This is a genomic window from Actinoplanes sichuanensis (assembly GCF_033097365.1).
Classification (GTDB): domain Bacteria; phylum Actinomycetota; class Actinomycetes; order Mycobacteriales; family Micromonosporaceae; genus Actinoplanes; species Actinoplanes sichuanensis.
The window spans coordinates 1,323,672-1,549,137 of sequence record NZ_AP028461.1 but is presented as its reverse complement, the minus strand read 5'-3'; the positions used below and the strand labels follow the sequence as shown (position 1 = coordinate 1,549,137).

At 70.8% G+C, this 225,466-nt stretch carries 208 protein-coding genes, 5 tRNA genes, 1 pseudogene and 3 riboswitches (2 of these 217 only partly in view); of the genes and pseudogenes, 103 read left to right on the top strand and 111 right to left on the bottom strand.

Features of this window, described 5'->3' with window-relative positions; translation table 11 throughout:
* Positions 1-883, bottom strand: the 5' portion of a protein-coding gene (locus tag Q0Z83_RS06800) for a benzoate/H(+) symporter BenE family transporter (RefSeq protein ID WP_317792940.1). The gene continues 353 nt to the left of window position 1, outside the view; the window shows 883 of its 1,236 coding nt (coding positions 1-883); its start codon is at positions 881-883; its stop codon lies off the left edge, out of view.
* A 99-nt stretch (positions 884-982) separates the two neighbouring features.
* Here Q0Z83_RS06800 and Q0Z83_RS06795 point away from each other — a divergent pair, with 99 nt between their 5' ends.
* The 6 genes from Q0Z83_RS06795 (at position 983) to Q0Z83_RS06770 (ending at position 7,471) form a co-directional block, all read left to right on the top strand.
* Entirely contained in the window at positions 983-1,603 is a 621-nt protein-coding gene (locus Q0Z83_RS06795; protein WP_317792939.1) for a helix-turn-helix domain-containing protein, read from the top strand.
* A 242-nt stretch (positions 1,604-1,845) separates the two neighbouring features.
* A complete protein-coding gene (locus Q0Z83_RS06790) occupies positions 1,846-3,606 on the top strand; it encodes an AfsR/SARP family transcriptional regulator (protein WP_317792938.1) in 1,761 nt (586 codons plus the stop codon).
* 126 nt (positions 3,607-3,732) lie between these two features.
* Positions 3,733-4,314 carry a DUF6218 family protein gene (locus Q0Z83_RS06785; RefSeq protein ID WP_317792937.1) on the top strand — a complete coding sequence of 194 codons (582 nt, stop codon included), beginning with the start codon at positions 3,733-3,735 and terminating at the stop codon, positions 4,312-4,314.
* A complete protein-coding gene (locus tag Q0Z83_RS06780; protein WP_317792936.1) occupies positions 4,275-5,552 on the top strand; it encodes a cation:proton antiporter in 1,278 nt (425 codons plus the stop codon). The genes Q0Z83_RS06785 and Q0Z83_RS06780 overlap by 40 nt, the downstream gene beginning before the upstream one ends.
* 13 nt (positions 5,553-5,565) lie before the next feature.
* Positions 5,566-6,531, top strand: coding sequence for a sucrase ferredoxin (locus Q0Z83_RS06775; protein WP_317792935.1), 966 nt, complete (start codon positions 5,566-5,568; stop codon positions 6,529-6,531).
* Positions 6,485-7,471 carry an LLM class F420-dependent oxidoreductase gene (locus tag Q0Z83_RS06770; RefSeq protein WP_317792934.1) on the top strand — a complete coding sequence of 329 codons (987 nt, stop codon included), beginning with the start codon at positions 6,485-6,487 and terminating at the stop codon, positions 7,469-7,471. The genes Q0Z83_RS06775 and Q0Z83_RS06770 overlap by 47 nt, the downstream gene beginning before the upstream one ends.
* Here the strand turns inward: Q0Z83_RS06770 and Q0Z83_RS06765 are convergent.
* From Q0Z83_RS06765 to Q0Z83_RS06730, 8 genes are all read right to left on the bottom strand, one after another.
* Positions 7,464-8,747 (bottom strand): Gfo/Idh/MocA family oxidoreductase, encoded by a 1,284-nt coding sequence (locus Q0Z83_RS06765; protein WP_317792933.1) that lies wholly within the window; start codon positions 8,745-8,747, stop codon positions 7,464-7,466. The two genes, Q0Z83_RS06770 and Q0Z83_RS06765, sit on opposite strands and share 8 nt — an antisense overlap.
* Entirely contained in the window at positions 8,744-9,448 is a 705-nt protein-coding gene (locus tag Q0Z83_RS06760) for a cupin domain-containing protein (RefSeq protein WP_317792931.1), read from the bottom strand. The genes Q0Z83_RS06765 and Q0Z83_RS06760 overlap by 4 nt, the downstream gene beginning before the upstream one ends.
* Complete coding sequence (locus Q0Z83_RS06755; protein ID WP_317792930.1) at positions 9,445-10,338, bottom strand: DUF6807 domain-containing protein; 894 nt, start codon at positions 10,336-10,338, stop codon at positions 9,445-9,447. Before Q0Z83_RS06755 ends, Q0Z83_RS06760 begins: the two co-directional genes overlap by 4 nt.
* A complete protein-coding gene (locus Q0Z83_RS06750; RefSeq protein ID WP_317792929.1) occupies positions 10,335-11,402 on the bottom strand; it encodes a Gfo/Idh/MocA family protein in 1,068 nt (355 codons plus the stop codon). Before Q0Z83_RS06750 ends, Q0Z83_RS06755 begins: the two co-directional genes overlap by 4 nt.
* Before the next feature lie 122 nt (positions 11,403-11,524).
* On the bottom strand, positions 11,525-12,805 hold the full coding sequence (locus Q0Z83_RS06745; RefSeq protein ID WP_317792928.1) for an ABC transporter substrate-binding protein: 1,281 nt from the start codon (positions 12,803-12,805) through the stop codon (positions 11,525-11,527).
* A gap of 23 nt (positions 12,806-12,828) precedes the next feature.
* Positions 12,829-13,719, bottom strand: coding sequence for a carbohydrate ABC transporter permease (locus tag Q0Z83_RS06740; protein ID WP_317792927.1), 891 nt, complete (start codon positions 13,717-13,719; stop codon positions 12,829-12,831).
* Positions 13,712-14,638, bottom strand: a complete 927-nt coding sequence (locus Q0Z83_RS06735; RefSeq protein ID WP_317792926.1) for a carbohydrate ABC transporter permease — start codon at positions 14,636-14,638, stop codon at positions 13,712-13,714. Before Q0Z83_RS06735 ends, Q0Z83_RS06740 begins: the two co-directional genes overlap by 8 nt.
* A gap of 226 nt (positions 14,639-14,864) precedes the next feature.
* Entirely contained in the window at positions 14,865-15,905 is a 1,041-nt protein-coding gene (locus tag Q0Z83_RS06730) for a LacI family DNA-binding transcriptional regulator (protein WP_317792925.1), read from the bottom strand.
* Positions 15,906-15,990: 85 nt separating this feature from the next.
* On the opposite strand from Q0Z83_RS06730, the gene Q0Z83_RS06725 reads away from it, so the two are divergent.
* Positions 15,991-17,187, top strand: a complete 1,197-nt coding sequence (locus Q0Z83_RS06725; protein ID WP_317792924.1) for a LacI family DNA-binding transcriptional regulator — start codon at positions 15,991-15,993, stop codon at positions 17,185-17,187.
* A 91-nt stretch (positions 17,188-17,278) separates the two neighbouring features.
* Here Q0Z83_RS06725 and Q0Z83_RS06720 read toward each other — a convergent pair whose 3' ends face one another.
* The 3 genes from Q0Z83_RS06720 to Q0Z83_RS06710 all read right to left on the bottom strand — a co-directional run bounded on the left by Q0Z83_RS06720 (position 17,279) and on the right by Q0Z83_RS06710 (position 23,263).
* Complete coding sequence (locus Q0Z83_RS06720) at positions 17,279-20,557, bottom strand: cadherin-like beta sandwich domain-containing protein (RefSeq protein WP_317792923.1); 3,279 nt, start codon at positions 20,555-20,557, stop codon at positions 17,279-17,281.
* A gap of 402 nt (positions 20,558-20,959) precedes the next feature.
* Positions 20,960-22,144, bottom strand: a complete 1,185-nt coding sequence (locus Q0Z83_RS06715; protein WP_317792922.1) for a cytochrome P450 — start codon at positions 22,142-22,144, stop codon at positions 20,960-20,962.
* A gap of 51 nt (positions 22,145-22,195) precedes the next feature.
* Positions 22,196-23,263: an alkene reductase gene (locus Q0Z83_RS06710; protein WP_317792921.1), complete on the bottom strand. Its 1,068-nt coding sequence runs from the start codon at positions 23,261-23,263 to the stop codon at positions 22,196-22,198.
* A gap of 83 nt (positions 23,264-23,346) precedes the next feature.
* Here Q0Z83_RS06710 and Q0Z83_RS06705 point away from each other — a divergent pair, with 83 nt between their 5' ends.
* Complete coding sequence (locus Q0Z83_RS06705) at positions 23,347-23,799, top strand: MarR family winged helix-turn-helix transcriptional regulator (RefSeq protein ID WP_317792920.1); 453 nt, start codon at positions 23,347-23,349, stop codon at positions 23,797-23,799.
* Here the strand turns inward: Q0Z83_RS06705 and Q0Z83_RS06700 are convergent.
* From Q0Z83_RS06700 to Q0Z83_RS06690, 3 genes are all read right to left on the bottom strand, one after another.
* Positions 23,744-24,352: a DivIVA domain-containing protein gene (locus Q0Z83_RS06700; protein WP_317792919.1), complete on the bottom strand. Its 609-nt coding sequence runs from the start codon at positions 24,350-24,352 to the stop codon at positions 23,744-23,746. The two genes, Q0Z83_RS06705 and Q0Z83_RS06700, sit on opposite strands and share 56 nt — an antisense overlap.
* 164 nt (positions 24,353-24,516) lie before the next feature.
* Positions 24,517-26,079, bottom strand: a complete 1,563-nt coding sequence (locus Q0Z83_RS06695; protein ID WP_317792918.1) for a methyl-accepting chemotaxis protein — start codon at positions 26,077-26,079, stop codon at positions 24,517-24,519.
* 74 nt (positions 26,080-26,153) lie between these two features.
* The gene (locus tag Q0Z83_RS06690) at positions 26,154-26,831 is read right to left on the bottom strand and encodes an NUDIX hydrolase (protein WP_317792917.1); all 678 of its coding nucleotides are present in this window, start codon (positions 26,829-26,831) and stop codon (positions 26,154-26,156) included.
* A 63-nt stretch (positions 26,832-26,894) separates the two neighbouring features.
* Between Q0Z83_RS06690 and Q0Z83_RS06685 the strand changes: the two genes are divergently transcribed.
* Both Q0Z83_RS06685 and Q0Z83_RS06680 read left to right on the top strand, forming a co-directional pair.
* On the top strand, positions 26,895-27,953 hold the full coding sequence (locus tag Q0Z83_RS06685) for an SPFH domain-containing protein (protein WP_317792916.1): 1,059 nt from the start codon (positions 26,895-26,897) through the stop codon (positions 27,951-27,953).
* The gene (locus Q0Z83_RS06680) at positions 27,950-28,834 is read left to right on the top strand and encodes a diacylglycerol kinase catalytic domain-containing protein (protein ID WP_317792915.1); all 885 of its coding nucleotides are present in this window, start codon (positions 27,950-27,952) and stop codon (positions 28,832-28,834) included. Before Q0Z83_RS06685 ends, Q0Z83_RS06680 begins: the two co-directional genes overlap by 4 nt.
* A gap of 10 nt (positions 28,835-28,844) precedes the next feature.
* Here the strand turns inward: Q0Z83_RS06680 and Q0Z83_RS06675 are convergent, their stop codons facing one another.
* Positions 28,845-29,531, bottom strand: coding sequence for a hypothetical protein (locus Q0Z83_RS06675; RefSeq protein WP_317792914.1), 687 nt, complete (start codon positions 29,529-29,531; stop codon positions 28,845-28,847).
* A gap of 159 nt (positions 29,532-29,690) precedes the next feature.
* Here Q0Z83_RS06675 and Q0Z83_RS06670 point away from each other — a divergent pair, with 159 nt between their 5' ends.
* A complete protein-coding gene (locus tag Q0Z83_RS06670; RefSeq protein ID WP_317792913.1) occupies positions 29,691-30,650 on the top strand; it encodes an alpha/beta hydrolase in 960 nt (319 codons plus the stop codon).
* On the opposite strand, the gene Q0Z83_RS06665 is transcribed toward Q0Z83_RS06670, so the two are convergent.
* Positions 30,629-31,564, bottom strand: a complete 936-nt coding sequence (locus tag Q0Z83_RS06665; RefSeq protein ID WP_317792912.1) for an ATP-binding protein — start codon at positions 31,562-31,564, stop codon at positions 30,629-30,631. The two genes, Q0Z83_RS06670 and Q0Z83_RS06665, sit on opposite strands and share 22 nt — an antisense overlap.
* A 146-nt stretch (positions 31,565-31,710) precedes the next feature.
* On the opposite strand from Q0Z83_RS06665, the gene Q0Z83_RS06660 reads away from it, so the two are divergent.
* Together Q0Z83_RS06660 and Q0Z83_RS06655 are read left to right on the top strand one after the other, a co-directional pair.
* The gene (locus Q0Z83_RS06660) at positions 31,711-32,316 is read left to right on the top strand and encodes a hypothetical protein (RefSeq protein WP_317792911.1); all 606 of its coding nucleotides are present in this window, start codon (positions 31,711-31,713) and stop codon (positions 32,314-32,316) included.
* Between the two features lie 135 nt (positions 32,317-32,451).
* Entirely contained in the window at positions 32,452-33,987 is a 1,536-nt protein-coding gene (locus tag Q0Z83_RS06655; RefSeq protein ID WP_317792910.1) for a UxaA family hydrolase, read from the top strand.
* Here the strand turns inward: Q0Z83_RS06655 and Q0Z83_RS06650 are convergent.
* The gene (locus Q0Z83_RS06650) at positions 33,984-34,958 is read right to left on the bottom strand and encodes a LacI family DNA-binding transcriptional regulator (protein ID WP_317797044.1); all 975 of its coding nucleotides are present in this window, start codon (positions 34,956-34,958) and stop codon (positions 33,984-33,986) included. The genes Q0Z83_RS06655 and Q0Z83_RS06650 overlap by 4 nt on opposite strands.
* Before the next feature lie 91 nt (positions 34,959-35,049).
* Between Q0Z83_RS06650 and Q0Z83_RS06645 the strand changes: the two genes are divergently transcribed.
* Positions 35,050-36,075, top strand: coding sequence for an NAD(P)-dependent alcohol dehydrogenase (locus tag Q0Z83_RS06645; protein WP_317792909.1), 1,026 nt, complete (start codon positions 35,050-35,052; stop codon positions 36,073-36,075).
* Here Q0Z83_RS06645 and Q0Z83_RS06640 read toward each other — a convergent pair.
* The 3 genes from Q0Z83_RS06640 to Q0Z83_RS06630 form a co-directional block, all read right to left on the bottom strand.
* Complete coding sequence (locus Q0Z83_RS06640; RefSeq protein WP_317792908.1) at positions 36,012-36,272, bottom strand: hypothetical protein; 261 nt, start codon at positions 36,270-36,272, stop codon at positions 36,012-36,014. The two genes, Q0Z83_RS06645 and Q0Z83_RS06640, sit on opposite strands and share 64 nt — an antisense overlap.
* A gap of 123 nt (positions 36,273-36,395) precedes the next feature.
* The gene (locus Q0Z83_RS06635; protein WP_317792907.1) at positions 36,396-38,303 is read right to left on the bottom strand and encodes a protein kinase domain-containing protein; all 1,908 of its coding nucleotides are present in this window, start codon (positions 38,301-38,303) and stop codon (positions 36,396-36,398) included.
* Between the two features lie 170 nt (positions 38,304-38,473).
* Positions 38,474-38,695: a hypothetical protein gene (locus tag Q0Z83_RS06630; RefSeq protein WP_317792906.1), complete on the bottom strand. Its 222-nt coding sequence runs from the start codon at positions 38,693-38,695 to the stop codon at positions 38,474-38,476.
* 105 nt (positions 38,696-38,800) lie between these two features.
* Between Q0Z83_RS06630 and Q0Z83_RS06625 the strand changes: the two genes are divergently transcribed.
* Positions 38,801-39,871 (top strand): hypothetical protein, encoded by a 1,071-nt coding sequence (locus Q0Z83_RS06625; protein WP_317792905.1) that lies wholly within the window; start codon positions 38,801-38,803, stop codon positions 39,869-39,871.
* Between the two features lie 481 nt (positions 39,872-40,352).
* Here Q0Z83_RS06625 and Q0Z83_RS06620 read toward each other — a convergent pair whose 3' ends face one another.
* Together Q0Z83_RS06620 and Q0Z83_RS06615 are read right to left on the bottom strand one after the other, a co-directional pair.
* On the bottom strand, positions 40,353-41,399 hold the full coding sequence (locus Q0Z83_RS06620; protein WP_317792904.1) for an LCP family protein: 1,047 nt from the start codon (positions 41,397-41,399) through the stop codon (positions 40,353-40,355).
* A gap of 9 nt (positions 41,400-41,408) precedes the next feature.
* Positions 41,409-42,425, bottom strand: a complete 1,017-nt coding sequence (locus tag Q0Z83_RS06615) for an LLM class flavin-dependent oxidoreductase (RefSeq protein WP_317792903.1) — start codon at positions 42,423-42,425, stop codon at positions 41,409-41,411.
* Between the two features lie 72 nt (positions 42,426-42,497).
* On the opposite strand from Q0Z83_RS06615, the gene Q0Z83_RS06610 reads away from it, so the two are divergent.
* Together Q0Z83_RS06610 and Q0Z83_RS06605 are read left to right on the top strand one after the other, a co-directional pair.
* Positions 42,498-42,953, top strand: a complete 456-nt coding sequence (locus Q0Z83_RS06610) for a MarR family winged helix-turn-helix transcriptional regulator (protein ID WP_317792902.1) — start codon at positions 42,498-42,500, stop codon at positions 42,951-42,953.
* An 84-nt stretch (positions 42,954-43,037) separates the two neighbouring features.
* Positions 43,038-43,574 carry a QsdR family transcriptional regulator gene (locus Q0Z83_RS06605; RefSeq protein WP_317792901.1) on the top strand — a complete coding sequence of 179 codons (537 nt, stop codon included), beginning with the start codon at positions 43,038-43,040 and terminating at the stop codon, positions 43,572-43,574.
* Here the strand turns inward: Q0Z83_RS06605 and Q0Z83_RS06600 are convergent.
* Positions 43,564-44,406 carry an alpha/beta hydrolase family protein gene (locus Q0Z83_RS06600; protein WP_378078485.1) on the bottom strand — a complete coding sequence of 281 codons (843 nt, stop codon included), beginning with the start codon at positions 44,404-44,406 and terminating at the stop codon, positions 43,564-43,566. The two genes, Q0Z83_RS06605 and Q0Z83_RS06600, sit on opposite strands and share 11 nt — an antisense overlap.
* A gap of 239 nt (positions 44,407-44,645) precedes the next feature.
* Here Q0Z83_RS06600 and Q0Z83_RS06595 point away from each other — a divergent pair, with 239 nt between their 5' ends.
* Both Q0Z83_RS06595 and Q0Z83_RS06590 read left to right on the top strand, forming a co-directional pair.
* Positions 44,646-45,806 carry an alkaline phosphatase PhoX gene (locus Q0Z83_RS06595; protein ID WP_317792900.1) on the top strand — a complete coding sequence of 387 codons (1,161 nt, stop codon included), beginning with the start codon at positions 44,646-44,648 and terminating at the stop codon, positions 45,804-45,806.
* A 17-nt stretch (positions 45,807-45,823) separates the two neighbouring features.
* The gene (locus Q0Z83_RS06590; protein WP_317792899.1) at positions 45,824-46,723 is read left to right on the top strand and encodes a hypothetical protein; all 900 of its coding nucleotides are present in this window, start codon (positions 45,824-45,826) and stop codon (positions 46,721-46,723) included.
* 63 nt (positions 46,724-46,786) lie between these two features.
* Here Q0Z83_RS06590 and Q0Z83_RS06585 read toward each other — a convergent pair whose 3' ends face one another.
* Positions 46,787-47,278: a hypothetical protein gene (locus tag Q0Z83_RS06585; protein ID WP_317792898.1), complete on the bottom strand. Its 492-nt coding sequence runs from the start codon at positions 47,276-47,278 to the stop codon at positions 46,787-46,789.
* A 49-nt stretch (positions 47,279-47,327) separates the two neighbouring features.
* Between Q0Z83_RS06585 and Q0Z83_RS06580 the strand changes: the two genes are divergently transcribed.
* Entirely contained in the window at positions 47,328-48,086 is a 759-nt protein-coding gene (locus Q0Z83_RS06580) for a hypothetical protein (RefSeq protein WP_317792897.1), read from the top strand.
* 79 nt (positions 48,087-48,165) lie between these two features.
* On the opposite strand, the gene Q0Z83_RS06575 is transcribed toward Q0Z83_RS06580, so the two are convergent.
* Positions 48,166-48,513 carry a phosphatase PAP2 family protein gene (locus Q0Z83_RS06575; protein ID WP_317792896.1) on the bottom strand — a complete coding sequence of 116 codons (348 nt, stop codon included), beginning with the start codon at positions 48,511-48,513 and terminating at the stop codon, positions 48,166-48,168.
* A 335-nt stretch (positions 48,514-48,848) separates the two neighbouring features.
* Between Q0Z83_RS06575 and Q0Z83_RS06570 the strand changes: the two genes are divergently transcribed.
* Genes Q0Z83_RS06570 through Q0Z83_RS06555 form a run of 4 tightly spaced genes read left to right on the top strand, consistent with a single transcriptional unit; the run spans position 48,849 to position 52,729 of the window.
* Complete coding sequence (locus tag Q0Z83_RS06570) at positions 48,849-50,000, top strand: MFS transporter (protein WP_317792895.1); 1,152 nt, start codon at positions 48,849-48,851, stop codon at positions 49,998-50,000.
* Entirely contained in the window at positions 50,000-51,019 is a 1,020-nt protein-coding gene (locus Q0Z83_RS06565) for a zinc-dependent alcohol dehydrogenase (protein ID WP_317792894.1), read from the top strand. Before Q0Z83_RS06570 ends, Q0Z83_RS06565 begins: the two co-directional genes overlap by 1 nt.
* A 37-nt stretch (positions 51,020-51,056) precedes the next feature.
* Complete coding sequence (locus Q0Z83_RS06560) at positions 51,057-51,992, top strand: ATP-binding cassette domain-containing protein (protein WP_317792893.1); 936 nt, start codon at positions 51,057-51,059, stop codon at positions 51,990-51,992.
* Positions 51,989-52,729, top strand: coding sequence for an ABC transporter permease (locus Q0Z83_RS06555; protein ID WP_317792892.1), 741 nt, complete (start codon positions 51,989-51,991; stop codon positions 52,727-52,729). The genes Q0Z83_RS06560 and Q0Z83_RS06555 overlap by 4 nt, the downstream gene beginning before the upstream one ends.
* Here the strand turns inward: Q0Z83_RS06555 and Q0Z83_RS06550 are convergent.
* A complete protein-coding gene (locus Q0Z83_RS06550; protein WP_317792891.1) occupies positions 52,713-55,826 on the bottom strand; it encodes a BTAD domain-containing putative transcriptional regulator in 3,114 nt (1,037 codons plus the stop codon). The genes Q0Z83_RS06555 and Q0Z83_RS06550 overlap by 17 nt on opposite strands.
* A gap of 12 nt (positions 55,827-55,838) precedes the next feature.
* Positions 55,839-58,922, bottom strand: a complete 3,084-nt coding sequence (locus tag Q0Z83_RS06545) for a DUF4132 domain-containing protein (RefSeq protein ID WP_317792889.1) — start codon at positions 58,920-58,922, stop codon at positions 55,839-55,841.
* Positions 58,923-58,961: 39 nt separating this feature from the next.
* Here Q0Z83_RS06545 and Q0Z83_RS06540 point away from each other — a divergent pair, with 39 nt between their 5' ends.
* On the top strand, positions 58,962-59,756 hold the full coding sequence (locus Q0Z83_RS06540) for a carbon-nitrogen hydrolase family protein (protein WP_317792888.1): 795 nt from the start codon (positions 58,962-58,964) through the stop codon (positions 59,754-59,756).
* Positions 59,757-59,813: 57 nt separating this feature from the next.
* Positions 59,814-60,872 (top strand): proprotein convertase P-domain-containing protein, encoded by a 1,059-nt coding sequence (locus Q0Z83_RS06535; protein WP_317792887.1) that lies wholly within the window; start codon positions 59,814-59,816, stop codon positions 60,870-60,872.
* 124 nt (positions 60,873-60,996) lie between these two features.
* On the opposite strand, the gene Q0Z83_RS06530 is transcribed toward Q0Z83_RS06535, so the two are convergent.
* The 3 genes from Q0Z83_RS06530 to Q0Z83_RS06520 all read right to left on the bottom strand — a co-directional run bounded on the left by Q0Z83_RS06530 (position 60,997) and on the right by Q0Z83_RS06520 (position 63,511).
* Positions 60,997-61,515: a GNAT family N-acetyltransferase gene (locus Q0Z83_RS06530; protein WP_317792886.1), complete on the bottom strand. Its 519-nt coding sequence runs from the start codon at positions 61,513-61,515 to the stop codon at positions 60,997-60,999.
* Positions 61,515-61,895 (bottom strand): DUF2203 domain-containing protein, encoded by a 381-nt coding sequence (locus tag Q0Z83_RS06525; RefSeq protein WP_317792885.1) that lies wholly within the window; start codon positions 61,893-61,895, stop codon positions 61,515-61,517. Before Q0Z83_RS06525 ends, Q0Z83_RS06530 begins: the two co-directional genes overlap by 1 nt.
* 68 nt (positions 61,896-61,963) lie before the next feature.
* Positions 61,964-63,511 carry a S8 family peptidase gene (locus Q0Z83_RS06520; protein ID WP_378078487.1) on the bottom strand — a complete coding sequence of 516 codons (1,548 nt, stop codon included), beginning with the start codon at positions 63,509-63,511 and terminating at the stop codon, positions 61,964-61,966.
* Between the two features lie 556 nt (positions 63,512-64,067).
* Here Q0Z83_RS06520 and Q0Z83_RS55735 point away from each other — a divergent pair.
* The 7 genes and pseudogenes from Q0Z83_RS55735 to Q0Z83_RS06480 all read left to right on the top strand — a co-directional run bounded on the left by Q0Z83_RS55735 (position 64,068) and on the right by Q0Z83_RS06480 (position 68,741).
* Positions 64,068-65,245: pseudogene (locus tag Q0Z83_RS55735) on the top strand (AAA family ATPase).
* Between the two features lie 47 nt (positions 65,246-65,292).
* Positions 65,293-65,727 (top strand): hypothetical protein, encoded by a 435-nt coding sequence (locus Q0Z83_RS06505; protein ID WP_317797041.1) that lies wholly within the window; start codon positions 65,293-65,295, stop codon positions 65,725-65,727.
* Complete coding sequence (locus Q0Z83_RS06500; protein WP_317792882.1) at positions 65,724-65,942, top strand: DUF2997 domain-containing protein; 219 nt, start codon at positions 65,724-65,726, stop codon at positions 65,940-65,942. The genes Q0Z83_RS06505 and Q0Z83_RS06500 overlap by 4 nt, the downstream gene beginning before the upstream one ends.
* On the top strand, positions 65,923-66,627 hold the full coding sequence (locus tag Q0Z83_RS06495; RefSeq protein ID WP_317792881.1) for a helix-hairpin-helix domain-containing protein: 705 nt from the start codon (positions 65,923-65,925) through the stop codon (positions 66,625-66,627). Before Q0Z83_RS06500 ends, Q0Z83_RS06495 begins: the two co-directional genes overlap by 20 nt.
* Entirely contained in the window at positions 66,605-67,222 is a 618-nt protein-coding gene (locus Q0Z83_RS06490; RefSeq protein ID WP_317792880.1) for a 4Fe-4S single cluster domain-containing protein, read from the top strand. The genes Q0Z83_RS06495 and Q0Z83_RS06490 overlap by 23 nt, the downstream gene beginning before the upstream one ends.
* A gap of 55 nt (positions 67,223-67,277) precedes the next feature.
* Positions 67,278-68,123 (top strand): helix-turn-helix transcriptional regulator, encoded by an 846-nt coding sequence (locus Q0Z83_RS06485; RefSeq protein WP_317792879.1) that lies wholly within the window; start codon positions 67,278-67,280, stop codon positions 68,121-68,123.
* A 51-nt stretch (positions 68,124-68,174) separates the two neighbouring features.
* Positions 68,175-68,741, top strand: a complete 567-nt coding sequence (locus Q0Z83_RS06480) for a GNAT family N-acetyltransferase (protein WP_317792878.1) — start codon at positions 68,175-68,177, stop codon at positions 68,739-68,741.
* Here the strand turns inward: Q0Z83_RS06480 and Q0Z83_RS06475 are convergent.
* Positions 68,692-69,204: a GrpB family protein gene (locus Q0Z83_RS06475; RefSeq protein WP_317792877.1), complete on the bottom strand. Its 513-nt coding sequence runs from the start codon at positions 69,202-69,204 to the stop codon at positions 68,692-68,694. The genes Q0Z83_RS06480 and Q0Z83_RS06475 overlap by 50 nt on opposite strands.
* Before the next feature lie 107 nt (positions 69,205-69,311).
* On the opposite strand from Q0Z83_RS06475, the gene Q0Z83_RS06470 reads away from it, so the two are divergent.
* The gene (locus Q0Z83_RS06470) at positions 69,312-69,767 is read left to right on the top strand and encodes a hypothetical protein (RefSeq protein ID WP_317792876.1); all 456 of its coding nucleotides are present in this window, start codon (positions 69,312-69,314) and stop codon (positions 69,765-69,767) included.
* A 4-nt stretch (positions 69,768-69,771) separates the two neighbouring features.
* On the opposite strand, the gene Q0Z83_RS06465 is transcribed toward Q0Z83_RS06470, so the two are convergent.
* Positions 69,772-70,140 (bottom strand): VOC family protein, encoded by a 369-nt coding sequence (locus Q0Z83_RS06465; RefSeq protein ID WP_317792875.1) that lies wholly within the window; start codon positions 70,138-70,140, stop codon positions 69,772-69,774.
* A gap of 42 nt (positions 70,141-70,182) precedes the next feature.
* Between Q0Z83_RS06465 and Q0Z83_RS06460 the strand changes: the two genes are divergently transcribed.
* The gene (locus Q0Z83_RS06460; RefSeq protein ID WP_317792874.1) at positions 70,183-71,049 is read left to right on the top strand and encodes an alpha/beta hydrolase; all 867 of its coding nucleotides are present in this window, start codon (positions 70,183-70,185) and stop codon (positions 71,047-71,049) included.
* Positions 71,050-71,268: 219 nt separating this feature from the next.
* Here Q0Z83_RS06460 and Q0Z83_RS06455 read toward each other — a convergent pair whose 3' ends face one another.
* Entirely contained in the window at positions 71,269-72,474 is a 1,206-nt protein-coding gene (locus Q0Z83_RS06455; RefSeq protein WP_317792873.1) for an MFS transporter, read from the bottom strand.
* A 248-nt stretch (positions 72,475-72,722) separates the two neighbouring features.
* Between Q0Z83_RS06455 and Q0Z83_RS06450 the strand changes: the two genes are divergently transcribed.
* Complete coding sequence (locus Q0Z83_RS06450) at positions 72,723-73,055, top strand: DUF6232 family protein (protein WP_317792872.1); 333 nt, start codon at positions 72,723-72,725, stop codon at positions 73,053-73,055.
* Positions 73,056-73,175: 120 nt separating this feature from the next.
* Here Q0Z83_RS06450 and Q0Z83_RS06445 read toward each other — a convergent pair whose 3' ends face one another.
* From Q0Z83_RS06445 to Q0Z83_RS06415, 7 genes are read right to left on the bottom strand one after another with little or no spacing between them, the layout of a single operon-like run.
* Complete coding sequence (locus Q0Z83_RS06445) at positions 73,176-73,772, bottom strand: class I SAM-dependent methyltransferase (RefSeq protein WP_317792871.1); 597 nt, start codon at positions 73,770-73,772, stop codon at positions 73,176-73,178.
* Positions 73,769-74,089, bottom strand: a complete 321-nt coding sequence (locus tag Q0Z83_RS06440) for a carboxymuconolactone decarboxylase family protein (protein ID WP_317792870.1) — start codon at positions 74,087-74,089, stop codon at positions 73,769-73,771. The genes Q0Z83_RS06445 and Q0Z83_RS06440 overlap by 4 nt, the downstream gene beginning before the upstream one ends.
* A 13-nt stretch (positions 74,090-74,102) precedes the next feature.
* Positions 74,103-74,657, bottom strand: coding sequence for an isochorismatase family protein (locus Q0Z83_RS06435; protein WP_317792869.1), 555 nt, complete (start codon positions 74,655-74,657; stop codon positions 74,103-74,105).
* A 10-nt stretch (positions 74,658-74,667) separates the two neighbouring features.
* Entirely contained in the window at positions 74,668-75,402 is a 735-nt protein-coding gene (gene narI / locus Q0Z83_RS06430; RefSeq protein WP_317792868.1) for a respiratory nitrate reductase subunit gamma, read from the bottom strand.
* Positions 75,399-76,010: a nitrate reductase molybdenum cofactor assembly chaperone gene (narJ, locus tag Q0Z83_RS06425; RefSeq protein ID WP_317792867.1), complete on the bottom strand. Its 612-nt coding sequence runs from the start codon at positions 76,008-76,010 to the stop codon at positions 75,399-75,401. Before narJ ends, narI begins: the two co-directional genes overlap by 4 nt.
* Positions 76,010-77,512: a nitrate reductase subunit beta gene (narH, locus tag Q0Z83_RS06420; protein ID WP_317792866.1), complete on the bottom strand. Its 1,503-nt coding sequence runs from the start codon at positions 77,510-77,512 to the stop codon at positions 76,010-76,012. Before narH ends, narJ begins: the two co-directional genes overlap by 1 nt.
* On the bottom strand, positions 77,512-81,102 hold the full coding sequence (locus Q0Z83_RS06415) for a nitrate reductase subunit alpha (protein ID WP_317797040.1): 3,591 nt from the start codon (positions 81,100-81,102) through the stop codon (positions 77,512-77,514). Before Q0Z83_RS06415 ends, narH begins: the two co-directional genes overlap by 1 nt.
* Before the next feature lie 246 nt (positions 81,103-81,348).
* Here Q0Z83_RS06415 and Q0Z83_RS06410 point away from each other — a divergent pair, with 246 nt between their 5' ends.
* Entirely contained in the window at positions 81,349-82,299 is a 951-nt protein-coding gene (locus Q0Z83_RS06410) for a LacI family DNA-binding transcriptional regulator (RefSeq protein WP_317792865.1), read from the top strand.
* A gap of 11 nt (positions 82,300-82,310) precedes the next feature.
* On the opposite strand, the gene Q0Z83_RS06405 is transcribed toward Q0Z83_RS06410, so the two are convergent.
* Complete coding sequence (locus tag Q0Z83_RS06405) at positions 82,311-83,309, bottom strand: helix-turn-helix transcriptional regulator (RefSeq protein ID WP_317792864.1); 999 nt, start codon at positions 83,307-83,309, stop codon at positions 82,311-82,313.
* 85 nt (positions 83,310-83,394) lie between these two features.
* Here Q0Z83_RS06405 and Q0Z83_RS06400 point away from each other — a divergent pair, with 85 nt between their 5' ends.
* A complete protein-coding gene (locus tag Q0Z83_RS06400; protein WP_317792863.1) occupies positions 83,395-83,808 on the top strand; it encodes a VOC family protein in 414 nt (137 codons plus the stop codon).
* Positions 83,809-83,821: 13 nt separating this feature from the next.
* The gene (locus Q0Z83_RS06395; protein WP_317792862.1) at positions 83,822-84,499 is read left to right on the top strand and encodes a GNAT family N-acetyltransferase; all 678 of its coding nucleotides are present in this window, start codon (positions 83,822-83,824) and stop codon (positions 84,497-84,499) included.
* Between the two features lie 326 nt (positions 84,500-84,825).
* Here Q0Z83_RS06395 and Q0Z83_RS06390 read toward each other — a convergent pair whose 3' ends face one another.
* On the bottom strand, positions 84,826-85,425 hold the full coding sequence (locus tag Q0Z83_RS06390; protein WP_317792861.1) for a TetR/AcrR family transcriptional regulator: 600 nt from the start codon (positions 85,423-85,425) through the stop codon (positions 84,826-84,828).
* A gap of 204 nt (positions 85,426-85,629) precedes the next feature.
* On the opposite strand from Q0Z83_RS06390, the gene Q0Z83_RS06385 reads away from it, so the two are divergent.
* Positions 85,630-86,892: an alpha-hydroxy-acid oxidizing protein gene (locus Q0Z83_RS06385; protein ID WP_317792860.1), complete on the top strand. Its 1,263-nt coding sequence runs from the start codon at positions 85,630-85,632 to the stop codon at positions 86,890-86,892.
* Between the two features lie 66 nt (positions 86,893-86,958).
* Here the strand turns inward: Q0Z83_RS06385 and Q0Z83_RS06380 are convergent, their stop codons facing one another.
* A complete protein-coding gene (locus Q0Z83_RS06380; RefSeq protein ID WP_317792859.1) occupies positions 86,959-88,149 on the bottom strand; it encodes an MFS transporter in 1,191 nt (396 codons plus the stop codon).
* Between the two features lie 39 nt (positions 88,150-88,188).
* On the opposite strand from Q0Z83_RS06380, the gene Q0Z83_RS06375 reads away from it, so the two are divergent.
* The 4 genes from Q0Z83_RS06375 to Q0Z83_RS06360 all read left to right on the top strand — a co-directional run bounded on the left by Q0Z83_RS06375 (position 88,189) and on the right by Q0Z83_RS06360 (position 90,345).
* A complete protein-coding gene (locus Q0Z83_RS06375; protein WP_317792858.1) occupies positions 88,189-88,743 on the top strand; it encodes a hypothetical protein in 555 nt (184 codons plus the stop codon).
* Positions 88,744-88,957: 214 nt separating this feature from the next.
* On the top strand, positions 88,958-89,413 hold the full coding sequence (locus tag Q0Z83_RS06370; protein WP_317792857.1) for a hypothetical protein: 456 nt from the start codon (positions 88,958-88,960) through the stop codon (positions 89,411-89,413).
* A 57-nt stretch (positions 89,414-89,470) separates the two neighbouring features.
* A complete protein-coding gene (locus Q0Z83_RS06365) occupies positions 89,471-89,797 on the top strand; it encodes a DMT family transporter (protein ID WP_317792856.1) in 327 nt (108 codons plus the stop codon).
* Positions 89,794-90,345, top strand: a complete 552-nt coding sequence (locus tag Q0Z83_RS06360) for a TetR/AcrR family transcriptional regulator (RefSeq protein WP_317792855.1) — start codon at positions 89,794-89,796, stop codon at positions 90,343-90,345. The genes Q0Z83_RS06365 and Q0Z83_RS06360 overlap by 4 nt, the downstream gene beginning before the upstream one ends.
* 12 nt (positions 90,346-90,357) lie before the next feature.
* Here Q0Z83_RS06360 and Q0Z83_RS06355 read toward each other — a convergent pair whose 3' ends face one another.
* Both Q0Z83_RS06355 and Q0Z83_RS06350 read right to left on the bottom strand, forming a co-directional pair.
* On the bottom strand, positions 90,358-91,020 hold the full coding sequence (locus Q0Z83_RS06355) for a response regulator (RefSeq protein WP_317792854.1): 663 nt from the start codon (positions 91,018-91,020) through the stop codon (positions 90,358-90,360).
* The gene (locus Q0Z83_RS06350) at positions 91,013-92,134 is read right to left on the bottom strand and encodes a sensor histidine kinase (protein ID WP_317792853.1); all 1,122 of its coding nucleotides are present in this window, start codon (positions 92,132-92,134) and stop codon (positions 91,013-91,015) included. The genes Q0Z83_RS06355 and Q0Z83_RS06350 overlap by 8 nt, the downstream gene beginning before the upstream one ends.
* Before the next feature lie 294 nt (positions 92,135-92,428).
* On the opposite strand from Q0Z83_RS06350, the gene Q0Z83_RS06345 reads away from it, so the two are divergent.
* Genes Q0Z83_RS06345 through mnhG form a run of 7 tightly spaced genes read left to right on the top strand, consistent with a single transcriptional unit; the run spans position 92,429 to position 99,148 of the window.
* Positions 92,429-92,914 (top strand): cation:proton antiporter regulatory subunit, encoded by a 486-nt coding sequence (locus Q0Z83_RS06345; RefSeq protein ID WP_317792852.1) that lies wholly within the window; start codon positions 92,429-92,431, stop codon positions 92,912-92,914.
* Positions 92,908-95,997, top strand: a complete 3,090-nt coding sequence (locus Q0Z83_RS06340) for a Na+/H+ antiporter subunit A (RefSeq protein WP_317792851.1) — start codon at positions 92,908-92,910, stop codon at positions 95,995-95,997. Before Q0Z83_RS06345 ends, Q0Z83_RS06340 begins: the two co-directional genes overlap by 7 nt.
* Positions 95,994-96,416, top strand: a complete 423-nt coding sequence (locus Q0Z83_RS06335) for a Na(+)/H(+) antiporter subunit C (protein ID WP_317792850.1) — start codon at positions 95,994-95,996, stop codon at positions 96,414-96,416. Before Q0Z83_RS06340 ends, Q0Z83_RS06335 begins: the two co-directional genes overlap by 4 nt.
* On the top strand, positions 96,413-97,900 hold the full coding sequence (locus tag Q0Z83_RS06330; protein ID WP_317792849.1) for a Na+/H+ antiporter subunit D: 1,488 nt from the start codon (positions 96,413-96,415) through the stop codon (positions 97,898-97,900). The genes Q0Z83_RS06335 and Q0Z83_RS06330 overlap by 4 nt, the downstream gene beginning before the upstream one ends.
* Positions 97,900-98,460, top strand: coding sequence for a Na+/H+ antiporter subunit E (locus tag Q0Z83_RS06325; RefSeq protein WP_317792848.1), 561 nt, complete (start codon positions 97,900-97,902; stop codon positions 98,458-98,460). Before Q0Z83_RS06330 ends, Q0Z83_RS06325 begins: the two co-directional genes overlap by 1 nt.
* Complete coding sequence (locus tag Q0Z83_RS06320; protein WP_317792847.1) at positions 98,457-98,804, top strand: monovalent cation/H+ antiporter complex subunit F; 348 nt, start codon at positions 98,457-98,459, stop codon at positions 98,802-98,804. Before Q0Z83_RS06325 ends, Q0Z83_RS06320 begins: the two co-directional genes overlap by 4 nt.
* Positions 98,801-99,148 (top strand): monovalent cation/H(+) antiporter subunit G, encoded by a 348-nt coding sequence (mnhG, locus tag Q0Z83_RS06315; RefSeq protein ID WP_317792846.1) that lies wholly within the window; start codon positions 98,801-98,803, stop codon positions 99,146-99,148. The genes Q0Z83_RS06320 and mnhG overlap by 4 nt, the downstream gene beginning before the upstream one ends.
* A 122-nt stretch (positions 99,149-99,270) precedes the next feature.
* Here the strand turns inward: mnhG and Q0Z83_RS06310 are convergent, their stop codons facing one another.
* Together Q0Z83_RS06310 and Q0Z83_RS06305 are read right to left on the bottom strand one after the other, a co-directional pair.
* On the bottom strand, positions 99,271-101,628 hold the full coding sequence (locus Q0Z83_RS06310; RefSeq protein ID WP_317792845.1) for a putative bifunctional diguanylate cyclase/phosphodiesterase: 2,358 nt from the start codon (positions 101,626-101,628) through the stop codon (positions 99,271-99,273).
* A gap of 484 nt (positions 101,629-102,112) precedes the next feature.
* Positions 102,113-103,234: a hypothetical protein gene (locus Q0Z83_RS06305; RefSeq protein WP_317792844.1), complete on the bottom strand. Its 1,122-nt coding sequence runs from the start codon at positions 103,232-103,234 to the stop codon at positions 102,113-102,115.
* Positions 103,235-103,366: 132 nt separating this feature from the next.
* Here Q0Z83_RS06305 and Q0Z83_RS06300 point away from each other — a divergent pair, with 132 nt between their 5' ends.
* A complete protein-coding gene (locus Q0Z83_RS06300) occupies positions 103,367-103,852 on the top strand; it encodes a hypothetical protein (RefSeq protein WP_317792843.1) in 486 nt (161 codons plus the stop codon).
* A 54-nt stretch (positions 103,853-103,906) separates the two neighbouring features.
* Here the strand turns inward: Q0Z83_RS06300 and cysK are convergent, their stop codons facing one another.
* Both cysK and epsC read right to left on the bottom strand, forming a co-directional pair.
* On the bottom strand, positions 103,907-104,827 hold the full coding sequence (gene cysK, locus Q0Z83_RS06295; protein WP_317792842.1) for a cysteine synthase A: 921 nt from the start codon (positions 104,825-104,827) through the stop codon (positions 103,907-103,909).
* On the bottom strand, positions 104,824-105,399 hold the full coding sequence (epsC, locus tag Q0Z83_RS06290; protein ID WP_317792841.1) for a serine O-acetyltransferase EpsC: 576 nt from the start codon (positions 105,397-105,399) through the stop codon (positions 104,824-104,826). The genes cysK and epsC overlap by 4 nt, the downstream gene beginning before the upstream one ends.
* A 319-nt stretch (positions 105,400-105,718) precedes the next feature.
* Here epsC and Q0Z83_RS06285 point away from each other — a divergent pair, with 319 nt between their 5' ends.
* Genes Q0Z83_RS06285 through Q0Z83_RS06270 form a run of 4 tightly spaced genes read left to right on the top strand, consistent with a single transcriptional unit; the run spans position 105,719 to position 110,208 of the window.
* Positions 105,719-106,996 carry a hypothetical protein gene (locus Q0Z83_RS06285; protein WP_317792840.1) on the top strand — a complete coding sequence of 426 codons (1,278 nt, stop codon included), beginning with the start codon at positions 105,719-105,721 and terminating at the stop codon, positions 106,994-106,996.
* Entirely contained in the window at positions 106,993-108,270 is a 1,278-nt protein-coding gene (locus Q0Z83_RS06280) for a hypothetical protein (protein ID WP_317792839.1), read from the top strand. The genes Q0Z83_RS06285 and Q0Z83_RS06280 overlap by 4 nt, the downstream gene beginning before the upstream one ends.
* A complete protein-coding gene (locus tag Q0Z83_RS06275) occupies positions 108,257-109,486 on the top strand; it encodes a multicopper oxidase domain-containing protein (RefSeq protein ID WP_317792838.1) in 1,230 nt (409 codons plus the stop codon). The genes Q0Z83_RS06280 and Q0Z83_RS06275 overlap by 14 nt, the downstream gene beginning before the upstream one ends.
* A complete protein-coding gene (locus tag Q0Z83_RS06270; protein ID WP_317792837.1) occupies positions 109,483-110,208 on the top strand; it encodes a YwiC-like family protein in 726 nt (241 codons plus the stop codon). The genes Q0Z83_RS06275 and Q0Z83_RS06270 overlap by 4 nt, the downstream gene beginning before the upstream one ends.
* A gap of 36 nt (positions 110,209-110,244) precedes the next feature.
* On the opposite strand, the gene Q0Z83_RS06265 is transcribed toward Q0Z83_RS06270, so the two are convergent.
* Positions 110,245-110,832 carry a TetR/AcrR family transcriptional regulator gene (locus Q0Z83_RS06265; RefSeq protein ID WP_317792836.1) on the bottom strand — a complete coding sequence of 196 codons (588 nt, stop codon included), beginning with the start codon at positions 110,830-110,832 and terminating at the stop codon, positions 110,245-110,247.
* A 151-nt stretch (positions 110,833-110,983) separates the two neighbouring features.
* On the opposite strand from Q0Z83_RS06265, the gene Q0Z83_RS06260 reads away from it, so the two are divergent.
* Both Q0Z83_RS06260 and Q0Z83_RS06255 read left to right on the top strand, forming a co-directional pair.
* Positions 110,984-111,385, top strand: a complete 402-nt coding sequence (locus Q0Z83_RS06260; RefSeq protein WP_317792835.1) for a nuclear transport factor 2 family protein — start codon at positions 110,984-110,986, stop codon at positions 111,383-111,385.
* 27 nt (positions 111,386-111,412) lie between these two features.
* Positions 111,413-111,799 (top strand): hypothetical protein, encoded by a 387-nt coding sequence (locus tag Q0Z83_RS06255; protein ID WP_317792834.1) that lies wholly within the window; start codon positions 111,413-111,415, stop codon positions 111,797-111,799.
* Here Q0Z83_RS06255 and Q0Z83_RS06250 read toward each other — a convergent pair.
* Positions 111,774-111,950 (bottom strand): hypothetical protein, encoded by a 177-nt coding sequence (locus Q0Z83_RS06250; protein ID WP_317792833.1) that lies wholly within the window; start codon positions 111,948-111,950, stop codon positions 111,774-111,776. The genes Q0Z83_RS06255 and Q0Z83_RS06250 overlap by 26 nt on opposite strands.
* A gap of 17 nt (positions 111,951-111,967) precedes the next feature.
* On the opposite strand from Q0Z83_RS06250, the gene Q0Z83_RS06245 reads away from it, so the two are divergent.
* On the top strand, positions 111,968-112,924 hold the full coding sequence (locus tag Q0Z83_RS06245; protein WP_317792832.1) for a helix-turn-helix transcriptional regulator: 957 nt from the start codon (positions 111,968-111,970) through the stop codon (positions 112,922-112,924).
* Here the strand turns inward: Q0Z83_RS06245 and Q0Z83_RS06240 are convergent.
* The 3 genes from Q0Z83_RS06240 to Q0Z83_RS06230 all read right to left on the bottom strand — a co-directional run bounded on the left by Q0Z83_RS06240 (position 112,889) and on the right by Q0Z83_RS06230 (position 117,660).
* Positions 112,889-115,186 carry a putative bifunctional diguanylate cyclase/phosphodiesterase gene (locus Q0Z83_RS06240; protein ID WP_317792831.1) on the bottom strand — a complete coding sequence of 766 codons (2,298 nt, stop codon included), beginning with the start codon at positions 115,184-115,186 and terminating at the stop codon, positions 112,889-112,891. The two genes, Q0Z83_RS06245 and Q0Z83_RS06240, sit on opposite strands and share 36 nt — an antisense overlap.
* A 218-nt stretch (positions 115,187-115,404) precedes the next feature.
* Positions 115,405-117,102 (bottom strand): acyl-CoA dehydrogenase family protein, encoded by a 1,698-nt coding sequence (locus Q0Z83_RS06235; RefSeq protein ID WP_317792830.1) that lies wholly within the window; start codon positions 117,100-117,102, stop codon positions 115,405-115,407.
* Positions 117,103-117,114: 12 nt separating this feature from the next.
* Complete coding sequence (locus Q0Z83_RS06230; protein ID WP_317792829.1) at positions 117,115-117,660, bottom strand: PadR family transcriptional regulator; 546 nt, start codon at positions 117,658-117,660, stop codon at positions 117,115-117,117.
* Positions 117,661-117,725: 65 nt separating this feature from the next.
* Between Q0Z83_RS06230 and lepB the strand changes: the two genes are divergently transcribed.
* Positions 117,726-118,382 (top strand): signal peptidase I, encoded by a 657-nt coding sequence (gene lepB, locus Q0Z83_RS06225; RefSeq protein WP_317792828.1) that lies wholly within the window; start codon positions 117,726-117,728, stop codon positions 118,380-118,382.
* A 13-nt stretch (positions 118,383-118,395) separates the two neighbouring features.
* On the opposite strand, the gene Q0Z83_RS06220 is transcribed toward lepB, so the two are convergent.
* From Q0Z83_RS06220 to Q0Z83_RS06170, 11 genes are all read right to left on the bottom strand, one after another.
* Positions 118,396-119,949 carry a DUF6114 domain-containing protein gene (locus Q0Z83_RS06220; RefSeq protein ID WP_317792827.1) on the bottom strand — a complete coding sequence of 518 codons (1,554 nt, stop codon included), beginning with the start codon at positions 119,947-119,949 and terminating at the stop codon, positions 118,396-118,398.
* Positions 119,940-120,545: a DUF6230 family protein gene (locus tag Q0Z83_RS06215; protein WP_317792826.1), complete on the bottom strand. Its 606-nt coding sequence runs from the start codon at positions 120,543-120,545 to the stop codon at positions 119,940-119,942. Before Q0Z83_RS06215 ends, Q0Z83_RS06220 begins: the two co-directional genes overlap by 10 nt.
* A gap of 9 nt (positions 120,546-120,554) precedes the next feature.
* Positions 120,555-121,370 carry an oxygenase MpaB family protein gene (locus tag Q0Z83_RS06210; RefSeq protein ID WP_317792825.1) on the bottom strand — a complete coding sequence of 272 codons (816 nt, stop codon included), beginning with the start codon at positions 121,368-121,370 and terminating at the stop codon, positions 120,555-120,557.
* 316 nt (positions 121,371-121,686) lie between these two features.
* Positions 121,687-122,892, bottom strand: coding sequence for a vWA domain-containing protein (locus Q0Z83_RS06205; protein ID WP_317792824.1), 1,206 nt, complete (start codon positions 122,890-122,892; stop codon positions 121,687-121,689).
* Between the two features lie 424 nt (positions 122,893-123,316).
* Positions 123,317-124,495, bottom strand: a complete 1,179-nt coding sequence (locus tag Q0Z83_RS06200; RefSeq protein WP_317792823.1) for an AAA family ATPase — start codon at positions 124,493-124,495, stop codon at positions 123,317-123,319.
* 136 nt (positions 124,496-124,631) lie between these two features.
* Positions 124,632-126,527, bottom strand: a complete 1,896-nt coding sequence (locus Q0Z83_RS06195) for an ankyrin repeat domain-containing protein (RefSeq protein ID WP_317792822.1) — start codon at positions 126,525-126,527, stop codon at positions 124,632-124,634.
* 43 nt (positions 126,528-126,570) lie between these two features.
* Complete coding sequence (locus tag Q0Z83_RS06190; protein ID WP_317792821.1) at positions 126,571-128,064, bottom strand: ankyrin repeat domain-containing protein; 1,494 nt, start codon at positions 128,062-128,064, stop codon at positions 126,571-126,573.
* Positions 128,061-129,155, bottom strand: a complete 1,095-nt coding sequence (locus Q0Z83_RS06185; RefSeq protein WP_317792820.1) for a leucine-rich repeat domain-containing protein — start codon at positions 129,153-129,155, stop codon at positions 128,061-128,063. Before Q0Z83_RS06185 ends, Q0Z83_RS06190 begins: the two co-directional genes overlap by 4 nt.
* 40 nt (positions 129,156-129,195) lie before the next feature.
* A tRNA-OTHER gene (locus Q0Z83_RS06180) sits at positions 129,196-129,268 on the bottom strand.
* A 164-nt stretch (positions 129,269-129,432) separates the two neighbouring features.
* The gene (locus Q0Z83_RS06175) at positions 129,433-129,762 is read right to left on the bottom strand and encodes a hydrogenase maturation nickel metallochaperone HypA (protein ID WP_317792819.1); all 330 of its coding nucleotides are present in this window, start codon (positions 129,760-129,762) and stop codon (positions 129,433-129,435) included.
* Positions 129,763-130,000: 238 nt separating this feature from the next.
* Positions 130,001-130,642 carry an O-methyltransferase gene (locus Q0Z83_RS06170; protein WP_317792818.1) on the bottom strand — a complete coding sequence of 214 codons (642 nt, stop codon included), beginning with the start codon at positions 130,640-130,642 and terminating at the stop codon, positions 130,001-130,003.
* Between the two features lie 51 nt (positions 130,643-130,693).
* Between Q0Z83_RS06170 and Q0Z83_RS06165 the strand changes: the two genes are divergently transcribed.
* Together Q0Z83_RS06165 and Q0Z83_RS06160 are read left to right on the top strand one after the other, a co-directional pair.
* On the top strand, positions 130,694-131,266 hold the full coding sequence (locus tag Q0Z83_RS06165) for a TetR/AcrR family transcriptional regulator (protein ID WP_317792817.1): 573 nt from the start codon (positions 130,694-130,696) through the stop codon (positions 131,264-131,266).
* A gap of 55 nt (positions 131,267-131,321) precedes the next feature.
* Entirely contained in the window at positions 131,322-131,558 is a 237-nt protein-coding gene (locus Q0Z83_RS06160; protein WP_317792816.1) for a hypothetical protein, read from the top strand.
* Here Q0Z83_RS06160 and Q0Z83_RS06155 read toward each other — a convergent pair.
* Entirely contained in the window at positions 131,555-133,039 is a 1,485-nt protein-coding gene (locus Q0Z83_RS06155; RefSeq protein WP_317792815.1) for a glycoside hydrolase family 5 protein, read from the bottom strand. The genes Q0Z83_RS06160 and Q0Z83_RS06155 overlap by 4 nt on opposite strands.
* A gap of 398 nt (positions 133,040-133,437) precedes the next feature.
* Here Q0Z83_RS06155 and Q0Z83_RS06150 point away from each other — a divergent pair, with 398 nt between their 5' ends.
* Genes Q0Z83_RS06150 through Q0Z83_RS06140 form a run of 3 tightly spaced genes read left to right on the top strand, consistent with a single transcriptional unit; the run spans position 133,438 to position 136,933 of the window.
* A complete protein-coding gene (locus Q0Z83_RS06150) occupies positions 133,438-134,904 on the top strand; it encodes an APC family permease (protein WP_317792814.1) in 1,467 nt (488 codons plus the stop codon).
* Between the two features lie 53 nt (positions 134,905-134,957).
* Entirely contained in the window at positions 134,958-135,797 is an 840-nt protein-coding gene (locus tag Q0Z83_RS06145; protein ID WP_317792813.1) for a hypothetical protein, read from the top strand.
* Positions 135,797-136,933 carry a pyridoxal-dependent decarboxylase gene (locus Q0Z83_RS06140; RefSeq protein WP_317792812.1) on the top strand — a complete coding sequence of 379 codons (1,137 nt, stop codon included), beginning with the start codon at positions 135,797-135,799 and terminating at the stop codon, positions 136,931-136,933. Before Q0Z83_RS06145 ends, Q0Z83_RS06140 begins: the two co-directional genes overlap by 1 nt.
* Here Q0Z83_RS06140 and Q0Z83_RS06135 read toward each other — a convergent pair.
* From Q0Z83_RS06135 to Q0Z83_RS06120, 4 genes are all read right to left on the bottom strand, one after another.
* Positions 136,907-138,526: an acyl-CoA dehydrogenase family protein gene (locus Q0Z83_RS06135; RefSeq protein WP_317792811.1), complete on the bottom strand. Its 1,620-nt coding sequence runs from the start codon at positions 138,524-138,526 to the stop codon at positions 136,907-136,909. The genes Q0Z83_RS06140 and Q0Z83_RS06135 overlap by 27 nt on opposite strands.
* Entirely contained in the window at positions 138,523-139,884 is a 1,362-nt protein-coding gene (locus Q0Z83_RS06130) for a patatin-like phospholipase family protein (RefSeq protein ID WP_317792810.1), read from the bottom strand. The genes Q0Z83_RS06135 and Q0Z83_RS06130 overlap by 4 nt, the downstream gene beginning before the upstream one ends.
* Entirely contained in the window at positions 139,881-140,516 is a 636-nt protein-coding gene (locus Q0Z83_RS06125) for a TetR/AcrR family transcriptional regulator (protein WP_317792809.1), read from the bottom strand. Before Q0Z83_RS06125 ends, Q0Z83_RS06130 begins: the two co-directional genes overlap by 4 nt.
* Before the next feature lie 247 nt (positions 140,517-140,763).
* A complete protein-coding gene (locus Q0Z83_RS06120; RefSeq protein WP_317792808.1) occupies positions 140,764-141,960 on the bottom strand; it encodes a calcium-binding protein in 1,197 nt (398 codons plus the stop codon).
* Between the two features lie 136 nt (positions 141,961-142,096).
* On the opposite strand from Q0Z83_RS06120, the gene Q0Z83_RS06115 reads away from it, so the two are divergent.
* Both Q0Z83_RS06115 and Q0Z83_RS06110 read left to right on the top strand, forming a co-directional pair.
* A complete protein-coding gene (locus Q0Z83_RS06115; protein ID WP_317792807.1) occupies positions 142,097-142,525 on the top strand; it encodes an Rrf2 family transcriptional regulator in 429 nt (142 codons plus the stop codon).
* Positions 142,522-143,118, top strand: coding sequence for an NIPSNAP family protein (locus Q0Z83_RS06110; RefSeq protein ID WP_317792806.1), 597 nt, complete (start codon positions 142,522-142,524; stop codon positions 143,116-143,118). Before Q0Z83_RS06115 ends, Q0Z83_RS06110 begins: the two co-directional genes overlap by 4 nt.
* A gap of 10 nt (positions 143,119-143,128) precedes the next feature.
* On the opposite strand, the gene Q0Z83_RS06105 is transcribed toward Q0Z83_RS06110, so the two are convergent.
* Both Q0Z83_RS06105 and Q0Z83_RS06100 read right to left on the bottom strand, forming a co-directional pair.
* Entirely contained in the window at positions 143,129-144,445 is a 1,317-nt protein-coding gene (locus Q0Z83_RS06105) for a hypothetical protein (RefSeq protein ID WP_317792805.1), read from the bottom strand.
* Positions 144,446-144,485: 40 nt separating this feature from the next.
* A complete protein-coding gene (locus Q0Z83_RS06100; RefSeq protein ID WP_317792804.1) occupies positions 144,486-145,637 on the bottom strand; it encodes a PucR family transcriptional regulator in 1,152 nt (383 codons plus the stop codon).
* Positions 145,638-145,729: 92 nt separating this feature from the next.
* Between Q0Z83_RS06100 and Q0Z83_RS06095 the strand changes: the two genes are divergently transcribed.
* From Q0Z83_RS06095 to Q0Z83_RS06085, 3 genes are all read left to right on the top strand, one after another.
* A complete protein-coding gene (locus Q0Z83_RS06095) occupies positions 145,730-147,952 on the top strand; it encodes an aminotransferase class III-fold pyridoxal phosphate-dependent enzyme (protein WP_317792803.1) in 2,223 nt (740 codons plus the stop codon).
* Positions 147,953-147,954: 2 nt separating this feature from the next.
* Positions 147,955-149,547 carry a xylulokinase gene (locus Q0Z83_RS06090; protein ID WP_317792802.1) on the top strand — a complete coding sequence of 531 codons (1,593 nt, stop codon included), beginning with the start codon at positions 147,955-147,957 and terminating at the stop codon, positions 149,545-149,547.
* Between the two features lie 161 nt (positions 149,548-149,708).
* A complete protein-coding gene (locus Q0Z83_RS06085) occupies positions 149,709-150,437 on the top strand; it encodes a polyamine ABC transporter substrate-binding protein (RefSeq protein WP_317792801.1) in 729 nt (242 codons plus the stop codon).
* On the opposite strand, the gene Q0Z83_RS06080 is transcribed toward Q0Z83_RS06085, so the two are convergent.
* The gene (locus tag Q0Z83_RS06080; protein ID WP_317792800.1) at positions 150,438-150,947 is read right to left on the bottom strand and encodes a GAF domain-containing protein; all 510 of its coding nucleotides are present in this window, start codon (positions 150,945-150,947) and stop codon (positions 150,438-150,440) included.
* Positions 150,948-150,999: 52 nt separating this feature from the next.
* Positions 151,000-151,266: a hypothetical protein gene (locus tag Q0Z83_RS06075; protein WP_317792799.1), complete on the bottom strand. Its 267-nt coding sequence runs from the start codon at positions 151,264-151,266 to the stop codon at positions 151,000-151,002.
* 218 nt (positions 151,267-151,484) lie between these two features.
* Here Q0Z83_RS06075 and Q0Z83_RS06070 point away from each other — a divergent pair, with 218 nt between their 5' ends.
* The 3 genes from Q0Z83_RS06070 to Q0Z83_RS06060 are packed head-to-tail and all read left to right on the top strand — an operon-like array spanning position 151,485 to position 153,286.
* Complete coding sequence (locus Q0Z83_RS06070; protein ID WP_317792798.1) at positions 151,485-151,961, top strand: MarR family winged helix-turn-helix transcriptional regulator; 477 nt, start codon at positions 151,485-151,487, stop codon at positions 151,959-151,961.
* Positions 151,958-152,089, top strand: a complete 132-nt coding sequence (locus Q0Z83_RS06065; RefSeq protein WP_317792797.1) for a hypothetical protein — start codon at positions 151,958-151,960, stop codon at positions 152,087-152,089. The genes Q0Z83_RS06070 and Q0Z83_RS06065 overlap by 4 nt, the downstream gene beginning before the upstream one ends.
* A 33-nt stretch (positions 152,090-152,122) precedes the next feature.
* Positions 152,123-153,286, top strand: a complete 1,164-nt coding sequence (locus Q0Z83_RS06060; RefSeq protein WP_317792796.1) for a methyl-accepting chemotaxis protein — start codon at positions 152,123-152,125, stop codon at positions 153,284-153,286.
* Between the two features lie 18 nt (positions 153,287-153,304).
* Here Q0Z83_RS06060 and Q0Z83_RS06055 read toward each other — a convergent pair whose 3' ends face one another.
* Positions 153,305-153,823, bottom strand: a complete 519-nt coding sequence (locus Q0Z83_RS06055; protein ID WP_317792795.1) for a DUF6817 domain-containing protein — start codon at positions 153,821-153,823, stop codon at positions 153,305-153,307.
* Positions 153,824-153,961: 138 nt separating this feature from the next.
* On the opposite strand from Q0Z83_RS06055, the gene Q0Z83_RS06050 reads away from it, so the two are divergent.
* The 3 genes from Q0Z83_RS06050 to Q0Z83_RS06040 all read left to right on the top strand — a co-directional run bounded on the left by Q0Z83_RS06050 (position 153,962) and on the right by Q0Z83_RS06040 (position 155,713).
* Positions 153,962-154,174, top strand: a complete 213-nt coding sequence (locus Q0Z83_RS06050; protein ID WP_317792794.1) for a hypothetical protein — start codon at positions 153,962-153,964, stop codon at positions 154,172-154,174.
* Between the two features lie 85 nt (positions 154,175-154,259).
* Entirely contained in the window at positions 154,260-154,733 is a 474-nt protein-coding gene (locus Q0Z83_RS06045; RefSeq protein WP_317792793.1) for a carboxymuconolactone decarboxylase family protein, read from the top strand.
* Positions 154,730-155,713, top strand: a complete 984-nt coding sequence (locus tag Q0Z83_RS06040; RefSeq protein ID WP_317792792.1) for an RNA polymerase sigma-70 factor — start codon at positions 154,730-154,732, stop codon at positions 155,711-155,713. Before Q0Z83_RS06045 ends, Q0Z83_RS06040 begins: the two co-directional genes overlap by 4 nt.
* A 61-nt stretch (positions 155,714-155,774) precedes the next feature.
* Here the strand turns inward: Q0Z83_RS06040 and Q0Z83_RS06035 are convergent, their stop codons facing one another.
* The gene (locus Q0Z83_RS06035) at positions 155,775-156,407 is read right to left on the bottom strand and encodes a DivIVA domain-containing protein (protein ID WP_317792791.1); all 633 of its coding nucleotides are present in this window, start codon (positions 156,405-156,407) and stop codon (positions 155,775-155,777) included.
* 181 nt (positions 156,408-156,588) lie between these two features.
* Positions 156,589-157,473 carry an AbfB domain-containing protein gene (locus Q0Z83_RS06030; protein WP_317792790.1) on the bottom strand — a complete coding sequence of 295 codons (885 nt, stop codon included), beginning with the start codon at positions 157,471-157,473 and terminating at the stop codon, positions 156,589-156,591.
* A gap of 279 nt (positions 157,474-157,752) precedes the next feature.
* Here Q0Z83_RS06030 and Q0Z83_RS06025 point away from each other — a divergent pair, with 279 nt between their 5' ends.
* Positions 157,753-158,757, top strand: a complete 1,005-nt coding sequence (locus Q0Z83_RS06025; protein ID WP_317792789.1) for a LacI family DNA-binding transcriptional regulator — start codon at positions 157,753-157,755, stop codon at positions 158,755-158,757.
* Between the two features lie 40 nt (positions 158,758-158,797).
* On the opposite strand, the gene Q0Z83_RS06020 is transcribed toward Q0Z83_RS06025, so the two are convergent.
* Positions 158,798-159,490, bottom strand: coding sequence for a DUF4184 family protein (locus Q0Z83_RS06020; protein WP_317792788.1), 693 nt, complete (start codon positions 159,488-159,490; stop codon positions 158,798-158,800).
* 49 nt (positions 159,491-159,539) lie between these two features.
* Here Q0Z83_RS06020 and Q0Z83_RS06015 point away from each other — a divergent pair, with 49 nt between their 5' ends.
* Together Q0Z83_RS06015 and Q0Z83_RS06010 are read left to right on the top strand one after the other, a co-directional pair.
* Positions 159,540-160,262 carry a dienelactone hydrolase family protein gene (locus Q0Z83_RS06015; protein WP_317792787.1) on the top strand — a complete coding sequence of 241 codons (723 nt, stop codon included), beginning with the start codon at positions 159,540-159,542 and terminating at the stop codon, positions 160,260-160,262.
* 71 nt (positions 160,263-160,333) lie between these two features.
* Positions 160,334-163,492: a penicillin acylase family protein gene (locus Q0Z83_RS06010; RefSeq protein WP_317792786.1), complete on the top strand. Its 3,159-nt coding sequence runs from the start codon at positions 160,334-160,336 to the stop codon at positions 163,490-163,492.
* A 49-nt stretch (positions 163,493-163,541) separates the two neighbouring features.
* Here Q0Z83_RS06010 and Q0Z83_RS06005 read toward each other — a convergent pair whose 3' ends face one another.
* Positions 163,542-164,306, bottom strand: a complete 765-nt coding sequence (locus Q0Z83_RS06005) for a S1 family peptidase (protein WP_317792785.1) — start codon at positions 164,304-164,306, stop codon at positions 163,542-163,544.
* 67 nt (positions 164,307-164,373) lie between these two features.
* Positions 164,374-164,736, bottom strand: a complete 363-nt coding sequence (locus Q0Z83_RS06000) for a VOC family protein (RefSeq protein WP_317792784.1) — start codon at positions 164,734-164,736, stop codon at positions 164,374-164,376.
* Between the two features lie 41 nt (positions 164,737-164,777).
* Between Q0Z83_RS06000 and Q0Z83_RS05995 the strand changes: the two genes are divergently transcribed.
* Positions 164,778-165,845: a helix-turn-helix transcriptional regulator gene (locus Q0Z83_RS05995; RefSeq protein ID WP_317792783.1), complete on the top strand. Its 1,068-nt coding sequence runs from the start codon at positions 164,778-164,780 to the stop codon at positions 165,843-165,845.
* Here Q0Z83_RS05995 and Q0Z83_RS05990 read toward each other — a convergent pair.
* Genes Q0Z83_RS05990 through Q0Z83_RS05980 form a run of 3 tightly spaced genes read right to left on the bottom strand, consistent with a single transcriptional unit; the run spans position 165,776 to position 170,692 of the window.
* Positions 165,776-167,170, bottom strand: a complete 1,395-nt coding sequence (locus tag Q0Z83_RS05990; protein WP_317792782.1) for a sensor domain-containing phosphodiesterase — start codon at positions 167,168-167,170, stop codon at positions 165,776-165,778. The two genes, Q0Z83_RS05995 and Q0Z83_RS05990, sit on opposite strands and share 70 nt — an antisense overlap.
* Before the next feature lie 56 nt (positions 167,171-167,226).
* On the bottom strand, positions 167,227-168,672 hold the full coding sequence (locus tag Q0Z83_RS05985; protein WP_317792781.1) for a HEAT repeat domain-containing protein: 1,446 nt from the start codon (positions 168,670-168,672) through the stop codon (positions 167,227-167,229).
* 49 nt (positions 168,673-168,721) lie between these two features.
* Entirely contained in the window at positions 168,722-170,692 is a 1,971-nt protein-coding gene (locus tag Q0Z83_RS05980) for a cellulase family glycosylhydrolase (protein ID WP_396349883.1), read from the bottom strand.
* Positions 170,693-170,905: 213 nt separating this feature from the next.
* On the opposite strand from Q0Z83_RS05980, the gene Q0Z83_RS05975 reads away from it, so the two are divergent.
* Together Q0Z83_RS05975 and Q0Z83_RS05970 are read left to right on the top strand one after the other, a co-directional pair.
* Positions 170,906-171,058: a hypothetical protein gene (locus Q0Z83_RS05975; protein ID WP_317792780.1), complete on the top strand. Its 153-nt coding sequence runs from the start codon at positions 170,906-170,908 to the stop codon at positions 171,056-171,058.
* Positions 171,055-171,612 carry a nucleoside/nucleotide kinase family protein gene (locus Q0Z83_RS05970; protein WP_317792779.1) on the top strand — a complete coding sequence of 186 codons (558 nt, stop codon included), beginning with the start codon at positions 171,055-171,057 and terminating at the stop codon, positions 171,610-171,612. The genes Q0Z83_RS05975 and Q0Z83_RS05970 overlap by 4 nt, the downstream gene beginning before the upstream one ends.
* Here the strand turns inward: Q0Z83_RS05970 and Q0Z83_RS05965 are convergent.
* Positions 171,593-172,747 (bottom strand): serine hydrolase domain-containing protein, encoded by a 1,155-nt coding sequence (locus Q0Z83_RS05965; protein ID WP_317792778.1) that lies wholly within the window; start codon positions 172,745-172,747, stop codon positions 171,593-171,595. The two genes, Q0Z83_RS05970 and Q0Z83_RS05965, sit on opposite strands and share 20 nt — an antisense overlap.
* A complete protein-coding gene (locus Q0Z83_RS05960; protein ID WP_317792777.1) occupies positions 172,747-174,846 on the bottom strand; it encodes an MMPL family transporter in 2,100 nt (699 codons plus the stop codon). The genes Q0Z83_RS05965 and Q0Z83_RS05960 overlap by 1 nt, the downstream gene beginning before the upstream one ends.
* 107 nt (positions 174,847-174,953) lie before the next feature.
* Here Q0Z83_RS05960 and Q0Z83_RS05955 point away from each other — a divergent pair, with 107 nt between their 5' ends.
* Entirely contained in the window at positions 174,954-175,697 is a 744-nt protein-coding gene (locus Q0Z83_RS05955; protein ID WP_317792776.1) for a hypothetical protein, read from the top strand.
* Here Q0Z83_RS05955 and Q0Z83_RS05950 read toward each other — a convergent pair.
* Positions 175,681-177,123 carry a glycoside hydrolase family 76 protein gene (locus tag Q0Z83_RS05950; RefSeq protein WP_317792775.1) on the bottom strand — a complete coding sequence of 481 codons (1,443 nt, stop codon included), beginning with the start codon at positions 177,121-177,123 and terminating at the stop codon, positions 175,681-175,683. The two genes, Q0Z83_RS05955 and Q0Z83_RS05950, sit on opposite strands and share 17 nt — an antisense overlap.
* 122 nt (positions 177,124-177,245) lie before the next feature.
* On the opposite strand from Q0Z83_RS05950, the gene Q0Z83_RS05945 reads away from it, so the two are divergent.
* On the top strand, positions 177,246-177,629 hold the full coding sequence (locus Q0Z83_RS05945) for a hypothetical protein (protein WP_317792774.1): 384 nt from the start codon (positions 177,246-177,248) through the stop codon (positions 177,627-177,629).
* On the opposite strand, the gene Q0Z83_RS05940 is transcribed toward Q0Z83_RS05945, so the two are convergent.
* On the bottom strand, positions 177,619-179,037 hold the full coding sequence (locus tag Q0Z83_RS05940; RefSeq protein WP_317792773.1) for an MFS transporter: 1,419 nt from the start codon (positions 179,035-179,037) through the stop codon (positions 177,619-177,621). The two genes, Q0Z83_RS05945 and Q0Z83_RS05940, sit on opposite strands and share 11 nt — an antisense overlap.
* Positions 179,038-179,110: 73 nt before the next feature.
* Positions 179,111-179,590, bottom strand: a complete 480-nt coding sequence (locus Q0Z83_RS05935) for a MarR family winged helix-turn-helix transcriptional regulator (RefSeq protein ID WP_317792772.1) — start codon at positions 179,588-179,590, stop codon at positions 179,111-179,113.
* Positions 179,591-180,026: 436 nt separating this feature from the next.
* Here Q0Z83_RS05935 and Q0Z83_RS05930 point away from each other — a divergent pair, with 436 nt between their 5' ends.
* Both Q0Z83_RS05930 and Q0Z83_RS05925 read left to right on the top strand, forming a co-directional pair.
* Complete coding sequence (locus tag Q0Z83_RS05930) at positions 180,027-180,323, top strand: hypothetical protein (RefSeq protein WP_317792771.1); 297 nt, start codon at positions 180,027-180,029, stop codon at positions 180,321-180,323.
* Positions 180,324-180,325: 2 nt separating this feature from the next.
* On the top strand, positions 180,326-180,910 hold the full coding sequence (locus Q0Z83_RS05925) for an RNA polymerase sigma factor (RefSeq protein WP_317792770.1): 585 nt from the start codon (positions 180,326-180,328) through the stop codon (positions 180,908-180,910).
* On the opposite strand, the gene Q0Z83_RS05920 is transcribed toward Q0Z83_RS05925, so the two are convergent.
* From Q0Z83_RS05920 to Q0Z83_RS05905, 4 genes are all read right to left on the bottom strand, one after another.
* Positions 180,877-181,812: a hypothetical protein gene (locus tag Q0Z83_RS05920; RefSeq protein WP_317792769.1), complete on the bottom strand. Its 936-nt coding sequence runs from the start codon at positions 181,810-181,812 to the stop codon at positions 180,877-180,879. The two genes, Q0Z83_RS05925 and Q0Z83_RS05920, sit on opposite strands and share 34 nt — an antisense overlap.
* Before the next feature lie 127 nt (positions 181,813-181,939).
* On the bottom strand, positions 181,940-182,806 hold the full coding sequence (locus Q0Z83_RS05915) for a phosphotransferase (RefSeq protein ID WP_378078497.1): 867 nt from the start codon (positions 182,804-182,806) through the stop codon (positions 181,940-181,942).
* Between the two features lie 80 nt (positions 182,807-182,886).
* Positions 182,887-183,435: a LysM peptidoglycan-binding domain-containing protein gene (locus tag Q0Z83_RS05910; RefSeq protein ID WP_317792767.1), complete on the bottom strand. Its 549-nt coding sequence runs from the start codon at positions 183,433-183,435 to the stop codon at positions 182,887-182,889.
* A riboswitch (cyclic di-AMP (ydaO/yuaA leader) is annotated at positions 183,434-183,689 on the bottom strand. It overlaps the preceding gene by 2 nt.
* A 361-nt stretch (positions 183,690-184,050) precedes the next feature.
* On the bottom strand, positions 184,051-184,989 hold the full coding sequence (locus Q0Z83_RS05905; protein WP_317792766.1) for a CPBP family intramembrane glutamic endopeptidase: 939 nt from the start codon (positions 184,987-184,989) through the stop codon (positions 184,051-184,053).
* A 97-nt stretch (positions 184,990-185,086) separates the two neighbouring features.
* Between Q0Z83_RS05905 and Q0Z83_RS05900 the strand changes: the two genes are divergently transcribed.
* The gene (locus Q0Z83_RS05900; RefSeq protein ID WP_317792765.1) at positions 185,087-185,590 is read left to right on the top strand and encodes a GNAT family N-acetyltransferase; all 504 of its coding nucleotides are present in this window, start codon (positions 185,087-185,089) and stop codon (positions 185,588-185,590) included.
* Here Q0Z83_RS05900 and Q0Z83_RS05895 read toward each other — a convergent pair.
* From Q0Z83_RS05895 to Q0Z83_RS05885, 3 genes are all read right to left on the bottom strand, one after another.
* Complete coding sequence (locus Q0Z83_RS05895; RefSeq protein WP_317792764.1) at positions 185,568-188,381, bottom strand: beta-galactosidase; 2,814 nt, start codon at positions 188,379-188,381, stop codon at positions 185,568-185,570. The genes Q0Z83_RS05900 and Q0Z83_RS05895 overlap by 23 nt on opposite strands.
* Before the next feature lie 67 nt (positions 188,382-188,448).
* Entirely contained in the window at positions 188,449-189,477 is a 1,029-nt protein-coding gene (locus Q0Z83_RS05890) for a rhamnogalacturonan acetylesterase (protein WP_317792763.1), read from the bottom strand.
* A 40-nt stretch (positions 189,478-189,517) separates the two neighbouring features.
* The gene (locus tag Q0Z83_RS05885; RefSeq protein ID WP_317792762.1) at positions 189,518-190,423 is read right to left on the bottom strand and encodes an NADP-dependent oxidoreductase; all 906 of its coding nucleotides are present in this window, start codon (positions 190,421-190,423) and stop codon (positions 189,518-189,520) included.
* A 128-nt stretch (positions 190,424-190,551) separates the two neighbouring features.
* Here Q0Z83_RS05885 and Q0Z83_RS05880 point away from each other — a divergent pair, with 128 nt between their 5' ends.
* Entirely contained in the window at positions 190,552-191,403 is an 852-nt protein-coding gene (locus Q0Z83_RS05880; RefSeq protein WP_317792761.1) for a helix-turn-helix transcriptional regulator, read from the top strand.
* Here the strand turns inward: Q0Z83_RS05880 and Q0Z83_RS05875 are convergent.
* Both Q0Z83_RS05875 and Q0Z83_RS05870 read right to left on the bottom strand, forming a co-directional pair.
* Positions 191,345-192,568, bottom strand: coding sequence for an ROK family transcriptional regulator (locus tag Q0Z83_RS05875; RefSeq protein WP_317792760.1), 1,224 nt, complete (start codon positions 192,566-192,568; stop codon positions 191,345-191,347). The genes Q0Z83_RS05880 and Q0Z83_RS05875 overlap by 59 nt on opposite strands.
* Before the next feature lie 57 nt (positions 192,569-192,625).
* A complete protein-coding gene (locus tag Q0Z83_RS05870; RefSeq protein ID WP_317792759.1) occupies positions 192,626-194,149 on the bottom strand; it encodes a GGDEF domain-containing protein in 1,524 nt (507 codons plus the stop codon).
* Positions 194,150-194,257: 108 nt separating this feature from the next.
* Positions 194,258-194,352: riboswitch (glycine riboswitch) on the top strand.
* A gap of 4 nt (positions 194,353-194,356) precedes the next feature.
* A riboswitch (glycine riboswitch) is annotated at positions 194,357-194,445 on the top strand.
* 32 nt (positions 194,446-194,477) lie between these two features.
* Between Q0Z83_RS05870 and gcvT the strand changes: the two genes are divergently transcribed.
* Both gcvT and Q0Z83_RS05860 read left to right on the top strand, forming a co-directional pair.
* Positions 194,478-195,530, top strand: a complete 1,053-nt coding sequence (gcvT, locus tag Q0Z83_RS05865) for a glycine cleavage system aminomethyltransferase GcvT (RefSeq protein ID WP_317792758.1) — start codon at positions 194,478-194,480, stop codon at positions 195,528-195,530.
* A 3-nt stretch (positions 195,531-195,533) separates the two neighbouring features.
* On the top strand, positions 195,534-196,820 hold the full coding sequence (locus tag Q0Z83_RS05860) for an L-serine ammonia-lyase (RefSeq protein ID WP_317792757.1): 1,287 nt from the start codon (positions 195,534-195,536) through the stop codon (positions 196,818-196,820).
* A gap of 6 nt (positions 196,821-196,826) precedes the next feature.
* Here the strand turns inward: Q0Z83_RS05860 and Q0Z83_RS05855 are convergent, their stop codons facing one another.
* Positions 196,827-197,351 carry a MarR family winged helix-turn-helix transcriptional regulator gene (locus Q0Z83_RS05855; RefSeq protein WP_317792756.1) on the bottom strand — a complete coding sequence of 175 codons (525 nt, stop codon included), beginning with the start codon at positions 197,349-197,351 and terminating at the stop codon, positions 196,827-196,829.
* Between the two features lie 86 nt (positions 197,352-197,437).
* On the opposite strand from Q0Z83_RS05855, the gene Q0Z83_RS05850 reads away from it, so the two are divergent.
* Positions 197,438-198,949 (top strand): LLM class flavin-dependent oxidoreductase, encoded by a 1,512-nt coding sequence (locus Q0Z83_RS05850; RefSeq protein ID WP_317792755.1) that lies wholly within the window; start codon positions 197,438-197,440, stop codon positions 198,947-198,949.
* Between the two features lie 417 nt (positions 198,950-199,366).
* Here the strand turns inward: Q0Z83_RS05850 and Q0Z83_RS05845 are convergent, their stop codons facing one another.
* Complete coding sequence (locus Q0Z83_RS05845; RefSeq protein WP_317792754.1) at positions 199,367-200,251, bottom strand: LysR substrate-binding domain-containing protein; 885 nt, start codon at positions 200,249-200,251, stop codon at positions 199,367-199,369.
* A 78-nt stretch (positions 200,252-200,329) separates the two neighbouring features.
* Here Q0Z83_RS05845 and Q0Z83_RS05840 point away from each other — a divergent pair, with 78 nt between their 5' ends.
* The 3 genes from Q0Z83_RS05840 to Q0Z83_RS05830 are packed head-to-tail and all read left to right on the top strand — an operon-like array spanning position 200,330 to position 202,787.
* Positions 200,330-201,502 carry a thiolase family protein gene (locus tag Q0Z83_RS05840; protein ID WP_317792753.1) on the top strand — a complete coding sequence of 391 codons (1,173 nt, stop codon included), beginning with the start codon at positions 200,330-200,332 and terminating at the stop codon, positions 201,500-201,502.
* The gene (locus Q0Z83_RS05835) at positions 201,499-202,158 is read left to right on the top strand and encodes a 3-oxoacid CoA-transferase subunit A (protein WP_317792752.1); all 660 of its coding nucleotides are present in this window, start codon (positions 201,499-201,501) and stop codon (positions 202,156-202,158) included. The genes Q0Z83_RS05840 and Q0Z83_RS05835 overlap by 4 nt, the downstream gene beginning before the upstream one ends.
* Positions 202,158-202,787, top strand: a complete 630-nt coding sequence (locus Q0Z83_RS05830) for a 3-oxoacid CoA-transferase subunit B (RefSeq protein WP_317792751.1) — start codon at positions 202,158-202,160, stop codon at positions 202,785-202,787. Before Q0Z83_RS05835 ends, Q0Z83_RS05830 begins: the two co-directional genes overlap by 1 nt.
* Before the next feature lie 7 nt (positions 202,788-202,794).
* Here the strand turns inward: Q0Z83_RS05830 and Q0Z83_RS05825 are convergent, their stop codons facing one another.
* From Q0Z83_RS05825 to Q0Z83_RS05815, 3 genes are all read right to left on the bottom strand, one after another.
* Complete coding sequence (locus Q0Z83_RS05825) at positions 202,795-204,960, bottom strand: galactose-binding domain-containing protein (RefSeq protein ID WP_449701857.1); 2,166 nt, start codon at positions 204,958-204,960, stop codon at positions 202,795-202,797.
* Between the two features lie 237 nt (positions 204,961-205,197).
* Positions 205,198-205,908, bottom strand: coding sequence for a MarR family transcriptional regulator (locus tag Q0Z83_RS05820; RefSeq protein WP_317792749.1), 711 nt, complete (start codon positions 205,906-205,908; stop codon positions 205,198-205,200).
* A gap of 8 nt (positions 205,909-205,916) precedes the next feature.
* Complete coding sequence (locus Q0Z83_RS05815) at positions 205,917-207,164, bottom strand: FAD-dependent oxidoreductase (protein ID WP_317792748.1); 1,248 nt, start codon at positions 207,162-207,164, stop codon at positions 205,917-205,919.
* 70 nt (positions 207,165-207,234) lie between these two features.
* On the opposite strand from Q0Z83_RS05815, the gene Q0Z83_RS05810 reads away from it, so the two are divergent.
* The 5 genes from Q0Z83_RS05810 to Q0Z83_RS05790 are packed head-to-tail and all read left to right on the top strand — an operon-like array spanning position 207,235 to position 215,065.
* Positions 207,235-207,777: a GNAT family N-acetyltransferase gene (locus Q0Z83_RS05810; RefSeq protein ID WP_317792747.1), complete on the top strand. Its 543-nt coding sequence runs from the start codon at positions 207,235-207,237 to the stop codon at positions 207,775-207,777.
* A gap of 46 nt (positions 207,778-207,823) precedes the next feature.
* A complete protein-coding gene (locus tag Q0Z83_RS05805; protein WP_317792746.1) occupies positions 207,824-208,732 on the top strand; it encodes an ATP-binding cassette domain-containing protein in 909 nt (302 codons plus the stop codon).
* On the top strand, positions 208,729-209,403 hold the full coding sequence (locus Q0Z83_RS05800; protein ID WP_378078792.1) for an ABC transporter ATP-binding protein: 675 nt from the start codon (positions 208,729-208,731) through the stop codon (positions 209,401-209,403). The genes Q0Z83_RS05805 and Q0Z83_RS05800 overlap by 4 nt, the downstream gene beginning before the upstream one ends.
* A 2-nt stretch (positions 209,404-209,405) precedes the next feature.
* Entirely contained in the window at positions 209,406-212,402 is a 2,997-nt protein-coding gene (locus Q0Z83_RS05795; protein WP_317792745.1) for an FtsX-like permease family protein, read from the top strand.
* The gene (locus Q0Z83_RS05790) at positions 212,399-215,065 is read left to right on the top strand and encodes an FtsX-like permease family protein (RefSeq protein ID WP_317792744.1); all 2,667 of its coding nucleotides are present in this window, start codon (positions 212,399-212,401) and stop codon (positions 215,063-215,065) included. Before Q0Z83_RS05795 ends, Q0Z83_RS05790 begins: the two co-directional genes overlap by 4 nt.
* Positions 215,066-215,151: 86 nt before the next feature.
* On the opposite strand, the gene Q0Z83_RS05785 is transcribed toward Q0Z83_RS05790, so the two are convergent.
* From Q0Z83_RS05785 to Q0Z83_RS05765, 5 genes are all read right to left on the bottom strand, one after another.
* Positions 215,152-215,454 carry a GNAT family N-acetyltransferase gene (locus Q0Z83_RS05785; protein ID WP_317792743.1) on the bottom strand — a complete coding sequence of 101 codons (303 nt, stop codon included), beginning with the start codon at positions 215,452-215,454 and terminating at the stop codon, positions 215,152-215,154.
* A 123-nt stretch (positions 215,455-215,577) separates the two neighbouring features.
* A tRNA-Asn gene (locus Q0Z83_RS05780) sits at positions 215,578-215,650 on the bottom strand.
* A gap of 5 nt (positions 215,651-215,655) precedes the next feature.
* Positions 215,656-215,729: transfer RNA gene (locus Q0Z83_RS05775), tRNA-Glu, on the bottom strand.
* Between the two features lie 4 nt (positions 215,730-215,733).
* Positions 215,734-215,807 (bottom strand) — tRNA-Ile (locus Q0Z83_RS05770).
* A gap of 10 nt (positions 215,808-215,817) precedes the next feature.
* Positions 215,818-215,889: transfer RNA gene (locus Q0Z83_RS05765), tRNA-Asp, on the bottom strand.
* 192 nt (positions 215,890-216,081) lie between these two features.
* Here Q0Z83_RS05765 and Q0Z83_RS05760 point away from each other — a divergent pair.
* The 3 genes from Q0Z83_RS05760 (at position 216,082) to Q0Z83_RS05750 (ending at position 219,663) form a co-directional block, all read left to right on the top strand.
* The gene (locus Q0Z83_RS05760; protein ID WP_317792742.1) at positions 216,082-217,146 is read left to right on the top strand and encodes a DUF4037 domain-containing protein; all 1,065 of its coding nucleotides are present in this window, start codon (positions 216,082-216,084) and stop codon (positions 217,144-217,146) included.
* Between the two features lie 91 nt (positions 217,147-217,237).
* Positions 217,238-218,011 carry a cyclase family protein gene (locus tag Q0Z83_RS05755; RefSeq protein WP_317792741.1) on the top strand — a complete coding sequence of 258 codons (774 nt, stop codon included), beginning with the start codon at positions 217,238-217,240 and terminating at the stop codon, positions 218,009-218,011.
* 11 nt (positions 218,012-218,022) lie between these two features.
* Positions 218,023-219,663: a thiamine pyrophosphate-binding protein gene (locus Q0Z83_RS05750; protein ID WP_317792740.1), complete on the top strand. Its 1,641-nt coding sequence runs from the start codon at positions 218,023-218,025 to the stop codon at positions 219,661-219,663.
* Here the strand turns inward: Q0Z83_RS05750 and Q0Z83_RS05745 are convergent.
* On the bottom strand, positions 219,660-220,409 hold the full coding sequence (locus Q0Z83_RS05745; protein WP_317792739.1) for an aminoglycoside phosphotransferase family protein: 750 nt from the start codon (positions 220,407-220,409) through the stop codon (positions 219,660-219,662). The two genes, Q0Z83_RS05750 and Q0Z83_RS05745, sit on opposite strands and share 4 nt — an antisense overlap.
* A 45-nt stretch (positions 220,410-220,454) precedes the next feature.
* Between Q0Z83_RS05745 and Q0Z83_RS05740 the strand changes: the two genes are divergently transcribed.
* Entirely contained in the window at positions 220,455-221,117 is a 663-nt protein-coding gene (locus Q0Z83_RS05740; RefSeq protein WP_317792738.1) for a TetR/AcrR family transcriptional regulator, read from the top strand.
* Here Q0Z83_RS05740 and Q0Z83_RS05735 read toward each other — a convergent pair.
* Complete coding sequence (locus Q0Z83_RS05735) at positions 221,100-224,390, bottom strand: ABC transporter ATP-binding protein (protein WP_317792737.1); 3,291 nt, start codon at positions 224,388-224,390, stop codon at positions 221,100-221,102. The genes Q0Z83_RS05740 and Q0Z83_RS05735 overlap by 18 nt on opposite strands.
* A gap of 104 nt (positions 224,391-224,494) precedes the next feature.
* Positions 224,495-225,466, bottom strand: partial view of an MGH1-like glycoside hydrolase domain-containing protein gene (locus tag Q0Z83_RS05730; protein WP_317792736.1) — the 3' portion only. Its footprint extends 2,277 nt past the window's final position; 972 of the gene's 3,249 nt are visible here — the last part of the coding sequence; its start codon lies beyond the right edge, outside the window; the stop codon is at positions 224,495-224,497.

The window sequence follows — 225,466 nt, the reverse complement described above, 5'->3', positions numbered from 1 at the left end:
CCAGCGCCACGGTGGCCGTCCAGCGTCGCCCCGGGTCGGGATGGGTGTCCGGGCCGGCCGTGAGGGCGGCGGTGATCGCCGCCAGATTCAGCGCGTGGCCCCCGAACGGGGCCGCCACCATGGTCGCCGCGCCGCTGCTCACCAGCACGGTGCGCAGCGGGACCGCGTATCCATACGTCGCCATGACGGCCATGCCGGGCACGTTCTGCGCCGCCATGGTGACCAGGAACAGCGGGACGGCCAGGCTGATCAGGGCGGACAGATTGAACTCGGGAACGGTGAACACCAGATCCGGACGCAACGACGCCTGCGACAAGCCGCCGTCGACCCCGCGGACGGTGATCGCCACGATCGCGGCGGCCAGCGCGCCGGGGACCGCCCACTGACGGGCGAAGCGCATCAGCAGCGCCCAGGTGAGCACCACCGGGATGGCCAGGGCGGGCACGTCGATGACGGCACGCACCGGCGCGGTGCAGAGGCTGAGGATCACGCCCGCCAGCATCGCGCCGGCGATCGGACGGGGAATCGCGTCGATCGCCCGGGCCAGCCACGGCAGCAGCCCGGCGAGGACGATGAGGACACCGCAGATCAGGAAGGCGCCGACGGCGGCCGGGAAACCACCCGGAACGGTGCCGGTGGAGACCAGCAGCGCGGCGCCGGGAGTGGACCAGGCGATGCTGATCGGCATCCGGTGGCGCAGGCTCAAGCCGATGGCCAGCACGGCGATGCCGGTGCAGAGCACCAGCAGACCGGATGCCGCCTGGCCCGCGCTCGCGCCGACCGCCTGCAGCCCGGCCAGCACCACGGCGAACGAGCTGGCGTAGCCGACCACCGCGCTGACCAGCCCGGCCAGCGCCGGCTGGGCCGTGTCCCAACGTGGCATGCCCGCCCTCCCTCTCCCCCGAACCGGCTGCTCGGCCCCTGAACGGGCGACCAAGACCGTTCCGTAAACGGAACGCCGATCGTTTGCCACACTAGCCGGGTGAGCGCGGACCAGACAAGCGAGGCCGGACGGGCGGTCGGACAGCGGGTGCGCCGGCTGCGGCTGGCCCAGGGCACCTCGCTGTCGGCGCTGGCCCGGGCCGCCGGCATCGGCAAGGCGACCCTGTCCGGCCTGGAGCACGGCACCCGCAACGCCACGCTGGAGACGCTGCACGCGGTGGCCGGCGTGCTCGGTGTGCCGATCACCAGTCTGGTGCTGGAGCCCGGGGCCCCGCCCGCGCAGATGGCCGACGTACACGGCTCGGCGGTCACCCCCAGCCTGATCGAGGTGTTCCACGAACCGGGCGTGACCTTCGAGCTGCTGACCATCCGGGTACGCCCGGGCATGCTGCAGGACTCGCCGGCTCACGCGCCCGGAGTGACCGAGCACCTCACCGTCACTCGCGGCAGGCTGCGGGCCGGGACGGCCGATGCACCGGCCGTGCTGCGCACCGGCGAGCACCACTCGTGGCGGGCCGACACCGCACACGTCTACGAGGCGCTGGACGACGAGGAGGCGACGGCGGTGCTGCTGATCCGTTCGCCGGTCGCGGGCACCCGGCCGACGCGCACCGATCTCTCAGATACTGAGACGGAAGTCTATGAATCCCCGGACACCTAGGCCGGCTCGTCACACAGACGGTGAACTTCAGCGCACCGTCCACCTGCAACTTGCACGCGATTATGTCACTCTCCGTGTCGACAATGTGCCGCAAAGTGACGCACCGCGTTGACGGCGGCCGATGGGCTGACCTAACGTGGCCGCTGCGGCGCCGGCCGCCTTTTCTCGGGCCACGTTTCTCGAAAATCGTCGACATTATCGCGTGGACCGCCGGTGACCATTCGAAACTACGGGGGTAACCGATGTCGAGAATCAGTTTTCATCTACTCGGACCACTCAAATGCGAGGCGAACGGCACCGCCGTGCCGATCCGGGGCGCGAAACAGCAGACCGTGCTGGCGATACTGCTGCTCGCCGGCGGCAAACCGGTGGCGCTGCCGCGTCTGATCGACGCGGTGTGGGACGGGCAGGCGCCACCGACCGCGACCAAGCAGATCCGCAACGCGGTCTCCGATCTCCGGCACGCATTGGCACACACCGGGGTGTCCATCCAGCCCGGCGGTGACGGATACCGCCTGGACCGCGCCGGATCAGCCCTCGACCTGGACGAGTTCACCCGCCGCGCGGAGCTGGCGGCGTTCAAGAGCGACCCGGGCGCCAAGGTCGAGGCGCTGCGGTCCGCGCTCGCGCTGTGGCGGGGTCGGGCGCTGGCCGGCCTGACCAGTCCGGTGCTGCGCTCGCAACTGGCCGGTATCGAGGAGTTGCGGCTGGCCGCTCTCGAACAGCGCGTCGACCTGGAGCTGGAGCTGGGCATGCACGCCTCGCTGATCGGCGAGCTGACCGCGGCGGTCGCCGAGCACCCGTTCCGGGAACGGTTCGTGGCCCAGCTGATGACCGTGCTCTGCCACTCCGGGTCCCGGGCCCAGGCGCTCAAGGTCTTCGACGACACCCGGCGCCGGCTGCGCGACGAGCTCGGCGTGGACCCCGATCCCGAGCTGCGTGCCCTGCACCTGCGCATCATCACCGGCACCGGGGCGGACGTCGGCACCACCGTCGGGACCGACGAGCCGCCCTGGCACAACCTACCCGGCGACACCGCTCCACTGACCGGCCGCGACAGCGAGCAGGACCTGGTCCTGCGGGCGCTGCGCGGGCACGCCGACGGACCGAGCACGACACCGGCGGTGGTGGCGGTCGACGGGATGGCCGGGGTCGGCAAGACCGCGTTCGCGCTGCACCTGGGACGACAGCTGGCGTCCGCCTACCCGGACGGGCAGCTCTACGTCGACCTGCGGGCCCACGGCCTCGCGGGCCCCCGACTCGACGTCCCGGCCGCGCTGGCCCTGCTGCTGCGGGCCGCCGGGCGGCCGGCCGGGTCGATCCCGGCGGATCTGGAGGGCCGGCGCGCCGCCTGGCACCACCGGCTGGCCGGCCGACGGGTGCTGATCATCCTGGACGACGCCGCCTCCGCGGCGCACGTCGCGCCACTGCTGCCGCACGCGCCCGGCTGCCTCACCGTCGTGACCAGTCGCCGCCGACTGTCCAGCCTACACTCGACCCATCAACTGTCGCTGCCGGAATTCAGCATCGCCGCTGGCCGGGACCTGTTCGGTAGGGTCGTCGGCGACAACCGGCCACAGGCCGAGTCGGCCGCCGTGGACGAGATCCTGCGGCACTGCGGGCGGCTGCCGCTGGCCATCCGCAGCGCCGCGGTACGACTACGCCATCGCACCGCCTGGAGCGTGTCCTACCTGGCCTCCCGGCTGGCCGACGGCCGATCCCGGCTGGCCGAGCTGAGCATGGACAGCGCGGGCCTGGCCGAAGCGTTCGACATGTCCTTCAACCGCCTCGACCCCGAGCACCAGCGCCTGTTCCGACTGCTGAGCCGGATCGGCGCGCACGACGTCGACGCCGAACGGGTGGCCACGCTGGCCGGGCTCCCGGTACACCACACCACCCGGCTGCTGGAGGATCTCGTCGACTCCCACATGCTCCTGGCCACCGGGCCGGGCCGCTACCGGATGAATGAGCTGATGCATGCCTATTCACTCCAGCTGGCGTGAGGAATTCGTCACAGTAAATGTCACATGAATGCGGTCGAGGACTCGCCGAGGACCATCCGAGGACACTGTGGAGCACGATTCCCACGATGATTCAGTGCACTCCTCGGACCACATTGTGGAGGCGAGATGTCCATTCACCCACGCCTTTCCGAGCCCGCTCGGGCCGGATCGGCGACAGTGGATTCCGCAGGCCTGCCGGCGATGCTGCCGGCCGGTTCCGGTGATCGGCTGGTGGTCTGCGCCACCGGCCCGGACGAGACCGGCATCCCGTCGGTGGCGGTGTGGTGGACCGATCTGTCCGGTGAGCCGAAAGCCGGCTGGCTCTTCCCCGAGGAGCGGGCCGAGAACGACGCGGACGTGGCCGGGCGGCTGCTGCTCGCCGCCACCTACGGGCGGGCGGCGCACCGGCGCGCCGACGCCGGGTGGGCTCTGCTGGACCGTCTCGCCGAGCGCACCGGCCGGCACCGCCCGGCGACCGCGTCACTGGACGTCGACGACCTGGTGGCCGAGGTCCGGCACCGGACCGGGCAGACCCCCGACCTACCGGCGACCGGTGGGCCCGGCCGCTGCCCGGTGGTGACCGAACTGCTGGCCACCTGCGAGCTCATCGGCTGGGCCACCCGCGCGTGGGCCGCGGCGCCGAGATCCGGTCCGTCACCGGTGTCGCAGTGGCTGTCCCGGAAGCCCGTTCCGGCGCGGCTCTCATGATCACGGCGAAGGTGCTTCTGGCCGCCGGACTCGTCATCGTGGTGGTACGCCTGGTCGGCTGGCTGGTCGCCCGGCTCGGCCAGCCACGGGTGATCGGCGAGATCGTCGCCGGGATCCTGCTCGGGCCCAGTGTCCTGGGGCTGGTCTGGCCGCAGGCCCGCGCGCTGCTGTTCCCCTCCGGGGTGATCGACGGATTCCAGGTGCTCGCCCAGTTCGGTCTGGTCCTGTTCATGCTGCTGGTCGGCATGGAACTGGACGGCCGACTGCTACGCGGACAGGGCCGCCGGTCCGCGGCGATCAGCCTGGTGTCGGTGGCGATCCCGTTCGGTCTCGGCGCGGGACTGGGCGTGCTGCTCTACCCGCAGTTCGGCACCGGCACCGGCACCGGCCCCGGACGGATGGCGTTCTGCCTGTTCATCGGTGCCGCCGTCGCCATCACGGCGTTCCCGGTGCTGGTGCGGATCCTGCAGGAGACCGGGCTCTACCACACCCGGGTCGGCGCGATGGCGATCGCCTGCGCGGCGATCGACGACGTGATCGCCTGGTGCCTGCTCGCCGTCGTGGTGGCCGCCGCGGGCGCCGGCGGCCCGGCCGAGGTCACCGGGCACATCGCCGGCACGGTCGGGTTCGTACTGTTCATGGTGAAGGTGGTTCGACCACTGCTGGCACGGCCGGCCCGCCTGCCGTTCTGGGTCACGCTCGTGGTGGCGTTCCTGAGCGCCTGGGCCACCGAGACCATCGGCATCCACGCCATCTTCGGCGCCTTCCTCGCCGGTCTGGTGATGCCGCGCCGACCCGAGTGGCAGGACCAGGTCCGGGTACGCCTGTCCGGGGTCGTCGACGCCTTCGTGCTGCCGATGTTCTTCGTGGTCGTCGGCATGTCCACCCGTATCGACCAGCTCGACTCCTGGCAGTCCGCGGGCGTGGTGGTGCTGGTCACCGTCACGGCGATCGCCGGCAAGCTGGGGGGCGCCACGATCGCCGCCCGGTCGATGCGGGAGCGCTGGCCGGTCGCCCTGTCGATCGGCGTGCTGATGAACACCCGCGGACTCACCGAGATCGTCATCCTGACGGTCGGGCTGCAGCTCGGCGTCATCGACACCAGGCTGTTCACCGTTCTGGTGATCATGGCGCTGGTGACCACGGCGATGGCCGCGCCACTGTTGCGCCTGCTGTCGCGCTCGGACGCGGTCTCCGCCGCCACCGCCGCACGGCCCCATGCCGTGGTGCGGCACTGAACGGGCGGCCGCGATGACGTTGCCGCAACCGCAGCGGGTCGACGTACCGGCGATCCGGGGCTGGCTGCTGATCGAACATCCCGGGCCGTGGGGCTTCTCGGCCGGCGCCGACACACCGGTACTGCCCGCCGCGGTCCGGGCGGCCGCCGCCGCTCTGGGCTTCCGGGTCAACCTCATCCGGCAGCACCGGCTCGTACCCCGGCCCGGACGGGAACGCTGTTTCGTGTCGTCGTCGGCCGGGGGCCGTCAGCTGCTGGAACGACTGCCGGTGGACCGCCTGGCCGACCGGTTCGCCGGCGTCGCCGAGGCGCTCGCCGCCGGGCGGCCGTCCGGGCTGGCCACACCGGTCGCCGAGCCGATGTATCTGGTGTGCACCAACAGCCGGCGCAGCCCGGTCTGCGGTGGGTCCGGCCGGTCGGTCGCGCGGGCCGTGTCGGCCGCCGCCGGACCGCGCGCGTGGGAGACCACCCATGTCGGCGGGTGCCGTTTCGCCGCCAATCTGGTGTGTCTGCCGTCCGGTGTCTTCTACCGGGGCATGGGTCCGGCCGAGGCGGTCGCCCTGGTCGCGGCGGCCGATCGGGGCCGGATCGTGCTGTCGCGCTATCGGGGCCGGGCCGGATTGTCGCCGCAGGCGCAGGCGGCGGAGTGGGCGGTCCGGCAGGCCACCGGCCTGGACGGGGTGGACGCGCTACGGGTCGCGGAGCCCGGGCCACCGGGCGACGACGACCGCCGGGAGGTACCGGTGGCGACTCCGGCCGGGACCTATCGGGTCACCGTGCGACCCCGTGATCGTGCAGGTCAGCGCTATGACGTGATCGCGGTGACCGCACCCGACGGCGAGACCGGCCCGCGGTTCGGTGACGGGCGTCACGGATTCGGGGCGGAACTGCCGGAGCCCGCCTGTCCGGCGGGGACGGAGGTACGGTTCAGCCATGGTGTCCTTGAACGAAAACCAGCCTCAGGATCGCTCGGGCCATGATCCGGTCATCAGGCTGGGGTACCAGATCCCGAATTTCACCTACCCGGGCATCGGCGTCGAGAGCCTGTTCGACACGGTCGTCGCGCAGGCCCGCGAGGCGGAGGCCAGCGGTTTCGACACCGTGCTGGTGATGGACCACCTGTATCAGCTGCCCGGCATCGGCCCCGCGGAGAACGCGATGCTGGAGGCCTACACGACGCTGGGCGCGCTGGCCTCGGCGACGTCCACGATCCAGCTGTCGACGCTGGTCACCGGTAACACGTACCGCAATCCCGCTTTTCTGGCCAAGACGGTGACCACGCTGGACGTGGTCTCCAAGGGCCGGGCGATCCTCGGCATCGGGGCCGGCTGGTTCGAGCTGGAGCACGACGCCTACGGCTTCGAGTTCGGCACGTTCGGCCAGCGGTTCGAGCGGCTCGACGAGGCCCTGCAGATCATCACGCCGATGCTGAGGGGTGAGCCGGCGTCGCTCGACGGTAAGTGGTACACGGCGCGGTCGGCGATGAACAACCCGCGGTTGCGTCCACACATCCCGGTCATGCTCGGCGGGCAGGGCGAGCAGAAGACGTTCCGGCTGGCCGCGCGTTTCGCCGACCACATGAACATCATCTGTGATGTGGACGATCTGGCCCGTAAGGTCTCGGTGCTGCGCGAACGGTGCGAGGAGATCGGCCGTGACCCGGCCACGCTGGCCACCAGCTACCTGGTGATGGGTGGCGTCGGCGAGACCGAGCAGGAGGCCAAGGAGATCGGCGAGACGATCCCGGAGGATCGTCGCAACCGGGCCTTCATCGGTACGCCGGAGCAGGTGGCCGATCAGATCCAGGAGCGGGTGCTCGCCGCCGGTATCGGCGGGGTCACCATCAACCTGATCCGTAACGGCCACCGCCCCGGCGTCGTCGCCGCGGTCGGATCGGCCTTGAAGCCGCTGGTCAAATAAGGTCGGACAGCTTCACCGGCAGACCGGTCCGTGCGGATCGGTCTGCCGCGACGCCGGTCAACACGCTGCGGATACCGTCGCGGTAGCCGGCCTGACGGGCGAGGGGATCGTCGGCGGGGCCGCGGAAGACGTCGTCGAGCAGCAGTCGGTCACCGCCGCCGTGGCCACCCGCGCCGTTGACGATCGGCACCTCCTCGGCCTTCTGCCAGTGCTCCTGTACGGTCAGCCGCTCGAATCCGCCGGTCTGCTCGAGGGCGCTCGGGTCGATCGCGCCGTGCGCCGGTGTCCACGCCCGCTCGCAGACTTCCAGTTCGATCCGACCACGGGTGCCGTTGAGCGCGACCCGATAGCCCTCCCACGGCGAGTACGCGGTGAGCGAGTAGGTCATCGCCGTCCGGTCGGCGTAGGTGACCAGAACGGACATCGTGTCGTCGATGTCGATCCCGGCGCTGAAGACGTCGCGGTCCCGGATGTACCCGTCCTCGTGTTCGGCGTCGAGGTAGAGCGCTTTGAGCCGCGGGTCGGCAGTCATGTCGAGCAGGAACGGGTCGGTGCCCAGGCCGGGCGCCCCGTGCGCCCGTTCCGGCCGCGGCGAGTCGTGCGCCGATGCACCGGCCGGTCCCGCCGGGCCGTAGAACCGCAGGCCGGCCTGGGCGAAAACGGACACCGGGTGGCTACCGAGCCACCAGTTGACCAGGTCGAAGTGGTGGGTGGACTTGTGCACGAGCAGGCCGCCCGAGTTGGCCTTCTCGCGGTGCCAGCGACGGAAGTAGTCGGCGCCGTGGATGGTGTCCAACAGCCACTCGAAGTGCACCGACGTCACCTCGCCGATGCGCCCGTCGGCGAGCAGCCGGCGTACCGCGCTGTTGCGGGGTGAGTACCGGTAGTTGAATGTGACGATCAGGCGGGCGGGGCTGCGCTCGGCCGCGGCGGCGATCCGGCGGCAGCCCTCGGCGTCGACGGTGAGTGGCTTCTCGACGATCACGTCGATCCCGGCGTCGAGGGCCGCGCACACGTAGTCGGCGTGCCGGGCGTCGACCGTGGTGATCACCACGGCGTCGACGGCGGCCAGGACCTCGGCGTACCGGTCGGGGTGGAAGACCGGCACGGGTTCGCGGCCGGCCGCGGTCAGCCGGTCGTTGTGGTAGCCCATCCGGGTCCGGTTGGTGTCACAGAACGCGACGATCTCCCCGACGTCGGCCCACTCCCCCGACAGTGCGTCGATGTAGAGCTGCGCGCGGTGGCCCAGTCCGACGATGGCGTAGCGGCGGGTCATCGGGTCCCTTCCGAGAGAACGGCCGGATGGTGGACGTCGTGGGCGCCGAGCCGTCCGCACATGCCCCAGCGGAGCGGGTCGGACGGCGGCGAGCCGAGCACCGCGGACGCGGCCAGGTGCCGGGCGTCGCCGTGGTCGAGCGCGTCCAAGACGGCGGCGGTCTGCCGGGTGGCCGCCTCGACGGTGGATCGCCACAGGTCACGCCAGCCGGCGACGGACGGCCGGACCAGTGCGGCCGCCGCCTCGTAGAATTCGGCGAGCGGTTTCGGGTCGCCGGTCTCGGCCGCGTCGACCAGCTGCTGGAATCCTTCGAGGGCCAGGTCACGCCGGTGGCGGACGGCGAGCTCGGGGTCTCCGGCGAGGTGGGCCGCGGCCCGGTAGCGGGCCGGGTCGGCGACGATCTCGGTCGGGAAGGTCATCACCGCGTCGCCCGCCTCGGGCAGCCCGGCGTTCGACATGATCACGAGAACCCGCAGGTCACCGTGGTTGATCGCGCGGTGGACGGTGCCCGGCGTGAACCAGACGGTGGAGCCGGTGGCCAGCGGCGTCTCGTGCAGCCCGGTCGTGTCGAGCGTCAGCAGCGTGCCGGTGCCACCGATCACCACGTAGGCCTCGGTCGACACCGTGTGCAGGTGCGGCGTGCCCCCTTCGCCGTAGACCGACAGCCGGCTCACCGACGTACCACCGGGAAAGGTCGTCATGTCAGGGCCTCCGCGCCGAGCGCGGCGAGCTTCTCGGTGCCGGCGTCCCCGTGGTCACCGTCGGCGATCACGACCGCGTAGCGGAACGCGACGGAGTCCCCGGCGGCCAGGTCCAACTCCTCGCTGAAGAAGGGCGCGGGGTTCAGACAGGCGAATTCCTCGGTACGGGCGAACCACCGCGGCGGATGATGCGGATTGGCCGAGTCGTCCACGACCACCACGGTCGACGACCGGTCCACTCCGTCGTGCCGGCCGCGGAACGCGAACCACGGCCCCCGCGTGCCGCGCAACTCGTCGCCCCCGGTGCCGTCCGGCGACTGGAGCAGACCGTTGGTGAACGAGCGCGGCCCCCGCCAGAACAGCCCGCCGTACCCGGCGTTCTCCCGGCCCTTCGTGGTCGGCGACCCGAACGCGAGGGTCGCGCCGGACACGTTCGTCATCGTGGTGGCGAAGGTGAGCACCCAGCTCACGTCGTCGGCGATCGCCCAGGTCAGGGTCCGCTGCTCGGTGATGACCGGCGCGCCCTGTTCGGAGATCCAGTCGAGCGTGTGACCGAGCGCGGTGTCGGTGAGCGTGTCCAGGCTGCGGTGCAGGGCGCTGCCGTTGTTGGGTTTCTGCACGTAGAACCGGCCGTGCACGTAGGTCGGCCCGCCCCAGAAGTTGTGTTCGCCGACATGCGGCAGCGACCAGGCGATGCCCTTGTGCCAGACGTGGTCGTGCGGGCGGTACAGCGACACGAGGTCGCCGGCCAGGGTGCGGATCGGATGGAGGTACGGCTTCGGCGACTCCAGCTGCGGGGTGTCCGGCCGGTAGACGTACGAGAAGAGGGGCACCTGACCGGCGGAGACGGTGACCGAACCGCCCAGCCGGTGCTCGACCTGGACGGTCATCGGCCGGCTCCGTTCATCGTGGCCGCGAAGGGATGCTCGGGGCCGATCTCACCGCTGCGGACCGGCTGTCCGGTGGCCGCCGAGGCATACAGGGCGGCGATGAACTCCATGGTGGTACGGGTGTCCGGCAACGAGACCGGCGGCGCTATTCCCGCGTCGAGGGCGTCGAGCACGGCGGCGAGCTGGTCGATGTGGCCGCTGACCGTGTCCGATCGGGTCCGGTTCCAGCCCGCGGTCAGGTCCTCGTGGCCGGGCACCGGCGTGATCGTCCAGTCGGCGTCGCGGTAGCCGTACAGGTGGGTGAGGTCGACCGTGGCGTTCTCGAAGTCGAACCGCAGCGAGGAGGTCTGCCGGGGCGAGACCACCGAGTTGACCACCGAGGCGAGGGTGCCGTCGGCGAACGTGACCAGGGCCATCGACACGTCCTCGGTCTCCACCTCGCGGGCCCGCGTGGCGGTGACCGCGGTGACCTGCTCCCACCGGCCGAGGATGGAGAGCAGCAGGTCGAACTGGTGGATGCCGTGGCCCATGGTCGGACCGCCGCCCTCGGTCGCCCACTTGCCGCGCCACGGGACCCGGTAGTAGTCGTCGTCGCGGTACCACTGGGTCTCACAGGTGGCCAACAGCGGCCGGCCGAGGTCACCGGCGGCGATCATCTCCCGCAGCCGGTGGGCGCCGGTGCCGAAGCGGTGCTGGAAGACGGTGGCGACGTGCGCGCCGGTCCGCCGGGAGGCCTCGGCCAGGGTGTCGAGCTCGGCCAGCGACAGTGTCGGCGGCTTCTCCACCAGCACGTTCGCGCCCGCTTCGAGGCATCTCAGGGCGAGCGGGGTGTGCGTGGCGGGCGGGGTGCACAGGTGGACGAGGTCGACCCGGTCCAGGACGTCCAGGTCGGTGTGCACGTGCGGGATGTCCCACTTGGCGGCGAAGTGCCGGGCCAGGTCGGGGTTGACGTCGACGACTGCGGTGAGGGCGACGCGGTCGCCGTGGTGCTGGAGGGCCTGGGCGTGCGCGGCGGCGATGGCTCCGGCGCCGACGATCGCCGCACGGTATCGAGGTTGAGACATGGCTCCCTGTTCCTGGAGTCGAAAACCCGGCTGGCCCTCAGGGCTGTCCCCGGGCGTCGGAGACAGCCCTGAGGACCAGCCGGGTTCTGCCCGCGCCGACCGCGGCGCGGGCGTACACCGGGTCAGGCGGCGTCGATGCCGGCCTGGAGTTCCTTGATGAAGGCTTCGGCGGCCTGCTGCGGGGTCTCGCGTTCGAAGAGGACCGACTCGGTGTGGCGCTTGAGGATGGCCTCCACGTCACTGGCGCCGTTCGGGGTCACCCGCGGGGCCTCGCCGACCTTGACCGAGTCGAGGAACTCGGCGGCCGCCTTGTCGGTGCCCTCGAGCTTGCCGGTGAGCGCGGTCCGGATCTTGGTGTTGGCCGGGATGCCACGGTCGGTGAGCAGGATGTCGGCGGCCTCCTGGCTGTTGCCGAGGAAGTTCACGAACGCGGCGGCCTCGGCCGGGTGCTTCGACCTCGACGAGATCGACCAGAACATCGACGGCTTGTAGTAGGCGCCGGTGGCCGTACCCTCGCCGGGGATCTTGAGAAGTTTGAGGTTCTGGCCGGAGGCCTTGGCCAGCGAGGTGAGCTGGCTGTTCCACCAGGTGCCGATGGCCGACTTGTTGGTGGCCGTGCCGGACTGGTCGAGGCCGGCCCCGGCGCGTTCGACGCTCACCGACGCGGGCGGGGCGATGCCCTGCTTGGCGATGTCGAGCAGGTACTGCCAGTACTTGGCGAGGATGTCGGCCGGGATGGCCACCTTGCCGTCCGGGGAGTAGAGCGAGGCGCCGTTCTGGCGGGCCCAGATGTTCACGCCGCCGATGTCGAAGCCCCACGACTGCAGGCCGGTGACCTCGCCTTTGCTGGCCTTGGAGATCTGATCGCCGACGGTCTTGAGGTCGTCCCAGGTCCAGGACGCGTCGTCGGGCAGCGTGATGCCGTACTTGGCGAGCAGGTCGGTGTTGGCGACCAGCGAGTACGTGGTGACGCCGGTCGGCAGGCCGTACTGTTTGCCGTCGATGGCACCGGTGGCCAGCGCCTTGGCGTCGAAGTCGGTGCTGGTCAGGTTCTTACCGGCGGTGCCGAGGTCGAGCAGCGCGCCGCGCTCGGCGTAGGACGCGAGGTACAGCTCGTCCATCTGGATGACGTCCGGCGCGTCGTTCGCGGCGACCGTCGTGGCCAGGCTGTCCCAGTAGCCGTTCCACTCCTTGAACTCGCCCTTGATGGTGATGTTCGGGTGGGTCTTCTGCCACAGGTCGATGACCTGCTGGGTGCGCTGGTGGCGGGCGTCCGAGCCCCACCAGGTGAAGCGCAGCTCGATCTTGTCGGCGGTCAGGTCACCGTCGGCCTTGCCGCCGCCCCCACCGCCGCACCCGGCGAGAAGTAGCGCGGCCAATGCTCCTACGAGAACTTTTTTCATGTCATTTCCTCCGGGGGTGGAGTTCATTTGATGCCGGTGGTCGCAATGCCCTTGATCAGGAAGCGCTGACCGACCAGGAACGCGAGGAAGATCGGCAGCAGCGATACGACGCTCATGGCGAACATCGATCCCCACGACGTCGAGACCGTGGCGTCGACATAGGAGCGCAGGGCGACCGGAACCGTGTACATGTCCGGGTCGGTGAGGTAGATGAGCTGGCTGAAGAAGTCGTTCCACGTCCAGATGAACGTGAAGATCGTGGTGGTGGCCAGGGCCGGCAGCATCAGCGGCAGGATCACCTGCAGGAAGATGCGGGGATGACCGGCGCCGTCGATCCGGGCCGCCTCGTCCAGCTCGCGCGGCAGACCGCGGATGAACTGGACCATCAGGAAGACGAAGAACGCGTCGGTGGCGAGCAGTTTCGGCACGATCAGCGGCAGGAACGTGTTGACCCAGCCGAACTGCGAGAACATCACGTACTGCGGGACGATGATCACGTGGATCGGCAGCATGATGGTGCCCAGCATGATCGCGAACCACAGCTTCTTGCCGGTGAACTCCAACCGGGCGAAGGCGTAGGCGGCCATCGAGCAGGAGACCAGGTTGCCGATGATGCAGCCGATCACGACGATTGCCGAGTTGATCAGGTAGTGGCCGAACGGGGAGGCCAGCGCGGTCCAGCCCTCGCTGTAGTTCTCGAAGCGGAAGCTGTCCGGGATGACACCCGGGGAGCGGAAGATCTCCTCGTTGGGTCGCAGCGAGCTGACCACCATCCAGATCACCGGGTAGAGCATCACCAGGGTGAGCAGGATCAGGGCGGTGTGCTTGGCGATGCTCCGCCAGGGGCCTGGGACCTTCGCGGTCGCCGCGGCCTTCGCCGGCGCCGGGGTAACACGCTCAGCGAGGTCAGTCATCGTAGAAAACCCATCGCTTGGCGGCCCAGAAGTTGACCGCGGTGAACGCGGCGATGATCAGCAGGAGCAGCCAGGCCAGCGCCGAGGCGTAACCCATGTCGAAGCTGTGGAATCCGCGCTGATAGAGGTAGAGCGTGTAGAACATGGTCGAGTCGGACGGACCACCGGTGCCGCCGGAGACCACGAACGCCTGGGTGAACGACTGGAAGGCGTGGATGATCTGCAGCACCAGGTTGAAGAAGATGATCGGCGACAGCAGCGGCACGGTGATCCGACGGAACTGGGTCCACCGACCGGCGCCGTCGATCTGCGCGGCCTCGTAGTACATCACCGGGATCTGCCGCAGCCCGGCCAGGAAGATCACCATCGGGGCGCCGAAGGTCCACACGTTCAGCACGATCAGGGTGGACAGGGCGGTGTCCGGGTCGGAGATCCAGCCGGTGCCCTCGATGCCGAAGAAGCCGAGCATCTGGTTGATCAGGCCCTCGGCGCCGAAGATCTGCCGCCACAGCACCGCGATCGCCACGCTGGAGCCGAGCAGCGACGGCAGGTAGAACGCCGACCGGTAGAACGCCAGGCCGCGCATCCCCCGGTCGAGCAGCATGGCCAGCCCGAGCGCCGCGGCCAACTGAAGCGGGACCGAGACGAAGACGTACGTGAAGGTGACGCCGAGCGAGTGGTGCAACCGCTCGTCGGTGAACATCCGCTGGATGTTCTCCAGGCCGTTGAACTCGGGCGGCTGGATCAGGTTGTAGTCGGTGAAACCCAGGACGAACGACGCCGCGACGGGGCCGGCGGTGATCAGCAGAATCCCGGCGAACCAGGGCAGGAGGAACAGCAGGGCGGCCTTGGTGTCCCGCTTACGCGGCGGGCCGCCGGTGGAGGTGTTGAGCCGTTGGAGTTCGCCGATGGCGCTCACCCGACCCCCCTTCGTGGCGTTGGAAACCGTATTCCGGAGTCTGCGGCGTTACGACGGGGCGGTCAAGTGTTTCGCGTCGATGAATTTACTTCGGGGAAAGCGCTTGCCCAGCGAGTCGGTCACCGACCGTGCGCGCTACTTCGAACGATCAGCCGTCCGACCCGGCCGGTGCTCTCCGGCACGTTCACCGTCGAGCCCGGGGTGGTGCTCTCCGCACGATCAACCGTCAAACCCGGCCGGTGCTCTCCCGCACGATCAGCCGGCCGCGCACCGTCTCGCGCAACGGCGGCCCGTCCACCGGGCGCTCCCGGATCGCCATCTCGATCGCCCGGATGCCGATGTCGGTGAACGGCAACTCGATCGTGGTCAACCGCGGCGTCAGGTCACGGGCCAGCGGCACGTCGTCGAACCCGGTCACCGACACCTGCCCGGGCACGTCGATCCCGGCCGCCCGACACGCCGACAGCACCCCGATCGCCACCGTGTCGTTGATCGCCACCAGCACGTCCGTACCGCCCAGGCCCTCCCGGATCAGCTGGGCCGTCGCGTCGAACCCGCCCTGCCGGGTGACCTCGCAGTTCACGATCCGGATGTCCTGCACATCGGCGCCCGCGGCCAGCAGACCCTCGACATAACCGGAGGTGCGCGCCGCGGCGTACGCCCGCTCGCGGGTCCCGGCCAGGATGATCGCCCGCCGGTGCCCGGTTCGGGCCAGGTGCTCGCCCATCAGCCGGGCCGAGCCTCGGTCGTCGACGGCGATCGCGTCGAACGGCAGGTGCACACTGCCGCTGCCGTAGAGAATCACCCGGCCGCCGCCGCGCTCGAACGCCAGCAGCTCGTCGAGAACCCGGGTCTCGGCCGGATCCTGGCTGATCCGGGTACTGGTCAGCACCACCGCACGCGGCCGGAAACCGGACAGGTTACGGATCGTCGCGGCCTGCAGCTCGGGCAGGCCGCGGGTGGACGAGACGGTCACGAACGCGTCGACGGTCCGGGCCTGGCGCTCCATCGCGGCGACCACGGCGGCCACCGCGGGGGTGGCCAGATCGTCGGCGATGAGGGCGATCGCGTCGCTGCCCCGATTCATCGCGCGGGCCGCCGCGTCCACCGTGTAGCGAAGCCGGGTCGCCGCCTCGATCACCTTCCGCGCGTTCTCCGGAGCGACCGACCGGCCGCCGCCGAGCGCCCGGGACGCGGTCGCCAGCGACACACCCGCCTCGGCGGCGACATCACGGAGGGTGACGGTATCCCTGGCACGGTGCGGCAATCCGGGCGTCCTCTCCAGTTGCGACGGCGCCGAAAGGATAGCTCGGCCGATGGAAACCGTATCCCGTCGTGCCAGAATCACGGCTGTGACTGACCAGAACCGGACCGCGGTGACGCTGCACGACGTGGCGCGCGAGGCCGGCGTCTCCTACGCGACCGCGTCCCGGGCGCTCAACGGCAGCGACCGCAGTGTGCGCGCGGAGAATCTGGCCCGGGTCCGCGAGGCGGCGGCACGCCTCGGGTACACCCCGCACGTGTCGGCGCAGGCCATCGCCCGCGGATCGAGCACCACTGTCGCGCTGGTGGTGGGGGCGGTCGACGATCCCTACTTCGCGTCGATCGCGGACGGCGTGGCCGAGGGCGCCTACGCGGCGGGACTCACCCTGACCGCGGCGGTCACCGATCGTTCGCCGGACATGGGCCTGCATATCGTACGGACCCTGCGCGGCCGCCGTCCGCAGGTGATCCTGATCGCCGGTAGCCGGGTCGACGACGACGGTGTCTACGCCGCCCTCGCCGAGGAACTCGACCAGTACCGCCGGGCGGGCGGGCGGGTGGCCCTGCTGAGCCGCAACGGGCTCGACTTCCCGACTCTGACCGTCGATCACCACGGTGGCGCGTTCCGGCTGGCCCAGGCGTTGGCGGGGCTCGGTTACCGGCGGTTCGCGGTGCTGCACGGTGATGATCGGATCCGGATGTCGCACGATCGGCGGCGCGGGTTCCTCGACGGGTTACGCCAGGCCGGCATCACCGTCGAGGACCGGCACGTGATCGCCACCGACCTCAACCGGGACGGCGGCCATCGGGCGGCGGCCGCCCTGCTCAGCGGCGGCGCCGGCGGTCCGGTCGGCGGCGGCCGGCGCAGCGGGAACGGCGCTGCCGGCACCGACGGCGATCCCGACAGCCGATCCGGCGCGAGCGGCCCATCCGGCACGGGCGGCCCATCCGGCACGGGCGGCCCATCTGGCACGGGCGGCCCATCCGGCACGGGCGGCCCATCCGGCGCGGGTGATGTGGAGGCGATCTTCGCGGTGAACGACGTGATGGCGATCGGCGCGATGACCGCGGTCCGCGAGGCGGGGCTGCGGCCGGGCCGGGACGTGGCGGTCGCCGGTTTCGACGACATCGACGCGGCGCGCGACGTCACCCCGACGCTGACATCGGTCCGGGTGCCGTTGCGCGACCTGGGCCGCCGAGCCGTGGAATTGGCCCTGGCCGGCGACCCGGCCGTCGTCGAGGTGCCGGTGGAGGTGGTCCTGCGGGACAGCACCCCACCCCGCTGACCCGCCCTCCGGAGAGTCGGCCCGCCCGCGAGCCGTCGCTCCACCACGAGATCCCCCGCGCGAACCGTGGCGAGCGACGGCCGGCGGCCCCTCAGGGGCGCAGCGCCCGGCAGCGCGGACGGGTCACCGTGATCGTGTAGGTGCTGGTCGCGGTGCCGTCGGCGGAGGTCACCACGATCGGCACGGTGCTGGTCCCGAACGGCAGGCGAATCGTCGCCGGACCGGCCCTTCCGGCCACCGACACACTCGACCGCGGGTTCGCCGGCGTAGCTGTGACCTGCATCTTCGTGGTCCCGGACGGCACATCGACGGCGTAGTGGAGGACCTCCGACGCGAACGCCGGATCAAGATCCGCGACGCTGACGGTCAGTGCGGTCAGCGAGGCGTCGGCGGCCAGCGAGGGCTTGCGGATCTCCAGGGGGTACGCCGTACGCGTGCCGTCCTCAGCGGTGACCGTCACCGGAACCGATGCACCCGTATCACCCAACGTCACAGTGGCGAAGGCCCGATCACCCTCCGTTGCCGAGTCACCGATCGTCACCGACCGCGCGAACCGGCTCCGCGCCACCGCCGTCACGTCCACCAAGGTGGTCACGGCCGGCACCTCCAGCAGATATCCGCCCCCGGGCACCGCCTGCGGCACCCCGTGCCCGGTGGTCAGGCTCAACAGCCCCGAGTCGTCCGGAGTGAGACCCACACCCCGGGAAACCCGCAGGTCATCGAGGTGCACTTGACCATAGTTGCTGCTGTTGGCGAAGTAGTCGAGCCGCGCCACCCCGTCGACAGGCACCCGGAACGCGGCCCGCTCCAGGACCCGAACCCCGTCGAGGTAGAGGTCGAACCGCTGGTTCACGGTGTCGATCACGGTGCGCACCCGGTGCCATCGGCCCAGCTCATAGCGACCCACCGTGACCGTGCTCGCGCCGTTGTAGGCGACCACGGTGTTCTTCGTGAACGCCACGCTGATCGCGTTGACCCCGTCACTCCCGGTCACGTAGGGCACACCCCACCAGTGGTTCCCGGAGACGTACGGCTGGTCGATCATCACCCGGCTCTCCACGGTGACCAGGCCTTTCAGTGGCGGGTCGAAGGCACGCAGCACCCGGGTGGTGCCGCTGTTCACGGTCCGGGTGAGCTGGACGGCGCCGTCGGCCACCTGGACCGCCCCGCTGACCGTGAGACCGTTCGTGCCGGTGGCCAGCGGCCCGTCGGGCAGGTCGTCGAAGTCCTGCACGTCCACGTAGTCGGGCACCGTCGCGGCCAGCAGCAGCGCACCCGCGTCGGTGGCGGTGTCCGGCCCGACGGCCAGGCCGGCACGCGACGCCGGGGTGAGCGCGGCCGCCGACGCGGTCACCGTGAAGCCCTCCCCCACCGGCACGCCGGTCACCGCGAACACACCGTCGGTCCCGCTCGTCCCGGTGGCGATCACCTGCGCATCGTCACGAACCGTCACCGCAGCCGCGGCTACCGGCTGTGCGTACTGGTCGAGGACCCGGCCGGTGATCACCCCGACCGTGCTCGTGGACGTCAGCTCCACCCGTACCGTCGCCCGGTTGTGATCTGTCACGGAAACCGTTTGCTCGGCGCTCTGGTAACCGTTGCGCGACGCGGTGAGCGTGACGGGCCCGAAGGGCACGTCCGCAATCGCGAACCAGCCGCCGGTCGAGGTGGTCGCGGACCGCCCGGCGGCGGTCACGGTGGCTCCGGCGACCGGACGACCCGCGGGGGTACGGACGTAGCCGGCCACCGTCTCGGCCGAGGCACCGGCGGGTGTCCGGTATTCGAAGGCGCCGATGTCCGGGTCGCCGTTGTAGAGCGCACCACCGGTGTAGTCCCGTCCACCGTTCGCCTCGATCGGCACGCCACCATCGATCGCCGGAGACGCCGAATCGACCGCGAACCCGTGTGCCGCGGCCAGTTGCGGCCCGGTTTCCGGAGTACCGAAAGGTCCACTGAGCTGCGGATTCACGAAGAGTGGAGCACCGACGACGGCACGGGTGTCGCTGTCCGGAACGGCCAGTTCGGCACCGCCGTAGAGGTTGCCGTCATAGAAGATCGTCGGGCTGGTGGTGAGCGCCGCCCCGGCACGCGTCGAGAACAGCACGTTGTCGCGCATCGTGTATGTCGCGTTCAGCGAGCTCCCGTAGCCGTAGACGAGCGTCGCACTGCGGTCGTTGTAGATCGTGTTGTGGTAGACCTCCGCCCGCGCCGCCCGGTCCGAGTGCAGGTAGACCTGGTGCCGGCTGTTGGACGCCACCACGTTGCCGCGGATCACCACGTCACCGAAGCCGAACTGGCAGATCAGGAACCCGTCACCGTTGTGGTGCACGAAGTTGTACTGGAACACCTGCCGGGTGGTGCCCTTGTCCGCGTCGATGCCGTTCGAGTCGGCGCCACCGGCTTTCACCGTGGTCTCGTACACCTCGTTGAACTGCACGGTCACGTCGTCGGCGAAGTAGGTCTCGATCCCCGACGTGCCGGTCCGGTGGACGACGTTGCGTTCGACGAGGGCCCCGCGGACACCCGTCAGATAAAGGCCGTTGCAGCCGTACGGCGTACCGTCCTGCCTGATGTAGTTGCCGCGGATCACCACGTTCGTGTGCGGGGTGAACTTCGGGTCGGTCGCGTTGTCCCGGCTGCCCCAGCCGGTCGCGACGGCACCCGGAGCGTCCCCGCTGTACTGCTTGACGATGATCCCGGCGAACGAGGTGTTCACGACCGTCGAGTTCTGCACGGTGACGTCGTTGAGCACGGTCGGGGTGGCACCCGGCGCCGCGATGTCCGGTACCGAACCGTCCAGCACGATGCCCCCGGTCCGTTTCGAACGGTCCCAGCCGTTGCCCTTGTAGACGCCGGGCTCGGTCTGCTCGTACGCGCCACTGATCCAACGGACCTCGCCGGTCACGTCGTGCACGTCGACGGCGTCGATCAGGAAGCCGTCCAGGGTCTCGCCGTTGTCGCCGCTGATGTGGACGCCGCGCAGGTCGGCCAGGTTGGCGCCGGGAGTGCCGGTGGGTGCGGCGGTGTTCGTGACGTCCAGGTTGCGGATCGTCCAGTGCTCCTGGTTGAACAGCCGCACCGCGTCACCGGTCGCGCCCGCCGCGTCGATGCCGGGCTTGTCGCCGTCGCCCCAGCGGTCGACGACGATCGGCGCCGCATCGGAGCCGTCGCCCTTGGGCCAGAGCTGCCCGGTCCAGCGCTGCCCGGCGCGCAGCAGGATCCGGTCCCCCGGTCGGAACGTCGTGCGATTGACCTGATCCAGGGTGCGCCAGGCGTTGATGCTGCTCAGACCGGTGTCGGTGTCGTTCCCGGCGGCCGCGTCGACGTAGTAGGTGGCCCCGACGACCTCGGCCCTCGCCGGGGTGGACATCGAGACGGTACTGAGGAGGGCGGCTACGGCTACAACTGTGAAACGTCTCAGTCGCGAGGGGGCGTTCGCTTTCATCGACATCTCTCCATGGATTGAGGCCCGGTTCGGCCCCGGTGGCAGGGCAGATGCGGGCAGGGGGTACGGCGGGCAGCACTCACAGCAGGCTCGCGGAGGGGTCCGGCGGCCCGGAAACCGTATTCCGGAGTGTTCCCGCCACCGCCGCAGCCGTCAAGGGCGGCGACGCGCGGAACTTCGGGCTTCTCCGGACCCGACAGTCACTATCAGATCGCGCGAAACCACCATGTCACCCAAGTCGGCGTCGCTCTCGGGTTGCTCAGCACCTTGATCAACGGCACCCCCGCTCCGGCCGACGCCATCGGCCCCGGCTGAAATCAGCGGCGGTCAGGTCGGGCGCACCTCCAAGGGCAGCCGGTTGACGCTCACCATGATCCAGGGGTTGCGTTCCTCGACGGGTTCGGTGACGGCGATGTCGCGGTAGCGGTCGAGCAGGATCCGCAGGGCCACCCGGGCCTCCAGGCGAGCGAGCGGCGCGCCCAGGCAGAAGTGGATGCCGTGCCCGAAGCTCAGATGCGGGTTCGGGCTGCGGCGGATGTCGAAGCGGTCCGGGTCGTCGAAGACGCGGCGGTCCCGGTTGGCGGCGGTCACCCAGAGCTGCAGGATCGCGCCGGACGGGACCATCGTCGTACCCACGCGGGTGGCGATGGTGGCCCGCCGGGCCAGGCGCGGGAACGGCGTACGGAATCGGATGCTCTCCTCGATGGCGCCGGGCAGCAGGCCCGGGTCGGCCCGGACCTCCGCAGCCGCGTCGGGGTGTCGGTCGAGGCTGAGGACCGTGTTGCCGAGCGTCGCCGTGGTGGTGATGTGCCCGGCCAGCAGAAGCAGGCCGACGAAGCCGACGATCTCCTGGTCGTCGAGGCGTTTGCCGTCCACCTCGGCGGTCAGCAACCGGCCGGTCAGATCGTCGCCGGGGTGCGCGCGGCGGGCGCGGATGTGATCGAGCAGGTAGGTGTTCATCTCGCGGATCGTCGGTGCGACCCGGTTCATCGTCGCCCGGCCGGCCGTCAGTACCGGGTCGGACGGGTCGACGTCGGTCTGGTCGAAGAGCACGTCCGCCCAGCGGCGGAAGATCGGCCGATCGGCGGCCGGGATGCCGAGCAGCTCGGCGATCACGATCACCGGCAGGGGGTACGCGAGAGCCTCGATCAGATCGAGCCGGCCACTGCCGCCGGTGGCGTCGAGCAGTTCGTGGGTGACCTCGGCGATCCTCGGCTCCAGCCCGGCCACCACGCGCGGGGTGAACGCCTGGCTGACCAGACTGCGCAGTTCGCGGTGGCGGGGCGGGTCCATCCGGACGAAGTTGCCCTGCTGGAACAGCCGGAAGTCGTCCTGAGCGGGCATGACGCTGCTGAGGTCGGAGGAGAACAGGGCCGGGTCGGACAGGACGGCGCTGGTCTCGGGGTGGCCGAGGACCTGCCAGACCTGCTGCCTGTCGTCGTAGTGGACCGGGCCGTGGGTGCGCTGCTCGGCCAGCCAGTCCAGAAACGTGGGAAGGGTATATGTGGCCATAAGACCACTATTCCCGGTGGTCCCGCCGTTTCCGGCGGGACCGTCGGCGGGTCAGCCCTGGAGGGCCGGGTAGTCGGTGTAGCCGCGGTGGTCGCCGCCGAACGCCGCCGAGAAGTCCGGGGTGTTGAACGGGCCCTCGGTGGCCAGGCGGGCCGGCAGGTCCGGGTTGGCCAGGAAGAGCGCGCCGTACGAGACCAGGTCGGTGGTGCCGTCGGCGATCAGGGCGAGCGCGTCCGGGCCGGTCGGCTGCGGGTGGGTGGCCGGGTTCAGGACGAAGGTGCCCGGCCAGGCGGCGCGCAGCTTGCGGGTGAACTCCCGGTCGCCCTCGACCAGGTGCAGGTAGGCGAGCCCGAGCGGGGCCAGCGCCGCGACCAGGGCGAGGTAGACCTCCTCGGTGCCGGTCTCGGTGATGTCGTTGTACGGGTTGGCCGGAGAGAGCCGGATGGCGGTCTTGTCCGCGCCGATGGCCGCGGCGATGGCGGTGGCCACCTCGACGGCGAACCGGATCCGGCCCTCGACCGAACCGCCCCAGGCGTCGGTGCGCTGGTTGACGTTGTCGGACAGGAACTGGTGGACCAGGTATCCGTTGGCGCCGTGGACCTCCACGCCGTCGAAACCGGCCGCGACGGCGTTGCGGGCGGCGGCGGCGAAGTCGGCGATGGTCGCCCGGATCTCCTCCTCGGTGAGCTCCTTGGGCTCGACGAAGTCCTGCATGCCGTCGAAGGTGTGCAGCTGCCCGGCGGCCTTGACGCTGGACGGGGCGACCGGGATCAGGTCGTCCGGCAGGATGCTCGGGTGGCCGATTCGGCCGGCGTGCATCAGCTGGGCGAAGATCACGCCGCCTTCGGCGTGCACCGCGTCGGTGACCTTGCGCCAGGCCTCGACCTGTTCCTCGGAGTGCAGGCCGGGGGTGTTGGTGTAGCCCTGGCCGACCACGGACGGCTGGGTGCCCTCGGTGATGATCAGACCGGCCGAGGCGCGCTGGGCGTAGTAGGTCGCCATCAGGTCGGTGGGGGTGTTGCCCGTGCCGTACGCGCGGCTGCGGGTCATCGGCGCCATCGCGATGCGGTTGGCCAGCTTGGTGCCGGCCAGGTCGTACGAGTCGAAGGCGTCAGCCATCAGAGATTCCCCTAGGTCTAAAAGTTCGCGGCACGAACAAAAGTAGTTCGCGGCACGAACTTACGCAAGGTAGGATGGCGGCCATGACAGAGGGCCCGGGATTCGGCAACACCCTGGTGTGCCTGTCCGTGCTGATCCACAAGCGGTATGTGCAGATCTGCGCCGACCACGACCTCACCACCGCCCAGGCCCAGCTGCTCTGCCTGGTCAAAGACCAGCCCCGCGGCATGTCCGAGCTGGGGCACCTGCTCGGCCTGGCCAAACCCGGCATGAGCGGCCTGGTCGACCGCACCGAGCGGCGCGGCCTGGTGCAGCGCGGTGCCGCCGAGCACGATCGGCGCGCCTGCACGGTGTCCAGCACCGCGCTGGGCAAGGAGATCGGCGACGCGCTCTACGCCGACGTGTCCACCCGGCTGCCCGACATCGTCGGGCATCTGTCCCCCGCCGACCAGCGCCTGCTCGAGGAGCTGGCCGACATGGTCACCGGCGGGACGGTTTCGGGTCCATGCCGCGGAGACGATCCTCCAGCACGGTGACGAGCGCGGCCCGGCGCTCGCGGGCCTCGCTGCACAACGCCTCGATCCGGGCCAGCGCGTCCCGGCGCCGGACGGCCAGGCCGGAGATCCGCTCGGCGTGGGCGTGCCGGGCGTCGGCCACCACCGTCGACGCCCGCAACTCGGCGTCACTGGTCAGCCGGGCGGCCTCCACCGACGCCTTGTAGAGCAGCTCCTCGGCCACCTGCCGGGCCTCGGTCATGTGCACCTCGGCGGTCTGCTCGGCCAACTCGAGCAGGCGGGGCGCCTCACCTGCGAGCACCGGCGACTCGGCCCGGGCCTTCTCCAGCTCGATCCGCAACGACTCGACCCGCTCCAGCACCCGGTCCCGGTCGCGTTCCAGCCGGATCAGATGCCCGGCCAGGTCGGAGTGCTGGAGCTGCTCGGCCAACGCCCGGTTCTCGCCCTCCAGCCGGCGCATCTCCTCGGCCACCTCGGCCAGGAACGCGTCGACCTGCCCCTCGTGATACCCGCGCGCACCCTCGGCCGGCTCCGTGAAAACGGTACTGCCGACCTGCGCTGCGGTAAGAGACATCGCGTACCTGTTACCTTCCGGGCGGCTCGCACGGCCGGACTGTGCACGTTCCCACAGCGCCCGGGGGAACGGGTCCGATCGACGTCAGGAAGTAGACGCGAACGCCCGTTCAATGTCAACACCGCGCTACGGTACGGACGTCCGACAGTAATCGGGCACCCGGATCAGGACAGCCGGAACGAGCTCACCAGAGCCCGCAACTCCTCGGCCGTACGCGCCACCTCGGAGCTCGCCAGGTTGGTCTGACTCGTGCCGGCGTTCGAGATCGAGCTGGCCCGGGCCACCTCGGCGATACTCACCGCGATCCGGCCGCTGCCCGCCGCCACCTCACTGATGCTCCGGCTCATCTCGGCGGTCGTCGCGGTCTGCTCCTCGACCGCGCTGGCGATCGTCGTCTGATAGTCGTTGATCTTCGCGATGACCTCGCTGATCCGGCTGATCACCTCGACCACGCCACCGGTCTCCTGCTGGATCGCCGTCACCCGGCTGCTGATGTCCTCGGTCGCCCGGGCCGTCTCCTGCGCCAGGTCCTTGACCTCGCTGGCCACCACGGCGAAGCCCTTGCCCATCTCCCCCGCACGGGCCGCCTCGATGGTGGCGTTCAGGGCCAGCAGGTTGGTCTGCTCGGCGATCTGGGTGATCAGCTTGATCACGTTGCCGATCTCCTCCGACGAGGCGCCGAGCTGCTCGATCTGCTTGGTGGCGAGCGCCGCCTCGGACACCGCCTCACTGGCGATCTGCACGGCCCGGTTGGTGTTCTCGGAGATCTCCCGGATCGAGACGCCCATCTCCTCACTGCCGGCCGCCACCGTCTGCACGTTGCGGGAGATCTCCTCCGCCTCGGTCGACGCCGCCGACGTCTGCTGATCGGTCTGGTCGGCCGCACCGGCGATCTCGTGACTGGTGGCGGCCAGCTCGGTGGCGGCGCCGGCCAGCGTGCCCGCGTTCTCGGCGATCCGCTGCATCGTCTCGTTGATGCTCTCCACCGCTTCGTCCAGCTTCGCGGCCATCACACCGAGCTCGTCCTTGGCCGCGATCCCGGTCCGCTGGGTCAGATCACCCTGGGCGAGCGAACCGACCACCGAGGCGACCCGCCGCACCGGGCCCAGGATCGACCGGACCAGCGGCACCGACAGCCCCATCAGCAGGACCAGGCCGATCCCGGAGACCACGAGCATCCACCACATCGCCGAGCTCTTGGTCGACTCCATCTCGGCCTGCCGGGCGGCGATCTCGGCGTCCAGGGTCTCGTGGATGGCGCCGATGGCGTCGTCCACCACCCCGTTCTGGTCCGCGATCGACGCGTACTCGTCCGGCGACACGCTCGCCGGGTCCTTCACCGCGGCGGCGACGAAGTCGGTGACGAACACGTTGAACGCCTCGACCTTGGCGCCCAGCGCGTCGATCGCGTCGCTGATCGGCCCGATCTCCTGCTCACTGGCCGCGGCCAGGGCCTCCTGGGCCGAGACCACGTCGTCGGCCACGTCCCCGTTGACGTCGTCGCCGTGCGTCGACCGGTAGGCGTCCACCTTCAGCTCCGCCTCCCGGGTGTCCAGGTGGTTGAGCGCCGCCTTGGTGAGCGTGTAGCTGTTGAGGCTGGCCTGCTTGTCGCTCAGCTGGTTCTGCGACCAGAGTCCGATACCGGTCAACGAGCCGGCGACCAGCACACCGGTGACCACGATCGACGACAGTCGCTGGGCGACGCTGAGGTCGGCTAGACGAGGCATAGGACACTTCCTGGGCAGGTGGATTACGGCCTTCCCCACACGCTTCGGCCCGAAAGTGCCGCGACTGAGGGCAATCAGCCGGAAGTGGACCGCAACAGGGGCGGATGCAGCAGGGCGGCCGGGCCGCGGCGGTAGAGCTGGGCCGGGCGACCCCGGTCGCGGATCACCGTGCCACCGGTCGGCTCGACGAACCCTTCGGCGCCGGTCACCTTGCGGTGGAAGTTGCGGGGGTCGAGGCGGGTACGCCACACCGTCTCGTAGACCGCGCGCAGTTCGGCCACGGTGAACTCGGGTGGGCAGAACACCGTGGCCAACGGGGTGTACTCGAGTTTGGCGCGGGCGCGTTCGATGCCGTCGGCGAGGATCCGGTCGTGGTCGAAGGCCAGCTCGACCCCGTCGACCGGCTGCCAGGAGGCGCTCGCCGCGTCGCCGCCGGCCACCGGGGAGGGCAGGTCGGGCAGTAACGCCAGGTAGGCGACGGTGATCACCCGCCCACGTGGGTCGCGGTCCGGCGCGCCATACGTGGCGAGCTGCTCGAAGTGCCCGGCGCGCGGGTCGAGCCCGGTCTCCTCGCTCAGTTCGCGGGCGGCCGCCTCCTCCAGATCCTCGCCGTCCAGCACGAAACCGCCGGGAAGGGCCCATTTCCCGAGGTACGGCTCGATGCCCCGCCGGATCAGCAACACCTGCAGCACGCCCTGACGAATGGTCAGGAGCACCAGGTCGACGGTGACCGACACCACGCTTGTCGTCATGTTGACGATAATAGCCGTACCGCTTTATCGTCATCGTGACGACAAAATGAAGGGACCCCCACCATGGCCGACGTGACGCGACGCCTCCACCTGCGGCACCTGCGCGGCGCTCCGACGAGCTGGGTCAGCCACACCCTCAAGGGCACCGAGAAGCGCTCGGGCACCGGGCTCTCGTTCTGGTATCGGCCACTGACCGCGGTGCTGTCCGAGGTTCCGGTCGACGACCGGGAGCTGCCGCTGCTCTTCCACGCCCGCACCGAGGACTTCGCCGATGTGACCGTGCAGGCCACCGTCACCTACCGGTTCAGTGACCCGGCCGCGGCCGCCGGCCGGCTCGACTTCTCCATCGACCCGTACCACGGCAAGTGGCGCGGCCAGCCGCTCGACCAGGTCGCCACGCTGCTCGCCGAGCTGGCCCAGCAGCCGGCCCTGGACCTGCTGGCCCGGGTGCCGCTGGCCGAGGCGCTGACCACCGGGATCGCCGGGGTCCGGCAGTCGGTCGCGGACGCGCTGGCCACCGACCCGCGACTGACCGAGACCGGCGTGTCGGTGGTCAGTGCCCGGGTGGTCGCGATCCGCCCGGAGCCCGACCTGGAGCGGGCGCTGCAGACCCCGACGCGGGAGCAGGTGCAGCAGGACGCGGACAAGGCGACGTACGCCCGCCGCGCCCACGCCGTCCAGCAGGAACGGCAGATCGCCGAGAACGAGCTGCAGTCCAAGATCGAACTGGCTCGGCGGCAGCAGGAGCTGGTCGAGCAGCACGGCGCCAACACCCGGCGGGAGGCCGAGCTGGACGCCGAGACCCAGCTGGTCGCGGCCCGGGCCGAGGCCGACCGCAAGGAGGTCGCGAGCATCGCGGCCGCCGAGCGGGCCAAGCGGATCGCGGCCAGCGAGGCCGAGGGCACCCGGCTCCGCGACGAGGCCCGCGCGGCCGGCGCCCGGATCGTCGGCCTGGCCGAGGCGGAGGCCGAGGCCGCGCGCCTGGCCGCCTACCAGGACCTGCCGCCGGCCGTGCTGCAGGCGCTGGCGCTCAAGGAGCTGGCCGGTCACCTCCCGTCGGTCAACGAGCTCACCATCACCCCGGACGTGCTCACCAAGCTGGTCGGACGGCTCGGGCAATGAGCACCCTCACCCCGCGGATCGTGATCGTGTCGCGGCGTAGCGAGCTCGACGAGCTGCTCGCCCGGCACGGCACGCTCGGCGCCGCGGCGTACTTCCTGCGTCAGCGGGGCCGCGACCTGGACGAGGTGACGGCCCGGCACGAGGCGCTGAAGGCCGCGCTCACCGAGGTGGGCGCGGCCGTCCCGGCCGACTGGCGGCGCGGTCACGTGGAGCGCGGTGACCTGCCGCGGTTCCTGTTCGCGCCGGAGGACGTGATCGTGGCGGTCGGCCAGGACGGCCTGGTGGCGAACGTGGCGAAGTATCTGGACGGCCAGCCGGTGATCGGGGTCGACCCGGAGCCCGGCCGCAATCCGGGGGTGCTGGCCCGCCACCGGGCCGGTGGGGTCGCGGCGCGGCTGCACGACCGGGTCCGGGGCAGCCAGGAGCGGACCATGGTGGTGGCCCGGCTGGACGACGGCCAGGAGCTGTACGGCCTGAACGAGGTCTACATCGGGCACGCCGGCCACCAGTCGGCCCGCTACGTGCTGACCACCCCGGAGGGCGCCCGGGAGCGGCAGTCGTCGTCCGGCCTGATCATCGGCACCGGCACCGGGGCGACCGGCTGGTGCGCGTCGATCGCCCGGGAACGAGCCGCCACTCCCCCGCTGCCGGCCCCGGACGATCCGGCGCTGTGCTGGTTCGTCCGGGAGGCGTGGCCGTCCCCGGCGACCGGGGTCACCCAGACGTCCGGCCTGCTCAGCGGCGGTGCCGAGCTGGAGTTGACGAGCGAGTCGGAGCGGCTCGTGGTGTTCGCCGACGGCCTGGAGTCGGACGCCCTGGAACTGTCCTGGGGTCAGCGGATCCGGATCGGCGTGGCGGCGAAGAAGCTGCGCCTCGGTTGACCTCTACGAATCACGCCAGCAACGCCTCACGCATCGCCTTTCCGGGGTTGAAGCCGCCGACGATCCGGTTGGCGGCCGGATCCCACACGTCGACCGTGTTGTTGCGCCGCATCTGCTCGCGAATGCCGGACGGCAGCGGCGGCGCGTCGGACATCGCGCCCCGGATCTCCCGGGCCGCGTCGATCGCGGCCGAGCCCAGGTTCGCGGTGTCCACGTCGGGCACCACCCGGCCGTACTCCCAGGAGGCCGTGATCAGGTCGAGGATCTCCAGGACGTGCGCCAGGACCGGCTGCGGGTCGGTGACCTTCACCAGGCGGCCGGCCTGTCGCGCGATCACCGTCACGGCGGCCGCGACATGCACGTACGGATGAAGCGGGAAACCCGGACCACCGGCCAACGGTGACCGCAGCCGCGGCCCGGCGCCCTGCCACGCCCATCGGTAGTCCCGGCGATCCACCTGGAAACCCTGGCCCGCGGTGGCCGCGAAGGCCGCGTCGGCGAACTCCCGCAGCACGATCGCCGCCACCACGATCCCGTCGTCGCCGTCGAGGAGCGCGACCGCCTGGTCGGCCTGGTCGGTGAACCGCCCCGGCACGTGCGGACCGAACCGTTCCCGCAGTTCGCGGTAGAGATCCTGCTGACGAGCAGGGTCCTGCCCGGTCTGCTGCCGACCCGACCCGAACCGGAACCACCGCATGTCGCCTCGTCTCAGCCGTCAAGAAGATCGCGCCACATGGTAGTTCGTCACCGGTGTTCACATTTAACCGGCGGGTGCGGGTTGACAGTTCACAATCGAGGAACGCTAATGGGAAACACCGTTTCGGAGAGCGTTACGACCGACCTACTGGGGGTCCCCGTGTCTCTGTCCCTTCGCCATGCCCTCGCCGCGCTCGTGATGTCCGCGAGCGTCCTGTTCGCCACCGGTTCGACCGCGCACGCCGCCACCGCCACCGAAGTGGACGGCGAGATCTCGGTGCCCTGCTGGATCCACACCTACAAGCCCGACGCCGACTGGTACTTCCCGGCCACCACCAGCCCGAAGGCGCTCGTCTACCTCCAGCACGGCTTCTCCCGCGCCAACGACAACGTCGCCGATCTGGCCCGCAAGTACCAGGCCGCGGGCTATCTGGTCTTCGCGCCGACGCTGCCGTCCGCCGACATCTACGGCTGCACGGTCAACAACCTGGGCAACAACACCGTCTTCCTGAACAGCGTGGCCGCCTGGATCGGTACTGCCACCACCTCGTCCGGCGCGCTCGCCACCAGCTACGCCGCGGCCGCGGCCAAGGCCGGACGGTCCGGCAGCACCCTGCCCACCGGCTACGTGCTGGCCGGGCACTCGGCGGGCGGCGAGGCGGTCGCCTACATCGCCGACCGGTTGCGCACCACCTACCCGGCCGCGTTCGCGAACCTGAAACATCTGCAACTTCTCGACCCGGTGAAGTCGATCTTCGGCAACAACCTGGCGAACGGGCTCAACGGGCTGGCCGGCACCTCGCTGCCGATCCTGACCATCTCGTCGCCGCCCTACCTGGCCAACAGCGACGCCGGCGGCACGGTCGCACTCACCGACCTGATCGACCGGGACTTCCTCGGCGTGCGGCTCACCACCGGCTCGCACTGTGACGCCGAGGGGGCCAGCACCAACGCGCTGTGCACGCTGACCGCCGGGACTTCCCAGGCGGCCAACGTGACGGCGTTGCAGACCCTCGCGGTGAACTGGGCGATCGGCACCGACCCGTCCTACTACCCGGGCGGCACCTACTCCCAGGGCCTGCTTTCCGGCGGCGTGATTCAGACGCTCAGCGGCAACTGAGTCGTCACATCGCCGTGGGCGGCCCTCACCCACCCCTTGCCGGACAGGCGCAGGTGGAGCGTACGCATGAGGGCCGCCCTGTCCTCGGCGGACAGTGACCGGACCGCGGCGTGTTCGGCGACGAGCGCCAGCGCGGAGGCGTCGTCCAGATCCTCCGGCCGCGGTGGCAGACCCGCCTGCCGCGCCCGGCGCAGCCCGGTCTGCGTGCCGAGCACCGCGATCGGCGCCACCCCGAGCTCACGCTCCAGATACTCCAGGTCGGCCGGATCGGCGACCTTGTTGCCGACGATCGCGACGGTCTCCAGCACCCCGGCGGCCTCGGCCAGTTCCCGGTAGCGGCGGGCCACCGACACCGACTCCGGTGTCGGCTCGGCCACCACGACGATCGTGTCGAACTGGGCGTGCAGCGAGTTCGCGAACGCGTCGGTGCCGGCCACCATGTCGCAGACCACCCAGCCGTCGTCGGCCGGGTCCAGGTGCGACAGCAGGTTCTCCAGGATCGCCAGATGCCCGTGATAGCAGCCGGAGCCGATGTCGCGGGCCTCGTAGGTGCCGACGTGCATGACGTGCGTGCGCTCGTCGAGCGCGGTCGCGTGCCCGGCCAGCACCGGATCGTCGCCGTCCAGCGTGACCAGCCGCGAACCGGGCCCCGGCGGTGTCGTCGCCACGAAGTGCTCGACCCCGTCGATCCGGCTGTTGCTCCCGATCAGGTGCGTACGCACCCGCCGGACGTTGTCCGGATGCGACAGCGCGGCCTCGGCCCGCGCGGTCACCCCGAGCAGCGGCGCGAGGTGCACGTTGACGTCGGCGTCGACGGCCAGGACCCGATGCCCGGCCGCCCGCAGGTGCTGCACGAACAGCGCCGCGAGCGTGCTCTTCCCACTCCCGCCCTTGCCAGTGAAAGCGATTTTCATTTGCAAGAAGATAAGGGCAAAGAGTTTCCTTCGGTACGAGCCACGCCGAGAACCCGGGCTACACCGCGACGCGATCGGCCGGTCCCGGCCGACAGCGCGACCGCCGGGCAGATGCGAACACCGGCTCACCTCTAACATCCACGATCATGAGCAACGAGGGCACCGTGTCGCTGACGCCCAAACAGATCATCCGGCTCCTGATCATCGGGGTGCTGTTCCTGGTGTTCCTGGTCGATGTCTGCCTGCAGATCCGCGCCCAGCGCGAGGCCACACCCCCGTCCGGCGCGTCGCCCTTCGGCACGACCGCATCCGGCGCACCCACCTCCGGACAGCAGGCCACCGACGCTCGCAACGCCGCACTGATGGAGACCCTCTTCGGTCCCCCGCGGATCCGGTCCCACGACCCGAGCGCCCTCATGAAGGCCGCCGGCCAGCCGACCCGCCTGAGCAGGGGCGAAGCCGAATGGCTGGTGACCCCGTCGAACCCGACCACCACGACCGCGGCCTGCGCCACCGGCCCGGTGGTGACGATCGACCTTCACGTGGAGACGACGGCCGGCACCGATTCCCTGCCGCTGGACGCGCTCCTGCTGATCACCGACGAGGGCCCGATCGCACCGAGCGTGGCCTGCTCGACCGGTTTCACCGGAACCACCGTTCAGCGCCTGCTGGCCTTCCCGGCAACCTCCTATGACCAGTTGATGGTCGCCGACGACCCCACCCAGCCCCAGGCCATCTGGCACCTACCCTGACGCGCGGCGTGGCAGGGCGAGCCGCGTTCAGCCCGGCGGGCGCGGTGCGGTGCGGGCCTGTGTGGCCGTACCCAATTCCGGTCGGTCGTGTCAGGATGTCTTGCAAACGTTCCCGCAAAATGTCAAGGACTCCCCATGACGCAATCCGACCTGCGCGAAGTGGCACTGCTGCTGCGTGAGCAAGACGACGTCGCCGTGGCGACCCGGGACCTCGCCGCCGGGGAGGTGCTGCGGCACGACGGGCGGGAGCTGACCGTCGCGAATCCGGTGCCCCGCGGCCACAAGATCGCTCTGCGGGACCTCACGACCGGGACGCCGATCCACAAATACGGACAGGTGATCGGGCGGACCACCGCCGACGTGCCGGCCGGTGATCATGTGCACGCGCACAACCTGGGAATGGCCGCGGTCGATCACGAGTACGAGTTCGGGACCGCGCTCGTCGAGATCCCGCCGGCCGAGTACGGGCGCACCTTCCAGGGCTACCGGCGCAGCGACGGCAGTGTCGGCACACGGAACTTCGTCGGCATCGTGACCTCGGTGAACTGTTCGGCGTCGACGGCCCGGATGATCGCCGACCAGTTCCGGGGGCCGATCATGGACGTCTACCCGAACGTGGACGGTGTGGTCGCGCTCGCCCACGACTCCGGCTGTGGCATGGTTCCGGCCAGTGAGGGTGGGCAGATCCTCCTGCGGACGCTGCGCGGCTACGCGAGTCACCCGAACATCGGCGGGATCCTCGTGCTCGGGCTGGGCTGCGAGATGATCGGCGTGGACACGCTGCTGGCCGGGCTGCCGGACGACTCGGACACGATCGTCGAGCGGCTCACCATTCAGGACACCGGCGGGGTCCGGGCGACCGTGCGGGCCGGGGCGGACGTGGTCCGTACGCTGCTGGAGCGCCTGAACGAGCGCCGCCGCGAGACGTTCCCCGCCTCGAAACTGGTGGTCGGCCTGAACTGCGGCGGCTCCGACGGCTACTCCGGGATCACCGCCAACCCGGCTCTCGGGCACGCCTCCGATCTGCTCGTGGCGCAGGGCGCGACGACCGTGCTGGCCGAGACGCCGGAGGTGTTCGGTGCCGAGCACCTGCTCACCCGGCGGGCGGTCAGCAAGGAGGTCGGGCAGCGGCTGCTCGACCGGATCGCCTGGTGGCACCGGTATGTCGAGGCGGGCGGCGGCACCCTGGACAACAACCCGTCTCCCGGCAACAAGGCGGGCGGCCTGACCACGATCCTGGAGAAGTCACTCGGCGCGGTGGCGAAGGGCGGTTCGGCGCCGCTGACCGCCGTCTACGAGTACGCCGAGAAGATCACCGACCGGGGCTTCACCTTCATGGACACGCCCGGCTACGACCCGGTGTCGGTGACCGGCCTGGTCGCGGGCGGTGCCACGGTCGTCGTGTTCACCACCGGCCGGGGTTCGGTGCTGGGCGGCAAACCGGCGCCGGTGCTGAAGGTCGCCACCAACTCGGAGACCTACCAGCGGATGCGCGAGGACATGGACCTCGATACCGGCGGCATCGTCACCGGATCGCTGACCATCACCGACGCCGGGGAGCAGATCTTCGAGGCGATCCTGGCGGTGGCCTCCGGCCAGGTGACCTGCAGTGAGGACCTCGATCTGGGCCGCGACGAGTTCATCCCGTGGCAGCTCGGAGCAGTGACCTAAACCGCGGCGGACGAGGCGCGGACGACCAGGGTGGTGGGGAGGATGACCTCGGCGCCCTGGGCGGCCGTCATGCTGCCCCGGCCGAGCAGCAGGTCGAGACCGATCGCACCGGCCCGGTCCTTCGGCACGGCGACACTGGTCAGCGGCGGGTGGCTCATCGCGGCGAAGCTTATGTCGTCGTAGCCGACCACGCTCATCCGCTCCGGGACGACCGCGCCGCGGGCCGCCAGCCGGTGCAGCAGACCCATCGCGACCAGGTCGTTGTAGGCGAGCACCGCGGTGGCCGGACCCGCCAGCACCAGGTCGCCGGCGAGCACCCCGCCGTCGAACGTGGGCGCCACCGAACCGACCGGCAGGATCTCCAGATCGTCGTCGGCCCGGAACTCGGCGAGCCCGGCCAGCCGCTGCCGGGACGCCCACGAGTCCTCCGGGCCGGAGACGTACGCGATCCGCCGATGCCCGAGCGCACGCAGATGCCGGATCGCCTGCCGGGTGCCGTCGACGATGTCGGCCACCACCGACGACAGGCCGGGCACCCGCCGGTGCAGCAGCACCGTGTTCTGCGGGTCGGCCGCCTTCAGCAGCTCGGCGTCCCGGGCTCGGGGCGAGCAGAGCAGAATCCCGTCGGTGTTGTGCCGCAGCGTGGCGATCGCCTCCAGCTCGGCGACCGGATCCTCGTCGGTGTCGCTGATGAACACCCCGCAGTCGACCGCCCGGGCCCGGGCGGTGACCCCCTTGGCGACGTCGGCGAAGAACGGATTACGCAGATCGGGGACGATCAACCCCAGGTTTCCGGTACGGCCGGTGATCAGCCCCCGGGCGGCCCGGTTGGGTTGGTACCCGAGTCGGTGCGCGACCGCCATCACCGCCTCGCGGGTGGACGGGCTGACACTGCCGCCGGTCAGGGCACGGGACACCGTCGAGACCGAGACGCCTGCGGCACGCGCGACATCCTGCACGGTCGTGCGCACCAACCCGAACTCCTCACGCTCTGTCCTGCTGCCGCGCCAGCATAAGTCGCCGCTCAGCGCCGTCACAGCAGGGGCCACGCAGGATAACCGTATGCGAGCGATGGTCTACCGGCGTTACGGCCCGCCCGAGGTGTTGCAGCCGGTTGAACTGCCCACTCCGTCGCCGTCCGGCGATCAGGTCCTGATCCGGGTCCACGCCGGCACCGTCACCTCCGCGGAGTCCGGGATGCGCCAGGGGCTGCCGCGCTGGGGGCGGATCATCATCGGACCGTTTCAACCCCGCCGCGGGGTACGGGTACTCGGCCTCGAATTCGCCGGAGAGGTGGTCGCGACCGGCCCGGACGCGCAGCGCTACCGGGTCGGCGAGCGGGTGTTCGGGTTCACCGGGTTCGCGCTGGGTGCCAACGCCGAGTACCTGTGCCTGCCGGAGCGGGCGTCGATGACGACCATCCCGAACCGGGTCACCTACGCCGAGGCGGCCGCCTGCGTCGACGGGTTCACCACCGCGTGGCACTTCCTGCGGCGGATCGCCCGGATCGAGGCGGGCCGGAAGGTGCTGGTCATCGGGGCGTCGGGAAGTATCGGGACGTACGCGGTGCAACTCGCGGCCCGGACCGGGGCGATCGTGCACGGGGTGTGCAGCGGGCGGAACGCGGCTCTCGTGAAGTCTCTCGGGGCGGCCCGGGTCTTCGACTACGCCACTGAGGACTTCACCGCCGGCGGGGAGCGGTACGACGTCGTGTTCGACACGGTCACGCGTAGCTCGTACCGCGGATGCCGTCCGGTCCTCGCCCCTCGGGGCGTTTATCTCCCGACCACCGGAATGATCAACAACGTGCTGGCCCTGAGCACCGCCCTGACCGGTGGCCGCCGGGTCCGGACCGGCATGTCGGTCCGCAAGCATGAGGCCCTCGCCGAGCTCCGCGACCTGCTCGACCACGACCGACTACGAGTCGTGATCGACCGTACCTACCCGATCGCCGAGCTGGTCGAGGCACACCGCTACGTCGACACCGGACGCAAGACCGGCAACGTCGTGATCACGGTCAGCGATCACGACGGGCAGACGACGTCCTCAGCGACCTCTCCGCTCTCCGAGTCGAGGATCACCAGGTAGGCCGGGGCGTCGATGCCCGGCTCGACGTGGCAGAGGATGATCGGCTGCACCTGAGGCGAGTCGGGGGCGGCGGGAACCGCGGGCTCACCGGCCAGAGCGGCCAGCATCAGACCGGCCACCACCAGGACCAGGCGGCGGGGCCGGGCGGCACGCGGCGCCACCTCGGGTCGGGGCGAATCCAGATCGATGACCGGCACCGTTCGATCCTAGTCCGTCCGGTCTCCTTCGGGTGACCGGCGAATCGCCCGGGTGGCTCCCCGCCCGCGGCCGGCTCTCCGGGCGGTCTCGGCGGTCCGACGACCGCCCGGAGCACCAGCCGGTCAGTAATCCCACTTCTGGTGGGACGCTCCGGAACACTCCCAGACCTGGACCACCACACCGTTGGCGGTGCTCGCGTCGGGGACGTCGACGCACTTGATCGCCCACAGGTTGACCAGGTCGTAGGACTCGTTGTAGTTCCACTGCTGGGCCCGGGCCCCGGTGCAGGTGGCCAGGTCGAGGGTGGCGCCGTCGCCGGTGCCCGCGATCTGGACGCATTTGCCGCGGACGCGCAGCGTGCCGTCGGACGGGTGGGTGAACCGCTGCCCGGCGTCGCCGTTGCAGGCCCACGACTGGATCCGGCCGGTCGTCCCGGGCGCGTAGAGGCAGGTCCCGGTGCCGTGGCTGACGAACTGCCGCCCGGCGACGACCGCCGGGGTCGTCGTGGTCGCGGTGCTCGGAGACACGGCGGCGGGCGTCGCACTCGCCGGTCTCGTCGGCTTGACCGAGCCGCTCGCGACACCGGAAGGCCCGGCGGCCGACGCACCCGGACGCGGGCGGGTGGTCCGGACCGGCACACTCGCGATCGGACTTCCCGCGCCACCGGCCTCCCCCGCCGACGGCAGGACGAGAGCGGCGTCCGGCTGCGGCTCCGCGGTGCCTCCGCCAGAGATCATGGGGTACGCCACAAGCCCACCCGTGACCAGCAACGCGACCGCCGCCGCCACGACCAGGGCACGGTGCCGGGATCGCGGCGCGACCACGGGTGAGGCGACCGTCGAACCGCTTCGCCCGGCCGGGTCCGGCGGCGGCCCCGCCCCCATCGAACCGTCGGCGGTCTCCGGCGCTGCCCCGAGGAGCGGCTGAGCCGTGGCCGGTCCGACCGGCGGCCGCCCGGAGTCGGTACCGGAACCGACCTGCCGAGGAGCCAGGACCGCCAGCGGATCGACCGGCTTGCGCGGTGACGGCTCCAGCACCGCGAGCGGATCAGCCGAACCGGTGACCGGCCCGTGGGACACGAGCCCGGGCCCGGCAAACCCGGAAGCGGGTGCGGGCGCGGCGGGCGGGAGGACCGGGGCCGGGGTTCGCTGGTTGGGGACGGCGAAGGTGGGTTGCTCGTAGCGGGGCGTCTCCGGCGGTGGGGCCGCGCCCGGCGACGTCGCCGCGAGCAGCAGCCGCTGGGCGGTCTCGGCGTCGGCACGTCGGGCCGGGTCGCGCTGCAGCAACGCGGTCAGGGCGTGACGCAGGACGCCGGCGCGTTCCGGTGCGGCCGGGAGTTCGGTGGCCAGGGCGGCCAGGGTCGCCATCGGGGACGAGCGGACATAGGGTGGCCGGCCCTCGACCGCGGCATAGAGGGTCGCGCCGAGCGACCACAGATCGGCGGGCGGCCCGATCTCCGCGTCGAGGGCGCGTTCCGGGGCGAGGTACTGCGGGGAGCCGAGCACGATGCCGGTGCTGGTCATGCCGGCGTCCCCGGCCGCGGTGGCCAGGCCGAAATCGGTCAGCACCACCCGCCCGTCGTGGGCGAGCAGGACGTTGCCCGGCTTGACGTCACGGTGGAGCAACCCGACCCGGTGCGCGGCGCGCAGGGCGGCCAGCACGCCGAGGCCGACCCGGGCGACCCGGTCGGGGGCCATCGGCCCGTCGTCGCGGACGGTGTCGAACAACGACCGGGACGGGACCAGCTCCATGACGATCCACGGTTCGCCGCGGTCGAAGACGACGTCGAAGATCCGGACCACGTTGGGATGGTCGAGCATGGCGATGGCGCGGGCCTCGCGGATGGTGCGTTCCCGGAGTGCGCCGAGTTCGGCCTGGGTGAGGCCGGCCGCCGGGACGAGCTCCTTGACGGCCACGTCGCGGGCGAGCAGCTCGTCGCGGGCGGACCAGACGCGGCCCATGCCGCCCTGGCCTATCTGGCCTACCAGGCGGTAGCGTTCGGCGATCAGATTCGGACGGCTGTCGGGCACTGCGGCACGGTACCGGCATCGGCTGTGGCGGTGTGTCCGACGGGGACACCGGGCCGGGCCGTCAATCGGATGTCAATCGATTCCGGCCACCCGCGGTAACCACTGGTCAGTGGTGATCACCTGCAGGCCGGACCGAACCCCGTGTGCCCACGATGTGGGAGCTGTGACGTCTACCACGAGGTGATCCACGAGCGGGTCACGGCGGCCGGGACCCGCGGGCCGGCCACGATCACGCCACGGTCGACGTGGACCGGTGTGGTCGCCGGGTCGGGGCCCAGGTTGACCGCGAGCGCGGCGGCGAACTCGACACCGCGCAGCAGCAGGCGCGGCTGCGCGCCGGGCTCGGTGATCTCGCCGCGACGGCCGGCCGGAAACGCGAGGGGGAACGTCATCTGTGTCATGACAGGAGCTTGACCTGCCAATTTCTGCCCACCCCGTGAGCGTCCTGTGGGATTGCTGTAGAGCCCGGCCGGCCGGGTCATGGCAGGGTGGTGGGAATGACGATGCTGTCCGCCGGTGTGGCCCTGGTCGCCGCGGTGCTCCCGATGACCGGTGTCCCGGCGCACGCCGAGCCGGCGGCCCTCTGCCGGGTGAAAGACGACCGGCTCGTGGAGATCTCCGGCCTGGTCGCGGACGGTACGGGCTACGTGGTCGTCAACGACGGGGCCGACGAGGAGTCCGGGCGGAAGATCTTCTACCTGAGCCGCAAGTGCAAGGTCACCCGTACCGTGTCGTTCCCGTCGAAGCCCCGGGACACCGAGGACATGGCCCGCGCCGCGGACGGCACACTGTGGATCGGCGACATCGGCGACAACGACCGCGAGCGGGACACCATCGGGTTGTGGCGGCTGGCCCCCGGCGCCGAATCGCCGAAACTGTTCCGGCTGTCCTACCCGGACGGCCCGCACGACGCGGAGGCGCTGCTCGTGGCCGGCGACGGGACCCCGATCGTGGTCACCAAGGATCCGCTGACCGCCGGGGTGTATGTACCGGAGCGGCCGCTCGACGCGTCGGCGACGGTTCCGCTGCGGCGCGCCGGTGACTTCCGGATCCCGGTCACGACCACCGACAATCCGTACGGCTTCAAGGGCCGTTTCGTCGTCACGGGTGCCGCGACCAGCCCCGACGGGAAACGGGTCGCGCTTCGGACGTACGCCGACGCGTTTGAATTCGATGTCGAGGCGGGCGGCACCGCCGACGCCGTCGTGACCGCGATCGGCGAGGGGTCGCCGCGCCGGATCGCCCTGCCGAACGAGCCGCAAGGCGAGTCGATCGCCTACCCGCCGGACGGCACGGCGCTACTGAGCATCTCGGAGATGGCCGACGGCGCCGACAGTGTGGACATGCTGCGGTACCCGCTTCCGGACGCCCCGACCCCGGTCGCCACCTCGTCGCCGTCTTCGTCGCCACCGCCGTCGAAGGCGGATTCGGAGAAGGCGAACCGGCCCGTCGCCGCCGGGCAGGCCGATGAGGGCGGCATCCCGGTCGGCGCGCTGGCCGCCGGGATCGGACTGGCCGCGGCTGCCCTGCTGCTCGGTGTGCTCATCGCCCGCCGCCGCACCCGCTGACGGCCAACCGTCGCCCGCCAAGACACCGGCGAGCGGCACGGCAGGACTGCCTCCAGACGCCACGACACCGGCGAACGGCACTGCAGCGCTGCTTCGAGACGCCACGACACCCGCGAGCGGCACGACAAGGCTGCTTCCCAACACCACAACACCCGCGAGCGGCACGGCAGGGCTCTCTACAAGGGGTTTTAGGGTTCATACCGTGCTGCTGAGGACGCCTTCGGAACGCTTTGGGGTTCCTACTGCGCCGCTGGCCGCGAAAATGTGGCGTTGTCATGGCCGAGACTCGTCGGCGTGTGGGACTTCAGCCACGAAGTCCCACACGGCCACCAAGCCACCGGGTCACCAAGCCACCGGGTCACCGGGTCACCGGGTCACCGGGTCAGGCCGAGCCTCCCGCGACAGGGAAGCTCGCAACCCCAAGCCGTCTCGGTCTTGCGGAGCCCGGCGTCGCAGAAGCCAGCGACCTGACCCGATGTCACTACCGGTGGCGCTTGACGACCGGGTCGACGAGTGTCGGATGATCAAGGAGGTACGCGGCCACCCGATCCTCCTTGACCGCGGCGAAGAAGCTGGTCACGCCGGTGGCGTAGCGCTCGCCGAGATACCTGCCGTGGTCGAAGACCGGCCCGCCGGGCAGGGTGACCGTGACGACGGCCGTGGTGTCGACGTTCTTGAGCGCGACCAGCCAGTCGGTGATGTCGTGGCCACCGTCCTCGACGATGAGATCGTCACCGACCGTGGCCATCACCTTCAGCAGTTGGGCCGGGTCGGTGATCTTCCGGGCCACCGCCCGCAGGAGCTGCCGCTGGTGGCGCTGCCTGTCGTAGTCGCTCTTGGGCAGGCCGTAGCGCTGCCGGACGAAGTCGAGTGCCTCCCATGGGCGTAGCCGTACCGGCGTGGTGCTCTTGGGGTAGATCTTCTGCGGTCCGGTGTACGGCCGCATGCAGGTTCCGCCGATCCGGCAGCCGGGCAGCAGGTCGCGGCGGGTGCCGTCCGGTTTGAGGTGCTCGGAGACGACGTCCTGGTCGACTGTCATCTCGACGCCGCCGAGCGCCTCGACCATCCGCTTGAAGCCACCGAAGTTGATCACCGCACCGGCGTCGAACCGTTTGATGCCGGTGACCTGGCCGACCGTGGTGGCGAGCAGGTCGTACCCCTGGGCGGGGTCGTAGCGGTCCGGGCCGGTCTCGCTGCCCAGCGCCATCGCCGCGTTGATCTTCGCGTAGCGGCCGGCGGTGCCGGTCCGGGCGAACGGCGGGATCCACACCACCAGGTCGCGGGGCAGGGAGAACAGGTAGACGCCGCGGCGGTCGGCCGGGATGTGCGCCACGATGATCGTGTCGGACAGCGGCCGGGTGTGGGTGCCGCGCGGGTCGATGCCGGCCAGCAGGATGTTGAGCGGCCCGGCCAGACCGGCCTGCGGCGGGCCCGCCACGGACGGCACGGTGACCGCGGCGGGCAGCAGCAGGAGGACGCCGACGGCGATGGCGAGCCGAGCCCACCGCCGTTTCGCTGAATCGGGCATAAGGTATATCTACAACAGCTCCCGGACCATCGGGGCGACCTTCGCCCCAAACAGCTCGACCGCGCGGGTACGGGCACTCACCGACTGCGCCCCCGCGGTGTAGATCAGGTCGAACCGCCCCACGCCGAGCGTCCGGATCGCCGCCGCCATCTTGCGGGCCACCGTCTCCGAGGCACCGACGTACAGCGACCCGTCCTCCACCTCGTGGTCGAACTCGGCCCGGGTGAGCGGCGGCCAGCCACGCAGCGCCCCGATCCGGTCCCGCTGGATCTTGTACGCCGGGTAGTACAGCTCCTTGGCCTCGTCGTCGGTGTCGGCCACGAAACCCGGCGAGTGCATGCCGACCGGGTGGGCGACGGTGCCGAGCTGGTCGGCGGCCCGCCGATAGAGGTCGATGTAGGGCGCGAACCGGGCCGCCGGGCCACCGATGATGGCGAGCATCAGCGGCAGGCCGTGTCGGGCGGCGCGGACCACTGATTCCGGGGAACCGCCGACCCCGACCCAGGTGGCCAGCCGCCCGCTCTCGGTCTTGGGATAGACGTCGGCGTCGGTGAGCGCGGCCCTGGTCCGGCCGGACCAGGTGACCGGTTTCTCGTCGAGCAGCTTCACGAACAGGTCGAGCTTCTCCTCGAACAGCCGCGCATAGTCGGCCATGTCGTAGCCGAACAGCGGGAACGACTCGGTGAACGAGCCCCGACCGAGGATCACCTCGGCCCGCCCGTTGGAGAGCGCGTCGACCGTGGCGAACCGCTGGAAGACCCGGACCGGGTCGTCGGAGCTGAGCACCGTGACGCCGGAGCCGAGCCTGATCCGCTCGGTGACACCGGCGATCCCCGCCAGGACGGTCTCCGGGGTGGAGATCGAGTACTCCGGGCGGTGGTGCTCACCGAGCGCGATCGCGTCGACGCCGAGCTGGTCGGCGAGGACCGCCTCGGCGACGACCTGCCGGATCGCGGCCGCCTGCGAGATCGGCTGCCCGGCGTCGTCGACCGGGACGTCACCGAAGGTGTCGAGGCCGAGGATCATGACGCTTCCTCCATACTGATTGACGTGTCAACTAGGCTGATCGACACGTCAAACAGTGGAGGGCCGAGGTTTATGCCCAGGAGACTTCCGACATCCGCCGAGTTGCGGGTCTGGCGGGACTTCATCGAGACCGTCGAGGCCTTGCGGGGCGTGGTCGCCGGGCGCCTGCAGACCGAGACCGGACTCTCCCCCGGCGACTACACGGTGCTGCTCGCCCTGAGCGAGGCCCCGCAGACCCGGCTGCGCCCCTCAGACCTGGCCGCCGCGATCGGCTGGGAGCGCAGCCGGCTGTCGCACCACCTGGGCCGGATGGAGCGGCGCGATCTGATCCGACGGGAGGGGTTCAGCGGCGACAGCCGGGGCGCGTTCGTGGTCCTCGAGGACGCCGGTTCGACGGCGTTCCACTCGGCGACCGTGCCCCATCTGACCGCCGTTCGCGAGCTGTTCGTCGACGCGCTCACTCCGGACCAACTGGACGCCGTGGCGCTGATTTCCGGGGCGTTACGAGATCATCTTCCGGACCGTTGAACCGGAACGCCCCGGGAAACGTATCCACTACGGCCAGGATGCATTTCTCGGGGGAGGAGAATAGCCATTCCCACGGCGCGGCGCGTGATCGCCCCGGAGGTACTTCTGCGGGGCGCGGCACACCATTATCTGCAACATTCCACCATCGACATGGACCTGCTCGCCGCGGAGTTGGCGATCAGCCGGGCGACGCTCTACCGGGCGGTCGGCAGTCGCGACGCGTTACTCGGCGAGGTGTTCTGGGCGATCGCGAAGATCCTGATCGCGGAGGCCGGCGAGGAGGCCGACGGGACCGGCCCGGACCGGGTGATCGCGGTGTCCCGGATCTTCACCGAGCTGCTCGACTCGGCCCAACAGATGCGCACGTTCGTCGACGCCGAGCCGCAGACCGCGGCCCGGGTGTTGTTCACCGCGGCGGCCGAGGTGCGACAACACGCGATCGACGCCCAGCTGCGGATCTTCGTGGAGTCCGGGATCGAGGGCGACCCGGCGGACCTGCGCCGCCGCGCCGCCCTCTACCTGCGCACCCTGGAGGGGGTGCTCTACGGCCCGCTACTGGGCAGCGGCCCGATCGCCTTCGAAGCCGCCGAGCCCGCCCTGCGAGCGCTGCTCACTGACTGAACTGGTCACAGGTCGCGCGGTACTCCTGCACCGCCGCGCCGGTGCCCGGCCCGGGACACACGAACTGCCGGTAACGGGTGTCGTCGTCGACGAACACCTTGAGCCAGGAGATGCTGAACTTCGCGATCGTGGTGTTCGGCGTGTTCGGCGCGAAGTGGCTGGCCCCGTTGAGCTCCAGGAACGCCTTGCCCGGTGCCGACGGCAGGCTCTGGAAGAACGGCTGCGCGTGGCTGCGCACCGGGGCGATGGTGTCCGCCTCGGCGCCGATCACCATCGTCGGCACGCTCACCCGGCTGAACGATTTGGTCAGGTTCCACGGCGTCAACGGGATCGCGGCCTGCAGCGCGGGTCGGCTCTGCGCGGCCTCCAGCGCACCGCCGCCACCCATCGAGTGCCCGATCACCGCGACGCGTGCGGCGTCGACCCGGGTCCGTACGCTGCTGCGCTGGGTCAGGAAGTCGGCCGCCGCGAGCAGCTGACGGCCACGGCTGGCCGGCTGGTCCGAGGTGGTCAGCGTGTCGATGTTGAAGACCACGAAGCCCTGCGACGCGAGTCGTGGAGCCAGCCAGGCCATGCTCGACTTGCGGGCGGTGAAGCCCGGTGCGATGACCACCGCCCCGAAGGTGCCGGCGCCGGTGTCGGTCGGCGCGTAGATGTCCCCGCCGCCGAAGCCGGACACCGACGCGCGGGACACCGTCGACTCGGCGATCGCGAACGGGCCGCGTACCGCCTCGATGCTCGCGTTGCTCGGCGCCGGGCCCTTCGCGAACGACGCGGTGGCCGCGTCGGCATCCGGGATCAGCGTGATTCCGGCACCACCGAGAGCGACCACGGCGGCGATTCCGAATAACTTTGGAATTACCTTGCCCACTTCTCTCTCCCCACTGTGTGAAACGTTTACCGGCACAATTCTTGGCCCGCCGGCAGAGCATCAACAACGGATCGGAGAATGCTGAGACGGGAGTCCGGGCACCGAGCGATAAAGCGCCCGAAACGGACGAAGATTGATAGTCAGCGATCCGACGCCTACCGTTCATCAACCGTCCTCAATGGGCAAATACGTTCCGGCCCATGGATCGGCGAACTCTTCTGCGCACCACGATGGCCGGCGCCGGTGGCCTGGCCCTGCCCTTCACCGCCTGGTCGGCCGCGTACGCCGCGCCGGCCCAGAACGCCACCGGCCCGTACGGCGCGCTCCAGGCCGCCGACGCCAACGGCATCCAGCTTCCGGCCGGATTCACCAGCACCGTGATCGCCCGCTCCCGGCAGACCGTGCCCGGTACGTCGTACGTCTGGCACGACGCGCCCGACGGCGGCGCGGTCATCCCGAACGGCTCCGGCTGGGTCTACGTCTCCAACTCCGAGGTCAGCTCGTCCGCCGGTGGCGGCGCGTCCCGGATCCTGTTCGACTCGACCGGCGCGATCGTCGGCGCGTCGCGCATCCTCTCCGGCACCAACCAGAACTGCGCGGGCGGCAAGACCCCGTGGAACACCTGGCTGAGCTGCGAAGAGGTGAGCCTCGGCAGGGTCTGGGAGACCTACCCCCTCGGCGGTACGGCGGTGGCCCGGCCCGCGATGGGCCGGTTCAAGCACGAGGCGGCCGCCGCCGACCCGGTTCGCAAGGTGATCTACCTGACCGAGGACGAGACGAACGGCCGCTTCTACCGGTTCGTGCCGACCACCTGGGGCGACCTGTCCGCCGGCACGCTTCAGGTGTTCGTCGCCGGCAGCGGCACCTCGGGGTCGTTCACCTGGGCGAACGTGCCCGACCCGGACGGCTCCCCCACAGCCGTCCGCAGCCAGGTGTCCGGATCGAAGTCGTTCAACGGCGGCGAGGGCTGCCACTACGCCAACGACACCGTCTGGTTCACCACCAAGGGCGACAATCGGGTGTGGCAGGTCAACCTCCTGACCGGCACGTACGAGCTGGCGTACGACGACAACCTGATCACCTCGGGCAGTGCGCCGCTCACCGGCGTCGACAACGTGACCGGGTCGTCGTACGGCGATCTCTATGTCGCCGAGGACGGCGGCAACATGGAGATCTGCATGATCACGCCGGACGACAGGATCTCGGTGTTCCTGCGGGTCACCGGGCAGGGTTCGTCGGAACTGTGCGGGCCGGCGTTCACTCCGGCCGGCAACCGCCTCTACTTCTCGTCGCAGCGGGGCACGAGTGGAGCGTCCTCCGGCGGCATCACCTACTGCATCACCGGGCCTTTCCGGACATAAGAGCATATGCTCGGCGGATGGACCGGGTCGCGGAACTGCTGGACGGCTGGCGGCAACTGGCCGCCTGGCGGCACGACTGGACCGCGAGCCCCGGACCCCGCAGGTGGAACACCCTGGTCGACCGCCTCAACCGCATCGCGGAGGAGGCGGTCGCCGACCCCGCGGACGTGGCCCGCCTCACGGCCATCGCCGATCAAGATCCCGATCAGTTCGTACGGCAGGACGCGCGCCAATGGATCCACCCCTGGGTGCCTCGCCCGCCGGAACGCGAACATCTCGACCGCTGGTTGCGACACCCGCTGATCAGCCTCGGCGACGTGGCGGCCGAGCACGGGATCGCGCTCGTACCCGCGCCCGCATCCCCGCCCGCACCCGGGCTCGCCCTCCATCTCGCGCCTGATCGGGAACCCGATCTTGCACCCCATCTCCCGCCCGAGTTCGCACCCGATCTCGCGCCCGAGTTCACGCCTCATCTCGCGCCCGAGTTCGCACCCCGTCTCGCGCCCGATCTCGCACCCGGTGAGGAGTCACTCAGCTGGGTCGGCACCGGGGAGGTCCTCGTCCAGCTGGAGACACCGGAATACTCGGCGACCACCGATGCCTGGGCCGGGCTGCCACAAGGCGGCGCCCTCCAGTTCCGCGCAGACGGCACGGTTCGACACATCGAGGATCCACAGCCCGGCGCCGACAGCCGGCACCCGGTCGACATCTGGACCTTCCCCGAGGACTGCACGCAGGCCAACGAGCGGATGCTGGAAACGATCCACTCCCAGTGGGGCGCGATCGAGGACTACCAGCCGGTCACACCGCTGCCGATTCTCCGTGGCACCGGGTCGCGGCGGGTGCTGCAGTTGCCCGGCCGCGCGCCGATCTCGTACGACCTCACCCCGGCCCTCACCGCCGGCCCCCGCTCCTGACCGACCTCCGGCCCGTCACTTCAGCCCTCACGCATTCCCGTGCTCGGGCATCCGTTCCGGCCCTTACTCCAGCGGAACTCCGGCCGCTCGGAGCAAGATTTCGCGAGTCGAGCCCATACCCATCCGGTCCTCGGCGGCGGACATCCCGGCCACCTCCAGCAGGATCGATTCGACGTCAATACCGTCGCCCCGAGCCCGCCGGACGAGATCATCGAGCGCAACGATCAAGTCCCGAGCGTCGTTCCCTTGATCCAATGCGGACAGATGAACGATCTGCCGCCGGACCGCGTCTCCGACAGGGGATTTCTCCGCCGCGGCCCACGCGAAATACGGATATTTTCGAAAAATAGCTCTGACCTGGCCCCGGACCGCTTCCGGACCTGACTCATAGGCGTCGAGCAGGAAACCCAGCGACACCGAAGCCTCGTCGACCACCCCCGCCTCGACCAGCGGATCGCCGAATCCCGACTCGTCGGGCCCCACCGGGCGGGTGGCGATCGGCTCGATCGCCAGATCGATGACGGACACCAACTTTTCGACCTCGGCCAGATCCACGCCTCGGACGATATCGACGCTCGCCACGGCCTCCTATCGTGACAGCGTGATGACCGTCGCGACTGTGGCGCTCTGCTTCGGCATTCTCCTCGTGGCCGGGGCCGGAATCTTCGTCCTGATCATCCTCGGCGACCTTCGAGCTCTCTGGATCCTGAACCGCCTACGCCCGTCACCGGTCGGCACCCGAGGCCGGGTCGCCATGGAGGGAGCCACCGAATACGGCGCCGTCGGTCGTCAGACCGCCCCGGTCACCGGCGAGGACTGCACCTGGTACCGGGTGTCCCTGCTGCGCGAGCCGAGCCGCGCGCTCGCCACCGGCGACGACCCCGACCACGACGTGATCCTGGAGGCGGAGTCACCGTCCTGGCCGACGATCACCGATCATCACCATCGTGTCCCGGTCGACCCACGTCTGGTGTCACCGAAGCGGGCCCTCTACGACCCGATCATGACCGGCACTCCGGCGTACACGGTCACCGAACTGGTGTACACCCGCGCCAAGCCGGTCCCGCTGCCGCCGATCGTCCCGACCGACGTGATCGACGGTCTGCGCAAGTCCGAACGTCTCCGCCTGACCGAGGTCCGGGTTCCGCGTGGCGTGCCGGTCTTCGCCATGGGCCGGGTGACCGACGAGGGCCTGCTCCCCAACCGATCCGGCCTGACCGTCTTCACCACCGACTCCCGGACCGAATCCATCGATTCCCGCCGAAGCGACGCCCGCACCGGCCTGAACGGGGTCCTCTGGCTGACCGCGACCGGCCTCACGTTGGCGGTCCCCTCGGTCCTCTACCTGCTGACCCTGGCCTGACCCCAACCGGCCGTCAGACCTGTCCCACCCCACAACAGCCCTGGTGCCCGGCGGTGAAGACCAACACGCCAGTCGGGGGTCAGCGGAGGGCTGGGTACAGCAGCCCGGTGGCGCAGGCTCCGACCAGGGCCCCGGCCAGGACCTGGGCGGTGGTGTGGTCGCGCAGATGCACGCGGGACCAGCCGACGGCGGCGGCCAGTGGCCAGGTGAACAGCAGCGCCCAGCCGAAGACGACGGTGAAGGTCACCGCGGTTCCGGCCGCGACCAGGGAGTGGATGGAGATCTTCCAGCGGGCCGGCAGGGTGATCGGGGTGGCGATCAGCAGGGCGGCGGCCATGCAGGCGATCAGGGCCAGCAGGTCACCGGGCGCACCGACCGCGGCCGGCGCGAGAGTGCCGGACGCGGTCGAACCGAGGCAGACGAGCATCGGCAGGGTTCGCGGTCACCAGCACCGCCGGCGACAGAACCTCGGTGAACAACCGAGCCGCCCGGTCCGCGCCCGCGATCCGGTCGGTGCTTGACGTCGCCATGAAGTCGATCATCGCAAATCCCCGATCCCGGATCCGGGCTGTGCCCGACATCTTCCGATTTCCGGCGCTGCGGGGACGATCGCACGGCCACCTGCTGAACGCGGGCGAATCGGCGCGGAGGATTCATGCGGACGGTGCCGGGGTGACGGGCCTCCTACGTGAATCGGGGCGGGTGGCCGTACCGAAGAAGGGATCTTGACCGTGGGAAGCGGAGCGTAAGAGGCTCGGGGGCGTGAAGCGCTTACTTCCGGCCGCGTCAGCGGCTGCGACGATCTTTCTCGTCGCTCTCTGTCTGCGGCCCGCGATCACCGCGGTGGGGCCGCTGCTTCCGCAGATCAGTGCCGATGTCGGGCTCGGTGAGGCGGCGCAGGGGCTGCTCGGTGCGCTGCCGTTGCTGGCGTTCGCGCTGGTGTCGCCGCAGGTGCATCGGCTGTCTGGGCGGGTCGGGATGGAACGCGCGGTGCTGCTGGCGCTGTTGGTGCTGGCGGCGGCGACCGTGGCGCGGTCGTATACGGGCACGGCGGGTCTGTGGGCCGGCACCGTTGTGATCGGATGTGCAATCGCGGTCGGTAACGTGCTGGTGCCGGCGATTGTGAAGCGTGACTTCGCGGCGAACGTGTCGCGGGCTACCGGGTTCTACACGGCGTTCATCACGATCGCGGCGAGCACCGCGTCGGCGGTGGCGGTCCCGATCGCGGATGCCGTCGACTGGCGGCTGTCGCTGGCCGTCTGGGGAGTATTGGCACTGGTGGTGGCACTGGTCTGGGCGCCGCGGGCCCGACCGGCGCCGGTGCTCGAGGAGAGCCGGCCAGACACTAGAAAGGAAGTGTGGCGGCAGCCCCGGGCCTGGTTGATCACCGCGTTCATGGGTTTGCAGAGCACCTGCTTCTACGTCCTGGTGACCTGGCTTCCGACGATCGAGATCAGTCATGGGGTGTCACAGCGAACGGCTGGTCTGCATCTGTTCCTGTTTCAGGGGATGGGGATTCTGGGTGGGCTGGCGGTTCCGTTGCTGCTGCGCGATCCGGCGACCCGCGCTCTCGGCGCGATCACGGCCAGCCTGCCGGTGGTCGTCGCCACGATCGGCCTGCTGGTCGTGCCCGGCCTGACCGTGCTGTGGGCGGCCATCGCCGGTCTGGGCCAGGGCGCCTCGCTGGTGGCCGCGCTCACGCTGATCAGTTTCGGCGGACGGACACCCTCGGAGACGACCCGGTTGTCCGGGATGGCGCAGTCGTTGGGTTACCTGCTGGCCGCCGCGGGCCCGGTGGCGGCGGGTGTGCTGGCCGAACGCACCGGGGCCTGGGAGGCTACCCTCGTCATGATCATCGGGCTGGGCCTGCTGCAGACGGCGGCGGGCGCGGCGGCCGGGCGAAAGGGGTCCTGATGCGCGCGCTGGTGCTCACCGGCCCTGGAAAGGCCGAGGTCAGGCAGGTTCCGACGCCGATCGCGGGGCCGGGGCAGGTGGTCGTCGAGGTGGCTCGGGCCGGGGTCTGCGGCACCGATGTGGAGCTGTTCACCGGCGAGATGAGCTACCTGCACAGCGGCGTGTCGTCGTATCCGCTGCGTCCCGGGCACGAGTGGTCGGGCACCGTCCGCGAGCTGGGCCCGGGCGTGGACACCGCCTGGCTGGACCGGCGGGTGACCGGCGACACGATGATCGGTTGCGGTCACTGCCGCCGATGTGTGGGAGGCCGTCACCACGTCTGCCCGGAACGGCACGAGCTCGGCATCCGGGACGGCCTGGCCGGCGCGTTGGCCGAACGGCTGGTGTTCCCGGCGGCCTACCTGCACGCCCTACCGGACGGCGTGGACGCCACCGCGGGTGCGCTCGTCGAACCGGCCGGCAACGCACAGCGCTGCGTCGACGCGGCCGCGCTGTCGGCCGGGGAACGGCTGCTGGTCCTCGGCACCGGCACGATCGGCCTGCTCACCGCGATGTTGGCCCGGGCCCGTGGCATCGAGGTGCACCTGCTCGGACAGCAGTTGGAGTTCGCCCGCTCACTCGGGTTCACCGACGTCTGGACCCGCGAGTCGTTGCCGTCGCCACCGTGGGACGCGGTGGTCGACGCCACCAACGCACCGTCGATGCCGGGCCTGGCGGTCGAGCTCGTCGAACCGGGCCGCCGCGTGGTCTATATCGGACTGTCCGGCACGCCGAGCACCATCGACACCCGCGACGCGGTGCTCAAGGACGTGACCGCGATCGGCATCCTGGGTGCGTCGGCGGGGCTGGCACCGGCGATCGCCGCGTTCGCCTCCGGGGCCGTCGACCCGCGTCCGTTGGTGGCCGCGACGGTCTCCCTCGAGGAGGCCGCCGACGTGCTGACCGGGCGCCGCCCACGGTCGGCCGGTGCCGGGCCGAAGGTGCTGATCGATCCTGTCCGCGCCATGTCAGAGGCGTGACAGAGGGCTGTCAGCGCAGCCCGCCAGTCTTCTCGGCATGAGTGATTCCGCGATCGAAGTCGCCGGCCTGCGCAAGGCCTACGGGACCAAGGTCGTGCTCGACGGCATCGATCTGCATGTTCCGGCCGGCACGATCTTCTCCCTTCTCGGCCCGAACGGGGCCGGCAAGACCACCACGGTCAACATCCTGACCACCTTGATCCAAGCCGATGGCGGTTCGGCTCGGGTGGCCGGTCAGGATCTGATCAGAAACGCCAAGGGAGTACGGGCACGCATCGGCGTGACAGGCCAGTTCGCCGCGGTGGACGACCTGCTGACCGGGCAGGAGAACCTGCAACTGATGGTGGACCTGAAGCGTGCCGACAGTGCGGTGATCCCCGGCCTGCTGGAACGGTTCGACCTGACCGCGGCGGCGCAGAAGCCGGTCGCCACCTACTCCGGGGGCATGCGCCGCAAGCTGGACCTGGCGATGACCCTGGTCGGCGATCCACAGATCATCTTCCTCGACGAGCCGACCACCGGCCTGGACCCGCGCAGCCGCCGCACGATGTGGGACATCATCCGGGACCTGGTGGCCGGCGGGGTGACGATCTTCCTCACCACCCAGTATCTGGAGGAGGCCGACCAGCTCGCCGACCGGATCGCCGTCCTCGACCAGGGCCGCCTGGTCGCCCAGGGCACCCCGGCCGAACTGAAGCGGCAGATCCCGGGCAGTCACGTCCGGCTCCGGTTCGGCGACGCCGCCTCAGCCTCCTCAGCGGCCGACCTCCTGGGCGCGACCCGCGACGAGGACGGCGTGACGCTGCGGGTTCCCGGCGACGGCGGCACCGCGGCGCTGCGAGACCTGCTCAACCGGCTCGACGACCACGGCGCCCACGCCGAGGAACTGTCCGTGCACACCCCCGACCTCGACGACGTCTTCCTGGCCCTGACCGGCCGCCCCCACCACGCCGAGGAGGCGAGCAACCGATGAGCGACTCGACGATCATGCTGCGCCGCAACTTCAAGCACACGCTGCGCAACCCGGCCGCGGTGTTCAACTCGGTCCTGTTCCCGGTCGTGATCATGGTGATGTTCGTCTACGTGATCGGCGGGGCGTTCGACGTGGGCGTCGACTACGTGGACTACGCGACACCGGGCATGATCCTGCTGGCCGTCTGCTATGGACTCAGCGCCACCGCGACGGCGGTGAACTCGGACATGACCAAGGGCATCATCAACCGCTTCAAGGTCATGGACGTGTCCCGCGGCGCGGTGCTGACCGGGCACGTCGTGGCGAGCATGCTGAACAACGTGATCGCGATCGCGGCGATCGTCGGGGTGGCGTTCGCGCTGGGCTTCCGGTCACCGGCCGGGCTCACCGGCTGGCTCGGGGTGATCGGCCTGGCGCTGCTGCTCAGCTTCTCGGTCGGCTGGTTCACGGTCGCGCTCGGCCTGTCCGCGAAGTCGCCGGAGACCGCCGGTCTGGGCTCGGTGCCGCTTGTCATGCTGCCGTTCTTCAGTAGCGCGATCGTCCCGGCCGAGAAGATGGGCACCGGAGTCGAGCAGTTCGCCGAGTACCAGCCGTTCACGCCGATCATCGAGGCACTGCGGTCGCTGCTGGCCGGCACGCCCGACACCACCGCGCTGATCACGTCGGTCGCCTGGTGCGCGGGGATCGCCCTGCTCGGGTATGTGTGGGCGATCCGCACCTTCAACCGGCGAGCGTGACCTCGGACAGCTTTCGCCAGTCGGCGGTCGCGCCCTCCCGAGTGGCCTCGGCGAATCCCGATTCGCCGAGGCTGCGGCGTGCGGTCTCCTCGATTCTCGCGGCATCCGGGTGAGATCGATCGGCCATTCCGCGTACAGCCACCGCCGCCGCCGTCAGCCGGGCCGCCTGCGCGTGATCACCGTCGCGCAGCGCCTGGTCGGCGACCCCGACGAGCACCCGCGCGATGAGAGTCGGATGTCCGGCCTCGATCGCCGCCCGGTACGCCGCCACCCGCTCCGTCCGGGACCGGCCCGGATCCTCGGCCAGGTAGCCGAGCAGGTCGTGGGTGCTCGCCCGGATGTTCGGCCAGTCCGCCTCGGCGCCGAGCAGCGCGATCCCGGCGTCGACGTGCCGGTACGCCTCGGCTCGGGCACCGGTCCAGCGGGCCAGTTCCGCCTTGACGAACGCCAGCTCGGCCAGCGCTCCGGGCCAGGTGACCCGCTCGGCGAGCCGCTGCGCCTCGGCCAGTGCGGCAGCGCTCGCCTCCCGGTCGCCGGCCAGCCAGTACAGCTGCGCCTGCCGGCCTCGCCGCCGGATCACGTCCTCGGCCGAGCCGACCTCCGTCAGCACCTCGACGGCCCCTTCGTAGTACTCGCACGCCTGACCGAAACCGCCCCGGGTGGCGATCCGTTCGGCCAGCTCACTCAGCGCGAACGAGATCCCGAACCGCTCCCCCAGCACCCGGAACTCGGCCAGCGCCGCCTCCAGGTAGTCGTCCGCCTCGCGGCCGCCGTGCCCGAGGACGATCCGCATCTTCCCGAGGTGCAGCCGGGCCAGGGCGCGGGCCCACGGATCGTCGTCGTCCAGCATCGGCTCGAAAGCGGACAGGGCCTCGCCCGGCGCCTGCAGCAGACGTTCCAGCGGCTCCACGAACCCGATCAGCGGATGGGAGCCGTCCACCCCGCGACTGAACCGGTACGCCTGATGGATCCACTCGGCGGCCTGATGCTCGTCACCCATGCCGGAGTTCACGTAGAGGCTCATCAACGCGTACACGGTGGCCCGGATCCGGTCCGGCACCTCGCCGGGCAGCGCCAGGGCGGCGGCGATCAGCTCGTTGCCCTCGGTCTTGTGACCGCTCAGCCACCAGTACCACCCGGCGCCCGCCGCGAGCCGCATCGCCGCCCCGGTCTCGCCCGCGGACAGCGCACCCCGCATCGCCGTACCGATGTTGTCGTGGTCGGTCTCCAAGCGGGCCAGCCACTCCAGCTGGTCGGCGCGGCGCAGCCGGGGTTCGGCAGTCTCGGCCAGCTCGGTGAAGTACGCCAGATGCGCCCGCCGAGCCGAATCGGTCTGCCCGGCCTCGGCGAGGCGCTGCCCCGCATACTCCCGGATGGTGCCGAGCATCCGATAGCGCGGCGCCTGACCAACTATCTCGCCGGTGCTGACCAGTAACGACTTCTCGGTGAGGGAGGTGAGCACGTCGAGGCCGGCACCCACGTGTTCGGCCGCCTCCAGGCTCGCCCCACCCGCGAACACCGACAGCCGGCACAGTGCCGTCCGCTCCTCGCCCGTGAGCAGATCCCAGCTCCAGTCGACGACGGCACGGAGCGTCCGATGCCGCGGCAGGGCGGTGCGGCTGCCACCGGTGAGCAGCCGGAACCTGTCGTCGAGCCGGTGCGCGAGCTGATCGAGGGTCATCGTGCGCAGCCGGGCCGCGGCCAGCTCGATCGCCAGCGGCATCCCGTCCAGCGCCCGGCAGACACGGGCCGGTGTCGCCGTGTCACCGTCATCGACCCGTCCGACGGCGGCCGCCCGGTCCCGCAGCAGACGCATCGCCGAAGCCTGATCGAGCGGCTCGACATGCCACAGCGTCTCGCCGGTGATGCCGAGTGGCTCCCGACTGGTCGCCATGATCCGCAGTCGGTCACACTCACCGAGCACCCGATGCGCGAACTCCGCCGCCTGCTCGATCACATGCTCACAGTTGTCCAGGATCAGCAGCATCTCCCGGTCACGAATCGCGGCGATGATCCGATCGGTCACGTCGGCGTTCGGCGGGGCGCCGAGCAGCGCGTCGCGCAACCCGAGCCCGGTGATGGTCGCCTGGGCCACATCCCCGCCGGCGCCGAGTGCAGCCAGTTCGACGAGCCAGACCCCACCATCGAATTCCCCGACGAGGGTACGCCCGGACTCGGCGGCCAATCGTGTCTTCCCGGTGCCGCCCGGCCCGATCAGGGTGGTGAGCCGATTCCCGGTGACCAGTCCCCGAACCGCCTCGACATCAGCCCCCTTGCCGACATAGCTGGTCAGCTCGGCTCGCAGGTTGGTCCGGCGGGTCTCCGCCCGGCCACCGGTGTCCCCGCGCAGCAGAGCGACGTGCAGCGCGGCCAGCTCCGCCGACGGATCGACCCCCAGCTCGGCGGCGAGCGCCTCCCGGGTCCGCTGATACACCCGAAGCGCCTCACCACCCCGCCCGGCAGCCACCAGAGCGCGCATGAGAGCAGCCACCAGCCGCTCCCGAAGCGGATGCTCAGCCACCAGCCCACTCAACTCGACGACAAGATCCCCGCCGTCGCCGACGCCCGGCCCATCGCCACCCGACCCGAAGCCGCCGGGGCCGACGCGGAGTTCGGCCTCGAAAAGCTCCTCCAGGGCGGTCAGCCGCAGCTCGGCCAGTCGCACGACCACCGCGTCGTCGGGCGACTCCACGTCCTGGAGCGCGGCACCCCGCCACAGGTCGAGGGCCTCGCGCAGCAACGGCAGCCGCTCCGGATCGTCGGACGGGCGGGCCCGGCCCGCGGCGAGCAGCCGCTCGAACCGCACCGCGTCGACCGCACCGGGTTCGACGGTCAGGCGATATCCGTCGGCCAGACCCTCGATCGAGCCGTCGGGCAGGACCTTGCGCAGCCGGGACACCAGGCGGTGCAGGGCGTTCGTGGCGTCGGCGGGCGGATTCTCACCCCAGATCCGATCGACGAGCGCGGCTTTCGGGACTGCCCGGCCGGGCTCCAGAGCGAGCGCGGCCAGCAGCCCACGCAGCCGCGCACCAGGCACGTCGACGAGGACGCCCGCATCCGTGCGAACCTCGAACGGCCCCAGCATCCCGATCTGCACGCGCCGATTTTGTCACGGGCTCGTCAGGTACCGGAGGTCGCGGATCACCTCGGAGAACGCGACCGGTCCGAGCCTGTCCAGGCCGCTCACGCCGACGAAACTCTGCGGAGCATCCGGCTCCTGCCAGTGATAGCCGGGCGAGTAGTCGATCTCCACGGTCACCCCGCCGGGAAAGTCACGCACCAGCGAAGAATGCCCGTCGGAGAACCGCCACCCTCGCGCGCTGAGCACGAACAGCCTCCGCCCCGAGACCGGCTGCCCGGCGAACGACGTGACCTCCACCTCGGACCGCCCGGTCAACTCCCGTCCCACCTGCGGAAACGGCTGAATGATCGCGTAGTCGACGAACAACGCCGCCCACGCCGCCTGATCAGCGGCGAAGTGCCACGGATGAGCCACTCCGACGGTGACACCCGCCGGCAGCGTCCACTCCTTGTCATCGAGATCCGCAAACGACCGATCCTCGGCGACCCGGAAGACCGCCACCACATCGCCGCCGACCACCACGTCACCATCAGACGCGCGACCACCACCGCCGAGCCCCGGACCGGCGGAAGCACCCGACCCACCACCGCCAAGCCCCGGACCGGCGGAGCCGGCGGGGGCAGCGCCCGACCCGCCACCACCGAGCCCCGCATCGGCGTAAACGCCGGCGGCAGCGCCCGACCCACCGCCGAGGGCCGGACCGTCGTTGGACGCCGGATCGGCGTCGGCGAGTGCCACCCACAGCAGGCGCTGCGTCAACTGCCAGGTCAGCGGGTGGTCGATCAGGTATCGGCGGAACTCCTCGGGTGTCCATCGCCGCCCGGTGACCATCGCCGCTTCGATGGACCGGACCCGCTCGGCCCCGACCGTCTTCGCCTCCTTCTTCAGGTCGGCGAACCACCGCTGGGCAGCGGCCGAGACGTCATCGGTGGGCTTGGGCAGCCGGGTCAGGCGCCGCCCGGTCTCGTCGGCGATCCACGGCTGTAACTGCTCGTCGAAACCGATGGTGAACCGGCGCGATCCATAGTCGAGCTCGATGCGCCCTTCGGAATCGAGGCCGAAGTCCGGCAAGATCCGGTCGGCCAGTTCCTCGGGGCGGAGCCCACGTGCCCGGGCGACGGACGCCAGCCGGTCGGCGGCCGTCTGTCGGGCCACCGCGGTTTTCGCGCTGCGGCTGAGCCGGTCTAGCTGGGTGAGCGCGGCGTCGGTGCCGATCGCGGCGAACACGTCCATGACGGCTCGCACCCGGCTGCTGACCGACGACCACTCGGGGAGGAACGCGGCCAGCGCCCGGACCGCACCGTCGTCACCGAACGCCGCCAGCGCCGTCATGGCCAGCGTGTTCTTCGACGGATAGTCGGCGGCCCGCCACTGCTCGAAGATCTCCCAGGCGAACCCGGCGAAGTCACCGAGCGGCCGCACTCGGTCGATCTCCGGTTTCAGCGCCCCGACCCGTGATGCGGCGAGCAGCCGGCACAGCCGCCGCACGTCCTCCGGGGACAGCGGCCCGGCCGGCAGCCGAGCGGGAACAAGCCAATCCGGCAGCCCGGCCGCACGGACCGGCCGAGCGAACACCCCACCCGGCGGCACCGAACCAGGCGATCCAGAACCGGGCGGTCCAGAACCCGGCAGCGCAGCGCCCGGCATCACAGAACCCGGCAGTCCAGAACCCGGCAGCTCAGAACCCGAAAACCCGGAACCCGGCACCGGGCCGACGATGGCCCTCACCCGCGCCTGATCGGCCGGATCGAGTGCGGACAGCGCGGCCGGATACCGCAGCACGTGGTCGCGCATCAGCTCCGACACCGCCGGGTCGGTGTCACGGGACGCGAACACCCGCATCGCACGCTCCGGCGCGCGTTTCGCCGCGGCCAGCAGTGCCTGCCGGTAATATTTCTGCTCCACCCGGTCGAGGACCAGGCCGAACGCCTCCTCGGTCGGGATCGCGGCCAGCGCACCGATCGCCCGTTTCCGGTCGTCGGCGCTGTCGAAGGCACTCGGCCGATCGCACAGCTCGGCCCAGGCACGGCCGACCGTCTCCGGCGCGGGCGGACCGAGCCGCAGCGCCTCGGGACCGAGCTCCGGCCGGTCGAGCCGGATCATGCCGGCCAGGTCGCGGGAGACGGCGTCGGCACGCTCGGCGAGCACCCGCAAGGCCCGAACGGGATAGCGTTTCAGCGCCCCGGATTTCAGCAGCTGCCCCGGCCGGATCGACCTGCCGTCGAGGGTTTCCCGCAGCAGGATCCGCATGGCCTCGTCGTCGGGGGTCGCCGCCATGATCCGGAGCGCCGCCTCGCCGAGTCGCTCCCGATGCTCCCAGGCATCGTCCTGCAGCTGGAACAGGTCTCGGTAGAACGGCTGGGCCAGACAGGTGGCGGCGGACGGCCCGACCCCGTCGAGCACGGTGGCGACCACACCGATGTCCCGGTAGCCGAGCACCTCGCCGGTGATCACGAGCCGCAACCGATCCAGATGCTCGACGCGACTCGCGGACAGCACCAGCGCACCCCGCAGGTGCCGATGGTCGGCCCACTCCCACTCCTCGGGGCCGTCGCCCCAGCTCGCGGCGGCCGCACAGTCGGCGTCGACCCAGTCGACGCGGGTCGGCATCAGGTAGGAGGAGAGGATCCGCCCGACCGGCCGGCTCCGGAATCCGGCGAGGATCTCGTCGACGTCATCGGCCGTGGACGCGAGGTGACGCCGCACCGACCGGGCCGCGGCCCAGGCCCGTTTGAAGTCGTCGCCATGCCACAACCGCTCATATCCCCCGCTGCGGGACTGCCAGAGCGCCCCCGAGTCGACCAGCCGGAAGGCCTCGCCGACCGTCTGGACCACGAAAGGCAGCCCGGACCGCGCGACCCACGTGTCGACGAGCGACTCGTCACCCGTGGTCAGGACGGCCACCGCGGCCCCGAGCGGGGTGTCGTCGGTGGTGGCGAGCAGCCCGACGTCATAGTCGACGAGGCGTCCCATGATCCGATCGCGACGGGTCCGCACTTTCTCCGGGTCGTGGGCCACCACCACCGGTGGCACCGGGCGACCCCCGCGGCGCGGATGCAGACCGTGCCACCAGTCCTCCGGAAGCCCCCACGTGCCCTCGTCCACGATCATGCGGCCACCCTAGTGACCGGGTACGACAAGATTACGTCCGTGCAGCTCTCGGTCGTGATCGCGCAGGTCCCCGCGGTATGGGACGTCGAAACCAATCTGGCCACCGTGCGGGACGTCCTGGGCGAGTCGCGCCCGGGTGACGTGGTGGTGTTCCCCGAGGGCATGCTCTCCGGTTACGCCGAGGACCTCACCCCATTGGCGACGCTGGATCCGGACCGGATCCGCGAGGCCGTGGCCGCCCTGGCCGCCACCGTCGAACAGCACGTGTTCCTCGGCTCGCTCCACCCGACCGGGACGGGCTGGAGCAACGCCGCCGTCCTACTCTCCCCCGGCCGTGAGCCCCGGATCTATCGCAAGATCAACCTGGCCGTGAACGAACGTCCGCACCTGGAGCCGGGCGATCACCTGCCGACGTTCGGGATCGACGGCGAGACGGTGGCCGTGCAGCTCTGCCGTGAGATCCGTTTCCCGGAGCAGTGGCAGCACCTGGCCGCCGCGGGCGCGCGGTTCTTCGCCTACCTGACGAACGCCGCCAACCCGCGCGAGCCGGAGGGTGTCTGGCGCAGCCATCTGATCAGCCGGGCGGCCGAGAACCAGCGCTTCGTCCTGTCCGCGAACATCCCCGACCCGCACCAGCACTGCCCCAGCATGATCGTCTCGCCGCGTGGTGAGGTGCTCGCCGAGTTGCCGATGGGCCGCCCGGGGATCCTGCGGCACACGATCGACCTGACGGATTCCGGCACCTGGTATCTCGGTCAGCGGCGGCAGGACGTGGTGGGCCTGACATACCACCGCGGCGATAACCCAGCTGGCATGTCACATTGGCGTTCATAAATGAAACAGGTCGCCGAGAATATCCGGACAACCCCCCGAGGAACCCGGAGACCCCCCATGATCCGGAAACGCATTGCACTGGCCACCGCGGCCGCGACCGCCCTGGCCGGAGCTCTGATCGCCGTCGTGACGACCGCCGGACCGGCCAGCGCCGCGACGATCTCCCAGCCGCTGCGCACCATGGTCGCGAATCTGCCGGTCGCCACCGAGGTCCGCACCGGCTACGACCGCGATCTGTTCAACCATTGGATCGACGCCGACGGCGACGGTTGCAACACCCGCTACGAGGTTCTGATCACCGAGGCCACCACGACCCCGAGTGTCGGTTCCGGGTGTGCACTGAGCGGCGGCCGATGGCTGTCCTATTACGACGGCGCCACCTGGACCGACCCTTCCGACCTGGACATCGACCACATGGTCCCGCTGGCCGAGTCGTGGGATTCCGGTTCCCGGAACTGGACGTCGGCGCAGCGTGAGGCCTACGCCAACGATCTGGGCGACGCCCGCGCCCTGGTCGCGGTGACCGACAACGTGAACCAGTCGAAAGGCGACCAGGATCCGGCCGAATGGGTCCCGTCCCTGGCGAGCGTGCGCTGCCGTTACATCACCGAATGGACCGCGGTGAAGACCCGTTGGGCCTTGACCGTGGACACCGCTGAGAAGAGTGCGCTGACGACCTATGCGGCCGCCTGCACGAACAGCACGGTGACCGTGGTGACGGCCATCGGATCGGGAACCACCACGTCGCCCACGGCCACCGGCGGCTCCTGTACCGGCACGAACGCCACCGATGTCACGATCCCCGACGCCGGTTCCGCGGTGACGAGCACGATCACCATCTCCGGCTGCGCGAAGACGACTCCGTCGACGACCTCGACGGTCTATGTCGAGGTCGTCCACCCGTTCCGCGGCGACGTCTCCATCTATCTGTACGCGCCGGACAACACCTATTACATCCTCAAATCCGCGAGCAGCACCGACAGCTCCGCCGACATAACCGCGACATACACGGTGAACCTGTCCTCGGAAACGACGAACGGCGCCTGGCGCCTGAGCGTGCGGGACAACTATTCCGGCGACACCGGCTATCTGAACACCTGGACCTTGGCCCTCTGACGATTACCGGAAGCGGGGTTGGGGGTGACGGTGAGGGCCGCCCTCAGCCCGGCGCTCGCTGGTCGGTCCGGCGCCGGGAATACGTCGCGGGGACAGGCTCGGAGCTTCAGTAGGGCGTACCGAATCAAGGTTTTGCATAGATCAGGCAGTCGTGTGGCGCGCCGGTTTCCGGATTTCGGCAATGGTCGCGGATTCGGCGTTCGTAGCGGAAGCCCGCGCCGTCCGCCACCGATCGGGAGGCGGTGTTGGCGGGTTCGATCTCCAGCCAGACCCGGCGGAGCCCGCCCGCCGACAGGCTCCACTCCGCCAGGAAACGCAGGCCGCGGGTCGCGTAACCGTGGCGGCGATGGGGCGGCGGGACCCAGTAGGCGAGTTCGGCGATGTCGTCGGCTTCGCGCATCAGGCCGAAGGCCGCCAGCAGCCGGGTGTCGTCGAGGAGGGCGAACGACGTCTGGTCGCCGGTCCAGGCCTGGAGGGCCTCGCGGGCCTCGGCAGGCGTGTAGGGGCCGACCGGATACGGGCCCCAGACGGCGCGGCCCGGCTCGGTCGCGGTGGCCTCGACCAGCAGTGACGCGTCGTCGGGGGTGAGAGTGCGGAGCCGGAGACCGGAGGCGATCTCGGCGTCGAGCGGCGGCACGGTCATCAGTTCACCCTGGCCGAAGGTGGGAGCGGGCGGCGACCGGCGAAGCCGAGGTCGGCGCGGTGGTACCAGGTGATGTCGGCGTCGCCCTCCAGCCAGCAGAGCAGGACCGGGATGTCGTCGAGGGTGGCCGGGAAATCGACCAGGAGCGGGGCGACGCCCTTGAGTTCGGCGCCGGTCTCCTGGACGGTCGTCATCAGCTCGTTGAGGCGGGCCTCGGCGGCTTTGCGCTCGGGCAGGCCGCCGAGCGGGCTGGGTGCGCCGCCGGGAGTGAGGGCGGCGGAGAGTTCCACCAGGTCGGCCCGGACGGTGACGATCTCGTCGAGGACCGGGCGGAGGCGGGCCAACTCGGCGCGGGCCTCGGGCAGCGTGAACAACCCCATGCCGCAGAGTCTGCCAAACGTGCTGATCGGGCCCGGCGGAGGCCGCCGGGCCCGATCAGGAGGGGACGTCAGACCGTGAGGGTCCAGCTGTTGATGGTGCCGGTGTCGGACGAGTAGACGTCCTGGACCGACAGCTTCCAGGCGCCGTCGGCGGCCTCGCCGGACAGGTTCGCGGTGTACGTGGTGTTGACGTTGTCGGTGCTGTCCGAGCTGCTGCTGGCCTTCAGGCTGTAGCTGGTGCCGTCCGGTGCGACCAGGGCGATCACCAGGTCACCGCGGTAGGTGTGGGTGATGTTCACCGCGACCGTGGAGGTCGAGGAGGCCGAGCGGCCGCAGCCGGCGATGGTGATGGTGCTGGTCACCGCGGACCCGGCGTCGGGGATGGCGGTCGCCGTGGAGTTGGTGCCGGTGCAGCCGGTCGGGGTCGGCTCGGTGGTGCCGCCGGAGCCGACCTGCAGCAGCAGGTTCGGCGAGCCGGTGCCGGCGCTGGTGACCTTGCCGCTGACCGCGGCGCCGGTCAGAGCCGAGGCCACCTGGGCCGGGGTGTAGGACGGGTTGGCCTGCAGGATCAGGGCCGCCGCGCCCGCCACGTGCGGGGTGGCCATCGAGGTGCCGCTGATCGTGCTGGTGGCGGAGGTACTGGTGTACCAGGCCGAGGTGATCGACGAACCCGGGGCGAAGATGTCCAGCGTGCTGCCGTAGTTGGAGTAGCTGGCCCGCGCGTCGGTGCTGGTCGTGGCGCCGACGGTGATCGCCGAGGCGACCCGGGCCGGCGAGTAGCTGGACGCGTTGGCGTTGTCGTTGCCGGCCGCGACGGCGTAGGTGACACCGGCCGCGATCGAGTTCGACACCGCGGTGTCGAGGGTGCTGCTGGCGCTGCCGCCGAGGCTCATGTTGGCCACCGCGGGCTTGATCGCGTTGCTGGTCACCCAGTTGATGCCGGAGATGACGCCGGCCGTGGTGCCGCCGCCCTCGCAGTCGAGGACCCGCACGCCGACCAGCTGCACGGCCTTCGCCACGCCGTAGGTGGTGCCGCCGACGGTGCCCGCGACGTGCGTGCCGTGGCCGTTGCAGTCGGTGGCGTTGCTGTCGCTGTCGACGAAGTCGTAGCCGCTGACCGCGCGCCCGCCGAACTGGCTGTGCGTGGTCAGGATGCCGGTGTCGATGATGTACGCGTGCACGCCCGAAGCCGTGTTCGGGTAGGTGTAGGTGGTCGACAGCGGCAGGCCGGCCTGGTCGATCCGGTCGATGCCCCAGGTCGCGTTGGTCTGGGTGTCGGCGAGCCGGATGATCTGGTTCTGCTCGACGTAGGCGACCTTCGAGTTCGCGGCCAGTCGTTTGGCCTGCGTCTCGGTCAGCGCGGCCTCGTATCCGTTGACGGCCTTGCCGAAGCTGCGCTTGACCGCACCGCCGTACGACCTGGTGAGCCCGGCCTCGGTGGCGCCGTCCTTGAGCACGACGATGTAGCTGCCCTCGATGGCGTCGGCCGAACCGGCCTCGCGGATGGTCCCGGTCGGTTCGGCGGCCAGCGCCGGGGTGTTCGCGCTCAACCCGAGCGCGAGGGCGGAGCCGACTGCGAGGGCGGCCACGCCGGCTGACTTGCGGTGGAGTCTCACGTCCCCTGGTCCTTTCGGTAGGAGCCGTCGCCCCCAACGGCTTGCTTCCCGACGGACGCTACTGACCGGTAGATCGATACCGGTAGATCGCGAGTCAGTCCTCAGGTGGTGATATGCCCGCACATTCCGGCCGAACGGCACAAGCGGGGATTCCCTTGCCGGCCCCGCTACCCTCAGCGGCGTGGAGAGGTCGTTCCCGGAGACGCTGGCGCAACTGCTCAAGGCCCGGTTTCCGGTGCTCTATCTGGAGACGTACGAGGAGCAGCGTGCCCTGCACAAGATCGGTGCGGTGGCCGGGCATCCGGATCTGGTGCGGGTGCCCCGGCCGGTGTGGTCGTGGACGCGTACCGGTGGGCTGATCCAACCGGACGGGACGGCCCGCACCGGCGCCCAGCGGGCCACCGACGCGCTGCGCGCGGTTCACCGGGTCGACGAGCCGGCCGTGTTCGTCTTCCGTGATCTGCATCCGAACTTCGACGACGCGGAGACGGTCCGGCTGCTACGGGACATCGCCGAGACGTTCCGGACCGGCCGGCATCCGCGCACGCTGATCCTGATGTCGCCGCTGTTCCGGCTTCCGGTGGAACTGGCCAAGGACGTCACGATCGTGGACTTCCCGCTGCCCGGGACCGCCGAACGACGCACCCTGCTGGACACGATGATCAGTTCCAACGCCGCCGGCGGCCGGCTGCGGGTGGCGCTCGACGAGGCGGGCCGGGAGAGCTTCGCGGTCGCGGCGGCCGGGCTGACCATGCAGGAGACCGAGAACGCCTACGCCCGGGCGATGGTCGGCAACCCGGTGCTGGATCTGTCCGGACTGGACATCGTGCTCGACGAGAAACGCCAGACGGTACGCAAGTCCGGTCTCCTGGAGGTGGTCGCCACCGACCTCAGCCTGGACGACGTCGGCGGCCTGGGCAAGCTGAAGTCCTGGCTGCTGAAACGACGTGGATCGTGGCTGACCGACGCTGCCGACTACGGCCTGCCCGCCCCACGCGGCGTGCTGATCACCGGCATTCCGGGCTGCGGCAAGTCACTGACCGCCAAGGCGATGGCCGCGGCGTGGAGCATGCCGCTGCTGCGTTTCGACATCGGCAAGGTGTTCGACGGTGTGGTCGGGTCCAGCGAGCACAACATGCGGACCGCGTTACGGACCGCCGAGGCCATCGCCCGTCCGTGCTGTGGATCGACGAGATCGAGAAGGGGTTCGCCGGCACCGGGAGCACCGACTCCGGCACCAGCGCCCGGGTGTTCGGCACCTTCCTGACCTGGATGCAGGAGAAACGGTTCCCGGTCTTCGTGATCGCGACCGCCAACGCCTTCCACGGCCTGCCGCCCGAACTGCTCCGCAAGGGGCGCTTCGACGAGACCTTCTCCGTCGATCTCCCGAATCAGGCCGAGCGGCTCGCGATCTGGCGGGTCCACCTGCGGCGGGCGCTGCGTCACCCGCGGGCGACAGGCGGGGTCGAACCGGACGACGCCCTGCTCACCGAACTGGCCGGGCTGACCGACGGATACTCCGGCGCCGAGATCGAACAGGCGGTCACCACCGGGCTGTTCGACGCGTTCTCCGAGCGGCGGCCGCTGAGCCGGGACGACCTGGTCGGTGCGGTGATGAGCATCGTGCCGCTGAGCGTCACCCAGGCCGAGCACATCATCGCCCTCCGCGAGTGGGCGGGCACCCGTGCGATCTCCGCCACCGGCGGCGAGGACTGGGGACTGTCCGAGCGATAGGGTGTGACCCACCACACGGGAACGGGGGGTTCACGGTGAGTGTGACGATGCTTCTGGTGCCGTTGGCGATGGCCGGCGCCGCCGCGATCAAGGCCGCCGCCGACCGCCGGGCCGACGGTGTCTGCCGGGTCGGCACCCGCATGCGCGACGCCGACATGCTCGGCGACGCCCTGCGCGACACCGGCGCCGACGTCCGCCGGACCGACGAGACGGCGACGGTCCGCTGGGCGGATGGCATCACCGCGTCCTTCTCCCGCGAGGCCGATGGCCTCTGGTCAGCCCATTTCAGCGGTACGGACGAGGCGGGCGCGACCCAGAAGGTGTCCGAGGTGGACGCCGCGTACGGCCGCCGGGTCCAGCGTGCGGTGCTGGAACGCCTTCGCGAACAGGCACCCGTGGCCGGGCTGCGCCTGGAGTCGGAGACGGTCGAGCCGGACGCCTCGGTGCGGATGGTCTTCGAGATCGCCCGGGAGCGGGCATGACCGAGCGCCCACGCATCGAGGTCACGGTCCACCCCGACGGCACTGTCACCGCCGAGACCCTCGACGTTCTCGGCGACCGCTGCCTCGACTGGATAGCCGTGCTGGAGGACCTGGTCGACGGCCGGGTCGAGGACAGCGCCTACACCACGGACTACACGCGCGAGCAGCAGACCGCGTGGCACCAGCAGGTGAACCGTGACGTGGACCCCGGCTGAGCCGGCACCTCCGACCCGCGCCTGGAAGGTGGCGAACAGCGCCTGGCTGCTGACGCCGATCCTCTCGTTCGGCTGCGCCAGTGTCGCCGGCTACCTGTATGTGGGTCTGCGCGCCCGCCGGCCCGGGTGGTGGATCGCCGGCATCTGCTACAGCGTGGCCGCCAACGTGTTCCTCTTCGCCGGTGACAGCCTGCCGGAGGATTCGAACGCGGCGGCACTGATGGCCCTGCTCTGGGTGTGCACGTGGATGGCGTCGGTGGTGCACGCCGTCGTGATCAACAGCAGCTGGCTGCAGTGGCTGGCCGAGCAGCGGCGCCGGGTGCAGACATGGGCCTATGCGCCGGCCCCTCCCCCGGCATCGCCGCTTCCGCCCTCGGCATCGCCGCTTCCGCCCGCGGTGCAGACGGCCCTGCGGGAGCCGGCTCCGGCCGTACCGCTGCTGCTTGACGTCAATGCCGCGAACCTGGACGAACTCGCCTCGCTTCCGGCGATCGGACCGGAACGGGCCGCTCGCGCCGTCGCCGCCCGCCGAGACCGGAACGGCTTCGCCACCGTCGCCGAATTCGCCGCCGCGGCCGAGCTGGCGCCACACCAGTTCGCCGCGGTCCGCGACCGCCTGACCTGCCGGCCACCGGCGCCCGCACCGCAACCGGACCTGCCGTATGGCCGCATCGTCGACATCTGACCCGATCGTCCGGGTCGCCCGGTTCGTCGACCGCACGATCGCCGAGGGGCCCGGCGAGCGCAGCGCGATCTGGGTGCAGGGCTGCTCGATCCGCTGCCCCGGCTGTTTCAACCCGCACCTGTTCACCACCCGCGGCGGCACGCCGACCAGCGCGACCGATCTGATCGCCCGGGTCGTCGCGGCCGGCACCAGCGGCGTCACCCTGCTCGGCGGCGAACCCTTCGACCAGGCGGCGGGTCTCGCCGCGGTCGCCTCCGGCGTGCGGCGGGCGGGCCTCACCGTGATGACCTTCACCGGGTACGCCTACCCGTACCTGCAAGGCGGCGACCGCGATGTGGCCGCCCTTCTGGAAGCGACGGATCTGCTGGTCGCGGGCCCGTTCGAGCAGGACCGACTGGATCACGACCGGCCGTGGGCGGGCTCGACGAACCAGGAGTTCGTGCACCTCACCGACCGCCTGCGCGACGTCACCGGCCCGGACCGCCTGGAGGTGACGGTGACCACGTCGGGTGACGTGGCGCTGAACGGCTGGGCCGACCCGGAAACGCTGGACGCCCTGCTGGACGGCCTTCCGGTGCGCCGCCCGCGGCGATGAAGGGTGGTAACGGCAGTACCAGGCCGGCCCGGAGCATCGCCGACATACTTGACGGGTGAGTGGATCGCGGGAGTTGGGCAGGGCGCTGCGGGGCTGGCGGGACCGCACCACACCGCAGGCCGCGGGCGTGCCCGCAGGTGGCGTACGCCGCGCCGCCGGGCTGCGGCGCGAGGAGTTGGCGCAGCTGGCCGGCCTGTCGGTCGACTATGTAGTGCGGTTGGAGCAGGGCCGGGCGACGTCACCGTCGGTGCAGGTGCTGTCGGCGCTGGCCCGGGCGTTGCGGCTGTCCACCGCCGAGCGCGAGCACCTGTTCGTGCTGGCCGGGCAGACCGCGCCCGGTGCGGGCCGGATCCCGGACGGCATGCCACCCGGGGTGCGCCGCCTGCTCGACCAACTCGACGGCGTCGCGCTCACCGTGTGTGACGCTGCCTGGAACATGATCGAGTGGAACTCGCTGGCCGCCGCCCTGATCGGTGATCTGTCGATGTATCGCGGACGGGAACGCAACGTGGCGTGGAAGGAGTTCACCGGCATGCCCAGCCGGATCCACTGCACCCCCGAGCAGAACGCGCTGTTCCGGGCGATCCTGGTCACCGACCTGCGTGCGGCGACCGCCCGCTACCCGGCCGACCCCGGGCTACGCGATCTGGTGGCCGCGCTGCGGTCGGCGAGCCCCGATTTCGTCCGGCTCTGGGACAGCGGAGCGGTGGGTGTCCACGAGTCGAACAGCAAGACCGTGCACCATCCGTCGGTCGGTACGTTCGTGGTCGACTGTGACGTACTCACCGCGCCGGGCAGCGACGTGAAGGTGGTCGCCTACTCGGCACCGGTCGGCAGCGACGCCGCCGACCGGCTCAAGCTGCTCACCGTGATCGGCACCCAGAGCATGAGCGCGTCCTAAAGCCGTTCTAAATCCTTTGACGGCGGAGGCGGCGCCTCGGAGGATCGGCGGATGCCCGATTTCTCGATCAAGCCGGTCCTCACCGGCCAACGGGTGATCCTGCGCCCGTTCACCGACGCCGACGTGCCGGTCTTCCTGGAGGCGATCGCCGACCCCGAGGTGGCCCGCCTGACCGGAAGTCACCCCGAGGACGCCCCCGACGAGGAACGGACCCGGGCCTGGTACGGCACCCGCAACTCCCAAGACGACCGCCTCGACCTGGCGGTGGTGGACCGGGCGAGCGGCGAATGCGTCGGTGAGGTCGTCCTCAACGAGTGGGACCCGGCCAACCGCAGCTGCAACTTCCGGACCCTGTTCGTGGCGGCCGGCCGTGATCGCGGACTGGGCACCGAGGCGATCCGCCTGATCGTCGGCTACGGATTCGAGCGACTGGACCTGCACCGCATCGCGCTCGAGGTCTACGCCCACAACCCGCGGGCCCGGCACGTCTACGAGAAGGTCGGCTTCGTCGCCGAGGGCGTGCTGCGTCAGGCCCTGCGCGACGGCGACGCCTGGATCGACGCCACCGTCATGTCGATCCTGGCCCACGAGTGGCCCGCGCCAGCACCGACTGAATGAACGGCGCCTTCCCCGCCCGATAGCGTGGCCGATCATGCTCGTCGGCCGTGGCCAGCGCCGTCTTGATCCGCCCGTACTCGGCGGCGTCCTCCGGATGCGCCTGCAAGTGGTCACGGAACCGCAGCAGCGTCCGCGGAATCGGATCACCGACCTGATAGACGTGCAGGTGATGGCTGCGCCACTGCGGATCGGGGAAGCAGAACGACATCTTGCACCGGTCGGCATCTCCCGGCTCGGGGGCGTGCACCCAGCCGACCCCGGCCAGCGCCGCACCCACCGCGGCACCGTCTCGGTGGTCGGTGATGCTGACCATCATGTCGATGATCGGCTTGGCGACGAGCCCGGGAACCGCGGTGCTCCCGATGTGCTCGACCGCCCCGACCGCCCAGGGCGCCAGAACGGCCGCGACCCGGACCCGCTCCCGCTCGAACTCGGCCGCCCACTCCGCCCGATAAGCCACCATCCGAATCGGATCTCGCCGCAAACGCGCCGCCCTCCCTCTGGCCGGAACTTCCTAGACTGCGACTCGTGCGGATTGATCGACGGGTTCGTCTCGCAGCAATCGGAACCGTGACCATCATCATCCTCGCCGCGGCGGCCGTCACCGGCACCCGCTGGCTGACCGCCGGCGATCCGGTCGCCGTCGCCCCGCCGGCCGGCGCCACCGAGACGCTCCCGGAGGGCGCCTACGAGCTGGTCGTCGACCTGCGCTCCAGCGAACTGCATCAAGACCTCCGCAGCGAGCGTGGCCCGGCCCAGGTGAACACCTACGCGATGCCGGCCGGCACCACGTGGGAGCAGGTGCGGTCGGCGGTGGCCGGCCGGCTCGACGGCTGGAAGCAGGCCGGCGACTGCCCGGACAGTGGCCGCCGACGGCTCTGGTGCACGTGGACCGAACCGGCGAACTGGTGGCCCCGCCAGGTCCGGATCGTCTTCCTGCGCGCGCCGTCCAAACCTGACCCGGAGTCGCCGTGGCCGGACAACACCTTCCTGCTGATCGGATCCGGTCCGGGTGGGAACGTCTGACCCCTCAGACGCTCTTGGAGATGATCTCCACGAGGTTGCCGTCGGGATCCTGAAGCAGCGCGGTGCGCTTGCCGCCGGTGTCGTGCGGCGGCTGGACCACCGGGACACCGGCGGTGACGAGCCGCCGGAACGCCTCGTCGACGTCGCCGGTCCAGACCACCAGGACCATGGTCGGCCGCCCTGGCTCGGGCTCGACGCGGTGCAACCGGCGGGCCGCCTCGACGCTGCCGAGCCCGACGGTGAACCCACCGAGCCGCAACTCGATGTGCTCGGGCGCCCGGAACGTCTCGACGAATCCGAGCAGGTCACGGTAGAAGTGGACACCCGCGTCGATATCACGGGTGTAGAGATTCACCAGCGCCGTATCGAACATGCGTACCAGAATAGAGGATCACCGGATGGGTAACGTGGCCCTGTGTTCGACGGATTTCAGCTGGAACAGGTCGACGTCGGCGAGGTGACGCTGCGGGTCCGGCACGGCGGTGCCGGCACCCCGATCGTGCTGCTGCACGGCCACCCCCGCACTCACACGACCTGGCACGACGTCGCGCCCCGCCTCGCCGCTCACCACTTCGTGGTGACTCCGGACCTTCGGGGGTACGGAGAATCGACGCTCCCACCGGACCGGCCTGACCACGCCCAGTCGAGCAAGCGGGCGATGGCGCTCGACGTGGTCCGCCTGATGGAGCACCTGGGTCACGACAGGTTCGCGGTGGCCGGGCACGATCGCGGTTCGGTGGCCGCGTTCCGTACCGCGATGGACCACCCGGACCGGGTGTCGCACCTGATCGTGATGGACGGCATCCCCGCGGTCGAGCATCTCGAACGCACCGATGCGACGTTCGCGCTGGCCTGGTGGCACTGGTGGTTCCTGGGCCAGACCGACAAGCCCGCCGAGCGGGTGATCAATGCCGATCCCGACGGGTGGTACCGCACGCCACCGCCGGCCGAGATGGGCGAGGGCAACCACGAGGACGTCTGGGCGGCGCTGCGGAACCCGGCGGTGGTGCACGGGATGTGTGAGGACTACCGGGCCAACCTGCGTATCGACCGCCGCCACGACGAGGAGGACCGGGCCGCCGGCCGCCGCGTCCAGTGCCCGGTGATGCTCCTGGAGTCCGCGACGGACGATCTGGACATCCACGGCGACCCGGCCGCCATCTGGGCACCGTGGTTGACCCGTCCGCTTCGCCATCATGTGATCGAAAGCGGTCATCACCAGGCGGAGGAGGCTCCTGCCCCGGTAGCCGCCGCCATCCTGGACTTCCTGGCCACGGCCTGACCCTCCGGACGACGCGCTGACGGTCGGTCAGGCTGCGGGCGGCGCGGCGCAGACGGGCCGCCCGGGTGACGCGGCGCGGACGGGCGGCGCGGCATGCACGGGCGGCGCGGCGCGGCATACACGGGCGGCGCGGCGCGGCATACACGGGCGGCGCGGCGCGGCATACACGGGTGAACCCCCGGCCGCGGGACGAGCAGCCGGGGGTTCAGCGGGGGACGGTCAGGCGGTCACCGGGCGGCGGCCGACGGAGAGGACGTCGAGCAGCAGAGCGGCCAGGGCGACGACCCCGAGAAGGGCGAGCCCGAGGGCGTACGACTGGAACTCGCCGTAGATCACGCCCATCACCAGCGGCGGAATGAAGCCACCGAGACCACCCGCGGCGCCGACGACACCGGTGACCGCACCCACCTGGTTGGCCGGCGCGGTCTGCGCGACCAGGGCGAACGTGGCGCCACTGCCGGTGCCGAGCGCGGCCGCCATGGCGAGGAAGGCAATCGTGCCGACCGGCGCCAGGCCGGGGGTGAACGACTGCACGACCGCACCGAGGACGACCACACCGAGCGCGACGGCGAGGACCCGGCTGGCGGCGAACCGGTCGGCGAGCCAGCCACCGACGGGCCGCATGATCACGGCGAGGAGCACGAAGCCGGCCATCCGGTTGGCGGCGTCGGCCTGGGTGAGGCCGTAGGCGGTCTTCAGGTAGGCGGGCAGGTAGACGGAGAAGGCGACGTAGCCACCGAAGGCGACGGCGTACAGGGCGGACGCCTGCCAGGTGATCTTGAGTCGGAGAACCGCGGCGAGACGCTGCGCGAGCGGTGCGGTCGGCACCGGGCGCCCGGGCGCATCGCGGAGGACGAGCCAGGAGATCGCGGCGTATGCGGCCAGCACCCCCGCGGTGATCAGGAACGGGGTGGCGGTGCTACCGGCGTCGACCAGTTTGACCGTGGTGAGCGCGCTGATCGCGGTGCCGCCCATGCCGACGCCGAACACACCGACGGCGAACCCGCGCCGCTCCGGCGGGAACCAGGCGTTGACGAACGGGACACCGACCGCGAACGCGGTGCCGCCGATGCCCAGGAAGAACCCGCCGACCAGCAGCGACGTGAGCGCGTCGTGCCCGAACAGGCCCAGGTAGAGAACCGGCACGATGGTGATGAGTGAGATCAGCGGGAACATCACCCGGCCGCCGTAACGGTCGGTCAGCGCGCCGACCGGGATCCGTCCCACCGAGCCGACCACGACCGGCACGGCGACGAGCAGTGCCTGCTGGAACGGGGTCAGGTGCAGCGCCGCCTGAAACTTCGTGGCGAGCGGGCTGAGCAGTGCCCACGCCCAGAAGTTGACGGCGAACCCGACGGTCGCCAGGCCGAGCATCAGTCCGGCCCGGCCCGGCGTTCGGGTGGTCGGGGTCTGCGGTGAGCTCATGGTTCCACTCCATCGTCCGGCGGTGGCCCGGTCTGCGGGTCACCACCAGCCTCGCTGCCGGAGCGGCCCCGCGAACAGGGACGTTGGACCTGTCCGCGGGGTCCCCCGGTCCCGGTCCGAAGGAGCACACCGGGCGCCCGAGACGGCGGTGAGCACGGTTCCGGTTCCGGGTCGGCCGTCCCACGGATTGAGGAGCATCGACGGCCGTGTGACCATGACCTGCGGGGGCCGTCGCGAGAGGAGTCCTGGTGAGGAGGGTGTACTACCGCAGCTACGACGCCGAGATCAGCAGTGAGGCGTTCGTCCGGGAGACGGGCGGGGAACCCGAGACGTTCGCGATCGCCGACATCGGTGACGTGGCCATCAAGATCGTCGAACGCAACTGGTGGGAGCCGTGGCGGGCCAAGCAGGTCTGGGTGCTGTTGGCCCGTTACCGGGGACGTTCGGTGACCCTCTACGAGAGCCGGGAGCCACGCGTCTTCAACATGGTCACCCGGGCCCTGCAGAGGGCTCTCGAGGAGCGCCCCAGGCCGCCGCGCCCGGAGGACACCGGCGGCACCCCCTTCAGACCGTGGGGCTGACGACCGCCGGGCGCAAGACCGCAAGGCACAGGGCACAAGGCGGCAAGACCGCAGGGCGGCAAGACCGCAAGGCGCAAGACGGAAGACCGCGGGACCGAAGACCGCGGCGGAGGGCAAGCGCTACGAAGCGGGGCTGAGGACCGCGACGAGGAAGTCGGCGCCCGGGCTGGCGGGGCGAAGGTCCCAGGTGTCGAGCAGCAACGACGGGGTGAGACCGGCGGCTGTCGCGTCGGCCAGGAAGTCGTCGAACTCGTAGCCTCGGCCCGCCCCGAAACCGACCACCGCCCGGCCGCCCTCGGCCAGATGGATCCGGAACCGCCGCAGGATCTCGCCGCGGGTCGACGGCCCGGCGAACGCCATCACGTTGCCCGCGCAGACGATCACGTCGAACCGGTCCGGCAGGTCGAGCTCGCTGAGGTCACCCACCTGCCACGCCGCCCCCGGATGCTGCGACCGGGCCTCGGTGATCAGCTCGGGATCGAGATCGACGCCGGTGATCTGATGCCCGGCGGCGGCGAGGTGGCCGCCGACCCGCCCGGTGCCGCAGCCGGCGTCGAGGATCCGGGCGCCGCGCGGCACCATGGCGTCGATCAGCCGGGCCTCGCCGGCCAGGTCGTCGCCGCGGGCGGCCATCTGGCGGAACCGATCGATATACCACCGGGAGTGCCCCGGGTCGGCGGCGATCTTCTGCAGCCAGAGGTTGTCGGTGGTGCTCATGGTGCGGTTGCTACCTCTTCTATCCAGCCGAGTGCGGCGATGGCGGTGGGAAACCCGCAGGTGGTGACGGCGGCGAGGGCGACCGCCCGGACCTCGTCGAGACTGGCCCCGTGCTGCAGGGCCTTACGGACGTTGGACCGGACCGCGCCCTCCGCCTCGGCACCGACCGCGACGGCCAGTTTGACCAACCGGTCGGTGCGCTCGTCGAACGGGTTGCGCTCCCGGATGGTCCGGGCCAGGTTGCCCTGTGCCTCGGCCACCTCCGGGAAACGGTCGAGAAACTGCTGGTAGACGCTGGGAAGGTAGTCGTCGGTCATGGTCTCACCGTAGTCACGCGCCGAAGTCGACCTTCTCGGTTTCGACAGTCCCGGCGGTGCGGCCGGGTGCGGTCTGGAACTGCCAGTAGAGGTTGGTGTGGGCGATGACCTGCTCGGGGGCCGGTGCCCCGTACGCCGAAAGGTCCTCGGTGGTGTGCGCGTCGGAGACGAGCGTGACGTCATAGCCCCGGACGAGGCCGCCGTGCAGGGTGGAGCGGATGCACGCGTCGCTCTGGGCGCCGGTGACGATCAGCCGACCGATCCCGCGCTCGGCGAGCACCGACTCCAGGTCGGTGGCCTCGAACGAGTCGCCGTAGTGCTTGTGCACCACCGGCTCGCCGGCACGCTGGGTGAGCTCCGGAACATACTGCCAGGGGTCGCTGTCGCGGGGCAGATCCTCGGCGGAGTGCTGCACCCAGATCACCGGGACGTCCTCTCCGCGGGCCTTGTCCACCAGGGTGTTGATGTTGGCGATCACGTCGTCGCGTCGGGGTGTGCCGGCGACCACACCGACCTGGACGTCGATCACGAGCAGGGCGGTGCGGGGCCGATCAGTCAGCGTCGTCATGGTCCCCACCCTAGGACGAGGGTGTGACAACCTTCCGGACAGCCGCCGGAGCCGGTTGGGCCGCCGGGGCGGGCGTGCGGCGGCCGCGGTAGACGACGTACGGGCGCCACAGGTAGGCGAGCGGGGCCGACCACACGTGCACGAGCCGGGTGAACGGCCACAGCGCCAGGAACAGGAACCCGCCGATCGCGTGCGACTGGAACACCAGCGGGGCGTCGCTCATCAGGGCCGGGTCGGGCTGGAACCAGAAGATGCCACGGAACCAGACGGCGATCGTCTCCCGGTAGTCGTACCCGTCACCGAGCAGGTTGATCACCACGGTGCCGCTCATGCCGAGCACGACCATGGCGGCCAGTGCGGCGTACAAGATCTTGTCCATGGTCGTGGTGACCCGCCGGACCCGGCCGCTGACGAAGCGGCGGGCGATCAGCAACGCCAGGCCGACGACCAGCATGATGCCGGTGATCGTGCCGCCGGTGACCGACACCAGGTGGTAGGTGTGCTCGGAGACGCCCAGCGACGACGTCCACGAGGCCGGGACGAGCAGGCCCATCGCGTGCCCGCCGATCACTCCGAAGGCGCCGAGGTGGAAGAGCGGCGAGCCGAGCCGCAGCAGCCGGTTCTCCAGGAGCTGGCTGGTGTGGGTGGTCCAGCCGAACTGGTCGTGCCGCCACCGCCACACGTGCCCGACCACGAAGACGGTCAGGCAGGCGTAGGGCAGCACGATCCAGACAAGGGTGCTCATCTGCACACCTCCGCATAAGGAGCAAGATTGGGGCCGAGGCCCACCTCGTCGAGACCGACGGTCTCGACGGGCGGCCCGTCGAAGGCGAGAAAGGTCAGCGCGGCGAGATCTTCGTCGGTCAGTTGCGGCAGCTGGGCGCAGACCACATCCAAGATCAGCGCGTACGGCGTACGAGTGTCGTGCAATGCCGAACGCAGGAGCTCGATCCCCTGCCTGTGCTGGCGCAACGGTGCCTCCCCGTCGCCGGGCCCGACCGTGGCGGCGAACTCCAGCACGATCGGCAGCAGGTCGGGCAGTTCCCCGTCGGCCAGACGCAGTCCGTGCGCCCGGTACCGCTGTTTGAGCATGAGCAGCGCCATCCCGCGCTTACGGGTGTCGCCGTGCAGGTAGTAGGTGAGGTACAGCCCGGAGCGCCGGCGCAGGTCGAAGGTCTCCACGTAGTGCCGCTGCACCTCGGTCAGGGTGCCGCTGAGCAGCCACTCGACGAACCGCTCGAACTCGTCGACACCGGCCGCGGCGGCGCGCAGTTCGTCGCCGGCGTCGAGCAGTTCCCGATCGGGGTAGGTGAGCAGCAGGGAGGCCAGCTGGAAGAGGTGCGAGCGGTTCATCAGCGACTCCTTCTCGTGGCGATGCTGACCGCGACCGGGCCGCTGCCGCCCATCCCCGGGCCGCCCTCGCCGTCGAGCGAGCAGCCGCCGAGTTCCTCGAGCGCCGCGGCCTGACCGCGGTGTGCCGCCGGGATGACGTACCGCTCGTCGTACTTCGCGATGGCCAGCAGCCGGTACATGGCCTCGACCTGTTCGCCGGTCATGCCGATGCCGTCGAGCAACTCCTGGGCGACGGTGCCGTCCAGCGTGCGGGCCCGCATGTAGGCGCGCATCGCGGCCAGCTTCATCAGCACCCCGCCGGCCACCGCGGTGTCCCCGGCGGTGAACAGCGACGCCAGGTATTCGACGGGAATCCGCAGGTCGTCGATGGTGTGGAAGATGTCGTCGGCGTTCGTGTCGTCGCGTCCGGCGGCACCCGCGGCGTCCAGGACCGGCGACAGCGGCGGCACGTACCAGACCATCGGCAGCGTCCGGTACTCCGGGTGCAGCGGCAGCGCGATCCGGTACTCGCTGATCAGTCTCCACACCGGCGAGGCTTTGGCGGCCTCGATCCACTCCTCCGGGTGGCCGGCTTCGCGGGCGGCCCGCTGCACGTCCGGGTCGTACGGGTCGAGGAAGACGGCGCGCTGGGCGTCCAGCAGTTCCTCCTCGGGCACCGACGCGGCGGCGAGCACGGCGTCCTCGTCGTACCAGAGAATGCCCAGGTAGCGGAGGCGACCGACGCACGTCTCGCTGCAGATGGTGGGTTGTCCGGCCTCGATCCGCGGGAAGCAGAAGGTGCACTTCTCGGCCTTGCCGGTGGCGTGGTTGACGTAGACCTTCTTGTACGGGCACGCCGACACGCACATCCGCCAGCCGCGGCAGCGGTCCTGGTCGACCAGGACGATGCCGTCCTCCTCGCGTTTGTACATGGCGCCGGACGGACACGCCGAGACACACGCCGGGTTCAGGCAGTGCTCGCAGATCCGCGGCAGGTGGAACATGAAGGTCTTCTCGAACTCGAACTTGACCTTCTCGACCATGTTCTTGAAGTTCGGGTCGCTCTTACCCGAGTCACCGCCCAGCGAGTCCTCCCAGTTCGCGCCCCACTCGATCGACATGGGCTCACCGGTCAGCCTCGAATACGGCTGTTTGACCGGGGTGTCCTTGAGCCCGGCCGGCGCGTTGACCAGGATGTCCTTGTCGAAGGTGGCCGGCTCGTAGTAGTCGTCGATGGTCGGCAGGTCCGGGTTGGCGAAGATCCGGCTCAGCCGCTTGGCCCGACCCCCGCTGCGGAGAACCAGACGGCCCTTGCGGTCGAGTTTCCAGCCGCCCTTCCAGCGTTCCTGGTCCTCGTAATGTTTCGGGTAGCCGATGCCCGGCTTCGTCTCGACGTTGTTGAACCAGACGTACTCGGTGCCCTCACGATTGGTCCACGTCTGCTTGCAAGTGACCGAGCAGGTGTGGCAGCCGATGCACTTGTCCAGGTTCATCACCATGGCGACCTGCGCTCGAATGCGCATCAGTACTCCACCTCCTGCGTGCGGCGGCGGATCACGGTGATCTCGTCGCGCTGGCTGCCGATCGGGCCGTAGTAGTTGAAGGCGTAGGTGAGCTGGGCGTGTCCGCCGGCCAGGTGGGTCGGCTTGACCAGCAGCCGGGTCATCGAGTTGTGGTAGCCGCCCCGCCTACCGGACTTCTCAGCCTTGGGGACGTTCACCGTGCGCTCCGGCGAGTGGTACTGGAAGACGGTGCCCTCGGGCATCCGGTGGCTGACCACCGCGCGGGCCACGACGACGCCGTTGCGGTTGTGGGCCTCGATCCACTCGTTGTCGCGGACCCCGATCTTCTGGGCGTCCTGGACGCTCATCCAGATCACCGGACCGCCCCGGGACAGCGCCAGCATCAGCTCGTTGTCGTGGTACATCGAATGGATCGACCACTTGGCGTGCGGGGTCAGGAACCGTACCGTCACTCCGCCGTCGACCGCGTCGCCGGGCCTACCGAAGTGCCGGGCCATGTTGAGCGGCGGCCGGAAGGCCGGCAGTTGCTCGCCGAGTTCGGCCACCCAGTCGTGCTCGACGAAGAAGTGCTGGCGGCCGGTGATGGTGTGCCACGGCTTGAGGCGCTCGACGTTGATCGTGAACGGAGAGTAGCGTCGGCCGCCCTTCTCCGAGCCGGACCACTCCGGGCTGGTGAAGACCGGCTGCGGCGCCTGCTGGGTCTCCTCGAAGGTGACCCGGTCCTTCTCGTGCCCCTCGATCAGGTCGGTGAACCTCTGACCGGTGCGCTTCTCCAGCTCCTTGAAGCCTTCGTGGGCGATCCGGCCGTTGGTGGTCCCGGAGAAGGCCAGAATCGCCTCACACATCCGGTCGGCCGTGGCCAGCGACGGGCGGCCGTCGATGACGCCGTTCTGGTGCTTCAGGTAGGCGATCTCGTCGGTGACGTCGACGGTGATGGCCTTGGTGGTCGTGCCCAGCTTGTCGAGCAGCGGGCCGACCGTACGCATCTTCCGGCCGATCAGGGTGTAGTCGCGTTCGATCTCGATCAGCTTCGGCAGGGTCCTGCCGGGGACCGGCTCGCACTCGCCGAACTTCCAGTCGCGGACCCGGCCGCCGGGCATGGCCAGTTCGTCCGGGGTGTCGTGCTGCAGCGGCGCGGCCAGCACGTCGGTCCGGGTGCCGAGATGGGTCTCGGCGAGCTCGCTGACCTTGTCGGCCAGGGCCAGGAACGTGTCGTAGTCGGTGTGCGCGTCGCCGGGCGGTTCCACGGCCGGGCTGAACGCGTGCACGAACGGGTGCATGTCGGTGGTCGAGATGTCGTGCTTCTCGTACCAGGTGGCGGCCGGCAGGACCAGGTCGGAGTGCAGACCGGTGTTGGTCATCCGGAAGTCCATCGTGGTCAGCAGGTCGAGCTTGCCGACCGGGGCGTCGTCGCGCCACGTGACGTCGCGGGGACGCTGGCCGGGCTCGCACTCGGCGGCGGTCTTCGAGGAGTCGACCCCCAGCAGGTGATGCATGAAGTACTCGTTGCCCTTGCCCGAGGAGCCGAGCAGGTTGGCCCGCCACAGGGTCAGGCAGCGCGGGAAGTTGGCCGGGTCGTCCGGGTCCTCGGCGACCGGTTTCAGGTTTCCGGCCTGGAGTTCGCGGACGATGTACTCCTGGGTTCCGATACCCTCCGCCCGCGCGGAGTCCGAGATGTCCAGTGGGTTGCGGTTGAAGAACGGGTGGCCCGGGCTCCAGCCCATCCGCTGCGCGGCCGCCACCGTGTCGGCGAACGCCATCCCGGCGAACCGGCCGGTGCCCAGCGGGGACGCCAGCTCGTCGGCCGGGACGCGCTCGTAGCGCCACTGGTCGGTGTGCAGATACCAGAACGGCGTCGACGCCTGGTGCCGCATCGGGCGCTGCCAGTCGAAGGCGAAGCTCATGTGCTGCTGGCCGGTGACCGGGCGGGCCTTCTCCTGGCCGACGTAGTGCGCCCAGCCGCCGCCGTTCACACCCTGGCAGCCGGTCAGCGTGACCAGCGAGATGAACGCGCGATAGGTCATGTCGGAGTGGAACCACTGGTTGGCGCCGGCACCGAGGACGATCATCGAGCGGCCGTTGCTGCGCTCGGCGTTGCGGGCGAACTCGCGGCCGATCCGGGCCGCCAGCTTCGCGTCGACGCCGGTGATGCGCTCCTGCCAGGCCGGGGTGTTCGGGGACTCGGCGTCGTCGTAGCCGGTCGGCCATTCGCCGGGTAGGTCGCCGCGCTTCACCCCGTACGTCGCCATGATCAGGTCGAAGACCGTGGTGACGAGATGCTCGCCGACCCGGCGCACCGGGACTCCGCGGCGGATCGTGGTGCCGCCCTCGGTGTCGCCGATGTCGAACCGGGCCAGCTCGATCTCGACGGCTTCGTCGGACTTCACGCCGATCTCCGGAACGACCTCACCGAGATCGAGGTTCCACCTGCCGGGCTCGCCGTAGCGGTAGCCCAGAGAGCCGTTCGGCGTGATCAACTCGCCGGAACGCGAGTCGATCAAGACGGTCTTGTGCTCGCCGTCCGCTTCGCCGAGATCCGCGGCGGTGAGGAACCGGTCGGCCTTGCCGTCCACGATCGTCACCAGGAACGGCAGGTCGGTGTATTTACGGACATAGTCGAGGAAGTACGGGACCTCGCGGTCGCGGAAGAACTCGGTCAGGATCACGTGGCCCATCGCCATCGCGAGCGCGCCGTCGGTGCCCGGGTGCGGGGCCAGCCAGTCGTCGGCGAACTTCACATTGTCCGCGTAGTCCGGGCTCACCGCGACGACCTTGGTGCCCTTGTACCGGGCCTCGGCCAGGAAGTGCGCGTCCGGCGTACGCGTGACCGGGATGTTGGAGCCCCACATCATCAGGTAGGTCGAGTTCCACCAGTCGCCCGCCTCGGGCACGTCGGTCTGGTCACCCCAGATCTGCGGGGACGCGATCGGCAGGTCGGCATACCAGTCGTAGAAGCTGAGCAGGGTGCCGCCGAGCAGCGCGTGATAGCGGGTGCCGGCCGCGAACGACGCCATCGACATCGCCGGGATCGGCGAGAAACCGACGACACGGTCCGGGCCGTACGTCTTCACGGTGTAGACGTGCGCGGCCGCCATCAGCTCGATCGCCTCGTCCCAGGACGCCCGCACGAACCCGCCGCGCCCGCGCTGCGCCTTGTAGGCCTGCGCTTTCAGCGGCGTCTCGACGATCTCCGCCCACGCGGCGACCGGGTCGCCGAGACGCTGCCGCGCCTCACGGAACATCTCGGCGAGGACACCACGGAGGTACGGGTGACGCACGCGCGAGGGCGAGTATTCGTACCAGGAGAAGCTCGCCCCACGCGGACAGCCCCGAGGTTCGTAGTCCGGCGAGTCGGGCCCGGTGGTCGGGTAGTCGGTGGCCTGGTGCTCCCAGGTGATCAGCCCGTCCTTGACGAACACGTTCCACGAGCAGGAGCCGGTGCAGTTGACACCGTGGGTCGACCGGACGACCTTGTCGTAGCGCCAGCGGTCGCGGTAGAAGGCGTCCCACTCGCTGTTGTCGACCCGGTGCAGGGTGCGCCCGTGATCGCCGACCGTCTCGCGGGTGAGGAAGCGGCGTGCGCCCAGCAGCGGGGCGGTTCCGGGGTCCAGTGACACGGTGGTTTCCTTAGCCGGCTCGACTGTCGGCCGAGCGGCTGCCCGACGTGCTTCAAGGCTGTCCGATCACGTGCCGACCCGCCTGAGCCGGCGGGCCCGCTCTACCCGGGACTAAAGTCCCGCCCTGTTGTCCGCCGCCCGTCGGGTCTCGCCCTCCGGCTCCTGCCCTATGGCTCTCGCCCTCTGGCTCCCGCCCCTCGGTTCCTGCATATTTTCGTTATGAGCAGCAGTCCGGCACTCGCCGAGGTGGCACGGCTGGCCGGGGTGTCCGTCGCGACCGCGTCCCGTGTGCTGTCCGGGCGAGGTCCGGCCTCCGCCGCCAGCCGCGACGCCGTCCGCCGGGCCGCCGCCGACCTCGGGTACGTGCCGCATCCGGTGGCCAGCCGCCTGGCCCGGGGCGTCGGAACACGCCTGCTGTTCGCGGTCCGGGACCGTCGCGCCGACGTCCTGTCCGACCCGTTCGTCACCAGGGCGACCGCCGCGATGGCCGCCGCCACCGAACCGGCCGGGCTCGGCGTCTCCCTGCGTCACCTGCCCCTGAACGCGGCCGCCGAACTGGACCGAATCGCCGCCGACCGCAGCATCGCCGCCGTGGTGATGGCCGGACACGACTCCCTCGACGGCATACCGGCCCGGCTGCGCGGCCGGTTCGCCGCGATCGGCGCCGACGGGCTGGATGTGGACAGCACCGGCGGGATCGGCGCCCTGCTCCGGCACCTGCACGCCGGCGGCCGGCGGCGGATCGCCCTGGTCGGTGGCCCGTCGTGGCTGGCCGCCGCACGGGCACCGCTGGCGGCCTACACCGCACTGATGTCCGCGGCCGGCCTGCCGAGCCGGGTGGTCGCCGGTGACTTCACCGCCGCCCGGGGCCGTGCCGCCGCCCGAACCGTTCTCCGCCGCTGGCCGGACACCGACGCGATCGCCACGGTCAGCGACGCCACCGCCGTCGGCGTGCTGCAGACCCTGACCGAGGCCGGCATCCGCGTCCCACACGACATCGCCGTCACCGGTTTCGACGACATCCCGGTCGCCGCCTGGACCCATCCGGCCCTGTCCACGGCGACCCATCCGGTGGAGCTGATCGCGGCCGCGGCGGCGGCCGCCGCCCTGGGCACCGCACCCCGGATCCGCCGGTTCCCCAGCCTTCCGGTCCTACGAGCCAGCGCCTGAGCCGCCGCCTCCTATCGATAGATCTGAACTAGTTCAGCGCCGATGCGGGCCAACTCGGCACGGACCTCGGAAGGGTCGAGCACTTCGACGGCCGCACCCCACCCGGAGAGCGTGCGGGCGATGTCGCGCGGTTCCGGAGCACCGACCCGGACCCGGGCACGCCCGTCGGGAAGCGTCTCCATCACCTCACAGTGCCGTCCGAAGTGGTCCCGGAGCACCCAGACGAACCGTTCCGCGATCAGCAGCGTCGCCCAGGTGCGAGCCCGCATCCCCTCGACCTCGCCGACGGTCTGCCCCCAGGAGGCATCCAGGTCGAAGTCCTCCGGTCGTTCGAACGTCTCCCCGGTCGCCGCGACCGCGGACATCCGGTCGACCCGAAAGGTCCGCTGCCCCTTCGCAGTCCCCGCGACCAGGTAGTACAGGTCACCCTTCTCGACCACACCCCACGGGTCGGCGATCCGCTCGCGTTCACCTCCGGCCGCCCGCCCACCGGCTTTCGCTCCCGGTTGCGCCTTCTGGTCGCCGCTGTTTCCGCGGGAGGGACTTCGGTAGGCGAAGCGAATCTGACGACGCCGGACCACCGCCTCCTGGAGCAGGGCCACCACCTCCGGTTGCGGTTTCTCCCGTTCGCCCCAGGCAGCCGGGTCGATCCGGGTGGCACCGGCGGCGGCCTCGGCCTCGATCCGGAACGGCGCGGGCAGCGCCCCGAGCAGTTTGCGCAGCGCCGCCTTCGCCTCGCCGGACACCGCCGTCGGCCCGACGAGCAGGAACAGCGCCCGCGCTTCGGCGGCCGACAGACCACTGAGGTCGGTCCGGGCACCACCGACCAGTGACCAACCACCGTGCCGGCCGGGCTGCGGATAGACCGGGACACCCGCCGTGGACAGGGCCTCGAGGTCACGGCGGGCGGTCGCGACCGACACTTCGAGTTCAGCGGCGACCTCGGCGGCGGTCACCCGCCCACGGGTCTGCATGAACAGAAGGGTGGCGACGAGCCGGTCCGCACGCATGTCGAAAGGTTCGCAGAAAAAGTGCTCAGGAGGTGAGCACTTAAGCCGGAAACATGGTCCTCGACAGCGACGAAAGGACATCGACATGCTCCGCGGACTCACCACGATCACGTTCTTCGCCGACGACATGGCCGCGGCCCGAAGCTGGTACACCCAGGTCTTCGAGTCCGAGCCGTATTTCATCCGCGACGTCGGCCCGGAAGCCGCCTACCTGGAATGGCGAACCGGCGACTACCAGCACGAATTCGGCTTGCTCAACACGAGGTTCGCCCCGCACCGGCCGACCGGCCGGCCGTCCGGAGCGATCGTCTACTGGGCGGTCGACGACGTCGAGGCCGCCTACGAACGCCTGCTGGCCCTCGGCGCCACCGAGCACGACAAGCCCGCCGAACGCGGCCCCGGCTTCACCACGGCGTCGGTCACCGACCCGTTCGGCAACCTCCTCGGCATCATGTACAACCAGCACTACCTGGACGTGCTCGCCGCACGCCACGGATAGAGCGCGGCATCACATGGCTGCGGTCGGCGGCGGCGTGGCCGTACCGGATGAGGGTTGCGGTGGAAGCGTTTCCACCGCATACCGTGCGGGCGTGCCCGAAATTCGCCTGTACCGGCCCGCCGACCGCGCCGCCGTTTATGACATCTGCGTCCGCACCGCCGACGCCGGCGACGACGCCCGTGGGCGGTATTCCAGCGACGACCTGATGGGCGACCTGTTCGCCGGACCTTACGCCCACCTGGACCCCCATTTGGCATTCGTGGTCGACGATGGCGGCGAGACCGTCGGCTACGTCGTGGGCACGGCCGACACCCCCGATTTCGTACGCCGTTACCGCGCCGAGTGGATTCCATTGGTCGGTGACCGCTATCCGGTACCGCCCGAGCCGCCACGAACCGCCGAACAGGACATGGTCGCCCTACATTTCAACCCCGAGCGCATGCTGGTCGACGGTTTGGACGGCTACCCCGCCCACCTGCACATCGACCTCCTACCCGCCTATCAGGGCCGCGGTTTCGGCCGCCGCCTGATCGACCGTTTCCTCAGCACGGTCGACGCACCCGGCGTCCATTTGGGCATGCTGACCGCGAACGTGAAAGCCAGAGGCTTCTACGACCGCCTGGGCTTCACCGTCCTTCCGGTTCCGGATCCCGGCCCGCTCACTTACCTGGGCATCAAGACCTCCCTCTAGTACCCCCACCGCCCTCCGATTCTCCGAGGCCGATTCCGCGAACCGGCCTCCAAACCACCCTGCCCTCAGCGCCCCGATCCGCCTCTGCGCATCCCCACCCCGGTTCACCGATCACCCGTCCCGCACCCGCACCTCGACCCGCACCCGACCCACCACTCGCCCCGCCCTGGCACGCAACCGCGCTTCGACCCGCGCCCGACCCACCGGTCGCTCATCCGGAGTCGTTCCACCGAGCGCGCTACATGGGGTCGTGCCTCCATCCGTCCCCATGACGAGGCCGGCCCATCGACCGCCCCGTCCCGGAAGGCGCACCGCAGGCTGCCCGGTCAGTCCGTCGGCTCACCGACCGCCCGCAGGAAGGCGGCCGTGATCGTCTCGATGGTCGGGAGTGCCCGGGCGGTCCCGGGGATCCGGGCGACGGTCGTGGTATCACGGATCGCGCTGAGAGCGACCAGCAGCGACTCCCGGAATCCCGGCCGCGTCGCATACCTCGGCAGCGCCTTCTCGGCGACCGCGACGACCCGGTCGGTGACGGCGACCAGCGTGGTGGCGGTCTTCTCGGCCGTGTCCGGGTGGGTGCGGCCGAGCACGAGCAACTCCGCGACGACCGCGAGCACCGGCGAACTGAAACTCTCCCACACCCGGCGCAGCAGCAACTCGGCCCGCCGTCGTTCGGTGGCTCCTTCAACGGGCCGGGACGCCTCGTCCAGCAGTCGTCCGGCAAGCCGGTTGATGGCCGCGTCGATGAGCGCGGCCTTGGTCGGAAAGTAGTGCTGCTGCAAGCCCTGACTGACACCGGCCCGCTGGGCCACACCCCGTGTCGTGGTCGCCGCGAACCCGCTGGTGGCGAGGCTTTCCAGAGTCGCGTCGAGAAGCGATTCGACCGCCTGCTCACGCCGTGCCGCTCGAACCCCACCGCTTGTCACCCCCGGATCCTAACTTTGCAGGTCAGCCGACTTCTCAAGTCATCTGACTTGGTTTAGCGTGGCAGCCGAACGGTCCAGCACCTGCCGGCCGCCCCAAGAACGATTCCTCCGACGGCCCGAATCCCCGCCGCTCTCCCGCACCGCCAGCAACAATGCGTCCCGCAGCGCCCACGACCACCGCAACATCCGCCGGAGGAGGAGCCGATGTCCGGAGCCGGGCTTGCCCGCCTGAGCACGATCTACCGCCAGGGGGTTCTTGGCCGACGGCCCGCCGTCCCGGCCGACTTCACCGAACTGGAGCGCCGCGCCTGCCGGGCCAGCAGCCCGCGGGCCTGGGCCTATGTGGCGGGTGGCGCCGGCGAGGGGCGGACCATGCGCCGTAACCGGGAAGCTTTCGACAGGTGGGCGATCGCACCGCGGATGGCCTCGGGCGCCGTGGACCGTGAGCTCACGGTGGACCTGTTCGGCACCCGCCACTCGTCTCCGCTGCTGCTCGCGCCGGTCGGGGCCGGTGCGCTGATGGCCGCCGACAGCGATCTGAAGATCGCCCGCGCCGCCGCGGCGACCGGAACCGCCTACGTCTTCTCCAATCAGGGCTGCAATCCGATGGAGGACTGCGCCGCGGCGATGGGCGACGCGGCCCGATGGTTCCAGCTCTACTGGAGCAAGGACGAGCAGCTCGTCGACAGCCTGATCGCCCGGGCCGAGGCGATCGGGGCGGGCGCGCTGGTCGTCACCCTGGACACCACCGTCCTCGGCTGGCGGCCGCAGGACCTCAACCTGGGCTCGTTGCCGTTCAGCCGGGGGCAGGGCATCGCCCAGTACACCTCGGATCCCCGGTTTCAGGAGATCGCCACCGAGCGGGCCGGGCAGCCGTCGCCGAAGCCGGAGGTCACGCTCGGTGCGATCCGCACGCTGCTGGCGATGACCCGCAATCATCCGGGCCGATTCTGGCCGAACCTGCGCTCGCCGCTGCCGAAGGCGTCGGTGGAGACGTTCCTAGACATCTACTCGAACCCCGGTCTGAGCTGGGATCATCTCGCCACGCTCCGGGACCGGACCCGCCTGCCGATCGTCCTCAAGGGCATCCTGCGCCCGGACGACGCCCGCCGCGCCTTCGACCTCGGCGCCGACGCGATCGTGGTGTCCAACCACGGTGGCCGCCAGATCGACAATGCCATCGCCTCCCTCGACGCGCTCGTGACCATCCGTTCCGAACTCGGCCCGGAGCCGACGGTGCTGTTGGACAGCGGCATCCGCACCGGCGCCGATGTCTTCACCGCGCTCGCCCTCGGTGCGAACGCCGTGCTCCTGGGCCGCCCCTACATGTACGGCCTGGCCATCGCCGGCCAGAGCGGCGTCGAGGACGTGATCCGCAACGTGATCGCCGAACTGGACCTGACGATGGCCCTGTCCGGCGCCCCGGACATCACCTCGATCACCCGCGACCTCCTGACACCCGCCTGAACCGCTTCCCGCAAACCCGCCACCAGCCCAAGACAGACGGGCGAGGACACGCTCCGCCGGCCCGGGTCAGGCGGCGGCGGCTGGTCGCTCGCCGCTGAGGGCGTCGGCTCGGCGAACCGTCCGGATGGTGCCGGCGCTCAACGCGACGAAGACGGCAAGCGCCACCGGAATCCACAGTGCCGTGGGCAACCCGACGGCTGTGGCGGCCGCCCCGATCGCGATCGGCCCGAGCAGGAACCCGACGTAGCCGATGCTCACGACTGTCGACAGCGCCCGCCCGGCACGGCTCGGGTCCACGGCCGCCGCCGCGGAGAAGAACTGCGGCGCGACACATGACACCCCGAGCCCCAGCAGCCCGAACCCGGCGACTCCGGCCAGCGGATGATCGATCAGCAGGCCGGCGCCGAGGCCCACCGCGGCGATCAGGCCGCTGGCCCGGATCAGCGTCACCGAACCGAACCGCCCGGCGACCCGGTCACCCACCAGGCGCCCGGCGGTCATCATGATCGCGAAGGCCGCGTAGCCATACGCCGCGAACCCCTCCGAGGTGCCCAGCTCGTCACGGAGGTAGACCGCGCTCCAGTCGGCGGCGGCGCCCTCGCCGACCAGCGTGCAGAGGACCACGACCCCGAAGAAGATCAGCAACGACCGGCGACCGGCCGAGCTCCGATCATCGGAGTCGGTCATGGCCGCGGCGGCCGGCGACGACCTGAGCACCCATCGCGACGCCACAGCGGCCAGTGCCACCGCGACGAGACCCACGCTGATCAAGGTCGTCGCGACGCTGAGCCCGGCATGCGCGAACAGGCTGCCGACGATGGCTCCGAAGAACCCGCCGATGCTGTAGAGCGCATGGAACGACGCCATGATCGGCCGCCGGTGTGCCCGCTCGACCTCGGCCGCGTTGGCGTTCATCGCGATGTTCAGCGTGCCGTGCACGGCCCCGAAGACGAACAGCGCCACACCCAGCTCCACCAGCCCACCGGCGAGCGCCGGTGGGATGAGCAGCACGCCCTCCAGTAGGGCGGCTGGGACGAGCACTCGTGAGCTGCCGAAACGGTCGGTCAGGCGACCGATCAGCGCCATCCCGGTGATGCATCCGGCAGCGAAGGCGAGCAGCGCGATGCTGAGCCGGCCGTCGGTCAGGCCCAGGTTCTCCTTGACCGCCGGGATACGCGCCGTCCACACCCCGAGCGCGGCACCGAACATCAGGAAGACGAGGGAGGTGGCGATCCGGCCACGGCGCGCGGGGTCCATGCCGGGCACATTAGACGGACCCTCTGACAAAATCGGCCCATGGCGATCGTACGGAAGGTGATCGCCCTGCTCTTGATGGTCGGCACCGCCGGCTGCGGTGAGGATCCCGGCATCCTGGACCCATCACCCTCGGTGCCGTCGGGTGGGCCTTTCAGTGCCGGGCCGGTCGTCGAGTGCACGGGCGCGATCGGCCGGCAGGACGATCCCGGCGATTCGTATCAGGAGGTCGCCGGGGTGGTGGCGGTTCCGGCGGTCGATCGGGTGTTGGAGCCGGCTCTGCAGCCGTCGGGTGAGGGTGCGACGCGTCTGTTCGCCGAGTGGGATCTGCTGGTCCGGACCGGCGCGACAGCCGATCTGAGCCTGCTGCCCGGCTGGGCCGATCGGGCTCGGCTGAGCTGGGGCGACACCGATTTCAAACCAGCCATCGCGGTACGGGTGAGCGCGTGCCCGAACGACGCGGCGTGGACGGTCTTCGCCGGCGGCACATGGGTCGCCGAGGCCGACTGCGTCCCGATCCGGATCACCACCCCCACCGGCGGGGAGGCCGTGGTGGAGATGTCGATCGGCGCGCCCTGTAGCCGCCCCGGAGGCTGAGTTCCGGGTTGGACCTGGCCTGCATCCGCCCCGCTGACTGAGATCCGAGGCGGACGGGAACCGGCATCCGCCCCGACGACTGAGATCCGCGGCGAACCGGACCGGCATCCGCCCCGACGACTGAGATCCGCGGTCGCCGGGGCCTCGGGTGTCCCGGTGGCTGGGGACGTCCGGCCCTGCCTGACGGGGAGTTCATCGCAGCAGACTCGGCGGCATGATTCAGACCATTCTCGGACTGGTCGGCCTGGCCCTGCTCGCCGCCGCCCCGATCATGATCTTCCAGGGGTTCGCGGGCCGACGCAGCGTCACCCACGAACTCGAGCAGCAGCGCATCTCCTTCCCGCCGGCGGGTCTGCCGGCGACCCTCGGCGCGTATGCGGGCCGTCCGGTCCGCACCGGAACCGAGGCCCGCGCCTACTCCGATCTGATCGCCGAACACGTGGCCGCGGCGACAGGTGGGCGCACGTATGCGGAGATAGCCGCCGAGTGCCAGAAATCCAAGAACGACGAAAAGCTGGGCAAGCTCCGCGAGACCGCCTTCATGGGCGAGACGCTGCGTGGCGCGCTGCTCGGCGCCTACCAGGCGTGGCAGGTGACTTTGCTGGTCATCGGCCTGGGCGCGCTCTGCGCCGCGATCGGAGTGGGCTTCCTCGCCCTGGCTCTGGCGTGACCTCTTCTTGTACGATCGTACTTGTACATCCGTACAAGTTAAGATCGAAGGCCCACCGTGCACTACCTGTTCCTGTTCATCGCGATCGCCGCCGAACTCGTCGCCACCGCCCTCATGAAAAGCACCCACGGCTTCACCCGCCTCTGGCCCACCCTGGCCGTCCTCGCCGGTTACGCCGCGTCCTTCGTTCTGCTCGCACAGGCCGTCAAGAGCATCGAGGTGGGCGTCGCCTACGCGATCTGGTCGGGAGTCGGCACCGCCGCGATCGTCGCGATCGGCGCGGTCTTTCTCGGCGAACCACTCACGACGGTTAAGGTGGCGGGCATTGCTCTCATCATCGGCGGAGTCGTGATGCTCAATCTCAACACCAGCGGCGCCCATTGACCGCTCGCCGCCCTCAGCGCGCCCGTGACCCGGAGGCCCGCAAGGCAGCTCTGGCCGCGGCCGCCATGGAGGTCGTCGCCGAGAACGGCGTGGGCCGCACCACCCATCGCGCGGTGGCGGCCCGCGCCGGCCTGCCCCTGGGCGCGACCACCTACTACTACCCCACACTCGACGACCTCATCGCGGCCGGTCTGCGACATGCGCTCGATGCCCTGCAGACCGAGCTCCAGGCCTGGGACGAGCGCTTGCGCACCGCCCCCGACATGCCGGAGGCGCTGACCCAGCTGGTCCAGGAGTACCTCGCCGACCGGCGCCAGGTCCGCATCGAGTACGAACTGTTCGTGACGGCGGCCCGCGACGAAGCTCTGCGCCCCCTGGCCGAGGCCTGGATCAACGACATCCCGGAGACTCTGATCGCCACGGTCGGCACCTCCACCGCCCGGGACATCTGCGCCCTGCTGGACGGCTTCATCCTCCAGGCCCTGGTGAGCGACACGGAACTGGACGCCGCACGCCTGACCTCCGCGATCCGCAAACTGAGTTCGTGAACCGGGTCCGCGTCATGGCTCGATCAAGCCGGCGCGAATCGCGTATCGGGTCAGTTCGAGCCGGTCACGGAGGCCCAGTTTCTGGAGCAGATTGGACCGGTGGCGTTCCACGGTCTTGACACTGATCACCAGCAGGTCGGCGATCTCTTTGGACGAGTGGCCCTCGGCGACCAGTTTCAGCACCTCCTCCTCCCGGTCGGTGATGGCCCGCCCGGAGGCTGGGTCGTCACCGTCGGCGACACGCTCCAGATAGTTGCGGATCAGAGCGTTGACGGCCCCCGGATAGAGGAACGGCTCACCCTGGACAGCGGCCCGACAGGCCTCGACCAGGTCCCGATCGGCGACCGACTTGAGTACGTAGCCGGACGCCCCGGCCTTGAGCGCTTCGAAGAAATACTGCTCGTTGTCATACATGGTCAGGATCAGGATGCGCATGTCCGGCAGGAGACGAGACAGCTCCCGGGCCGCCTGAAGGCCGGTGAGCCGTGGCATGGCGATGTCGAGGATCGCCAGGTCGGGCCGTTCCGCGCGGGCCTGGGTGACCGCCTCGGCCCCATCGGAGGCCTCGGCGACCACGGTCAGGTCTGGTTCGCTGTCGAGAATCAGCCGCACTCCGCGCCGCACCAACGCATGATCATCGGCGAGCAGGATGCGGGCGGGCCCGCGGTCAGTCATGGTGGTCCTCTCCGCCGAGCGGCACTCGCAGCAGAACTTCAGTACCCCGTCCGGGGGCTGGGCCGACGGTGAGATCGGCACCGATCAGGAGTGCGCGCTCGCGCATGCCCCGCACACCGGCGCCCTCCGGCGCTCCGGCCACACCCCGCCCGTCGTCCCGGATACGCAGCTCGACCGAACCGACGGTCGACCGCTCACGCCCGTCATCCGGCCGCTGCGGCAATCGCTCGCGGCCATCGGCAGACCGGCCCGATCGCTCGCGCCCGTCACCAGGCTCTCCCGGCAGCGGTCTTGTCTCCTCCGCGGGCGCCGGTGCCGTAGGCAGCCGGCCGGCGGACGACGGGCCCGGAAGGTAGGAGAGGCTGATCGTCACCTGCCGTGCCCCGGAGTGGCGGGCGGTGTTGGTCAACGACTCCTGCGCGACCCGGTAGAGCACCAACTCCGTCTCCTTCCCCAGATCCGGCAGATCGCCGTCGATGGTGCGGCGCACGGTGACACCCGGCGTCGAGAACTCCCCCGCCAGTGACTTGAGCGCGCTGGCCAGGCCCAGCTCCTCCAGAACACCCGGTCGCAGCCGGCGGGCGATGCGGCGGATCTCGTCGAGCCCGTTGCGGACCGTCTCCTGCACCTGTCTGACCTCGCCGGACACCGGCTCGGGTGCGTGGTCGGCGACCCGTTTCAGCTCCAGGAGCACCGCGGTGAGGGTCTGCCCCACCTCGTCGTGCAACTCCTGCGCGATCCGCTGACGCTCGGCCTCCTGCGCCGACAACGCGCGGGCCGCGCTGGTCGCCCGCTCCGCCTCCAACCGGTCCAGCATCGTGTTGAAGCTGCGGATCAGGTCGGCGATGCCGCTGCGGCCGGTGACGGCGAGCCGGTGGCCGGGACGCAGCAGGTCGACCGTGTTCATGGTGCGGGCGAGCCGCTCCAGCGGAGCCAGGCCGAGCCGCAGCAGGCCCGCGTTGGCCACCAGCATCACCACCAGCACGCCGCTGAGGATCATCGCCTCGGTCAGCAGCACCGGCGTGGAGACCGTGAACGGACCGACCATGAGCAGCGCGAACGCCGCCGTCACGACCGCCGCGTTGAGCAGGAAGATCCGCCAGAACAGGGACAACCGCGGTGTCCTCCTCGCCGGTGTTTCCTCCACCTTCACACCAATCCGCCGGTCACCCGGCCAAGTCACGAACCGTTCCACCCGCCCCGTGCCGAAAGCCGAACGGGACGACCGGCCAAGCGTGCCCAATCCGCGTACCGGCCGTCCATACGGGCCGCCACCCATTCAGGGTTCGGGTAGCCGAACGCGAAATGGGTGGCAGCCCGCACCTCAAATGGAGAGCTGGCCGGATGGTCGCCGGCAGCTTCGCCGACTTGGATGGAGGACGTGCAGGAACGAGCAGGAGGTGCCGCGATGACGCTGGAACGGATCGGTCTGCCCGGAGTCGGCGTGTCCCATCTGCTGACCACCCGGGACGGGGATCGGCTGGTCATCGTGGTGCGCCCGGACGGCTGCCGTGATCTGGCGATCTACGACCCGGCCGAGCCGGATCGGGTGGCCGGTGCGGTGCTGCTGTGCGCCGAGGAGGCGCATCTGGTGGCCGATGTCCTGCACACCACCGTCGTCCTCGATCACGTCGGCGGACCGGCTCTGTCCTCCGGCGTGATCCCCACCGGCGCGGCGCAGGCGGTCCGGATCCGGGTGCCGGCCGGGTCGGCGTATGCGGACCGGCCACTCGCCACACCACACGGCGCCGACGTCGTCGCCGTGATCCGCGGGGCCCGGGTGCTCCCCCACCCGGACCCCGCGCTGAAACTGCAGGCCGACGACGTGCTGCTGGCCGTCGGCAGCTCGCCGGCGCTGGCCCGCTTGCACGACCTGCTGGCCGAGCCGTGCTGATCCTGCTGGCCGTGCACCTGGTCGCCGCTCTGCTGGCGCCGGTGCTGGTCCGCTTCCTGGGTCCGCGCGCGTTCTACCTGTTGGCGACGGCACCGCTGGCCGTCTTCGGCTGGGCGGTGGTGAATCGCGATGGTGAGTGGCTCCACCCATGGGTGCCCGGCCTCGGGTTGAGCCTGGCGTTCCGGGTCGACACCCTGTCGTGGCTGCTGGTTCTGCTGGTCGGCGGGGTGGGTGCTCTCGTGCTCGTCTACTGCGCCCGCTATTTCGCGCCGGGCACTCCGGGGCTGGGCCGGTTCGCGGCGGTGTTCACCGGGTTCGCCGGAGCGATGCTGGGCCTGGTGGTCAGCGACGACCTGCTGCTCATGTACGTGTTCTGGGAGCTGACGACGGTCTTCTCCTACCTGCTGATCGGACACACCGGGACGGCCCGGCCGAACCGACGGGCCGCACTGCAGGCACTGATCGTCACCACCGCCGGCGGCCTGGCGATGCTGGTCGGCATCGTGATCCTGGGGCAACACGCCGGGGGCTACCGCTGGTCGCAGGTCGCGTCGGCGCTGCCGAGTGGTCCGTTGCTGGTGGTCGCGGTGGTGCTGATCCTGTGCGGGGCGCTGTCCAAATCGGCGATCTTCCCGGTCAGCTTCTGGCTGCCCGCCGCGATGGCGGCGCCGACGCCGGTCAGCGCGTATCTGCACGCGGCAGCAATGGTCAAGGCCGGGGTGTTCCTGGTCGCCGGGTTCGCGCCGATGATCGCCACGGCGGGCGGGACGGCGGCGTCCGTCTGGCAGGTCATCGCCGTCGGTCTGGGCCTGGTCACGATGCTCGTGGGTGGCTGGGCGGCTCTCTTTCAAAACGATCTCAAACTTCTTCTGGCGTACGGCACGGTCAGTCAACTGGGTCTGCTGACGGCGGTCCTCGGTTTCGGGACGGCGGGGACGGCGCTGGCCGGGGTGGTGATGCTGCTCGCGCACGCCCTGTTCAAGTCGTCACTGTTCCTGGTCGTCGGGGTCATCGACAAGACGACCGGCACCCGTGACCTACGTCGTCTTCAGGGTCTGGGGCGCCGCGCACCGGTGCTCGCGGTCGTCGCCGTGACAGCTGCGGCGTCGATGGCGGGCCTGCCGCCGGCGATCGGGTTCGTCGGTAAGGAGGCCGTGTTCGCAGCTCTGCTCGACGCCGGGACGGCCGGCCTGCTGACGCTGGGCGGCGTGGTGGCGGGCTCCATCCTGACCGTGGCCTACACGACCCGGTTCCTGTGGGGCGCCTTCGCCACGAAGAGTGAACCCGACAGCGTCGGGGCCACCGCGCCGCCCGGCGAGACCGCGACAGGGAAGCCCGCCGAAAACCGAGCCGCCCTGGTACCGGCGACCCTGCCGGGCAGCGGCGACGCGACCGTGCCCGGCAAGAGCGACACAACCGCGCCCGCCAGGAGCGACACGCCCGTGCATGGCGAGGGCGGCACGACCGGGCTCGGCAGGGGCGGCACGACCGGGCGTGCGGGTGACGGGACAGGCCGGGAGGACGAGCGGGCGGGCGTGGCGTCAGCGGTGACTGTGCCCTCACCAGCCGGGTTGTTGCTGGTCGCGCCGACCGTGCTGGCGTTCGCCGGACTGTTGGCGGGGAGTCTGGCCGGGATGGTCGAGGGGGTGCTTTCGCCGTACCACCGAGGGTTTGCCGGGGCCGGGAGCGTCGCCCACCTCGCGCTGTGGCACGGGCCCGGTGTGCCGCTCGCCCTGTCCGTGCTGGTCGTCGCCGGTGGGTTGGTGCTGTTCCGGCTGATGCCGGCCGGGAAGGCCGGGCCGCGGGCCGGCGGCGGGGTCTACGAGCGGGTGATGACCGCAATGGATCGGCTCGCGGTCGAGGTCACCGGTGCGACGCAGCGGGGTTCGCTGCCGTTCTATCTGGCGGTGATCCTGATCGTGCTGATCGCGACGGCCGGGCCCGCGATGGTGATCGGCTGGCCTGAGCAGACCGCGTTCCGGGTGTGGGACACGCCGTTGCACCTGGTGCCGGTGGCGGTGTCGGTGGTCGCCGCGGTGTTCGCGGTGCCGGCGCGGCGGCGGCTGACCGCGGTGATCCTCGTCGGCGTGACCGGTTATGCCAACGCGGGTGTGTTCCTGTTGCACGGCGCGCCCGACCTGGCGCTCACGCAGTTCCTGGTGGAGACCGTCACGCTGGTCATGGTGGTGCTGGTGCTGCGGCGGCTGCCGAGTCACTTCTCGCAGCGGCCGGGGTCGTGGCGCCGGCGGATCCGGGTCGGTATCGGTGTCGCGGTGGGCACGGTGATGGCCGGCGTCGGTTATCTCGCGGTGTCGGCGAGGCAGGCCGTGCCGGTGTCGGAGGCCTATCCGGAGATGGTCGTGCCCTACGGCGGCGGCCACAACATCGTCAACGTGATCCTGGTCGACATCCGGGCCTGGGACACGATGGGCGAGGTCGCGGTGCTGGTCGCGGTGGCGACCGGGGTGGCGAGCCTGATCTTCCGGCGGGCTCAGCGGCTGAACCGGCGCGGGCCGGTGGAGACACCGTCCGAGCCGCCGCGTGACGAGCCGGTGTGGCTGATGGCCGGGCACACCGTGGAGGCCGGTCGACGGTCGACGATGCTCGAGGTGGTCACCCGGCTGCTGTTCCACATCATCGTGCTCCTGTCCGTGTATCTGCTGTTCACCGGGCACGACACTCCGGGTGGTGGATTCACCGGAGGACTCGTCGCGGGCCTGGCGCTGATCGTGCGGTATCTGGCCGGCGGACGGTATGAGCTGGCCGCCGCCGCACCCGTCGACGCCGGGGCGGTCCTCGGCGCCGGGCTGCTCGTCGCGGTCGGCAGCGGTGCCGCAGCGCTGGTCGCCGGCGGCGAGGTGCTCCAGAGCGCGGTGCTCGACCTGCATCTGCCGCTGCTCGGTGACCTGCACCTCGTCACGTCGACGGTGTTCGACATCGGCGTCTATCTGATCGTCGTCGGGCTGGTGCTGGACGTGCTGCGGAGTCTCGGCGCGGAGGTGGACCGGCACGCGATGACCGGCCGGGAGAACACCGGGCCACGGACCGAACACGAGAGACGGCCTCAGGAGGAACTGGTATGAGACCGAGCATCGTGCTGTTGCTCGCGGTGGGCGTACTGTTCGCCGCCGGGACGATCCTGCTGCTGGAACGCACCCTGACCCGGGTGCTGCTCGGCGTCATGTTGTTGGGTAACGGCGCCAACCTGCTCGTCCTCGCGGCGGCGTGGCCCGGGTCGCCGCCGATCGTCGGGACCGCCGACCCGGCGGAGATGACCGACCCGCTACCACAGGCGATGATCCTCACCGCCATCGTGATCACACTCGGCATGACGGCGTTCCTACTGGCCCTGGCCTACCGCAGTTGGCGGTTGAGCGGGCACGACGAGGTGCAGGACGACGCCGAGGACCGTCGGGTTCGCGAACTCGCCGAACGTGACGAGGGGTCGGACGCCGAAGATCTGGACACCGACGAGACCGAGACCGTGGAGGTGCGCGCGTGACCTGGCTCGTGCCTCTTCCCGTGATCATGCCGCTACTCGGGGCGGCGACGACACTGCTGATGTTTCGGCGGCCCCGGGTGCAGCGGGCGATCAGCGTGAGCGTGCTGACCGCCACCCTCGTGGTGTCGGCCGTCCTGCTGGTGCTGTCCGCCGACGGGCCCCTGGTCGTGGCGGTCGGTGGCTGGCCCGTACCGCTGGGGATCGTGCTCGTCGCCGACCGGCTCGCCACCCTGATGCTCGTCGTGTCGGCCGCGGTGACGCTGTGCGTGCTGCTCTACTCGATCGGGCAGGGCGGCACCGACGGCGACGAGGAACACCCGCTGTCGGTCTACCACCCGACCTATCTGATCCTCACCGCCGGAGTCACCAATGCGTTCCTCTCCGGCGACCTGTTCAACCTGTACGTCGGGTTCGAGATCCTGCTGGCCGCCAGTTATGTGCTGATCACGCTCGGCGGTACGGAGAACCGGATCCGCGCCGGGACGACGTATGTGGTGGTGAGCCTGCTGTCGTCGGTCATCTTCCTGGCCGGCATCGGGCTGATCTACGCGGCCACCGGCACGCTCAACATGGCGCAACTGGTCGAACGGCTCGACGCGCTGCCGGACGGGGTGCGCATGGTGCTCCAGGGCATGCTGCTGCTCGCCTTCGGGATCAAGGCGGCGATCTTCCCACTGTCGGCGTGGCTGCCGGACAGCTATCCGACCGCTCCGGCACCGGTCACGGCGGTGTTCGCGGGGCTGCTCACCAAGGTGGGGGTGTACGCGATCATCCGTACCGAGACGCTGCTCTTCCCCGGTGGGCGGGTCGCCGACCTACTGATGGTGGCGGCGCTGTCCACGATGCTCGTCGGCATACTCGGCGCCGTCGCCCAGTCCGATCTGAAACGGTTGCTGTCGTTCACACTGGTCAGCCACATCGGCTATCTGCTCTTCGGGGTGGGGCTGGCGTCGCGGGCCGGGATTGCGGCGGCCGTCTTCTACACGCTGCACCACATCATCGTTCAAACGACGTTGTTCCTGGTTGCGGGGTTGATCGAGCGGCGTGGCGGCAGCACGGCACTGGACCGGCTGGGCGGGCTGGCGCGGACCGCACCGGTGCTGGCGATCCTGTTCTTCCTGCCCGCGCTCAACCTGGCCGGGATCCCACCGTTCTCCGGGTTCCTCGGCAAGCTGGGGCTCATCCAGGCCGGCGTCGACGACGGGGCGGTGCTGTCCTGGCTGCTCGTCGGCGGGTCCGCGCTGACCAGCCTGCTCACTCTGTATGCCCTGGCCAGGGTGTGGAACCTGGCGTTCTGGCGCTCCCCGGTGTCCACCGACGCGACGCCGCTGCGGTCGTCGCGCCTGATGGTCACGCCGACCGCCGCCCTGGTGGCCGCCGGCGTGGTGCTCACCCTGGCCGCCGGGCCGTTGTACTCGCTCACCGACACGGTTGCCGGGGATCTGCTGGAGCGGACGCCGTACGTCGAGGCGGTACTGCCGTGATGGGCCGTGCCCGGGACCGGGTCCTCGCGGTAGCTGCCCTCACCGTGGTGTGGATGCTGCTGTGGGGGGTGTTCTCCTGGCTCACGCTCCTCGGTGGGCTGCTGGTGTCGATGCTGGTGCTGGCCGTGTTCCCGCTGCCACCGGTGACGTTCGCGGGCCGGTTGCGGCCGGGTGGGCTGGCCCGGTTCGCGATGCGCTTCCTGACCGACCTCGTGGTGGCCAGTTTCCAGCTCGCGTGGACGGCGTTCGCCGGGCGCCGGGTGCCGCGCAGTGCCGTTCTCGCGGTTCGGCTGGCGGTGCGATCCGATCTGCATCTGACGCTGTGCGCGGAGGCGGTCTCCCTGGTTCCGGGGAGCCTGATCGTCGACATGGACCGGGCCGCGGGGATCCTCTACATCCACGTGTTCGACGTGTCCGGGCCGGCGGACATCGCCCGGTTCCGGCGTGACGTGCGCGAACTCGAGGAACGCATCGTCCGGGCGGTCGGCTCGGACGCCGAGATCGAGTTGTTCACCGCCGATGTCGCAGCCGCTGGTTCGAACGAAGGAGGAAACGGATGACCGTCGTCGCCGCCATCGCCGCCGTGTTCCTGGCCGCCGCGGCCGGGATGGCCCTGGTGCGCATCATCCGGGGACCGTCGACGCTCGACCGGATCGTGGGCACCGATGTGCTGCTCGCCATCACCGTGTGCGCGATCGCCACCGAGGCCGCCTACAGCCGTGATGCGACAGGTCTGCCGATTCTGCTGGGGTTGTCACTGCTCGGTGCGGCCGGGTCGGTCGCGGTGGCCCGGTTCGCCGATCCGGTGGCTCGCTCGGAGACCGCTCTGTCGTCCACCCAGCCGGGTGCCCCGGGCAGGGAGCCACCGAAGTCGGTTCCGGTGGGATCGGAGGCTCGGGGATGACCGTCACCGCTGTGCTGGATGCGATCGCCGGGGCGTGCCTGCTCGGCGGGGCGTTGCTGAGCCTGGCCGCGGGTGTCGGGCTGCTGCGGTTTCCCGATCTGCTGTCGCGAATGCATGCGGCGACCAAGCCACAGGTGCTCGGGCTGCTGTTGATCCTGGCCGGTACGGCGATCCGGCTGGGCACGGCGGTCGACATCACGACGCTGGTTCTGGTCGGCGTTTTCCAGCTGGTCACCGCGCCGGTGGCGGCGCACATGGTGGGTCGGACCGCCTACCGGGCCCGGCTGTTCCGGCGCGACCTGCTACTCGCGGACGAACTCGCCACCGACCGCCGAGACCGATGACGGCCCAGCGGAGCCGAACCTGCGCGAGGAGGGCAGGACGAAGTGGGTCAGGACATGGCGGGTCAGAACGCGGCAGGTCAGAACGCGGCAGGTCAGAACGCGGTGGGTCAGGACGCGGTGGGTCAGGACGGCAGGGGTGGGGTGGGATGAGGGCTGGAGACTCCCGCGGAGACCGGGGCGTTCGGTTGGGCGTATCCCATGGGTTGTGCCATTCGGGCGCCGCACTCCGCCGGCGGCAGCGGCTTCGCCATGAAGTAGCCCTGGCCGTATCGGTAACCCATGTCCCGGAGCCGGGACAACTGGGCCTCGCTCTCGATGCCCTCAGCGACCGCCTTGAGCTGCAGATACTCCACAAGCTGAGCCACCGCGGCGGCGACCGCGAGACGTCCCCGGTCGGCGCCGTCGGCGATGCCGTCGACGAACGACTTGTCCAGCTTCAAGACATCGACCGGGAAGGCGCGGAGCAGGCTGAGGGAGGATTGCCCGGTTCCGAAGTCGTCGAGGGCCAGCCGCACCCCCATCTCGTGGAGGGCTTCCAGGGCTTCGGTGACCTGCGGCCCGTCGGCGACCGACGACTCGGTCACTTCGATGATCAGGTTGCGCGGCTGGAGTCCGGTGTCGCTGAGGACCGCGGCGACCTCGTCGACGAAGCCGATCTCCCGAAGCTGACGAACGGCCACGTTGACGTTCACCGCTTCGACCGCGTCCGCACCGAGGGTCGCGCGCCATTCCGCGAGCTGGCCGCACGCCTCCCGGAGCACCCAGGCGCCGAGGGGAACGATGAGCCCGGAGCGTTCGGCGACGGGGATGAAGTCGGCGGGCGAGACGAATCCGCGGTCGGGGTGCTGCCAACGGACCAATGCCTCACAGCCGTGCATCCGCCCGGTGACCAGGTCGTACACGGGCTGGTAGAGGAGTCGCAACTGCCCGCCGAGGATGGCGTCGTGGAGTTCACCGGCGAGCCGGGCGTGTGCGGTCATGTCGTGACGCATGCGCGGTTCGAACCGCACCCACGAGGCTTTGCCGGACTCCTTGGCCGCGTAGAGCGCGATGTCCGCGTTGCGCAGCACCTCGTCGGCGGTCTCACCGGTCTCGGCGACCGCGATACCGACGCTGGCGTGCAGCAGAAACTGCTGTTCACCGGCGTGTACCGGCCGTCCGATGGTGCCCTGCAGACGGGTGGCGGCGGCCTCGGCGACCGCGGGCCGTCCGGTGGGCAGCAGCACGGCGAACTCGTCGCCACCGAGCCGGGCCAGACACTCGTCGGCTCCGGCGCTGTCGTGCAGGCGCTCGGCGACCTGGCGCAGCAGCTGGTCGGCGGCGGCCGGGCCGAGCGTGTCGTTGACCATCTTGAAGTCGTCGATGTCGATGAAGATGGCGGTGGAGGGCTGGCCGGCCTCGAGGCGTTCGGTGAGTTCGACGAGGAAACCGGTGCGGTTGGCGAGGCCGGTGAGGTTGTCGGTGAGGGCGAGGCGTTCGAGTTCGTGCTGCTGGCGGCGGATGCCACGGAGCGCCCGGTTGTTCTCGCGGAGGCTGAGCAACTGCCGGACGACGATGATCGCGGCGATCAGGACGGCGCCGACGATCACCGCCCGGCCGCGGAGGTCGAGGTCACGGGCGGACACGATGATGACGAGGACCGCGGTGACCGCGACCGACAAGAATTGCAGCGGGTCGGCGAACGACCAGCGCAGATGCCGCGGCGGCACGTTGACGACCCGGCTCTGCCGGAAGGCCGCCAAGGTCATGCCGAGACCGACGAGCGGGTATCCGAGGTAGGACGCCACGACCACGCTGAGGTCGTTGCCGACCAGGAACGCCAGAACGGTGGCCAGACCGACGACCGGTTCGAAGGCGAGGATGCCGAGCGCGAACGGATCGACGCGACCGGCCGGGCTCATCGCGGCCCGGCTGAAGATCACCAGGCCGAGCAGGCAGCAGATGCCCACCACGCCGGCGGCGGCTCGGGTGGCGATCGGAGTGCTGCCGGAGACGGCACGCAGCACGACGTACCCGAAGAAGACCGTGCCGGCGACGATCACCGCGGCCCCGTCGAGCAGCAGCCGGGCCCAGTCGAGCCGGGTTCGGGAGGTGATCGGCACGTGCCGGAACGCGATCATCGCCAGGACTAGGCTGACCACGTTCGACGCGGCCTCGTAGGGCGGCATGTCGGCGTCGCCGCGGATCGCAGCGACGGCCGCACCCAGGGTGCTGACCAGCAGGGCGGCCGCGGAACCGGCCCACAGCCGCCAGAACGCGGCGACCGGGCGGTCGACGGCCAGGCGGCTGACCCGGTAGCAGGCGATGGTGCCGCATGCCGCGATCACCGTGCCGCCCGCGTTGCCGAGCAGCACGTTGTGCGGATAACCCCAGGTCAGCCAGGCAAGCACGGCCGCCAGGGCGGCAAGACCCATGATCAGGGGTACGGCCGGCGCCCGGTCCCGTCGCGGCGGACCCGGGGTGTCGTCGGATCCACGCATTGTCGGCCTCTCGCCCGTCGGCACCTTCCGGGACCCAGATCGGCCGGAACCGGGCCAGACTGAGCGCCTGTCAACGTGGCGTCCATCCGGCGACGCGAGCATCGGCGGTGATGGGATGTAGGAGGTCGGGTGGGGCCCGGCACCGGCGATGCGGGATGTGGCACGACCGTGCCATGACCCGGGCCGTCACACACCTGGTGATCTCGGCCGCCGCGATCGCGTTCGGCCTGGTCGCGGTGGTCGGCTGGTGGTCGCCGATGTACTGCCTGGCCTGCTGGATCATCCTGGTCGCGGCGGTGGAGGCCGGCTCGGTGGGGACGGTCCGCTGGGCGGCGCTGCCGTTCGTGCTGCTTGCGGGCGTCGGTACAGCCGCCTACGGCCAGCGGATGGCGACGATCCTGATCGGCGTGGCAGGTGTCATCCACGGCCTGGTCGCGGCGGTCGCGGTCCGATCCCGGAAGCCCGAGACCGGACCGGAGTGTCGTCACCGGTTCAAGGCGGCGGCCGCGTCATCGGCCAGGGCGCGGGCGGACGTCTCGGCCTGTTCGGCCGTGGCCGCCTGCACCACCAGCCGGCTGAGGATGTCGCCCCTGGCCAGCAACAGGGTGCAACGCCCGGCGCTGTGCTCGGACTCCTCGCAGTAGAGCAACTGCCGGTCGACGCCGTCGAGCGCGGACAGGCCGACCCGATGCGGCCCGGCGTATGCGACGCCCCCGTCGTCGTAGCGGGCACAACCGAACCGCCCGTCCACCTGGCCGATGGCCTCGCCCGCGGTGATCCGCCCGTACGCCCCGGTGAAATATCGCACCTCAACGCCGGTGTCGACGTCGAAATCCGGTTCCCGCCAGATCCGCTCCTGCCCGAACGCCGCGACCAGCGCCCCGAACCCCGGCCCGTTGCCGCAGAGGTGCGCGGCGACGTCCTCGCTGGTGGCGGCCTCGATGGTGAACGGCATCAGCCAGCCGACGGTCTCCCGGTCGAGCATGGCCCGGTCGACACGGCCGGGCGCCTCGGAACGCATCGAGTCGGCGGTCTGCCGCAGCGGCGTCTCGGCGGCCGTCGCGCAGGCGGAGTGGCTGCGGATCTCCTCCGGCCCGGCCAGGTCACCCATGTCGTCGAGCGGGCGCGTCAGATACCGCACCCGCCGGGGGTCGGTGCCGGCCGGGTAGGCGGGAACCGCGGGCAGCTCGAGGGAGATCGTCTTCTGGTACCGGGCCCCGTACCCGTCGGTGTATCCGGCGCTCACCCGGAAGTCGGCCGGCAGGGTCGGACGCAACGGATTGCCGCCGGCTCGCATGGCGACGTGCTGGAACGGGCCGTCGTCACCGAGCACGACGAACTCGAATGGGGAGGCCGCCGGATCCGCCGGGCGCGACGCCGACCACCAGGAGTAGGCGACACCGGACCGGGACATGTCGTGCTCCGAGCCACCGACCTCCACTGCGGACAGCTTGTCGCCGGGACAGACCGGCGCGAAGAGGTGGTAGTCCTCACCGATCCGGGCGACACCGACCCGGTACTCCAGCGGCTCGGCGGAGTCGCCCGGACACCCGGCGAGCAGGAGTCCGGCGAGCACCGTGAAGACCAGAGAAAATGCCTTACGCACGACACCCCCGCATCGATCGTACGATCGATCGTGCTCCATGATCTGGGCGGTGACCAGGATGTACAGATCGTCGTAACCAAGGCGTTGCCTACGGGGTTGATCTTCCGAAAGTTGATCAACTAGCTTCTCGCAGTGATCACCAAGCGAATCCTCACCGCCGCGCTCGCCGGCGTCTTCGTTCTGTCCCTGACCGCCTGTTCGGAGGAGACTCCGGCAACCACCGCGCAGCCGACCGCGACCGCGGCGGCGCCCGAGGCCACCGTCGAGGCGACCACCCCGCCGCCCGCCGCCGCGCTCTCTGACAAGGAGATCTGCGAGGCCGCCAACAAGGCGAGCGAGTCGATGAAGGACGCGATGACGACGATCTTCCAGACGACCGGAGACATCAGCGCCAAGGACTCGGCGGCGATCCTCGCCGACATGGCCAAGCAGCTCGACAAGGCCGCCACCGGCAGCGACACCGAGGTGGGCAAGGCGGTGCAGCTCATCGCCTCGCAGGCGACCGAGGCCGCGGCGGCCAAGGACCCGACGGCCGCCCTAGACACCGCCGAGTCGGAGAAGTCCGGCAAGGCCCTCAACGCCGCCTGCAAGAAGGCCGGCGTCACCACCAAGTACTGACAGGTACGGCGACGGCCCGGCGCGCATCGCACGCCGGGCCGTCTGTCGAACGGATCAGGGCGCCGAGAACAGCGGGGTGCTCAGGTAGCGCTCGCCGGTGTCCGGGAGCACCACCACGATGGTCTTGCCGACGTTCTCGGCCCGCCAGGCCAGCTCCCGTGCGGCGTGCAGGGCGGCGCCGCTGGACACCCCGGCGAGGATCCCCTCGGTACGGGCCAGCTGCCGCCCCGCCTCCCGCGCCTGCTCCACGTTGACCCGGAAGACCTCGTCGTAGATGGTCGGGTCGAGCACCTCGGGCACGAACCCGGCGCCGATGCCCTGGATGCCGTGCGGCCCCGACACCCCACCGGAGAGCACCGGCGACTCGTCCGGCTCGACCGCGTACACCCGAAGGTCGGGTTGTTTCTCCTTGAGGATCTGACCGACGCCGGTGAGCGTGCCGCCGGTGCCGACCCCGCCGACGAACAGGTCCACCTGGCCGTCGGTGTCGTTCCAGATCTCCAGCGCGGTGGTACGGCGGTGCACATCCGGGTTCGCCGGGTTGTCGAACTGCATCGGCAGCCAGGCCCGCTGCTCCTCGGCGATCTCCAGGGCCTTGGCGACGGCGCCCTTCATGCCCTCGGCCGCCGGGGTCAGGACCAGTTGTGCCCCGTACGCCAGAAGGAGCGCACGCCGCTCGGCGCTCATGCTGTCCGGCATGGTCAGCGTGAGGCGGTAGCCTCGCGCGGCCGCCACCAGAGCCAGGCCGATACCGGTATTGCCGCTGGTGGCCTCGACGATCGCCGAGCCGGGGCGCAGCTCCTCGGTGGCCTCGGCGGCCTCGATCATGGCGAGGGCGATCCGGTCCTTGACGCTGCCGCCGGGGTTGGCCGACTCGAGCTTGGCGATCAGTTTGGCCGGCAGTCCGGGCTCGAACCGGGTCAGCCGGACCATCGGTGTCCGGCCGATCAGCTCGGTGACGTCGTTGTAGATCATTTCCTCGCTCCTGAGTTGATGCCGGCGTTCGGTGTTGCCTGAGGTGTTGCCTGAGGTGTTGATGGAACCGTCTCGGCGGCCGGGGCGCGCACCCGGGCCCCGGCCGGAATGTCGGCGAGGACCAGCGCGAGAGCGCCGATCTCGGCGTCGTCGCCGATGCTGACCGGGCCGAGAACCGTGGCACCCACCCCGAGGGTGACCCGATCTCCCACCTCCGGGTGACGGCGGCTGCCCTTGGCGTCCCGCTGCCAGCCCCGCCCGCCGAGGGTGACCTGGTGGTACATGGTGACGTCGTCGCCGATCCGGGCGGTCTCGCCGATCACCACCCCGGCCCCGTGATCGATGAAGAACCGCCGGCCGATCACCGCGCCCGGATGGATCTCGATGCCGGTTAGGAATCGCATCAGCTGGGACACGAAACGGGGCACGAACGGGATGTGGGCCCGGTTCAGCAGGTGGGCGACCCGGTGACCCCAGAGCGCCCAGAGCCCGGGGTAGAGCAGCACCTCGGCCACCTTGATCCCGTACAGGGCGGGGTCGCGCCGGCAGTAGGCGCGGATGTCTTCCAGCACGGAACTTTCCTCGAGATGAGCGGGACGGAGACCGGGCCCCACGGTGGCACACGCCGGTATCCGCACGGTCGGCGGCGGGGAGTCAGTCGCGCCGGCTGGGACAGCGCTCGTCGAAGACGCCACGCACATGCGAGCCTGCCATCGGCACGGCGAACCGGTAACCGGCCATCCGTCGCTGGGCATCCCGCTCGCTCATGACGGCAAGGCTATCCGATGATCACCGGGGTGTTCAGGGGCCGAAGGGCCTGGTCCATCGGCCCGAACCGACGGGACCTGTCGCCCTGACACCCGCGCCCTCCGCCGCCATAGCGTCTACCGTGTGAACACGTCGGGGATCGCGGTCCGTCACCGCCTGCCGGCCCTGGCCGGGGCCGCGGTCGCTCTGCTCGGCGGGTTGTACGCGGCCCTGCTCCTGCTGGGTGTGCCGGTGGCCGCCCCGCCGTCGCCGGTCGAGGACGTGCACGGCCCGGTGATGGTGTTCGGGTTCGCCGGCACCCTGATCGCTCTGGAACGCGCGGTCGCCCTGGGACGCGCCTGGGCTCTGTGCGCTCCGGCCGCGTCCGCGCTCGGCGCCGTGATCCTGCTGGTGACCGGGCCGTCCTATCCCGGCCGCCTGCTGATGGTGATCGCGCCGGTGGCCCTGCTGGTCGTCTACCGGGCGCTGTGGCTGCGCCAACGGTCGGTCGCGCTGCTGGCGCAGGCCGCCGGCGCGTTCGCCTGGTACGCGGCCGCCTTCCTCTGGCTCGCCGGTTACACCGTCCCGGAGATCGTGCCGTGGCTGGTCACCTTCGTGGTCGCGACGATCGGCGGCGAACGCCTGGAATCGGCCCAGGTGGCATTCCTCGGCCGCCGCAGTCCGGAGGTGTGGTTCCGCGCGGCGCTGGCCGCCCTGGTCCTGACCGCGACCGCGGCCACGGTGGCACCCCGCTCCGGAACCGTGCTCTTCGGCCTGGCCCTGCTCGCGGTGACCGCCTGGCTGGTGGTCTTCGACGTGGCCCGGCGCACGATCCGGTCCAACGGCCTACCCCGGTACGCGGCGGCGGGACTGCTCGCCGGTTACGCCTGGCTGGCGCTGGCCGGTCTGCTCTGGGCGGGCGCCGGCCCGGTGTCCGAAGGCCCCCGCTACGACGCCGCCCTGCACGCGGTGTTCCTGGGTTTCGTCGTCTCGATGATCTTCGTGCACGCTCCGGTGATCCTGCCCGCGGTGCTACGCCGTCCACTCCCCTACCATCCGGTCCTCTACCTGCCGCTGGTTCTCCTGCACGTCTCCCTGCTGGTCCGGGTGGGACTCGGTGACGCCGCCGGTCTGGAACCGGTGTGGCGCTGGTCCGGCACGCTCAACATCGCGTCGGTCCTGCTCTTCGCAGCGTGCGCCGCGACAACCGCCACCCGGGCCGCGACAACCACCACCCGGGCCGCGACAACCACCAGCGCTTCGGCCGCCACTCGCGCCGCGACAACCGCCACCCGCGCCGCGACAACCGCCACCCGCGCCGCGACAACCGCCACCCGCGCCGCGACAACCGCCGGCGTGACGACCGCCGTCACCAGCCTGCGGGCCGCCGATGCACCGCCGGAGGCGGGTGCGAACCCGTGAACGGCCGCGCCTCCTGGCACCGCCGCGTCGGTCTGCTGCCGCTCGCCTACCTGGCCGCGCTCGTGGTCCTCGCCTGCGCCCACCCGCTGCTGCCGCAGTGGCGCTGGCTCGCCATCCACCTGCTGCTCCTGGGCGCCGCCACCAACGCGATCCTGATCTGGAGCGCCCATTTCACCGCCGCGGTCCTGCGCGCCCCCGCCCCACCGCACCGCCGGGCCGAGGCGATCCGGCTGGCGCTGCTGAACGGCGGGATCCTGCTGATCCTGACCGGCGGTGCCCGGGGCGTGGCCGGGGCGGTCCTGGTCTTCGCCGCGATCGCGGCCCATCTGCACCGGCTGGTGACCCAACTACGCAAAGCACTCCCCTCCCGTTTCGCGGTGACCGTGCACTACTACGCCGCCGCGACGATCGCGCTGCTCACCGGCATCCCGGCCGGCGGCTGGATGCTCGTCACCGACGACGACCTGCGCCCCCGGCTGATCCTCTTCCACGCCCATGTGAACCTGCTCGGCTGGATCATGCTGACCGTCCTCGGCACCCTCCTCACCTTCTGGCCGACCGTGTTGCGTACCCGCATGGATCCGAAAGCCGTCGCCGCGGCCCGCACCGCGCTGCCCACCGCGATCATCGGCATCGCCGCGCTCGCCGTAGGTGTTCTCGCCGGATGGCCGCCGGTGGCGGTCGCCGGACTCGTCGTCTTCGTCGCGGCCGTCGTGATCGCTCTCCTCCCCGCCGCCCGCGCGGCCCGCACCCGCCCACCCGAATCCTTCGCCGCGTGGTCCATCGCCGCCGGGGCCGGGTGGCTGCTGATCGCCCTCGCCGTCGACGCCCACAACCTACTGACCGGGTCCGACAATTTCGCGAACGTGCTGGTCCCGCTGCTGGCCGGGGCGGTCGGGCAGATCCTGCTGGGCTCGCTGGCGTACCTGCTGCCGATGGCGCTGGGTGGCGGCCCGTCGCGGGCCCGGGAGCGGGTGGCCGCGCTGGACCGGCACTGGCCACAGCGGATCGCGATGACCAATGGCGCCCTGATCGCGTTCCAGCTGCCGGTCGGCGCCCACACCCGGATCACCACCTCGCTGCTGCTGTTCGCCGCGCTGATCCAGTTCCTGCTCCCGGCCCTCCGGCTGCTGATCACCGACCGAAGGCCACCCCACGCCGCCACACCAGGCACCGCACCGGAGGCGTCCATGTCCCGACCGGCAGGCGACCCGCCCACCGCAGACCAGACAGACCGGCGTGTCGAACGTGGAGGCGACCATGTCTCCGCATGAGGGCGGTTTCGCCGCCGGTATCGCCCTGGTCCTGCTCGCGGTGCTCACCGGGGCGGCCGTCCAGCACGCCGCCGACCCGCCCGCCGCCGCCTCCGCGACCGGGAACGTGACGCCGACCGGGCACACCACGACGGTCGCGGTGACCGCCGACGACATGCGGTTCAGCCCGGCCGAGATCACCGTCCCGGCCGGCGACCGCCTGGTGATCGACCTGACCAACAGCGACCAACGCCGCCACGACCTGGTGCTCTCCAACGGCGCGAAGACGGGGACGGTGGCCCGGGGCGCGACGGTGCGGCTGGACGCCGGGATCATCGGCGGCGACCTCGACGGCTGGTGCTCGCTGACCGGCCACCGGATGGCCGGGATGACGCTCAAAGTCACCACGACCGGTGGTCACACCCACGGCGCCGACGCGGCAAGGACGGCAGAGAAGGAGCAGACGGCCCGCGACGCCACCGCACCGGTCACGCCGACCGGCGAGGTCCACCGGATCGACCTGACCGTCCAGGAGGTGGGCGGCCGGTGGACCTACAACGGGACGGTCCCCGGACCGGTGCTGCGCGGCCGGGTGGGCGACACCTTCGAGATCACGCTGCGCAACGAGGGCACCGTCGATCACGGTGTCGACTTCCACGCCGGAGCGCTCGCCCCGGACCGGCCGATGCGCCCGATCGACCCGGGCGAGCAGCTCACCTACCGGTTCACCGCGACGAAGGCGGGCATCTGGATGTACCACTGCTCGACGATGCCGATGCTGCTGCACATCGCGAACGGCATGTACGGCGCGGTGATCATCGACCCGCCCGACCTGCCCGCGGTGGACCGCGAATTCGTGCTGGTACAGAGCGAGTTCTACGGCGACGACCAGGAGACCCCGACCGCGGTCGCCTTCAACGGCCGGGCGAATCAGTACGACGAGCACCCGCTCACCGCCACCGCCGGGAACCGGGTCCGGTTCTGGGTGCTGAACGCCGGGCCGAACCGGACGAGCGCGTTCCACGTGGTGGGCGCCCAGTTCGACACCGTCTGGTACGAGGGCCGCCGGCAACTGGACCCGGCGGATCCCGGCGGCGCACAGGTGCTGGCCCTGACCCCGGCGGCCGGCGGTTACGTGGAGACGGTGCTGCCGGAACCCGGCCACTATCCGTTCGTCAGTCATGTCATGGTGGACGCCGAACGTGGCGCCCACGGCACGATCGAGGTGACCCGATGACCACAGCGACGAGGACCCGCCGCCGGCAGTACGTCCCGCCGCAACACGGCGCGTGGGCGATGCTTCTGCTCCCGTACCTGGCCGGGCTGCTGATCCACGGGTTCGCCTGGCCGGCCGTGCCGCTGCTGGGCGCGTGGATCGCCGGGTATCTGCTGTCCTACTACGTGCTGCAGGCGATCAAGACGCGGCGGCTGAGCCGGTTCCGCCCGCAGATCACCCTCTATGCGCCGGTCACGGCGGCACTGGCCCTGCCGGTGGTCCTGGCCCGGCCCGCGCTATGGTGGTTCGCACCCGCATACGCCGCCCTGCTCGCGGTCAACGCCTGGTTCGCCTGGCGACGACGTGAGCGTGCCCTGGTCAACGACCTCGCGTCGGTCGTGCAGAGCTGCCTCATGGTCCCCGTCGTCGCGGTGGTCGCCGGGGCCACGCCACACTGGCCGCCGTTCGCCGTCGTGCTGCTCTACTTCACCGGCACGGTGCTGTTCGTGAAGACCATGATCCGGGAGCGCGGCTCAGTCCCGTACCGCCGCGCCTCGATCGGGTATCACCTGGCCGCACTCGCCGCGGCGACGGTGATCGGCACCTTCGCCGGGCTGGTCTTCGCGGGCCTGCTGGGCCGCGCCTGGCTGCTGCCCGGGCGGCCGCTGACGCCGAAGCAGGTCGGCTTCGTGGAGATCGGCGCGAGCGTGCTGGTGCTGGCGGCAGCGGCGCTGGCCGGTTAGCGCGCGACGCTGCCGGCCAGTTAGCGCGCGACGCTGCTAGCCGATCAGTGCACGGACGCCGTTCATGTACAGCTGGCGGTCGACGTTACCGAGCAGGATCCGCTGCAGGATGTAGCCCTGGACCAGGCCGAAGAAGGCGGCGCCGATGCCCTGCGGGTCGGCGTCGGGCGGGAGCTGCCCGGCCTCCTGGGCGCGCTCGGCGGTGCGCACCGCCCGGTCCCGGACCCGGCCGTAGACCTCCGCGACCAGCGCGCCGACCTCGGGATCGTGCACCGCCTCGCCCCACACCTGCACGGCGATGCGGATCGTGCCGTCCTCGACCGCGGCGGCGTCGATCAACTCGAGCAGCCGCTCCAGGATCTCCGGGATGGTCGGCATCGGGTCGAGCACGAGCAGCCCGTCGAGCACCCCGGTGACCGCGGTGATCTTCTCCCCGGCGATCGCCGTGATCAGCTCGTTCTTACTCTTGAAATACCGGTAGAACGCACCGACCGACAGCCCGGCCTCCTTGATCACGTCCTGCATGGACGTCTGATGGAACCCGTTGCGCACGAAACACCGCGCGGCGGCGTCGAGGATCTGCTGGCGGCGGGCGGCGAGATGGGCTTCGGAGACGCGAGGCACCTGGAAACCTTAATCATTGGGTACGGCCACTCGAAGCACCCTGGCCACCCCGCGAGGCAGACGGCCCGTCCGGCCCGCCAAGGCGTCTCACGGGCGAGGCGGTCCGGCGCCGAGGATTGCCCCCGATTAGAACGTGTTCTAGTGTCAGCCCATGGAGTCCGCCGTGGTGACCGCCCGTGACCTGGCCCGCCGATCCCAGGCCGCGGCCGGGGTGAAGGACCGCGCGACCTGGCTCGGCCTGTTCGCCGACGACGCCGTGGTGGAGGACCCGATCGGCCCGTCGCCACTATGCCCGGACGGCCTCGGGCATCGCGGCACCGAGGCCATCGCCGGCTTCTACGACACCGTGATCGGCCAGGTCGAGCGGATGCGTTTCGAGATCGAGCGCTCCTACCTGTGCGGCGACGAGGTGGCCGACGTCGGAACGATCCACATCACCATGGCCGGCGGCCACACCGTCCAGGTGCACGGCGTCTTCACCTACCGCAGCGACGGCGCCGGCCGCCTGGTCGCTCTGCGCGCCTTCTGGGAGTTCGACAGCATCGTCGCGTGATTGCGGGCGATCACTAGGGTCGTCGAAGTGACTTCGCGACTCCCCCGGGTGCTCCTGATCATCGTCATCTGCGTGTTCGGGGTCTGCGGGCTGCCGTCCGCCCTGTTCTTCACGGCGATGGCCGTCATGGCGGACGGCCCGGTGCCGGCCCAGATCCTCGTGTTCGGGGTGCCGGCGCTGATCGCGTACCCGATCGCGGTCTGGTTGTGCGTCCGAGCCGGACGTGCCCGCAGCACCGGCCGCGCCTGGCTGGCCGCCACGCTCGGGATGGGGCTCGTCATCGGCAGTTCGCTGCTACCGGTGATGATCATCGGTTCGGCTCTCGCCGAGGAGTGGAAGGAGACCCGGCCCGGCGGCCGCGGTCATGTGGGATCCGCCGGGCCGCACCTCAGAGGGCCGTCAGGAGTGCGCTGACGAGCAGGCTGCCGATGTTGTGGTAGCCGTCGGAGATGGCCGCGTAGAGCAGCGGGCGCGGGAAGTTCGCGATGTCGACCGTGTTGGCGGTCAGGTAGCCGACGCCCACGATCCACCCGAGCAGTAGGTGCCAGGAGGTGTCACCTACCACCGGCAGACTCTGCAGACATGCCGAAGACCTCTGCCCGCCTGCTGGCCCTGCTGTCGCTGCTCCAGGCCCGCCGCGACTGGCCCGGCACCCTGCTGGCCGACCGGCTCGGGATCAGCCTGCGCACCGTTCGCCGTGACGTGGATCGGCTGCGTGAGCTCGGCTATCCGATCGCCGCGATGAAGGGCCCGGACGGCGGCTACCGGCTGGGCGCGGGCGCCGACCTGCCGCCGCTGCTCTTCGACGACGAGCAGGCCGTCGCCCTGGCCATCGCGCTGCAGATCGCGGCGACGACCCCGGGCAACACGACAGGCGAGGCCGCGGCGCGGGCGTTGCACACGGTGCGGCAGGTGATGCCGTCCCGCTTACGACATCAGATCGATGCGGTACGGGTGACCGCCGCCGACCGGCCGACCGAGCAGCCGTCACCCGACGTACTGGTGGCGATCAGTGCCGCGGTCCACGCGCGGGCCGTGCTCCGCTTCGACTACCGCGACGACATCCGCCGCACCGAGCCACACCATCTGGTGACCCGGGGCGGCCGCTGGTATCTGATCGCCTGGGACCTCGACCGCGGCGGCTGGCGGACGTTCCGCGCCGACCGGCTCACCCCGCGCACCCCGAACGGCCCGCGCTTCAGCCCGCGCGAGCTGCCCGGAGGCGACGTGGCCGGATACCTGACGGGCGTCTTCCGCGGCGCGGTCGACGCGTCCGGCGACTGGCCGTGCCGGGGCACCGTCGTCCTGGACCGGCCGGCCGCGTCGGTGGCCCCGTTCGCCGGTGACGCGATCGTCGAGGAGTGGGGCGACGACCGCTGCCGCCTGACCCTGGGCTCCTGGTCGTGGACCGGTCTGGCCGCCGCCGTGGCCAGGTTCGACGCCGATTTCCAGGTGGTCACCCCACCCGAGCTGGCCGAGGCCGTGCACCGGCTGGGCGAACGGCTACGACGAGGCGGCGGCCCGCCCGTACGCGCGTAGTTCACTGATCCGCTCGGCCGGGACCGGCCGGGAGTACAGATACCCCTGGCCGTACTCGTAGCCGAGCCCCCGCAGCAGGTCGCGCTGCTCCGCGGTCTCGATCCCCTCAGCCACCGAGCCGAACTCCAGCGCGGCCGCCATCTGGCTGACCGCGGTGGCGACCGCCGCCTGCCGACTGACCGTGGTGATCGACTCGACGAACGAGCGGTCCAGTTTCAGGGAGTTGACCGGACACGTGAGCAGCAGGCCCAGCGACGAGGCGGCGGTGCCGAAGTCGTCCAGCGCCAGTTTCACCCCGAGCCCGCGCAACGCGATCATCGTGGCGTGCGACTGCTCGTCGTCCAGGACGGCGGTCTCGGTGACCTCGATGACCAGGCTGCCCGCGGGCAACCCGGTCTCGGCCAGGGCGGCCGCCACGTCGGCGACCAGGTTGGGGTCGCGCAGCTGCGGCCCGGCCACGTTGACGCCGACCTGGAGCGGGGCCTCGCCCGGGAACGCGGCCAGCCAGGCGGCGCCCTGCCGGCACGCCTGCCGCAGCACCCACCGCCCGATCGCCACGATCTGCCCGGTGCGTTCGGCGATCGGGATGAACTCGATCGGCGGCACCAGTCCCCGGACCGGGTGGTTCCAGCGGATCAGCGACTCGACACCCATCAGCCGGCCGTCGGACAGCCGCACGATCGGCTGGTAGAGCAGGCTGAACTCGTCCCGTTCGACGGCCTGGTCGAGCTCGCGGATCAGGACCGCCTCGGCGCTGATCCGGGCGCCCATCTCGTCGGTGTAGGCGATCCACTGGCCCTTGCCGCGGCGTTTCGCCTCGTACATCGCGATGTCGGCGTTGGCCAGCAGGGTGGACGGGTCCTCGCCGGGGCGGGCTTCGGTCAGGCCGATGCTGGCCCGGGTGGTCATGGTGTGCTGGAGCAGCACGATCGGCTCGGCGAGCAGGCGCAGGATCTCACCGGCGACCATTCGGGCGCCGTCCGGGCCGGTGCCCGGCAGCAGGAGCGCGAACTCGTCGCCGCCGAGCCGGCACACCACCGCGTCGTCGCCCGCCGCGTCGCGCAGCCGGGACGCGACGACCTTCAGCAGCGAGTCGCCGGCCGCGTGACCCATCGTGTCGTTGACCGTCTTGAAGTCGTCCAGGTCGATGAGCAGCAGCGACGAGTCGGTGGTCAGCAGGCGGGCGGTCTCGGCGCTGAAGTGGGTGCGGTTCGCCAGCCCGGTCAGCCCGTCGAAGAGGGCCTGGTCACGCAGTTCGCCGAGGGCCACGTCGAGCCGGCCGATCAGGTTCATGTTGTCGTGGAAGGCGACCAGTTGCCGGCCCGCGACCAGGAACGTGATCACCACGACGCCGATGGTCGCGCCGACCAGCTGCGACGACGCGGCGTGCGGGAGTACCTGGAAGAACACCACGAAGGTGACGGCGATCATCCCGTACGGCAGGAGGCTGTAGGGGCGGCGCTTGGCGGTGTAGCGCGGGTCCCCGACGCGCAGCACGATGACCTGGATCCACGGGCCGACGGCGATCAGGACGCTCGGCAGCAGGCGGATCGCGTAGACGTACGCATGGTCAAGGGTTTGGAAGTCGCCCGGCAGCAACGTGCTGACGCCCTGGACCATCGCGGCGGAGACCATCGGCCAGGCCGCCATCCGCGCCATCGGCGGGTGGCGGATGAGCGCGACCTTGGTCGCGGAGAACGTCGCGACCAGGACCAGCGCCGCCGTGACGCTCGCGTTGACCCGGTCGGTGCCGCCGTCGAGCGGGTTGAACGCGAAACACCAGGCGACCACGCCCCCGCCGACCAGCACGGTGGTGGCGTCCAGCCAGAAGACGAACCGTTCCCGGGCGGTCCGCAGACCCTGCGGGAAGATCAGGCAGGCGATCACGTTGCTGCTCATGCCGATGGCGAAGAAGACCGTCTGCACGGTTCCTCCGGTGAGCGACGGCTCACCGGGCCGGATCAAGACCTGGAGGGCATGGTACGTGTCACCCAGCGTGAACGAGGCTCCGGCGAAAGCGATCATCGACCAGAAGCGGCGGTAGCGCTCGTGGGCGAGCCGCCGCAGTCGCCATCCGCCGAGCGCGAGGGCCGCGTCGAGGGGCACCTGCACCAGCCAGAAGACCTGGACCTGCCGCATCGGTTGCCCGCTGAGCAGGAAGAACAGCACGCACCCGAGGAGGGTGAACCCGATCAGCCCGCGCAGCACCGGATCGCGGCGCAGGTGGTCGACCGGCCGCACAGCCGGTTGCGTGTCGGTCAACGGTCATCCCTTCCCTGGCGCTTCACCGCTGTATCGGACAGCCGCAGCCGGATCCGAGAAGTCCGAAGGTAAACACCTGATCAACCGTCCCGGCCGGGACACCCGGGCCGAATCATGAACGCAAAGTGACGCAGAGTGCATCCGACGAATGTCCACAATGGCTGCGGCCCGCCACCCCCGATCGGGGTGACGGGCCGCGATGCTTCGGAGGCGGATTGTCAGGGACGCATCTCGTAGGCGCCGACCAGGGCGAGGACCTGCTGCCAGACGGCGTCGTCACGGGACTCGTCGGCGACCGGGCGGCGGATCGTGGCGAGCGCCCATGCGGCCTGCTCCGGGGTGGTGGCGGTCTTGCCGTGCAGCTCGGTCAGGTAGCCGGAGAAGTCCCGGACCAGGATCGCGAAGATCTCGTCGAGCAGCGCCTCGTCGACGCCACCCTTCTCCAGGATCAGCTGTCCGTAGACGATCAGCGCGAACAGGTGCCCGACCGACAGCAGGAAGTCGAGGTCCTTCTGCTGCTCCTCGGTCGGGGCGTGCTTACGCAGCAGGTCGCAGAACGCGTCGGCCTGCTCCCGGAAGCGGGCGACGTTCGGCAGCGCGGCGTGCGCGTCGTAGGCGGTCCGCCAGTCGTGGAACCGGATCGCGCCGAGCCCGCGCGCCGGGCCCTGCCGGAACAGGAACTCGTCGTCGGCCGGGTCCTGCCGGGTCGGTACCGGCGCGTACTCGTCGGTGGGATGGAACAGGTAGTTCGGCATGAACTTCAAGATCAGAGCAAGGTTCACGTGTACGGTGCCCTCGAGCTTGGGCAGGCCGCGGATGTCCATGGCGGCCTTGTCGAAGTAGGTGTCCGCCTCGAAGCCCTTGGCCGCGATCACGTCCCACATCAGGTCGACGACCTTCTCGCCCTCGGTGGTGACCTTCATCTTCGTCATCGGGTTGAACAGCAGATAACGACGGTCGTCGGGCCCCGCGCTGCGGAAGTAGTCGACGGCGCGGTCGCTGAACAGCTTCATGGCGACGAGTCGGGCGTATGCGTCGGTCAGCTCCCGCCGCACATGCGGGAACGCGGTGACCGGCTTGCCGTACAGAATGCGCTGGTGGGCATGGGTGACGGCCTCGTACATGGCGTGTTCGCAGATGCCGATCGCGGCCGTACACAGGTTGAACTTGCCGACGTTGACCGTGTTGAGCGCGGCGTCGAAGGCGGCCTTGCCGGTGTGCAGGACGTCCTGCTCGCGCACCGGATAGTCGGTGAGCTCGAACGTGCTCACGTACATCTGCTTGTTCACGACGTTCTTGATCAGGTGGTAGTTCTCGTGCCTGCTGTCGGCGGCGAAGAACACGTAGCCGTCCGGGCCCTCGACGTCGGAGCGGCGGCCGAACACCGAGACCAGCCCGGCCACGTTGCCGTTGCCGATGTAGTACTTGGTACCGCCGGCGGTGAACCCGCCGTCACCGGTCGGCGTGAGGATCATGTCGGTGGCGTAGATGTCGGCGCCGTGGCTGCGCTCGGACAGCGCGAACGCCATCACGTGACCCTCGTCGAGCAGGTCGGCGGCCCGCTGCCGCTGGAGTGTGTTCGCGCTCTGCCACACCGGGCCGAGACCGAGAACGGTCACCTGCCACGTGTACCAGTAGTCGAGTCCGTAGAAGCCGAGGATCTCGCTGAGCGCGGCGTTACGGGCGGTGTCCCAGCGCTTGTCGCCACCACCGTCGGCGGCCGGTGTCAGGAACGTGGCGAACAGTCCCTCCTTCGCCGAGAAGGCCAGGAAGTCGTCGTACCAGGCCCGGTCGATGTAGCTCTTGACCAGCGCGTTCTTTCCCCGCTCCTCGAAGAAGCCGACGAGTGCCCGCAGCAGTCGGCGGCTCTCCGGGTCGAGGTGCGCGGGGTCGTAGGTGTTCGGATTGAAGAGCACGGAGCGTTCCTCTCAGAGTGCGCGGAGCGTGTCGAGGACGTCGTCGAGCCAGTCGAGCAGCATCCGCTCGTAGGCGATGCCGCCACGCAGCACCACGTGCTGGAGGCGCTCACCGACGTCCAGGTGTTCAAGATCGGGGAAGTCCCGTTTCTCGCCGTTCATGTACGTGAAGAGCAGCGACTCGTGCTCGGCCCGGTAGCGTTCGACCTCGCCGATCAGCGCGGCCCGCCCGGCGTCGTCGGTGAAGGCGGCGCCACGTATCTTCACGGCCAGTTCGTGCCGCACCGCCTCCGGCTGCACCGGCGCCCGCAGCCAAGCGATGAGCGCCGCCCGCCCGTCGTCCGCCACCGAGAAGCTGCGCTTGTCGGGCCTGCCGTCCTGGCCGATCTCCTCGGCGACCAGCCAGCCGTCCGCCTCCATGCGCCTCAGAACGCGGTAGATCTGCTGGTGGGTGGCCGTCCAGAACCGGCCGATCGACCGCTCGAACCGCCGGGCCAGCTCGTAGCCCGACCCGGGCTGCTCCAGCAGAGAGACCAGGATCGCGTGCTCCAGCGCCATGACCGCATCATCCTATGCACTTCGTTGCTGTGCAACTAGTTGCATAACGGCTAGGATCTTCTTCGATGTCCGGACCGTTGCTGCGCCGGGCCCGCGGCGGCGCGCTCGCCGGCGGGCTCGTCCTGCTGCTCGGCTCGACCGGCTTCGTCCTGCTGCGCTACCGGGTCTACGCGATCCCGACCGCCTCGATGGCCCCGCTGATCACACCCGGTGACCGGGTCGTGGTGGACACCTGGTCCCAGGATGCCGCCCGCGGTGACATCGTGCTGCTGGACGGCGAAAGTCTGCTGGTCAAACGGGTCGCCGCGATCGGCGGCGACACCATCACCTGCTGTGACGAGACGTCGCGGATCATCACCGGGTCGTCGGTGGTCGGCGCCCCTCCCTCGGCGATCGGCGCGGGGCCGACGGTGGTCGGCGTCGGGACAACCCCTTTCGCGGTACGGGTGAGCGACGGCCGCCTGTTCGTCCTCGGTGACAATCCGGCCGTCTCGCTCGACTCGCGGGCCGCCGCGAGCACCCCGTCGGACACCGACGGCGACGGCACCGTGCCGGCCGACCTGGTTCGCGGCCGGGTGGTGGCCGTCGCCACGAATCCGCTTCCCGACCGCGCGGCTGCCGCCCTGACCCGAACCGCCGTCGCCTTCATCGCCTCGATAGCCCTGTTGATCATCGCCGCCCTGCTCAGCGCACTCGCGAAACTCCGGTCGCCCCGCCCCTGATCGTGCGGGCGCCTCAACCTCTGCCGCTGGACGCGCCGGAACCGCTGACCTCGGCCGCCAGGTGGCTGCCGCGGACCGTGCCGGCCCGGATGAAGACCTGCCCCGCCTTGACGCCGTTTCCGGAGAACGCCGGCAGCCAGATGTTCAGCGGCAGCCAGGTCGGGATCAGGTCGGCGGTGATCTCCACCGGGAGCAGCGGGACGTCCAGGTAGGGAACGGTGATGAGACCGCCCAGGTGGGTGGCGTAGATGTCCACGTCGTCGATGTCCAGGTCGATGCCGAGCCGCAGGTCGGGGCCGGGGTCGCCGGTCAGGATCCGGTAGTTGTCGGCCTTCAGGTTGTCGGCGTGGAAGACGAGTGCCTTCACGGTGCCACTGTCGGTGGGCAGTTCCACGGTCCCGCGGAAGGTGAAACCGGTCGCCAGGAGCCTGTCCGCGCTGACCGCCGGGACGTTCTCGCCGTACTTGATCGCGGTGATCCGGCCGGGGTTCGTCATCCGTGGCGCCACGGTCATCCCGGCGCTCGGCGAAGCGGACGCGGATACCGACGGCGAGGTGCCGGGGCCGGGCTCGCCGCTCCCACTCGGCACCGGCGTACCGGTGGTGTCTCCACCGCTCGGAGCCGGAGTCGGTGATGGTGTCGGGGCCGGGCTGCCGGAATTCGGCGGGCCGGCTGAGGGGTTCGTGGACGGGTTCGGGCAGGCCGGCCAGAGCCATTCCGGAATCCACCACGGCCGAGTCGCGCCCGGCACCGGAACGCATGTCGACACCGTTGCGGGCGCCGCCTCAGCGGGCGCGGCCTCCGCGGGCGGCGGGCGATGGGCGGCCACCGCGGTGACCAGTCCGGCGGCGACCGCGACCGGCAGCATGACTACCAGGCTCCGCCATCTGACCCGCCGAGGTGCACCGCCCGCCACCGACGCAACCGCCCCTTCCACAGCGTCAGCCGAACCCGCCTCGGGCGGTGCGGAGGCTCGAAGCCCGGCCCGCCCGGCTTCCGGAAGCGGCCCGCTCTCCCGATCGTCCGGCACTCCCCCGCCACCGCGACCACCCGGTGTTCCGGCGTCGGCTCGGCCGGCCGGCGCTCCCCCGCCATCGCGAACGTCCAGCCTTCCGGCGGCGTCGACCGGTGGGATCAGTTCCGTCTCGTCGTCGCCTGGGTCGGTCGGTGGGCGCGGGTCGGTTCGCCAGCCGAAGGCCATCGCCGAGCCGACCAGGGCCAGCAGCGCCCCGATGCCGCCGCCGCCCAGGTTGCTGGTGACCACCGAGACGAGGGCGCAGATCGAGGCGACCACCGCGACGAACGCGCGCTGGGCCGGAGCGAACCAGAAGAACAGCCCGGCCGCGATCAGGATCGAACCGATCGCCACCCCGGACACCGCCGCCATCCCCACGTGGATCATGACGGGCAGCGGCGCCATCGGCAACAACAGGATGATCAGGCCGCCCAGGTCGGCGGCCACCCCACCCCAGAACGGGCGGGTCCGGCGCCAATGGCGGAAACCCGCCCGGCCCGGAACCCGCTCGTCCAGCTCGGCGCTCAGCTCACGCAGCCGGCTCAGAAGCATTCGTGCACACCGGCGGTGACACTGACCTCCAGGTCACCGGCGAGTTCGAGGGTCCCGCCGTTGGCCGACCAGGCGGTGCTCTCCACATCCGACGTCTTGATCGTCCCGGCCTGCACCCCGAACCGGCCGGGCGGCCCGCTGACCCCCTTCACCCGGTCCAGCGTGGACGCGTCGCGACCGGCCTCCACCTCGGTGATCACGCCGTCACCCCCGAACAGCGCGTCGGCGTCGGCCACCACGTTCGTCCCGGTGATCGCCTCGGTGCGGCCGCCCAGCACCTTCAGCGAGATCTTGCCGACCACCGGTACGTCCACGACCGCCGACGTGCACACGTCGCGCAGCGAGGCCCGGCCCACTCCGGCGAGCATCACCGGATGATGGGTGCCGTCCACACTTCGCGCGGTGTCCAGGTAAGCGGCTACGTCCGTACCCTCGACGCTTGCGGCTTTGACTTTGAATTGCTGCCCGGAGACGCCGAATGAGGCGGCGAGGGCCCCTTCGGCGATGCCGACGGTGACGCCGCCGAGCACGGCCAGTGAGGGAAGCAGCAGCAGGCAGGCCCGGCCCCAGGAGGTACGGCCTTCGTCAGCTCTCATCGGTGTTCGCTATCTCCCGTCGGCGGTGAGGGGGTTGCGCCGCCGCGACAGCCGCCGGCGCAGGTCGTTGAGGTAGTAGTCCTTCACCAGGTCACGCACCCTGCCCGGCAGGCGTGGGTAGATCAGCTTCGTCACGCCGAAGAAGCCGTCGAACATCCGCTGCTCCCGGGGCGACCAGGGGTAGCCGAACTGCGCCCGGATCGGCTCCGGCAGCAGGCCGACGGTGACCAGCCGGTTCAGCGGTTTCGCCGGGCGCATGACGAGCGGGATGTTCTTCGGGCGCATCAGTGCGGCCGCGATCTCCCGGCCCTCGTCGCTGACCCGCAGCGTGTGGATCATGCGGTCCCAGTAGGCGTCGAAGGTGGCGCGGTCGGCCGGCCACGCGTCCGCCGGACAGCCGATCGACGTGGCGAGCACGCTGTACTGCCGGAAGCACTCGTCCAACTCGGCCGGTGACAGAGGGCCGAAGACCCGCTGGTAGATCAGGACCGCGGTGTCGTAGAGGGTGGCATTGACCCAGACCTGCAGGTCGGGGTCGTCGGCGTAGTAGCCCGGCCCGGTCACCTTGCGGTGCATCGCGACGACGGCCCGACTGATCGCCGCACCCTCCTCGACGGTGCCGAAGAGCACGCCGAACACGTAGCTCATCGTGGTGCGCAGCCGGTCGAGCGGACGCTCGGCGAAGTTGCTGTGGTCGTAGACGCCCTGAGCGACGCCCGGATGTGCGATCTGGAGCAGTGTGGCCCGCCCGCCCCCGGCGAGCAGGAGCCCTTCGCGGGCCACGCGCCGAATGACCGCGCTGTCGTCGAAGAGACCTTCATCCATTCCAAGAATGTAAACCACGATTAACTTCTGATGAAAGGCGTACAGCTCATGCCGTGTTATTCATAGTCTGAGGAACGTCTTGGGATTAACTTAGTCGGCTGCGACCCCTGTCCCGTCGCGGTCCCACCGAGCGAGGCAGCCGGACCCGGCCCGGCGCCCTGAGCCGCACGCCTCACGGGCGTCCAGTTCCCACGCCCACCGAGCCGTTCGCTCCGACGGCTCGCCACCGCCCCATTGCATCCACTCCGGTCACCTCATCGATCGCCGATGGCCGATCAGCCGGCACCGACGCCATGTCGGGTGACCGGCGCGCCGATCACCCGTGCGCTGAGGTCTGGTCGAGCGGGATCGCGACCGTCTCGATCCAGGACGGTGGCGGCTCGGCGCCCTCGCCGACCACACCGGCGATCACCCGCACGTTGCCGGGCCGGCCATCCGGCCACGGGGTGTAACCGTCGGTCAGGACGATGATGATGTGCGGCCGCTCCTGAGCACGTAGTGCCTGATCGATGCCGACCCGCATGTCGGTCCCGCCGCCACCGGCCAGCACCACGTCGCCGACCGTGTTGACCCGGCGGACCTCGTGCACGTCGGCGTCACACGCCAGGACGGTCACCCGGTTACGCCCGATCCCGACGGCCCGGAGCACACCGGCGACCTCGCCGAGGACGGCCCGCAACTCGTCGCCGCCCATCGAACCCGACGTGTCGACCACGACGGCCACCCGAGGCATCGGGCGGCGCAGACTCGGGAAGACCACCCGCGGTACGGCCGCCCCGCGCCGCGACGGCCGCGAATAGGTGTAGTCGACCGCCCCGGAAGCCCAGGACGCGGCCTCCCGGACGGCCCCGGTGAGGGCTCGCCGCCAGTCGACGGTGGGTTCCAGGATCTCGTCGGCCCAGCGCCGCCAGCCGGCCGGGATCCGCCCGCGCGACCGGGCGTGGTTGCGCATGTCGTCGGCGGTCTGGCGGCGGATGGCGGCGGCCTCGACCGGACTGACCCGGGCCGCGTCGGAGATCTCCCACGGCATCGACCGGCCATGCGCGCCGGAACCGCACTCCGGATGGTGCGGGGTGGCCGGAATGCCGGGCAGATACTGCTCGAACATCTGCCCGTCCGGCAACCCGAACATGGCCGGCCGCAACGCATTCGACGGCAGCGACGAGATGTCGTCGTTGATCTCGCAGTCCTGAGCGATGTTGACCCGATGATGATCGTGTCGCATCTCCGGCGCCACCAGCGCCGACCGCCCGTGGTGATCCCGCAGCAGGTGGGCGACCTCGTGCACCCAGACAGCGGCCAGCTCATGCACGGGCGTGCCGTCGACGAACCCCGGGTTGACGTAGCACCGCCAGTGCCGATCAACCCCCATGGTCGGCACGTCGTGGCTGGGCACCACGGTCAGGCTGTACAGCGCCGACGCCAGGTACGGCTGGGCGCCGGCCGCTTTCAACCGCGCGGCCAGCAGCTTCGTCCGATCCAGAGCCCGAGCGGCATCAGCCCGCCGCTCCCGGCCGGCCACCGTCCCGTCGTCACCGGCCCGACCCTCACCGCCGGCCGACTCAGCCTCACCGCCGGCCGACTCAGCCTCACCACCGGTCGACTCAGATCCGCCGTCAACGGCCTGCTCCTCGCCGACAGCCTGTGGAAAGCCGCCGGCAGCGACCTCCTCCCGGCCAAACCCCGGCGGGGAGCCGCCAGCACTCCCCCACGCCCCACCGGCCGCTGGATCGGCGCTGGTCTGAACCGAACGCTGCGACGGAGTCGGGTGAACGGCAGGCACCACCGGGACTGAAGCAAACGGGCCGGAAGCGGGCACGTCGGACCCTGGCGCACCGGAAGCGGACGGGGCGGACGCCACCGGACCGGAAACAGGCAGGTCGGATGCTGACGGACCGCGAGCGGCCGGGACCGAGGTCACCGGGCCGGGAGCGGGCGGGGGCGGGTCAGGAGCCACCGGTCAGCAATCCGGACGCGGTGAGCACCTCGAGGAACGCGTCGATCGAGGCCGGGACCGGCCAGGCCGGCTCTCGCATGCGGGCCAGGTCGAACGCCGCCCGGGCCGCCACGTCGGGGACGCCCGCGTCGACGGCCTTGGCCAGGACCGTCCAGCCGGCCTCCCAGCGCTCGCGGGTCACCCGCGCCTCGATGGCGGCGACCACCGCGGTCAGGAACGCCAGCTGGCGGTCGCCGCGCTCGGGTAGGGCGAACGCGGCCGGGTTGGCCAGGACCCGCTCGGGGTCGGGCAGGTCCAGCTCGTCGAGGTAGGTGGTCAGCTCCAGCCCGGGACCGTCGCCGACGGCGCCGATGATCGCGGTGGCCAGGGCCTCCCGGGCGGTGCCGGCGCAGAAGTGGAAGACGAGCAGGCGCAGTGCCATGTCCCAGGTGCGTGGGGAGGGCCAGGCGCCGCCTCGGGCCTCGGCGTCGGCCGGTAGGTGATGGGTCAGGCCGGGGCGGGCGGTCAGGAACCCGGCGATCACGCCGCGGGCCCGGGCCAGGGCGCTCGCGGCGCGATCCGGGTCGACGACGGGCACCTCGATGCGCGGCCACACGCCGGACAGGCCGCGCGCCACCACCCGTGGGTCATGGGTCCAGTGCAGGTGAACGAACCGGTTGGCCAGCGGCGGGCTCAGATGCCAGCCGTCGGCGGCCGAGGACGGCGGGTTGGCGGCGGCGACGATCCGGACCTCGTCGGGCAGGGTGAGACTGCCGACCCGACGCTCCAGGACGACCCGGAGCAGGGCCGCCTGCACGGCCGGCGGGGCGGACGACAGCTCGTCGAAGAAGAGCAGGCCACGGCCGTGCCGGGCGAGGCGGACGGCCCAGTCGGGCGGGGCCATCGGGACACCCTGCACCGCCGGGTCGTCGCCGACGATGGGCAGACCGGCGAAGTCGGACGGCTCGTGCACGCTGGCGATCACGGTCTCCAGGGGCACATCGACACCGTCGGCGAGCTGCGCGAGGGTCGCCGATTTGCCGATGCCCGGCTCGCCCCAGAGGAGCACCGGCAGGTTAGCCGCCACGCACAGTGACAGGGCGGCGGCCCGGTGGTCGGTGACCGGTTCGGTCCGGGTGACCCGGATCCGGCGCAGCAGCGCATCAGCGGCGTCGAGCCCGGCGGCCATACGAACCTCTTCCTCGGTCAGGCGGTGGCCGGGAGCATACGCGACCCCACCGACATTTCCGGTCCGCGATTTCCCACCCGCGCGCCACGTCCGGGAAAGCCGCACCGCCCGGAACGGGTGCTCGGTCGAGGGCGTCTCAGAGGGCCCGTTTACGCAGGTGGGTGACTGCCGCCTCGAAGTCGGGGTCGAGGTCTTCCAAGTAGTCGAGGTAGTCGTCGCAGTGGTCGATGACCGACATGTCGTCTTGATTGGGCAGGTTCGGGTCGGCGCCGGCGTCGGTCAACGCGATGATCAGGTCGGCCGGCCAGCGGTGGACCACGGCCAGGTAGAGCGGGGTGCTGCCCTCTTTGTCACGGGCGTTCACGTCGAGGCCCTCGGCCAGCAGGCGGGGCAGCAGACGCGTGTAGTCGAAGGCGCGCGCCCGGTGGATCAGGGTTCGGCCGCGGCTGTCCCGCAGATGGGGGTTCATGCCCGCGTCGAGGAGTTCGAAGACGGTTCGGGTACCGCCGTGGATCATGAGCTGCCACAGGTCGTCGCGGTGGGCGCGGAGGCGGCGGGGCAGCCGGCCGGGGGCGCCGTGCCAGGCCTGCTCAGCCGCGAAGCAGCCGCTGACCTTGCCGCCGAACGCGCCCAGAGCGCGTTCCCGTCGGCGCTCGGCATCGGTGTGCCCGGACAGTTCGAGCCGCCCCAGCCGGACATCGACCTCGTGCCAGTCCCCACGACACCGGATCCGGACGGTCCCCACGGCAGCCGGCACCGGACCCGCCACCGGCCGGGAGGCACCAACCGACACCGAACCGGCGAGCGGCCGGGAGGCACCAGCCGACACCGAACCGGCGAGCGGCTGGGAAGCACCTGCCGACACCGGACCGGCAAGCGGCCGGGAAGCACCGATCGGCACCGGATCAGCGAGCAGCGGCGAAATGCCGACCGGCGCAGGACCGGCCGCAGGCGCAGGACCGGCCGCAGGCGTAGGACCGGCCGCAGGCGTAGGACCGGCGGCCGGCGCGGGACCGGCGGCAGGCGCCGAAGCGGCAGGCGACGCGGGTCCGGGAGCCGGATCGGTGAGGTCGGTCGGACCGCCCGCGGACGTGACAGTGGGTGCGAGGCGGGGAAAGAGCGCCGCCCGGACCATCGGATGCACGTCGGCCGGGGTCAGCCGACCCGCCCGGATCAGGTCGAGGTCGACCTGGTAGCGGACCAGGTCGGGTTGGAGGCGGGGCCGCCTCCAAGCGGCCGAGGAGAAGTGCCGGTCGGACGTCCAGGTGACCCGCAGGGTGTCGCCCTCCACGTCGCAGCACAGACGGTCGCGATAGGAGGCCCAGAGCGTCCAGTCGGTCAGCCCGGTCAGCCGGGACCGCAACCGGACGTCGTAGGCGAGCCGGACCGGGTCGATCGACCGCAGGAACGGCTGATCCGCATAGTCGGGCCAGGAATCGCCGTCGACGACGAACCCGGCTGCCGCGAACGCCTCGGCCGGGGTGGCCGACAGCCGCACCCGCTCGGCCGGATCGTCACCGGAACCGGGTGGGGCGAGCGGTTCACCGGCACCGGTGAAGCCGGGCACCCGCTCGGCCGACCCGCCGATGGCGGCCCGCAACTCGTCCGCGTGCCGTGGGTCCCACAGGTGGGCGGGCAGCAGCGAGACCTCGCCCGGCTCGAGCTGCGCCCAGTCGGCGGTGCCGATGCTGAGCCGCTGGGAGCCGAACATGGAGGGGATCGCGTCCAGGATGGGCACGATCGTTTCCGGAGCGAACACCGTGTCCGGCGAGACGAGCACGTATGTCCGGTCGACGGCGAGGGTGGTGTGCCCGCCGAGCGCCCGCGGCAGGTGCCAGCGCAGCAGGTCGGGTGCCAGGTGCGGGACGAGCTCGGCGGCGGCGTCGGACACGTCGGCTCGACCGGCCGCCCACGCGGCCCGCTGGTCGCCGGCCGCCCGTGCCGCGGCGCACTCGGCGATCATCCGCGGTGGCACGGCATAGTGGCGGATGCGCTGCCACTCGGCGAGCGCGAGTGGATCGTGACCGCTCACCGCAACCCCTCCCGAATCGACCGGAGCATACGCGAACCGGCCGTCATGGCGCCTGCTCGCGCAGGTGCACCAGCGCCGCCCGGAGGTCGGGTCGCAGCCGGTCGCCGTATCTGAACGCCTTCCGTACGTGGTCGAGCACCGTCTCGCCGTCGCGGTTGCGGATCGACAGGTCGGCGCCGGCGTCGACCAGGGTCATGATCACGTCGGCCGGCCCGAGCTGCTGGACCGTGCGATGCAGGGCGGTGTAGCCCTCCTTGTCGACGGTGTCCAGGCCGACCCCGGCGGCGAGCAGGCGGGGCAGCATCTCCCGGTGGTCGAACGCCGCGATCCGGTGGATCAGCGTGCCGCCGGTGCCGTCACGCAGGTACGGGTCGAGCCCGGCGTCGAGGAGTTCGCAGAGCGTACGTGTACCGCCGTGGATCAGTCGCTGCCACAACCCGGCCCGATATTCCCGCAGCCGCCGGGGCAGTCGGCCGAGCCCGCCGTACCACATCCGCTCGACCGCGAAGCAGCCGCCGGTCGCACCGCCGAAGGCCTGCAAGGCGCGTTCGCGCCGGCGTTCGTCGAGGGTGTGAGCGAGCGGGTCGAGCCGTCCGAGCCGGGCCTCGACCGCGTGCCAGACGCCGTTGCAACGCACCCGCACCACCTCACCGTCGGTGGGCACGAACGGCTCCGCCGGGGCGTCCGGGTAGAGGACGTCGCGAACGAGCGGGTGCAGGGCGCCGGGTGCGAGTTGTCCCTGCCGGATCAGTTCCTGGTCGGCGGAGTAGCACACCAGGTCGATCGGGATGCACGGTCGGCCCTCGGTGGTGGTCCAGGAGACGCGGGTGGTGTCACCGTCGACGAACACGGTCAGGTATCGGAACGCGTTCGGTTGCCAATACGAGTTGTCGGAGACCGTCCAGGCCCGCTCGCCGAGGCGGGCCGCCAGCCAGCGGGTGTCGTGGGCGAGCCGCCAGGGGTCGAGGGGCGTCAGCACCCGGTTGCGGTCGGCGGATCGCCACTTGTCGTCCTGCCCCGCGGTGAACTCGAAGCCGGCCGCGGCGAAGGCCGCCCGGCGGTCGGAGGCGGCACTCCCGGAGCCGAGCGCCGCCGGTAGCCGGCCGATGCTTCGCACATCCCAGAAGTACGCCGGGAACGGCGCCGCCGGCCCGTCGAGCAGAACCGCCGCCCCACGGACGGCGCCGAGCCGGAGCCGCTGCGAGCCGTGGGCGCTGTCCGCCGAACGCACGGTGAGCAGCACCGTGTCCGGCCCGACCGGCGAGTCGGGAACCAGCAGGTGGAGCCGTCTGGCCGCGAACTCGGTCGACCCGTGCAGGACCCGGGGCAGATGCCAGCGCAGAAGATCCGGCGCGAGGTGTGCGACCGGAGCCTCCACGAGCAGATCGGGGTCGATGTCGACGTCGATCCGGGCGGCCTCGCAGGCGGCCCGCCAGTCGCCGCGCTGCCGGGCCTCGGCGCACTCGGCGACCATCCGGGCCGGTACCGCGTATCTCCGGATGTTGCGCCAGTCGGACCGGAACAGCGCACCGCTCACCGGTAGACGCTCACGATGGCGTTGATGTCCTCGTGTGGGGCGTCCGACGATTTCGGGGCGAGCCGTCGCATCCGCCGGGGCACACCGCCGCCGATGCCCAGGTGGTCGAGCCCGGCACCGGCGGCGAGCAGCAGTTTCGCCCCGCGCCCGCCGACGCCGGTGAACCGCACGTCGAGCCGCCGCAGGGCGCTGCCGGGCAGAGCCTCGGCGAGTTGGGCGGCCCCGGTGTCGCCGAGCACGTTGGGACGGCCGCCGAGGGCCCGCTCGGAGGGTGGGCGGGACAGGTCTAGGGCGGTCCACGAGCGGAGGTTCGCGGCCAGGGCGGTGACGTCGGTGATGCCGTTGCCGCCCAGGCCGAGCGTCATCGCGTACCCCGAGAGGTTGTCGGCCAGCGTCGCGGCGCCGGTGTCGCCCAGATGGTTGACGGCGAGGTAGAGCTCGCGGACTCCGCCCTCGCGGACGAACCGGGACAGGACCGGAACCGCGTCCGGCCGCAGGCCGTTGCCGCCGAGGAAGAGGCGCTCGAGGCCGCCCGGCCGGGTGGCGAGGGCGTCGGCGAGCGGCTCCAGACCGGCCGCGGTGAGGCCGGTGTTGACCAGGTCGAGGGTACGCAGAGCGCGGTTGCCGGGCAGCGCGGACGCGAGCCGGGCCACCCCCTCGTCACCGATCGGATTGCGTTTGAGCCAGAGCGCGCGGACGCTGTCGTCCTCGGCCAGCCGGTCGGCGAGCGCACCGGCCCCGGCCGCGTCGATGCGGTTACAGCCCAGGTAGACGGTGCTGATCCGGTGTCCGTCGGGCAGCGCGCCGGCGACCGCACGGGCTCCCTCGGAGCCGAGGCCGTTGGTGCCGAGCAACAGGTGGGTGGCGTGTGGTGAGGCCGCAGCGACCTCGACGACGCGGGCCGCCTGGACCGGGCCGAGACCCTGTTTGCACAGGTCGACGCGGCCGTCCGGGCGGATCAGGCCGCGCGCGAACTCCTCCGGCACGGTGACCGGGTCGGGGGTGGCCAACCGGCCGAGGATGCCGTCGAAGTCACCCGGGTCGGCCAGGCCACGATCGGGGTCGGCGATGGCCGGGCATCGCACCTGCATGTCGCCTCCCCCTGTGGCCGGACACGCTGACGTAAGGCGGCGAGACCGGCCGGATTCGAACCGGCGTCCTCCTGCTCGATGCCAAGGCGCGACGACCTCTGCGCTACGACCTCGCCGCGCCGGAGCATACGCGAACCCACCGACATTTCTTCAGCGTGCCCGCTCAAGACCATCCGGAAGCGGGGTCCAGAGTGCAGTCGAAGGGCGTCCGAAAAGGATCAGATCAAAATCCTCCGGCGGAGGTACGGCCACCCGCCCCCGAATCAGCCTGAGGCGGTCACGCCACCTCCATCGAAACTATGTCGAGCTCCCGCCCAGTGGTCACGGTGACGTCGGCGCTGCCGCAGGGGCACAGCGGGATCAGATCGGGCAGCCGCTGCTCGACCTGACACGACCGGCAGAAGACGACGGCCGGCCGCAGGTCGAGATCGAGGGCGGCACCGTGCGCGGCGGTCCCGGCGGCGGCCAGCTCGAAACAGAACCGGATGTGGTCGGGCAGCACCGCGGTCAGTGCCCCGATCCGCAAGGTGACCCGGCGGACCGGCCGTCCCGCCGCCCGGGAGCAGACCGTGTCCACGATGTTCTCGGCGATCGCCAGCTCGTGCATGAAACCCTCCCCGGCTGTGTACCCCGGTCAGGTGGCGCAGATTGACAGTCTCCCACGCCCACGAGAACCCTGTTACCGCCGTCACACCACGGTGGGGCTATCACCCGTCATGGGCTTCGCGGTCGCGATGGGCGCGGCCGCGATCTCCATGCGTGTACGGCCCCAGGCACGCGAACTCGGCGCCCCGCCGCTCACGTGGACCGTAGCGGCAGTCGAAGAGGTCGTGTCATCGACCGGGTCAGCTGCTGATGCGGCAGCTGATCTCCATCCCATCCTCCACCGGAAAGCCGACGCTCAGATAGCCGTTCGCCTGGTCACGGACGTAGTCGAGATAGGGCTGAACGGTCGGGAAGCTGCTGTCGTCACCGATGACCAATGCGCCGGGCGTCAATCGCGGTTCGAGTAGCCGGAGTACCGGCAGGTACAGCTCCTTCCACCCGTCGAGCAGTACCAGGCCGATCGGGTCGTCGATCGTGCTCAGTGTCTGCAGCGCGTCGCCGGCGAGGACGTCGACCAGGTGGGACACGCCCGCTTCGGCGAGGGTGGCGCGGGCGGCGGCGACCTTGGTCGAGCTGAGCTCGGTGGTCACCACCCGACCGGCGCCGTTGTCGAGTACCGCGGCGGCCAGATAGAGGGTGGAGATCCCGTACGAGGTACCGAACTCGACGACCGTCTGCGGCCGGGCGGACCGGACGAGGCTGTAGAGCAGCCGACCGCCTTCCACGGAGACCGGCAGGTAGGCCGACGCGAGGGCGTCGGCGCGTTGCTGGGCGGAGGCGCCGGACGGCAGCGGCGCGATGTCCAGGTCGTCGTCGCGCAGGGCAGCGGTGTGGAGCCGGTCGAGGATGCCGCGGATCGGCTCGCTCAGGAGTGAGGTCATGACACCGAACCGTAGACGCAACGTTGCGTCTAGACAAGGTAGGGTGTGACCATGCATCGCGGAAACCGCCACGGACGCAGCGAACAGGCCCGCCTCGCGGTCCTGCAGGCAGCAGACGACCTCCTGGTAGAGAACGGATTCGCCCGGCTCACCATCGAGGGCATCGCCCAGCGGGCCGGCGTGGCGAAACAAACCATCTACCGGTGGTGGCCATCCAAGACCGACATCCTGTTCGAGGCATTCGCCACCGACGCGGCCGAGGAGCTCACGCCACCAGACACCGGGGACACGGCCCGGGACCTGATCACACACCTCTCCGCCCTGGCCCGCTTCCTGACCGTCTCCCACGCGGGCGCGGTGTTCCGGGCACTGACCGCGGAGGGTCAGCACGACCCGGCGCTGGCCGCCCGACTACGCGAGGAACACCTGACCGCCCAACGCGTACGCGACCGGCAGCTGCTGCAACGCGCCGTCCAACGAGGTGAGCTGCCGGCCGACGCGGACCTCGACACAACGGTCGACCGGCTGGTGGGACCGCTCTACTACCGGGCTCTGATCACCGGCCAGGAGATCACCACCGAGTTCATCACCGAGCTGGTCCACGCAACCCTCAACGGCGCCTGATCCCCACCGGGCCGACCGACACGCAGAGTGGGCCTACCGGCTGAGCCTGGTCGGATTGGTGCTGCCTCTGCTGGTCGCCGCCCTGAGCATGATCAATCCGGTCTTCCTCATCGGGGGTGTCTTTCAAGACATCAGCAGGCAGCGCGACCAGGCGGCGATGGAGGCGTGGCTCGACTGGCAGATGCTGGCGGCGGCGATGACCCCGGTCCTGGGCCTGATCGCCCTGGCCTTGACGGCAATGACCGCCGGGATGCTGCTGATTCGAGCATCCCGGCGGCATTTCAACCACTAGTTCGGGTTGCCGACTCCGGTGAGGATGCGGCTGCGGATGTAGCGGCCGGCCTCGGTCAGTACGCCCGTGCCGGCGAACGTCGAGCCCGCGCAGGTGCCCTGCTTGAACGCCGAGTTCGTCTCCCGGCCGTCGGACAGGCTCCACATGCCGTAGCCGATCTTGTTGGCCTTGAGCAGGTCGAGCCAGGCGTTCGTGCTGGCGAAGTCGTTGCCGCCGTCGCCGGTGAAGGTCTGGGTGCCGAACTCGCTGACGAACAGCGGCAGCTTCTTCGCGGCCCGGGCCACGACCGCACGCCGGTCCGCGCCGTGCGACGCCGCGTAGAAGTGGAACGTGTACATGATGTTCTGGAACGCGACCGGGTCGTTGACGATCTCGGTCTCGTCGGCGCCGTCGGTGAGGCCGAGCGAGGAGAAGCCGCGGGTGCCGACGAGCACCACGCTGTCCGGCACGTTCTGGCGGATCACCGGGATGACCTGGTTGGCGTAGTTCAGGATGCCGTCCCAGCTGACCCCGTTCGGCTCGTTGGCGATCTCGTAGATCACGTTGTTGTTGTTCCGGTGCGCGGCCGTCACGTCGGCGAAGAACTTCTTGGCCAGCGCGGTGTTCCGGTTGGGGTCACCGGGCGTGAGGATGTGGAAGTCCACGATCACGTAGAGACCCAGCCTGGTGGCCTGGTCGACGAGCCCGTTGACCTTCGCGGTGAATCCGACCGGGTCGGTCTCCAGGCCGCCCTCCTGCACGTACATGCTGAGCCGGATGAAGTCGGCGTTCCAGTCGTTGCGCAGCGCGTTCAGCGAACCGGCGTTCACGCAGTTCGGGAAGAACTGCAGGCCGTGGCTGCTCATACCGCGCAGTTGAATCGGCTGGCCGGCCTGGTTGCAGAGGTTCACCCCGCACACCTTGAGCCGGCCGTTGACGGCGACCGGGGTGCCCTTGGCCGGAGCGGCGGTGGTCGGCGCGGCGGTCGGTGCCGTGGTGGCCGGTGCCTTGGTGGGCGGCGTGGTGGCCTTCACCGGCGGCTTGGTGGTCGCGGCCGGGGCGGCGGTGGTGGGTACCGCGGTGGGCTGCTTGGCCGGGGTGCCACCCTTGGTGTTGAGCGTGCAGGGTGCCAGGCCCTCGGAGTTCAGGTTCGGGCGGGCCGCGTTGCGGGCGATCGCCGTCTCCATCCGCTCGATGGTGGCGAACCGCTTGTCCTTCAGCGGGCCGAGGATCGCGTTCTGGATGAAGTTCGGGCCGCCCTGCCCCTTGGTGCTGACGATCCGCTTGTCGGCCTCGTCGATCTGGGTGTTGAGCAGCTCCAGGTTGCGCTGCACGTCGGCACGCTGCTGGGCGGGCACCGCGACGTTGATCTTCACGGCCGGGCAGCTGACCGTGGGCGTGGCCTCGCCGGCCGAGGCGACCCCCAGGCCGACACCGAGAGCGACGACGGTGACACCGGCCACCGCGCCGATCTGCCACCGCCGAGTCCGGAGACGGGACATGTCGAAACGCGATCTGTACATTGGGAGCCTCCACTGAGCCTGCGCTACACCCAGCTATACGGGAGCGCTCCCAAATCGGATCAACGCGGTACGGCAGGCGCGCGCCGTACACCCGGAAACGTTTTTGTCGGTTTTGTCATCGCTCGATGTCGTGACGTTTCGGGATTTGCTGATACCTCTGTGGAAGGGTTGCGTACGCCCTGGTGACAAGGGCACCGAAGCTGCCTCGACGAGCCCTCGCGGGCTTCACGGACGTCGACGCCGCAGCACCGTGAGCCTGCGTTCAGGTCCCGGTTCGTACCTTCCTTTTTCAACTCCTCAGGAGGCTCCGCAATGCGCGGATCGTTTGGCGCCGAATGCTGCTTCGGTGAAGTGGCGGTGAACCGGTGAAGCCCGCGATGACTGTGCTCGCCCGCTACTCGATGGGCCCGGCCGCCCTGGCCGGAGCAGCGATCGTGGCATCGTCGCCACAGACCGTGCTCAACGGCGGTATCCCGGCCACCTACGCCGTGACCGGCGCCGCGGGCGTGCCGCTGTCGTTCCTGGTGATCATGACGGTGATGGCCATCCTCGCCGTCCCCTACGTGGCGGTCGGCCGCCACGTCCCGCACGGCGCCCCGTTCTACGCACAACTCGCCCGCGGCACCAATCCGACCTGGGGACTGGTCGGAGCGGCGGTCACGCTGATCGGCTACAGCGCGCTCCAGGCCAGCCTCTACCCCCTGCTCGGCGCCACCGTCTCCGGGCTCGTCGGCGCCGGCGAATGGTGGATGTGGGCGCTGATCGCCTGGCTGATCGTACTGCTGCTCGGCCAGTACCCGGGCGCCGTCGGAGCGCGCGTCCTCGGTGTGCTGCTGGCCCTGGAGATCGCGGTGGTGCTGCTGTTCATCCTGGCCGGCTTCACCCACCCGGCACCCGACTCCGGCACCGCGGCCGGGGCCGGACTCGCGTTCGCCCCGTCCAGCCTGATCGTCGCCGGTGCCACCTCCACCCTGCTGGTGTACGCGGCCGCCGCGTTCGCCGGCACCGAGACGGCGATGGCCTACGCCGAGGAGGCCACCTCGCACCGGGCCATGGCGGTCGGGTCCGCGCTGGCGATCGGCGGCGGCGGAGTCCTGTACTGCTTCGCGTCGTGGGCGTACGGAGCCTGGATCGGTTTCGGCAACATGCAGAACGGCCCCGCCGACGCCGGCCGGCAACCGCTCGCGCTGCTCGGCGAGGTGTACGGCAACGGCATCGCCGAACTGTCCACCCTTCTGCTGGTCACCAGCATCCTGGCCGCTCAGTCGTCGTTCGGCGCGGCCATCGCCCGCAACGTGTTCGCCCTGGCCCGCGAGGGTGTGCTGCCAGCCGCCTGGCAGAAGGTCAGCCCCGGCGCGAAGGGCGGCGCGCCGCTGGGCGGAACCGCCGTCCAGGCCGTCACCTCGGCGGTCGTGCTGACCGTCATGGCACTGGCCGGCGCCGACCCGATGGCCACCATCTTCCCGTGGCTGTCGACGATCGGCGCGGTGTGCGTGCTCGCGCTGCTCACCGCCACGTCCTGGTCGGCGTTCACGTTCTTCGAGAAGGGCCTGGGCGGCAGCGAGAACGTCTTGGTACGCCGGGTGTGCCCGGTGGCCGGCGGCACCTTCGGCGTGCTGGCCCTGTTCTTCATGGCCGGCAGCGTCGGCACCCTGCTCGGCACCGAACCCGGCTCGTCGCTGCCGTGGCTGGTCGCCGCCGTGATCGGCGCGGGCACCCTGACCGCGGTGCTGACCGGCCGCTACCTGCGGCACACCCGCCCCGCCGTCTACCAGGGCATCGGTCGAGGCATCCCGGACGGCCGGACGGTCCTCGACCCGGCCCTGGAAGACATCGAAGTCTGACCTCCCGTGCCTCTCCCCGGCCGGAAGGCCGCAGAATCCCCCGAAGGAACCTGATGACCGCCTTGGCCGAGCCCCAATCGGGGGCCTACCAGCCGCACGGCATCATTCCGCATCCGCGCGTTCCCTACCCGGCGCCGGCTGCGGCGATCGGCTGGCAGCCGCCGGCCGAGCAGCATCGGGCGCAGGAGGCGGCCGATGCCGAGACCCTCGTACGACAGAACCTGGAATGGGCGCTGTTCGAACGGGCGCATGCGCTCAGCGCCCGGCACGCGTCGGCCGCGTGGGGACGACGGTTCAACCGGCCGCTCGTGCCGTACGCGCTGGCCGCCCTGTTCCGGGAGCGCACCGCCGACGGCAGCGCGATGGTGGTGACCGCCGCCACCCGGTTGTGGCTGGCCGGGCCGGAACCGTCCGATCCGGTCGATCTGCTGACCGCGCTCGTCGATCTGGCCCGCAGCCGTGACCCGCGGCAGCCGTGGGATGTGCGAACCGCCCTCGCCAACCGGCACGACGTACCGGACCGGGCCGTCTACACCGGGCTGGCGTTCTCCAGTCTGGACACGCACACCGGCACGTTCGCCCAGGCGTGTGAAGGGGCCCGGTCGGAGTTGCAGATCCCCGGGACGATCCTCTACCTGGCCGGTGATCAATCGATGCCGGGTGGGCAGCGGGCGCTCGTCGCCGACCGCCGAGGCACCGACGGTCACAACGCGCTGACCATCTCCAGTCATGAGGCGCTCAGTACTCCGGTGATCCTGTCGCGGTGGCCGTACACCCGGGTGGCTCTCTCCCTGCTCTATGAGCGGTCCGGTTACGGCCGGGTGCTGCGGGTGATGACCGAGTTGGACCGGGAGATCCATGCCGCGGACGAGCGCCGGCGGAAGGGATTCTGATGGATCTCGACGACCGCTGTTACGAGCTGGCGTTTCCGGGTGCCACCGATCTGACCTATCCGCACCTGGCCGAGCTGGTCACCGGGCGGCTGCTCAACAATGTCGGTGACCCGTTCCAGCCGGGGCACGGCCGCAGCCACACCAAGGACGCCGAGGTGCAGGTGGTGCGGTGGCTGGGTGCCCTGTTCGGGGCCGGTGACGATGTCTGGGGTTATGTGGCCGGCGGCGCCACCGAGGGCACGCTGCACGCCGTCGACGAGGCGGTCACCGCCCATCCGGACGTGATGGTCTACGCGTCGGCGGCCGCCCACTACTCGATCGCCAAGGCGGCCCACCTGGTCCGCGCGCCGCTGGTGCGGGTGGCCACCGACGACGACGATCGGATGAGCCTCGACGATCTGCGGGCGCGGTTGCGGGCCGGTTCCGGACGGGCCGCGATGATCGTGGCCACGGTGGGCACGACCGAGCGGGAGGCGGTCGACGACGTGGCCGGGATCGCCGGGCTCTGCGACGACCTGGGGATCACCCGCCGCCGGATCCACGTGGACGCGGCGCTGGCCGGAGTGCCACGGGCGCTGCTGCCGGACGGCACGCCGGGCTTCGGTTTCCGCGCCGGGGCGACGAGTCTGGTGGTCAGCGGGCACAAGTTCCTGTCCACGCTGACGCCGTGTGCGGTGATCCTCTATCCCCGGCGCCCGGCGGCGCAGAGCCGGGAGCAGATCTCCTACATCGGTACGGCCGACACGACGATCAGTGGCTCCCGGTCCGGGCACACGCCGTTGCTGCTGGCCGCGTCGCTGCTCGGGCAGGGCCGTGGTGGGCACCGACGGCGGGCGCAGCGGTCGCGGGATCTGGCCGCGTACACGTACGACGCGTTGTGCCGGATCGGCTGGCCGGCGCAGCGGCTGCCGGACGCGTTCACGATCACCCTGGCCCAGCCGGACCGCCTACCCCGCCCGTGGATGTTGGGCGGGGACGAGCGGACCGGTCGGATCATCTGCATGCCCGGTGTCGATCAGGCCTGGGTCGCCGAGCTGGTCAGCGACCTGGAGGCGCGGCTGCGTGGCCGGATCCACGTGCCCGCCCCGAGACCGCGGCGCATCGAGTCGTCAGGCGCGGGCCGCGATCGCGGCTAGGGCCGGGCCGGGGTCGAGGGCGCCGTACTCCAGAGCGCGGTCGGGGCCGAGGCGGGCGGCCACGAACGCGTCGGACACCGCCGCCGGGGCCTGCCGGATCAGCACCGCCCCCTGAAGGCCGAGGGCCAGCGCCTCGACCACCCGGCGGGCCGATCCGGCGGCCGCGGACGGGTCGCCGGCCACCTGGGCGATCAGTTTGCGGGTGGTGGCGACGTGGGTGTCGTAGGCCGCGTGTACGCCGAGGGCGGACGACAGTTCACGGTCGACCGCCTCCACCGAGGACGGCTCCCGGGACATGGCGCGCAGCACGTCGAGCGCGATCACGTTGCCGGAGCCCTCCCACACCGCCATCACCGGCTGTTCGCGGTAGCGGCGGGCCAGCGGGAAGCTCTCGGTGTAGCCGTTTCCGCCGAGGCATTCGAGGGCCTCGTAGGCGTGGTTCGGCCCCCGTTTGCACACCCAGTATTTGCCGACCGCGGTGGCCAGCCGCCGGAAGGCGACCGACTCGTCGTCGTCGGAGTCGTAGGCGGCGGCGAGCCGGAGGGCGGTCCAGGTGGCGGCCTCGGCTTCGAGCTGGAGGTCGGCGATCACCGCGGTCATGGCCGGCTGGTCGATCAGGGTCGCCCCGAAGGCGCTGCGGTGCCGGACGTGCCAGGCCGCCTCGGCGACCGACTGGCGCATCCCGGCGGCGCTGCCGAGCACGCAGTCGAGGCGGGTCTGGGCGACCATCTCGATGATCGTGCGGACGCCGCGGCCCTCCTCGCCGAGGAGCCGGCCGACGGTCGCGTCGAGTTCGATCTCGCTGGACGCGTTCGACCGGTTGCCGAGTTTGTCCTTGAGGCGCTGGATGCGGAACACGTTGCGGTCGCCGCCGGGCAGCACCCTCGGGACCAGGAAGCAGGACAGTCCGCCGGGGGCCTGGGCGAGGACGAGGAACGCGTCCGACTGGGGTGCCGAGCAGAACCACTTGTGGCCGGTCAGGCGCCAGGTGCCGTCGCCGGCCGGCATCGCTCGGGTGGAGTTCGCCCGTACATCTGATCCGCCCTGTTTCTCGGTCATGGCCATGCCGAAGATCGCCGACGTCTTCACCGCGGGGTCCCGCAACTCCGGGTCGTAGACGCGCGAGTAGACCTTGGGCAGCCACTCGCCGGCGAGGTCGGTGGTCAGGCGCAGCGACGGCACCACCGCGTGGGTCATGCTGACCGGGCAGGCGTGACCGGCCTCGACCTGGGCGAACAGCATGAACGTGGCGGCCCGGGCCACGTGGGCGCCCGGCTGCGGTGCGGACCAGCAGCTGGTGTGCGCGCCGTGCTCGATCGCGGCGCCGATCACCCGGTGGTAGCCGGGGTGGAAGTCGACCGCGTCGACCCGGTGGCCCCAGCGGTCGTGCGCGGTGAAGACCGGCGGATGGGTGTTGGCGAGTTCGGCGTCGCGCTGGAAGTCCGCCCGGCCGACCAGCTCGCCGACCTCGGTCAGCGACGCCGTGGCCCACCCGGCGCCGTAGCGGTCGACGGCCTCGGTCAGCGCCGGGTTGATCAGGAACTCGTTGAGACCGGCCCGGGGCGGGGCCTGGTTGACGACGTCGTGGGTCACCGCAGCTCCTTCAGGACGGTCCGGGCGACGGCGGCCGCCGCGTCCCGGGCGGCCCGCAGTGCGGTCTGGTCGCGTTCCAGCCGGCCGGGCAGCGGGTCGTCGACGCGCGGGGCCATACACAGTGTGCTCAGCCCGTGCGACCAGCCGTCCCGGACCTGCTGCAGGGTCTCCCGGTAGCGGTGCGGGCGGCCCCGGTAGGCGGCGGCCAGCTCGGGGTTGAGCCGGCGCAGGTAGCGTTCCACCACCACATCGGCGGCGCCGTAGGCGGGCTGAGTGCCGGGCGGCCGGGTGGCCAGCACGATCGCGTGGGTGGCGCCGCGGGCGGCCGCGGTCAGCACCGGCACCGCCTCGACGATGCCGCCGTCCAGCCAGCGGCGGCCGCGCAGCTCGACCGGGTCACCGGCGAGCAGTGGCAGCAGTCCGGAGGCGTGCAGGCAGCCGACCAGGTCGTCGCGGTCGGTGAAGCCGGTGAGGGCCTCGGCTCGGCCGGTGGCCACGTCGGTGGCGACCATGACGAGTTTCTCGGCCTGGGCGGTGCCGGCCAGCGCACCGAAGCCGAACAGCTCGTCGACCCGCTGGACCAGCAGCGGCCCGTCGATCACCGGGCGGCCGCGGACGAACCGGCGCACGTCGATGAACTCGGGCGAGGAGAAGATCTCGGCGTACGAGTCGGCCATCGGCCCGGCCGCGCCGACCGCGACCGCGGTGGCGTTGACCGCACCGGCCGACGTGCCGACGATCAGGTCGACCGCGTCGAGGTAGCCCTCCTCCTCGATCGCCGCGGCCATCGCGGCGGACACGATGCCGCGCATGCCGCCACCCTCGATGACCAGCGCGACGGTGGCGCCGTCGTCGTTCTTCCCGGTGCGGCGGCGCTCGGTGAGCACCTCCTGCACGGTGGGCCCACGGCGGCCGGCCGCTTTTGTCACGACCGGCGGCGCGGACCGGGCCTCGATCGTGCCCTGCGCGACGGCGACCAGGGTCGCGGTGCCGTCCTCGGCGACCGCGTGCAGCTCACACCGGCAGGCGGCCCGGCGGCCCTCGGCCCGCAACACGGTGCCGGTCGCCCGCAGCGTGCGGCCCTGGGCCGGGGCGAGATAGTCGATGGTCAGGCCGGACGTGACGATGTCGGGTCCGAGCGCCGCCGCCCCACCGGCGAAGGTGATCGCGGTGTCGGCGGCGTAGGCGACGATCCCGTCGTGCACGGCGCCGTGGTGGTTGCTGATGTCCGGCCGGATGTCGAGCTCGACGACGGCGCTGCCCCGACCGAACGCGACCAGCCGCGTCCCGAGGGTCCGGCTCACGGACTGGTCGGCCAGCGCCTGCTGCGCGGTGGCCAGGGTCGGCGAAACGGTCATCGGACTCCCCCCGCGTACGAAACTCCGAGGGCCCGGAAACAGAACGACCGGATCCCCTCGATCACGCTCTCCAGCTCGCTCTCCGACGGCTCGGCGCTGTCCGGCCGGATCCATCCGACGAGCGCCTCGGACACCGCGCCCATCACCGCCGACGACGCCAGCCGGGCGTCCTGCGGCACGAAGTCGCCGCTGGCCAGCCCGTCCCGGATGATCTGCTCGCCGATGTCGGTGTAGGAGCTGCGGTAGACCAGACGTTCCGCCTCGACGACCGGGCTGACCGGCTCGAACAGCAGCGCCCAGGCCATCCGCCGGCCGTGCAGCGCCCGCCCGCTGAAGATCCGGATCAGCTCGCCGATCCGCTCCGACGCCTGCTGGCCGGCATCGGCCACGGCCGCCCGGACCAGGTCGACCTCATGGCCGGCGGCGCTGCGGAACACCTCGGCGAGCAGGCGGTCGCGGCTGTCGAAGTACGAGTACACCGAGCCGACGCTGGCCTGGCACCGGGCCGCGATGGCGGCGACGGTGGCGGCCTTGAACCCGTCGGCGGCCACCAGGCCTCGGGCGGCACGCAGGAACCCGTCTCGCTTGTCCAACGCGTTCTGCCTGGTCAACGCGGTCGGCCGGTAAGGCATCCGGAGACCCCCAAACTCTGAATCCGGATTCAACTGAAGGCAAGGAGTGAATCACGATTCAAATCAACAAAGCAACAAGGGGGTACGGTCCACCCCTCACCGACCGCAGACCACGCCGCCCCGCGGTCACCCCGCGAGCGGTGCGGGACGTCCCGGCCGACACGCGGCCGCCGGGCTGGAGCGGTTCGTCCCGGAGAAGCACGAACGGCCGGGCCGCCCGAAGGCGACCCGGCCGTCACTCACCGCGTCACTGCCAGCCGGCTGACAGCCCCGAGAAGACGGCGCGGCGCTTCATGCCCTCGCCACCGCCGTCCGCCGGAAGGACCTCGCACCCTTCGTCACCCGACCACACGGTCACGTAGCAGTAGTCGCCGACGGCGGTATTGGTGCCGCCGTCGACGAGGTCGTAACCATTGCGGTCCTCGATGAGCCCCGCCTGCACGTGGATCCGCCCGCCGGCCACCAGGTCGTCACCCTCGCCGCCGCGAACCAGGTCGCTGCCGTCGCCACCGGTGACGTAGTCGTCCCCGGCACCTCCGAAGAGCTCGTCGCCACCCTGCTCACCGACGATGAAATCCCGGTCGTCCTCACCGAAGATGTGGTCGTCACCGAGACCACCCACGGCGATGTCGCCGACGACGGCGCCGTTGTAGGTGACCCGCTCCCCGCTGCCGGCGTGGATCGTGTCGTGACCGTCGCCGCCCTCGATCTTGTCGGCGCCGGTCTCGCCCCAGATGACGTCGTTGCCGTCGTTGCCGCCGATGATGTCCTCGCCGGCCCCGCCGTAGAGCGTGTCGTGGCCTGCGGAACCGTAGACGTAGTCGGCGTCGTCACCGGCGGCCACGATGTCGTCGCCGCCCTCCCCGACGATGAAGTCCCAGCCGGGACCGCCCCAGATCCGGTCGTCACCGGAGCCGGCCCAGAGCTTGTCCGGGCCCTCTCCGCCGACGATCCGGTCCGCTCCGGACTCACCGAACAGGTGGTCACTGGCGTTGTTGCCGTACAGCCGGTCACCGCCGGTGCCACCGTAGAAGTCGTCCCGGCCGGAGCCGCCGATCAGGGTGTCGGCGCCGGAGCCGCCGGTGGCGTACAGGTAGACCGACGTCTTGTTGCGAAGGGTGTCGTTGCGGTCCCCGAGCGAGGCACTGAGCCGCGTCGTCGCCTTCGCGGTGATGCACCGGACCTTGGTGCGGTCGCCCTTGACCGCCTTGCAGCCCCTACCCGCCTTGATCGCCACCCGGTCGTCGAGCGTGACCGTCCGGCCGGAGATCGTGATGGTCAACGAGTTGGTGCTGCCCGCCGACGCGGTGAACTGCACCTTGTTCGTCCCGACGACCTTGGCCGACCCCGCCCCGGCCGCCGAGGCGGGCGACGAGAACAGGAACGGCGAGGCGACGACCGCGAGTGCGGTCGCACCGATGGCGGACAGAGTCCGCCGATTCACGAACATTCGATGAAACCCCCGTTTCATACGAACGGCCGGAAAGTGGATCCGACCGCGTTCGCAGAGCGTAGGGCGTCGATACAGGACAGTCGAGTCCGGTGGATCTTCGGCGGCTGTTGTAATAGGGTTGGTTACGATGGCGGCTAACAGCAGGGTGACGATTGCGGCGCACGCACTGGCGTGGCTGGAGCTGGCGCGGCAGCGCGGGCGTCCGTGGCTGACCTCCGACGAGGTGGCGGCGAGCGTCAAGACCAATCCGGTGATCCTCCGACGCAGCCTGGGCGACCTGCACAAGGCGGGGCTGGTCCGGTCGCGGCGCGGGGCGGGGGCGGGGTTCTCGCTGGCCCGCCCGGCCGAGGAGATCACCATGCTCGACGTGTGGAACGCGGTGTCTCCCGAGCCACTGCTGGCCCTGCACCGTTCCGAGCCCAACCAGGAGTGCCCGGTCGGCGCCGGGATAAAGCCGGCCCTGACCGACACCTACGACGAGGCCACCGAGGCGTTCCGGGCGGCCCTGGCCCGCCGGACCATCGCCGGGATTCTGGAGAAGATCCTCAACTCATGATCGTGGAGCTGCGGCAGTACACATTGCGTCCCGGCCGACGCGACGACCTGGTCGAACTGTTCGACCGTGAGTTCGTCGAGTCCCAGGAGGCGCTGGGCATGCGGGTGCTCGGCCAGTTCCGCGACCTCGACCACCCGGACCGGTTCGTCTGGCTGCGCGGTTTCCCGGACATGGCGGTGCGCCTACGCGGGCTGCGCGAGTTCTACGGCGGCCCGGTGTGGAAGGAGCACGGCCCGGCCGCCAACGACACGATGCTGGACTCGGACGACGTACTGCTGCTGAAAGAGATCGTGCCGCTGCCACCGCGAGCGGACCGCGAACCCGCCGCCCTGACCGCGACCGTCTGGTTCCGGGACCGCCCGTTCGACGCCGAGTTCACCGCCTGGTTCGCAGCCCGGGCGGCCGGGGCCGTGGCGGTGCTCGCCACCGAGTACGCGGTGAACGACTTCCCGGCCCTGCCCGTGCGCGAGGGCGAGCACGCGTTCGTGTGGTTCGCCCGCCACGAGGAGACGGTCGAGGTGCCGGCCCGCTTCGGCGTGACCGGCACCGATCGTCTTCACCTGCTGGCGACCGTCCGGTCCGCCTTCCGGTGAGCCGGCGGGCTCAGCCCGCCGGCCGCAGCACCCGGCCCGGCCCGGCCGCGTTGTCGGCGGCGGCCCGGCTGCGGCGGTCCGGGACCACGCAGACGTCGTCGCCGATGAAGGCCTCCCGCCAGACGTAACCGTTGACGCAGGTGTGCGGGCCGTAGGCCCCGGCGACCCATCGGCTGGGCGCGGCGGCGTTGTCGGCGGCCGCCTCCGCGCGGGTCTCCGGGGTGACACAGACGTAGTCGGTCTGGTCCGCGTCGCGCCAGACGTAGCCGTTGACGCAGGTGTTCGGGCCGTAGACGGGCCGGTTCACGACCGCCGTGGTGATCGTGACGGTGGCGCCCTGGACCGTGACGCGTACCCCGTTGGCGTCCAGCGACTGTCGCGGGCCGCCGCCCGGCCCGGTTCGCAGCAGGTACGGCGTTCCGTTGCGGATCTCGTGCAGCAGAACCGTGTCACCCGGGATCCCGGCGCTCCAGCCGGTCTTCCGCCGGTATTCGACGGTGTAGTAGCGGGAGGTGTCGTTCGCATCGAACGGGATCCGCGCCAGCAGCAGACCGGCCTCGCCGCGCGCCTCCAGCGGCGCCATCGTGACGGTCCGGGTGCCGACGCCGTCCGCGCCGACGGTCAGCACCCGGTTCCGCGGCAGCCAGCCGAGCTCGTCGAGGTGGTACGCGTTGAGCCCGACCGCGCCGGCGCCGTACCGAGTATCGACGGAGTAGGTGTGCTGGGCGCTCATCTCGTCCCACATGTCGTCGTACTCACCGGGCTGCGCCCAGCTCACGTTGCGGTACGTGGTGTCGTCGGACCAGGAGTGGTCGAGCCCGTAGCCGTGCAGCATCTCGTGGGCGGCGAACCGGGTGTTCCAGGTGTTCGGATCGAGCAGGACCCGCCCACCCGCACTGCCGGCGTCGACCGCGTCGTTGAGAATGACCGCGACCCGGTGCCCGGACGGCACGGTGTATCCGGCGGCCGCCGCGGTGTCCACGCACCGCTGGATCCGGACCGACCTGTCGATCCCGTCGAACTGTGCCCGCGACCAGGTCATCGTGTACCAGCCCAGAACTGCCGAACCGGCCAGCGAGATGCGCCCGCCGGACTGGTCGGCGAGGTAGTCGGCCACGCCACCGGTGCCCCGGCCGGCGTCGGTGAGGAAGTTCGCGAAGAACTCGGTGGTCTGCGGGGTGGCGGGCCGGTCGCTGAACCGGCAGAGCAGGACCGACCAGGGTGTGGCGTTGCGGATCGGGGTCGCCGTGGCGGGAGTCGGGGTCACACCGACCGCGGCGAGTACGCAGAACACAACGGCGAGTCGGCGGAGCGGGCTCGGTTTCATGGCGACACTCTAGTTCGCAAAACGCCACAAACATCGCATATCACCGGTCAGTGAGGACCAGTTGGAGCTCGAACCGGATCCGGGGGTCGTCGAGGTCGTCGCCGAGGAGTTCGCGCAGCCGGTTCAGGCGGTAACTGACCGTCTGCGGATGCACGAACAGCTCGGCGGCGACCGCCGTACGCGATCCCCAATGCCGCAACCAGCTGGAGAGGGTGACCAGGAACGCGTCGCGCTGGCCCGCCCGCAGCCCGGCCAGGGGCGCGAGCCGCTGAGCGGTGAGGACCGCGAGGGCGCCGGGTTCGCCGCGCAACGCCAGCGCCGCGAAATGGTCGTCGACGAAGGTCGGCCCGGGACCGGCCGGGGCCAGTTCGGCGGCTCGTTCGGCGAGGCGGACCGCCTGTGGCACCTCGGTCCACGGCAGCGCCGGCCCGACGACGGCGTCGCGCCCGTGCAGGGCCTCGGTGAGCGCCGCCCGGTCGGCGCGCGGCCCGGCCCGCAGCAGCAGCACCGCGTCGCGCCCGCGCTCGGCGACCACGCCGTCCGCCCCGAACCGGAACCGTGCGTCGCGGGCCTGGTCCGGCGGCAGCAGCACCGGCACCACACCGTCGACGCCGGGCCAGCCGATCCCGGCCGCGGCCTCGCGGACCAGTTCCGGAGGACTGCCCCCGGCGAGCAGCAGATCGGCCAGCTGACGACGGCGCCGATCGCCTTCACCCGCTTGTTCGCGCAGCTGGCGGGTCAGCCCGTCGGTGCACGCGTTGGCCAGTTCGTCGATGAACGCGTTGGTGGCGTCGGACAGGTCGATCACCTCGGCGACGCTGACCGGCCGCTGTTCGGTCAGCGCCTCGGTGGCGGTGCGCAGCAGCAGACGCGACGCGATCCGCAGCGACGCGAGCAGGGCCTCCGGGCCGCGGCTCTCCCGCGCCTCGGCCGCGCCGAGCGCCACGAACACCTCACGGATGCGCGGCGGCAGCGCCGGTTCGTCGGTTCCGGCGAGATCCAGGAAACGATCAAGAGCGACCTGCACGGCGGTACGGACGTCGCGCTCGAATTTCTCCCCACCCGCCTCACTGCTCTCGCCCACCGCGGCGGCGATCGCGGCGACGGCCGCGGGCAGACGCGGCCGCATGGCGACGGCCAGATCCGTCGGCACGCGCAGCCAGGGCGAATTTGTCACGCCGTGATAAGTCACCCGCACATTCTTACTGGTTCGCCGACGATGCTTCGATCGGGAAGCCGGACGACGATGGTTCGGGTAAGACCCCCGCGACCTGAGGATCCGCCGTGAAACATCGCCTTTCCCGCCAGCACGTCGTCGACATGTGCCGGACGATGCTCGACCGCGGTTACCTGAAGGCGACCGAGGGCAACGTCTCGGTCCGCATCCCCGGTCACGAGCTGTACGCGGTGACGCCGAGCAACTACGACTACGACCGGATGCGGGTCGAGGACATCTGCATCGTCGACTTCAACGGCAAGCACGTGCCCGACCCGGACGGTGCCGGTGGCCTGGTCCCGTCGATCGAGTGCGGCATGCACGCCAACGTCTACCGCGAGCGGCCGGACGTCAACGCGATCGTGCACACCCACCAGCCGTACGCCTCGGCGCTCGCGTTCCTGCGCAAGCCGATCCCGGCGCTCACCGACGAGCAGGTCCGCTTCCTCGGCAAAGAGGTCGCGATCATCGACTACGCCCCGTCCGGCACCGGTTTCCTGGCCAAGAACGTGCAGAAGAAGGTGGCCAGCGGCGACAACGCGTTCATCATCGCCAACCACGGTGTGGTGGCGCTGGGCACCGACCCGGACCGGGCGGTGTTCAACATGGCGCTGCTGGAGAAGGTGTCGATCGCCTACCTGATGGCGCTCACGTCGGAGGCCGGCAAGGTCTACACGATTCCGGACACGATCCGCGAGATCGCCTTCAGCAAGCTCAAGAAGGACGAGAAGCGGATCGCCGCGCAGATCACCGAGGCCGTCGAGCCGGTCCGGGTCGCCGACGACGAGGAGTTGCCGACCAGCGCGGCCGTCGAGGCCCCGGCCGAATCGGCGAGTTCAGCGGACCTCGGCTACTCGATCAGCGAGTATCTCGACGTGGACGACACCATCCGCCGGCTCAAGGCCCTGGTCGCCCAGCCGCTGCGCGGTCTGCGTCACGATGCGCTGCTCGACACGCTGAACTACTTCGAGACGAAGTGCCGGGCCTCCAAGGAGATCACCGAGCGGGCCAAGAAGCGCATCCCCGGCGGTGTCCAGCACAACCTGGCGTTCAACTACCCGTTCCCGCTGGCCGTCGACAAGGCCGAGGGCGCGTATCTGACCGACCGGGACGGCAACGTCTACATCGACTTCCTGCAGGCCGGTGGCCCGACCATCCTGGGCAGCAACTACGCGCCGGTGAACGAGGCCGTGGCCGAGGTGATCAAGGCGTCTGGACCGGTGACCGGCCTGTTCCACGAGTACGAGCTGAAGCTCGCCGAGATCATCAACCAGTACATGCCGCACATCGAGATGTACCGGTCGCTGGGTTCCGGCACCGAGGCCGTGATGGCGGCGGTGCGGGCGGCGCGGGCGAGCACCGGCAAGAAGATGGTGATCAAGGTCGGTGGCGCCTACCACGGCTGGTCCGACACCGTCGTGTACGGCCTGCGGGTGCCCGGCTCGTTCCGGATGAACGCCAAGGGCATCCCGTTCGGCGCCACCGGCCGTACCCGCGAATCCTTCCCGCATGATCTGGGAACGCTGAAGCGCAAGCTGATCGAGAACCGGTTGCGCGGAGGCACCGCCGCGGTGATCGTCGAGCCGCTCGGCCCGGAGTCCGGCACCCGGCCGGTGCCGAAGGACTTCAACGCGCAGGTCCGCAAGCTGTGCGACGAGTTCGGCTCGATGCTGATCTTCGACGAGGTGGTGACCGGTTTCCGTACCGGCCTCGGCGGCGCGGCGGGCTATTTCGGTGTGACACCGGACCTGACGGTGTTCGGCAAGGCGGTCTCCGGTGGCTACCCGATGGCCGGCGGGGTCGGCGGCAGCGCCAAGGCGATGGCCGTGTTCGGCTCCGGGCTGGACGGCAAGAACGGCGCGCACATCCAGGTCGGCGGCACCCTGTCGGCGAACCCACTGTCCTGCGCGGCCGGCTACTTCGCGATCAAGGAGATGGCCCGCACCAACGCCCCGGTGATCGCCGGTAGGGCCGGTGACCGGCTGACCCGCGGCCTGCAGAAGCTGATCGACAAGTACGGCCTGCCGTACGTCGCCTACAACCAGGGTTCGATCGTGCACCTGGAGTCGAGTGGTGTGCTGATGCTCGACATGCGCAACCCGGTCAAGCTGTTCAAGGAGAACAAGGGCCGCAAGAAGCTGATGGAGCAGATGGGCGCCGCGTACGCCGCGCACGGCATCATCACGCTGGCCGGGTCGCGGATGTACACGTCGATGGCCGACACCGACGAGGTCATCGACGATGCCCTCAGCCGGTTCGACCAGGTCTTCGCGCAGGTCGAAGGGGTCTGACATTGGCCATCCCGCCGCAGATCCTGGCGATCGACCTCGGTACGTCGGGGATGAAGGCCGCCCTGGTGGCGGCCGACGGCACGGTGACCGGCTGGGCCGAACGGCCGGTCCCGCTCGTGGTGCTGCCCGGCGGCGGTGCCGAGCAGGACCCGATCGCGTGGTGGGACGCGCTGGCCGAGGTCGTCGCCGACCTCGGCCGCACCTTCCCCGACCATGTGCGCGCGGTGACCACGATCTGCTCGTCGACGCAGGGCGAGGGCACCATCGCGGTGGACGCCCACGGTGACCCGCTGACCAGGTGCATCAGCTGGCTCGACATGCGCGGGGCCCCGCACCTGCGCAGACAGTTCGGCGGGTTTCCGGCGTACCAGGGGATGTCGGTCCGCAACATCGCCCGCTGGCTGCGCCTGACCGGTGGTATGCCGTCGGTGACCGGTAAAGACCCGGCCGCGCACATGCTGCTCGTCCGCGACGACATGCCGGACGTGTACAGAAAGACCAGAACCTTCCTCAACGTGCTCGACTGGGTCAATCTGAAGCTGACCGGCCGCACGGTGGCGACCGTCGACTCGATCCTGACCTCGTGGGTGACCGATAACCGGAAGGCTCCATCCATTCGGTACTCCCCCGCGCTGGTCTCCGCCAGTGGGATCGACGCCGACAAGCTCCCACCGATCGTGGCCTGCACCGAGGTGATCGGCACACTGGCCCCCCATGCTGCCGATCACCTCGGTCTCCCCCGTTCCGTGCAGGTGGTGGCCGGGGCGATCGACAACACCGCGGCGGCGATCGGGGCGGGCACCATCGCCGACAACGAGACCCATCTCTACCTGGGCACCTCGTCGTGGATCGCGGCGCACGTGCCGAAGAAGAAGACCGACATCCTGACCGGCATCGCGTCGATCCCGTGCGCGATCCCGGACCGGTACCTGATGACCGCGTTGCAGGCCACCGCGGGTGCGAACCTGACCTGGCTGCGCGACAAGATCGTCGAATACGACGACCCGATCGTGAGCGCCGGCCACGTGAGCCGGGACGAGGGCACCATCTTCGACGCCTTCGACAAGATCATTCCGTCGGTGCCGGCCGGTGCCAACGGCGTCATCTACACCCCTTGGCTGTACGGCGAACGCGCACCCGTGGACGACCCGAACCTGCGGGCCGCGTTCCTGAACATCTCCCTCGACACCACCCGCTCGGACCTGCTGCGGGCCGTCTTCGAGGGGGTCGCGCTGAACACCCGATGGCTGGCCAAGGCGGTCGACAGGTTCCTCGGCACCCCGGTCCGGTCGATGGTGATCACCGGCGGCGCGGCCCGCTCCGACTCGTGGTGCCAGATCTTCGCCGACGTGCTGGGTGTGGAGATCCGCCGCGACGCCAACCCGGTGACCGTCAACGCCCGAGGCGCGGGCTGGATCGGCGCGGTCGGTGCCGGCCTGATCTCGTTCGACGACATCCCGGCGCTGACCCGCAACGACCACGTGTTCACCCCGGGCCCCGACCACAACCGCTACCTGGAGATCTACGACATCTACCAGGACCTGCACAAACGACTGGCCCCGGTCTACCGCCGCCTGAACCGCCAGGCGGGCTGACGGGCCTCCGATCCCCCCGGGGCGGGCGGGCCGCCACCCGCACGTCCCGGGCCTCCACCATCGGCGGACTCTCCGCGCTCGGCACCGCCCTCGCCGCCTGCGGTGTCGAGGGCACCGGCCGGCCGCAGCTGTCGGCCAAGGAGCCGATCGGCTACGACCTCATGGTGATCACCAACGGGATCCAGTTCGGCCAGTTCCGGGCGGCCGGGTTCCTCGCCCCGCTCGACCACTCCCGGCTGCCCGACTTCACCGCGAACGCGGCGCGGAAGTACACCGAGGAGTCGTTCGATCCGGCGAACGTGTTCAGCGTGCCGTGGGCGTCCGGCATCACCGGGATCGCGTACGACCCGGCCACGGTGAAACGGCCGATCACCAGCCTCGCCGACCTGTGGGACCCGGAGTTCAAGGGCAAGGTCGGGATGATGTCCGACGTCACCGAACTGGCGAACTTCGGCCTGCTGTCGGCTGGTCTGAAGCCGGCCGGCTCGGGCCAGGCCGAGTGGGCGAAGGCGGCCGCGAAACTCCAGCGGCAGAAGGACGCCGGGCTGGTGCGCAACCACTACGAGCAGGACTATCTCGATGCCCTCGGCAAGGGTGAGATCTGGATCTCGCAGGCCTGGTCCGGCGACATCTTCCAGAAGAACATCAGCGACGGTACGAACCTCAAGTTCGTGATCCCGCGGGAGGGCGGCACGATCTGGACGGACAATCTGGCCATCCCGATCACCGCCGCCAATCCGGTCGACGCTCTGATGCTGATCGACTTCTTCTACGAGGTGGAGAACGCCGCATCACTGGCCGGGTACATCAACTACGTCTGCCCGGTCCCGGCCGCCCGCGACCGCATCCGCAAGGACGCCGCCGCCTTCGAGCCGATCACCCTGAGCTGATCAGTCCAGATCACTGAACTGCTGGAACAGGGCCGCTATCTCGTTGGCGGCCTGTTCCAGCTCGGCCAACTGCAGGGTGGTGAACAGGTGCGCGGTCGGGCCGATGATGCAGTGCGCACCGACGATCTGCCCGCCCAGGGTGACCGGAACACCGGCGTAACTGCCGATCCTGTCCTGAGTGACGAGGGGATTGCCGGCCTGCTCGGAATGCACCGCGTCCGGGATGACGTACGGGTGCCCGGAGATGACGGCATTGGCGCAGAACGACCACTCGATCGGCGTGCCATCGGCTTCGGTGACCCAGTTGTCCAGTCCGCTCACACCCACCGTCATCTGGGCGGTGTTCAGGACCAGCGTGACGAGACTGACCGGCAGACCGGTGCGCTGGGCCGTCCGCACGGAGATCCGGTCGAGGGCGCGTCGCAGTTCCGGGTTGTCGAAATCGATGCTCGCCAGCACCCGCATCCGCGCGGGGTCGCCCAGCACGCGGCGATCGATGCTCGTGGTCACTCGTCTCTCCTGAACTCCAGCTGGGAAATGGCCTGCCGCGAGCGCGCAGTCGTCACTTGACCACCGCGTAGAGGGCCCGGTAGGTGACCGCCCGGATCTTCTCGGAGCGGGCGGTCACCCGCAGCTGATCGCCGACCTCCATCAGCGCCTCCGCCATCCGGACCAGATCGTCCGGGGTGTAGGGCCGGCCGGGTCGGACCCGCTTGGCGGTCAGGTCGACGAGGGCCCGCGCGGTCTCCGGCCCCACCGCCGCGGCCAGGGCTGCGACGAAGGACCTCTCGGTCGGTTGTTCGTAGTCGTGTCCGGAAATCATGGTCATGCGTTGACGACTCCTGTTCGGCCGGTTCGGGCTCGGTGTCCCAGCAGGGTCATCGTCGGGGCGAAAGACGATCTGAAACAAAAATCAAGGTCTGCCATCCGCATCGGACCCGGGAGGAGAATCCTCCGAATCAGGCCGAAAGCCTCTCCCCTGCGGGACCAAGGCCCTGTCCTGGCGCAACACTTCATTCGTCGAACAGTTCGGCCGATGAAGTAGTCATGGCGACACCACAGTCCCTGGCCTACTCGCCGGGTGGTTATGAATTCGGCTATCTGGTCCTGCTGGCCGGGCGCGCGATTCAGAACGCGGTCGACGAGGCCGCAGCCTCCGCCGGGCTGCCCGCCGTCGACCTGATCACGCTGTACGCGCTGCGGGTGCACGAGAACCTGACGGCCGGCATGGTGGCCCGGCTGCTGCACATGCAGCAGTCCTCGGTCTCCGCCCTCGCCGACCGGCTGGAGACGGCAGGTCTGCTGGCCCGGGTCCGTGACGACAGCGACCGGCGGCGGGTATGGCTGTGCCTCACCGACGAGGGCCGGGAGGCGCTCGACAGGTGCGGCACCCAGATCCGGTCCGCCGTCCGCACCCTCTTCGCCCCGCTCCCGCCGCACGGTGCCGACCAGATGGCGGCGCTGCTCGGCACCGTCGTCGAGCCATGGCTCACCGACCTGGCCGCCACCGGAGCCGGCCGGTGAGCGCCACCCTGCGGCTACCGCGCACTGCCGACCTCTCGCCCGACGTGTTCCGTCTGCGTCAGCGGGTGCTGTCGGCCGTACTCGCCATCCAGACCGTGGCGCTGCTGGTGATCCTGGCCGTCCGATAGTGGGCCGGACCCGGGCATCATCATGGCGGCGCCATGATGTGGGGCAGCTACTTCGCGTCCGGGCTCTGCCTGCTCATCGCTCGGCTCAGTGACGCACCGCGGGTGCAGCGGATGCTGGTCAGCGTCGGTCTGCTGCTCGGCTGTTCGGTCACGTTGCACACGTTCGACGGGCGGACCGATCTGCACATGCAGTTCCTGGTCGTGGTCATCATGATCGCCTGGTATCAGGCGTGGCCACCGCTGCTGATGGCCATCGGATTCGTGGGTGTCCACCACTTCGCCACCAGCATGCTGGATCCGCGTTCGGTCTTCTCCGACCCGGCCGCCGCCGCCGACCCGCTGCCCTGGGCGCTGCTGCACGCGGCGTACATCGGTATCGAGGTTCTCGTCCTGGTCGGATTCTGGGCCGGCATGGAGCGGACCGCCGTACGGGAACTCACCGCGGTACGCCGGAGTCACGAACTCGCCGACGCAGAACGGCTGGCACAGGGCCGGCCGACCGAAGCACAGGCCGACGCCGAGCGTGAGGCCCGGCATGCCGCCGAAGTCGGTGCGATGTCACAGCAGCTCACCGAGACCGTCGAGGCACTCAGCGCGGCCAGCGGCAACGTCGTCGAGAACACCCGCCGGGCCCAGCAGGTGATGAACGAATTCATGCAGGCCAGCGTGGCCATCGAATACTCCGTGCAGCAATCACAGGAGACCTGGGGCACCGCGCAGCACCACGCGGCCAACACCGCCGAGACGATCGCGTCCCTGACCGGAACCTCCGCCGACATCGCCGACCTGGCCCGGGAGATCGACGAGGTCGCCCGGCAGACCCGGCTGCTGGCTCTGAACGCCACCATCGAGGCGGAACGCGCCGGGGATGCCGGCCGAGGCTTCGGCGTGGTCGCCGAGGAGGTGAAACAGCTGGCCGCGAAGGTCTCCTCGTCCACCCAGCGGATCACCCTTGTCGTCGACCAGATCACCCGCAACGCCAACGACGCCGGTGCGGCACTCCAGGAGATCGACAGCGTGCTCGTGCAAGCCCGAGAGGCGCAGGAAACGGTGATGACCGCCGTCAAGCTTCAGGGGGTCGCAGCGAAGGACGCGCACGAGGTGATCAGCGGGCTCAACGCCGATGCTCGCCGGATGTCGTCGCAGGGCGCACCGGTGCCGGCCGCGGCGCCTGAGATCAGGATCGACCTGTGGTGAGCGACCGCGGTGCGATGTTCAGGCGAGCAGCCGGCGGACCTCGGTGGCGACCGCCGGGGAGGTGATCGGCGCCCAGGCCGTGAACAGTCCGGTGAAGTAGTCGCGGTGGGTGGCCAGCAGCTCCGGATCGTGTTCCAGGACGTCCAGCTCGTTGACGATGCTCAGATCCACGAACGGGGTGAGCTGCCAGTCGGCGAGCCGGACGGCCGCACCCGTGAACCGGTCGGTGATCCGGTGCGTGGCGGCCAGATCCGGCCAGGACGAGTCACGGTCGCAGGCCGCGTACAGGTAGACGAGTTCCTCGGCGTTCGGCCCGATCAGATCGCGCAGCGTGTCGCGTTCCTGCCAGAACAGCAGCGCCAGATCGAACCCGTCGGTGCCGTACGCGGCATGGGTCAGCCCGGCGGCCTGCACATCCGGGTCGTGGCCGATGGCGGCCAGCCGGTCCCGGACCCGGCACAGGTGGGCGAAGAGCGTGCCACCGGGGTGCGGGATCGTCTCGGTGCCGCGCTCCCGCAGCCATGCCTCGACACTCATCAGCCGAATGTACGACCATGATCAACGATCCGCCGCCCCGGAGCGTACCGAACGGATGACAGTCCGCTCCCCCACCTGGTCAACCCCTCTGCGGGATTTCGATTGCCGTCGACATCAGGTCCTGGCAGGGTCCGCTCCATGGGAGTGATGGAGGCGGTGGCCGCCCGGGTCGCCGCCGGAACGACCTACCTGCACCTGATCTCCGCGGTCGACCACGCCCGGCAGCGGGTCCGGATAAGCAACAACCGCGGCCGCGTGAACGGCTGGACCACCCACGCCCGCGTCTACGGCATCTGCACCGCGGTGGCCGGCCACCCCCGTCCTCGGATCGAGGGCAAGACCAGGTCGTGAATGTGACGGCGGGCACAACTGTCACAGATCGGAAGGCTGTTCTGTCTGAGAGGGCGAGCAACAAGACACGACAGAGGAGTCAGCCATGGAAGCTCGTCTCGACCTGTTCACCAACCCGGTCGCCGGAAAGATCATCAAGCACTTCACCGCCGCCGGCAAGGCGACCATGGATGCCGGCCTGCCCGACTCGACCCGCGAACTCGTGCTGCTGCGGGCCAGTCAGATCAACGGCTGCGGGTTCTGCGTCGACATGCACACCAAGGACGCCGCGCACGCCGGTGAGACCGCGCAGCGCCTGCACCTGGTGGCGGTCTGGCGGGAGGCGACCGTGTTCACCGACGCCGAACGGGCCGCGCTGGAACTGACCGAGCAGGCCACCCGGATCGCCGACGCGGCCGGCGGTGTTCCGGACGAGGTGTGGGCGAACGCGGCCAAGCACTTCGACGAGAACCAACTGGTCGCATTGGTGGCGGCGATCGCGACGATCAACGCGTTCAACCGGTTCAACGTGATGGTCCAGCAGCCGGCCGGCTGGTACCAGCCGGGCCAGTTCGCGTGACGCGAGCCGAGAAGATCGACGAGACGGCGGCGGCCGGTTACCGGCCGCTGCTGTTCTCCATCGCGTACGGCATGACCGGCTCGGTCGGCGATGCCGAGGACATCGTCCAGGACGCGATGCTCGGCCTGGTCAAGGCCCGCCGCTCGGGCACCGTGGTGGCGAACGTGAAGGCGTACCTCACCACGGCCGTGACCAGGCTGGGCATCAACCATCTCGGGTCCGCCAGGGTGCGGCGGGAGACCTATGTCGGCGCCTGGCTGCCGGAGCCGCTGGTGACCCCGGCCGGCGAGAAGGGCCCGGCCGAGCACGCCGAACTCGCCGACTCGCTGTCGATGGCGTTCCTGGTACTGCTGGAGGCGCTGTCCCCGGTCGAGCGGGCGGTGTTCATGCTGCGCGAGGTGTTCGGATACGGGTATCCGGAGGTCGCCGGGCTGGTCGGGCGTTCGGAGGCGAACTGCCGGCAGATCTTCGCCCGCGCCCGCCGGCAGATCCAGACCGGTGCGGAGCAGAACACCGGCACACCGGACCGGCAGGCCGAGGCAGCGGCGCTGGCCGACCGTTTCTTCGCGGCCGCGGCGGGCGGTGACATCGATGGGCTGATGTCGATGCTGGCGCCGGACGTCGTCCTGATCGGCGACGGCGGCGGCAAGGCGCAGGCTCTGGCGACCCCACCGGCGGGCCGTCTGGCGGTGGCGCGGCTCTTCGCCGGCCTGTTCCGGCGTTTCGTCCGGATCGGTATCTCGCTGCGCCCGGCCCTGGTCAACGGCCGCCCGGGCGCGGTCTTCCACGACGCCGCCGACCGGATCGTCGCGGTGATGGCGCTGGACATCGCCGACGGCCGGATCCGGGCGGCACGGTCCGTGGTCAACCCCGACAAGCTGCAGCATTTAGGGCAGGTCTCCGACCTGGGGCTTCGCCAAAAACCCGACCATATGGTACGGCCCGCACAGCCCTCGACCGCAGACGAGACAGTCCCGTAGGGTCCGCGCGGCGTCGCTGCGGCACCGGGCCGCAGCGCGCCCGCCGGGCTGAATCCGGTGGTCACCCGAGGTCGTGCAGCCGGCCCTCGATGAGTTCCCGCATGCCGGCGTGCCGGTCCCGCAGGATGTCACCGAGCCGTTCGATCTCGGCCAGGGCGGCGTCGCGCTCGCTGTCCAGCCCGTTGATCGCGACGGCGTGCCGGTGGCGGGCGTCGCTGTCGATGGTGGCCGCCAGCAACTGGGCGTCGCTGGTCACCTGGTCGGCTTTGGCGCGGGCCTTGTCGAGCAGGTCCCGGGCCTGTTCCTCGGCTTCGCGCAGGTGATCGTCGGCGTGCCGGCGGGCCACCGCGAGCACCCGGTCGTCACCGGCGCCGGACCACTGCGGGTCACCGGCGGCGGGCCGCTGTGCCTCCCGGGCGCGGGCGAGTTCGGCGGTCAGGGCACGGGCCCGTTCCTCGGCGCGGGCCTGTTCGGTCCGGAGCCGATCCAGTTCGGCCGCGAGCCCGGCCGCCTCGGTCTCCGCCGGGGCCTGCTGCAGCCGTTCGCGCAGCGCCCGGTTCTGGCCGTTCAGGCGGGTGAAGGCCCGCTCGGCGACGCCGAGGAACGCGTCGACCTGCTCTCTGTCGTAGCCGCGTTCACCCGGCAAGGGGTCACGAAACTCCACATTGTGGATGTCCGCCGGAGTGAGGGGCATGGTGGATGTCCGTTCAATCATTTCGAGGTCCGCGGGGCGACGCGGCGGAGGTCGGATCGGGTCTGGTGCGGGGCGGCCGGAGGGAAACGGCCGAATCGGACGGCGCGGTGGGCCGGAAACGGTCGGATAAGGCGGCGTGGCGCGGTGGAACGGTCGGATTGGGGCGGCCCGGCGGAAACGGTCAGATCGGTGCCAGCGCCCGGAACGGCGTCGCCTGCGCCGCCGTCGAGCGGACGAGGCGGACCTGCCCGGCGGCCACGATCAGGTGGTGGTCCGGGTAGTTGACCGAGCGCAGCGCGAACCCGCCGCCGGACGACACCGGGCAGAACGTCGCGTCGGACAGGTAGAGAGCGGTCGGCTCGGCCCGTTCCACGAGCAGGACGTAATTGCGATGCCGCAGGTGGAAGCCGGGATGTTCGGCCGACTCGAAGGACAGGCAGCCGGCGTCGGCGAGTCCCTGCCGTACCACGAATCGTCCGCTGAGCCCCTTGGCCGCGCTGTCGGCCTCGATCCGAGCGACGAAGTCGCGGTTGCGCAGCCGCTGCCCGTCGAGTCCGGTGACGCCGACGCCGACGGTCCGGCCCACGGTGAAGGCCGGGTCCGGCGTCGGCGCGGTGGTGGCGGGAGCCCGGCTCGGCACGGCCGAGGTCGGGGTGGGCCGAGTGCTGGTCTCGACGCGGACGTTGCGGATGTCCCGGGTCGGCAGAACCTCACCCTCGGGCGGCGAGGGGAGCAGGGAGACCGGCGGGGTCGCCACGGCCGGCGAGGCGAGCGGCGGCGCCGGGAGCGCGAACTCGGGCGCTCGGGGTGGCTCGTCGCCGGACACCACGACCGCCGCGATGCCGTAGCCGAGCACGGCGAGGGCGGTCGCTCCGGCGAGGACCAGCAGGGGGCGGCGGGACCGCGCGGGCAGTGGCTGGACGATCGGCACGGGCTGGGTCGGCAGCCCGGCGACGTGGCGCCCGTCCGGCCCGGCCGGGGTGGTGGCGGGCTCCGTCCCACCCGTCGCGTACGGCGGGATCCATCCGCCGATGCGGAGGGTCTCGGAGTTGTCGGCCTTCGTCATCTGGTGTGGGGCTCCTGGTTGCGACAAAGGTCAGTAAATGGGGCGGGACGCGGTGTCCCTGACAACGTTGTCAAGGGAGTGAACGTGAGCCACCCATCGTTGTCAACAGATTGTTTCGGTTAGCTTTATTGTCTGTGGTCAGCGAAGCGGTTCGATGATCGGGGGCCCCTGACATCGTTGTCCGGCTCCGACCGTGCGTTTACGCTGTTACCTCGGTCGGCAGCATGGGGGAACGGCGTGGCACCGGAACGGACGACCCGTGGGCGGGGCCGGCCCACGATGAACGACGTCGCGAAGATAGCCGGGGTCAGCCTCAAGACGGTGTCCCGGGTGGTCAACAACGAGGAGAACGTCTCCCCGCTGCTGGTCGCCCAGGTGCGCAGTGCGATCGCGATCCTCAACTACAGTCCGGACATCGGCGCCAGCAATCTGCGGCGCAGCGATCGCCGTACCGAGATGATCGCCCTGCTGTTGAAGGATGTGGGCAATCCGTTCTTCGCGACGCTGCACCGGGCGGTCGACGACGAGGCCCGCGCCCGTGGCGTCCAGGTGATCAGCGGAAGCCTGGACGAGTGCTCGCGACGCGAACGGGAACTGGCCCGTGCCATCACCATGCGCCGGGCCGACGGCCTGATCATGGCCACGGTGAGCGCCGATCAGAGCTATCTGGCGTCTGAGCTGCGGGTGGACACCCCAGTGGTGTTCGTAGACCGTCCCGGCCACGGTTTCCCCGGCGACACGGTCCTGGCCACCAACGTGCTGGGCGCCACCGAGGCCACCCGCCATCTGATCGCCCACGGTCACCGCCGGATAGCGTGCCTGAGCGACCACGTCGGGATCCCGACGGCCCGGCTTCGTCGGGAGGGTTACCTGGCCGGCCTGCGCGAGGGCGGCCTGGAGCCGGCCGAGCATCTGATCGTGGCCGACCTGAGCTCGGAGTCAGTGGCCGAGAGCCGGGTACTGGAGATGTTCCACCGCCCCGACCCGCCGACCGCCCTGTTCACCACTCAGAACGCGGTGACGGTCGGCGCCGTCCGGGCCCTGCGCCGGCTGAACCTGCACCGCAGCGTCGCGATCGTCGGTTTCGACGACTTCCCGCTGGCCGACCTGCTCGACCCGGCGATCACGGTGATCGCCCAGGACCCGGCGTCGATGGGCCGGGCCGCCGCCCAGGCACTGTTCCGTCGGATAGACGGCCACACCGGCCCACCGGCCGAACACTGGATCCCCACCACCCTGATCCGCCGCGGCTCCGGCGAGCTGCACCCACCCACCGCAACCTGACCGCTGCCGCGCTCCACCGGCCGAGCGAGCCGGAGCACGGTCAGCGTGCGGTCAGCGCGGAGCGGCGGCCACCGGCGACCTCGGCGGCGGCGAGCAGGCCGAGCGAGAGGGCGGTCAGGACCCGTACGCCCGTGGTGTGTGGGAGGAACGCGGCCGGGAGGAACGGGGTGACCGCGAGCAACGGCAGCGCGACCCCGGCCGTGACGGACCAGAAGCGGGCCGGATGCCTGGTGACCGGCGGCGGGTCGCCGTGCCAGCGGCGCAGCAGGCGCCCGCGGCCGATGATCGCCGCGATCAGTGCCATGGCGGCGAGGCCGACGAGGTGGGCCGGGTATTCGATGGCCGGATACCGGGCTTCCAGCCCGTCGAGCACGAGATGGCTGGCCGCGCCGATGATCGCCGACGTGACGGTGATCCACCAGCGGTGCCCGGAGGTGCGCAGCGCGCCGTAGTCCTGCAGCGCGAACGGGCCACCGGAAGGCAGGTGGGCGGCGATCGCCGGGGCCGCGCGGCGCACCAGGAAGCAGCCGAGCAGCGTCACCGGCAGGCAGAAAATGATCAGCCCGTGCAGCTGGTGGGAGAGTGGCCAGACCGGTAGTCCGCTGCCGTCGACGAGGTACGCCACGTCGGGTGAGGCCGCTCCCAGGGCCAGGGCGACGCCGTCGAACCAGTGTGGCCGCCACAGTTTGAGCGGCAGGATTCCGGCGGGATGGGTGGGAAATGTACTCGGCACCGCCCGCACGATAGCCAACCGTGCCCACCCGGCCCCTAATGTGCTGATCATGAAGTTGCGTGAAGAAGAGGTCCGGGTGGGCGATATCCGGACGATCGTGATCCGGCCCGCCGACGACGGAACGTGGCCTGGCCTGTTGCTCTACACCGACATCTTCCAGTTGACCGAGTCGACGTTGCGTACCGCGCGGCGGCTGGCGGCCGACGGGTTCGTCGTGGTGGTGCCGGAGATCTACCCGCACGGCCCGCTGGCCGGGGTGGCGCTGGAGTTCGACGACGCCGGCAAGCAGCAGGGACTGGCCGGGGCGGCGGCCACCACGACGGCGCAGTTCGACGCCGACCGCACCGCGGTACTGGACCATCTGGCCGCCCGCCCGGACGTGTCGGACGTGTTCGTGACGGGGTTCTGCATCGGTGGACACCTGGCGTTCCGGGCCGCTTTCGATCACCGGGTGAAGGCGACCGTCTGCTTCTACCCGACGGGACTGCACAACGGCGCGCTGGGCGCGGACGCCGACGCCGGATCGCTCGCCCGGGCCGCCGACATCCGGGGCCGGCTGTTGATCGTCTTCGGCAGTCGGGACCCGCACGTCCCGGCCGACGCCCGCCTGGACATCCTGCAACGCCTGTACGCGGCCGGCCTCACCGACCTCGAACTGCACGTCTACACCGGTGGCGAGCACGCGTTCATGCGGGACGTCGGCCCCCGGCACGACCCGGCGCTGACCGATCGGGCGCTGATCGAGGCGGTCGCCTTCTTCCGCGAAACCTAGCGTTCACATTCTTCGATGTCTTAGCATTCTGAGAAAGTTTCGCGTCTTCTGGCGTACCCGAAGGGACCCCCATGCGCCGGCGCCTTTCTCTCTCCTTCGCCGTCCTTCTCCTGATCCCCGCGGCGCTCGCCACGGTCGGCCCCCAGCCGGCCGCGGCGGCGTACGCGACGAACGACTACTGCCTCGGTGAGTGCTCCGACATCCTGCCGCCCGGGCAGAACGGGGACGCCGACCTCGCGGCGATCCTCGCCCATCAGGTGTTCGGCACGATGCCCGCCGACTCCGACAATCAGCTGGCCCCCTACGCCAACCTGACCTACAGCTACACCGGCCTGACCCCGGGCCAGATCAACACCTTCTTCAACGACGCGTCGTACGGGGTGGCCGCCGCGAACGTGGCGAGCACGATCACCCCGCGCTCGGACGTCACGATCGTGCGCGACAGGGCGCTCGGCGTCCCGCACGTGACCGGCACCACCCGCGCCGGGACGATGTTCGGCGCCGGTTATGCGGGCGCGCAGGACCGGCTGTTCCTGATGGACCTGATGCGGCACGTCGCCCGGGGCAGTCTGACCGGGTTCGCCGGGGGCGCCGAGGGCAACCGTGACCTGGAACAGAGCGTCTGGCGCAACTCCCCGTACACCGAGGCGGACCTGCAGAACCAGATCAACACCCTGCGGGCCTCGGGTACGCGCGGCGCCCAGCTCTACGACGACGTGCAGCAGTACCTGGCCGGGATCAACAAGTACATCGACGACTGCATGGCCGCACGTGACTGTCCGGGCGAGTACGTGTTGACCGGCCATCTCGACTCGGTGACGAACGTGGGTGGTCCGGTCGACTTCGTCGCGACCGACCTGATCGCGATCGCCGGTGTGATCGGTGGCCTGTTCGGTGGCGGCGGCGGCAACGAGATGCAGTCGGCGCTCGTGCGGATCGCGGCCCGCGCCAAGTACGGCACCACGGTCGGTGACCAGGTGTGGCAGCAGTTCCGGTCGCAGAACGATCCGGAGGCGGTGCTCACGCTGCACGCGGGGCAGTCGTTCCCGTACGGCGGCGGTGATCCGAATGCCACCGGAGTGGCGATGCCGGACGCCGGAACGGCGACCCCCGAACCGCTGGTCTATGACAAGACCGGCTCGGCGGCCACCGGTGTGACCGGGACCAGCGCGATCGCCGACTCGCTGAGCACGCTGACCATCGACAGCGCGCACCAGGGCATGTCGAACGCCGCGGTGGTCAACGCGGCGAACTCGGCCACCGGCCACCCGGTCGCCGTCTTCGGCCCGCAGACCGGCTACTTCGCCCCGCAGCTGCTGATGTTGCAGGAGTTGCAGGGGCCGGGGATCAGCAGTCGTGGTGTCGCGTTCAGCGGCCTCAACCTGTACACGCTGCTGGGCCGTGGTCCGGACTACGCGTGGAGCGCGACCTCGTCGGTGCAGGACATCACCGACACGTACGCGATCCGGCTCTGCAACGCCGACGGCAGCACCCCGACCACGGCGTCGACGAGCTACCTGTGGCACGGGACGTGCACCGCGATGGAGACGCTGAGCCGGGTCAACTCGTGGGCGCCGACGACGGCCGACTCGACGGCCGCCGGTTCCTACCGGTTGACCGTGCTGCGCACGAACTACGGCCTGGTCACCTGGCGTGGCAAGGTCGGCGGTGTGCCGGTCGCCTTCGCGGCGAAGAGGTCGACCTATGGTCACGAGGCCGATTCGGCGATCGGTTTCCAGATGTTCAACGAGCCCGATCAGATGGGTACGCCCACCGCGTTCCAGAATTCGGCGTCGAACATCGCGTTCGCGTTCAACTGGTTCTACGTGAACTCGGCCGACACCGCGATGTTCACCTCCGGGACCGAGCCGATCCGCCCGGCCACCGCCGATCCGAACCTGCCGACCTGGGGCGACGCCGCCCAGGAGTGGACCGGATTCCGCCCGGCCAGTGCCCACGTGCAGGCGGTCAACCAGGACTACTTCGTGAGCTGGAACAACAAGCAGGCGGCCGGCTATTCGGCGGCCGACGGCAACTTCAGCTTCGGCTCGGTGCACCGCGGTGACCTGCTGGACGCGCCACTGAAGGCCGGGATCGCGGCCGGCACCAAGTACGACCGGGCGACCCTGCTCAAGGTCGTGCAGCAGGCCGGGCTCACCGACCTGCGCGGCAAGGAGGTGCTGCCCAGCCTGCTCCGGATGATCGACACCGCCACGGTCACCGACGCCACCCAGGCCGCCGCGGTCGCCAAGCTGCGCACCTGGCTGACCAACGGCGCGCTCCGCAGGGAGACCGCGTCGGGCAGCAAGGTGTACGCGGACGCCGACGCGATCCGGATCTTCGACGCCTGGTGGCCGCGGATCGTGCAGGCCCAGTTCCAGAGCGGGCTCGGTACTGGGCTCTACACCGCGCTGGTCGACACCCTGCAGATCAACGAGTCACCGTCGGGCGGCCAGACCGGCCAGGTGTCGACGCTGCCGCACTCGGCCAACGCCGCGCAGGGGCACAAGGGCAGTTCCTTCCAGTACGGCTGGTGGGGCTGGGTCGAGAAGGACCTGCGGGCCGTCCTCGGCGACAGCGTGCCGAACTGGTCGACGAAGTACTGCGGCGCCGGAACCGTCAGCACCTGCCGGAGCGCCCTGCTGACCAGCCTGTCCGCGGCGATCGCCGAGCCGGCGGCCACCACCTACCCGGCCGACGACCACTGCGCCGCCGGTAACCAGTGGTGTGCCGACGCGATCCTGCAGTCTCCGCTCGGCGGCATCACCCACGACCTGATCTCGTGGCAGAACCGGCCCACCTACCAGCAGGTGGTGTCGTTCCCGGCCAAGCGCGGCGACAACCTGGCCAACCTGGCCGCCGGGCGCCCGGTCACCGCGTCCGGCAGCCAGTCCGGCAACGCGGCGGCCAACGCGGTCGACGGCAACATGTCGACCCGGTGGGCCAGCGAGTGGGCGGACGGCCAGTGGATCCGGATCGATCTCGGCTCGTCGGTCGCGGTGGGCCGGGTGCGGGTGTTCTGGGAGTCGGCGTACGCGTCGGCGTACAAGATCGAGACCTCGACCAACGGATCCACCTGGACCCAGGTCGCCTCCGTGACCGGCGGTAACGGAGGCGAGGACACCGTGGCGCTCACCGCGAGCACGGCACGGTACGTCCGCCTGACCGGGGTGACCCGAGCCACCCAGTACGGCCTGTCCACGTATGAGATCGAGGTGTACAGCCGCTGACCTTCCGCGCCTGGTCCTCCGCACCGGCGGAAGACCAGGCGCGGCCCGGTCAGCGGCCGGTGGTGTCGCGGATCCAGCCGGCGAGGTTGTCGGTACGCGCCGGGATCTCGATGTCGGTGTGCGGACAGCTCGGGCCGTCACTCACGACCGCCACCAGTTGGGGTGCGTGTCCGCGGGACTCGCGGAAGAACGGGCCACCGGAGTCGTACGGGCACGGGGTGGTGTCGGGGTTCGGTGCCTTGCCGCGGACGCCCAGAGTCGCGTCGGACACCGACTCCACCACCAGTTGCCCGGTCTGGAGATGTGTCACAGGGGTGGCGTTGGCACTGGTCAGCGAGCCGTAGCCGGTGAGTCGCAGCACCTCGCCGACCTTCGGGGCACGGCGGCTGACGGCCAGCGGCCGGATGTCGGTGATGGGCTCGGCGAGGCGGGCGAGGGCGACGTCGGCGGTGGCCGACTGCTTGACCTCGACGATCTCCAGTTCGTGACCGCCGGGGCTGGTGATCAGGTCGGTGCGGCCGACGGTCGCGACGGTCGAGGCGGCGACCGGGCGTTCGACCCGGACGCCGTTCTCGTCGCGGAAGCAGTGCCCGGCGGTGATCACCCACTCACGGGCGATCAGGGCGCCCGAGCAGGCACTGTTACGGGTTCCGCCGCCGAGGACCGGGATGCCGGTCATGGTCAGCTTGACGGAGAACGAGTATCTGCCCTCCTGCACCGGTTCGCCGTTGGCGATCGCCTCGGCCGGCGAGGCCGCGGCGAGCGTGATACCCGCCGCGGCCACCGCCGTGAACATCATTCGTCTTTGTCGCACTTACTGTCCTCCTCGATGCGAATGTCCTCTTTGGAAATAGACGCGAGAGGAGGCGAGAAAGTTGGGTCTATACCGACGCGGAGATGCAGAACGGGTGGCCGGCCGGATCGAGCAGGACCCGCCAGCGGTCCGGTTGCGGCTGGTGGTCCGGTTTGGTGGCGCCGATCCCGAGGATCGCCGCCTCGCCGGTCTCCAGGTCGTCCACGCCCAGCTCCAGGTGCGCCTGCTTGGGCACGTCGGCGCTGGGCCAGGTCGGTGGTAGATACTTCTCCACCTTCACGAACCCGATGCCGTTGCCGGGTCCGCCCAGGTAGACGAACTCGTCACTGGTGTAGCTGATCTCCATGCCGAGCAGCTTGACGTAGAAGTCGGCCAGCGCGACCGGGTCGTCGCAGTCGAGCGAGAAGCCGACGTAACGGGCGAGTGCCATGGTGATGCTCCTTTTCCTCGTCACCGACGACCCTGCCAGGCATGACTGACATCCTGTGGCAGTCTTTGGAAATGCGCGCCAGTCGTCTGCTGTCCGTGGTCCTCCTGCTGCAGGACCGCGGGCGGCTCACCGCCCAGCAGATCGCCGACGAGCTGGGCGTCTCGGTACGCACCGTGTACCGCGACGTCGAAGCCCTGGGTACCGCGGGCGTGCCGGTCTACGCCGAACTCGGCGCCAACGGCGGATATCAGCTGGTCGACGGCTACCGGACCCGACTGACCGGCCTGACCCCGCAGGAGGCCGGCACGATCTTCCTGGCCGGAGTGCCGGACGCCGCCGCCGAACTCGGCCTGGGCGCGGTGCTGACCACCGCCGAGCTGAAACTGCGCGCCGCACTGCCGGCCCGGCTGGCCCGGCACGTCGACGAGGTCCGCGACCGCTTCCACCTCGATCCGGCCGGCTGGTTCCGGGAGACCGAGACCCACCCGCACCTGGCCGCCCTGGCCGCCGCGGTGTGGAACCGGCGACGGGCCCGGATGCGCTACCAGCGCTGGCGGGAGCCCCGCGAGGTGGACCGGGACATCGAACCGCTCGGCATCGTCCTGAAGGCGGGTGTCTGGTATTTCGTGGCCCGGGTCGGCGACGACCTGCGGACCTACCGGGTCGCGACGATCCTCGACCTGACCGTGTTCGACGAGACGTTCGAGCGCCCCGACGGCTTCGACCTGGCCGCGACCTGGTCCGCATGGGCCGTCGATTTCGAGCGCCGTCTGCACCGGGCCGAGGCCGTGGTCCGCCTCTCCCCCGCCGGACTGACCCGGATCCCGTACCTGATGACCAGGGCGATGGCCCGCAACGTCCGCGACGCGGTCGGCGACCCCGACCCGGACGGCTGGACCACGGTGACCCTGCCCATCGAGTCGGTGCGACACGCCCACGCCGACTTCCTGCGCCTCGGCGAGGACATCGAGGTCCTGTCCCCACCCGAACTACGCGACCTGATGCGGGCCAGCATCACCGCGATGACACGCCTCTACTCTCAGGCGGCCACGGAGGTCACCGGCGGCGTCAGCTCCATCAGCGGCTCGACGGCGGGGCGGGCCAGGTAGTAGCCCTGCGCGTGGCAGATCTGGTTCTCGGTGAGGGCGGCCAGTTCGCCGGGGGTCTCCACGCCCTCGGCGATCACCACCATGCCCAGCGAGACGGCGAAGTTGGCCATCGCACCGATCAGCGCGAACCGGGCCGGGTCCACGTCGTTGTCGGCGATGATGCTGCGGTCCAGCTTGATGATGTCCGGGCGCAGCCGCAGGATGTGCTGCATCGAGGCGTAACCGGCGCCCGCGTCGTCGACGGCCAGCCGGGCCCCGAGCGCGCGGATCCGGTCCAGCACGTCGCCGACCACGCCGTAGTCGTCGATGGCGGTGTGCTCGGTCACCTCGACCACGATCCGGCGGGCCTGGTCGCCGAGGCCGGACAGCAGGTCGAGCAGCCGCGGGTCGGTGAGCGTCTGGGCGGACAGGTTGATCGACAGGTAGCCGTGTGCCGGCAGTTCCGGCAGGCGGCGACAGGCCAGATCGATGGCGTGCAGCTCCAGGTCGATGCCGAGCCCGACCTCCCAGGCCTCGGCGAACCACAGGTCGGGGGTGCGCTTGGGCTCGGCGTTGAACCGGGCGAGCGCCTCCATCCCGGCGATCCGCTGCCCGTCGATGTCGACGATCGGCTGGAGCACCACGTACATCGCCTCGGGGTCGTCGAGGGCCTGCTCGATCCGGGCGCGGGCTTCGGCGTACCGCCGCTGCTTCTCGTCCTGAGCGATCTGGGCGACCTTCTCCACCGTGACGTCGGCGGTGAAACCGCGATAGCCGACGGTACGGCCGGTCTCGTCGAACATCGGCGCGACGGTGGTGCTCAGGTGCCGGACCGACCCGTCGGTGTGCCGGGTCTCGGTGGCCAGCTCCTGCCGGCCGCCCGGGTCGACCTTGGGCCGGGCCGACGCCCCGTCGCTGATCAGCTCGCACACGACCCGGCCGATGACCTCCGACGGCTGGTGACCCAGCATCGCGTGCACACCGTGGCTGGAGTAGGTGATCCGCATGTCGGCGTCGGTCTGCCAGATCCAGCCGTGTGCGTTGTCGACGGTGTCCTGGAACGCCTGGACCGCCTCGCGCTCGCGGGTGGTGAGCATCCGCTCGAACCGCACCAGACGGCGGGTGACGACCACCGCGTACGGCAGCCCGGCCAGCCCGACCATGCCGAGCCACTCGTCGGGTTCCGGGAACTCGCCGGCGCTGACCGCGTCGATCCAGTCCCACACGTACGAGACCAGGGCGATCGCCATGGTCACGGCGAGCACGACGACGGCGGACGAGACGACACGACGAGAGTTGAGAATCTCCTCGGTCGCCACCTGGCGGGCCTGTGCCTGGTCAGTCACATTCTGAACGTCGGCACCGCAGGGTCGGGGTTGAGGAACCCGTCGATGATCAGACTTCAGAGGCCGGCCCGGCGCAGCAGTTCCGCCATGGTCTCGACGGGTAGTCCCGGATTACCGGCTGCCGCCCGGGCGACCCGTTCGTCCGGATCGTCGAGCATCGCCACCAGCACCGTGGCGGGCATCCGCCGATGAGCGGCGGCACTGCGGCGGACGTTGCCGTCCGGGTCGGCGGCCGACGTCGAGAGGATGTCGGCGGGCAGTGCGGGATCGCGGAAGCCGAACACCCGCATCCGCGGGTCGGGGTCGGTGGCGAACCGGCGCAGCGTCTCCGGCTGGTACGGGTAGCGGCCGGTGGGCCGGCGTGCGCGGGCCCGCGCGGGCGGCCGGTAGGCGCGTTCGATGCGTTCGGCGGTGGCCTCGTCGACCCGGTGCGGCGCGTGTTCGACGACGGCCTCGGCGACCCTCGGTTCCTCGTCGGCGAGCAGCCGGTCCACCACCGCCGGTGGCAGGCTTGCGGCGGCCGCGGCGACGGCGAGCCGGAAGGAGGTGTACGGCGAACCGGCGTGCCGCATCGGGTCGGCGGTGACCCACGGCAACGGCAGCCGGTCGAACCGGGCGACGGTCGCGCGGTCCTCGACGAGCTGCTTGAACGCGAGGTCGTCCCACTCCCCCAGATCGTCCGGATCCGGATCGTCGACCGCGACGACCAGGGACGGGCTCCTGCCGCGCACCTCGTCGTGGATCAGCGCGCGCAGCGGCTCCGGGGTGTCCTCCCGGGCGAACACGGCGACCTGCACCGTCGTGCTGTCGTCGGAGGCCAGCCGGTCCCGCATGTCGGCGGGCAGGCCGGGGTGCCGGGCCAGCTCGCGGCGCACGGCGTAGTCACGATCCTCGGCGAGGCGGGCCGCCGACTCCGTGGTCAACGTCAGGTGGCGTACCACGCCGGCCCGGGTCGCCGGATCGGCGAGCAGGGTCGGCACCAGGTCGGCCGGCACCTCGGGGTGGTAGGTGAAGCACGCGGCTGCCCGTACCGCCTCGTCCCGGTCGGTGAGCAGGCGCCGCCGCACCGCTTCCGGAAGGTCGGTCCAGCCTCGGGCCAGGGCTCGCCGGACCTCCGGGTCCGGGTCGTCGGCGAGCCGGGCCCGCAGGTCCGGCGGCAGGGACCGGTTTTCGGCGAGGCGCACCCGGACCTCCTGATCCGGATCGGCCGCGAGGATCTCGAACACGGCACGGTCCGGCGGCCCGGACGCGGCACACGCTCGCACCGTCTGATCCGGGTGCCCGGCGAGCCGAAGCCGGACCGGTGAGGCGACGCTGCCGTCGACGGCCAGGGCGGTCAGGAACCAGACCCAGCCGGTCGCGAGCATCTCCTCGACCACCTCATCGGTCAGGTCGGCGCGGAGGGCGAGCCTGGAGCCACCGCGCCACCGGATCATCCGGCGCAGCAGGTCGCGGGGCAGGGCCGGGTTGCCCGCCAGACCGTCGAGTACCGCATCGAGCATGGCGGTCAGCGTAGAGGCGGTGACCAAGCATCGATCACCGCCTCTCGGCTCAGGACAGGGTGCAGGTGATCGGGGCCGGGGTGGTGGCGGTGCCGGTGCCGACGAAACCGAACGTGGTGGACGCTCCGGCCGCCAGGGCGCCGTTGTGGGCGGCGTTGCGGACGGTCACCGCGGGGGTGCCGACCACGCCGTTCCACAGCGAGCCGATCGTGGTGCCGGCCGGGTAGGTCCAGTTCACCGTCCAGGCGCTGCCCGCGGCGGTGCCGGTGTTGCGTACCGTCACCTCGCCCTGGAAACCACCGGACCAGGAGGTGGTGGTCTTGTAGGTGGCGGTGCAGCCCTGGTCGCCGCCGCCCCCGCCGGCGCTGGTGGTGACGCTGCGACCGGCCGACGCCGCGCCGACGTTCCCGGCCGCGTCGCGGGCCCGGACGCTGAAGATGTACGCCGTGGAGGCGGCCAGCCCGGTGGCGGTGTAGGAGGTGGCCGACACGGTCGCCACCACGGTCCCGTTGCGGAGCACGTCGTAGGCGGTCACGCCGACGTTGTCGGTGGCCGCGGTCCAGCTCAGGGCCACACTGTTCGCGGTGATCGTCCCGGCGGTGGGCTGCCCGGGCGCGCCCGGAGCGGTCGTGTCGCCGTCCGACCCGCCGTCGCCGTAGCGCTGACCGAGGCTGATCCCGGTGGTGCTGCCGTCCCCGCCGAGCGGCACCTGGTGGTCGAGGCCGACGAATTTGCCGCCGTGCTGCCACAGGGCCGGTTTGAGCAGCGCGTACTTCTGCTCGTCCCAGGTCTTCCAGTCGTCGAGCAGCAGGCCGCCGGTGTCGCCGGAGTTGGGATTGAGCACCCAGAACGTCTGGTGCAGCTGGTTCTCCACGATCAGGTCACGCAGCGCGGTCATCCACTTGTCCTGGCGGGCGTCCTGGCCGAGCCGGCCGCCCCATTCGCCGATCAGCAGCGGGGCGGTGCCGTTCTCGTGCAGGTAGAACCAGTTCGGTCGCCACACGTCGTCGGTGAGGCTGGCCTTGTCGAACGGCTTGTCGAACCACGGCTGGTTGAAGACCAGCGGCCCGTAGTCGTGCGGCGAGTAGACGAGCTGGTCCTGGTGGGCGCCCAGGTTGATCGGATGCTGCTTGGCGCCGCGCAGGTTGCCGCCCCACCAGTTGTAGTAGTAGTTGGGCGACAGGTCGGGGTCGGTGTTCGGGGAGTTCCAGGTCTCGCCCTCGCGCGGGTAGACCTCGTTGCCCTCGACGAGGATCAGCACCTCGGGGTTGATCGCGAGGATCCGCTTGGCGGCGGTCTCGGCGGTGTTCTTCCAGTTGTCGACGTCCGTCGAGTCGTCCCACTTGGCGCGGACGGTGTCGTTCGGGGTGCCGTGCGGCTCGTTCTTGAGGTCGAAGGCGACGACCGTGTCGTTGTTCTTCCAGCGGGTGGCCGCCCACTCCCAGCCCTGGTAGTACATCTCCGGGGTGACCGTGCCCTTGTACCAGACCGGGTGTACGTGACCGGAGTTGTCGGCTTCGGCCGAGTGCACGTCGAGCAGCACCTTGATGCCGTTGCGCTCGCACAGCTGCAGCCAGTATTCGAAGATCTGCAGGCTGTTCATGCCGGTGAGCTCGGGGTTGGCGTAGGTGTTGACGTTGGGGGCGGTCGCCTGCCCGGCCTTCCATTCGAGCAGCAGCTGGGTGGAGATCGGCACCCGGACGAGGTTGATGCCGCGCTGCGCCATCGAGGCGGTGAGCTGGGTGATGTTGGCTGACCAGAGCCCGTGGAACACCCGTTCCGTGGCGTTGAAGCCGAACCAGTTGGTTCCGGTCAGCCAGACCGGGTTGCCGGCCGAATCGACGATCTTGTTACCGGAGACGTGCAGCCAGTCGGTGGCGGGCGCGGCCGCGGCGGACACACCGGGCGCCGCGTTCACGGCCGTGACGGCCCCACCGGTCACCGCCAGCGCCATCCCGAGGACGGCGGAGGCGATGCGTTTGCGTCTTGCACTCACTCGAACTCCCTGGGGGACGGGCATGATCACAATCTGGGAGCGCTCCCATAGACAGTATTTAATCTCCGCGTAACTTGAACAAGACCTTTCCCCGATCCGGTTGGACACGGTCGACGTCGCCGCCGCCGACCCGATCCCGCGAGCGCTTTTCCGCCGCGGACCTCCGAAGATCAAGGTGCAGGTCACCCGGACTGCGATGATCACCGGTGAACCGGCACCGAACCGACCGTCGCAAGAATGAGGACGGCAGGGCCCCGGGCACCCGACGCCCTGGTGGACGAGCCGGCCCGGCGGTATACCGGAGTCCCGTACGAGCGAGGCACCGACCGGCAGGAGGCGACCCGGGTGGTTCTGCGGATCACCGCCGAGCGAATGGTGTTCACCGGATGAACGAGGTGTTCGAGGAGGCCGCCGCCCGGGTGGTGGCGTGGGCGGCGGGCCGGCCGGCTCGGGCCGGGAGCCGGCGGGTGCTGGCGGTGGAGGGCCGGTCCGGGGCGGGCAAGACGACGCTCGCACGGGCGGTGGCGGCCCGGCTCGGAGCGCCGCTGATCCACATGGACGATCTGTACGCCGGATGGGACGGGCTGCAACAGGGCGTCACCGCGCTGCACGACTGGGTGCTGGTGCCGCTGGCCGAGGACCGCCCCGCGGTGTGGCGGCGCTGGGACTGGGCGGCCGGCGCTTACGCCGAGGAGCATCCGGTGCCGGACGCCGCATGGCTGGTCGTCGAGGGAGTCGGGGCAGGCGGGCGCGTGCTCCGCCCGTACATCTGCGGGTTGATCTGGGTCGACAGCCCCACGGTGATCCGTAAGCGGCGCGCCCTGGATCGGGATGGGCAGACCTATGCCCCGCATTGGGCCCGATGGGCCCGGCACGAGGACGCGTTCTACGCGGCCGAGCAGGTCCGTGAGAACGCGGATCTGATCATCGAGAACGCTCCTTAGCCTCGAGAGCGCACTCCTGCACGACCCGGGCCAATGCGCCGGACTCGTCACGGTCGGACACGACGTTGCGACGGGTGTATCCGAACGCTGTTCCGGTTCGCGGGTCGGCGAATCCCCAGCAGCCGCCTCCACCGTCGTGCCCGAACGTGCGCGCGGAAAGGTAGGGCCGTTCCTCTCCCGGTAGCTGGAAGCCCAGACCGAACCGGCTGGGTCGGCCCATGACGAGATCATGACCGGTGGAATGGATCTGTGCCCATTCGACGGCGGTCGCCCTCGTGATGACGGGTGACTGCACGCCGACCGGGTCGAGGCAGCTCGCATAGAGGAGGGCCAGACCGCGAGCGCTGGCGGTCCCGCCGGATGAGGCCGGCCCGGCCGCCCGGAACTCGCGACTGTTGTGCACCTGGATCGGATCGGCGACCGGCACGGCAGAGGCGACGCCTCTCAGGCTTCCAGCGGTCAGGCGGTCGTCGGAACCTGATGCGGGCGGGGTGATCAGCGGTACGAAACGATGATCCAACGCCTCCGGCAGACCGACGAAGAGATCGATGCCGCGAGGCCTTCGGATGCGCGTGTCGTAGAAGGCCTGCAAGGTCTGGCCGGTGATCCGGTACACCAGTTCCCCGACCAGAGCGCCGATGGTGAACCCGTGGTAGCCGTGTGCGCTGCCCGGCCGCCAGTACGGCCGCTGCAGCGCGAGTCGAGCGGCCAAGAGTCGGTCGTCGTAAAGGTCGACGAGCCGGAACCCCTCCTCTAACCCGACGAGCCCCGCTTGGTGAGACAGAAGTTGGCGAACCGTCGTGTCGGCCTTACCTTCGGCGACGAACTCGGGCCAGTAGGTTCCGACAGTCCGGTCCAGATCCAACTCGCCGGCTTGTGCCAGAACAGCGGCGCAGACGTAGGCCGCACCCTTGGTGCACGACGCGATCGGCAGCAGCGAGTCCGCGTCCATACCCGCACCACACCAAAGATCGACAACCCGGATCCCGCTGGAGTACACAGCGATCTGCGCGGCGTAGTCGGGGTTCGAAGCCGGCAACTCCGCGAAGGCTGTGGCGACCGCTTCGTAACCGCGTGCAACCGCTCCGCGAACGACCCCGGCCCCATTCGCCACGCCTTCGAGTCTGTCAGTCATCAGTGGTCCGCCCTTTCCGGGACGCGCGCCGCCGGAGCCAGGCCCGGTCGCCACCAGTTCCAGCGGCCGAGCAGGGACATCGTCGCCGGGAGCAGCAGGCCGCGCACCACCGTGACGTCCAGCAGAACCGCCACGGCCATTCCGACGCCGATCTCCTTCACCGCGACCAGGTCGCCGAGGACGAAGCCGAGGAAGACGATGCCGATCGCCAGGGCGGCCGTGGTGATCACCGGACCGGCGGCGGTCACCCCGGCCAGTACGGCACGGTCGTTGGCCGCGGCGTCGGTGGCCGTACGCCGGTCCCATTCCTCTTTGATCCGGGCCAGCAGGAACACCTCGTAGTCCATCGACAGCCCGAACGCGAAGACGAACAGCAGCAGCGGCGTCGTCAGGTCGAGGGCACCCCACGGTTCGAACCCCAGCACGCCGGCACCCCAGCCCCACTGGAACACCGCGACCAGCACCCCCATGGTCGCCAGCAGCGTCAGCAAGTTCATCGCGATCGCCTTGACCGGCACGACCACCGAGCGGGTGAGGGCGAACAGCAGTGCACCGGTGGCCAGCACGATGACCGCCAGGGCGACGGGCAGGCGCTCGGCCACCGAGCGTTTCGCGTCGGTCAGCTCCGCCGCGGGACCGGCCACCAGCACCGGGGCGGGCCCGTCGAGTGCCCGCAGGTCGGCCACCAGCTGCTGGGCGGGCCGGCCGTCCGACGTGCCGTCGGGCACCACGTCGGCGACGGTCACCCCGGCCGGCACGTCCGGCCGCACGTACACGTCGGACACGCCCGGCAACTGTTTCATGGTGTCGACCAGCTGCTTGACGTCCGGCCGGTCGGAACCCGCCTCGACCACGACGGTCAACGGCTGTTTCGGCGGGTCGGCGAACTTCTCCAGGGTCGCCTCATACGCCTGCCGGGCCTCGCTGGTCGCGGGCAGCACACGGACGTCGGAGTTGCCGAACTCCACGAACAGCAGCGGAGTGCCCAGCGCGAGCAGACCGGCGACCACGGCGAGCGCCACCGGGCCGGCCCGGCGCTGAGCCAGACCGGCCAGCCGCACGAGAAGGCCGGGGCCCCGCAACCGACCGTGCGCCGGGATGCGCCGGTGAGCGACCGCGATCAGCGCGGGTAGGAGCGTCATCCCGGCCGCCGTCGCCAGCACGACGACAAGTGCTCCGCCCAGCGCCATCGCGGCCAGCACCGGGTCGCCGAAGGCGAACAACCCGGCCAGCGCCACCGCGACCGCCGAGCCGGACACCAGCACCGCCCGGCCGGCGGTGGCCACCGTACGCTCGATGAGCTCGGCCGTCGGCGCGCGCGGATCGGCGGCCCGCTCCTGCTGGAACCGGGTGATCATCAGCAGGCTGTAGTCGACCGCCAGGCCGATGCCGAGCAGGGTCACCACGTTGACGGTGTAGTCGCTGACCGGCAGCAGGCGGGCCAGGCCGGTCAGTGCCAGTAGCGTGGCGGTGACCGCGCCGACCGCGGCAGCCAACGGCAGCAGGCCGACCACCAGCCCGCCCAGCAGCAGGATCAGCAGGATCGCAACGCAGATCAGGGCGACCGATTCACCGACGGCGGCGTCCCGGACGGCCTGCTCCCCGAACTCGCGCTCGGCCGGCAGCCCGCCACCGATCAGGATCTCGGGAGCGTCGATGCGGCGCAGGGCGGCGCTCACCCGGTCGGCGGTGCGCAACGCCTCGTCGTCACTCAGGCCCGCCGCCAACTCCACCGTGATCAGGGAGCTGTGGTTGTCGGTGGAGATCTGCCGGGTCCCGGTGGTGTAGGAGTCCTCGACCTCGGCGACGCCGGGGATCTCGCGGATCTCGTACGCGATCCGGCTGACGCTTTGGACGAGCGCGATGGCGCCGACGTCGCGACCGGAGATCACCGCGACCACCCGTTCGCCCTCGGGTGACAGCGTGTCCAGACGGGCCTGCGCGACGGCCGCCGGTGCGCCCGCGGGCAGGGAGTCGATCGACTGCGTGCGGTCGTAGACGGATCCGCCCAACACCGCGCCGGCCACCGCGACCGCCAGCCACACGATGATGACGATGCGACGCCAGGCATGAATGGTTCGACCCAGCCCAGCCGGCATGACGGCCTCCTGACCGGCGCCGGAAGGCAGCCCCGGCACATTCGATCATCGCGGCCGGACGGTACGCAACCATGTGGACGGTGGCGGGCACGCCGCATACTCCGGGCATGCGGTGGTGGCGGCGGGCGGAGTGCCCGGTACGGGCGGAGGAGCAGGAGTGGATCGACCGGTCCCTGGACTGGATGGTGGCCGAGTTCGGTACCGAACGGCTATGCGCCGATGTGGTCCTGCCGACCGACGACTACTTTCCCGGCACGTATCGGGGCACGCGGGAGGACGTCGGGTCGGTTCTCGCCCGGCTCTGCGCCCACATGGGGATCGACCGCGCCCGCATCGACCTCGAACACGACGAGGCCGATGATCCCGGGTTGTCGGCGCACGTGCCTCTCACCATGGCCGGGACGGATGCGGCCGGGCATCACCGGGTGCGTGACGGCCGGTCGGTCATCGGCATCCGTGACGACCTGGCGGCCCGTCCGACGGCGCTGGTGGCGACCATCGCGCACGAGCTGGGTCACGTCCTGCTGCTGGCCGACGGGCGGATCTCCGGCCGGCGGCCGGATCATGAGCCGCTGACCGATCTGCTGACCGTCTTCTTCGGCCTGGGCATCTTCGCCGCCAACGCCGCGTTCGAACACTCCCGCGACGTCGGCGGCGCCTACGGCTACACCCGGACGAGCCGTCTGGGCTACCTGACCGAGCCGATGTACGGCTACGGGCTGGCCCGGTACGCGTGGCTGCGTGGTGAGCGGGACCCGGGATGGTCCCGCCACCTGGACACCAATCCACGCACGTTCCTCAGACGTGGCCTTCGACACCTGACCTCTACTCCCGTCACGGGGCCGCGTTGAGCAGGTCCAGGACGCTGTGCTGGCAACTGTGGTTGGTGGCGACGTAGGGGCCGGCCCAGTGGCTGCCGTACTGGTCGAGGGTGTCGCGGTTGTGGGCGTACACACTGTCGGCCTGCCGTTGCAGGTAGGCCGTGTAGGCACCGCCGGTGGCCGCGTTGAGCACCCCGAGACCGCGGACGGCCGCGCCCTTGAACGAGACGCCGTCACCGGCGCAGGTGTTGCTCTCGTTGGGTTCGCGCATGATCCCGTTCGCGTTGAGGTAGGTGCTGGCGGTCAGCGCGTCACCGATCCGCCGGGCGGTGGCCAGCGCGCCCGAATCGCCGGTCAGCTGGTTCAACCGGACCAGGGCGTTGATCAACACGCCCTGGTTGTAGGTCCACGTCACGTCGCCGTTGTTGCGGCAGGTGCTCAGGTTGACACCGTCGTTGACCAGGTTCCCTGCGTTGATCATGCCGGTGCTCTGGAACCACGCCCAGCCGACCTGGGCCCGCTGTCGGTAGGCGGTGTCGCCGGGGATCCGGCGGGACAGTTCGGCGTTCAACTGGATGTAGAGGCTGTTGGCGATGGCGTTCTTGACGGTGCGGTCGGTGCGCCAGTAGATCCCGCCGCCGCAGCGGGTGTCCCAGTGGGTGTGCATGTGGTCGGCGTCCGCACGGGCCGTCTCCAGGTAGCGGCTCTCGCCGGTCAGGTCGTACGCGGCCACCCAGGCCAGACCCCACCAGCCGGTGTCGTCGAGGTACTCGTTGCGGAATCGACCCTGACGGCTGTCGAGGTTGCGGTCGTAGGTCTCGCTGATCGCGTACCGGTAGCTCGGCATGCCACTGACCCGGATGCTGTCGATCAGGGCGGTGAGCGCATTGGCGCCGGTCCACCATCCGTTGGTGTCGAACAGGCCGGTGGTGCGGTCGAAGCGCATCATCAGCGCGGTCGAGGCGGCGGTGCGCCGGTTCCCGGCGTTCCAGGTGGTACGGGCCCAGGCCGTGCAGGCGATCTCCGGCCGGTCGCCGGCCTTGCCGCAGGCCCGCAGCGCGCCGACGCCCCGGCCGGCCCAGTCGTCGACGTTGACCATGCCGGTACGCCATCCGGTGCCGCCCGCCGGGACCCGGGTCTCGCTGACGCGGCTGCCGTCCGGCCAGCTGCGGCCGCCGTCCATCGAGCGGTCCAGCCACACCTCGTCGCCGGTGGTTCCGCCGCTGATCGAGGCCCAGCCCATCGCGTCGGTGTCGTTGATGTGCAGGCGGAAGGTCCGCCCGTACAGGGACGCGGTGACCGGGACGCGCTCGGTCGGCGCGAGTGCCGGGTCTCGGCCGTCGCAGTAGCGGTTGCAGATGACGGCGGCGGCCACGGCCGGGGAGGCGTTCGGGACCGGTGCCGCCGTGGCGACCGCGATCAGGGCGAGGCCGGCGGCGAGTCGACGCTTCGTCATACCTGTTAACAAACCTGAAAAATAGCCGAGCGTCAATACTTGCCCGGCACTCTGCGGGCGGCGCCGAGCAGGTGATCATCGCTATCATCGACCGTCATCCACGGCAGATCAGGAGTGCCGGCATGAGCCTGGACATCTCGGTATGGGTACCGGACGAAGACGCCTACGCCGGTCGGGGAGGCGTCGAGAACCCGCCGGACACGAGTACCGGAGTGGGAGCCGAGAACTTCCGTCACCTGATCTGGGGTTCAGCGGCCGCTCGAAGTCTCGGTGCGACGTTTCTACCGCAACTCGCCGACATCACCGAGGAGAACCGCGGCCAGCTCGAGATCTCTCCCGGCCGACTCGACGCCTTCGAGCAGGAGTGCAGGCTTCTGGAGAGGAACGTCGACTTTCTCTCTGCTGAGACGATCCGCGACAGAGACCGCATCCTCCACTATCTCGCCAACATGAACAGCGCGATACATCGCGCCAAAGCCGTAGGCGGCGGTGTCATCATCTGGTGATTCGCCGTCGAGGCCTGGGGTCGCCTCCACGATCTTGTGAGGTTGCGCCCTCCGGCTTCCGCAGCACCGCGACGGCGACCGCCAACCCGGCCACCAGCAGCCCCGCCGAGACCGCGAAGGCGAGCCGATAACCGCCGGTCAACGCCGCCGCCGGGCTGCCCCCGGCGGCCAGGAGCTCATCGGTCCGGGAGGCGGCGAGTGTGGACAGCACCGCGACCCCGATCGCCATCCCCACCTGCTGTGTGGTGTTGAACAACCCGGAAGCGAGCCCGGCATCACTCCCCCGGGCCCCCGACATCCCCAGTCCGGCGAGTGCCGGCAACACCAGACCGCCACCGGAGATCAGCAGCATCACCGGCAGCAGATCGGTGACGTACCCGGCCCGTACCGGAATCCGGGTGAGCAAGCCCATCGCCGCGATCAGCAGCACCAACCCGGCGATCAGCACCACCCGCCCACCGAACCGGGCAGTGACCCGGGCCGACACGAACAGCGACACCACCCCGATCCCGACCGCCGCCGGAAGCATCGCGAGCCCGGTTTCGAGGGCGGTGTAGCCGAGCACCTTCTGCATGTAGAGAGCGACCAGGATCTGGAACGCGAACATCCCGGACAGCGCCAGCATCTGGGTCAGGTTGGCCCCGGTCACGTTGCGGGACCGGAAGATCCGCAGCGGCATGAGCGGGTCGGTCGCGGTCGCCTGTCGGGCCACGAACCCGGCCAGCAGCACGAGCGCCACGATCCCGGTCCACGCGTGTCGCCCACCTTCGACGACGGTGTAGATGCCGAGCATCAACCCCGAGGTCACCAGCACCGCCCCGATCACATCAGCGCCCGCGGACAGGCCCAGGCCTCGATCGCGAGGCAGTACCCGTACCGCGAGAAGGATCGTGGCCAGGCCGATCGGCACGTTGATGAAGAAGATCCACGGCCAGCTCAGGACATCGGTGAGCACCCCGCCGAGCACCTGCCCGATGGACGCTCCGGCGGCGCCGGTGAAGCTGAAGATCGCGATGGCCCGGCCGCGTTCCCCAACGTCGGTGAAGATCGTGACCAGGATGCCGAGCACCACGGCCGACGCCATCGCGCTGCCGACCCCTTGCAGGAACCGGGCGGTGATCAGCAGGCCCGGCCCGCCGGCGAGTCCGGCCAGCAGCGACGCGCCGGTGAAGACGGCGTTGCCGGCCAGGAACATGATCCGCCGCCCGATCAGGTCACCGAGCCGTCCGGCGAGCAGCAGCAGCCCGCCGAACGGGATCAGGTACGCGTTGACCATCCAGCTCAGGCCGGCCGGGCTGAAGCCGACGTCCTGCTGGATCGCGGGCATCGCCACGGTCACGATGCTGCCGTCGAGAATCGTCATCAGCCCGGCGGCGGACAGGACGCCGAGCGCGGTCCAGCGATGCATGAAGACCTCCCCATCACGGTTCGACGGGAAGGACGCTAGCAGATAGTTTTGTTGCAGACGATCCCGGTCGGAACTACTTGGCGCGCTCCCGAGCCCGGCGGCCCCCCTCGACAGGTGTCGCGAGATGCCCGGTCGCCAGCCGGTTCAACACTCTGACCAGCACCTCCCGTTCGTCCTCGGGAACCGAACCGAGCGCCTCCCGATGCACTCCGTCGACGATCTCCTGACTGCGTTTGGCGACCTCAGCCCCCGCCGGCGTGACCGCGATGATCCGCGCCCGCCGATCGGCGCTGGACGGCCGCCGCTCCGCATACCCGGCCTTCTCCAGCGCGTCCACGGTCACCACCATGGTCGTCTTATCCATGTCGCCGAGCTCCGCCAGCTGAATCTGCGTCCGCTCCTGCTCCAGCGCATGCACCAGCACACAGTGCATCCGCGCGGTCAGCCCGATCTCGGCCAGCGCCGCCGCCATCCGCGTCCGCAGCACATGACTCGTGTGATCAAGAAGAAACGACAGGTCCGTCGCGGTCCTGGTCGGGGCCATCGCAGTCATCCGCCCAGGTTAGTTCCAAGACAGATGATCCGCTTCCGGTACGCTCCACCGCCGCCCCGACCACAACCACGCAGCCCCGGGCCTACCCCGCGACGCAGGCGGTCCGCCCCGGCCGCAACGCGACCGCCGGGCTGAACACCTGCCGTCCGACGGGTACGCCGAGCAGGCGTCACCCGCGGGAGTGAAGTCCGCCGCCATGACTCTTTGCCCGGAGCGGACGGCGGACTCCCGACCGACACAGGTCACCCGTGTCGTAGATGGAGAGTCACCCGGCCCCCAGTTCCGTGAGGTACCAGCCCTGTGACCTGCATCACATCTAGATCCGATTTCAGCGATGGCCGAGACGCGGGAAACTGCTGACAGCTCAATTTCGAGGTGATTTATGCCCAAATGCCCGGAGCGGGATCACCTCACGACCGACACAGGAGACCACCACATGACAGACAGCCCCGTGCGACCGAAGCCGTCGCCGGCATTCTTCGAACCGGATCGGGCCGGCAGACGCCGCCTCTGGACCGGATTGACCCTCGCCGCGGGCGCCACCGCCGGCCTGTTGGACGCGTCGATCCTGGCGCCCGTCCACCACCACCCGGCCGTGGTCGGTGTGACCCTGATCAGCTCCGCGGCGCTGATCGCCGATGTCACCGCCGAGGGAATCGTTCGACTCGGGCTCTGGATCCGCCGACGCGTGATCATCGTCGACTTCGGCGACAACCGGTCGGATCAAGACTGATCGTGAACGGTGCCTCATCGGCCGATTCGGGGCGGGAGACCGACCACAGGCCTCCCGCCCCCACCGACGAGTTCGACACCTTCTACCGCGAGATGTACCCCGAACTGCTGAGGTACGGCATGGCGTTGACCGGGGACGGTCAGGACGCCCACGATGCCGCAGCAGAGGTATTCATCGAGATCTACAAACGGTGGCATCAGATCGATACGCCTCGGGCGTACGCCAAAACAGCCTTTAAACGCTCGCTTCTCAAGGTCCTTCGCCGGAAACACAAAGCCTGCCCGATGCCGAACGAGGAACTGCCGAACCCCCCCGACGCCGGGCTCGATTTCCGTGCCGTCGACGAGCAGATGTGGGTGGACCACCTCCTGGCCCTGCTGCCCGCGAAGCAACGCGAAGTGATGCGGCATCTAGTGGCCGGTCACAGCTACGCTCAAATGATCGCCTCTCGGCGGGATGCGGAAGCCGCCCGGCAGAATGCGGCTGCCGTCCGCAAGAACGCCCAACTGGCCCGCAAGCGGCTCCGAGACATCTTGGCGGACAGGGCGCAGAGCTACGGGCAACCGTCCTGGATGTCGAGAGAGTGATCGGCCCGCACCAGTTCCTCCGGGTCCTCGGTGGCGGCGGGATTGCCTACGGCTCCCATCCTGTAGGGCGCTAGCAGGCCACGATCTCCGGCGGCACAATCCATCAATGCCAGGTACGACCGGGTGTTGCCGATCCACATCCCGCGGTCGTCGGCGCGCAGGTTCTTCGTGGCCGGGAACTCCCACTGGTTCTCGTCGTGGACGACGGCGATCGGCTGGGTGGTGCCCTTGAACGCGTACACCCAGACGAAGTTGGTGGTGACCCGCAGCTCGCGGCGACCGTCGCGGACGGCCGACGTGTAGGTGATCCGGCCACTGACCCGGGGCTGCTGATCGGGATCGAGACGCACCGCCGGATCGATCCAGGTCGCCAGGTTGGTGTGCACCCGGTCGGAGAACCACCTGCTGATCGCGGCACGCTGATTCGGCGCGATCAAGGCGAGGAGTTCGTCCGGGTCATGATCGACCAACATGGTGGAGTCGAGCCGGCCGGCGATCATGGCCCGGCGCACCTGCTTGAGCGCGGCGTCGACCTGCGCGGCACCGAATCCGGTCACCGCCTTCGCCGTCGGCAGGTCGATACCCGCCTCACCTTTCGGGTAGGTCGCGGCGGCCGTACCCGCGAACGGGTCGTTTATCGAACCGTCCGCCACGATCTCCTCGGAGACGCCATCGGCCGGTTGCCGGTTCGGCTCCGCCGCCGAGCCGGTGTCGTCGCGCAGCATCGCCCACCCCGCGGGCACCGCGAAGCCGAGCGCGACCAGCGCGGCCACACCGACCACCACCATCGGAACCCGCCCGGCCACCGCCCGGCGCACCCGCTCACGCCGGACCTTCTTCTCGGTCTCGGCGGCCCAGTCCTGCAATCCGTCGAACGGATCGGGTGCGTTCTGCTGACTCATGGCCCCATCTCGAAGGCATCGGCCGACCGAAGTATCGATCAGTATGGCCGGTCGACGGCCCTCGCGGTGTCCGCCCGCCGCCGTCCACGGAAGTGCTCCCGATGCCGGACCGACCCGGAATCCGGGATCATCCGAGCGCGGCGTCGAGGTCGGCGCGGTGTCCGGTCCACCAGCGGAGGACCGCGGACGAGGTACGGAACAGGTGGTCGCCGGACGGGTCGGCCCGGTCGTAGTGGCGGCGCAGGAAGTACGTGTCGGTGGCGTAGTCCCACCAGCGCCGGTGGGCCGCGTCGCGGAGTTCGGCGCCGCTGATGTCGATGCGGGTGCGATAGCCGGCGACGAACGCGGCCAGGCGGTCGAGGTCGACCCCGGTGGGGCCGCCGAAGAGGATCACGGCGGTTCGGAGGAGCTCCAGGCCGTACGGGCGGACGGCCAGCCGGTCCCAGTCGAGGATTCCGGTGCACCGGTCGCCGGCGAAGAGGAGGTTGTAGTGGTTGAGGTCGCCGTGGGTCCAGCCGACCGGGCGCACCGGACCGGAAGGTGGCCGCAGACGGCCGAACTCGGTCAGTAGGTGCACCCGGTGCTGGATCTCGGCGGCGGCGAAGGCGTCGAAGTCACTCGACCCGGTCTCGGCCACGGTGCCGAGGCGCGTGAGTTCCGCGAACGGGACGGCCGCCGACTCGACATCGAGTGCCGGCGCCACGGCAGGTAGCGCCTCGCGTAAACGGTGGTGCAGGTTCCCGATCAGGATGCCGAGGTTGCGGCAGGCGGGGACGGACAGGATGTACGGGTGTTCACCGGGCAGCCACGGGCCCGCGGCGTACCAATGACCGTCCACTTCGGCCAGCTTCGCCGGGGTCGGTACGGGCAGGCCGTGTGCGGCCAGGGTGGGGAAGAGGCCGTGCTGGCGGCGGACCGCGTCCGGGGTGGCGTCGCGTAGTCGTTTGACGGCGTACACCCCGGACGCGGTCTCGACGCGCCAGTTCTGGTTCATCAGGCCCAGCGTGATCGGCACGCAGACGGTGACCGGTCCGAGTCCGAGCGCACCTGGCACGCCGGGCGGCAGGACTTCGGTCAGAGGCGGATGCGCTGGCCCGGGAAGATCAGGGCGGGGCTGCGGAGCGTGTTCTTGTTCAACGCGTAGAGCGTACGCCAGCCGCCCTTGACCTTGTATTTCCGAGCGATCGAGGCCAGGGTGTCGCCGGACTTGATCACGTAGGTCTTGCCGGTGGCTTTCGCCTTCTTCTTCGGCGTCGTCTTCGTGGTGGTCGTCTTGTAGACGCCGGCCTTCTTGCCGCAGACCGGCCACGGGCTCAGCCCGCGCTTGGCGTGCAACTTGTTGGCGATGGCGATCTGCTGGGCCTTGGTGGCCTTGTCCGCGGTCGGGGCGTACTTCCCGCCGCCGTTCGACTTCCACGTGCTGCGGCTGAACTGCAGGCCGCCGTAGTACCCGTTTCCGGTGTTGATGTGCCACCTGCCGCCGGACTCGCATTTGGCGACGACGTCCCAGTTGACCTGGCGCGCGGCCTGAGCCGGGGTGGCCGGGCCGAGCAGGACGCCTGCTCCGGTGACTCCGGCGGTCGCCAGAACCAGGGCAAGGCGGATTCGTCTACTACCAGACATGGATGATCCTCCACGCCTGCGAGGTGAGCTGTCGGGTTCGGGCGGACGAGAGTTGTTCGCGACCTACCTCGAGTTGCAGCTTCGAGGCGGTCAGGGCGACGGTCTCCGCCGTCGCGAACATTTCTCGCCGGCCCGGCCGCGTGCACACGGCTTCACCCCAAGGCGCGCATCTCGCGCGCCGCAAAAAGTGGGTCCCCCGCTCCTGCCCTCCCATCGAGTCTGTGGACGGGGGCAGGACTCGGCGGTCCGTCCACAGTGCCCGCGTCGCGGGACGGCCCGACGGTAACCATGCCGGAGGGCCGCAAGCCAAGTTCACGGCCCTCGATAGTGACGTTCTTCTCAGTATTTGCCCGCTTTGATCTTGTTAGCGCCCGGAAATTTCCGATACTGCGCTTATAGACGTTTGATGCTGTTTTTTCGCGCCTCAGCGGGACGCCATGTCGGCCTTGAGACAGTCCCGGTAGCGGGATGAAGCGGACGGCAGAGGAGCGGACAGCGCGATTACCAAAGGGGCGGGCGGCGCCAGAGAAGCAAGCACGAAAGGGACGAAAGGATGGAGAGGCGGGTCGCTCCGGTGCCGAGACCTGCAATGCGGACCGGCGCGGGGCGGCGTCTCTAACGGACGCCGGATGCCAAGCCGTAACCGGCCGGCGGGTAGGCCACGATCGGCGTCAGGTTGGCGAGTCCACGGCGGCGGGCCAGCCAGACGATCACCGCGGCGAAGCCGAGCAGGATCGGGATGTCGACGGCGAAGCCCTGCCACGGCATGTCGGCCGCCGTCTCATCCATGGTGAGCTGCCCGAAAGCCGCCGCCACCAGGGTGCTGAGCAGGTTGTTCATCACGTGCAGCGCGACCGCCGCCTCCAGACCGCCGGTCCGCACCGTCACCCATCCGGCCACCACGCCGAACAGCATCAGGTCGGCGAAGCCCCACGGGGTGCCCCAGCCGTGCAGCGCCGCGAACACCGCCGCCTGCACCAGGATCGGCAGCCACGGACTGCGCAGCCAGGCACCGAGGCCCTGCAGCAGCCAGCCCCGACACAGGTACTCCTCGGCCGCGGCCTGCACCGGCACCACGGCCAGCAGCACACCCGCCGACACCAGGAACGGCACCCACCCGGCCGGCGGATCGTCCAGCCCGGCGTCCTCCCCGGTCAGCACGGACAGCCCGGTGATCCCGGCGAGGAACAGGATGATGGTCACGGTGGCGACGCCGAGGCACACCGCGAGCCACCGCCACCGGATCCGCCCGGCCACCGACGACAGCGTCCCGGGCGGTCGCCGCTGGATCCAGAACGCCGCGAGCAGGCACACCGGAAGGGCCACCGCGATCGACAGGAATCCGACCGCGAGGTCCGGCAGCGCGCCGAGGGTCGCCATGCCGTCCGGCCCGCCGGGCCGCCCGAAGATCTCGGTGAAGATCACGAAGGCGATCATGGCGGCGAAGACGGTGCCGACGATGAAGAGCGTTCCCACCGGAAACCGCCACAGACGATGAGCGGCGGTACGGGCGAGACGGTGGTACGGGCTACCGGGCGGCGGCGGAATCGTCATGACCGGAAGTCTTCCGACCGGGGCGTCCCGGCGGATCTGGCCGCAGCCGGATTCCGGTACCTAACCTGAGATATAGGTGTCCGGCAGAATACCGATCATGGAACCGCCCGAGATGATCAATGCCGGTGATCTGGTCCTCAAGCGCTGGGAGCCGGAGTGGTCGGCCGAGCTGGCCGCGGCCGTGCAGGAGTCGCAACCCGAGTTGCAGCCGTTCCTGCCGTTCGCCACCCCCGAGTACGGCCTGGCCGAGGCCCGCGAGTTCACCGAGCGGTCGGTGGCGAACTGGGCGGCCGGGACCGAGTTCAACTACGCGCTGTTCACGACCGTCGGCGACCTGATCGGCGCGGTCGGCCTGATGACCGACCGCGGGCCGGGCGTCCTGGAGATCGGCTACTGGTTGCGGACCCCGTGGGCGGGTCGGGGCCGGATGACCGCCACGGTGACGGTGCTCGTGCGGGTGGCGCTGTCACTGGAGGGCGTCGAGGGCCTGATGATCCGCCACCACCGGGACAATCACGCGTCGGCCGCGGTCGCCGCCAAGACCGGTTTCGTCGAGACCGGCCGGGACGGCGACGACGTCATCCGCGAGTTTCGGGGCTGAGCACCACGACGCCGCGGGCCGGCAGCGTCTCCGGCGCGCCGGCCACCGCGGACAGGTCCACCGGGTCGGCGGTCCGGTTGATCAGGAAACGGACCGGGCCCCGGACCGCGAGCTCGACCTTTCCGCGCAGGTCCGGGGGCAGCTCACTGGTCACACCGGCCGGGGTCAGCAGGTCGTCGAGGATCAAGAGCAGGCCTTGCGGCCGCAAGCGGGTCGAGATGTACGCCGCAGAGCCCGCACCCACCTCGCGGCGGGTGACGGCCGCCCCGCCACCGGTGTAGGTGGCCAGCACCTTCGTCGCCGGGTCGGTCACCTCGACGTGCTCCGACCAGAGCGTGCCGATCGCGCCGTTCGACAGTGGCGCCGACTGGCCGTCGAGCAGGGGGGCGAACTCCTCGACCCGGATGCCGAGCAGGTCGCGCAGCGCGCCCGGGTAGCCCCCGAGCCAGGCGTGGTCGAACTCGTCGACGATGCCGGAGAAGTAGGTGGTCACCAGGTGGCCGCCGCCCGCCACGTAGTCCTCCAGCCGCTGCTTCAACGCGGCCGGGACCAGGTGCAGGATCGGTGCCACGACCAGGCGGTATCCGGTCAGGTCGGCGGCGACCGGGACCACGTCGGCGCGGACGCCGTGGTCGAGCAGGGCGGTGTACCAGTCGAGTGCCTCGTCGCGGTACCGCAGCCGGTCGGTCGGGTGCGCATCCTGTTCGGCGGCCCACCACGACTCGTAATCGATCACCACGGCGACTGCGGACGGCGTACGGCCGAAAGTGGTGATCGACGACAGCGACCGCAACCGCGCGCCGAGATCGGTGACCGCCTCGAAGATCGCGGATGATCGTCCGGCGTGCGGCAGCATCGCCGAGTGGAACTTCTCGGCGCCGGCCCGGGACTGCCGCCACTGGAAGAAGCAGACGCCGTCGGCGCCGTGGGCGACGTGCGTGAGCGAGTCACGGGCCAGTTCGCCGGGCAGTTTCGGCACGTTGACCGGCTGCCAGTTGACCGCGCTGGTGGAGTGTTCCATCAGGAACCAGGGGCGGCCGGGGATCAGGTTGCCGCACAGGTTGGCCGAGAACGACAGCTCGTCACGCGACTGCGGGCCGGGCCGGGTGTAGTGGTCGTTGGCGACGAAGTCGACCTCGGCCGCCCAGTCCGGGTAGTTCATCTCGTTGATCGGACCGGCGACCATGAAGTTCGTGGTCACCGGCACGTCCGGGGTGATCTCCCGCAGGATCCGCCGCTCGGCCAGGTAGTGGTCCTTGAGCGCGTCCGACGAGAACCGTTTGAAGTCGAGCTGCTGGGTCGGGTTGACCGGGCCGTTCGCGTGCCGGGGCGGCAGGATCTGCGCCCACTCGCCGTACCGCTGCGACCAGAAGTCGGTGCCCCAGGCCGTGTTCAGCCCGTCCAGATTCGTGTACCGCTCGCGCAGCCAGACCCGGAACGCAGCCGCCGCGTCGTCGGAGTAGTCGTAGACGTTGTGGCAGCCCAGCTCGTTGTTGACATGCCAGGCGGCCAGGGCCGGGTGCTCCGCGTACCGCTTGGCGATCACCCGGACCAGGCGCAACGCGTGCTCCCGGAAGATCGGCGAGGTGGGTCGCCAGTGCTGGCGGGCACCCGGCCAGACGGTCCGGCCGTCGCGGTCCACCGGCAGGATCTCCGGGTGCTTCGTGGTCAACCAGGGCGGCGGCGACGCGGTCGGGGTGGCCAGGTCGACCAGGATGCCGTTGGTGTGGAGCAGGTCGATCACCTCGTCGAGCCAGCCGAAGTCGTACCGGCGCTCGGCCGGTTCGAGCCGCGCCCACGAGAAGATGCCCAGCGAGACGATGGTGACCCCGGCCTCGCGCATCGCCTGGACGTCGTCGGCCCACACCGTACGCGGCCATTGCTCGGGGTTGTAGTCGGCGCCGAACTCGATGCGCGGCTCGCCCTCGCGCCGCAACCACCGTGGGGCCGGACGGGGTGCGCGCAGCGCGGCCGCCAGGAAGCCGAGCGACGCGTCGACCGAGTCCGGGACGTCGTGCGGCCGGTTCAGGTGGCCGTGGGTGGTGCCCGGGGCGACGAACGACTCGGCCGGTACACCCACCTCCCGCAGTTGCCGTTCCAGTAGTTCACCGGAGGGGCGCAGGTCGTCGAACTCGGACAGCAGGATGTGCGTCGGAGGCAGGTCGTCGAGGCGCGCGGCGCCGGGCAGCGCGTCGGGCGGCAGGTCGCTGATCCGGCCCACGTAGTTGCGGACCATGTCCTCGACGCTGTCCAGGGTGCGGCCGTGCCCGAGCATCGGCGTCGGGAAATGCGCGAACGGATAGGCCAGCAGCAGCAGATCGGGCCGGTCGGCGGCGGCCCGGAGCCCCGTCTCCGTCGGCGCGGCCCGCAGCCCGGCCCCCGTCGGCGCGTCCCGGAGCTCTACGCCCGGAGGCACGGTCTCCCCCGGCGTCGTCGTGCGGAGGGCTGTCGCCACGGCCAGGGCGGCGCCCGCGCTCGCGCCGCCGAGCGCCCGGCGCGCCGGCAGGTCATCGCGGGCGGTCACCCACCGCCAGACGGCGTGCACGTCGTCGATCGGCACCGGATAGCGGACCCCGTCGACGGCCAGCCGGTAGCCGACCGAGAAGACGATCGCGTTGGCCCGGCCGGAGAGTTCGGCGCTGACCATGTCGGCCTCGGCCATGTCGAGGTCACCGTGCCGGAAGCCGCCGCCGTGCGCCCAGACGAGCACCGCCTCCGCCGGTCCGGCCGGTTCGTAGACCCGCACCGGAATCGGGCCGTGCGGCCCCGCAACCTCGAGATCAGCCCGCATGGCCCTCATCTTTCTGAAACGTATTTACCCGGGCAAGCGCTTTCCCGCGTGTCGAAACCGTGGGCGTTCAGGGCCGCATCGCCTTCTTGAGGCCGGCCAGGACCAGGAGGCCGATCTGGTCGGCGCCGTATTCGGAGAAGTGCGTGTTGTCGCGCTTCTCGTCGTAGAGGTAGATCGGCTTGGAGGCCTCCGGACCGAGCGCCTCCACCAGCGCGGCACTGTCCGCGGTCAGGTTGATGTAGGGCACGTCCAGTTCGGTGGCGACCGCCTCCATCTCCACCGGCAGGTCCACGCCCAGGCCGTTGACGTGCCGGGCGACCGGCGTCAGATGCCCGGTGGCGTCGAACAGGCGGCGCACCGGCGGGCTGACCAGTACCGGCCGCGCGTGCAGCGCCCGCAGCTCGGTGACCATCCGGGTCAGGTCGGCCCGGTAGTCCTCGGCGGTGGTGGCCTTGTCGTTGTGCCCGAACTGGAGCACCACCACGTCACCGCGCCCGACCCGGGGCAGCATCGTGGCCCACAGTCGCGGGTCGGCCGGGAACGACGCGGACCCCTCCCCCGAGTCGGCGTAGTTGGCGACACTCACCCCGTACGGCAGGTGCTGGGGGATCGCCTGGCCCCAGCCGGTGTACGGCACGACGGCCTGGTCACAGACGGTCGAGTCGCCGGCCAGGAAGAGCTGCCGGGTCCGGTGCGGCGCGGGCCGGACGGTGACCCGGTGCACCAGCGGGGCGGCGCCGGTGAAGGTGAGGGTCAACCCGGGGGTGCCGACGTCGGGCAGGGTCGGTTCACCCTCGGGCTCGCGGACGTCGACGATGAAGCCGCGGCGGGCGAACCGGCCGGCCTCGGTGGCCGTCTCGGCGACCATCATCCGGCGGGCCTCGGCCCGGACCGCGGTGCTGCCGGCGGCGTCCGGACCGCCGAGGAGCACGGCGACGTCGTACTCCCCGGGCGGCACGTCGTAGTGGCAGACGACCGGGGCGGTCCCCGTGCACTCCCCCGGAATGCCGTGCCGGCCCCCGGCCAGAGCCGGAGCCGGCACCGCCACCACCGCGGCTGCGGCGGCGGTCAGTGCCAGTACTCGCGATCGCTTCATATTGAAACGTTTACATTGATGAAACCCGATCAGTCAAGGGTCACGGACGCAGCAGCAGCTTGCCGCGGACGTGACCGGAGGCGCTACGATCCTGGGCCTTGCCCGCGTCGGTCAGGGCGAACGTCTCGGCCACCTCGACCCGCAGCCGCCCGGCCACCGCCAGGTCGGCCAACGCCGCCAGGGCCTCGGCGCTGCGCTCGCCACCGGCCGAGTACGGGACACCGAACTGCTGGGCGGCCGCCCCGTCGGCGATCGTGACGATCCGATCGGTGCCACCACGCAGCTCGACCGACGCCTCCACCGCGCCCTGACCGGCCGCGTCGAACACCGCGTCGACACCCCGCGGCGCGGCGGCACGGACCCGGTCGACGAGACCCTCGCCGTACGCGACCGGAACCGCCCCGAGCGACCGCAGATACTCGTGGTTACCGGCCGACGCGGTGCCGATCACGGTCGCGCCACGCGCCACCGCCAACTGGACCGCCACCCCGCCGACCCCACCGGCCGCGCCGTGGATCAGGACCGTCTCTCCGGCGCCGACACCCAGCTGGTCCAGCACCCGCTGCGCGGTCTCCCCGGCCACCGGCAGCGCGGCCGCCTCGTCCCAGCCCAACCCGGCGGGCTTGCGGGCGACGACGGTGGCCAGCGCGTATCCGGCGTACGACCCGGTGTCGGTGAAGCCGAACACCTCATCGCCCACAGCCAGGCCGGTCACCCCGGCACCGACCGCGTCGACCACACCCGACGCCTCCCAGCCGGGCGTCGACGGGAACTCGGTGGCGAACACCTGCGCCAGCCACCCGTTGCGGATCTTGTAGTCGACCGGGTTGACACCGGCCGACACCACCCGCAGCCGGATCTGGCCCGGACCCGGCTGCGGCAGGTCCACCTCGGCCACCCGCAGCACCTCGGGCCCACCGAATCCGTCGAAGACGATCGCTTCCATGACTGCCACCTCTCATCGATTGCCGTGCCATCAGGCTGCTGCGGCCGCCGACGGTTGTGGAGCGGACCGGTTTCCCTAGGACCGACGATCCTTGGCTGCGATTCACCGGGTGCGCGAGCATGGCTGTCATGGATCGACGTGAGCTGGCCGACTTCATCCGCCGCTGCCGGGAACGGCTACGGCCCTCGGAGGTCGGGCTGGCGGCGGGGCCGCGGCGGCGTACCCCCGGGTTGCGCCGGGAGGAGGTGGCGATGCTCGCCGGCATGTCGGCCGACTACCTGATGCGCCTGGAACAGGCGCGCAGCCCGCAGCCGTCACCGCAGGTGTTGCGGTCGCTGGGGCAGGCGCTGCGGCTCAGCGACGACGAACGTGACCATCTGTATCTGCTGGCCGGGCACCGTCCACCGGCGGGGCGGCTGGCCGGCAACCACGTACGACCGGGTCTGCTCTATCTCCTCGACCAGCTGACCGGGGTGCCCGCGCAGGTGCACAGCGACCTCGGCGACCTGCTGGCGCAGAACGCGCTGGCCGAGACCCTGTTCGGCGGTATCTGCCCGCCCGTGCGGCACGACCACGAGCAGGATCACAACATCGTGTGGCGGTGGTTCAACGACCCGCGGATCCGGCTGGCGCATCCGGTCGGCGAACACGACTACCTGAGCCAGGTCTATGTCGCCGATCTGCGGGCCGCGGTCGCCCGACGCGGCTCCGACCCGGCGGCGATGTCGCTGGTGGAGCGGCTGCGCGGGTGCAGCGACGAGTTCGCCGGGCTGTGGGACCGGCACGAGGTGGCGGTCCGGCGGCAGAGCCGGCTGCTGGTCCAGCACCCGACCGTGGGGCTGCTCGAACTCGACTGCGAGACGCTGCTGACCCCGGCCGAGGATCAACGGCTGGTGCTGCTCACCGCGCCGCCGGGCAGTGCTACCGCGGGCCACCTGGAGCTGCTACGGGTGGTCGGGCAGGAGACGTTCGCGCGCTGAGCAGGACGTCGAGGGGGTCGCTGAGCAGGGCGTCGAAACCCTTCTCGGCGGCGCCGATCAGGGTGGCGTCGTCGCCCAGGCCGGACGGCAGCAGCCGGGCCCGTTCCCGCGACACCGGCATGCCGTGCTGGGCGATCCGGGCGTCCACCTGCGGGGCGGCGACCGCGTACAGCTCGCGCAGGGTGCCGCCGAAGACGACCACGCCCGGGTTGAACAGGTTGATCAGGTTGGCCACGCCGATGCCCAGCCAGTCACCGATCGCGGCGACCGCGGCCTCCGCCTCCGGTTTACCGTCCGCCGCCTCGCGGACCACGTCCCGGACCGCCGCACGGCCGAACTCGCCCGCCCGGCCGACCGCCTCCAACAGCGCGTACTCCCCCGTCTCGGCCTCCAGGCAGCCCCGCGAACCGCACAGGCACTCCCGGCCGCCGTGCGGGTTGACCAGCATGTGCCCGACCTCGGCGCCGTAGCCGCCCTCGCCACCGAGCAGCCGGCCACCGACCAGGATGCCGCCGCCCACCCCGACGTCGCCGTGCAGGTAGATCAGGTCGGGCGAGCCGATCCCGGCGCCCCGGACGAACTCGGCGTGCGCACCCAGGTGGGCCTCGTTGCCGACGGCTACCGGCAGGCCGATACCCAGAGCCGACTCCAGCTCGGTGCCGAACGCCTGGTCGACCCAGCCGAGCTCGGGGCCGTACCGGACCATGCCGTCGCCGGGCCGGATCATGCCGCAGTAGGAGGCGCCGACTCCGGCGCAGACCGTGCCCGGCGGCGCGGCGTCGAACAGCTCCCGGCCGAGCCCGGCCAGCCCGGTGACCACCGTGTCCAGGTCGACGCCGGTGCGGGGCCGGGGTGTCTCCCGCCGGTCCAGGATGGTGCCGCCGAGCCCGACCCGGGCCGCGACCAGACGGTCCACCGCCACGTCGAAGGCGAGCACGAACACCCGACCGGTCTCCGGCCGGACCACGAACGACGGCCGCCCGGCGCCCAGCACCTCTTCCGGGTTTTCCTCGCGGACCAGGCCGGCAGCGGCGAGCTCGCTGGTCAGGGCCAGGATGGTGCTGCGGTTGACGCCCATCCGCTCGGCGAGGGCGGCGCGGGACAGCGGGCCGTTCAGGTGTACGTGACGCAACAGCGTGCCCAGGCTCGCACGGTGTCTGCTCACTGCGGGTGTGTCCTTACCGGTGGGGATCCCCACCCTACCCACACCCGGGACACATCGTCAGGCGGCGATCTCGAAGGCGCCCTTGCCCCGGTTCTTCGCCCGGTACATCGCCTGGTCGGCCAGGTTCAGCAGGTGCGACGCGTCGCCGGTGGCGGCGGCCGCGGCGCCGATACTGGCCCGGACCGTGACGACGCCGCCACCCGGCAACGGGCAGGGCGCGTCGACGGCGGCGATGATCCGGTCGGCCACGGCCGGTAACGCACCGGACGGCGGACGGTCGAGCAGGATGGCGAACTCGTCACCGCCGAGCCGGGCGACCAGGTCGTCGGGGCCGACCGCGGCACGCAGGCGGGCCGCCGTCTCGACCAGCACCGCGTCGCCGGCGGCGTGGCCGTACCGGTCATTGACGGGTTTGAAGTCATCAAGATCGATGAGCAGCACCCCGGCCGGTCCGGACCCGTCCAGGGACGTCTCCAGCCGGTCCAGGAAGCAGGCCCGGTTGGCCAGGCCGGTGAGGCTGTCGGTGAACGCCATGGCGTGCAGCCGCCGGGTGAGGCTGTCACGTTCGGCGAGCAGCCGCGCGTTGTCGATGAACGCGGTCAGCTGCCGGACCACGACGATGCCCGTGCAGAGCACGGCCCCGGCCTGCAGGGCCCAGGCCCGAAGATCCAACCCCCGGGTCAACAGGACCGCGATCAACAGGACGTGGATGCCGGCCAGGGCGAGATAGGGCATCGGGCTGTACGGACGACGCCGCGCGACCGGTGCCGCGACCCGCCCGGACCGGAACCGGCGGTACTGCAGCCACGCCGCGATCAGCAGCATCGCGTGACAGGTCAGGCTGAGCGCGAAGACCGGACCGGGACGCCCGGCCCGGGCCAGTTCCGGACCCAGCGTGCGGGCCAGACTCTCCAGGGTTCCGGCGACCGGCCCCATCACGCCGATGTGCCAGCGGAACGGCGCCGCCCCGCTGAGGTAGAGCCGGCCGACCACGAACGCCAGCAGCATCGCGACCACCGGGGCGGCCACCCCGACGACCTGCCCGGCGGCGAACGAGCCGGTCATCGTCCAGTACAGGCCGGCCGCCCCGACCGCGGTCACCACGGTGGCCAGATCGAGGTGGTAGCAGAGCCGCTCCCGGGCCGAGCGGTGCGGCAGCGGATAGGTGGCGATCACCCCGATCACCACCGCGCCGCCCGCGGCCAGGGCCACCGTCCGCGGGATGCCGGTGCCGGTGAGCGCCGACGACGACGTCGGGTCGGCCAGGGTGGTGGCCACCTGGATCCAGTCGGCCACGCTGAACATCGCACCGGCGGCCACGAAGGCGCGCCAGAACCGACGTTCCGAGGTGGGGTCCGGCATCAGGCGGACCGCGCGGTACGCGTACCAGGTCATCGCCGTGGCGAACACCGCCACGGCGAGCCAGCAGAGGACCGCGAGCATCGCCGTACCGCCCCACGGCACCAGGAAGGCGACGCTGAGCAGCGCGGTCAGCGAGACGACGACCACCGGTAGGAATCGATTCCCGGGAGTGACCTGGCCGCCGGGGTCGGCGGCGTCGGCCGGCGCGATGGTGTTCATCGGAGGCCCCATCGTCACGAGGCGGGCACAATTGAGAGCCGACCCACAGACCGCCGTGCGGTAGGGTCCTGGAACAGGTGACGACAGCACAACCGAATACTTCGCCGCGACCCCGCCGCGGGAGAGTCCTCGCAGGTCAGCGAGGCGCCGAAGGAGCAACTTCTCCCTCAGAATCTCTCAGGCCCCAGTACCGCGACGGTCAGGCGACTCTGGAAAGTCAGCTCTTTACGAGGAGCTGCGCCCACGGTGCAAGCCGCCCTTCCCGGCGGTGAACCTCTCAGGCAGAGATGACAGAGCGAGGGAGGCCCGACCCGACAAGGAGCCTCCGTTGCGAAACACCGCCCTGCACCACGTCCATCAGTCTCTCGGCGCCGCGATGACCGGTTTCGCCGGCTGGTCCATGCCGCTGCGGTACGGCAGTGACCTGGGCGAGCACCACACCGTCCGGACCGGCGCCGGACTGTTCGACCTCGGTCACATGGGCCAGATCGAGGTGACCGGCCGAGACGCCGCCGCGTTCCTGGACCACGCGCTGGTGGGCCGGCTGTCGAAGGTCGCGGTGGGCCGGGCGAAATACACCATGCTGTGTCACACCACCGGCGGGGTCCTCGACGACCTGGTCGTCTACCGACTGGCCGAGGACCGGTTCCTGGTGGTCGCGAACGCCGCCAACGCCGCCGTGGTCCGGGCGATGCTCGGTGAGCACTCGGGTGGTTACACCGTCGGGATCGCTGATGCGGACCGGTCACTGATCGCGGTGCAGGGCCCGCAGGCGGTCGACGTGGTCGGCGCGCACCCGGACCTGCGTTACTACGGCATCAAGGCGGAGCGGCTCGCCGGGCGGGACGTGCTGCTGGCCCGCACCGGATACACCGGCGAGGACGGCTTCGAGATCTACTGCGCGAATGAGGACGCCGAGGCGATCTGGGCGTGGGCGACCGGCCGGGGTGCCGTCCCGTGTGGGCTGGCCTGCCGAGACACCCTGCGCCTGGAGGCCGGCATGCCGCTGTACGGCCACGAGCTCACCCTGCGCACCACCCCGTTCGACGCCGGTCTGGGTCGTGTCGTCGCCCTCGACAAGACCGACTTCGTCGGCGCCGCCGCCCTCCGCGCCGCCACCCCGCGGCGCCTGCTCGCCGGGCTGGTCACCAAGGGCCGCCGCTCGCCACGGGCCGGTCACGTGGTCCTCGACCCGGACACCGGCGAGCGCATCGGTGAGGTGACCAGCGGCGTGCCCTCCCCCACGCTGGGTCACCCGATCGCGATGGCCTACCTCCCGGCCGACCGCACCGAACCCGGCACCCGGGTCCTCGTCGACATCCGCGGCGCCCGCGAAGAGGCCGAGGTCGTCGCGCTGCCGTTCTACCGCCGGCAGGGCTGAGCCGTGACCGTGTCCGTCTTCGATCTGTTCTCGATCGGCATCGGCCCGTCCAGCTCGCACACCGTCGGCCCGATGCGCGCGGCCCGGCTCTTCACCGGCCACCTGACCGGAATCGACGGGGTGGCGACCGTACGCGCCGAACTGTTCGGTTCGCTCGGCGCGACCGGGCACGGCCACGGCACCCCGCGGGCGGTGCTGCTCGGCCTGCAGGGCGAGGATCCGGAGACGGTCGACACCACGCTCGAACCGTCCGCCGACGCGACCGCGTTCGAGGTCGACGTGGTGCTGCACCGGCGGCGGGCGCTGCCCGGCCATCCCAACGGCATGCGCTTCACCGCGCTCGCCGCCGACGGCGCCGAACTGCTGACCAAGACCTACTTCTCGGTCGGCGGCGGGTTCGTCCTGGCCGACGGCGCATCGGGGGTACGCCCGGAGCAGGTGGCCGTCCCGCACCCGTTCTCCTCCGGCGTCGAGCTACTGGAACTCGCCCGGTCCACGGGGCTGTCGATCTCCCGGATGATGCTGCTCAACGAGTCGGTACGGCGGCACACGGCCGAGGTGTCGGCCGGGCTGCTCGGCATCTGGCGGGTGATGAACGACTGCATCGACGACGGGCTGCGCGCGGAGGGCGTACTCCCCGGGGGTTTGAAGGTCCGTCGCCGGGCCGCACTGACCGCCCGCAAGCTGACCGCCGACGGTGATCCGATGGAATGGCTGACCGTTTTCGCCATGGCGGTCAACGAGCAGAACGCGGCCGGCGGGCGGGTGGTGACCGCGCCCACCAATGGTGCCGCCGGGATCATTCCGGCCGTGCTGCGCTACTACCGGACCTTCGTGCCCGGCGCCGACGACGAGGGCGTGGTGCGTTTTCTGCTGGCCGCCGGGGCGATCGGGCATCTGTTCAAGGAGAACGCGTCGATCTCCGGGGCCGAGGTGGGTTGTCAGGGTGAGGTCGGTTCGGCGTGCGCGATGGCCGCGGCCGGGCTCGCCGAGGTGCTCGGTGGGACGCCGGAGCAGGTGGAGAACGCCGCCGAGATCGGCATGGAACACAACCTGGGCCTGACCTGCGACCCGGTCGGCGGCCTGGTGCAGATCCCGTGCATCGAGCGCAACGGCATGGCCGCGGTGAAGGCGGTCACCGCGGCGAAGATGGCCCTGCGCGGCGACGGCCGCCACCACGTCTCCCTCGACAAGGTCATCAAGACCATGAAGGAGACCGGCGCCGACATGAAGATCAAATACAAGGAGACGTCCCGCGGCGGCCTGGCCGTCAACGTCATCGAGTGCTGACCGCGGTCAGCGTTCCGGCTTTCGCCCGGCCGGCCCCTCCGCGGCCGCCGGGTCGCCGTCCCGGGCCGCGCTGACCGCCTCACACAGGTCGGTCAGCGGGTCGCGGGCCTGGGCGCTGCAGGCGACCGCCTGCAGCAGCCCTCGGAACGACGCGGCGTCGCCGGCCGGCAGGGCGCCGAGCACGTGCGCCTCGACGTGCTTGAGAGCCTCCCGGCGGGACTGCCACGTCTCGTGGCCCTTGGTGGTGGCGACGACGAGCCGGCTGCGGCGGTCGGCCGGGTCCGGCCGGCGGGCGACCAGCTCGGCCTTCTCCAGATCATCGATCAGGTACGTCAGGATGGTCCGATCGATGCCCAGGTCGGCACCGATCGCGCCCTGATTGCGAGGCGGCTCGCCGACCGCCGCCGAGAGCACCTGATAGCCGCGCGGGCCGCCGGGCAGATCACCGAGAACGTGGTCGGCGGCCTTGGCGTAGGCACGGAACACCACTCCGAGCATCCAGCCGAGATCACCTTCGAGGGGCGTCGTCACACGACCACCCTAGCTCAGCCTTACAGAAGTTCTGCAATTCAAATGTTCTGTTTGACAGAACATCTTTTCCGCGTCACAGTTGCCGCATGTCCGACTACGGCCACCCCCTCGAGTTCGGGTCCTTCATCACCCCGTCCGCCGCCGACCCCACCGGCGTCGTCGCGCTCGCCGTGCTCGCCGAGCAGGCCGGCCTGGACCTGGTCACCTTCCAGGACCATCCGTACCAGCCCGGCTTCCTCGACACCTGGACTCTGCTCAGTCACGTCGCCGCCCGTACCCAGAAGGTGCATCTCGCGGCGAACGTCACGAACCTCCCGCTGCGCCCACCGGCCGTCCTCGCGCGCAGCGTCGCCAGCCTCGACCTGCTCAGCGGCGGCCGCATCGAGCTGGGCCTCGGCGCGGGCGCGTTCTGGGAGGCCATCGAGGCGATGGGCACGCCGCGGCTCGCCCCCGCCCAGGCCGTGCAGGCCCTCGAGGAGGGCATCGACGTCATCCGACAGCTCTGGGACGTCGACGCGCGCGGCCCGATCCGCGTCCACGGCGACTTCCATCGGGTCGTCGGCGCGAAACGCGGCCCGGCCCCGGCCCACCACGTCGGCATCTGGCTCGGCGCCTACAAGCCGCGGATGCTGGCTCTGACCGGCCGGCGGGCCGACGGCTGGCTGCCGTCGCTGGCCTATCTGAAGGACGGCGACCTGGCCGCCGGCAACCGGATCATCGACGAGGCGGCGTTGGAGGCCGGCCGCAAACCCGGCGACATCCGCCGTCTGCTCAACATCGGCGGCCGCTTCGACACCCACGAACTCGCCGACCTCGCCCTCAACGACGGCGTCAGCACGTTCATCCTGGCCTCCGACGACCCTGACGAACTGCGACGATTCGCCGCCGAAGTGGCCCCCGCGGTCCGCGCGGCGGTCGCCGCCGAACGGTCCGGCACCCCGTCGACTCCGCCTCCGGCTCCGGTTCCGGCGCGGCCGTCGGTCACCGTCGCGGGCCGGTCACCGTTCTCGGTCACTCCCACCCCCGACGATGGGGTACGCCGCAGCAGCACCGTGGTCTGGGACGAGCAGACCCGCCCGACCGGCCCGGCACCCGACCCGGACCACACCTACACGGCCCACGACCTGGCCACCGGACGGCATCTGGTCCAGGTCCACGACGGCCTGCGCGGCGAACTGGCCCAGATCCACGACCTGATCGACCAGGTGGAGGCGGGCACGATCGACGTCGGCACGGCCCGCTCGCACATCAACACGATGACCATGCGCCAGAACAACTGGACCCTCGGCACCTACTGCGAGTCCTACTGCCGGATCGTGACGACCCACCACACCATCGAGGACCGTTCGCTGTTCCCGCATCTGCGCCGGGCCGACCCGCGCCTGGCCCCGGTGGTGGACCGCCTCGAACAGGAACACCATGTGATCCACGAGGTCCTGGAGGGCGTCGACAAGGCCCTGGTGGCCCTGGTCTCCACCCCCGACGGCCTCCCGGCGCTGCGCGAGGCGGTGAACCTGCTGAGCGACACACTGCTCTCGCACCTGTCGTACGAGGAACGCGAACTGATCGAACCCCTGTCCCGCCTCGGCATGCAGTGACCCCGGCCGGTCGCCGCCCGCCGACAGGCGGGGGCGGACCCGCCGGTCAGCGGGTGGCCGCCGCCCGGCCGGTCGCGCTGGAATGGCAGGGCCGGGACGAGCCCGGCCCTGCCGAACAGGGTGACCGTTCGTCCGCAGATCCGGACGACAGAGTCGCTGGTCGTGTTGTCACTCGAGTTGCCGCCGGTTTGCCTTGGCCGGCGGACGCTCCGGAGGCCGGCGACGCACCCTGCTGCGTGTGCGCCGACATACCGCGGCTCGGGGCGCTCGCGGCAGTCGCCGGCCGGTGGGGTGGGGGAACACCCTCCGGCCGGCCGCCGCGACCGGAGCCGGGCTCGTACCGCCACCCCCCGGCCGGCCCTCAGGGCTGCCGAACACCCCGAAAACAGCTGCCACGGCCGGCCGGCGGTCTGCGGGTCAGGTGGCGGCCAACTGGGTGAGGACTCGGGTGGCCTGGGCTATCACCGGGGAGTCCTCGCCGGCGCGGACGGCCAGGGCCAGGTCGATCCGGGCGGTCGGGTCGGTCAGCGGGCGGTAGGTGGCGCCGGGGACGCCCAGGTGGGCCACCGGCTCGGGGACTATCGCCAGACCCAGGTCGGCGGCCACGAACGTGACCAGGGTCGAGGTCTCCACCACCTCGTGCCGGATCCGCGGCTGGAAACCGGCACGGTCGCAGAGACGGCGGACGGTGCCGTACATGGCGGAGTCGCGTTCGGCGTGGATCACGAAGTCCTCGTCGCGGAGGTCGGTGACGTCCAGGCGGGTGCGGGCGGTCAGCGGATGCCCGTCCGGCAGTGCCACGATCAGGGCGTCGCTGCGCAGGGTGCGCACGGTGATCCCCGGATCGTCGACCGGCGGGCGGAGCAGGGCCACATCGATGTCGCGGCGCTGCAGGGCGGCCACCTGCTGGGCGCCGAGCATTTCTCCGCGGAAGGCGACCTCGACGCCGGGCAGTTCCTCACGCAGGCGGCGGGCCACCGCCGGGAGCAGGCTGTAGGTGGCCGATCCGACGCATCCGACGGACAGGCGGCCCTGCAGTCCGGCGGCCACCCTCCGGGCGACCTCGCCCGCGTCGTCGACCGCGGACAGCACGGCCCGGACCCGGTCCAGGTAGGCGGTTCCGGCTTCGGTGAGCTCGACCCGGCGGGTGTTGCGGTTGAGCAGTTGTACGCCCAACTCGCTCTCCAGTTGACGGATCTGCTGGGAGAGCGGCGGCTGGGCCATGTGCAGGCGGGCGGCCGCCCGGCCGAAGTGCCGCTCCTCGGCGACGGCCAGGAAGTAGCGCAGGTGACGCAGCTCCATATTTTGATACTTCCAGAGTCTCAGTTCCGGCAGAATGGGTATTTCTGAATATCAGAGCTGCTTACTAGCGTGGGACTCATGGCTGACTCATTCGTGTACGCCGCCGTTCGTACCCCGTTCGGCCGTTACTCCGGGGCGCTCGCCGACGTCCGCCCGGACGATCTCGCCGCGACCGCCCTGTCCGGCCTGCTGGCCAAGGCCCCCGGCCTGGATCCGGCCCGGATCGACGACGTGTACTGGGGTAACGCCAACGGCGCCGGCGAGGACAACCGCAACGTCGGCCGGATGGCGGTGCTGCTGGCCGGCCTGCCCACCTCGGTTCCGGCGGCCACCGTCAACCGGCTCTGCGGCTCCAGCCTGGACGCCGCGATCATCGGTTCCCGGGCGATCGCCTCCGGTGACGCCGAGATCGTCGTGGTCGGCGGGGTCGAGTCGATGACCAGGGCCCCGTGGGTGCTGCCGAAACCGTCGCGCGCGTTCCCGGCCGGCAACCTGGAGGCGGTGTCGACGACGCTCGGCTGGCGGTTGACGAACCCGAAGATGCCCGCCGAGTGGACCGCGTCGCTGGGTGAGTGCAACGAGCAACTCGGCGACAAGTACGGCATCTCCCGCGAGCGGCAGGACGCGTTCGCCGCCCGCTCGCACGTACTGGCCGACCAGGCCTGGAACGACGGGTTCTACACCGACCTGGTGATCCCGGTCGGTGACCTGGACCGGGACGAGGGCATCCGCCCGGACAGCAGCCCCGAGAAACTGGCGCGCCTGAAGCCGTCGTTCCGCAAGGACGGCACGATCACGGCCGGGAACGCCTCGCCGCTCAATGACGGCGCGGCGGCGGTCCTGCTGGGGTCGGAGCGGGTGGCCGTACAACTCGGGGATCCTCTGGCGCGCATCGCCGGACGTGCCGCACACGCCGTTGATCCGCAAGCCTTCGGGTTCGCGCCGGTCGAGGCGGCCGAGAAGGCGCTGCGGCAGGCCGGGATCGGCTGGTCGGACGTGGGCGCGGTGGAGCTGAACGAGGCGTTCGCGGTGCAGTCGCTGGCCTGTGTGGACGCGTGGGGCGTCGACCCGGAGATCGTGAACACCCGCGGTGGGGCGATCGCGATCGGTCATCCGCTTGGCGCGTCCGGGGCACGGATCCTCGGCACGCTCGCCCACGTGCTGCGCGAACGCAACCAGCGCTGGGGTGTCGCGGCGATCTGTATCGGTGTGGGGCAGGCTCTCGCCGTGGTCCTGGAGAACCAGGCATGAGGACGCAGACCGTCGACGCGCTGACCGCGGTCAAGGAGGTCAAGGACGGTGACACCGTGCTGGTCGGCGGGTTCGGCATGGCCGGCATGCCGGTCCAGCTGATCGACGCGCTGATCGAGCACGGCGCCGGCGACCTGACCATCGTCAGCAACAACGCCGGCAACGGCGACACCGGGCTGGCGGCGCTGCTGGCGGCGGGTCGCGTACGCAAGATGGTGTGCTCGTTTCCCCGGCAGGCCGACTCGTGGGTCTTCGACGGCCTCTACCGGGCCGGGAAGATCGAGTTGGAGCTGGTGCCGCAGGGCAACCTGGCCGAGCGGATGCGTGCGGCGGGCGCCGGGATCGGCGCGTTCTACTGCCCGACCGGGGTCGGCACGCCGATCGCCGAGGGCCGCGAGACACGGGTGATCGACGGCCGGGAGTACGTGCTGGAATATCCGATCCGCGGTGACGTGGCGCTGATCCGGGCGCATGTCGCCGACCGGCTGGGCAACCTGGTCTACCGCAAGACGGCCCGCAACTTCGGCCCGGTGATGGCCACCGCCGCGAAGGTCACCATCGCCCAGGTGTCGACGATCGTCGAGGTCGGCGAACTCGACCCGGAGGCCGTCGTGACCCCGTCGATCTACGTGAACCGCCTGGTGGAGGTGGCCTGATGGCGCTGGACAAGAACGAGCTGGCCCGGCTGGTCGCCGCCGACATCCCGGACGGCGCCTACGTGAATCTGGGCATCGGCCAGCCGACGTCGATCGCCCGCTACCTGAGCCCGGACAGCGGCGTCATCCTGCACACCGAGAACGGCATGCTCGGCATGGGCGAGGTGGTGCCGGACGACCGGGCCGACTGGGACCTGACGAACGCCGGGAAACAGCCGGTCACCGAACTGCCCGGGGCGGCCTACTTCCACCACGCGGACAGCTTCGCGATGATGCGCGGCGGCCACCTGGACGTGTGCGTGATGGGCGCGTTCCAGGTGTCGACCGGCGGTGACCTGGCGAACTGGCACACCGGCGCCGCGGACGCGATCCCGGCGGTCGGCGGGGCGATGGATCTGGCCGCCGGCGCCAAGCAGGTCTGGGTGATGATGACGCTGTTCACCAAGTCGGGCGAGCCGAAACTGGTACCGGCCTGCACCTATCCGCTGACCGGCAAAGCGTGCGTGACCCGGGTCTACACCGAGGTGGCGACATTCCACATCACCCCCGATGGGGTACGGATCGCCGCCACCTACGGCATCGAGCCGGACGAACTCGTCGCCCGGCTCGATGTGAAGCTGCTCGTCTGAGGACTGGTTACGGGTACGCGATGACGTTGCGCGGGGTGGTGTTGCCGGCCGGGTTGGGGACGGCGCCACCGGTGTCGTTGACGACGTTGGCGATCGTGCCGACGTCACCGAGCGACACGGTCAGGACACTGCGCAGCTGCACGCCGGAGCGGTTCGGCACCTCGAACGCCCGGTCCACCCGGACCGCCGGGTTGACGTTGAAGTAGGCGTACGAGCCACCACCCCAGAGCTGGTGGTCGGTGACCGCGTCGGCGACCTTGTAGGCGGCGTAGCCGTTGCCACGGGGACCGATCCAGGCGGCCTGGTTCGGCACGTCGTACGGCTTCTCGTTCTGGAAGAAGATCGTCTTGCCGCGGTTGCCGTTCCAGATCACCTCGTACTTCTGGTAGTGCTCGACGAACAGGCCGGTGGCCAGCACGTCGTCACCGTTCACGATCAGGCCGGTGTCACCGGTGTTGACCGCCCAGCCGGTCGGCGCGCCACCGTGGTCGGCCCGCCAGGCCCAGATGTGGTCGATGATCGTGTCGTCGCTGTGCACCGCGAGGGTGGTGGTCGCCTTGCCCTGGACGCTGCTGCCGATCCGGAAGAAGACGTCCTGCAGGCTGATCGGGTTCGCGGCGTGGTCGGTGTGCACGCCGGCCCGGCCGACGGTCATCAGGGTCGGGCTGTTGGTCGTACCGGCGTCGAAGGTGAGGCCGCTGACCTTGACCCCGTCGACGTCGGCGATGTTCAGCGCCTCGACCCCGCCGGACGGGATCAGGGTCGGGAAGCCGATGCCGGTGACCACGGTGTTGGCCCGGGTGACCCGGATGGTGTCGTTGAGGGTGTAGGTGCCCGGGGTGAAGAACAGGTTCAGGCCCTGGGCGAGCGCCTGGTTGATCCGGGCGGCGGTGTCACCGGGCTTGGCGACGTAGAACTCCCGCATCGGGATCGAGGTGCCGGCCGCGTTCGGCCAGGTGGCACCGGCCGAGTTGCGGCGCAGCGCGGGCACGAAGACCCGGTAGAGACCGGCGCCGTCGACGTAGAGGTACGGCTTCTCCCGGGTGACCGGAGTGGTCGCGAGGGTGGTGTGCGGCGGGTTCGGGAACGCGTTGGCCGGGGCGCCCTGGACACCGGAGTAGACCATGTTCCACACGCCGCCGTCCCAGCGGGCGATCCGGCTGTCGCGGGTGTACCACTGCTGCTGCGAGCCGGACGAGACGACCCCGTCGACGATGGAGTCGGCGAGGTAGCCGCCGCTGGAGTAGCCCTGCCCGTTGTCCTGGTTCGACGGGGCCAGGGTCAGGTTGCCCTTGATGTGCACGCGGCGCATCGGGGCGGCCTGGGAGACGGCCCACCGGTTGGTGCCGCCCTCGGGCACGATCGACAGGTTCTCCATGCTGCGCCAGAAGTTCTGGGTCGCGTTCTTCTCGTCGCCGTAGTTCCAGCCGGAGTCGACGTTGACCGCGCCGTTGATCGTCACGTCGTCGGGGTTGAGACCGAGACCGGCGACCGTCGTGTAGAAACCGACGTTGGCCCACACCCGGCCGTAGGTACCGGGCTTGAACAGGAACACGTGACGCTGCGATCCGAACTGCGCGGTCGGACTACGCAGCTGCGCGTTGAACGCCGAGTCCACCGCCGACTGGATGGTCGACGCCGCGGTGCCGGCCTCGAAGATCCGCACGTTCGAGCCGAAGTCCGGGGTGTCCGAGGTCGGGATCGTCGGGGTGGTGCCGGCACCGAAGACCTGGAATTCCCACAGCGAGTAGCCGTACGGGGTGGCCCGGGTGGTACCGCTCATCCGCACGTACCGGCCGCTGCCGGTGACGTTCAGGGTCTGCACGCCGGCCTGGCCCGCGGTGACCGGGCTGATATTCGTCCACGAGGTGCCGTTGGCCGAGGTCTGGATGGTGAACGCGGAGGCGTACGCGGCCTCCCAGTTCAACACGACCTGGCTGATCGACTGGGTGCTGCCCAGGTCGACCTGCAGCCACTGCGGGTCGGCGAACGTGCTGGACCAGCGGGTCCCGGTGTTGCCGTCGACGGCGTTGGACGCCGGGAAGGCGGCGCTCTCGACGGAGGAGGCGGTGGCCGGTTTGCCCTGCGACAGCGGGAGGTCCGCGGCGCTGGCCGTGCCGGTGACCGAGGCGACGGTGACGCCGAGGGTCGCGGCGAGCGCGACGCTCAGCACGACCTTCCCACGGCGTCGGAGTTTCTTCCCGGAGGAAGTCGGGGTCGGGGGTGTCATGTTCCTGCCTATCGGACGGGGGCGAGGGTGACCATGAAGAGCAGCTCAGAGAGCGCTCTCCGGCAAATTGTCATCGCGCCGTCTTCGCCCGTCAATATGTCGGCAACAAATGCCGGTTCCGGAACCGTCGCTATCCCGGAACCCGTTTAGATATTGAGAAAAGTATTTTCGGGAAAACTGTTATCGGTCGTTTTGAGCCCGCTCCGCGTCGCCGCCCCGGAGGTGGTCCAGCTCGGCCCGATACATCGACTGCAACCGACCGAAGTGCCGGGCCAGCAACTGGAGCTCGTCCAGGCGGTAGCCCTCGATGAGCCGCCCGGCCCGCTCGGCGAACCGCTCGTACGGCCGCTCGAGCTCGTCGGCCCGCTCCGGCCGCAGGGTGACGATCACCCGCCGCCGGTCCGCCGGATCGCGCTCGGCGGTGACCCAACCGGCCTGCTGGAGCCGACGCAGCATGCTGGTCACGGCACCGGTGGTGACGTTGGTCCGCTCGGCGATCCGCCCCGCGGTGACGGGCCCGGCGTCGGCCAGGAAATCCAGGCACTCCAGATCACTCACGGTGAGACCGAGCCGGTCGGCGATGGCATACCGGAACACCATGGACAGCCGCGAGGCCTCCCGCCCGGCCCGCATCAGATCGGCGATCGCTGACGCCCGGATCTGATCGACCGCCGGAGGGCTCGCCGACGAGACCGACGGCCGCTCGGCCGCCGGGAGGCCGGTCGACGGTCCGCGGACCGCGGACGGGGCCGCCACCGGCAGGTCGGTCGGGGGCGGGGCCGCCACCGACAGGTGGGTCGCGGGCGGGGCCGCCACCGACAGGTGGGTCGCGGGCGGGGCCGCCACCGGCGGGTCGGTCACCGGGGTGCGGGCCGGCTCGTCGGACGACATGCCCGCCATCATGCCTCGGGCACGGTCACCCGGTGCAGCCGAGGTAACACGCGGGTCAGCACCCAGTGCGGCGCCGCCGCGCCCCCGGTGAGGCGGCGCATCAGACCGGCCGCCGTGTCCACGGCACGGAACGCGTAGGGCACCATCTCGTCCTGATAGCCGGCGATCACCTCCTCCACCGGCGTGCCGTCGGCCCGGGCCTCGGCGAGCCGGCGACCGAGCACCACGGCGTCTCGCAGCGCGGTGTTGCCGCCCTGGGCGCCGAACGGCGGCATGACGTGCACGGCGTCACCCATCAGCGTCGCCCGGGGCACCGCCCACTGGCGCGGCCGGGAGCCGGTGGCGAAGAGGTTGAGGACGGTGGTGTCCAGTTCACCGGTGCCGACCAGTCTCCGGACCAGGGGGTGGAAGTCCTCGCTGTTGCGGACGGCCAGGTCGCGTAGGGCCAGCAGGTCCCCACGGGCGGCGACCGGCACCTCGTCCTGACGCAGCAGCAGCCCCCACATCACGTAGTCGTGGGCGGTCGGCGCGTACGCACCTGGGACGACGCGGGCGAACGCCTCCCGCGGGCTCTCGCCGAACCGCATGGAGGTGAAGAAGAAGGCCCGGCCCGGCCGGTCGGCGATGGACAGGACGCCGCTGGTACGCAGCGCGTCCGGGATGACACTCCAGCCGTCGCGCCACAGTGGCGATCGACCGTAGATGCCCGCCATCGGGGTGTTCACCGGGTCGGCCTCGGGCATGAGTTGCGCGCGCAGGGCCGAACCGACACCGTCGGCGCCCACCACGACGGTCGCCGGGACGGACGCACCGTCGGTGAACCGCAGTCGCAGCCCGGCCGGTCCGCCGGTGTCGACGGCCGCGGCGGCCCGGCCGTAGTGGATCCGCCCGTCCAGTCCGGTCATCAGGATCGAGCGCAGGGTCGCCCGGTCGACCTGGCGGGTCGAGTCCGGCTCGACCTTGAAGGTGATGGTGAACGCGTCCCGCAGCCGCCGGTCGGTGAAGCGCAACCGCCCGCCGGGCTCGTCGCCGGTGGCCAACGCCAGGCGGTACAGCGGGCGGGGCAGGCTCACGCGCAGTGCTTCGAGGCCGTGCCGGTCGAGGATGATCCGGTAGCCCTGCTGCCGGACGAAGGGACTCTGGTCGCGCTCGTAGACGTGCACGTCGATGCCGGAACGCATCAGGTACTGGGCGAGGCAGAGCCCGGAGAGGCCGGCGCCGGCGATCGCCACTGAGAAGTCAGTCGATGTGCGCACGCGGTTATCTTAATGACTAAGATGATTTGGGCAAGGCCTCCGCGCATGAACGCCCATTAATCTTGCGGGCGTGCCTGGATCATCAATCACCGCCGTCGTCCGTCCCGCCGTCGCCGCCGACGCGGCCGCCATCACCCGGATCTGCTCCACGGCGTACCGCAACGCGTACCGCGACCTGCTGCCCGAGGGGTACATCAACCGCAGCGTGGCCGAGTTCTACAGCGAGGCGCGGATCGCCCGGGACATCGCGCCGGCACTGCCGGACTGGTTCGGCTACCAGGTCGTCGAGGAGGACGGCCGGGTCCTCGGTGCGGCCGGCGGCGGCATGACCGACCCGGCGACGGGCGAGCTGTCGCTCATCTACCTGGAGTCCGACGAACGCGGCCGCGGCCTGGGCACACTGCTGCTGGACCGGGTGACCGAGCAGATCCGGGCGGCGGGCGGCACCGAGATGTGGGTGTCGGTGTTCCTCGGCGACTCCGGCGGCATCGGTTTCTACCGGGCGAGGGGCTTTCAACCCATGGATACGGTACGGGCGACGCTGTCCCGCGAGGACGACCACATCCGGAGCCTGCGCATGCGGCGGTTGACGGACGGTGCTGTGAAACGTTAGATAGGCACGCCCAAGATCTGTCCGGAACGTGAGTCGGGGGACTTCCGTGTCGTTGCCTCAACCGCCGGCGCGGGCCGCGGAGTTCGGGCGGGACGCGCTGATCGTCTGCGACAACCTGGTCCGCATCTACCAGACCGGGTCGATCGAGGTGCAGGCCCTGCAAGGGCTGGACCTGCTGGTCAACGCGGGCGAGATGATCGCCGTGGTGGGCGCCTCCGGGTCCGGCAAGTCGACCCTGCTGTCCATCCTGGCCGGCATCGACGCGCCGACCGCCGGCCGCGCCCGGGTCGGCGACGCGGATCTGCTCGCCATGTCCCGCAGCGACCGGGTCCGCTACCGGCGGCACACCGTCGGGTTCGTCCGACAGCAGACGGCGTCGAACCTGATCCCGTACCTCACCTCGCGCGAGGTGATCGAGATGCCGATGGTCGCCGCCCGCCGACCGGCCCGTGAGCGCCGCGCTCGCGCCGACGAGCTGCTCGCCGCCCTCGACGTCGGCGACTGCGCCGACCGGAGACCGGGCCAGATGTCCGGCGGTCAACAGCAACGGGTCGCGATCGCGGTGGCGATGGCCAACCAGCCGCGGGTGCTGTTCGCCGACGAACCGACCGGCGAACTCGACACCACCACGTCGGCCGGGGTGTTCGAGGCACTACGGCACGTCAATCGGGAGTTCGGGGTGACCGTCGTGGTCGTCACCCACGACCCCGGGGTCAGCGGCCAGGTCGAACGCACGGTCGCCATCCGGGACGGCCGGACCAGCAGTGAGGTGCTGCGCCGCACCGAGACGTCGTCGAACGGGGACACCCACGTGATCGCCGAGGAGTACGCGGTGATGGACCGGGCCGGGCGGGTGCAGATCCCCCGCGAGTACCGGGAGGCACTGGACCTGACCAGGCGGGTCCGGCTGGCGTTGGAGGCCGACCACGTGACGATCCACCCGGACCCGTCGTGACGGCCCTGGTGTCGGTGCGTGACGTGCACCGGCGGTTCGGTAGCGGCCCGGCCACCGTGCACGCGCTGCGCGGCGTCTCCTTCGACGTCGAGGCGGGCACCATGGTCGCCCTCGTCGGACGGTCCGGCTCCGGCAAGACGACCCTGCTCAACGTGGTCGGCGGACTCGACCGGCCGGACGAGGGCTCGGTCGTCGTCGACGGCGCCGAGGTGACCGCCCTCGGCGAGGACGGGCTGTCCCGGCTGCGACGGGAGCGGGTGTCGTACGTATTCCAGACGTTCGGCCTGATCCCGGTGCTGTCCGCGGCCGAGAACGTGGGCGCGCCCCTGCGGCTGGCCCGCACCCCGACCGCCGACCGGGAGAAGCGGGTGGCGCTGCTGCTCGACCTGGTCGGGCTGGCCGATCACGCCGACCAGCGGCCCGGTGAGATGTCCGGCGGCCAGCAGCAGCGGGTCGCCATCGCCCGGGCCCTGGCCGCCTCACCACGACTGCTGATCGCCGACGAGCCGACCGGACAGCTCGACGCCGAGACCGGCCGGTCGGTGATGGCACTGCTGCGGGCGGTCGTCGAGTCGGAAGGGGTCACCGCACTGGTGTCCACCCACGACCCGGTGATGATGGCGCTGGCCGACCGGGTGATCCGGATCAGCGACGGCCGGGTCGACGCGTAGCCGTGCGGACCCTCATCCTCCGGCGGGCCCGCGCCCAGTGGCCGCTGCTGGCCGCGGTGCTGGCGGTCGTCACGGTCGGGGCGACCCTGCTCGGCGTGTGCGCGCTGCTGGTCACCCGTACCTCCGATCGGGCCCTCGAAGTCGCCGCCGCCCGGGCCGTTCCGGCCTCGACCGAGGTCACCGCCTACACCGTGACCATCGCGCCGGGCGACGTGGCGTCGGTCGACCGGGACACCCGCTCGGTGCTGCGGGAGGCGTTGGCACCGTTCGGCGGTGAACCGGTGGGGCGGATGTCGACGGCGATGCGGCCCGTTGCGATCGGGTCGGCGGGGGCGCAGGGTCTGGCGTACCTCTCCGGGGTGGAGAACCTGACGGATCGCGCGAGTCTGGTGACCGGTCGATGGCCGCGCCCCGGCGCGGGCGAGACGGTGCTGCTGGAACGCACCGCGAAGGCGCTCGGCGTGCGACCCGGCAGCCGGGTGCGACTCGGTGTGGAACTGATCCGTGACCCGGCGCCCGAACTGACCGTGACCGTGGTCGGCGTGGTCCGGCCGCAGGCCGGCGGCGGCTGGGAACGCGACCCGCTGGAAGGCGCCGGCTACGTGGCCGACTACCGGGACGGTTCGGCGCTGCGTACCGCGCAGGCGTTCGGGCCGTTCCTGATGGACTACCGGGACCTGCTGGCCGGCGGCTCGACGATGAGCCGCCTGGAGGTCACCGTCCGGCCCGACCTGTCCGTGTCCAGCCCTCGTGACCTGGACCGGCTCAGCCAGGGGGTACGCGAAGCCGACCGGCGGCTGTCGGCGGTGCTCGGCGAACGGGTGCAGATCGAGCGGATCGCGTCCCGGCTGCCGTCGACGCTGGCCGCCACCGAACGCCAGCAGCGGGTGACGTCGTCGGCCGTGCTGGCCGTCGCCGTGCTCGGCGCGGTGCTCACCGCGGCCGCGCTGCGCCTGGCCGGCCGACTGACCGCGGACGTCCGGGCGGCCGAGACGGCGCTGCTGTCCGCCGCCGGGACCAGCCGCGTCCAGCTGACCGGGCTCGCGGTCGCCGAATCCGCGCTGCTCGCCGGGCTGGCGGTGGCCGTCGCGCTACCACTGTCGTCGCTGGCGCACGCCGCTCTCACCCACCTGCCACCGCTCACCGACGCCGGTCTGGCCACCGAGCCGGTGGTGAGCGGGCCACAGCTGCTCGCCGTGATGATCGGCGCCGCGCTGCTGTTCCTGCCGACACCGGCCCGGTCCGGCCTGGCCCGCTCCGGCGCCGACGTGGCACTGGTCGCGCTGGCCGTGGGCGCCTGGTTCTCGGCCCGGTCCGGTGGCGCCGACGCCCGGATCGACCTGGTCCGGGTGCTGGTCCCGGCCCTGCTGCTGGCCGGCGGCTGCGTGATCGCACTGCGCCTGGCCCCACCCGCCCTGCGGGCCGCCGACCGGTGGGCGAGCCGCGCGCCCGGGCTGGCCCTGCCGCTGGCGATGTCCGAAGCCGCACGTCGGCCGCGGGCCGTCGCCGCCGGGCTGCTCGTCACCCTGGGCTGCGCGGCGGCGACGTTCGCGGTGGCGTTCGACGCGACCTGGCACCGGTCCCAGCTCGACCAGGCGAACCTCGCCGTCGGCTCCGACCTGGTGCTGACCCTGGGCGCGCCGGCGGTCGCCGGGCAGGGCGCCGAGGTGTCCCTGGCGACCGGCGGCCAGGCTCGGCCGGCGGTGAACCGGGGCGTCGCGATCGGGCAGTGGATCGGTGGCGGCGACGAACCGCCACGCCTGGTCGCGGTCCGCGGGGCGGGCACCACACCCGGCATCGCACTCCCGGCGGGTGCCGCGCTCACCGTCACCGGGCAGGCGACCGGCCCGGACCCGCTGTCGGTGACCCCACAGCTCGTCCTCGAGGACTCCAGCGGCCTGCGGACCGCGTGCACCGCACCGGCGATCCGGCTCGACGGGCGCCCGCACCGGCTGCCGGACTGCGTTCCGATCGACGGGATGCGGCTGATCGCCGTGATGCTGCCGGTCACCGCCGACGAGTTCGCCTACGACAGCGTCCGGACCAGCGACATCACCGTCGACCTGTCGGTACCGGGCGGCGACGGCTGGACCGCGGCGTCCGCCGAGCCGTACTCCGGGCAGCTGCGGTCACCGACGGTCACCACCAACGGCTCGTCGCTCCGCTTCACCGCCGACGTCGCCCTCGGCGGTCCACCCGACGCGGCCCGGCGGCTGGTGGCGACCGCGTTCCCCGACCCCGGACCGGTGCCGGTCACCGTCTCCGCGATGCTCGCTTCCCAACTGTCGGTCGCCCCGGGCGACCAGCTCGACATCCTGGTCGGGTTGGCCACCGTTCCGGTGCGGATCGATAAGGTCACCGAATCGGTCCCGGCCGCGCCCGGCGCTCCCGCGATCGCCGCCGACCTCGACACCGTCTCCCGCGCCCTGCTGGCCCGCGGCGAACCCCAATTCCCCATCGACGCCTGGTGGGTCACCGGGGCCACCGACGCCTCGGCCGCCGAGGGACTCCATCTCGGAGACATCCGCACCCGTACGGGCGAAGCCGCGCGACTGACCACCGGACCGGTCCCGGCCGCCCTGCCCGGAGCACTGCGCCTGCTGGTACCGGCCGCGGTGTTGCTGCTGCTGGCCGGACTGGTCCTGCACGTCACCTGCGACCTGCAGGCCCGCGCGGTGGAGGTGGCCCGGCTCCGCGGCCTGGGGATGACCCGCCGCGACATCCGGACCACCCTGCTCGGCCAGCACACCGTCGTCCTGCTGCCGATGCTCATCGCCGGGACGGCCGTCGGCGCCGCCGCGACCTGGCTGGTCAGCCCCCTGCTGGTACGCGCCGAGACCGGCGGTGTGCCGGTTCCGGCGGTCGCCCCGACCTGGCCGTGGCCCGCCGAGGCGGCCCTGCTGGCGCTGCTGTTCGCGGCCACGGCGCTGGCCGTCACCGCGGTCGTGGTGATCCAGTCCCGCCGTGCCGACGCCGCCCACCTGAGGGTCGCCTCATGATCACCCCCTTCGAAGCCGGTCTGCACGGGGCCTCGATCCGCGGTCGGTTCCGAGCCGACGCCGGGCCGCTGGCCCTGTCCGCGCTGGTGGTTCTGCTGGTCAGCGTGCTCGCCGGAGCGGTGCCGGGCCTGATGGAACGAACCGCCGACGCCGCCGTGCGCGACGCCGTCGTCCGGGCCGGCGACAGCGCCGAGATCACCGTCACCGCCCGCTGGGAACCCGACGACACCCTGACCGGCCGGGCCCGCGCGCCCCGCCTCGCCGAAGACGTCGACGACCTGCGGCTACGCGCCCTCGACGAGATCGGCCCGGAACTACGCACCATGCTGCGCCCGCCCGTCGCCGCCGTCACCAGCCCCACCCTGAAGGTCACCGACGGCAGCGTGCTGCGGACCTTCCGGATGGCCTACCTCTCCGGCGGCGCCGGACCGCTGGTCACCTGGACGGCCGGCACGGCGCCGGCGGCGCCCGCCGACGACACGGCCCAGATCGAATGGTTCGGGCCACCATGGCGGGTCCAGGTCGGCGTCTCCGAGACGGCGGCAAACCGGTTCGGGGTACGGCCGGGAGCACTCCTGAAACTCGCCGACGAGAAGGGCAACACGAAGAACGTACAGGTCAGCGGTATCTTCCGGCCCGTCGATCCGGCCGACCCGGCCTGGGCCGAAGCCCCGTGGCTACTCAACCCGACCGCCGGCGCCGACGGCATCGGAACGACCCGGTTCGGTGGCCTGCTGACCGCCGGCTCGCTGCCCGACGCCCGGCTCGCGTTCGCCCCGGACGAACTGCAGCGCACCGTGGTGTTCGTCCCCGACCCGGCCGTCCTGACCTGGGAGGCCGCCCGACGGGTCAACGCCACCGTGGTCACCCTCCAGGCCCGATCCGCGTCGTCGAGCGCCGTCGACACGTCGTCCACCTGGCGTACCAACCTCGACTCGGTCCTCGACGACGTCACCACCCAGGTCGAGACGGCCGGAATCCAGGCGGCCGTGCTGCTCGCCGCGATCCTGACCGGGGCCGTGCTGGTGCTGCTGCTCGCCGCCGACCTGCTGGTCCGGCGCCGGTCGGCGGCCCTGATACTGGCCCGGCAGCGGGGTGCCTCGCTCCCGTCACTCGGGCTGGAACTCCTCGTCGAGTCGGCGTTCGTGGCAGTCCTCGCGGCCGGGGCCGGATGTGCCGTCGCGCTGCTGGTCACCGGCGGTGTCGCCACGGCGTGGGTGGCGCCGGTCCTGGTCACCGCGGTCGTGGCCGTTCCGGCGTACGGCATCGTGCACGCCGCCTCGGCCACCAGAGACCGCAGGTCGCCCGCCAACCGGTCGGCCCGCCGGTGGGCGCAGCACACCGGCGCATTACGCCGGGCCGCCGCCGAAGCCGCCGTGGTGATCGCCGCGATCGCCGGAATCATCGCGCTCAACCAGCGCGGCGTCGGTTCCGGCCTGCCGGTGCCGGCCCCCACGCTCGCCGTCCTGGCCGGGGCGATCCTGCTGGTCCGCCTCCTGCCGCCGATCACCCGACTGGTGCTGTGGCAGGCGTTGCGGTCCCGCCGACCGCTCGCCGTGTTCGGTGCCGCGCAGGCGTCCGCCACGTCCGGCCGGGCCCTGCCGGTCGCCGCCCTCGTCACGTCGGCCGCGTTGGCGACGTTCGCGCTGGTCACCGCCACGACCGTGGACCGCGGCCTGGCAGGCGGCGCGCAGGATTCGGTGGGCGCGGACGTCCGGGTCGACCTGGCGTCCACCTCTTCCCCTTTCGCCACCTCGCCGTCCTCCGCCCCTTCTTCACCCGCCTCCTCCGACGCCGCCGAGACCGCCCGTCGGATCGCCGCCGCTCCCGGGGTGACCTCGGTCCTGACCGGGCACGTCACCGACACCGCGCGGATCGTCGCCGACGGCAAACTGGCTCCGGCCCGGCTGGTGATCGTGGACAGCCGCGCCTTCACCGGGACGGCGCTCACCGGCGGGCAGGCCCTGGTCCGTTCCGCGACCGGCGCCCTGCACGAGGGCAGCACGGTGGAGATTCTTCAACAGGGCAGACCGGCGATACGGCTGACCGCCACCGGTGCGGCACCGGCCGTCGGGGGCGCCACCGAGGTGGTGATCGTCGACGTCGCGGCGGGCCTGACCGAACCACCGAACACCATCTGGGTCACCGGCCCCGGCGCCACCGAGGCCACCGCCGGTCTGTCGACGGTCTCCCGTTCCGAGGTCGCGAAGGCACGACGAGCCGCACCCCTGGTCTCCGGCCTGATCAGCCTGACCTGGGCGACCGCGGCGTTCCTGCTGGTGGCGGGCCTGCTCGCGTTCGCGTTGACGGCGGCGGCGAGCGCACCGGCCCGCTGGCTGACGGTGAGCCGCCTCCGGACGCTGGGCCTCACCCCGCGTCAGGGCCGCCTGATCGCGGTCGGCGAACTGTTGCCGGTGGCTTTCCTCGCGGCTGTCGGCGGTCCGGCGCTCGGCATCCTGGTGGCCGCCCTGAGCACCGGCCCGTTGGCGCTACGCCTGCTCACCGGCCAGGTGACCGACCCGACAACGGTCCTACCGTGGCCGGCCCTGGCCGCCGTGGCAGTGTTGTTCCTGCTCACCGCCCCGCTACTGATCCGAGTCGAGGCAGCCCTACGCCGCCGCGCCCGACTGGCCGAGGTCCTCCGGGTAGGCGCCCCCACCTGACCCGCCGCACGGGCATTCCCGGCCGCCGTTGCCGGTTGCCGAAGGGCCGGCCGCCCCTGTCGTCCTCAGTCAGGTGGCCGGTCTGGTCACTTGATCCGGCGGGTGGACCGGGCGACCGACTTGTCGTACTCGGGGTGCTTCTCCAGCCACTCGCCGAGCAGTGGGCACATCGGCACCACGGTCCGGTTGCGGCCGCGGGCGTCGTCCATGGCGGCGCGAGCCAACAGCGACGCGACGTCACGCCCCTCGAACCGCGAGTCGATCTCGGTGTGCGTATAGACGATGATCGGCCCGGTCACCTGATAGGTGAGCACACCGGCCAGCTCACCGTCGTCATCTCGAGCCTCGAACCGTCCCTTTTCCGGGACTTCGCCCACCGTGATCGTCACCGGGTAATCCAACCACGGCTGCCGCCGGCCGCCCCGAGCACCCGCAGCGGCAGAGGTTCCCCGGCTGGTTCCCAGGGCTGTCCCCGACCTCGAAACAGCTCCCGGGACCAGCCGGGGGTTCGGCTCCGGCGGAAGGATTCGAACCTTCACCTGTGCGCATTAACAGTGCGGTGCCCTGCCGTTGGGCGACGCCGGATCGTGCAGCGCGGACGGGATTCGAACCCGCAAACGTCCCGGGTGAAAGCCGGGCGACTCTACCTTTCGTCCACCGCGCCGAGATGTCGCCGGGTGGGTTCGAACCACCGGCCTCCGACTTATCAGATCGGCGCTCTGACCGACTGAGCTACGGCGACATGTGTTGCGCGCTCCGTGCCGGGATCGAACCGGCGGCCCCCCGCTCGACAGGCGGGTGCTCTCCCATTGAGCTAACGGAGCAGGATATGAAAGAACCGCCGATTCCGATGTGGAATGGGCGGCTCGACCGAACGCTGGAGCGATCTATCGGCGCCGCCGCCGAATATCTTCATTGATCGCATTCATCTCGGTCTCCCCGTTCGAGTTCGGTGTGGAACTGGTGGCAACAGTATGTGGATCGCCGAACCCGGGCAACGCAATTAACGTGGCGTCGTGCTTCCCGACTTCATGCCCGGCCTTCAGCTGTGCCGGATCTTCTACACCGAGGCCGTACGCCCACTACTCGACGAGTTCTACCCGGGGCTGGAGCACGCCGCCGCCCGGGTCGGGCCGGGCTCGGAGGTGCTCGGGTTCGACACGCCACGCTCGGTGGATCACGACTGGGGGCCGCGGCTGGAGTTGTTCCTGCGGCCGGAGGACCTGGTCCGGCACGGTGCCGAACTGTCGGCGCTGCTCACCGCGCGACTACCGAAACAGGTGCGCGGGTGGCCGACGAATTTCGAACCGGCGGACGCCCGGGTGCGGGTGATGACCGCCACCGACGGTCTGGTCGCCCACCGCGTGCACCTCACCGACGTCGCGAGCTGGTCCGTCGAGCGCCTCGGGTTCGACGCCCGTCGCGACCCGGAGACCGTGGACTGGCTGGCCACACCCACACAGCGGCTCGCCGAGACGGTCGGCGGAGCGGTGTTCCACGACGGGATCGGCGAGCTCACAGCGCTGCGCGAGCGGCTGCGCTGGTATCCGGACGACGTGTGGCGTCAGGTGTTGGCCGCCCAGTGGGTACGGATCTCGCAGGAGCAGGCGTTCGTCGGGCGGGCCGCGGAAACCGGGGACGACCTGGGCAGCCGGATCGTCGCGGCCCGGCTGGCCCGGGACGTGATGCGGTTGACCCTGCTGTTGGCGAGACGCTTCCCGCCGTACAGCAAATGGTTGGGAAAGGCCGTGACCGCATTGCCGGAGGCGGCCGGAATCGTCGCCGCGCTGCAGGCCGCCCTGGCCGCCGATGATGCGGAGCAGCGTCAGGCGGCGCTCTGTGACGCGTACGAGATGGCCGGCGTCTGGCAGAACCGGCTCGGCATCGCCGATCCGGTCGAGGCGACCCGGCGATCGTATTTCGACCGCCCGTTCCCGGTGATCGACGCGGGCCGATTCGCGGCGGCGCTGAATGCGGAAAGCCCCGGAATCGGGGCCGTCGACCAGTTCGGCGACAGCACGGACCTCCTGGAGAATCCGGGCCTGACCCGGCGGATCATGCGAGCCGTGACCGCCCCGTAAGGCCGAAGTCCGTGTCGATGTCTGCCGCGGCGATCGTCGCGGCCGTAGGGTTGTCGACGGTTGCCCCGCCTTTTCGCGAAGGAAGATGCCGATGAGCATTCTGAAGGCCCTGTTGTCCGGTGTCAGCGGCGGATCGATCGAGGTCGTCGATCTGACCGCGCCGCTTTCGGCGGAAACGCCGATCCTGCAGCTGCCGCCGCCGTTCGCGAACACGATCCCGTTCGGCCTGGAGGAGATCAGCCGATACGACGACCGGGGCCCGGCCTGGTACTGGAACGACATCCACACCGGGGAGCACACCGGCACCCACTTCGACGCGCCGATCCACTGGGTGACCGGGCGTGACGGTGACGACGTGTCACAGGTGCCACCCCGGCGGCTGATCGCATCGGCCGCGGTGATCGACGTCGCCGACCGGGCCGCGAAGGACCCCGACTTCCTCCTCGAGATCGAGCACATCCGGGAGTGGGAGGCCGTGCACGGGCCACTGCCGGAGGGCGGGTGGCTGCTGCTGCGGACCGGCTGGGACACCAGGTCGGGCGACCAGGAGGCGTTCCTGAACGCGAACGAGACCGGCCCGCACACCCCGGGTGTGTCGGTGGCGGCCGCGAAGTGGCTGGCCGAGGAGTCACCGGTGATCGGCCTCGGCGTGGAGACGGTCGGCACCGACGCCGGTGCCGCGCACTCGTTCGATCCGCCGTTCCCGTGCCACTCGTACCTGCTGGGGGCCGACAAGTACGGGCTGACGCAACTGCGCAACCTGGACCGGCTGCCGCCGACCGGTGCCGTGGTGATCGCTCCCCCGCTGCCGATCGTCGGCGGGTCGGGCAGCCCGGTCCGTGTCCTGGCCCTCGTGGAGAAGTGAGCGAGTAGAAGGTGAGCGACCGGACGGTTGCCGACGTCGTCGGTGAGACCCTCGCGAAACTCGGCGCCGACTTGGTCTTCGGTGTCGTCGGCAGCGGCAACTTCCATGTCACCAACGCGCTGGTCGCGCACGGCGCCCGGTTCGTCGCGACCCGCCACGAGGGCGGCGCGGCGACGGCGGCCGACGCGTACGCCCGGGTCAGCGGCCGGCCCGGGGTGATCACCGTGCATCAGGGCTGCGGGCTGACCAACGCGATGACCGGGATCGCCGAGGCGGCGAAGAGCGGTACCCCGCTGATCGTGCTCGCCGCGGAGCCTGCGGCGGCCGCGTTGCGGTCCAACTTCCGGGTCGACCAGGACGCGCTGGCGCACGCGGTCGGCGCGGTCGGCGATCGGGTGCACGGCCCGGCCTCGGCGGTCGAGGACACCACCCGCGCGTGGCGGACAGCGGTGCGCGAACGGCGTACGGTCGTGCTCAATCTGCCGTTGGACGTGCAGGCCGCGGCGGCCGAACCGGCTGAGGTCCGACCGTCGGCGGCGACCCAGCCGCCGCGGGCTTCAGACGATGCGGTGACCGCTCTCGCCCATCTGTTGAACGACGCCGAGCGGCCGGTGTTCATCGCCGGCCGTGGTGCGGTCGCGGCCCGCGACGAGCTCGCCGAGCTGGCGGCCACGTCCGGGGCGCTGCTGGCGACGTCGGCCGCGGCCAAGGGACTGTTCGCCGGCGATGGCTGGAACCTGGACGTATCCGGCGGTTTCGCCACGCCGACCGCGGCCGAACTGATCCGGGACGCGGACGTCGTGGTCGCCTGGGGCGCCTCGCTGAACATGTGGACGAGCCGGCACGGTTCGCTGATCGGCCCGGATGCCACGGTCGTCCAGGTGGATCTCGAACCGGCCGCCTTCGGCGCCCATCATCGCCTGGACCTGGGCGTTTGCGGGGACGCACGGTTGACGGCGGTCGCCGTCGCGGCCGCGCTGACCGGCCGCCGGGAGGCCTATCGGACCGAGGCGGTACGGGTACGGCTGCGCGAGCAGGGCCGCTGGCGTGACGTCGGGTACGACGACACCGGCGACGAGTCCCACATCGACCCGCGGACCCTCGCGATCACCCTCGACGACCTGCTCCCGACCGAACGGGTGATCGCCGTCGACTCGGGCAACTTCATGGGCTACCCGTCGATGTTCCTGTCCGTTCCGGATCACCAGGGTTTCGTGTTCACTCAGGCGTTCCAGTCGATCGGGCTCGGGCTGGCCAGTGCGCTCGGCGCGGCCCTGGCCAGCCCCGGGCGGCTGCCGGTCGCGGCGTGCGGGGACGGCGGTTTCCTGATGGGCATCGCCGAGCTCGACACGATCCGACGGCTCGGGCTCGGCATGCTGATCGTGGTGTGGAACGACGAGGCGTACGGGGCCGAGGTGCACCATTTCGGGCCGGCCGGGCACGTGCTGTCGACCGTGGTGTTCCCGGAGACGGATCTGGCCGCCATCGCCCGCGGGTACGGTTGCGCGGCGGTGACCGTACGCACGCCCGAAGATCTTGATCCGGTCCGGGAATGGCTGGCCGGGCCACGGGACGTGCCGATGGTCGTGGACGCGAAGGTCACCGCCGAGCATCCGTCCTGGTGGCTGGAGGAGGCGTTCCGCGGGCACTAGTCCAGGGGCCGTCCGATCCGCCGTTCCACCTCGTCGAGGGCGCCGGACTGCTGCCAGTCCACCTGCGGCCGGCGGCCTTCGGCGGCGAGTCGCCGGGCGCGGGCGAGAACGTCGCGCTGCTGGGTGTGCACCTCGTCGACCAGGCCGTCGATACTGGTCAGGCCATAGGCGGAGGCGAACAGCTCCAGTCGGCGGCGGCGCTGCGGCGGCCCCGGATGGCGGAGTGATCCGATCGCGAAGTCGTCGTCGCGGAACGGCGTCACGTATTCGAGGGCGTAGGCGACGTCGAACACCGGGCGGGCCGGCAGCGCGTAGTCCCAGTCGAGGATGCCGACCGGCCGGTTGCCGTGCCAGACCAGATTCCACGGGCCGAAGTCGCCGTGACAGACCAGGTCGCCGGGGCCGAACACACCGTCGTCGGCGGCCCATCCGGCGGCCGCTGCGGGCCGGAAGTCACGGACCGCCTCGTGGTAGTCGCGCAGCAGTCGGGCCATCGCGACCAGGCCGTCGTCGGGCACCACCTTCGCCCAGGCGTCGCCGCCGGATTCTCCGTCCAGGTACGTGAGCACCTCCCGGCCCTCCTCGTCGATGCCGAGCAGGCGTGGGGCGTACCCGAAACCGATCTTCTCGAGGTGGTGAAGTAACTCGTGGATCGTCGGTGACCATTCGTGCATCGGGCGGCGGACCGTGTCGCCGATCCGGATGACTCGCCGGTGTGGGTCGTCCTGAAGCACTTCGCTCGTCACCGGTCCACCGCATCACACGGTCGCCCGGTCGGGAAGGATGGGGGGATGTCCGCAGAGGTGTCCCGCCCGCGTGGGGTCGGCCGTCCACCCCGCCTGTCCCTGGAGGCGATCATCGTGGCCGCGGAGCGGCTGCTGGTGGCCGAGGGGCCGGAGAAGCTGTCGATGCGGCGGCTGGCGGCCGAGCTGGGCAGTACGCCGATGGCGCTCTACCACCATGTGCGCGACAAGGACGAGTTACTGGTCCGGGTGCTGGAGTCGCAGGCTCGGGCGATGCCGCGGCCGACGCTTCCGACCGAGCCCCGGGACCGGCTGGTCGCCGCTTCGGTGCTGCTCTACGAGTTGCTCGCGGAGCGGCCGTGGATCGTCGAGGTGCTCACCGGTGACGATCTGATCGGGCCGTCCGCGCTGTGGATCGTCGAGGTCATGGTCGGTGCCGCCGCGGACTGCGGCCTGGCCGAGGACGAGGCGTTCTACGTGTACCGGACCATCTGGTTCTACATCGTCGGTGATCTGATCATCCGGATCACCGGCGGGCGTCGCCGGGCCCGGACCGGTGCGGTCCATCAGGACGGGGTGGTCGCCGGGCTGACCGCCGACGACCATCCGCGGCTGGTGTCGCTGGCCGGGCGCTGGGCCGAGCTCAACGCCCGGGACACCCATCGGCGGGCGCTGGCGGCGATCGTGGACGGGTTACTGCCGAACCGCTAGAACGACCACGCGGTCGGCTCGGCGAACGGCTTCGGTCCGGTGGGCGACCATGATCACGGTACGGCCGGACATCAGCCTGTCGATGCCGTCGTGCACGGCTGTCTCGTTCGCCATGTCGAGAGCTGAGCTCACCTCGTCGAGGAGCACGATCGGGGCGTCCTTGAGCAGGGCGCGGGCGATCGACACACGCTGGCGTTCGCCGCCGGAGAGCAGCGCGCCACCCTCACCCACGATCGTCGACCAGCCGTCCGGCAGCCGGTCGACCACCTCGTCGAGCATCGCGGCGGTGGCGGCGGCCCGTACCTCCCGGTCGGTGGCGTCCGGACGGCCCAGCCGGATGTTGTCCTCGATCGTGCCGTCGAAAAGGTAGACGTCCTGGAAGACGATCGCGATGCGGGCCATCAGGTCGGCCGGGTCCATGTCGCGGACGTCGACGCCGCCGATCCGGATCGCGCCGCCGTCCACGTCGGCGAACCTGGCCAGCAGCCGCAGCACGGTGCTCTTCCCGGCGCCGGACGGCCCGACGATCGCCAGCCGCTGCCCCTCCGGGACGGTGAGTGAGAGCCGGTCCAGGACCACCCGATCGCCGTCACGGGAGGTGACCGACTCGAACTCCACGTCGTGCCGGTCCGGGCGGATCGGGTCGGCGGGCTCGGGCAGCGGTGCGGTGTGCAGCAACTGGTCGAGACGGTCGAGTTCGCCGCGGGCGGCCCGGAGTCTGCCGCCGATGTCCGAGAGTGACAGGAGCGGGTCGGCGGCTCGGGCGGCGAGCACCAGGACCGCCAGCAGTTCGGCGACGGTCGCGAATCCGCCGCCGCCCGCCATCGCGCTGCTGGTGTCAGCCGGGGAGCCGGCCGCCGCCAGACCCACGCCGAGGGCCAGTACCGCGGTGAAGACGACCTGCACGGTCACCGCCAGACCGACCGCGCCCGGCAGCACCGCGAGGGTCCGTCGGCGCGACGCCCGCTCGACCTCCCGCAGCGCGTGATCGAGCGGCCCGAACCCGTCCCGCCCTCCAGCCCGTAACACCGGCTGCGCCTGGAGGAATTCGACGACCCGGGCCGCCGCCGCAGCGGAACGCCGGGCATGACCGGCGTCGGCGGCCGCGGTCGACCGTACGACGGCGAGGTGCACGCCCACCACGACCGGCGCCGCGAGCAGGGCCACCAGCCCGAGCCGCCAGTCGATCAGCAGGATCACGACGACGATGGTGAGCGGGGTGACGCAGGCGGAGACGAACGGCGCCATCAGATGCGCGGCCACCCCCATCGCGGTGAGCAGCCCACGACCGGCCATCGTGGACACCTCGCCGATCCGGGCGCCGGTGAACCAGCCGATCGGCAGCCGGGCCAGGTGCCGGCCGAGCCGGTGGTACATGCCGCGCAGCATCGTGGTGCCGACCCGCATCCCGGCCAGATCACTGCGATACCGCAACAGCGCGTAACCGGCGACGGCTACCGCGAACCCGGCCAGCCACGGCCGGGCGTCGGCCGGTGAGTCGCCCAGAAGCGCCCGCAGCAGCGGGACGAGCAGTGCGTAGAGCAGTCCTTCGACGATGGCCGTGAGCACCATCAGGGCGACCGTGCGACGCATCGGCGCGGCATACCCGCGGCCGAGCACCCGGAGCAGTGTCCGGATCATCGGACGATCACCCCCGTCGCGCAGCGTCACCACGGTGTCGGCACCGGCGATGGTCTCCGGTCGGTGCGCGATCACCAGGATCGTCCGGTCCCGCAGGGTGGCGAGTGTCTCCCGTACCGCCCGGTCGGTCTCCGGGTCGGCGAACGCGGTCGCCTCGTCGAGCACCAGGATCGGGGTCTGCGCGGCGAGGGCGCGGGCCAGCGCGATCCGCTGCGCCTCACCGCCGGAGAGTTCGACCTCGTCACCGAGGACCGTGTCGTAGCCGCGCGGCAGTTCGACGATGCGGTCGTGGATGTGCGCGAGTTTCGCCGCGTGGATCACCGCGTCGCGGTCCGCCTCCGGCACGGCGAGGGCGATGTTGTCGGCCACCGAGGTACGCAGCAGGCGCACCTCCTGGAACACGAAGGAGATCCGTCGACGCAGTTCCGCCCGGCCGATGTCACGCAGGTCCACACCGCCGATCCGGACCGAACCCGCATCCGGGTCGAAGAACCGTGGCAGCAGCCGCACCAGCGTGGACTTGCCACTGCCGGACGGGCCGGTCAGTGCGGTGATCGTGCCCGGTTCGACGGTCAGGTCGACGCCGCGGAGCACCTCCCGCCCGTCGTAGCCGAACCGGACCCCGCACAGCTCGATCCGGTCTCCCTCGGGGACGACGGGTGTCACCGGCTCGGGCAGCGGCTCGACGGCGAGCACGTCCCGGATCCGGCCGGCCGCGCGCCCGGCGGCCTGCAGATCGTCGAAGCCGTGCCCGAGAGCCGCCACCGGCGCGGTCAAGCCGAGCCCGAGCAGCAGGAACGGCAACAGGTCAGCCGGGGCGAGCCGACCGGAAGTGATCATGACCGTGCCGCCGGTCAGGATGGCGAGCAGCACGAACGGCGGGGACAGGGCCAGTTGCATCCCGGCCGCCACGGCGGACACTCCGCGTACCCATCGGGTGAAGATGTCGACGAAGTCGTCGGCCGCGGTGAGAAACCGCCGGTGCGCCCGCCCGGCTCCGCCGAACGCCTTGACCACGGCGATCCCGCGGACGTATTCCACGCTGGTGTCCGCGATCCGGCCGAGGGCGAGATCAAAGGCTTTCTGCTCGGCGGTACGGGCGGACGTCATCAGCAACGGCACGAGCAGGAGCGCCGTCACCACCGGGACGAGGGTGACCAGGGTGAGCCGCCAGTCGACGGTCAGCAGATAGATCAGCGAGACGAGCGGGACGACGAACGCCGCGGTCAGTTCACCCGGGGCGTGCGCGAGGAACGGGTGCACGGCGTCGACGTCGTCACCGGCGACCTTGGCGAGTTCACCGGTGCGTCGGTGGTCGAGCCACCCGAGCGGCGCCCGGCCCAGTGCGGCGGCGAGCTCCCTGCGCAGGGTGAGCTGGACCCGACCGTCGAGGAGGTGCCCGAGCCCGGCCGACGCCGAGGTGAACACCAGCCGGACCAAAAGCCCGGCGGCGCCGAGGATCACGACTGTCCGAAGGTGATCGTGGTCGGTCGGGCCCGGGGCGAGCATCACCCGGCCCACCTCGGCCACCGCGAGCAGCGGCGCCAGCCCGGCGAGCGCTCCGATCACCTGGAGTCCGGCCACCCCGGCGAACCAGGTGACATGTGGTCGTAACAGTCGGCCGACAGTCATGACGATCACTCCCCCGCCTATTATCTTACGCGTAAGATAATAGGCGGCCGGCCACCGCACAACTCAGGGGGCGACCGAAGCCACCCCCTGAGTCCACCGGCTCGTCAGCTGGCGAAGGCCTTCACCTCCAGCAGGCCGACGGACGCGGCGCCGCTGGTCAGGGCCACCCGCAACCGGGTGGTGCTCACCTGACCGAAGGTGACGTTGTTGTACTGGCCGGCGGCCACGGGGTACCCGCTCGCCGACGGCACGTCCACGTAGGCGGTGCCGTTCCAGTACTGGAGCTTCCACGACGCGGGCAGGTCGATGCCCTGGTTGTCGTCGAAGAAGTAGACCTGGGCCGACTGCAGGTTCTGCGCTGTCGGCCAGGTCAGTTCGGCCCACTGCTGCCCCTGGTTGGGCCAGGTTCCCCAGCGCGGGTTGACGGTGTCGTTCGACGACGGCGGGTCGATCCCGTCGTTGATCGCGGCGACGCTCTCCCACGACGACGTGTACGAGGCGCTGGGTGTCGCCGACGTCGCCAGGTTGGGGTTCGGATTCGGCGGGACGGTGCCCTGGCCGTACAACTTGATCTCGGTCAGTCCGGTCTTCGTGCTGCCGGACGGCTGGGTGAACTGGACCCGCAGCCGCGTCGTGCCGACCGCGGTGAAGGTGACCTTGTTGAAGTTGGACTGCGGCGTTCCCGGTGTCTTGACCTGCGAGGCCGCGTTGACCCAGGCGCTGCCGTTCCAGTACTGGACGTTGTACCCGGTCGGCGGCCGGTACCGGTTGCCGGCCCGGTCGTTGCGGAAGTAGAGCCAGGCCTCGTCGACGGTACGGGCGGTGCTGCCGAAGTTGAGCTCGTACCAGTCGGTGGCGTTGGCGCTGCCGTGACTACCCCACAGCGGCGCGTTGGTGGGCAGCCCGTCGATCGCGCCGGCCACCGAGGTGCCGGAGGTGGTGTACGACGCCGACGCGGTGGCGCCGGTGGCCAGGTTGGGCCGGGTCGAGGTGAGGTCGACGCCCGCCTTGGCGAAGACGTCGACCACGCGTGCCGAGCTCTGCACCACGTTCTGCGGCGCCTGCAGGGACGCGAA

Excerpts from the sequence above, each read along its gene's own strand:
- Q0Z83_RS06215 (WP_317792826.1), bottom strand. The coding sequence starts at position 120,545 with ATGAGAGCTGACGAAGGCCGTACCTCCTGGGGCCGGGCCTGCCTGCTG.
- Q0Z83_RS06400 (WP_317792863.1), top strand. The coding sequence starts at position 83,395 with ATGCTCCGCGGACTCACCACGATCACGTTCTTCGCCGACGACATGGCC.
- Q0Z83_RS06245 (WP_317792832.1), top strand. The coding sequence starts at position 111,968 with ATGCCGAAGACCTCTGCCCGCCTGCTGGCCCTGCTGTCGCTGCTCCAG.
- Q0Z83_RS06660 (WP_317792911.1), top strand. The coding sequence starts at position 31,711 with ATGAGCAACGAGGGCACCGTGTCGCTGACGCCCAAACAGATCATCCGG.
- Q0Z83_RS05735 (WP_317792737.1), bottom strand. The coding sequence starts at position 224,390 with ATGACTGTCGGCCGACTGTTACGACCACATGTCACCTGGTTCGCCGGG.
- Q0Z83_RS05890 (WP_317792763.1), bottom strand. The coding sequence starts at position 189,477 with ATGAAGCGATCGCGAGTACTGGCACTGACCGCCGCCGCAGCCGCGGTG.
- Q0Z83_RS06320 (WP_317792847.1), top strand. The coding sequence starts at position 98,457 with ATGACCGTCGTCGCCGCCATCGCCGCCGTGTTCCTGGCCGCCGCGGCC.
- Q0Z83_RS06145 (WP_317792813.1), top strand. The coding sequence starts at position 134,958 with ATGACCGCCTTGGCCGAGCCCCAATCGGGGGCCTACCAGCCGCACGGC.
- Q0Z83_RS06705 (WP_317792920.1), top strand. The coding sequence starts at position 23,347 with ATGACAGAGGGCCCGGGATTCGGCAACACCCTGGTGTGCCTGTCCGTG.
- Q0Z83_RS06695 (WP_317792918.1), bottom strand. The coding sequence starts at position 26,079 with ATGCCTCGTCTAGCCGACCTCAGCGTCGCCCAGCGACTGTCGTCGATC.
- Q0Z83_RS06030 (WP_317792790.1), bottom strand. The coding sequence starts at position 157,473 with ATGACGAAGGCCGACAACTCCGAGACCCTCCGCATCGGCGGATGGATC.
- Q0Z83_RS06675 (WP_317792914.1), bottom strand. The coding sequence starts at position 29,531 with ATGCGGTGGTTCCGGTTCGGGTCGGGTCGGCAGCAGACCGGGCAGGAC.
- Q0Z83_RS06200 (WP_317792823.1), bottom strand. The coding sequence starts at position 124,495 with ATGGCCGCCGGGCTCGACGCCGCTGATGCGCTGCTGCGCCGGATCCGG.
- Q0Z83_RS06530 (WP_317792886.1), bottom strand. The coding sequence starts at position 61,515 with ATGACCGTGCCGCCGCTCGACGCCGAGATCGCCTCCGGTCTCCGGCTC.
- Q0Z83_RS06435 (WP_317792869.1), bottom strand. The coding sequence starts at position 74,657 with ATGACGACGCTGACTGATCGGCCCCGCACCGCCCTGCTCGTGATCGAC.
- Q0Z83_RS06370 (WP_317792857.1), top strand. The coding sequence starts at position 88,958 with ATGATTCAGACCATTCTCGGACTGGTCGGCCTGGCCCTGCTCGCCGCC.
- Q0Z83_RS06535 (WP_317792887.1), top strand. The coding sequence starts at position 59,814 with ATGATCCGGAAACGCATTGCACTGGCCACCGCGGCCGCGACCGCCCTG.
- Q0Z83_RS06105 (WP_317792805.1), bottom strand. The coding sequence starts at position 144,445 with ATGAAACCGAGCCCGCTCCGCCGACTCGCCGTTGTGTTCTGCGTACTC.
- Q0Z83_RS05965 (WP_317792778.1), bottom strand. The coding sequence starts at position 172,747 with ATGACTGACAGACTCGAAGGCGTGGCGAATGGGGCCGGGGTCGTTCGC.
- Q0Z83_RS06620 (WP_317792904.1), bottom strand. The coding sequence starts at position 41,399 with ATGCCCGATTCAGCGAAACGGCGGTGGGCTCGGCTCGCCATCGCCGTC.
- Q0Z83_RS06410 (WP_317792865.1), top strand. The coding sequence starts at position 81,349 with ATGAGCAGCAGTCCGGCACTCGCCGAGGTGGCACGGCTGGCCGGGGTG.
- Q0Z83_RS06275 (WP_317792838.1), top strand. The coding sequence starts at position 108,257 with ATGTCTCCGCATGAGGGCGGTTTCGCCGCCGGTATCGCCCTGGTCCTG.
- Q0Z83_RS06755 (WP_317792930.1), bottom strand. The coding sequence starts at position 10,338 with ATGACCGTCCAGGTCGAGCACCGGCTGGGCGGTTCGGTCACCGTCTCC.
- Q0Z83_RS06690 (WP_317792917.1), bottom strand. The coding sequence starts at position 26,831 with ATGACGACAAGCGTGGTGTCGGTCACCGTCGACCTGGTGCTCCTGACC.
- Q0Z83_RS06050 (WP_317792794.1), top strand. The coding sequence starts at position 153,962 with ATGGGAGTGATGGAGGCGGTGGCCGCCCGGGTCGCCGCCGGAACGACC.
- Q0Z83_RS06060 (WP_317792796.1), top strand. The coding sequence starts at position 152,123 with ATGATGTGGGGCAGCTACTTCGCGTCCGGGCTCTGCCTGCTCATCGCT.
- Q0Z83_RS06645 (WP_317792909.1), top strand. The coding sequence starts at position 35,050 with ATGCGAGCGATGGTCTACCGGCGTTACGGCCCGCCCGAGGTGTTGCAG.
- Q0Z83_RS06625 (WP_317792905.1), top strand. The coding sequence starts at position 38,801 with ATGACGATGCTGTCCGCCGGTGTGGCCCTGGTCGCCGCGGTGCTCCCG.
- Q0Z83_RS06580 (WP_317792897.1), top strand. The coding sequence starts at position 47,328 with ATGACCGTCGCGACTGTGGCGCTCTGCTTCGGCATTCTCCTCGTGGCC.
- Q0Z83_RS05755 (WP_317792741.1), top strand. The coding sequence starts at position 217,238 with ATGAGCATTCTGAAGGCCCTGTTGTCCGGTGTCAGCGGCGGATCGATC.
- Q0Z83_RS06475 (WP_317792877.1), bottom strand. The coding sequence starts at position 69,204 with ATGGTGGCTTATCGGGCGGAGTGGGCGGCCGAGTTCGAGCGGGAGCGG.
- Q0Z83_RS06000 (WP_317792784.1), bottom strand. The coding sequence starts at position 164,736 with ATGGCACTCGCCCGTTACGTCGGCTTCTCGCTCGACTGCGACGACCCG.
- Q0Z83_RS06010 (WP_317792786.1), top strand. The coding sequence starts at position 160,334 with ATGCGCCGGCGCCTTTCTCTCTCCTTCGCCGTCCTTCTCCTGATCCCC.
- Q0Z83_RS06790 (WP_317792938.1), top strand. The coding sequence starts at position 1,846 with ATGTCGAGAATCAGTTTTCATCTACTCGGACCACTCAAATGCGAGGCG.
- Q0Z83_RS06035 (WP_317792791.1), bottom strand. The coding sequence starts at position 156,407 with ATGCCCCTCACTCCGGCGGACATCCACAATGTGGAGTTTCGTGACCCC.
- Q0Z83_RS06375 (WP_317792858.1), top strand. The coding sequence starts at position 88,189 with ATGGCGATCGTACGGAAGGTGATCGCCCTGCTCTTGATGGTCGGCACC.
- Q0Z83_RS06610 (WP_317792902.1), top strand. The coding sequence starts at position 42,498 with ATGCCCAGGAGACTTCCGACATCCGCCGAGTTGCGGGTCTGGCGGGAC.
- Q0Z83_RS06170 (WP_317792818.1), bottom strand. The coding sequence starts at position 130,642 with ATGACCTCACTCCTGAGCGAGCCGATCCGCGGCATCCTCGACCGGCTC.
- Q0Z83_RS06380 (WP_317792859.1), bottom strand. The coding sequence starts at position 88,149 with ATGGACCCCGCGCGCCGTGGCCGGATCGCCACCTCCCTCGTCTTCCTG.
- Q0Z83_RS05915 (WP_378078497.1), bottom strand. The coding sequence starts at position 182,806 with ATGAACCAGAACTGGCGCGTCGAGACCGCGTCCGGGGTGTACGCCGTC.
- Q0Z83_RS05945 (WP_317792774.1), top strand. The coding sequence starts at position 177,246 with ATGAGCCTGGACATCTCGGTATGGGTACCGGACGAAGACGCCTACGCC.
- Q0Z83_RS06140 (WP_317792812.1), top strand. The coding sequence starts at position 135,797 with ATGGATCTCGACGACCGCTGTTACGAGCTGGCGTTTCCGGGTGCCACC.
- Q0Z83_RS05930 (WP_317792771.1), top strand. The coding sequence starts at position 180,027 with ATGACAGACAGCCCCGTGCGACCGAAGCCGTCGCCGGCATTCTTCGAA.
- Q0Z83_RS06665 (WP_317792912.1), bottom strand. The coding sequence starts at position 31,564 with ATGAAAATCGCTTTCACTGGCAAGGGCGGGAGTGGGAAGAGCACGCTC.
- Q0Z83_RS06110 (WP_317792806.1), top strand. The coding sequence starts at position 142,522 with ATGATCGTGGAGCTGCGGCAGTACACATTGCGTCCCGGCCGACGCGAC.
- Q0Z83_RS06045 (WP_317792793.1), top strand. The coding sequence starts at position 154,260 with ATGGAAGCTCGTCTCGACCTGTTCACCAACCCGGTCGCCGGAAAGATC.
- Q0Z83_RS06655 (WP_317792910.1), top strand. The coding sequence starts at position 32,452 with ATGACGCAATCCGACCTGCGCGAAGTGGCACTGCTGCTGCGTGAGCAA.
- Q0Z83_RS06480 (WP_317792878.1), top strand. The coding sequence starts at position 68,175 with ATGCCCGATTTCTCGATCAAGCCGGTCCTCACCGGCCAACGGGTGATC.
- Q0Z83_RS06715 (WP_317792922.1), bottom strand. The coding sequence starts at position 22,144 with ATGGCCACATATACCCTTCCCACGTTTCTGGACTGGCTGGCCGAGCAG.
- Q0Z83_RS05820 (WP_317792749.1), bottom strand. The coding sequence starts at position 205,908 with ATGTCGTCCGACGAGCCGGCCCGCACCCCGGTGACCGACCCGCCGGTG.
- Q0Z83_RS05940 (WP_317792773.1), bottom strand. The coding sequence starts at position 179,037 with ATGCATCGCTGGACCGCGCTCGGCGTCCTGTCCGCCGCCGGGCTGATG.
- Q0Z83_RS05845 (WP_317792754.1), bottom strand. The coding sequence starts at position 200,251 with ATGGAGCTGCGTCACCTGCGCTACTTCCTGGCCGTCGCCGAGGAGCGG.
- Q0Z83_RS06230 (WP_317792829.1), bottom strand. The coding sequence starts at position 117,660 with ATGGCGCTGGAGCACGCGATCCTGGTCTCTCTGCTGGAGCAGCCCGGG.
- mnhG (WP_317792846.1), top strand. The coding sequence starts at position 98,801 with ATGACCGTCACCGCTGTGCTGGATGCGATCGCCGGGGCGTGCCTGCTC.
- Q0Z83_RS06770 (WP_317792934.1), top strand. The coding sequence starts at position 6,485 with ATGGTGTCCTTGAACGAAAACCAGCCTCAGGATCGCTCGGGCCATGAT.
- Q0Z83_RS06680 (WP_317792915.1), top strand. The coding sequence starts at position 27,950 with ATGAGCACCCTCACCCCGCGGATCGTGATCGTGTCGCGGCGTAGCGAG.
- Q0Z83_RS06150 (WP_317792814.1), top strand. The coding sequence starts at position 133,438 with ATGACTGTGCTCGCCCGCTACTCGATGGGCCCGGCCGCCCTGGCCGGA.
- Q0Z83_RS05850 (WP_317792755.1), top strand. The coding sequence starts at position 197,438 with ATGTCCGACTACGGCCACCCCCTCGAGTTCGGGTCCTTCATCACCCCG.
- Q0Z83_RS06775 (WP_317792935.1), top strand. The coding sequence starts at position 5,566 with ATGACGTTGCCGCAACCGCAGCGGGTCGACGTACCGGCGATCCGGGGC.
- Q0Z83_RS06115 (WP_317792807.1), top strand. The coding sequence starts at position 142,097 with ATGGCGGCTAACAGCAGGGTGACGATTGCGGCGCACGCACTGGCGTGG.
- Q0Z83_RS06685 (WP_317792916.1), top strand. The coding sequence starts at position 26,895 with ATGGCCGACGTGACGCGACGCCTCCACCTGCGGCACCTGCGCGGCGCT.
- Q0Z83_RS05920 (WP_317792769.1), bottom strand. The coding sequence starts at position 181,812 with ATGAGTCAGCAGAACGCACCCGATCCGTTCGACGGATTGCAGGACTGG.
- Q0Z83_RS06260 (WP_317792835.1), top strand. The coding sequence starts at position 110,984 with ATGGAGTCCGCCGTGGTGACCGCCCGTGACCTGGCCCGCCGATCCCAG.
- Q0Z83_RS06785 (WP_317792937.1), top strand. The coding sequence starts at position 3,733 with ATGTCCATTCACCCACGCCTTTCCGAGCCCGCTCGGGCCGGATCGGCG.
- Q0Z83_RS06270 (WP_317792837.1), top strand. The coding sequence starts at position 109,483 with ATGACCACAGCGACGAGGACCCGCCGCCGGCAGTACGTCCCGCCGCAA.
- Q0Z83_RS05995 (WP_317792783.1), top strand. The coding sequence starts at position 164,778 with ATGACTGACATCCTGTGGCAGTCTTTGGAAATGCGCGCCAGTCGTCTG.
- Q0Z83_RS06760 (WP_317792931.1), bottom strand. The coding sequence starts at position 9,448 with ATGACGACCTTTCCCGGTGGTACGTCGGTGAGCCGGCTGTCGGTCTAC.
- Q0Z83_RS06055 (WP_317792795.1), bottom strand. The coding sequence starts at position 153,823 with ATGAGTGTCGAGGCATGGCTGCGGGAGCGCGGCACCGAGACGATCCCG.
- Q0Z83_RS06575 (WP_317792896.1), bottom strand. The coding sequence starts at position 48,513 with ATGCTCGTCTGCCTCGGTTCGACCGCGTCCGGCACTCTCGCGCCGGCC.
- cysK (WP_317792842.1), bottom strand. The coding sequence starts at position 104,827 with ATGATCTACAACGACGTCACCGAGCTGATCGGCCGGACACCGATGGTC.
- Q0Z83_RS06130 (WP_317792810.1), bottom strand. The coding sequence starts at position 139,884 with ATGACCGTTTCGCCGACCCTGGCCACCGCGCAGCAGGCGCTGGCCGAC.
- Q0Z83_RS06210 (WP_317792825.1), bottom strand. The coding sequence starts at position 121,370 with ATGGATGAAGGTCTCTTCGACGACAGCGCGGTCATTCGGCGCGTGGCC.
- Q0Z83_RS06335 (WP_317792850.1), top strand. The coding sequence starts at position 95,994 with ATGAGACCGAGCATCGTGCTGTTGCTCGCGGTGGGCGTACTGTTCGCC.
- Q0Z83_RS06500 (WP_317792882.1), top strand. The coding sequence starts at position 65,724 with ATGACCGAGCGCCCACGCATCGAGGTCACGGTCCACCCCGACGGCACT.
- Q0Z83_RS05830 (WP_317792751.1), top strand. The coding sequence starts at position 202,158 with ATGGCGCTGGACAAGAACGAGCTGGCCCGGCTGGTCGCCGCCGACATC.
- Q0Z83_RS06745 (WP_317792928.1), bottom strand. The coding sequence starts at position 12,805 with ATGAAAAAAGTTCTCGTAGGAGCATTGGCCGCGCTACTTCTCGCCGGG.
- Q0Z83_RS05910 (WP_317792767.1), bottom strand. The coding sequence starts at position 183,435 with ATGTCTGGTAGTAGACGAATCCGCCTTGCCCTGGTTCTGGCGACCGCC.
- Q0Z83_RS05980 (WP_396349883.1), bottom strand. The coding sequence starts at position 170,692 with ATGCCCGTCCCCCAGGGAGTTCGAGTGAGTGCAAGACGCAAACGCATC.
- Q0Z83_RS06710 (WP_317792921.1), bottom strand. The coding sequence starts at position 23,263 with ATGGCTGACGCCTTCGACTCGTACGACCTGGCCGGCACCAAGCTGGCC.
- Q0Z83_RS06595 (WP_317792900.1), top strand. The coding sequence starts at position 44,646 with ATGGATCGGCGAACTCTTCTGCGCACCACGATGGCCGGCGCCGGTGGC.
- lepB (WP_317792828.1), top strand. The coding sequence starts at position 117,726 with ATGTCCGGACCGTTGCTGCGCCGGGCCCGCGGCGGCGCGCTCGCCGGC.
- Q0Z83_RS06700 (WP_317792919.1), bottom strand. The coding sequence starts at position 24,352 with ATGTCTCTTACCGCAGCGCAGGTCGGCAGTACCGTTTTCACGGAGCCG.
- Q0Z83_RS06310 (WP_317792845.1), bottom strand. The coding sequence starts at position 101,628 with ATGCGTGGATCCGACGACACCCCGGGTCCGCCGCGACGGGACCGGGCG.
- Q0Z83_RS06590 (WP_317792899.1), top strand. The coding sequence starts at position 45,824 with ATGGACCGGGTCGCGGAACTGCTGGACGGCTGGCGGCAACTGGCCGCC.
- Q0Z83_RS06155 (WP_317792815.1), bottom strand. The coding sequence starts at position 133,039 with ATGTCCCGTCTCCGGACTCGGCGGTGGCAGATCGGCGCGGTGGCCGGT.
- Q0Z83_RS06525 (WP_317792885.1), bottom strand. The coding sequence starts at position 61,895 with ATGGGGTTGTTCACGCTGCCCGAGGCCCGCGCCGAGTTGGCCCGCCTC.
- Q0Z83_RS06440 (WP_317792870.1), bottom strand. The coding sequence starts at position 74,089 with ATGACCGACGACTACCTTCCCAGCGTCTACCAGCAGTTTCTCGACCGT.
- Q0Z83_RS05880 (WP_317792761.1), top strand. The coding sequence starts at position 190,552 with ATGGATCGACGTGAGCTGGCCGACTTCATCCGCCGCTGCCGGGAACGG.
- Q0Z83_RS06385 (WP_317792860.1), top strand. The coding sequence starts at position 85,630 with ATGTCCGGAGCCGGGCTTGCCCGCCTGAGCACGATCTACCGCCAGGGG.
- Q0Z83_RS06345 (WP_317792852.1), top strand. The coding sequence starts at position 92,429 with ATGACGCTGGAACGGATCGGTCTGCCCGGAGTCGGCGTGTCCCATCTG.
- Q0Z83_RS05960 (WP_317792777.1), bottom strand. The coding sequence starts at position 174,846 with ATGCCGGCTGGGCTGGGTCGAACCATTCATGCCTGGCGTCGCATCGTC.
- Q0Z83_RS05975 (WP_317792780.1), top strand. The coding sequence starts at position 170,906 with ATGAGGACGGCAGGGCCCCGGGCACCCGACGCCCTGGTGGACGAGCCG.
- Q0Z83_RS06075 (WP_317792799.1), bottom strand. The coding sequence starts at position 151,266 with ATGACCATGATTTCCGGACACGACTACGAACAACCGACCGAGAGGTCC.
- Q0Z83_RS05835 (WP_317792752.1), top strand. The coding sequence starts at position 201,499 with ATGAGGACGCAGACCGTCGACGCGCTGACCGCGGTCAAGGAGGTCAAG.
- Q0Z83_RS05905 (WP_317792766.1), bottom strand. The coding sequence starts at position 184,989 with ATGACGATTCCGCCGCCGCCCGGTAGCCCGTACCACCGTCTCGCCCGT.
- Q0Z83_RS05950 (WP_317792775.1), bottom strand. The coding sequence starts at position 177,123 with ATGACGAAGCGTCGACTCGCCGCCGGCCTCGCCCTGATCGCGGTCGCC.
- Q0Z83_RS05985 (WP_317792781.1), bottom strand. The coding sequence starts at position 168,672 with ATGCTCGATGCGGTACTCGACGGTCTGGCGGGCAACCCGGCCCTGCCC.
- Q0Z83_RS06465 (WP_317792875.1), bottom strand. The coding sequence starts at position 70,140 with ATGTTCGATACGGCGCTGGTGAATCTCTACACCCGTGATATCGACGCG.
- Q0Z83_RS06490 (WP_317792880.1), top strand. The coding sequence starts at position 66,605 with ATGGCCGCATCGTCGACATCTGACCCGATCGTCCGGGTCGCCCGGTTC.
- Q0Z83_RS06085 (WP_317792801.1), top strand. The coding sequence starts at position 149,709 with ATGGTGATCACCAACGGGATCCAGTTCGGCCAGTTCCGGGCGGCCGGG.
- Q0Z83_RS06395 (WP_317792862.1), top strand. The coding sequence starts at position 83,822 with ATGGCTGCGGTCGGCGGCGGCGTGGCCGTACCGGATGAGGGTTGCGGT.
- Q0Z83_RS06750 (WP_317792929.1), bottom strand. The coding sequence starts at position 11,402 with ATGTCTCAACCTCGATACCGTGCGGCGATCGTCGGCGCCGGAGCCATC.
- Q0Z83_RS06220 (WP_317792827.1), bottom strand. The coding sequence starts at position 119,949 with ATGCTTCTGAGCCGGCTGCGTGAGCTGAGCGCCGAGCTGGACGAGCGG.
- Q0Z83_RS05955 (WP_317792776.1), top strand. The coding sequence starts at position 174,954 with ATGCGGTGGTGGCGGCGGGCGGAGTGCCCGGTACGGGCGGAGGAGCAG.
- narJ (WP_317792867.1), bottom strand. The coding sequence starts at position 76,010 with ATGAACCGCTCGCACCTCTTCCAGCTGGCCTCCCTGCTGCTCACCTAC.
- Q0Z83_RS06355 (WP_317792854.1), bottom strand. The coding sequence starts at position 91,020 with ATGACTGACCGCGGGCCCGCCCGCATCCTGCTCGCCGATGATCATGCG.
- Q0Z83_RS06405 (WP_317792864.1), bottom strand. The coding sequence starts at position 83,309 with ATGCGTGCGGACCGGCTCGTCGCCACCCTTCTGTTCATGCAGACCCGT.
- Q0Z83_RS06325 (WP_317792848.1), top strand. The coding sequence starts at position 97,900 with ATGGGCCGTGCCCGGGACCGGGTCCTCGCGGTAGCTGCCCTCACCGTG.
- Q0Z83_RS06720 (WP_317792923.1), bottom strand. The coding sequence starts at position 20,557 with ATGTCCACCCCGGCGAGGGCCGAGGTCGTCGGGGCCACCTACTACGTC.
- Q0Z83_RS06165 (WP_317792817.1), top strand. The coding sequence starts at position 130,694 with ATGCATCGCGGAAACCGCCACGGACGCAGCGAACAGGCCCGCCTCGCG.
- Q0Z83_RS05885 (WP_317792762.1), bottom strand. The coding sequence starts at position 190,423 with ATGGAAGCGATCGTCTTCGACGGATTCGGTGGGCCCGAGGTGCTGCGG.
- Q0Z83_RS06505 (WP_317797041.1), top strand. The coding sequence starts at position 65,293 with ATGCTTCTGGTGCCGTTGGCGATGGCCGGCGCCGCCGCGATCAAGGCC.
- Q0Z83_RS06560 (WP_317792893.1), top strand. The coding sequence starts at position 51,057 with ATGAGTGATTCCGCGATCGAAGTCGCCGGCCTGCGCAAGGCCTACGGG.
- Q0Z83_RS06185 (WP_317792820.1), bottom strand. The coding sequence starts at position 129,155 with ATGCAGGTGCGATGCCCGGCCATCGCCGACCCCGATCGTGGCCTGGCC.
- Q0Z83_RS06175 (WP_317792819.1), bottom strand. The coding sequence starts at position 129,762 with ATGCACGAGCTGGCGATCGCCGAGAACATCGTGGACACGGTCTGCTCC.
- Q0Z83_RS06765 (WP_317792933.1), bottom strand. The coding sequence starts at position 8,747 with ATGACCCGCCGCTACGCCATCGTCGGACTGGGCCACCGCGCGCAGCTC.
- narH (WP_317792866.1), bottom strand. The coding sequence starts at position 77,512 with ATGCGCATTCGAGCGCAGGTCGCCATGGTGATGAACCTGGACAAGTGC.
- Q0Z83_RS06015 (WP_317792787.1), top strand. The coding sequence starts at position 159,540 with ATGAAGTTGCGTGAAGAAGAGGTCCGGGTGGGCGATATCCGGACGATC.
- Q0Z83_RS05895 (WP_317792764.1), bottom strand. The coding sequence starts at position 188,381 with ATGCGGGCTGATCTCGAGGTTGCGGGGCCGCACGGCCCGATTCCGGTG.
- Q0Z83_RS06455 (WP_317792873.1), bottom strand. The coding sequence starts at position 72,474 with ATGAGCTCACCGCAGACCCCGACCACCCGAACGCCGGGCCGGGCCGGA.
- Q0Z83_RS05790 (WP_317792744.1), top strand. The coding sequence starts at position 212,399 with ATGATCACCCCCTTCGAAGCCGGTCTGCACGGGGCCTCGATCCGCGGT.
- Q0Z83_RS06545 (WP_317792889.1), bottom strand. The coding sequence starts at position 58,922 with ATGATCGTGGACGAGGGCACGTGGGGGCTTCCGGAGGACTGGTGGCAC.
- Q0Z83_RS06615 (WP_317792903.1), bottom strand. The coding sequence starts at position 42,425 with ATGATCCTCGGCCTCGACACCTTCGGTGACGTCCCGGTCGACGACGCC.
- Q0Z83_RS05870 (WP_317792759.1), bottom strand. The coding sequence starts at position 194,149 with ATGAACACCATCGCGCCGGCCGACGCCGCCGACCCCGGCGGCCAGGTC.
- Q0Z83_RS06630 (WP_317792906.1), bottom strand. The coding sequence starts at position 38,695 with ATGACGTTCCCCCTCGCGTTTCCGGCCGGCCGTCGCGGCGAGATCACC.
- Q0Z83_RS06555 (WP_317792892.1), top strand. The coding sequence starts at position 51,989 with ATGAGCGACTCGACGATCATGCTGCGCCGCAACTTCAAGCACACGCTG.
- narI (WP_317792868.1), bottom strand. The coding sequence starts at position 75,402 with ATGAGCACCCTTGTCTGGATCGTGCTGCCCTACGCCTGCCTGACCGTC.
- Q0Z83_RS05935 (WP_317792772.1), bottom strand. The coding sequence starts at position 179,590 with ATGACTGCGATGGCCCCGACCAGGACCGCGACGGACCTGTCGTTTCTT.
- Q0Z83_RS05840 (WP_317792753.1), top strand. The coding sequence starts at position 200,330 with ATGGCTGACTCATTCGTGTACGCCGCCGTTCGTACCCCGTTCGGCCGT.
- Q0Z83_RS06025 (WP_317792789.1), top strand. The coding sequence starts at position 157,753 with ATGAACGACGTCGCGAAGATAGCCGGGGTCAGCCTCAAGACGGTGTCC.
- Q0Z83_RS06125 (WP_317792809.1), bottom strand. The coding sequence starts at position 140,516 with ATGCCTTACCGGCCGACCGCGTTGACCAGGCAGAACGCGTTGGACAAG.
- Q0Z83_RS06740 (WP_317792927.1), bottom strand. The coding sequence starts at position 13,719 with ATGACTGACCTCGCTGAGCGTGTTACCCCGGCGCCGGCGAAGGCCGCG.
- Q0Z83_RS05970 (WP_317792779.1), top strand. The coding sequence starts at position 171,055 with ATGAACGAGGTGTTCGAGGAGGCCGCCGCCCGGGTGGTGGCGTGGGCG.
- Q0Z83_RS06070 (WP_317792798.1), top strand. The coding sequence starts at position 151,485 with ATGGCGACACCACAGTCCCTGGCCTACTCGCCGGGTGGTTATGAATTC.
- Q0Z83_RS05740 (WP_317792738.1), top strand. The coding sequence starts at position 220,455 with ATGTCCGCAGAGGTGTCCCGCCCGCGTGGGGTCGGCCGTCCACCCCGC.
- Q0Z83_RS06445 (WP_317792871.1), bottom strand. The coding sequence starts at position 73,772 with ATGAGCACCACCGACAACCTCTGGCTGCAGAAGATCGCCGCCGACCCG.
- Q0Z83_RS05900 (WP_317792765.1), top strand. The coding sequence starts at position 185,087 with ATGGAACCGCCCGAGATGATCAATGCCGGTGATCTGGTCCTCAAGCGC.
- Q0Z83_RS06565 (WP_317792894.1), top strand. The coding sequence starts at position 50,000 with ATGCGCGCGCTGGTGCTCACCGGCCCTGGAAAGGCCGAGGTCAGGCAG.